Here is a 230,686-nt window from a genome sequence, read left to right on the forward strand (position 1 = left end):
TCGTCCAGGCGGGCGAGCATCTGTTCGGGCTGGCTGTGTTCGATGAGCCGGGCGAAGTCGTCGAGGACGAACCAGGCCTGGTCGTCGATCAGCAGCGCGCGCAGCAATCGCTGCTGTCGGAAGAAGTAGTGCGGGGCAAGCTGGGTATGGCCGTGCATAGGAGAAATCCTTCTCTGAGCTGTCCGCTGCCTGGCTTCTGCCGGCGCGGCAGGGAGACAGGCCGCTCGTGGGTGTTGGGCCAGCAGGCTGTGGCCTGCCGGGAACCGAAGTCGCCGGCGAAAAAAGCCTACTGACAGCGCCTGTAGGACGGCAATGGCTAAGCCTTGTACGAAGTCTCCGATGGCACAAGCCCGCTGAACAGCTAGGCCTATGAGGGTAGGCTCTTGTCCACTGTCTATATGGCGGTGAACTGCTCGCAGCCGAACCCGTTCCCTGAGCATTTCCTGGTTATCTGCGTGGCACTGGGCTGGCCCGGAAAACCTATAGCCATTTGGCGGAAAACAGGAGCGGCGGGTTTTTCCCTGCCAGAAAACCTCTTTTTTCGAGGTCTCGTAACTTGCTGATTTATAAGGGCGTAAGAAATCGTCCGAAAAAAGGGTCGGAAGCTTCGGGCAATTGGCGGCCGTTTCGCGAGGACCGGGACGGCGATCAAGCGTGCCGTTCGGACGCGAAAGGTCTTGTGATGGCGATGCCGCAAAGCCCCCGGCCAGGCCGGGGGCGTCGCGCCAGGGAGCGGCGCTACAGGCTCGGGTGGCCCGCCTCGATTTCGGACAAGGCATCGCTGAGCAGCGACAGCAACGCACCGTTGATGTAGGCCAGGGTGCCGCCGGGCTCTTCTTTCTCATCGAGCAAACGGGTCATGGCCAGGATGTTGATCGCCGACCTCAAGCGCACTTTCGCGTTGTCGAACAAGTGCGTGGGGAGTGCATGGGTGTCCACGTACAGGGTGGCGCTACGCGGACACATGTCGGCCTGGGAGGTGGGTAGCAGCGGGACGAAGCGGGGGGACGATTCTGTTACCTCGGGGTTGGACGTATCATTCGGCTTAGCCATGGGTCAGCTCCTTAGTAAGCTGGGTTGTGGTTAGCGGGTCGTAGGTGTTCCACCACCTGCGGCCCGCGTCTTTTTTGCCCTCAGAAAATAGAGGGCAGTGCCGTTCGGTCCTGTCCCTGCGGGACGGATTTGCCGGCCCCTCCATCATCCTCCTACTGGGTTTTTATCCAATTCCCGGGCTTCTGAGAGAGCCTGCGGAAATGTCCGGGGGAGCTGTCCGGCGTTTCCAGGGCCTGTAGGGCGAATACCGCCACAGGCGGTATCCGCCGATACCCCGGATAAGCGGCGGATAACCGCGAGCGGTTATTCGCCCTACGGACCCGGGGAGGTGTCGGCGTTTCCAGGGCGTTATCCGCCGATTCAGAACGCCAGCAGGTAGCGCAGGGTCAGTTGGTTGCCTTCGCTGCGGTTGCGCGCGCCGCTTTCGGCGTAGAGGTTGGCGAACAGCGTTTGCCTGCCCTGGCTGTACATCACCCCCGGGCCTATGCCGAAGACCTGCTCGCGCGAGTCGGCCTGCCGGTGGTCGTCGATGCGGTCGGCGCTGATCTGTTTCAACTGGTAGCCGGCCAGGCCGATCCGCCAGTGCGGGTCCAGCGCGTAGGAGATCGAGAAGTTCGCGTGCAGCGCCTGTCCCGGCTGTACGTCGTTTGCGCCCAGGCGCGGCGAGGGGGCGTCGTTGCGGCTGATCCAGGCGTAGTGCAGGCGGCCGCTGAGTTCCAGGCGCTCGCCCAGTTCCCAGGTGAAGGCGTAGTGCGGGTTGAAGATCCAGGTGTTGCTGCCGGTGTTGATCGCGGCGTCCTTGTCGTAGTCGCCGGTGGGCAGGGAGAAGACGAAGTTCAGGCGCTGCCAGTAGGGGCGGCCGAACAGCGTAGCGGGCCCCCATTGCAGCATCAGCGGACTGACGATCAGGTCGCCCTGGCGGGTGCGCCGGCCGTCCGGGCCGCCGTCGATATCGAGGTCCAGGCGTACCAGCGGCAGCAGCACTTCGGCGCCGTAGTGGGCGCCGAGCAGGGTGTTCTGGCTGAGGTAGGCGAAGTGCGGCAACAGCGTGGTGCCACGAACCCGTTGCCGACCGGGAACCGAATGCCCGCCGGCGTCGCTGGCGTTGTTCGCCCGAACGTATTGCAGGGGCAGTTCGAAGAGCATGCCGGGACGGCTGACGCCGTCCATGAAGCTGGCGTTGCCGAGCGCCAGCGGCGGCAGCGCGACGGCGTCGGCGCGGGCCTCCAGGCAGAGTGCGGCGGAGAGGGCGCCGAAGGTGGGTAGCAGGGCTGCACGCATGAGGGAGTTTCTCTTTTTTCTGGTTCCGTGGGTTCAGAGCAACCTGATCGGGTAGTCGACCACCACCCGGTATTCGTCGGAGCTGGAGTTGCCGCGGGTGTTGCCGGGGGCGGTGTAGCCTTCGCCGGGGCGGTGGGTGGCCCAGCGCAGGGTCACGCTGAGGCCCTTGGCCGGGCCGGCGGGGAAGGCGTAGCGCAGCGACAGATCGCGTTCCCAGTGCTGGGCGTTCTTGCCATTGGGGTTGTAGAGGTAGCCGTAGCCCGCGCTGTCCGGGTCGACCCGGGTCAGGTCGGCCTGGCCACGGCCGTAGGCGGCGCCGAACTGCCAGTCCGGGGCGGCGAGGAAGGCCAGGCTGGCCTGGTACTGGATCTTCCACGAGCGCTCGCCGGGGCCGTTGAAGTCGGCGTACTGCATGGCGTTGCTTTCGTAGAGGAAGGTCCGGTCGTTCTGCGCGATGAAGTCGAACGGGGTGTCGCCATCGACCTTTTGCAGGCTGAGGCTCAGCGACTGGCCGCCGCCGGCCAGGGTCAGCCCGGCGTTGTAGAGGTCGTTGTCGATCCGGCCGAGCTGGCTGCGGCCCTGGTCGCGGGTCTTGTAGTAATGCAGCCAGGGCGTCAGGGTCAATTGGCTGGAAAGCCGCCACGGCTGGCTGAGGCCGAGGTAGTGCTGGTTCCAGATATCCTCCAGGCGGCCGCTGTAGAGCGTCGCCTGGCTGCCGCCGGGGGCGCTGTAGCTGGCGCCCAGCCAGGCGATGTGCGGGCTTTCGCGATCGGCGGCGATACCGCCCTTGGTGCCGTTGCCGTAGCCGCTGGTGAGATGACTGTGGCCGCTCTGGTTGCGTAGGCGGGTGGCCTCGACGAAGCCGGCGTCCAGTTCGAACGCGCGGAAATGGTAGTTCTTCAGGGTCACGCCACGGTAGCTCTGCGGCACCATGCGACTGACGCCGCTGGCGATCACCGGGTTCTCCAGCAACTGGTCGCCGATCTTCAGCAGGCTGTCCAGGCCGCGCAGCTTGAGGGCCGCGCCGGCGGCGGAGAAGCTGTCGGCGGGGCGACCGGCGGAGTCCAGCGGCAGCACGCCGGCACCGCCGCTGCCGCCACCGCCGTCCAGGCGCAGGCCGTAGAAGGCGTGCGCATCCAGGCCGATGCCTATCGGCGTGTCGGTATAGCCGGAGCGGAACGACAGCATCAGGCCCTGGGCCCATTCGCGCTGGTCGCGGCGGGACGGGGTGTCGTGGTTGTCGCGGGCGAAATAGTAGTTGCGGATGAAACCGTTCAGCGTCGAGCCTTCGACGAAGCCCGGCGGCACCTTCATTTCGGCTTTCTGCCGCTGGTTCAGGCCGGTGCTGATGTTGTCGCGATGGCCCAGGGAGTCGTCGGCGAGGGTCGAGCCCGGACCTATGGCAAGGGCAAGGCAGAGCGTAGCCCCGCGCTTCATGGAGGAATCAGGCATGGGTCCGGTCCGTAGTCGTTGCTGTCCACCAGGCTCCTGCTCGGCAAAAGAAGGGGCGTGCAGCCCCTTCCTTCCCATGGATCACTTGCGCTGCGAATCCAGTTGCTCGTGGTTGTTGACCACGGCCTGGGCCTTGGCGTAGCTCTCGATCAGCAGTTGGTAGTGCGGGAATACCGCGCTGTAGGCTTCGGCGAACTGCACGGCGTCGTCGCGGTTCCAGGTGCGCTGGATTTCCGAGCAGACCGCGGCGGTGTCCATCGGCACCACGCCGGCCTGGACCACCCGTGCCAGGGTGATTTCCTGGGCCATCTTGGAGTAGGTGCCGGAGGCGTCGATCACCGCGAACACCTGATAGCCGTCGTGTACCGCGGCGATGCTGGGGAAGGCCATGCACACACTGGTGATGGTGCCGGCGATGATCAGTTGCTTCTTGCCGGTGGCCTTCACCGCGGCGACGAATTCCGGGTTGTCCCAGGCATTGATCTCACCCTTGCGCGCGACGTACTGGGCGTGCGGCGCGGCCTCGTGGATCTCCGGGATCAGCGGGCCGTTGGGGCCCTGCGGTACCGAGGCGGTGGTGATCACCGGGATCTTCGCCAGGGTGGCGACCTTGGCCAGGGTGGTGGCGTTGGCGCGCAGTTCGGTCATCGGCATGTCCTTGACCGTCTGGAACAGGCCGCTCTGGTGGTCGATCAGCAACATGGCGGCGTTGGCCGGATCAATCTTCGGGGTCTGGCCGTTGAAGTTGACGGGAGCGCTCATTTCCATTTCCTCTTGCAGGGTGGTCGTCCGTGAATTTCGGGCAAAGCCCGGCCGGGCCCGCGCTTCCTGCGCGGGCCATGTCGTAGGGGGCGGACTTCAGTGGGCGCGGATGAAGCGCCCGTTCTCGAAGTCCTCGATGGCCTGGTCGATTTCCTCGCGGCTGCTCATCACGAAGGGGCCATAGCCGATGATCGGCTCGTCCAGCGGCTCGCCGCTGAGCACCAGCAACTGCACGTCGTTGTTGGCTTCCAGTTCCAGCCGCGGGTCGTCGCGGTCGAGCAGGGCGACCTGGGCTTCGCGAACGATCTCGTCGCCGACCGCGAGGGTGCCGCGCAGGACCACCACGGCGCAGGTATGTCCCTTGGGCAGGTCGAGGGCGAGGTGCTTGCCGGCCTTCAGCTGCACGTCCCAGACCGCCAGCGGCGAGTGGGTCAGCGCCGGCCCCTGGTGGCGGCCGTAGCGTCCGGCGATCACCCGCAGTTCGCCGGCCCTGTCGGGCAGGCCGACGCGGGGAATGTCGGCATCCAGCAGGGTCTGGTAGCGCGGCGGGTTCATCTTGTCGCTGGAGGGCAGGTTGACCCATAGCTGGACCATTTCCAGCGTTCCACCTGTGCTACGGAAGCGTTCCGAGTGGTACTCCTCGTGGAGGATCCCGGAGGCCGCCGTCATCCACTGCACATCCCCCGGCCCGATGCGTCCGCCGGCGCCGGTGGAGTCGTGGTGCTCGACCTCGCCCTGGTAGACGATGGTCACCGTCTCGAAGCCGCGATGAGGATGCTGGCCTACGCCGCGGCGCTGCTGTGCGGGGGGGAAATCAGCAGGCCCGGCGTAGTCCAGCAAGAGGAACGGGCTGATATGCTGGCCCAGTGTGTTGTAGGAAAAGAGCGAACGAACGGGGAATCCGTCGCCCACCCAGTGGCGGTTGGCGTTGCCGTAGATTCCCAGGACCTTTTTCACGTCGGTGCTCCTCGATTGAGTCGATGGAGCGATACGCTAGTTCCCGGGAGTGGGAACCGGTAGTCCGCAAATCAAGTCTCAGAGTCTCGCAGGTGGAACGATGAGTGGTGAGCTGGTGTTCGATCTGAACGCGCTTTTCATCTATGCCAAGGTGGTCGAGCACGGTGGCTTCGCCCCCGCCGGGCGGGTGCTGGGGATTCCCAAGTCGACCATCAGCCGCAAGGTCGCGCAGCTCGAGGCGCGCCTGGGCGTACGCCTGGTGCAGCGCTCGACGCGGCAATTCCAGGTGACCGAGATCGGCCAGGCCTACTACCGTCATTGCGTGGCGATGACGGTGGAAGCGGAGGCTGCCGAGGACGTCATCGAACAGAACCGCTCGGAGCCGTGCGGAATGGTCCGCCTGACCTGCTCGACGCCGCTGCTGCACTTCGAACTGGCGCCGATGCTGGCGCGCTTCATGGCGCAGTATCCGAACGTCGAGCTGTACGTGAAGACCTTCAATCGCCGGGTCGACGTGATCGCCGAAGGCTACGACATCTCGCTGTCGCTGCGTTTCCCGCCGCTGGAGGACAGCGACCTGGTGATGAAGGTGCTGGCACGCAGTCCGCAGGTGCTGGTGGCCAGCCCGGAGCTGCTGGCCCGCTACCGCCCGCCGGAGCTGCCGGCCGACCTGTCGGCGATGCCCTACGTCGGCTGGGAGCGTTCGCGCCTGGACGGCAGCCTGCGGCTGGTCGGCGCGGATGGCAGCAGCGCGGCCCTCAACCTGCGCCCGCAACTGCTCAGCGACGACCTCGGCACCTTGCGCCAGGCGGTGCTGGAGGGCGTCGGGATCGGCGGCCTGCCGCTCTGCGTGGTCAGTCGCGACCTGGCCGAGCGCCGGCTGGTGCGGGTGCTGCCGGAGTGGACGCCGGTGGAAGGCATGGTGGTGGCAATGTTCCCTTCGCGGCGCGGGCTGTTGCCTTCGGTCCGCGCGCTGATCGACTTTCTCGCCGCAGGCTTCGCCGACGCCGCGCAGCGCCAGTACCCGGCGCCGGGCTGAGGCTCAGCGACCGGCGCCCGGGCCGTAGAGTCGGAGCAGTTGCAGGGTCACGCCGTTGGACCAGCCGAAGCCGTCCTGCAGCGGGTACTCGCCACCGCCGCCGCCGCCCTGGTTGCCGCTGATGTCGTATTTCTCCACCAGTTTTCCTTCGCGGTCGTAGACCTGCTGCACCTGGGCGAGGAATCGCCGGCCGATGTCTTCCGCCAGGGCGTCCCGGCCGTAGGCGCGCAGGCCCTGTACGGCGACCCACTGCAAGGGTGCCCAGCCGTTCGGCTCGTCCCATTGCTGGCCGCTGGCACGGGTGGTGGTGGCCAGTCCGCCCGGGCGCAGCAGTTGGGCGGCGACGCTGTCGGCGGTACGACCGGCGCGTTCGGCGGAGGCCAGCCCGGTGAATAGCGGGAAGAGGCTGGCGGCGTTGATCCGCTCGATGGGCCGCCGGCGTTGCCAGTCGTAGTCGGCGTAGTAGCCCGCCGGGTGCCAGAGGTGGTCTTCGATGGCCTGTCGTCGCTTCTCCGCGCGGGCTCCGTAGCCTTGCTCGCAGGCCTTCAGCGCGCTGCTGGCGCAGGCCTTGGCGATGGTTCGTTCGAGATGGTAGAGCAGGGCGTTGAGGTCCACCGGGACGATGGCGGTGGTGCGGATGCTGGCCAGTTCGCGGCCGTCGTCCAGCCAGCGGGAGGAGAAGTCCCAGCCGCTTTCCGCGCCGGCCCGCAGGTCGCGATAGACCTCGCCCGCAGGGCGCTGCGGGGCGCGCGCGGCGGTCGCCCGGTCCTCCAGGAAGGACTCCTGGCGCGGTGTGTCACGGTTGTCCCAGTAGCGGTTCAGCAGGCTGCCGTCGGCCAGTTTCACCACGTGCAGGCGCGCCTCGTTGGGGCGCAGCCCGGCGGAGCCTTCCATCCAGTAGGCGTATTCCTTCTGTAGCTGCGGCAGGTAGCGCCGGTAGGCGGCGTCGCCTTCGCGTCTTGCCTGGAGGTCCACCATGTAGGCGAAGAACGGCGGCTGCGAACGGCTCAGGTAGTAGCTGCGGTTACCGTTGGGAATGTGCCCGTAGGTATCGATCAGGTAGGCGAAGTTGTCGAGCATGTCGCGCACCCGCTGGTGCTGCCCGCTCTCCGCAAGGCCGAGCATGGTGAAGTAGGAGTCCCAGTAGTACACCTCGCGGAAGCGTCCGCCGGGGACCACGTAGGGTTTCGGCAGCGGCAGCAGGCTGCTGTGGGCCGGCACCTGCTCGTAGTGGCGGGTCAACGCCGGCCACAGGTCGCTGATGTGGCTGGCGAGATCGGCGCCCGCTTCCGGCGGGGCGGTCTCGACGCTGCCGGACTCCTCGAAGTTGCGGCCGACGAAGGCGCGCAGGTCGAAGCCGGGCCGCTCCCTCTCGCGCAGGTAGTCGGCGCGGATCCGTGCAGGCTCGCGCAGCGGGAGCGCATCGACGAAGTGCTTCTGGTCGCTGAACAGCCGGCTCTCCTGCACCGCCTGGAACAGCTCGGGATAGGCTTCGTCGGGGGCGATCGCGCGTTCGCCGCTGGCGTCCTGCCAACCCCAGGACGCGGGCGGGGTAGGCGCCGGGCCCTGGCTGCAGGCCGCCAGCAGGAGCAGGACCCAGGCCGCGAGCATGGCGCGGGGTAGAGCGGTTCGATCAGGCATCGGCTGTCTCCTCTTCGGCAAACGCCGGGCGCGGATCGGTCGCCGGCGGGGTGCGCCTGGGGCGGCGCGGCAACCCGGCGGGAGGGCCGGGAAGGGCGCTACCCCTGTTTCGGTGAGTCGCGGCGCACGAAGTTCCATCGGAAGGATCGCCAGCGTACCTATCGCTTCCGACAGGTCCTTGCGGATGAACTCCAGCGCTTCGTGCAGGTCCGTCGCAGAAGGGGCGCGAGCCCCCCAGTCGCCGTTTCGCCGTGCCGTTCCCCGCTGCCCGCGCCTTGCGCAGGGCCTCGGCGGTTCGAATCTCCTGCCCGTCCCTTCACGTCGGGAAGCCTGCGTTTCCCGAGAGGAGTGTTTCGCAATGGCCACCGCACTACGCTTCAGACCCCTGGACGCCTTCTACAACGTCCTCAACCCGGTTCCCTTCGGTTTCTTCGTCGCCGCCCTGGTCTTCGACGCCACCTATTTCGCCACGGCGGAGGTGATGTGGGGCAAGAGCGCGGCCTGGCTGATCAGTCTCGGCCTGCTGTTCGCCATCCTGCCCTGCGTCGTCGACCTGTGCCGCGTATGGCTGCTGCGGCGCGCGGCGGTCGTCGCGGCGGCCAGGGTTTCCTCCTTGCTGAAGTTCGCCGGCATCGTCCTGGCCATCTTCAATGCCTTCGTGCACAGCCGCGACGCCTATGCGGTGATGCCGGCCGGGCTATGGCTGTCGATCGCGACGGTGCTGCTGCTGGCGCTGGGAGAGGCGCTCCTGGCGGTATCCGCGGAGGAGGTGGCGCATGGCTAGCCTCTACTCGCTGCGCCCCGTCGCGCTTGCCGTCGGCCTGGTCCTGGCCGGCTGCAACCAGGGGTCGCAGAACGATCCGCAGCAGCAGACCGGCGCCAATCCGGCGCTTCCGGAACCGAAGCACTTCCTTCTGCCGCCGATGAAGGTACCGGAAGGCGTGGGCTGGTCGGGAGAGGCCAAGCCGACGGTGGCGCAGGGCCTGAAGATCGAGAAGATCGCCGATGGCCTGCAACACCCTCGCCAGTTGCTGGTCTTGCCCAACGGCGATGTGCTGGTGGTGGAGGCCAACTCGCCCGGCACCGCGCCGGTGACCACGCCGAAGCAACTCATCGCGGGGATGGTCAAGGGCCAGTCCGGCAAGGCCGGCAAGGGCGGCAACCGCATCACCCTGCTGCGCCGAGCCGGCGCCGAAGGCCAGTGGCAGAAGTACGTGTTCCTGGAAGGGCTGGACTCGCCGTTCGGCGTGCAGCGGGTGGGGGATTACCTGTATGTCGCCAATACCGGGAATATCATGCGCTACCGCTACGTGCCGGGTGAAACCCGGGTCGCCGACCCGGGGATGGAGTTCACCGACCTGCCGGACACCATCAACCACCACTGGACCAAGGCGCTGCTCGCCAGTCCCGACGGGCGCAAGCTCTACGTGGGCGTCGGTTCGAACAGCAACATCACCGAGAACGGCGCGGCGATCGAATACCGTCGCGCGGCGATTCTCGAGGTGGACGTCGCCAGCCGCGGCAGCCGCATCTACGCCTCCGGCCTGCGCAACCCGACCGGCCTGCAGTGGGAACCGGTCTCCGGCAAGCTGTGGACCATCGTCAACGAGCGCGACGAGATCGGCAACGACCTGGTCCCGGACTACCTGACCTCGGTACGGGAGGGCGGCTTCTACGGCTGGCCCTACAGCTACTTCGGCCAGCACCTGGATTCGCGGGTGAAGCCGCAGCGTCCCGACCTGGTGGCGAAGGCCATCGTCCCCGACTACGCGCTGGGTTCCCACGTGGCCGCGCTGGGCCTGTTCTTCTACACCGGCAACGAGTTGCCCGAGCGCTATCGCAACGGCGCCTTCGTCAGCGAGCACGGCAGTTGGAACCGCTCGCCGGTCAGCGGCTTCCAGGTGGTCCATGTGCCGTTCGCCGACGGCAAGCCCGCCGGTGCGCCGCAGCCGGTGGTGACCGGGTTCGTCTCCGCGGACGAGAAGCAGTTGTTCGGCGCACCGGTGGGGTTGGCGCAGGCGGCCGACGGCGCGTTGCTGATCGCCGACGACGTCGGCAACGCGATCTGGCGGGTGAGCGCCGCGGGCGCCGACTAGCGGCCCGCTCGACGGTGTCCGGGCCGGAGCTGGCGGTCCGGGCACGGTGCTGCGGTCCGGCGCAGTAAATCCGTGCGTCCCTCCTGCGTCTCCTGTGCATCCGATCCGCGAATGCCGCCCCTGGCGGCCGGATCGCCGGTTGCCAGTGGAACACCACCACGCCTTGAGGGTTGAAGACATGCACGTCGCCACCAGCGTCATCGAAGACCAGCCGCTCCGCGCCACCCCGGCGGAGGGCGAAACGCTCTACGAGTTCTCCCAGTCGCCCTTGCTGGAACGGCAAAGCCGCCAGGAGTCCAACGCGCGCAGCTATCCGCGGCGGATTCCGCTGGCGCTGAAGAAGGCCAGGGGGCTGCTGGTGGAGGACGTCGAGGGGCGTACCTTCATCGATTGCCTGGCCGGCGCCGGCACCCTGGCGCTGGGGCACAACCATCCGGTGGTGATCGAGGCGATCCGCCAGGTTCTGGCCGACGAGCTGCCGCTGCACACCCTCGACCTGACCACCCCGGTGAAGGACCAGTTCGTCCAGGACCTGTTCGGCCTGCTGCCGCCGGCGCTGGCCGCCGAGGCGAAGATCCAGTTCTGCGGCCCGACCGGCACCGACGCGGTGGAAGCCGCGCTGAAACTGGTACGCACCGCCACCGGGCGCAGCACCATCCTGTCGTTCCAGGGCGGCTACCACGGCATGAGCCAGGGCGCGCTGGGGCTGATGGGCAATCTCGGACCGAAGAAGCCGCTGGGCGCGGTGCTCAGCACGGGCGTGCAGTTCCTGCCGTATCCCTACGATTACCGTTGCCCGTTCGGTCTCGGCGGCGAGGCGGGGGTCAAGGCGAACCTGCACTACCTGGAGAACCTGCTGAACGATCCGGAAGGCGGCGTGCAGTTGCCGGCGGCGGTGATCGTCGAGGTGGTCCAGGGCGAGGGCGGCGTGGTCCCGGCCGATCTCGACTGGCTGCGCGGCTTGCGGCGGATCACCGAGCAGGCCGGGGTGGCGCTGATCGTCGACGAGATCCAGAGCGGCTTCGCCCGTACCGGCAGGATGTTCGCCTTCGAGCACGCCGGCATCGTCCCCGACGTGGTGGTGCTGTCCAAGGCCATCGGCGGCAGCCTGCCGCTGGCGGTGGTGGTCTACCGCGAATGGCTGGACAAATGGCAGCCCGGCGCCCACGCCGGCACCTTCCGCGGCAACCAGATGGCCATGGCCGCCGGTTCGGCGGTGATGCGCTACCTGAAGGAACACGACCTGGCGGCCCACGCGGCGGCCATGGGCGAGCGCCTGGCCGAGCACCTGCGCATCCTCCAGCGCGACTATCCGCAACTGGGCGATATCCGCGGTCGGGGGCTGATGCTCGGGGTCGAGATCGTCGACCCGCAGGGCGAGGCGGATGCCCTCGGTCATCCGCCGACCGACGGCGCCCTGGCCTCGCGGGTCCAGCGCGAGTGCCTGAGGCGCGGCCTGATCCTCGAACTGGGCGGCCGCCACGGCAGCGTGGTGCGCTTCCTGCCGCCGCTGATCATCGGCGCCGAACAGATCGACGAGGTGGCCCGGCGTTTCGCCCGCGCCCTCGGCGCGGCGCTGGCCGGCTAATTTTCCCGCCGGGCTTTTCGTTATCCAACGCAAGGGCCGTGCTGCGCGCGGCCGTTCGATCCCATCAGGAGCAAGCAATGACTTCAGTGTTCGACCGTGACGACATCCAGTTCCAGGTAGTGGTCAACCATGAGGAGCAGTATTCCATCTGGCCGGAATACAAGGAGATTCCCCAGGGCTGGCGGGCGGCCGGCAAGAGCGGCCTGAAGAAGGACTGCCTGGCCTACATCGAGGAAGTCTGGACCGACATGCGCCCGCTGAGCCTGCGCCAGCACATGGACAAGGCGGCCGGCTGAGTGGGCGGTACGCCCGTACGGCTGTTCTGCCTGCCGTATTCCGGCGCCAGCGCCATGACCTACAGCCGCTGGCGGCGCAAGCTGCCGGCCTGGCTGGCGGTGCGTCCGGTGGAGTTGCCGGGGCGCGGGGCGCGGATGGCCGAGCCGTTGCAGACCGACCTGGCGAGCCTGGCGCAGCAACTGGCGCGCGAGCTGCACGACGAGGTCCGCCAGGGCCCCTACGCGATGCTCGGCCACAGCCTCGGCGCCTTGCTCGCCTGCGAGGTGCTGTATGCCTTGCGCGAACTGGGTTGCCCGACGCCGCTGGGGTTCTTCGCCTGCGGCACCGCGGCGCCGTCGCGACGCGCCGAGTATGACCGCGGTTTCGCCGAACCGAAGAGCGACGCCGAGCTGATCGCCGACCTGCGCGACCTGCAAGGTACGCCGGAAGAGGTGCTGGGCAACCGCGAGCTGATGAGCCTGACCCTGCCGATCCTGCGCGCTGATTTCCTGCTCTGCGGCAGCTATCGTCACCAGCGGCGCCCGCCGCTGGCCTGTCCGATCCGAACGCTTGGCGGCAGGGAGGACAAGGCCAGCGAGGAACAGTTGCTGGCCTGGGCCGAGGAAACCCGCAGCGGTTTCGGACTGGAGTTGTTCGACGGCGGGCACTTCTTCATCCATCAGCGCGAGGCCGAGGTGCTGGCGGTCGTCGAGCGCCAGGTCGAGGCCTGGCGCGCGGGGCAGGGCGCCGCGGCGTTGGTGGTGGAGTCGGCGGCGATCTGCTGATGCCCGCGAGGGCGCCATAGGCCCTGCGGCGGGTCCGATGTCGACGAAAAAAAGGCCGGGGAGCAGCGCTCCCCGGCCTTTTTCGTTACGAGGCGCGGCTCAGCCTTTACCGGCCAGCAGCCCTTCGACTATCGCTTTCATGTCGCTTTCCAGGCCGGCCACCGGGTCCGCCGCCTCGGTGTCCACCACTACCAGGCGTGCGCCGCTGGCGGCGATGGCATCGGCGAGGGGCTTGGGTGGCTGGCGATGGTGCAGGACCAGGGCGATGTCCTCGCTCTTCAGCTCCTCGGCGAAAGCCTGGATATTGGTCTCGGTCCAGCCGTCGTCGGCCTGGATCTCCACGTCCAGCGGGTCCAGGTTGAGCCCGGCGAGCAGGTAGCCGAGGCGTTCGGAGAGGCTGATCACGCTGAGGTTGTCGGCCTTCGCCAGGCGAGTCTCGTTACTGGCGGTCGCTTCCAGCAATTGCTTCTTCAGTGTCGCCAGGTTGGCCTGGATGGTCGCTGCGGCGCCGGGCGCCAGGCGTTCCAGGTCGCTGGCAAGGACATCGGCCATGCGCCCCAGGTTGGTCGGGTTGAGCCAGGGGTAGGCATGCAGGTCGCTGCCGGGGCGCAGGGCGATGCCGGGCAGGGCGCCATCCACCGGACGCGCGGCGTCGATCTCGACGATACGGATATTGCTACGGCGGGCCAGCGGGTAGAGCGGGTCGTCGCTCCAGATCGAGCGCAGGTCGATCACCGCGTCGGCCTGCCCGGCGGCCTTGGCCAGGCCGCCGGCGCCGCGCCCGGCGAAGAACGAGGCCTGGCGGCTGGCCGGCAGGTTGGCCGGGGCGACCCGTTGCAGCTTGACCTCGGTGTCCCGCAGCAGGCGTTCGGCGAGGGCGTGGGTGACCGGCAGGCTGGCCAGTACCGTGACTTGCGCGGACTGAGCCGCGGCCGGCGTCGCGGCGAGGGCCGGGAGCGGGCCGGCGAGTCCGGCGCAAGCCAGGGCCAGGGCGAGGCAATGGGGTTTCAGGTTCATCCGGGGGTTCCTTTCAGGTGCGGCAGGCAGCCGCGAGCGATGGCGGCGAGGCCGAAGGCCAGGCCGGCGACCAGGATGATCGCGGCGCCGGAGGGAATCGGCAGGTCGAACATGATCGGCAACAGGATACCGGCCAGCGTGCTGACGGTGGCGATCAGCACCGCCAGCCAGAAGAACCCTTTCAGCGACTGGCTGACCAGGCGCGCCGCCGCCGCCGGGATCACTAGCAGGGCTCCGACCAGGATCGCGCCGATCACTTTCACCGCGGCGACGGTGACCAGGGTCACCAGGGCCACGAACAGGTAGTCCAGGCTCTTCACCGCGACCCCGCGCACCGCCGCCAGTTGCGGGTTGAAGCTGGCTAGCATGATGCGGTTGTACAGCGGCAGGGCCAGGCACGGCACCAGCACGGCGACCGCCGCCAGCACCGCGAGGTCATGGCCGTTCACGGTCAGCACCGAGCCGAACAGCACGTTCTCGAGGATATGCACGTTGATCTTGCCCGCCAGCACCAGCAACAGGCTGGCGCCGAGCGCCAGGGACACCGAGAGGAACACCCCGATCAGGGTGTCCGGGGCCAGGCCGGTACGGTTGCGCAGGTAGTTGAGCAGGACGCCGAACAGCAGGCAGTAGCCGAACAGGCTGCCGTAGGGCCCGGTGTAGGGCTCGCCGAGGAGGATGCCGATGGCCACGCCGGTGAGCGCGGCGTGGCCGACCGCCTCGGAGAAGAAGGCGAAGCGCTTGACCACCACCAGGGTGCCGAGGCCGCCGAGCACCGGGCCGATCAGCAGGCCGGCGAGGAGCGCGTTGACGACGAAGCCGTAGGCCAGGGTCTCCGGCAGGTAGCCGGCGGCGGCCCAGGCCTGGACGGCCTGGCGCAGTTGTTCGTAGGCGTCGTTCATCGGCTGGCCTCCGCGTTCTTCCGGGGCTGGGTGGAGAACAGCGTGAGCAGGCGTTCCGGGGTCAGGCTGCTGGCCGCCGGACCGTCGAACAGCAGGTGGCGGTTGAGACCGCTGACCCGGTCGGCGAGGCGGCCGACGGCCTCCAGGTCGTGCTCGATCCAGAGCACGGTGACGCCGGCCTGGCGCCAGTCCAGCAGCAGCCGCTCGAAGACCTGGATGCCGCCCTCGTCGAGGGCCGACATCGGTTCGTCCAGCACCAGCAGTTGCGGCGGCGGTACCAGGCCCTGGGCCAGCAGCACGCGCTGGCGCTCGCCGCCGGAGAGGGCGCCCATGCGCCGACCGCGCTTGGCCAGCATGCCGACCCGTTCCAGGGCCGCGTCGATCGCCGGGCGCCGGCTGCGCGACAGGCCGAGGAAGGCCGGACGGCGCTGGCACATGGCGGCCATGAAATCGTCGACGGTGAGCGGCAGGCCGCGGTCGAACTCCAGCGCCTGCGGCACGTAGCCGATGCAGCCGGGCGCGCCGGGCCACTCCAGGCGCAGCTCGCCGCGATGCGGCATCTGCCCGAGCAGGGTCTTGACCAGCGAACTCTTGCCGCCGCCGTTCGGTCCGACCAGCGCGTGCACGCTACCGGCCTCGACGCGCAGGCGCACGCCATCGAGGATGCGGCTGCCGCCGAGGCTCAGGTCGATCCCGGCGAACTCGATGGCCGGCCCGCAAGGTGTGGCGCAAAGCCGTTCGGCTACGGTCATGCGCCGGACTCCTGGATGGCGCGGACCACGGTGTCGAGGTTGCGCGCCATTTCTTCCTCGTACTTGCCGGCGCTGTAGTCGCCATAGGAAATGTGCGACAGCGAATAGAGCTTCACCCCGGACTCGCGCTGGATGGTCTCGACGTAGGTGGAGGGGAAGTCGATCTCGGAGAAGATCACCTTCACGTCCAGCGCCTTGAGCTGGTCGATGGTCTTCTTCAACTGGCTCGGACTCGGCTCGATGCCGTGGGCCGGCTCGACCACGGCGGTGACTTCCAGGCCGAATTCGCGCAGCAGGTAGTCGTAGGCGCCGTGGATGGTGGCGACGCGGAAGTCGGCGGCCGGGGCCTTGTTCAGCCGCGCCAGGGCGTCGGCGCGCAGGGCCCGCAGGCGCTTGGCGTAGGCCCGGGCGTTGCGGGTGTAGGCCTTGGCGTTGGCCGGGTCGAGCTTGCCCAGCTCGCGGGCGATGGTGTTGACCTGGGTGATCGAGGCGCTGATGGACAGGAAGGTGTGCGGGTTGACCACCTTGCCGGCGCCGCGCGCGGCCATGCCAGTGGCGGCCAGCAGCGGCACCTTGGCGTTCGCCTCGATCACCGGGATGCCGGGCTTTTCGCTGGAGGCGATCATGCGCTCGGCGAAATCGTCGTGGCCGACGCCGTTGAGCACCACCACGTCGAGCGTGCCGATGCGCTTGATGTCCTCGGCACGCGGCTCGTAGGCATGCGGGTTGAAACCGGCGGGGATCAGCGGCACCACCTCGGCCTTGTCGCCGACGATGTTGCTCACGTAGCTGTAGTAGGGATGCAGGGTGATGCCGATGCGCAGGCGCTTGCCGTCTTCGGCCTGGGCCAGCGGGGCGAGCAGGGCCAGCAGCAGGGCGGCCAGCAGGGCACGGCCCGGGAGGAGGGCGGCGAGGCCGCGCGGACGGGATGAACGACGGGAGAACAGCATGGAAAAACGCCTTCTGTGGAGTCGATGTGCGATCAATGGCGGTGCTGACGGGTCACGCCGGCGTCGAAGCGGCTGACCACCTGGCGCCAGCCGGCGTCGGCCAGGGCTCGGGCGTCGCCCGGTACGGCGCCGGCAGCGGCCGCGGCGGGCTTCAGCCAGACTTCGGCGGGGCCGAGCAGCAGGAGGAACGAGCCGGCCACCTCGGGCTTGCCGCTGACGCCCAGGTAGCTCGGACGCCCGGCGGTTTCGCCGTGGCTCCAGCGGTGCTCGCCGCGGCTGCTTGCGGCGACGTCGGCGACGAAGGGCGGGAAGCCCTCGGCGGCCAGTTCGTCGACGGAGGGCGCGGCTTCGCCGTCGTCCAGGCGCGCCTGGATGTCTTCGGCGGCGACCTGCAGGTCGGCATAGATGCCCTGTTCGGCGGCATTCAGGTCGAGCCGGGCGTCCACCTGGTGGGCGTCCAGGGCTTGCGCTTCATGGGACTGCTGGCGCAGCCCGACCACCGTGGCGGCGAGGGCCAGGATCAGCACGCTGCCGAGCAGTACGTAGAGGGTCTCGTGGCCGGCGCCGGCCGGGCGGACGGTTTCGACGCTCATGGCGCGGCGATGTCGGCGTGGTCGATTTCCACCACGTGGCCGGGGCCGGCGTCGAACAGCACGTAGAACTCGCCGTCGGGACGCTTGAAGGTCAGGGTCGAGTCGGCGCCGAGCTTGCCGGGAACCAGGATCTGCTCGTCGTAGCCGATCACGTCGAGGGTTACGCCGGGGGCGCCGCTGCCGTCGGAGAAACCGCCCTTGCAGCGGATCTCGCCGGCCTGCACTTCCTCGCATTCGCAGATCGGGTTGTGCGCCAGGGCCGCGCCGCTCAGGCCGAGCAACAGGGCGGCCAGGGGCAGGCGCCAGGGGCGGGTGTGGATGCTCATTGCTTACCTCGTTTGTTCAGCCAGGCCACGGTGGCGGGGGATGCCTCGGCCAGGGGAATGGAAGCCTGGTGCATGGAGCCGTCCCAGCCTTCCATGGTGATCCACAGCTCGGCGTCGGGCCGGGTGCGCGGCGGGATCGGCACGCTGGTGCCCATGCGGTAGGGGCTGCCGAAGAAGATCACCCCGGCGGCACGCAGGCTGCGCGGCTTGCCGATGCGCAGGTAGGTCGCCTTGACCTGGGGAATGCAGGCCTGGCAGAGGGCGGCATTGAAGTCCTTCATGAAGCCGGCGGGGCCTTCGTCGTGCGGCGGTTCGATACGCATTTCCGCCAGGCGCAGGCTCCAGGGGCCGACCTGGATCTCGCCCGCCTCTCGTTCGCCGAGGCCGCTGGTGCCGCGGAACAGTGCGACGTCGGCGAAATAACGCGGCATGAAACCGAGTGGGATCAGGATCAGCAGAACGTTCAGGTGGAAACGCCAGCGCAGCCAGAACTGGCGCAGCGGCGAAACGGGCTGGGCAACGGCGGCCTTGCTCATGGCTGTCCCTCCGCGGTCTGGTTGGCCATTACCGGCGCCGGCTTGGCCGGTTTCGGCTGGCGCGCCGGGCGCTTGCCGCGCTTGACCAGCGCGGCGGTGGCCTGTGCGGTGCGCTTGCTCCAGATCAGCAGGCCGCTGAGCACCATCATGCTCAGCAGCAGGCCGAAGACGAACCAGATCAGCTTGACCCAGATACCGCCGAAATCGCCGGTGTGCAGGGGACGCATGGATTCGGTGACGAACTCCAGCGGGGTGCGGTCGCCGAGCAGGCGGGAAGACTCGATCCTGCCGTTGTAGGGATTGATCGCTGCCGACTGGTACATCAGCGGGTACCAGCCGCGGCCATAGACATAGAGCGGGCTGTAGGCGTTGCCGGGGAGGAACAGCCCGCTGGCTTCCAAGCCGGAAATGTCCCGAGTGGCGATGCGCACGGCCTCGTCGAGGTCGATCTGCACAGCCGGCTGGCCGGAAGGCGAGAGCGGCACCTCGCTGCGGGCGATGACCGGCGGCGGGCCTTCGCTGGAGAGAGTGATGTGATTGTCGGCGAGGATCGCCTGGATCAGGAACCAGGTGCCGGTGATGGAGATCACGGCGATGAACCAGATCGACCAGATGCCGCTCAGGCGGTGGAAATCGCCCCAGAAGATGCGCGCGCCCTGGCTGATGCGCAGGCGTGGTCTGAAGAAACCCTTCCAGAATCGTTTATAGACCACCAGACCGGTGACCAGCGAGGCCAACATCGGCAGGCCGAGCAACGAAACCAGGTACCAGCCCCAACTGTAGCCATTGTTGAACGGAGCCAGCCACCAGCCGTGCAAGGCACGGGTGAACTGGCGGAAATCGAAGTGCGGGCTCTTGCCCTGGATGGTACCTGTGTAGGGATTCACGTAGAGCGCAGCGCTGCTGCCGTCGGGATAGCTGACATCCACGGTCAGGGCGAAGTGGGATTCGTCGGGGCGTTCGATCGATTCGACCTTCAGCTCGGGCCGGGTCTGATTGATGCTGGCGAGGACCTGGCTGTAGCTCAGCGGTTCGGCGGAGTCGCTTGGCTTGCTGGCACGGATTTCCGGGTTGGCCAGCCAGACGATCTCCTGGCTGACCACCGCCAGGGTGCCGGTGACGCAGACGATCAGGACGAAGAACCAGATGGGCAGGGCCAGCCAGCTGTGGACGAGGAACCAGAGTCTGGAGCGGGACTTTTTCGACATGAGGCTAACGGTAGGTTAGGGGTCGTGGGCACCGACCATGGGTTGCGGGGACTGGATGCGCCCCGTTCATCCATATAGGACGAATGAGGCCGGTAGAACCTGAAGGGGAAGATGAAAGCAAATGTTTCGCAGTTGCTTTCAGCCTGGCGCCGGCGGCTTGTCTGAGGGCTTCCGTAAACGCCTGATGGCTATGCAAAAAAACCGATCGGCCAAGGTGCGACCGGAAGTCGCTGTCCGGTTAATTTTCACGATGTGTCGTCCGTTTCACATGAATGACCGAGCCCCGCGCTCGTTGCCCATGTGCACGGAAGAAGACCGATGAACGCAGAAGATTCCCTCAAGCTCGCCCGCCGCTTTATCGAACTACCCGTTGAGAAGCGTCGGGTCTTCCTCGAAACCCTGCGAGGGGAGGGAATCGATTTCTCGCTGTTCCCGATTCCGGCCGGCGTGTCTTCGGCCGAGCGCGACCGCCTGTCCTACGCCCAGCAGCGCATGTGGTTCCTCTGGCACCTGGAGCCACAGAGCGGCGCCTACAACCTGCCCAGCGCGGTGCGCCTGAACGGGCCGCTGGACCGCCAGGCGCTGGAGCGCGCCTTCGCCAGCCTGGTGCAGCGTCACGAAACCCTGCGCACGGTGTTCCCGCGCGGCGCCGACGACAGCCTGGCGCAGGCGCCCCTGCAACGCCCGCTGGAGGTTGCCTTCGAGGATTGCAGCGGCCTGCCCGAGGCCGAGCAGGAAGCCCGCCTGCGCGAGGAGGCGCAGCGCGAGTCGTTGCAGCCGTTCGACCTGTGCGAGGGGCCGTTGCTGCGGGTCCGCCTGATCCGCCTGGGCGAGGAGCGGCATGTGCTGCTGTTGACCCTGCATCACATCGTGTCCGACGGCTGGTCGATGAACGTGCTGATCGAAGAATTCAGTCGTTTCTACAGTGCCTATGCGACTGGGGCGGAGCCCGGCCTGTCGGCCTTGCCGATCCAGTACGCCGATTACGCCCTGTGGCAGCGCAGCTGGCTGGAGGCCGGTGAGCAGGAGCGCCAGCTGGAGTACTGGCGCGGCAAGCTCGGCGAGCGGCATCCGGTCCTGGAGTTGCCGACCGACCACCCGCGCCCGGCGGTTCCCAGCTACCGTGGCAGCCGTTACGAGTTCAGCATCGAGCCGGCCCTGGCCGAGGCCCTGCGCGGCACCGCCCGACGCCAGGGGCTGACCCTGTTCATGCTGTTGCTCGGCGGCTTCAATATCCTCCTGCAACGCTATAGCGGGCAGACCGACCTGCGGGTCGGCGTCCCCATCGCCAACCGCAACCGCGCCGAGGTGGAAGGGCTGATCGGCCTGTTCGTCAACACCCAGGTGCTGCGCTCGGTATTCGACGGCCGCACGTCGGTGGCGACCCTGCTGGCCGGGCTCAAGGACACCGTGCTTGGCGCCCAGGCCCATCAGGATCTGCCGTTCGAACGCCTGGTCGAGGCGTTCAAGGTCGAGCGCAGCCTGAGCCACAGCCCGCTGTTCCAGGTGATGTACAACCACCAGCCGCTGGTGGCCGACATCGAGGCGCTGGACAGCGTGGCCGGCCTGAGCTTCGGCCAGCTCGACTGGAAGAGCCGTACCACCCAGTTCGACCTGAGCCTGGATACCTACGAGAAGGGCGGCCGCCTGTACGCCGCGCTGACCTACGCGACCGACCTGTTCGAGGCGCGGACCGTCGAGCGCATGGCGCGGCATTGGCAGAACCTGCTGCGCGGCATGCTGGAAAACCCGCAGGCCAGCGTCGACTCGCTGCCGATGCTCGATGCCGAGGAGCGCTACCAGTTGCTGGAAGGCTGGAACGCCACTGCGGCCGAGTACCCGCTGCAACGCGGCGTGCACCGGTTGTTCGAGGAGCAGGTCGAGCGCACGCCGACGGCGCCGGCGCTGGCCTTCGGCGAGGAGCGCCTGGACTACGCCGAGCTGAACCGCCGGGCCAACCGCCTGGCGCATGCCCTGACCGAGCGCGGGGTCGGTGCGGACCGCCTGGTGGGCGTGGCCATGGAGCGCTCCATCGAGATGGTCGTGGCCCTGATGGCGATCCTCAAGGCCGGCGGCGCCTACGTGCCGGTGGACCCGGAATATCCCGAGGAGCGCCAGGCCTACATGCTGGAGGACAGCGGTGTGGAGCTGCTGCTTAGCCAGTCGCACCTGAAGCTGCCGCTGGCGCAAGGTGTGCAACGGATCGACCTGGACCAGGCCGATGCCTGGCTGGAAAACCATGCCGAGAACAATCCAGGGATCGAGCTGAACGGCGAGAACCTCGCCTATGTCATCTACACCTCCGGTTCCACCGGCAAGCCCAAGGGTGCCGGCAACCGCCATTCGGCGCTGAGCAACCGCTTGTGCTGGATGCAGCAGGCCTACGGCCTGGGCGTCGGCGACACGGTGTTGCAGAAGACCCCGTTCAGCTTCGACGTGTCGGTCTGGGAGTTCTTCTGGCCGCTGATGAGCGGGGCGCGTTTGGTGGTGGCCGCGCCGGGCGACCATCGCGACCCGGCGAAGCTGGTGGAGCTGATCAACCGCGAAGGGATCGATACGCTGCACTTCGTGCCGTCGATGCTGCAGGCCTTCCTGCAGGATGAAGACGTCGCCTCCTGCACCAGCCTGAAACGCATCGTTTGCAGCGGCGAGGCGCTGCCGGCGGACGCCCAGCAGCAGGTGTTCGCCAAGCTGCCGCAGGCCGGCCTCTATAACCTCTATGGCCCGACCGAGGCGGCCATCGACGTCACCCACTGGACCTGCGTGGAGGAGGGCAAGGACGCGGTGCCGATCGGCCGGCCGATCGCCAACCTGGCCTGCTACATCCTCGATGGCAACCTGGAGCCGGTGCCGGTGGGCGTGCTCGGCGAGCTGTACCTGGCCGGGCAGGGCCTGGCCCGTGGCTACCACCAGCGTCCGGGGCTGACTGCCGAGCGTTTCGTCGCCAGCCCGTTCGTGGCTGGGGAGCGGATGTACCGCACCGGCGACCTGGCGCGCTACCGCGCCGATGGGGTGATCGAGTACTCCGGGCGGATCGACCACCAGGTGAAGCTGCGCGGCTTGCGCATCGAGCTGGGCGAGATCGAGGCGCGCCTGCTGGAGCATCCGTGGGTGCGCGAGGCGGCGGTGCTGGCGGTGGACGGCAGGCAGTTGGTCGGCTACGTGGTGCTGGAGAGCGAGGGCGGCGACTGGCGCGAAGCGCTGGCCGCGCACCTGGCGGCGAGCCTGCCGGAATACATGGTGCCGGCGCAGTGGCTGGCGCTGGAGCGGATGCCGCTGAGTCCGAACGGCAAGCTGGATCGCAAGGCGCTACCGGCGCCTGAAGTAAGCGTGGCGCAGGCAGGCTACAGCGCACCGCGCAACGCAATGGAGCGAACCCTGGCGGAAATCTGGCAGGACCTGCTGGGCGTCGAGCGGGTCGGCCTGGACGACAACTTCTTCAGCCTCGGCGGCGACTCGATCGTCTCGATCCAGGTAGTCAGCCGTGCGCGCCAGGCCGGATTGCAACTGAGCCCGCGCGATCTGTTCCAGCACCAGAACATCCGCAGCCTGGCCCTGGCGGCCAAGGCGGGTGCGGCGACGGCGGAACAGGGGCCGGCAAGCGGCGAGGTGGCGCTGGCGCCGGTACAGCGCTGGTTCTTCGAGCAGGCGATTCCCAACCGCCAGCACTGGAACCAGTCTCTCTTGTTGCAGGCGCGCCAGCCGCTCGACGGCGACCGGCTGGGGCGTGCCCTGGAACGCCTGCAGGCGCAGCACGATGCCCTGCGCCTGCGTTTCCGCAAAGAGCGCGGCGCCTGGCACCAGGCCTACGCCGAGCAGGCCGGCGAGCCGCTGTGGCGCCGGCAGGCGGGGTCCGAGGAGGCGTTGCTGGCGCTTTGCGAAGAAGCCCAGCGCAGCCTCGACCTCGAACAGGGGCCGCTGCTGCGTGCGCTGCTGGTGGACATGGCCGACGGCAGCCAGCGCCTGCTGCTGGTCATCCACCACCTGGCGGTGGACGGGGTGTCCTGGCGCATCCTGCTGGAAGACCTGCAGCGTCTCTATGCCGACCTCGACGCCGATCTCGGGCCGCGTAGCACTTCCTACCAGACCTGGAGCCGGCACCTGCACGAACAGGCCGGCGCGCGCCTGGACGAACTCGACTACTGGCAGGCGCAACTGCACGACGCTCCGCATGCGCTGCCATGCGAAAACCCGCACGGCGCCCTGGAAAACCGCCATGAGCGCAAGCTCGTCCTGACCCTGGACGCCGAGCGTACCCGGCAGTTGCTGCAGGAAGCCCCGGCGGCCTACCGGACCCAGGTCAACGACCTGCTGCTGACCGCCCTGGCCCGCGCGACCTGCCGCTGGAGCGGCGACGCCAGCGTGCTGGTGCAGCTCGAAGGGCACGGCCGCGAGGACCTCGGCGAGGCCATCGACCTGAGCCGCACGGTGGGCTGGTTCACCAGCCTGTTCCCGCTGCGCCTGACCCCGGCCGCGGACCTCGGCGAGTCGCTGAAGGCGATCAAGGAGCAACTGCGCGGCGTGCCGGACAAGGGTGTCGGCTACGGCCTGCTGCGCTACCTGGCTGGAGAGGAGGCTGCGACCCGCCTGGCCGCACTGCCGCAGCCGCGGATCACCTTCAATTACCTGGGCCGGTTCGACCGTCAGTTCGATGGAGCGGCGCTGCTGGTACCGGCCACGGAAAGCGCCGGCGCCGCCCAGGATCCGTGCGCCCCGCTGGCCAACTGGTTGAGCATCGAAGGCCAGGTCTACGGCGGCGAGCTGAGCCTGCACTGGAGCTTCAGCCGGGAAATGTTCGCCGAGGCGACCGTCCAGCGCCTGGTCGATGACTACGCGCGGGAGCTGCACGCGCTGATCGAGCATTGCTGCCAGGAGGGCAACGTCGGCGCCACGCCGTCGGACTTCCCCCTCGCGACGTTGCGCCAGGAGCAGTTGGATCGCCTGCCTCTGGCGCGGATCGAGGACATCTACCCGCTGTCGCCGATGCAGCACGGCATGCTGTTCCACTCGCTCTACGAGCAGGCTTCCGGCGATTACCTGAACCAGCTCCGAGTCGACGTCCATGGACTCGATCCCGCGCGCTTCCGCGCCGCCTGGCAGGCGGCGCTGGACAGTCATGACATCCTGCGCGCCGGCTTCCTCTGGCAGGGCGATCTGGAGCAGCCGCTCCAGGTGATCCACAAACACCTCGAACTGCCGTTCGCCGAGCATGACTGGCGTGGTCGCGAAGCGCTCGCCGAGGCTCTCGACGAGCTGGCCGCGAGCGAACGCCGGCGGGGTTTCGAGCTGGAGCAGGCGCCCTTGCTGCGGCTGGTCCTGGTGCGTATGGACGAAGAGCGCTACCACCTGGTCTACACCCACCACCACATCCTGCTGGATGGCTGGAGCAGCGCGCAGCTGCTCGGCGAGGTGCTCGCTCGCTACACCGGCGAACAGGCCGAGCGCACGGGTGGGCGCTACCGCGACTACATCACCTGGCTGCAGGCACAGGACAAGCGCGTCAGCGAAGCATTCTGGAAAGAACAACTGGCGGAACTGCTGGAGCCGACACGCCTGGCCCAGGCGGTCGCCGCCGAGCGCGAGCAGGTCGGCAGCGGCCAGTTCCAGCGCAGCCTGCCGCCGGCACGCACCGCGCGCCTGAAGACGTTCGCCCAGCGGCACGCGGTGACCCTCAATACCCTGGTGCAGGCCGCCTGGTCGCTACTGCTGCAACGCTACACCGGGCAGGATACGGTGGTCTTCGGCGCCACCGTCGCCGGCCGTCCCGCCGAACTGGCCGGGATCGAAAGGCAGATCGGCCTGTTCATCAATACCCTGCCGGTGGTCGCCACACCGCAACCGGGCATGCGCCTCACCGACTGGTTGCAGGAGGTGCAGGCGCGCAGCCTGGCGCTGCGCGAGCAGGAGCACACGCCGCTGTTCGAGATCCAGCGTTGGGCCGGGCTCGGCGAGGCGCTGTTCGACAGCCTGCTGGTATTCGAGAACTACCCTGTGGCCGAAGCCCTGGAAAAGGGGTCGCCAGGCGGCGTGCGCTTCGGCCCGGTGAGCAATCATGAACAGACCAACTACCCGCTGACCGTCGCCCTGGGCGTCGGCGACAGTCTGTCGCTGCAATACAGCTATGACCGTCAGGCGTTTTCCGATGCCGCGGTCGAGCAGTTGGACCGGCACCTGCTGAACTTGCTCGAAGGCTTCGTCGACAACGCCGAACGGACTCTGGTCGAGCTGAGCCTGCTGGATGCCGAGGAGCGCGCGCTGATCGATTCGCTGTGGAACCGCAGCGAGTCGGGCTTCCCCGCTTCGCCGCTGATCCACCAGCGGGTGGCGGAGCGCGCACGCCTGGCCCCGGACGCGCCGGCGGTGCTGTTCGACGACCAGGTGCTGAGCTTCGCCGAGCTGGACAGCCGGGCCAATCGCCTGGCACATGCGCTGATCGCCCGCGGCGTCGGTCCCGAGGTGCGGGTGGCGATCGCCATGCAGCGCAGTGCGGAAATCATGATTGCCTTCCTCGCCGTGCTGAAGTCCGGCGGCGCCTACGTGCCCCTGGACATCGAGTACCCGCGCGAACGCCTGCTGTACATGATGCAGGACAGCCGCGCGCACCTGCTGCTGACCCAGAGCCACCTGCTCGACCGACTGCCGATTCCCGACGGGCTGTCCTGCCTGTGCCTGGACCGCGAACAGGAGTGGGCCGGTTTCCCCGCCCATGATCCAGAGGTGGCGCTGCATGGCGACAACCTGGCCTATGTGATCTACACCTCCGGCTCCACCGGCATGCCCAAGGGCGTGGCAGTGTCCCACGGCCCGCTGGCGGCGCACATCGTGGCTACCGGCGAGCGCTACGAGATGACCCCGGCGGACTGCGAGCTGCACTTCATGTCGTTCGCCTTCGACGGCTCCCATGAAGGCTGGATGCACCCGTTGATCAACGGTGCGCGGGTGCTGATCCGCGACGACAGCCTGTGGCTGCCGGAGCAGACCTACGCGCAGATGCATCGCCACGGCGTCACCGTCGCGGTGTTCCCGCCGGTCTATCTGCAGCAACTGGCCGAGCACGCCGAGCGCGACGGCAACCCGCCGGCGGCCCGGGTCTACTGCTTCGGCGGCGACGCGGTGGCGCAGGCCAGCTACGACCTGGCCTGGCGCGCGCTACGCCCGCAATACCTGTTCAACGGCTACGGACCGACCGAAACGGTGGTCACCCCGCTGCTCTGGAAAGCCCGCCCGGACGACCCCTGTGGCGCCGCCTACATGCCGATAGGTACGCTGCTGGGCAATCGCAGTGGCTACATCCTCGATGCCCAGTTGAACCTGCTGCCGGTCGGTGTGGCCGGTGAGCTGTACCTTGGCGGAGAAGGCGTGGCGCGCGGTTACCTGGAGCGTCCGGCACTGACCGCCGAACGTTTCGTGCCGGATCCCTTCGGCGCGCCCGGCAGCCGCCTGTATCGCAGCGGTGACCTGACCCGTGGGCGGGCGGATGGCGTGGTGGACTACCTGGGACGGGTAGACCACCAGGTGAAGATCCGCGGTTTCCGTATCGAGCTGGGCGAGATCGAAGCACGCCTGCGCGAGCAGGCGGCGGTGCGCGAGGCGGTGGTGGTCGCCCAGGCGGGTGCCAGCGGCCAGCAACTGGTCGGCTATGTGGTCCCGCAGGATCCGGCGCTGGTCGAGGATGCCGGTGCCCAGGCGGCCTGCCGCGACGCCTTGCGCAAGGCGCTGAAGGAACGCTTGCCCGAGTATATGTTGCCGGCGCACCTGCTGTTCCTGGCGTGCATGCCGCTGACCCCCAACGGCAAGCTGGATCGCAAGGGCCTGCCCAAGCCAAGCGCCGATCAGCAGCAACGCGACTACCAGGCACCGCGCAGCGAAGTGGAAAGACAACTGGCGACGATCTGGGCGGAGGTGCTGAAGCTGGAGCAGGTTGGCCTGGCCGACAACTTCTTCGAGATCGGCGGCGATTCCATCATTTCCCTGCAGGTGGTCAGCCGTGCGCGCCAGCTCGGCATCCATTTCACTCCGAAGATGCTCTTCGAGGCGCAGACCATCGGTGCCCTGGCTCCGCTGGCCGAGAGCGGTACGCAGGTGCTGGCTATCGACCAGGGACCGGTGACCGGCGTCACGCCGTTGCTGCCGATCCAGCAGGGTTTCTTCGCCGAAGAGGTCGCCGAGCGCCACTGGTGGAACCAGTCGGTGCTCCTGGAAGCCCGCGAGCCGCTCGATGCCCGGCACCTTGAGCAGGCCCTGCGGGGCGTGCTGGCGCACCACGATGCGCTGCGCCTGTCCTTCACCCGCGAGGCGGCCGGCTGGACGGCGCGCCACCGGGGGGTGGAAGAGGGCGCTGCGGCGCTGCTCCGCGTCGCTCGGGTCGCCGACCTGGCGGCGCTGCGGGCGCTTGCCGACGAAGTCCAGCGCAGTCTCGACCTGGCCGATGGGCCGTTGTTGCGCGCCCTGCTGGCGACCTTCGACGACGGCAGCCAGCGCCTGCTGCTGGTTATCCACCACCTGGTGGTGGATGGCGTGTCCTGGCGTATTCTCTTCGAAGACCTGCAGACCGCCTACCGGCAGTTGCTGGCGGGTCAGGCCGTCGAGCTACCGGCCAAGACCAGCGCCTTCAGGGATTGGGCCGAGCGCCTGCAGGCGTTTGCCGGTGACGGCGGCCTGGATGGCGAACTGGCGTACTGGCAAGGGCAATTGCAGGGCGCCTCCAGCGACCTGCCGTGCCTCGACCCGCTGGGCGACCAGAGCAACCGCCATGCCCGTTCGGTCAGTTGCGGACTGGACGCCGAGGCGACCCGGCAATTGCTGCAGGAAGCGCCGGCCGCCTACCGCACCCAGGTCAACGACCTGCTGTTGACCGCGCTGGCGCGGGTGGTCTGCCGCTGGACCGGGCAGGTCGATGCGTTGATCCAGTTGGAAGGGCATGGCCGCGAAGAACTCTTCGCCGAGATCGACCTGACGCGCACGGTGGGCTGGTTCACCAGCCTGTTCCCGCTGCGCCTGACGCCGGCCGAGGGCATCGCCGCATCGATCAAGGGCATCAAGGAGCAACTGCGCGCGGTGCCGAACAAAGGCATCGGCTTCGGCGCCCTGCGCTACCTGGGCAGCGCGGCGAGCCAGGCAGCCCTGGCCGGATTGCCGATGCCGCGCATCACCTTCAACTACCTCGGTCAGTTCGACGGCAGCTTCGCCATGGACGAGGGCGCACTGTTCGTTCCGGCCGGCGAGCGCGCCGGCGACGACCAGAGCCCGGACGCGCCGCTGGCCAACTGGCTGGCGCTGAACGGACGCATCTATGGCGGCGAACTGCGCATCGACTGGAGCTTCAGTGGCGAGCGCTTCGAAACCACCAGCATCCAGCGCCTGGCCGACGCCTATCGCGACGAACTGCTGGCGCTGATTGCCCACTGCCGAGTGGCCGAGGGCCAGGGTCTGACGCCCTCGGACTTCCCGCTGGCGCGCCTTGACCAGGCGCGTCTCGACCAATTGCCGCTGGCGCCCTGCGAAGTCGAGGACCTCTACCCGCTATCGCCGATGCAGCAGGGCATGCTGTTCCACAGTCTGTACCAGCAGGAGGCCGGCGATTACATCAATCAACTGCGGGTCGACATCGACGGTCTGCATCCGGAGAGCTTCCGCGCGGCCTGGCAGGCGGCGCTGGACGAGCACGATGTGTTGCGCAGCGGGTTCCTCTGGCAGGGCGCCTTCGAGACGCCGCTACAGGTGGTGCGCAAGCGTGTCGAAGTGCCGTTCAGCGTACTTGACTGGCGCGGTCGCGAGGACCTGGCGGCGGCCCTCGACGAGCTGGCTGCCGGCGAAGGCCGGCTGGGCTTCGACCTGAGCGAGGCGCCGCTGCTGCGCCTGGTACTGGTGCGCACGGACGAAGAGCGCTACCACCTGATCTACACCAATCACCATATCCTGATGGACGGCTGGAGCAACTCGCAGCTACTCGGCGAGGTACTGCAGCGCTACCGTGGCGAAACGCCGCCGCGCTCCGGCGGTCGCTATCGCGACTACATCGCCTGGTTGCAGCGCCAGGACGCCGCGCTCGCCGAGGCCTTCTGGCTGCCGCGCCTGCGCCAACTGGACGAGCCGACCCGCCTGGGGCAGTCGATCGCCCAGGCCAGGCAGCGCGGCAAGGGCTACGCGGAACGGTTGCGCGAGCTCGATGGCGAGCAGACCCGGCGCCTGGCCGAGCTGGCCCGCGAGCAGAAGATCACCGTCAATACCCTGGTCCAGGCCGCCTGGCTGATGTTGCTGCAACGCTATACCGGACAGGACAGCGTGGCCTTCGGCGCTACTGTCGCCGGTCGCCCGGCGGAACTGAACGGTATCGAGGAGCAGATCGGCCTGTTCATCAATACCCTGCCGGTCATCGCTACCCCGCTTCCGCAGCAGAGCCTGGCGTCGTGGCTGCAGGCGGTGCAGGGCGAGAACCTGGCCCTGCGCGAATTCGAACACACGCCGCTGTACGACATCCAGCGCTGGGCCGGGCAGGGCGGCGAGGCGCTGTTCGACAATATCCTGGTGTTCGAGAACTACCCCGTTTCGCAGATGCTCCAGCAGCAGGCCTCGCAAGGCCTGGCTTTCGGTGCCGTGGGCAACCACGAGCAGACCAACTACCCGTTGACCCTCAGCGTAAGCCTGGGGCAGCGCCTGGAACTGCAGTTCGCCTATGACCGCGAGCATTTCGACGACGCCAGCGTGGCGCGCCTGGATCGTCACCTGACGCACCTGCTGGCGCAGATGGTCGAGCGTCCTGCCAGCACCTGCCTGGCCGAGTTCCAGCTGCTGGAAGCGGCGGAGCGGCGCCAGGCGATCTTCGACTGGGGGCGCAACCCGGGACGCTATCCGGACGAGCGCAGCGTCGAGCAGCTGTTCGCCAGCCGCGCGGCGATGGAGCCCGAGCGGGTGGCATTGCTCTTCGAGGAGCGCCAACTGAGCTACGGCGAGCTCAACGCCCAGGCCAACCGCCTGGCCCACCGCCTGATCGAGCTGGGCGTGGGGCCTGACGTGCTGGTTGGGATCGCCGTCGAGCGCGGGCTGGAAATGATCGTCAGTCTGCTGGCGGTGCTCAAGGCCGGCGGCGCCTACGTACCGCTGGACCCGGAATATCCGCAGGAGCGCCTCGGCTACATGATCGAGGACAGCGGCATCGCCCTGTTGCTCAGCCAGAGCCACCTGCTGCAACGCCTGCCAGCGGCCTCCGGGATCGCCTGCCTGGCGCTCGACCAGGCGCGGGACTGGCAGGACCGTCCGGCGAGCGACCCGCAGTTGCGGGCGCATCCGCAGAACCTCGCCTACGTGATGTTCACCTCCGGTTCCACCGGCCGTCCCAAGGGCGTCGGCATCAGCCGAGAGAGCCTGTCGCGGCATACCCACGTTTCGCTGGAGTTCTTCGGCATCGGGCCGGACGACCGGGTGCTGCAATTCTCCACCTTCAATTTCGACGGCTTCGTCGAGCAGCTCTACCCGCCGCTCGCCTGTGGCGCCTCGGTGGTGCTGCGCGGCACCGAGATCTGGGACAGCGAGACGCTGTACCGGGAGATCGTCGAGCGACGCATCACCACGGTGGACCTGACTACCGCCTACTGGAACATGCTGGCCAAGGACTTCGCCAACCAGGGCGTGCGCGACTACGGCGCGCTCCGTCAGGTCCACGCCGGGGGCGAGGCGATGCCGCCGGAAAGCCTGGTGGCATGGAAGGCCGCCGGGCTGGAGCATGTGCGCCTGCTCAACACCTACGGCCCCACCGAGGCGACCGTCACGGTCACCACCCTGGATTGCGCGCCCTACGTCGACGGCAGCAAGGCGATCCCGGCGACCATGCCGATCGGCAAGGTGCTGCCGGGCCGCGCCATCTATCTGCTGGACGATGCCGGGCAACCGGCGCCGGTCGGGGCGGTCGGCGAGCTGGTGATCGGCGCCGAGCTGCTGGCGCGTGGCTATTTCAAGCGTCCCGACCTGACGGCCGCACGCTTCATTCCCGATCCGTTCGACGAGCAGGGCGGCGGCCGCCTGTACCGCACCGGCGATCTGGCACGCTACGGCGCCGACGGGGTGATCGAGTACGTCGGCCGGGTCGACCATCAAGTCAAGGTCCGTGGCTTCCGCATCGAACTGGGCGAGATCGAGGCCTGCCTCGGCGAGCACCCGGCGGTGCGCGAGGCCCTGGTCATCGCCGTCGAGGGTGCTGCCGGGGCGCAGCTGGTGGCCTATCTGGTGCCGCAAGCGGAAGCGCTGGCTAGCGCCACGCTGGAGGTACAGGCCGCGCTGCGCAACGAGCTGAAGGCCCTGCTGCGCGACAGCCTCCCCGAATACATGGTGCCGGCGCACCTGCTGTTCCTCGAACGCCTGCCGCTGAGCCCCAACGGCAAGGTCGACCGCAAGGCTCTGCCGGCGCCTGACGCCAGTCTCCTCCAGGAGGCCTACGTGGCGCCGCGCAGCGAGCTGGAATGCCAGGTCGCGGCGATCTGGCAAGAGGTGCTGAAACTCCAGCGGGTTGGCCTCGACGACCATTTCTTCGAACTCGGCGGGCACTCGCTGCTGGCCATCAACGTGATTTCGCGCATTCAACTGGAGCTGGGCATGAAGCTCACCCCCCAACTGTTGTTCCAATTCCCGACCCTGGGGCTTTTCGTCAGCAATCTGGAAAAGGCCGGTGGGCAGGTCGACACATCGAAACTGAACAAGCTGGAAGCCCTGCTTGATGAAATGGAGGAAGTTTGAATGGACATGAGCGTAGCTTTGCGGGTTGCCCGGCGCTTCATCACGCTTCCTCTCGACAAGCGCAAGCTGTACCTGGCGAAGATGCAGGAGGAGGGCGTGACGCCGGCCAACCTGCCGATTCCCGAGGTGGCCTCGGCCTTCGAGCGTATCCCGTTGTCCTATGCCCAGGAGCGCCAGTGGTTCCTCTGGCAGATGGACCCGCAGAGCGCCGCCTACAACATTCCCTCGGCGCTGCGCCTGCGTGGCGAACTGGACGTCGAGGCGCTGTCCGCCAGCCTGGGCGCCATCGTCGAACGCCACCAGAGCCTGCGCACCGTGTTCGTCGAGGACGAACAACTGGATGGCTTCCGCCAGCAGGTGCTGGCGTCGGTCGACGTACCCGTCCCGGTTACGCTGGCGGGCGACGACGACGCGCAGGCGCAGATTCGCGCTTTCGTTGAAAGCGAGACGCAACAGCCCTTCGATCTGCGTAACGGTCCGCTGCTTCGCGCGCGCCTGCTGCGCTTGGCGGCCGACGATCACGTGCTGACCCTGACCATCCACCATGTGGCAGCCGACGGCTGGTCCATGCGGGTACTGGTGGAGGAACTCATTGCCCTGTACGGCGCGCGCCGGCAAGGCATCGAGGCGACGCTGCCCGATTTGCCGATCCAGTATGCGGACTATGCGATCTGGCAACGACACTGGCTGGAAGCCGGCGAACGCGAGCGCCAGCTGGAGTACTGGATGGCGCGGCTGGGCGGAGGGCAGAGCGTGCTCGAACTGCCGACGGACCGCCAGCGCCCGGCGCTGCCGAGCTACCGTGGCGCGCGCCATGAACTGCAGTTGCCGCAGGCGTTGGGCCGACAGTTGCAGGCGCTGGCGCAGCGCGAAGGGACGACGTTGTTCATGCTCCTGCTGGCCTCGTTCCAGGCGCTCCTGCATCGCTACAGCGGCCAGGACGAGATCCGCGTCGGCGTGCCGGTGGCCAACCGCAACCGGGTCGAGACCGAGCGGCTCATCGGCTTCTTCGTCAATACCCAGGTGCTGCGCGCCGATCTCGATGCGCAGATGCCGTTCCTTGACCTTCTACAGCAGACCCGTGTCGCCGCGCTCGGCGCCCAGTCACATCAGGACCTGCCGTTCGAGCAACTGGTCGAGGCTTTGCAACCGGAGCGCAGTCTCAGCCACAGCCCGCTGTTCCAGGCCATGTACAACCACCAGAACCTGGGTTCCGCAGGTCGCCAGTCGCTGGCGGCGCAGTTGCCGGGGCTGAGCGTCGAGGACCTCTCGTGGGGCGCGCACAGCGCGCAATTCGACCTGACCCTGGACACCTACGAATCGGAACAGGGCGTGCACGCCGAATTCACCTATGCCACCGACCTGTTCGAGGCTGCGACCGTGGAGCGCCTGGCACGTCACTGGCGCAACCTGCTAGAGGCCGTCGTCGCCGAGCCGCGAAGACGCCTCGGCGACCTACCGCTGCTCGACGCCGAGGAGCGCGCCACGCTGCTGCAACGCAGCCGTCTGCCGGCGAGCGAATATCCCGCCGGGCAGGGTGTGCATCGCCTGTTCGAGGCCCAGGCCGGGCTGACCCCGGACGCGCCGGCCTTGCTGTTCGGCGAGGAACGCCTGAGCTACGCCGAACTCAATGCGTTGGCCAACCGCCTCGCCTGGCGTCTGCGCGAGGAGGGTGTCGGCAGCGATGTACTGGTCGGTATCGCGCTGGAGCGCGGCGTACCCATGGTGGTGGCCCTGCTGGCGGTGCTCAAGGCCGGTGGCGCCTATGTGCCGCTGGATCCGCAGTATCCCGCGGACCGCTTGCAGTACATGATCGACGACAGCGGACTGCGCCTGTTGCTCAGCCAGCAAAGCGTGCTGGCGCGCCTGCCGCAGTCGGATGGGCTGCAAAGCCTGCTGCTCGACGACCTGGAGCGACTGGTGCACGGCTACCCGGCGGCAAACCCGGACCTGCCGGAGGCGCCCGACAGTCTCTGCTACGCGATCTACACCTCCGGTTCCACCGGCCAGCCGAAAGGCGTGATGGTCCGCCATCGAGCCTTGACCAACTTCGTCTGCAGCATCGCCCGGCAACCGGGCATGCTGGCGCGGGACCGTCTGCTGTCGGTGACCACCTTCTCCTTCGATATCTTCGGCCTGGAGCTATACGTACCGCTGGCGCGTGGCGCCAGCGTGCTGCTCGCCAGCCGCGAGCAGGCCCAGGATCCCGAGGCCCTGCTCGATCTGGTCGAGCGGCAGGGCGTCACGGTATTGCAGGCGACCCCGGCAACCTGGCGGATGCTGTGCGACAGCGAGCGTGTCGACCTGCTGCGTGGCTGCACCCTGCTGTGCGGTGGCGAGGCGCTGGCGGAGGACCTGGCGGCGCGTATGCGCGGATTGTCGGCATCGACCTGGAATCTCTACGGGCCGACCGAGACGACGATCTGGTCGGCGCGGTTCCGCCTCGGCGAAGAGGCCCGCCCGTTCCTCGGCGGGCCGCTGGAAAACACCGCTCTGTACATCCTCGACAGCGAAATGAACCCATGTCCGCCCGGCGTCGCCGGCGAACTGCTGATCGGCGGCGATGGCCTGGCGCGTGGCTACCATCGCCGCCCCGGCCTGACCGCCGAACGCTTCCTACCCGACCCGTTCGCCGCCGACGGTTCGCGCCTGTACCGCACCGGCGACCTGGCTCGCTACCGCGCCGATGGGGTCATCGAATACCTTGGACGGATCGACCATCAGGTGAAGATCCGGGGATTCCGCATCGAACTCGGCGAAATCGAGACGCGCCTGCTGGAGCAGGACAGCGTGCGCGAGGCGGTGGTCGTCGCCCAGCCGGGGGTGGCCGGGCCGACCCTGGTGGCCTACCTGGTGCCCACCGAGGCCGCGCTGGTCGACGCCGAGTCGGCGCGCCAGCAGGAACTGCGCAGTGCATTGAAGAACAGCCTGCTGGCGGTTCTCCCGGACTACATGGTACCGGCGCACATGCTGTTGCTGGAGAACCTGCCGCTGACGCCGAACGGCAAGATCAACCGCAAGGCGCTGCCGCTGCCGGACGCGAGCGCGGTCCGGGACGCCCATGTCGCGCCCGAGGGCGAGCTGGAACGGGCCATGGCGGCGATCTGGAGCGAGGTCCTGAAGCTCGGCCACATCGGTCGGGACGACAACTTCTTCGAGCTGGGCGGCCACTCGCTGCTGGTGACCCAAGTGGTTTCCAGGGTACGCCGCCGCCTCGACCTGCAGGTGCCGCTGCGTACCCTGTTCGAGCACAGCACCCTGCGCGCCTATGCGCAGGCCGTGGCGCAGTTGGTGCCGGCCGCCCAGGGCGGGATCGTCCGATGCGCCAGGGGCGCATCGCCGCAGCTGTCGTTCGCCCAGGAACGCCAGTGGTTCATCTGGCGCCTGGATCCGCACAGCGCGGCCTACAACATCCCGGTGGCGTTGCGTCTGAAGGGACCGCTGCGGCGCGATGCCCTGCAGGGTGCCCTGGACCTGCTGGTGCAGCGCCATGAAACGCTACGCACCACCTTCGTCGAACACGATGGTGCGCCGCGGCAGGTCATCCACCCGACGCTGCCGATAGTCATCGAGGAGCGACGACCGCCGGTGGCCGGCGAAGACCTGAAGGGGCTGGTGGAAACCGAGGCCCATCGGCCGTTCGACCTGCAACGCGGACCGCTGCTGCGGGTCCTGCTGTTGCCGCTGGCGACGGACGAATGCGTGCTGGTGCTGACTCTTCACCACATCATCGCCGATGGCTGGTCGATGCAGGTCCTGGTGGACGAACTGATCCGCGTCTACGCCGCGCTTCGGCATGACCAGCCCCCCGCGTTGGCGGAGTTGCCGATCCAGTACGCCGACTTTGCGGCCTGGCAACGCCAATGGATGGATGGCGGCGAGCGTGAGCGTCAACTGGACTACTGGGTTTCCCGCCTGGGCGGCGAGCAGCCGTTGCTGGAGTTGCCCAGCGACCGGCCGCGCCCGCAGCAGCAGAGCCATCGCGGCCGGCGCATCGGCATCCCGTTGCCGGCGGAACTCGCCGAAGCCCTGCGGCGGCTGGCCCAGGCCGAGCAGGGCACGCTGTTCATGCTGCTGCTGGCCTCGTTCCAGGCACTCCTGCATCGCTACAGCGGGCAGAATGACATTCGTGTCGGAGTACCCATCGCCAACCGCAATCGCGAGGAGACCGAGGGGCTCATCGGCTTCTTCGTCAACACCCAGGTGTTGCGCGCCGAACTCGACGGGCAACTGCCGTTCCGCGAGCTGCTACGGCAGGTCCGGCAGGCGGTGGTGGAAGCGCAGGGCCATCAGGACCTGCCGTTCGAGCAACTGGTGGATGCGTTGCAGCCGGAACGCAGCCTCAGCCATGCGCCGTTGTTCCAGGTGATGTACAACCACCAGCGCGACGATCATCGCGGTTCGCGTTTCGCTTCCCTGGGCGAACTCGAGGTCGAGGACCTGGCCTGGGACGTGCAGACCGCGCAGTTCGACCTGACCCTGGATACCTACGAATCCTCCAATGGCCTGCTTGCCGAACTGACCTATGCCACCGATCTCTTCGACGCGTCGAGCGCCGAGCGCATCGCCGGCCACTGGCTGAACCTGCTCCAGTCGATCGTGGCCCGGCCGGAGGCGCGCATCGCCGAGCTGAAACTTCTGGACGAGGCCGAAGCGCGTGCCGACCTGCTGCAATGGAACCCCCATCCGCAGGACTTCCCCCCGGCCTCCTGCCTGCACCGCCAGATCGAGCGCCAGGCCGCCGAGCGGCCGCGGGCGACGGCAGTGGTCTACGGCGAACGCGCGCTCGACTACGGCGAATTGAACCTGCGGGCCAATCGCCTGGCGCACCGGCTGACCGAACTCGGTGTCGGCCCCGACGTGCTGGTCGGCCTGGCGGCCGAGCGCAGCCTGGAGATGATCGTCGGTCTGCTGGCGATCCTCAAGGCCGGCGGCGCCTATGTCCCGCTCGATCCGCGCTACCCCAGCGACCGGCTGGGCTACATGATCGAGGACAGCGGCATCCGCCTGCTACTGACCCAGCGCGCGGCGCGCGAGCGCTTACCGCTCGGCGAGGGCCTGCCCTGTCTGCTGCTGGACGCGGAGCATGAGTGGGCCGGCTACCCGGAGAGCGATCCGCAGAGCGCCGTCGGCGTCGATAACCTGGCGTATGTGATCTATACCTCCGGCTCTACCGGAAAACCGAAGGGTACCCTGCTGCCGCATGGCAACGTGCTACGCCTGTTCGATGCCACCCGGCACTGGTTCGGTTTCTCCGCGGACGACGCCTGGAGCCTGTTCCACTCCTACGCGTTCGATTTCTCCGTCTGGGAGATCTTCGGCGCGTTGTTGCATGGCGGCAGGCTGGTCATCGTCCCGCACGAGACCAGTCGTTCGCCAGAGGACTTCCTGCGCCTGCTGTGCCGGGAACGGGTGACGGTGCTGAACCAGACGCCGTCGGCCTTCAAGCAACTGATGCAGGTCGCCTGCGCCGGCCAGGAGGTTCCGCCGCTGGCCCTGCGGCATGTGGTGTTCGGTGGCGAGGCGCTGGAAGTGCAGGCCCTGCGCCCATGGTTCGAGCGTTTCGGCGATCGAGCGCCGCGCCTGGTCAACATGTATGGGATCACCGAGACCACGGTCCACGTGACCTATCGTCCGCTGTCGCTGGCGGATCTCGACGGCGGGGCGGCCAGTCCGATCGGCGAACCGATCCCGGACCTGTCCTGGTATCTGCTCGACGCCGGGCTGAACCCTGTGCCCAGGGGCTGCATCGGCGAGCTGTATGTGGGGGGCGCGGGATTGGCGCGGGGCTATCTGAATCGCCCCGAGCTGAGTTGCACGCGCTTCGTGGCCGATCCGTTCTCCACGACTGGGGGACGTCTGTACCGGACCGGCGACCTGGCCCGCTATCGTTGCGACGGGGTGGTCGAGTACGTCGGTCGGATCGACCACCAGGTCAAGATTCGCGGCTTCCGCATCGAACTGGGCGAAATCGAGGCCCGCCTGCTCGCACAGCCGGGCGTGGCCGAGGCGGTCGTGCTGCCTCACGAGGGGCCGGGCGCTACGCAACTGGTCGGCTATGTCGTGACGCAGGCGGCGCCAAGCGACCCCGCCGCGTTGCGCGACACGCTGCGCCAGGCCTTGAAGGCGAGCCTGCCGGAGCACATGGTGCCCGCCCACTTGCTGTTCCTCGAGCGCCTGCCGCTGACGGCCAACGGCAAGCTGGATCGGCGCGCCTTGCCCGCCCCGGACGCCAGCCGCCTGCAGCAGGACTATGCCGCTCCGCGCAGCGAGCTGGAGCAGCGCCTGGCGGCAATCTGGGCGGATGTGCTGAAGCTTGGCCGCGTCGGCCTGGACGACAACTTCTTCGAACTTGGCGGCGACTCGATCATTTCCATCCAGGTGGTCAGCCGCGCGCGCCAGGCCGGGATCCGGCTGGCGCCCAGGGACCTGTTCCTGCACCAGACGATCCGGGGCCTGGCCGGCGTGGCCGTCGAGGGTCGCGGCTTGGCCAGCGCCGAACAGGGGCCGATCAGCGGGAGCACGCCGCTGCTGCCGATCCAGCAGATGTTTTTCGAACTGGATATCCCGCGGCGCCAGCACTGGAACCAGTCGGTCCTGCTGGAGCCGGGGCAGGCGCTCGACGGTACGCTTCTGGAAACGGCGCTGCAGGCCTTGCTGGCGCACCACGATGCGTTGCGCCTGGGCTTCCGCCTCGAAGACGGGACCTGGTGCGCCGAACACCGCGCGGTCGAGGCCGGCGAGGCGTTGTTGTGGCAGCAGTCGGTCGCCGACGGCCAAGCGCTGGAAGCCTTGGCGGAGCAGGCCCAGCGCAGTCTCGACCTGGGCCGCGGGCCACTGTTGCGCGCGCTGCTGGCGACGCTCGGAGACGGCAGCCAGCGGTTGTTGCTGGTGATCCACCATCTGGCGGTGGACGGGGTTTCCTGGCGGATCCTGCTCGAAGACCTGCAGACCGCCTACCGCCAGTTGCAGGCCGGCCAGGCCGTTGCGCTACCCGCCAAGACCAGCGCCTTCAAGGCGTGGGCCGAACGCTTGCAGGCGCATGCCCGCGACGGCGGCCTGGAGGGCGAGCGCGGCTACTGGCTGGCGCAGCTCGAAGGCGTATCCACCGAACTGCCCTGCGACGATCGCGAGGGTGCGCAATCGGTCCGGCATGTCCGTTCGGCACGTACCGAGCTGACCGAAGAGGCCACGCGCCGGTTGTTGCAGGAAGCGCCGGCGGCCTACCGGACCCAGGTCAACGATCTGCTGCTCACCGCCCTGGCGCGGGTCATCGGTCGCTGGACCGGCCAGGCGGATACCCTTATCCAGCTCGAAGGACACGGGCGCGAGGAGCTGTTCGAGGACATCGACCTGACCCGCACGGTAGGCTGGTTCACCAGCCTGTTCCCGCTGCGCCTGTCGCCGGTGGCGGAGCTGGGCGCTTCGATCAAACGGATCAAGGAGCAACTGCGCGCGATTCCGCACAAGGGTCTGGGTTTCGGCGCCCTGCGTTACCTCGGCAGCGCCGAGGATCGGGCGGCGCTGGCGGCCTTGCCGAGTCCGCGCATCACCTTCAACTACCTGGGGCAGTTCGACGGCAGCTTCTCCGCCGATTCCTCCGCGCTGTTCCGTCCCAGCGCCGATGCGGCCGGCAGCGAGCGCGACAGCGACGCGCCGCTGGACAACTGGCTGAGTCTCAACGGCCAGGTCTATGCCGGCCGGCTCGGTATCGACTGGAGCTTCAGCGCCGCGCGTTTCAGCGAGGCGAGCATCCTTCGCCTCGCCGATGCCTATCGCGACGAGCTGCTGGCGCTGATCGAGCATTGTTGCGCCGCCGATGTCGAAGGCGTGACCCCTTCGGACTTCCCCCTGGCCGGGCTCGACCAGCGGCAACTGGACGCTTTGCCCCTGGCGGCGGGCGAGGTGGAGGATCTCTATCCGCTGTCGCCGATGCAGCAGGGTATGCTGTTCCACAGCCTGTACCAGCAGAACAGCGGCGACTACATCAACCAGATGCGTCTGGACGTGGAAGGCCTGGATCCCCAACGCTTCCGCGAGGCCTGGCAGGCGGCGCTGGATGCCCACGAAGTCCTGCGCAGCGGGTTCCTCTGGCAGGGTGCGCTGGAAAAGCCGCTGCAACTGGTGCGCAAGCGCGTCGAGGTGCCGTTCAGCGTGCACGACTGGCGCGACCGCGCGGACCTCGCCGAGGCGCTCGATGCCCTCGCCGCCGGCGAGGCCGGGCTCGGCTTCGAACTCGCCGAGGCGCCGCTGCTGCGGCTGGTGCTGGTGCGTACCGGCGAACGCCGGCACCACCTGATCTACACCAATCACCACATCCTGATGGACGGCTGGAGCAACTCGCAGTTGCTCGGCGAAGTCTTGCAGCGCTACCGCGGCGAGACGCCGTCGCGCTCGGATGGGCGCTATCGCGACTACATCGCCTGGCTGCAACGCCAGGATGCGGGTCGCACCGAGGCGTTCTGGAAGCAGCGCCTTCAGCGGCTGGGCGAGCCGACCCTGCTGGTTCCGGCGTTCGCCCACGGGGTGCGGGGTGCCGAGGGCCATGCCGATCGCTATCGTCAGCTGGACGTCACCACGAGCCAGCGCCTGGCAGAGTTCGCCCGTGAGCAGAAGGTGACGCTCAATACCCTGGTCCAGGCGGCCTGGCTGATACTGCTGCAACGCTACACCGGGCAGGACACCGTGGCCTTCGGTGCCACCGTATCCGGTCGTCCGGCGGAGTTGCGCGGGATCGAGGAGCAGATCGGCCTGTTCATCAACACGCTGCCGGTGGTCGCCAGCCCGTGTCCGGAGCAGCCGCTCGGCGACTGGCTGCAGGCGGTGCAGGGCGAAAACCTGGCGCTGCGCGAGTTCGAGCACACGCCGTTGTATGACATCCAGCGTTGGGCCGGGCAGGTCGGCGAGGCCCTGTTCGACAACATCCTGGTATTCGAGAACTACCCGGTTTCCGCAGCGCTGGCGGAAGAGACACCGACGGACATGCGGATCGACGCGCTTAGCAACCAGGAGCAGACGCACTATCCGCTGACGCTGCTGGTGAGCGCCGGAGAGACCCTCGAACTGCACTACAGCTATTCCCGCCAGGCTTTCGACGAGGCGGCGATCGAGTGCCTGGCGGAACGCCTCGAACGCTTGTTGCTGGGGATGTGCGAAAACCCGGGGGCGTCGTTGGGCGAGCTGGACAGTCTGGCTGCCGCCGAGCGCTACCAGTTGCTGGAAGGCTGGAACGCCACTGCGGCCGAGTACCCGCTGCAACGCGGCGTGCACCGATTGTTCGAGGAGCAGGTCGAGCGCACACCGACGGCGCCGGCGCTGGCCTTCGGCGAGGAGCGCCTGGACTACGCCGAGCTGAACCGCCGGGCCAACCGCCTGGCGCATGCCTTGATCGAGCGCGGGGTCGGCGCGGACCGCCTGGTGGGCGTGGCCATGGAGCGTTCCATCGAGATGGTCGTGGCCCTGATGGCGATCCTCAAGGCCGGCGGCGCCTACGTGCCGGTGGACCCGGAGTATCCCGAGGAGCGCCAGGCCTACATGCTGGAGGACAGCGGCGTGCAGCTGCTGCTCAGCCAGTCGCACCTGAAGCTGCCGCTGGCGCAAGGTGTGCAGCGGATCGACCTGGACCAGGCCGATGCCTGGCTGGAAAACCATGCCGAGAACAATCCGGGGATCGAGCTGAACGGCGAGAATCTTGCCTATGTCATCTACACCTCCGGCTCCACCGGCAAGCCCAAGGGCGCCGGCAACCGCCACTCGGCGCTGAGCAACCGTTTGTGCTGGATGCAGCAGGCCTATGGCCTGGGCGTCGGTGACACGGTGTTGCAGAAGACCCCGTTCAGCTTCGACGTGTCGGTCTGGGAGTTCTTCTGGCCGCTGATGAGCGGGGCGCGTTTGGTGGTGGCCGCGCCGGGCGACCATCGCGATCCGGCGAAGCTGGTGGCGCTGATCAATCGCGAAGGGGTCGACACGCTGCACTTCGTGCCGTCGATGCTGCAGGCCTTCCTGCAGGACGAAGACGTCGCCTCCTGCACCAGCCTGAAACGCATCGTTTGCAGCGGCGAGGCGCTGCCGGCGGACGCCCAGCAGCAGGTGTTCGCCAAGCTGCCGCAGGCCGGCCTCTATAACCTCTATGGCCCGACCGAGGCGGCCATCGACGTCACCCACTGGACCTGCATGGAGGAGGGCAAGGACGCGGTGCCGATCGGCCGGCCGATCGCCAACCTGGCCTGCTACATCCTCGATGGCAACCTGGAGCCGGTACCGGTGGGCGTGCTCGGCGAGCTGTACCTGGCCGGTCGGGGCCTGGCCCGTGGCTACCACCAGCGTCCGGGGCTGACTGCCGAGCGTTTCGTCGCCAGCCCGTTCGTGGCTGGGGAGCGGATGTACCGCACCGGCGACCTGGCGCGCTACCGCGCCGACGGGGTGATCGAGTACGCCGGGCGGATCGACCACCAGGTGAAGCTGCGCGGCCTGCGCATCGAGCTGGGCGAGATCGAGGCGCGCCTGCTGGAGCATCCGTGGGTGCGCGAGGCGGCGGTGCTGGCGGTGGACGGCAAGCAGTTGGTCGGCTACGTGGTGCTGGAGAGCGAGGGCGGCGACTGGCGCGAAGTGCTGGCCGCGCACCTGGCGGCGAGCCTGCCGGAATACATGGTGCCGGCGCAGTGGCTGGCGCTGGAGCGGATGCCGCTGAGTCCGAACGGCAAGCTGGATCGCAAGGCGCTGCCGAAGATCGAGGCGGAAGACGGACTCGGCGAATACGTGGCACCGGCCAGCGAACCGGAGCGGCAACTGGCGGCGATCTGGGCGGATGTCCTGGGGCGCGAGCGGGTTGGCGTGACCGACAACTTCTTCGCCCTCGGCGGCGACTCGATCGTCTCGATCCAGGTGGTCAGCCGAGCGCGCCAGGCCGGATTGCAACTGAGCCCGCGCGACCTGTTCCAGTTGCAGAACATTCGCAAGCTGGCCGAGCGCTGCAGCGCGGCGGCGCCCGTCGCAGAGCCGGCGAGCGTGCCCGACGGCGCCGTCCTGCACAATCTACTGCCGCAGCAAGTGCAGGCGCTGCCGTTGCCCCACGAACGGCTGGAACACCTCTACAGCCTCTCGCCGATGCAGCAGGGCATGCTGTTCCTCGGGCTGAACAGCCCGGACGCCGAGTTGTACATCAACCAATTGAGCATCGCGGTCGACGGACTCGATCCGCAGCGCCTGCAACGCGCCTGGTCGGCGGTGGCGCAGCGCCATGAAGTGTTGCGCAGCGGCTTCCTCTGGCTGGACCAGGAAGAGCCCCTGCAATTTGTCCTGGCCGATCCCGGGCTGCCGTTCGAGGTCCTCGACTGGCGTGGGCGGGCGATAAGCGACGAAGCGCTGGAACAGGTCGCGCAACAGGAGCGGCGCAAGGGCTTCGACCTGGGCCAGCCGCCGCTGCAACGGGTACGCCTGCTGCGCCTGGGCGAGGATCGCTACCAGTTGATCTGGACCTACCACCACATTCTCATCGATGGCTGGAGCACTTCGCAGCTGTTCGGCGAGATACTCGAACTCTATTCCGGCGGCAGCCTGCCGCCCGCCGTCCCTTACCGGCACTACATCGCCTGGCTGCGGGCGCGCGATGGCAAGGCCAGCGAGGCCTTCTGGCGCCGCCAACTGGCACGCATGGACGAGCCGACCTATCTGGCCGACGCCTTCAACGCTGCCCGCGAAGGATATGGGCACCAGGCGTTGTACACGCGCCTGGACAGCGATGCCACCGAGCACCTGAAACGTTTCGCCCAATCCCAGCGAGTGACGCTCAATACCCTGGTACAGGGCGCCTGGCTGCTCCTGCTGAGTCGCTACGGCGGCCAGCGCTGCGTGTCCTTCGGCGCCACCGTTGCCGGTCGGCCGGCCAGCCTGGAGGCGTCGGAACGGATCCTCGGGCTGTTCATCAATACCTTGCCGGTGGTCTGCGAAGTGGCGCCGGAACAGTGCGTCGGCGATTGGCTGAGAGCCTTGCAGGACTACAACCTGGAGATGCGCGAGCAGGAGTACACCCCGCTCAGCGACATCCAGCGCTGGGCTGGGCGCAGCGGTCAATCGCTGTTCGACAGCATCATCGTGTTCGAGAACCATCCGGTTGACCGGACGCTGCGTGACTGGCGCGACGATTCGCTGCGCTTCGGCGAGATGCGCAGCGCAGGCCTGACCAACTTCCCCATGGACCTGATGGTGACCAGCGACGATTCCGGCCTGGCGATCGAATACATGTTCCTGCGCGAGCACTTCGCCGTGGCTTCGGTCGAGCGCCTGCGCACGGATATGGAAGGGCTGCTCGCAGCCTTGAGCGGCGACGCCGAGTGCCGCCTGGGCAACATCGGCTTGCCGAGTGCCCGGGTGCCGTTGGCGGATGGCGCGTGTCCGGATCGGTATCCGCTGGTACACCAGCGCATCGGCGAGTGGAGCCGGCGCACGCCGGACGCCACCGCGCTGGTGTTTGACGAGCGCAGCCACTCGTTCGCCGAGCTGGACGCGCGGGCCAACCGCCTGGCGCATGCGCTGGTCGAGCGCGGCGTGGCGGCCGACGTGCGGGTCGGTGTGGCGCTGCCGCGCGGCACCGAGCTGGTCGTTGCGCTGCTCGCCGTGCTCAAGGCCGGTGGCGCCTATGTGCCGCTGGACCTGGCGTATCCGCGTGAGCGGCTGGCTTACCTGATGCAGGACTCCGGCATCGCTCTGCTGCTGAGCGAAAGCCAGGCGCTGGTGCAATTGCCGGTGCCCGCCGGCGTGCCCGCCCTGGCCCTGGACCGCCTGGATCTGCTGGAGCATCCGGCGCAGGCGCCGCAGGTCGAGGTCCATCCCGCCAACCTCGCCTACGTCATCTATACCTCCGGCTCCACCGGCCTGCCCAAGGGCGTCGCGGTGAGCCATGGTCCTCTGGCGATGCACATCGACGCGGTCGGCGAGCGCTACGAGATGACCCCGGCCGATCGCGAGCTGCACTTCATGTCGTTCGCTTTCGACGGCGCCCATGAGCGCTGGCTGACCGCCCTGGGCCATGGCGGCAGCCTGCTGCTGCGCGACGATGCGCTGTGGACGCCGGAGCAGACCTACGCGGCGATGCAACGCCACGGCGTGACGGTTGCCGCGTTCCCGCCGGTCTACCTGCAACAGCTGGCCGAGCATGCCGAGCGTGACGGCAACCCGCCGCCGGTACGCATCTACTGCTTCGGCGGCGACGCGGTGCCGGTGGCCGGTTTCGAACTGGCCAAGCGCGCGCTGAAACCGCGCTACATCATCAACGGCTATGGCCCGACGGAAACCGTGGTCACGCCGCTGATCTGGAAGGCTGCCATGGACACCGAATGCGGCGCTGCCTATGCGCCCATCGGCAGCTTCGTCGGCGAGCGCTGCGGCTATGTCCTGGACGCCGACCTGAACCCGTTGCCGGCAGGCGTGGCCGGGGAGTTGTACCTCGGCGGTGTCGGCCTGGCGCGAGGCTATCTGCAGCGACCGGGGTTGAGCGCCGAGCGCTTCGTCGCCAACCCGTTCAGCCGTACCGGCGAGCGCCTCTATCGCACCGGCGACCTGGTTCGTCAGCGCGAGGACGGCACCTTCGACTACCTCGGGCGCATCGACAACCAGGTCAAGGTGCGGGGCTTCCGCATCGAACTGGGCGAGATCGAGGCGCGCCTGCAGGATGCCGGCGAGGTCCGCGAAGCGGTGGTGGTTGCCCGCGACGCGGCGAGTGGCAAGCAACTGCTCGGCTATGTGGTCGCGGAAGACGGCGCGGACGCCTCGGGCCTGCTCGAGCGCCTGCGCGAGCGCCTCAAGCGCGATCTGCCGGAGTACATGGTGCCGGCGCACCTGGCCCTGCTGCCGGCGATGCCGCTGACGCCGAACGGCAAGATCGACCGCAAGGCGCTGCCGGACATCGACGTCACCGCCAGCGAGGCCTACGTGGCGCCGCGCAATGAGCTGGAGCTGGCCCTGGCCGGTATCTGGCAGGAAGTGCTCGGCATCGCAAGGATCGGTGTGCACGACAACTTCTTCGAACTGGGTGGCGACTCTATCCTCAGCATGCAGGTGGTGGCCAAGGCCCGTGCCCTGAAGAAGCTGGGCTTCAGCCTGAAGCTGCGCGACCTGATCCAGAAGCCGAGCATCGCCGCCTTGTCCGGGTACGACGACAGCGCTGCGCCGCCGTCGCCGATCCTGGCGCTGAACGCGGCGGTGGACGGATGCCCGCCGCTGTTCTGCGTGCATGCCGGCTTCGGCACGGTGTTCGACTATGAACCGCTGGCCCGGCGCCTGAATGGCCGCCGCAGCGTACTGGCGATCCAGGCCCGCTCGCTGCTGGATCCGAACTGGCGGGACGTTTCCCTGCAACGGATGGCCGAGGATTACGTCGCGCTGATCCGCCAGCGCCAGGCCGAGGGTCCCTATCACCTGCTCGGCTGGTCGCTGGGAGGGACCCTGGGTATGTTGATGGCCGCCGAGCTCGAGCGGCAGGGGCAGCAGGTTGCCTTCCTCGGTCTGCTGGACAGCTATGTGCCGGGAACCGAGGCGCCTGCCGCCGATGACTGGCGCGAGGATCTGCTGGACTTCCTCAGCGTCAGCGCCGGCCTGGAAACCCGTCCGCCACTGGCCGCCGGGTTGGAGCAGCGCGACAACGTCAGCGCCGCCATCGCCGAGTGCCTTGGCGTCGGCCAGACCGGGAAGGGAGGGCTGGGCTGCGACGAACTGGCCCAGGTATTCCTGGTCGCCCGGCAACTCAAGCAACTCTCCGGGCAACTGGATAGTTGCTCGCCGATCCAGGTCCGGCCGCTGTGCTGGTGGACGCGCGGGCGTGGTGAAGAGGTGCGGGCGCTGTCGCGGCAGTTGGGTGGTCAGCCTCTGGCCGGTCGGGTCGCCGCGTGCGGGCATTTCCAGATACCCCATGCGCAGGAGGTGCTCGACTCCCTGGTGGAGGCGCTTGAAGAAATCCACGGCAGCCTCGTCTATTCATGACGAAGCTTTGGCCGGCCCCGCCGGGGCCGGCCCGTTGGAGACTATGAAATGGCCTTGAACCCCGATATCGCGGCATACCTGGAACTGGTCGGCAACGGCCGCAGCAGTGGCAAGAGCCTGCCCATGCACCAGTTGACGGTGCAACAGGCGCGCGAGCAGTTCGACCAGTCGTCGGCGTTGATGGACCCAGGCCTCGACGAGCCGCTGCCGCGCGTCGAGACGCTGTTCGTCCCGGCGCGGGACGGTACGCCGTTGCCGGCGCGCCTCTACAGTCCCCAGGGGCTGTCCGCGTCGCCGCCGTTGCCGGGCGTGCTCTACCTGCATGGCGGCGGCTACGTCGTCGGCAGCCTGGACTCCCACGACGCGCTGTGCGCCAGCCTGGCCGAGCGCGCCGGTTGCGTGGTGCTTTCTCTGGCCTACCGGTTGGCGCCGGAGTGGCGTTTTCCGACCGCCGCCGAGGACGCCGAGGATGCCTGGTGCTGGTTGGCTGCCGAAGCCGCACGGCTAGGCATCGATCCGCAACGCCTGGCGGTTGCCGGCGACAGCGTCGGCGGCAGTCTGTGCGCGGTGTTGTCGCATCGCTTGGCGCTGCGGGGAGACGCCTCGCAACCGCGTCTGCAGGTACTGATCTACCCGGTCACCGATGCCAGCCGCACGCACCAATCGATCGAGCGTTACGCCGTTGGCCACCTGTTGGAGAAGGACAGCCTGGAGTGGTTCTACCAGCACTACCAGCGTAGCCCCGAGGACCGTCAGGACCCGCGTTTCTCGCCGCTGCTCGGCGTGGTGCCGGCTGACCTGGCGCCGACGTTGCTGCTGGTCGCGGAGTGCGACCCGCTGCATGACGAGGGCATCGCCTATGCCGAGCACCTGCGCCAGGGCGGCGCCCGGGTGGAGTTGTGCGTCTATCCGGGGATGACCCATGATTTCCTGCGCATGGGTGCGATCGTCGACGAGGCGGACGACGCCAAGGACATGATCGCCGACGCGCTGGTGGCGGCCTTGGCGACCTGAGCACCGCCATCCTTCGTGAAAAAGCCCCGTCAGATGATCTGGCGGGGCTTTTTCGTAGAGCGTTCGCACTGATGAAGAGGGAAGGCCGCTGGCCTTCCCCCGGATGCCTTACCAGTTGTAGGTCAAGTCGGAGGTGATGGTGCGGCCCTGGCCGTAGTAGCAGTCCCAGATGCCGGCGCAGCGGCTGACGTACTTCTTGTCCTCGATGTTTTCCAGGTTGACCTGGAGTTTCAGGCCTTTCAGGCGCAGCGGGGATTTCTCGAAGTCGTAGGACAGCTTGCCGTCGTACAGGGTATAGGAGGGGATGGTGAAGTGGTTGTCGGCGGTATCGGTGCCGTCGCTGCCGCGGGAGTAGCGCGCGCCGATCCCCGCGCCGAGGCCGGCGAGCACGGTATCCCCGCCGAGGGTGTAGTCCAGCCAGACGGCGGCGGTCATCGGCGGAGTGCCCGCGGGATGACGTCCTTCGCGACCATCGTTGTCCTTGGTGTACTTGACGTCGTTTCGCGAGAATGACGCGATGATGCCCAGGTTGTTGGTCAGACTCGCCTTGCCTTCCAGTTCGAAGCCCTTGGAGCGCATGGCGGCCGATTGATTGTAGAAGTTCGGGTTCTCGAGATTGGTGGTCAGGACGTTTTTCTGATCGATCTGGTAGACCGATGCCTGGATGAAGCTGTCTTGTCCCGGCGGCTGGTACTTGATCCCCGCCTCGTACTGCTTGCCGGTGGTCGGCTTGAAGGCTTTCGAGTTCTGGTCCAGGTTATAGCCGCTTACGGGCTGGAACGACTCGGAATAGCTCACGTACGGGGTGATGCCGTTGGAGAATTCATAACCGAAGCCGGCGCGGCCGCTGAACTTCTCATCCTTGGCGTTCGAATGTCCGGCCGTCTCCTTGCTGTCGGTTTCCGCCCAGTCGTAGCGGCCGCCGAGCGTCAGGAACCATTGGTTCCACTTCATCTGGTCCTGCAGATAGACGCCGGTCTGCCTGATGGTCCGATCCCAGCGATATGGGCTGCCGAAGGTGAATGGCTTGCCGTAGACCGGTTTGTATAGATCGATGATCGGCGATGCTGCTTCGTAGGAGTACAGTCCGAGAAATTTCGAATTGGAGTGGTAGTAGTCCAGGCCGATCAGCGAGGTGTGTTCGATATCGGCGGTTTTGTACTTGGCCTGGAGAATGTTGTCCATGCCGAACACTTTGTTGGTCTGGGACCAGTCGACACCATAGCGGGTGGTATAGCGCTGGTCGTTGGCGCCGGTGTTCGGGTTGGGAACGAAGCGGTAGCCGTGCAGGGGGGCCACGTACTGGTCGTCGACATAGGCGTAGCGGGTGTTCTGCTTGAAGGTCCAGACATCGTTGAACTCGTGGCTGAACTCGTAGCCGACGACGAACTGGTCGCGGTCGTAGGAGTTCAGCCCCGGCTCGCCGATGAAGGTGCTGCGCTTGATCCGCCCGTTGGGCGTGCTGAACACCGTGCCGTAGGCCGGCAGGCCCTGGGCCTCGGGTACGTCGTTGTCCTTCTGGTACTGGCCGTAGAAGGTCAGGCTGGTCTGCTCGTTGGGGTTCCAGGTAAAGCTCGGTGCCAGCATGAAGCGTTTTTGCTCGGCATAGTCGATCTCCGAGTTGATGTCCCGGCCTACGCCGGTTATGCGGTAGAGATAAGTGCCCTGTTCGTCGAGCGCGCCGGCGACGTCGAAAGCGCCGTAGCGGCGGTCCTGGCTGCCGCCGCCGAGCACCACCTCATGGATCGGTTCGGCCGTTGGGCGTTTGGATACCATGTTGACGATGCCGCCAGGCTGGTTCTGGCCGAAGAGCACGGAGGCCGGCCCCTTCAGCACCTCGATGCGTTCCAGGGTATAGGGGTCGATCTGCAGGGCACCGCCGGTACTGCCGCCGCCGTAGGGCATGTGCAGGCCGTCGAGGTACATCGGCGCCGGGCTGAAGCCGCGCGAGGTCGGCTCGTCGAAGATCTTCACCCGGTCGGCGAAGCCGCCGCCGGTGATCCCCGGGGTGTAGCGCAGGGCCTCGGTGACGGTCTGCGAACCGCGCGCCTTGATCTCGTCCTGGGTGACCACGTTGATGGTCTGGGGGATCTCCTTGAGCGGGGTATCGGTCTTGGTGCCGGTACCGCTGCGCTTGGCCACGTAGCCGTTGACGTGACCCCAGGCCGACTCCTGGCTGGTGACGGTAATGTCGCCGAGGTCCACCGAGTCCGCCGAGCGCTGGGCGCTGATGGTAACGCTGGAGCCTTGCAGGCTGTAGCTGGCGCCGGTACCGCGGAGAAGTTCGGCGAGAGCCGCTTCGACGCTCAGTTGACCGCGGACCGCGTTGCTGCGCAGGCCTTGCACTTCATCGGCGCTGTAGAGCACCTGCAACTGGCTCTGCTGGCCGAACTGGCGCAGGGCGCTGGGCAGGGACTGGGCGCCGATGTCGAACTGGATCTTCTGCGCTTCGGCCTGGCTGGCGATCGGCGCCAACAGGGCCATGGCCAGGGCGGCGGTGCTCAGGCGCGGATGCAGCGTCAGGGTATTGCGCATCACTAGAGCCTTGGTGAAACGGGGGAGTGTGCGGAGTGCTGGCATGCTCTCTAGTACTCTTATGGATGTCATGATTGGGAATAATTGTTATTTGGTTTCCCATTGAGACGTTTGGTCGGCGCGAAACCGGAAAACAAAAATCGTTTTTTCCGTGTTCGCAGGCAGAGCACTTCAGGCCGGTTGCAGCTCCTCGACCACTCGACCGCCGGCCAGACGCAGCAGTTGGTCGGCGCTGTCGAAGTAGCGGTCGTCATGGGAGATCACGATGATGGTCTTGCCCATTCGCTTCAGCTCGGGAAGCAGCTCGGTATAGAAGATCCGGCGGAAGGTGGGATCCTGGTCGGCGGCCCATTCGTCGAAGACCAGCACCGGGCGCTTCTCGATCCAGGCATTGACCAGCGCCAGGCGCTTGCGCTGGCCGGTGGAGAGGTCGGTGGTGGTGAAGCTGCCGTCGCTGACGCTGACCTTGTGGGCGATTTCCAGGCGCTTCAGGTAGCGCCCGGCTTCTTCCGGCAACTGTTGCTCGCCGTCGACGAGGTCATCGAACAGGTAGTAGTCGGCGAACACGGTGGTGAACAGCTGACGATAGTCGTCGCGCGCCTGTGCCGTCACTTCCTCTCCGTTGAGCAGCAGCGAGCCCTCGTGGGGCGTGTACAGCCCGAGCAGCAGCTTGATCAGGGTGGTCTTGCCGCAGCCGTTCTCGCCGACGATGAAGAGTATCTCTCCCGGGCGGATCGTCAGGTTGACCGGGCCGAAGCGGAAGGGCGTCGAGCCCGGCACGCCCGGATAGCTGTAGCCGACATCGCGCAACTCGATGCTGCGCACCTCTTGAGCCGGTCTGGAGACGTCGTTCTCGAGCAGCAGGTAGGGTTCGGGATTGGAGAACTGCTCGTTGAGTTCGGCGATCCGGCGCAGGGCGATACGGTTGCGACTGATCAGCGGCAACAGGCTGAGTACGCTTTCCAGCGGCCCCTTCATGAACAGCAGGGTCATGACGAAGCCGCTGAGCACGCTGCGGTCGGAGGTCGGCCACCAGGTCTGGACCGCCAGGGCGGTGCCGATGACCACGAAGAACAGCAGCGAACCGAAGGTGCTGGCAGTGAGGAATATATTCACCGAACGCACTTGCAGGCGGCAGATGCGCTCCACGGTCTCGTCCAGCAGTCGCCCGTGCAGGCGCTGCCGGCGCGGGCGGTTGATGCGCAGCTCCTTGGCTCCCTCGGCCATGCCGCGGTAGTGCTTCTGCAGCAGGTCTTCCTCTTCGCGCGCCGCTTCGAAACCGGCCATTCCATAGCCGCGGGCGATGTACTGGGCGATGGTGCCGAGCACCACGGCGCTGGCGGCGACCAGGAACATCGGCAGCGACAGGGTGGCCAGGTAGCCCAGGCAGCCAAGGGTCACGGTCAGGGAGATCACCAGTTGCGGCAGGCCGAAGGCAAGATCGCTGACCGTATCGATGTCGTGGGTGAGTACCGGGATCAGGCGGTGCGTGCGATAGCGTTCGAGTTGTTCGATCGGGGCGGACAACACCCGGCCGCCGAGGGTCTTGCGCAGCCGGGCGATGACCTTCTGGCCGACGTAGTTGGTGCCGATGTTGGACAGGATCGAACTGAGCAGGGCCAGCGCGCAGATCGCGCTGAAAGCCAGCATCATGCCGCTGGTCATGCCGCCCTCGGCGTTCAGTACGCGGTTGATCGAGGTGAGCAGCGCGGTGATGGCCAGGCCGCCGACGATACCCAGTCCGATCGACAGGCTGAGCGCTGGCCAGAAGGGTTTGAGAATGCTCAGGAGTTCTCGAGTGGCGCTACGGGGTGTTGCGGACATGGGGTTTCCTCGGCGCGGCCGACTGGACGCAAGGGCAGAGAGGCGGATGGCGGAGTGGCGCACGCTCGCGCCTGCCCTGAAGACGAGGCCGGGGAGGGGAAATTTAGCCTGTGGCGCTGCTTCGCCGAGGCGTCCGGCAAAAGCGCAGGGGACGATAAATTCGGCGGCCGGCCGTTCGTTGCGTTTAAGTGAGAGCGACGCTCGAGCGGGTTCCCCGGGAAGCCCTTGTCGAGTCCAACACTGTGCCGGAGCACGCGCTCAAGTCCGACCCATTCCCTGAGAAAGACGAGATGACGAAAAGGAAATTAGCCTATATCTGGTCCCTGAGAAACGCCGCCGCCGACAAGGCCGGACAACAGGTGGCCTACAAGGGCGAGCTGCGCTACATGAAGTCCCCGCTGGAGTTTCTCGCCGAATCGCTGAACCGGACGGCGCTTGGGGACGCCTACGAATTGGTCGGGGTGATCTACGACGACGACCCGGAGCTGCCCCGCGACCAGCAGAAGATCGAGGACTACGGATTCGCCTACCGGCCTGGACAGCAGTGGTTCTACCCGGCGGAACTGGAGGTACAGGGGCGGCGCATGAACGATCTGCTGCTGAACGTGCCTTCCACCTACCGTCGCCACCCGCGCGGGAGCGCGGAGCATGTGGCCGGCAAGCGCGACTTCGAACGACGCCTGTACGAGACGCTGGTCGAGCTGCGCGCCGAGGTCGTCGTCCTCGACGGCCTGCTGGTCATCCTCGATGAGCTGGTGCGGCCCGGGGCGCCATTCGCCCGACGGATCATGAATATCCATCCCGGGGTCACGCGCGCCGACTCGCCCTACGAACGGCGCGGCGCCTGGGCGACCCTGGATGCATTGCATGGTGCGCGGGGTGAGAAGATCGTCGACTGGGCGACGATGGAAAGCGTACCGGTCGAACCCTTGTACCTGACCGGCGCCTCGTTCCACTACGTGGACAACGGCATCGATTCCGGCGAGGTCTTCCACGACGTGCTGAAAACGAAGATATCTCCCGACGACACCATCCTCGAGCTGCGCTGGAACAACTTCAACGACAGTCTGTTCCCGGCCTTGCATGAAGGCCTGGCGCTGCTGGCCGAGAAGGACTGAAAACGCCTGGTCGCGGATGCGCAAAGGCCGGAGCGACCCGCGTCGCTCCGGCCTTTCTTCGTCCGTATCAGAGTTCGCGGGCCACGCGGAAACCTATCCAGTCGCCACGGGCGTCGGGGTAGGCATTGTTGCGGTTGCCCGAGCGCGAGAAGATCGGCGGCTCGCCCCAGTCGTTGCCGCGGATCTGCACCAGCTCGCACTTGTCCTCCATCCACGCGCTGCCGTCGCTCGGCGCGCCGTTGTAGTGGTCGTGCCAGCAATCGGCGACCCACTCGTAGACGTTGCCGTGCATGTCGTAGACGCCGAAGGCGTTGGGCGGGAAGCTGCCCACCGGCGAGGTGAAGTTGTAGCCATCGCTGGCGCCGTAGGTGTTGGCGTGCTTGGCGATGCTGTATTCCTTGCCTTCGTCGAACGGGAAGGGGAAGGGGCCGGCGCTGCCGGCGCGGGCGCCGTACTCGCGCTCGGCCTCGCTGAGCATGCGGTAGTGTTTGCCGGTCTTCTTTGACAGCCAGGCGGCGTAGTTCTTCACGTCGTTGTAGTCGACGCATACCGCCGGCTGGCGAGGGCCTTGCTGGTAGCGCGGCTTGCCGGCGATGCATTCGCGGCCGGGGCGGGTATCGCCGTCGGCCAGCTTGACGCCGGTGGCCTTCAGGTAGGCGTCCAGTTCGCCGGCGGTGACCTGGTAGCGGCTGATGGCGAACGGCTTGGCGAAGGTCACGTCGTGCAGCGGGCCCTCGTCGGGCTGGCGGCCGACCTCGTCGTCCGGGGTGCCCATGGTGAAACTGCCGGCGGGCAGTACGACCATCTCCGGGCAGTCCTTGCAATCCTTGAACACCGTGCCGGGTTTCTTCGCTTCGTCGGCGAAGGCGGGGGCGGTGGCGACGATCAGTGCGGCCAGGGCCAGGGGCGATAATGCGTGCATGGCGGTTCTCGTTGAGTGGCGAAAGGGGTCAGGCGAGTTGCGGGGCGAGGATTTCCAGCACCCGGTCGATCTCCGCCTCGTCGTTCAGCAGGCTCGGCGCCAGGCGCACCACCGGGCCGACATCACGATCCACGGCGTCGCTGATTACCCGGTGCGCCATCAGGTGTTTGGCGACCGCCTCGCAATCGCGGCCTTCGACGCGGAAGAAGGTGAAGCCCGAAGACAGCTCGGGGCTGGTCGGCGTGACCAGGCGGACCTTGGGATGCTCGCCCAGGCGCTGCTTGAGGTAGGCGTTGAGCTGGTGGATACGCGCCTGGACCTCGGCCTTGCCCAACTGCAGGTGCAGCTCGAAGGCCGTGCCCAGGGCCAGGCGATGTTCGAAGGCGTGGTAGCCGCCAGGGGTCATCAGGGTGCCGAAGTTGTCGGCGCGGGAGAAGGTCGGGATGCTCGGCACCAGGTGCTCCTGGAGCTGTTCCGAGCGGGCGATGATGACCCCGGTGCCACGCGGACCGAACAGCCACTTGTGGGTGCCGGCGATGAAGTAGTCGCAGTCGAAGTCGGCGAAGCTGACGTCTTCCACGCCGAAACCATGCACGCCGTCGACCACGTAGATGATCCGGTCCTGTTCGTCGCGCTTCTGGTTGAGTTCGCGCACCAGCTTGCCGATCTCCCGGATCGGCAGCTTCACGCCGCTGCCCGACTGCACCCAGGTCATGCCCAGCACCCGGGTCTGCGGGCGGATCTGAGCGGCGATGCTGGACAGGATCTCGTCGACGGAAACCCGATGCGGGTCCTTGAACAGCGGGAACTCGCGGACCTGGGTACCCATGCGCTTGTGCCGGTATTCCAGGGTGGTGTAGGTGGAGTAGTGCTCGTGGGAGGAGGTCAGGATCTCCTTGCCCGGCTGCACCAGCAGGCCGCCGTAGATCGCCGCCAGGCCGTCGGTGGTGCTGCCGGTGAGCGCCACCTGGCCAGGTTGCACGGCGAAGTAGCGACCTGCCCAGGCGCGAGCCTCGTCCTCGTATTTCCAGATTTCCTCGCGATGCCAGTCCACCGCTTCGCCCGGGTTGCGGTCGAAGCGGACCCGCAGGCGCTCGATGGCCTCCCGCACCGGCCGAGGGTGGGAGGTGAGGAGGAAGTTGGCGAAGTGCAGATACTGCGGGTCGAGATCGAATTGCTGGCGCAGCGCTTTCCACTTATTGCCGGCGTCGCTCGGTGCGCCTTCGGCGCGGAGCGACTGGGCAGCGGAAAGCAGCGGCAGGCCGGCGGCGAGAATGCCGGCCTGCTTGAGAAAGGTACGACGGTCGTTCATCGGGAGGTCCGTTGCGGCGTGGTCAGGGGGTAGCTGTCGGCTTGGCGCGTTTTTGCACTTCGCCCCAGGCGCGCAGGAAGTTGCCTCCCCAGAGCTTGGCGATGTCGGCATCGGAATAACCGCGGGTGATCAGTTCGGCAGTGACGTTGCGGATTTCGCTGACATCCTTCCAGCCGTCCACGCCGCCACCGTCGTTGAAGTCCGAGCTGATGCCCACGTGGTCGATGCCGACCTTCTTCACCGTGTAGTCGATGGCGTCCACCAGTTCCTTGAGGCCGGCCTTGGGCTCCTCCTCCAGGATGCCGTAGAGGGCGCTGGCGTATTCACCGAAGCGTTGTTCCGGCCAGATGGTGATGATCGGATCGCCCGGCATCAGCGCATAGTCCAGGCCTTCCAGGGGCGGCAGGTCGAAGCGCGCGCGCAGGGCGTTGAGCTTGTCCAGGGTCGGTTTGCTCAGCGGACGCAGGTAGGCGGGGAAGCCGACCACCTGGATCACGCCGCCGCTGTCCTTGATCAGTTGCATCTCGTGGTCGCTGAGGTTGCGCTTGATGTCCACCAGGGCACGCGGCGCGGAGTGCGAGGCGACGATGGGCGCGCGGCTGAGGGCGGCGACCTGTTCCAGGGCCTTGGTCGACATCTGCGAGACGTCGATGATCACCCCGAGATCGTTGAGCCGTTCGACCGCCTGCTTGCCTAGCGGGGAGAGGCCGCCCAGGGCATCCGCCGTGTCGTTGAAGAACGGCAAGGGACGGGAAGAGTCGGACCAGTCGTTGTTGCCGACATAATTGAAGCCGAACATGCGCACGCCGCGGGCGGCCCATTTGTCCAGCTGGGACAGGTCGTCGCCCAGCGGGTAGGCGTTGAGCATGCTCATGACGATGGCGAACTTGCCTTCCATGGCCAGGCGGCGGAAGTCCTCGGGGGAGTAGGCGATGCCGACCTGGTTGGGGAAGTCGCGGACCATGCCGGTGAGAATCTTGTAACGAATTTCCTGCTGGTGACGAGCCTCGTCGACGAATCCCGGGGTCGGCTTGTGTGGCGCGTTCGGGCCGTTCCACATCTCCGGCCAGCCGAAGATCGCCAGGGCAGCGCCGGACAGGCGCCCGCGGCCCGCCTTGACCAGGTCGAGCTGGTTCGGTCCGTCCTTGTCGAACTCGTTGCCTTCGGTGCCGAAGTCCGGCGGGATGGTGATCCGGCTATCGAAGGAGAGGATGCGCTCATGCAACTCCTCGGCGTGCTTCATGACCTTGCGCGGGTAGCCCGCTTCGCTCGGGCCGAAGGTCTTCCAGGCCAGCAGGCCGCCGCCGACGAGGATGAGGAAGATCGGCAAGCCGAGGTAGAGGGCCTTGCGTGTGCGTGTTCTAGTCATTGCCGTCCCAGTCAGGTTCGAGATCGAAAGCGCGGATGAGCGTCTGCCGAAGCGGACTCACCTGTCAGGGTGGGACGAGGCCGGAGCGGGAAAATTTAGCGCCGCGGGAGGGATTGTCGAGTTGCCTGTGGAACGGCATGTGGGCGGTAAATTTGCCGACGGAAGGAACGTTCTAGCTGGATAAAGCGAGCTTCACGGTTGATACAGGTAGGACGATGACGGTTTCTCGACGCGGATTCATGGCGGGCCTGGCCCTTACCGGGGCGGCGGCGCTGCCGGTGGCTTACTACACACATCGTCATCTGACCCGCGAAGAGGAGCCGCAGACGCCTGACGAGGCTTCGCTCGACCTGGCGGCTACCGATGGCATACGACTGGGCGACCGCCTGCGCGGTCTATGGGATCTGCGCCTGGTAGGCGGTGATGCCGAACTGCCCGGGCTGCCTCGGGAGGGCTTGCAACTGGTGCTGGACGTGGCACCCAAGGGACGCGGCCTGATTGGCTACCTGGATACTCCTGAACGTCTCCTCGCGGCGGAGCCGCCGCGCTTTCGTGTGCTTGGCGACTTGCTCGGAGCCAGTTCTGCAAGCATCCGCTGGCGTTTGGTGGACCAGGCGAGCGGTTCCGTGGCACCGACTCACGATTGCTCGGCGGTGTTCGACGAGGTCTGGGCAGACTATGCGAACGCGGGCGACGGAACTCTGAGCGGACGCATACAGCGCCTGGAGCGTTCGCCGCTGTCGCCGAACGAGGATTTTCGCTTCGTTGCGGTAAAGCGTCACTTCCCCCTGGCCCATGAGCGCATCGTGCTCAACGAGAAACTTCTCGGTTGGCTGGTGTCGCCGCAGCACCGACTGTTCCACCAGCTATGGCACGCTTCGCGGGACAAATGGCATCGGCTTTCGGAAAAACAACGCAATGCGTTGCGCGGAGTCGGTTGGCAGCCCGGCCCGCTGGACCGCGAACGCGATGCGCGAGGGCCACGCAAGGATCGCAACGCCTCGGGTATCGACTTCTTTTTCATGCACCGGCACATGCTGCATACCGCGCGTTCCATGCAGGACCTGCCGTCCTGGGAGCGTCTGCCGCGACCTGTGGTGCCGCTGGAGTACGATCGTCCCGGCTTCATCCGTTACTTCGACAATCCGGACGGGTTTTCCGTGCCTCCGGCCTGGGTGGCAGTGGATGACGACGAGTACAGCGAGTGGCTGCATGGCCTGAAAAGCGCCGAGGCCTACCATGCCAATTTCCTGGTCTGGGAATCGCAGTACCAGGACCCGGCGTACCTGGCGAAGTTGACCCTCGGCCAGTTCGGTTCGGAGCTGGAACTGGGCATGCATGACTGGCTGCACATGCGCTGGGCCTCGGTGACGAGGGACCCCTCCAACGGCGCCCCGGTCATGACCGACCGTTTTCCGGCCGATTTTGCCCCGCGCTGGTTCCGCCCGGAGAACGACTTCCTCGGCGACCCGTTTTCCTCCCATGTGAATCCGGTGTTTTGGTCGTTCCACGGCTGGATCGACGACCGCATCGAGGACTGGTATCGCGCCCACGAGCGTTTCCATCCTGGCGAAGTGCAGCGCCGCGAAGTGGAGGGCATCCAATGGTTCGCGCCCGGTCGATGGGTCGAGGTCGGCGATCCCTGGCTGGGTCCGGCGACCCATGGATGCGGGCTTTCGGATGTCCAGGCGAGCAGCAACTCGGTGGAGCTGGACGTGGAAACCATGAAGCTGGCTTTGCGCATCATCTTCAGCGAAGAAGATCAACTGAGCGGCTGGCTCAAGCGTGCGCCGCGGCGGCCCTGGTACGCGCGCAACCTGAAGCTGGCGCGCGACCAGCTCAGGCGCTGAACGGCGAAAGAGCGAGTAAGGATGGAGGAGGCCCGCGCAACGCGGGCCTCAGTCTTTCCGCGCGAGACCCTGGCGGTCGCTCTGCCAGCCGCCGCCGAGGGCCTTGTACAGGCCGACCGAGGCCTGCAGGCGGGCCAGTCGCAGTTGCACGGCGGCATCCTGCGCCGCGTACAGCGTGCGTTGCGTTTCGAGGACCGTCAGCAGGGTTTCCGCGCCGGCCTGGTAGCGGCTGTCGGAGAGATCGAAGGCGCGCTGCGCCTGCTCCAGCTCCTGCTGCTGCCAGTGCAACTGGCGGTCGAGGCCGTCGATGCTGTTCAGCGAGCGTTCGGTGTCGGCAAAGGCGGTGAGGATCGCCTTGCGGTAGGTTTCCAGCAGTTCTTCCTGACGCGCCAGGCTGCGGTCGCGCTCGGCGCGCAGGCGGCCGTGGTTGAAGATCGGGGCGAGCAGGTTGGCGCCCAGGTTGTAATAGGGGTTGCGGAAAGTGTCGGCGGCGCGGTTGGCGCCGGACGACAGCGAGGCGCTCAGGGTCAGCTTGGGGAACAGCGCCGCGCGCGCCACCTGCACGTCGGCCTGGGCCGCGGCCAGTTGCGCTTCGGCGTTGGCGATATCGGGACGGCGGCTGAGCAGTTCGCTCGGCAGGCCCGCTCCGGTCTCCGGCCAGCGCAGGCTGTCGAAAGGCCGCTCGGCCACCTGTAGCGCCTGCACCGGCTCGCCGATCAGGGTGGCCAGGGTAATCAGCGCCTCATGGGCCTGCTGCTCGAGCAGCGGCAGCTGCTTGCGCTGGCTGGCGACCAGGCTGCTCTGCTGGGCGACCTCCAGGGCGGTGGCCGAGCCCGCGGCATGGCGGGTCTCCACCAGGCGCAGGACGTGCTCGGCGTTGTCCAGGTTGAGCCTGGCGATGCGCTGCTGTTCGCGCAGCGCCAATACCTGCAGGTAGCTGTTGGCGACGCCGGAGAGCAGGGTCAGCTCTACCGTGGCGCGGTCGTACTCGCTGGCCTTGAGGCTTTCCAGGGCACTGCGGTAGGCAGCCCGGCGACCGCCCCAGAAGTCCACTTCGTAGCTGGCGCTGAGGCCGGCGGAGAAGGAGTCGACGGCATCGTTGTCGGAGGTCGCGTCGGTACCGCTGTAGCCCGAGTCGCGCAGGAGTTTCTGCCGGCTGGCGCCGAGCGTCGCATTCAGCTCCGGCAGCAACGGCGCGCCGGCGATCACCGCCGAGGCCTGGGCCTGGCGCACGCGGGCCACCGCTGCGCCGAGGTCCTGGCTGTTCAGCAGGGCGCGTTGCAGCAGGCTGTCCAGTTCCGGCGCGCCGAAGGCCTTCCACCACTGGCGGATGTCGCTGGCATCGCTGCGCCCGGCCGCCAGGTAGCGCCACTGAGGGGGCGCGGCCAGGCCGCTGTCGAGGGGCGCCGGCGTGCTGCCGCAGGCGCCGAGCAGCAGGCAGGCGGAAATCAGAGAAAGATTCTTCATGGACATGTCCGTCATTGGCTGGCCAGGGCGGCCACCGGGTCCAGCTGGGCGGCCTTGCGCGCCGGCATGAAGCCGAACACCAGTCCGGTGACCAGCGCGCAACTGAAGGCGCCGACGATGGCCGACAGGGAAAAGGCCACCGCGACCTGGCCGAGCAGCAGCACGCCGCCGATGCACAGGGCCAGGGCGATCCCGGCCAGGCCGCCGACCACCGAGAGCATCGCCGCCTCGGTGAGGAACTGGCGGAGGATATCGCCCTGGCGGGCGCCGGTGGCCATGCGGATGCCGATCTCGCGAGTGCGTTCGCGCACGGTCATGAGCATGATGTTCATCACGCCGATCCCGCCCACCAGCAGGGAGATCGCGGCGATCGAGCCGAGCATCAGCGACAGGGTGTTCTGGGTCTTCGCCTCGGCCTGGATCATCGCCGCGTTGTTGGTCAGCTCGTAGTCGCGCTGGCCGCGGTGCAGGCGCAGCATCAACTGGTCGATGGCGCGTTCGGCCTGGTGCACGCGCTGGGCGTCGGCGGCGGCGATGATCACGTACTCGGGGTTGCGCGTGCCGAACAGGCGGATGCTGGCAGCGGAGTAGGGGATGGCGATGCGGTTGTCGGCATCCTTGTCGCCGGAGCTGGAGCCTTTCTCGGCGAGCACGCCGATGACCTGGAACGGCACGTTCTCGATGAGGATGTAGCGGCCGATCGGGTTGGCGCTGCCGAACAGCTTCTTGCGCACCTTGTAGCCGATCACCGCGACCGTGGTGGCGGCGTCTTCGTCGCGCTCGGTGAAGTAGCTGCCCTCGGCCACCGGCCAGTTGAGGATTTCCGGGAAGTCGGTGTTGTTGCCGCCGACGTAGGCGTGGTAGTCGATGTTGCCGTAGCGCACCACCAGCTCGCCGCCGTTCACCGGCATGACCTTCTTCACCTGGGGCAGGGTGGCGATGGCGGCGACGTCGTCGCTGCTGACGATGCCCATCGGCGCGCGCGGGTTCGGCGAGTAGCCGCTGAGATAGATGATGTTCGAGCCGAACGCGCCCATCTGCGCCATCACCTGGCGCTTGCTGCCCTCGCCGACGGCGAGCATGACCACCACCGAGGCGACGCCGATGATGATCCCGAGCAGGGTCAGCGCGGTGCGGAACCGATTGATCCACATCACCCGCCAGGCGGCGCGCACCGCCTCCAGCAGTTCGGCGCGCCAGGCCCCCGAGGGTTCGCTGCTGCCCTCGGCGAGGCGCTGGCTGAGATCGTCGGCCTGCAGGTGGCGCTCGACGCCGGCGCTCGGGTGCGCCGGGCGCTCGTCGTTGGCGCTGTCGCTGACGATCTCGCCGTCGCGCACCTCGATGATGCGCTTGGCGCGGGCGGCGACGTCGCGGTCGTGGGTGATCAGGATCACCACGTGGCCCTGGCTGGCCAGCTCGTCGAGCAGCGCCATGACTTCCGCGCCGCTGTGGCTGTCGAGGGCGCCGGTGGGTTCGTCGGCGAGGATGATATGGCCGCCGTTCATCAGCGCGCGGGCGATCGACACCCGCTGCTGCTGGCCGCCGGACAACTGGTGCGGACGGTTGGCGGTGCGCTCGGCCAGGCCCAGGCGTTCGAGCAGGGCCCGCGCTCGGGTGTGCCGCTCGCTCGCCGGGATGCCGGCGTAGATCGCCGGCATCTCGACGTTTTCCTGGGCCGAGGCGGAGGGGATCAGGTGATAGCCCTGGAACACGAAGCCGAATGCCTCGCGGCGCAGCCAGGCCTGCTCGTCGCTGTCCAGTTCGGCGACGTCGTGGCCGGCGAAGTGGTAGCTGCCGGAGCTGGGCCGGTCGAGGCAGCCGAGGATGTTCATCAGGGTCGACTTGCCGGAGCCGGAGGCGCCGACGATGGCGACGAACTCGCCGGCGTGGATCGACAGCGATACGCCCTTGAGTACCTCGACTTCCGGGGTGCCATTGCCGCCGTAGCGCTTGCGGATGTCGCGCAGTTCGATCAGGGGGACGGGGTGCGTGGCGTTTTCCATCAGCTGTCGCTGCCGTCGGGAGCGGCCATCAGCAGGCGGTCGCCTTCCTCCAGGCCGGCAAGCACCTGTACCCGCAGGCGGTCGCTGATGCCGGTCCTGATCTGGCGGCTCTGCGGCTTGCCGTTGCTGCCGACCACCCAGGCGACCTGGCCGCCCTTGCCGTCGTCGTGGATGGCGGCGACCGGCGCGGTGAGGATGTTTTCCGCGGTGGCGGCGACGAAGAACACCTGGGCGGTCATTTCCGCCATCAGTTGGTGGTCGCCGTTGTCCACGTCGACCAGCACGGTATACAGCACCACCCGGCCGCTGCCGCTCTGCCCGCCGCTGCCGCTGGTGGGGCTGCCGCCGCCCTGGTTGCTCTGGTCCAGCGGCTTGGGCGGCACCGGGAGGATCTGCCGGACCTTGCCGGTCCAGCGCCGGCCTTCGCCGCTGAGGGTCGTGAAGTAGGCCGGCATGCCAGGCTTGACCCGGCCGATGTCGGCTTCCGAAACCTGGGCCCAGACGGTCATCGGCGACAATTTGGCGATCCGCAGGATCAACGGGGTCTGCTGCTGGGCATTGAGGGTCTGGCCTTCGCGCGCATCGACCGCCACCACCGTGCCGGACATCGGCGCGTAGATGCGGGTATAGCCGAGTTCGGCTTCGTCGCTGCGCAACGAGGCCTGGGCCTGGCGGATCTGCGCCTGGTACATCTCGATCCGCGCCTGGGTGGCGAGCATCTGCGCCTGGGCGCTCTGCACGTCCTCGGTACGCGTCGCGCCGCCGGCAGCCAGCCGCTGCTGGCGCTGGTACTGCTGGCGGGCGAGGGTGTACTGGGCACGTTGCTCGGCCAGCTGGGCCTTGAGCATCTCGATCGAATAGCGGCCGGCATCGACCTTGGCCTGCTGGGTGGAGGGGTCGATCTCGACCAGCAACTGGCCTTCCGTCACATCGTCCCCGGCCTCGACGTGCAACTTGCGGATCTGCCCGGAGGCCTGGGCGCCGACGTCGACGTAGCGCCGCGGTTGCAGGGTGCCGAGCGCCGAGACGCTGCTCTCGATGCTGCCGCGGCTGACGCTCACGGTATCGAAGCTGTTGCTGCGGAACGGATAGGCCTGCCAGGCGGCCAGGGCGATCAGGGGGCTGAGGCAGACTGCGACGAGCAGTGCGCGACGAGTACTACGGGTTCGTCTCATTCGGGAATCCGGCCGGTGCGTGGAGAGACCGCCGCTGTATGTCGAGCGGGCTGGCGCTCCCAGGTATACGAAGGCGGAAGCGGATAATTTAGCGTCGGATCAGAGCTGGGCGTAGCGGCTGCTGATGCGGATGCTGCCGTCGTCGCGGTGCTCGAGATCCACCGGCAGGACCTTCGGCAGGGCCTCCACCAGGTTGCGTATCTCGCGGGTGCTGTAGATGCCGCCGATGCGCAGTTCGGCGCTGGTCTTGTCGGTGAGGACCAGCGGATGCTCCAGGTAGCGGTTGATCAGCGGTAGGGCCTGAGCCAGCGGCAGGTCGTCGAGAATCAGGCGGCCTTCGCGCCAGGCCAGTGCCTGGCGGGTATCGACCGCCTCGACCAGCGGTTGCAGCAGTCCGGGGTAGTAGCTGGCCTGCATGCCCGGGGTCAGGCTGCTGTCGTTGCCCGAGCCTTCGCTGCGGACCTTCACCGAGCCTTCGGTCACGGTGACGACGACGTTGTCCTGGTACTTCCAGACGTTGAAGCGGGTGCCGGTGACGGTGATCGAACCCTTGCCGGCCCTGACCACGAAGGGGTGGGCCGTATCGTGGGTGACATGGAAATAGGCCTCGCCGTCGTCCAGTACGACGCGGCGGATGTCCCTGAAGTTGGCGAAGCTGAGGCGGGTCTTGAGATCCAGTTCTACCTCGCTGCCGTCGGGGAGGGTGACGTGGCGGATATTGTCCTGCGCCGTGTAGCGTTGATAGCTGGAGGGAATCCAGCCCTGCAACCAGCCCAGGTAGGTCGAGGCGGGGAGCAGGAACAGGGCGAGCGCGGCAGCTCGCGCCTGGTTTCTCCAGTGGCGCCTGCGGGAAGTACGCGGGCGCGGCCATGCCGGGGCGGCCGCCGGGGTGTCGGAGCGGCGGGGCAGCAATTCGCTGAGTTGCCAGATTTCTTCCATTGCTGCGTATTCGTCGGCGTGCCTCGGATCGCTCGCCAGCCAGCGACGGAACTCGGCACGCTCTTCCTCGCTACAGTCCTCGGCATGCAGGCGCATGCACCAGTGTGCGGCGTCCTGGACCAAGGTGTCGCTGTCGGCGGGGAGGGGTGTCTTCATCGAGGGTTCCGTTTGCGCCCTGTCGTCTCTGTTCGATGGCAAGGCTTTAAAGCTGGATGAGAATTATTATAAATTTAATGATTTCAGGCTGCCAACATCGCCTGTGGGGTTTCCCATTCTGTCAAGGATAGCGCTCACGCGGTAGCGAGCAGGAGTTGTCTTGGAAAACCATTATCGGGAGCTGTTGCGCTTTCTCAGCGCCAGGCTCGGAGACCGACAGGCGGCGGCCGACGTTGCTCACGACGCGTATTTGCGCGTGCTGGAACGCTCCAGTCAAGCGCGAATCGAGCATCCGCGGGCGTTCCTGTACCGGACGGCGCTCAATCTCGCGGTCGACGAGCATCGCCGCAGCCGGGTGCGCAAGGCCGAGCCCTTGCACGTCCTCGACGAGGAGGAGGGTATGTCCGAGCCTTCCCCCCAGGTACTCGAGGACCAGCGTCAGCGCCTCGACCTCCTGACCCTGGCGCTGAACGAACTGCCGCCGCTGTGCCGCGAGTCCTTCCTCCTGCGCAAGCTGGAAGGTCTTTCCCACAACGAGATAGCGGCGCACCTGAATATCTCCCGCAGTCTCGTGGAAAAGCACATCGTCAATGCGATGAGGCACTGCCGCCTGCGCATGCGAGCCTGGGAGTCCAGTTGATCCAGCGCGGTTAAATTTCGTTTCCCGGTCCTCGTTCCTAGTCAACAGACGCCCTTACGGGCCGCTCTTGACCTATCGCTCCCCGGTTTCGGGAGCCTATCCAGAGGACACTGGAAATGACCCAGGCTACAGCAACCGCCGTCGTTCACGACCTTATCGGTATCGGCTTCGGCCCCTCGAACATCGCCCTGGCGATCGCCCTTGAGGAACGCGCGAGGACCCAGGGGGAACTGCAAGTCCTGTTCCTCGATAAACAGGCCGACTATCGCTGGCACGGCAATACCCTGGTCAGCCAGAGCGAGTTGCAGATTTCCTTCCTCAAGGACCTGGTATCCCTGCGCAATCCAACCAGTCCCTATTCCTTCGTCAACTACCTGCACAAACATGGGCGCCTGGTGGACTTCATCAACCTGGGCACCTTCTACCCCTGCCGCATGGAGTTCAACGACTATCTGCGCTGGGTCGCCGGCCACTTCGCCGAGCAGAGCCGTTATGGCGAGGAAGTGTTGTCGGTCGAGCCGATGCTGGTCGAGCGCAAGGTCGAGGCGCTGCGGGTGACTTCGCGCAACGCCGAAGGCGAGGAGCTTGTGCGGACCACTCGCTCGGTGGTGGTCAGCGCCGGCGGTACGCCACGAATTCCCCTGGCGTTCCGCCACCTGAAGGATGATGGCAGGGTCTTCCACCATTCGCAGTATCTGGAGCGCATGCTCAAGCAGCCCTGTGTCAACGGCCAGCCGATGAAAGTCGCGATCATCGGCGGCGGACAGAGTGCCGCCGAAGCCTTCATCGATCTCAACGACAGCTATCCATCGGTACAGGTCGACCTGATCCTGCGCGGTTCGGCGCTGAAGCCGGCGGACGACAGCCCGTTCGTCAACGAAGTATTCGCGCCCGAGTTCACCGACCTGATCTACAACCAGGAAGGCGCGGAGCGTGAGCGCCTGGTGCGCGAGTACCACAACACCAACTATTCGGTGGTGGATATCGACCTGATCGAGCGTATTTACGGCATCTTCTATCGCCAGAAGGTTTCCGGAGTCCCGCGCCACGCCTTCCGTAGCCTGCGCTCGGTGGAGAAGGCCACAGCAGGCGCCGAGGGTATCGAGCTGGCGCTGCGTAATACCGCCAATGGCGAACTGAGCGTGCAGCGCTACGACCTGGTAATCCTCGCCACCGGTTATGAGCGGCAGTTGCATCGTCAACTGCTGGAGCCGATGGCCGACTACCTCGGGGACTTCGAGGTCGACCGCAACTATCGTCTGATCACCGACCAGCGTTGCCAGGCGTCGATCTACATGCAGGGCTTCTGCCAGGCCAGCCACGGCCTCAGCGACACCCTGCTGTCGGTGCTGCCGGTGCGTGCCGAGGAAATCTCCGGCTCCCTGTACCAGCACCTGAAGCCCGGTACTGCGGCCCGCGCCCTGCACGAGCACGCCCTGGCCAGCTGATCGGCGCCACGCCGCCACGCCCTGTGTTGCCCGTTTCCCCGCCAGGGGATGCCCGGCACGCAGGGCGTTTTCGTTGTATGTCCCGGCCGTTCCGGCCACCACTTTGCAGAGAAACGACATCGATGGGGATGCGTACCGTACTGACCGGCCTGGCCGGCATGCTGTTGGGTTCGATGATGCCGGTCCAGGCCGATATGCCGCGGCCGACCGGGCTGGCCGCGGATATCCGCTGGACCGCCTATGGCGTGCCGCACATCCGGGCCAAGGATGAGCGCGGCCTGGGCTACGGCATCGGCTACGCCTATGCGCGCGACAACGCCTGCCTGCTGGCCGAGGAGATCGTCACCGCGCGCGGCGAGCGGGCGCGCTATTTCGGCAGCGAGGGCAAGTCGTCGGCGGAGCTGGACAACCTGCCGTCCGACATCTTTTACGCCTGGCTCAACCAGCCCGAGGCGCTGCAAGCCTTCTGGCAGGCGCAGACGCCCGCGGTGCGCCAGTTGCTCGAAGGCTACGCCGCCGGTTTCAACCGCTTCCTCCGCGAGGCCGACGGCAAGACCACCAGTTGCCTTGGCCAGCCCTGGCTGCGGGCCATCGCGACCGATGACCTGCTGCGCCTGACCCGGCGCCTGCTGGTCGAAGGCGGGGTCGGCCAGTTCGCCGACGCGCTGGTGGCCGCCGCGCCGCCCGGCACGGAGAAGGTCGCCCTGAGCGGCGAGCAGGCGTTCCAGGTCGCCGAGCAGCGGCGCCAGCGCTTCCGCCTGGAGCGCGGCAGCAACGCCATTGCCGTTGGCAGCGAACGTTCGGCTGACGGCAAGGGCATGCTCCTGGCCAACCCGCACTTCCCCTGGAACGGCGCGATGCGTTTCTACCAGATGCACCTGACCATTCCCGGCCGGCTCGACGTGATGGGGGCCTCGCTGCCCGGCCTGCCGGTGGTCAACATCGGCTTCAGCCGCCACCTGGCCTGGACCCACACGGTGGATACCTCCAGCCACTTCACCCTGTATCGCCTGGCGCTGGACCCGAAGGACCCGCGGCGCTACCTGGTCGACGGTCGTTCGCTGCCGCTGGAGGAGAAATCCGTCGCGATCGAGGTGCGCGGCGCCGACGGCAAGCTGTCGCGCGTCGAGCACAAGGTCTACCAGTCGATCTACGGCCCGCTGGTGGTCTGGCCCGGCAAGCTGGACTGGAACCGCAGCGAGGCCTATGCGCTGCGTGACGCCAACCTGGAGAACACCCGGGTGCTGCAACAGTGGTACTCGATCAACCAGGCCAGCGACGTCGCCGACCTGCGCCGGCGCGTCGAGGCGCTACAGGGGATCCCCTGGGTCAACACCCTGGCCGCGGACGAGCAGGGCAACGCCCTGTACATGAACCAGTCGGTGGTGCCCTACCTGAAGCCGGAACTGATTCCCGCCTGCGCCATTCCGAAACTGGTCGCCGAAGGCCTGCCGGCCCTCCAGGGGCAGGACAGCCGCTGTGCCTGGAGCCGCGACCCGGCCGCGGCCCAGGCTGGCATCACCCCGGCGGCGCAACTGCCGGTGCTGTTGCGCAGGGACTTCGTGCAGAACTCCAACGACAGCGCCTGGCTGACCAACCCGGCGAGCCCGTTGCAGGGCTTTTCACCCCTGGTCAGCCAGGAAAAACCCATCGGTCCGCGGGCGCGCTACGCCCTGAGCCGGCTACAGGGCAAGCAGCCGCTGGAGGCGAAGACGCTCGAGGAAATGGTCACCGCCAACCATGTCTTCAGCGCCGACCAGGTGCTGCCGGACCTGCTCCGCCTGTGCCGCGACAACCAGGGCGAGAAGTCCCTTGCCCGCGCCTGCGCGGCCCTGGCGCAGTGGGACCGTGGCGCCAACCTCGACAGCGGCAGCGGCTTCGTCTACTTCCAGCGCTTCATGCAACGCTTCGCCGAACTCGACGGCGCGTGGAAGGAACCGTTCGATGCGCAACGTCCCCTGGATACGCCGCAAGGCATCGCCCTCGACCGGCCGCAGGTGGCGACCCAGGTGCGCCAGGCGCTGGCGGACGCGGCGGCGGAGGTGGAGAAGAGCGGGATTCCCGACGGCGCGCGCTGGGGCGACCTGCAAGTGAGCACCCGTGGCCAGGAACGCATCGCGATTCCCGGCGGCGATGGCCATTTCGGGGTCTACAACGCGATCCAGAGCGTCCGCAAGGGCGACCACCTGGAGGTGGTCGGCGGCACCAGCTACATCCAGCTGGTGACCTTCCCCGAGGAAGGGCCCAAGGCTCGCGGGTTGCTGGCTTTCTCCCAGTCCAGCGATCCGCGCTCGCCGCACTACCGCGACCAGACCGAGCTGTTTTCCCGCCAGCAATGGCAGACCTTGCCGTTCAGCGACAGGCAGATCGACGCCGACCCGCAACTGCAACGGCTAAGCATTCGCGAATGATAAGCAATGCCTATCAGATCTGATGGGAAAAAAACTGACGGTTTTTCCGCGCTCGTTCGTCTTTAACCATAGAGGCGGCCCACAGCCGCCCGGTTTCAGGGAACACGTGCAGGCAGCGAGCAGGGATGCTCGGCTTCGGCGGGGACCCGCTACCCACTCGTCCACGAAAGGAGCGTCACGATGACCCATTCGCCCGTCAAACAGATGTTGAAGGAGGCCGGCCTGAAGATGAGCCTGGCCCGGCTGAAAGTGATCGATGCGCTCTGGGAAGCCTCGGGGGAGCAGGGCCGGGTGCCGATCCGCACCCTGCACCGGCGTCTCTCCGAAACCGGTACGCCGCTGTCCCTGGTGAGCATCCGCCAGGTCCTCGGGCGCCTGGTGGAAAGCGGCCTGGTGACCCTCGACGAACAGGATGTCTACAGCCCCGGCAAGGCTTCCTGGGGCGGTGCCGCCGGTTCCGCGGCGCCCGAGCGCCGCGCCGCGGCCAACGAGCAGCGGCTCTGACGCGGTATCCCTGTTCTCGGGCAGCGGGTAAAGTCTGCCCCATGCTCAATCCCGACGATTTCCGTTTTCCTTCCATCGAAGCGTTGCAGGCGTTCGAAGCGGCTGCCCGGCTGGGTACCTTCGAGCGCGCCGCCGAACTCCTGTCGATCACCGGCAGCGCCGCCAGCAAGCGGGTTTCCGGTCTCGAGGGGATGCTCGGGGTGAGCCTGTTGCAGCGCGACGGCCGCTCGCTGGCGCTGACCTCCCACGGCCGCGAGTACCTCGAACAGATCGCGCCGATCCTCGCCCAGCTCGCGGCGGTTCCGCTGCATCGTCGCCAGGTCCAGCGCCAGCAGCGGCTGACCCTGCGCACGCCGCCGACCTTCGCCCGGCAGATCCTGATTCCGCGCCTGGCGTCCTTCGCCGAGGCCTGTCCGGAAATCGAGCTGGAGATTCTCCTGTCGAGTCCTTCGGACGGCCAGGACCTGCCGCTGGCCGATGTCGAGGTGCGCGGCGACAGCCATGGCGTGGCGGCCGGTGAGCGGTTGCTGGAGGAGCGCGTGCTACCGATGGCCGCGCCGGGGCTGCTGCTGGGCCTGCCGCGGCCCTGGACGCCAGCCATGCTCGCCGGCCTGCCGTTGCTGCGCTCGCCGCTGGAGCCCTGGCAGCCGTGGTTCCGCGTGGCCGGGCTGGACTGGCCGGAGCCCTGCGCCGGGCCGCGCCTGCTCGATTTGGGCATGACCCTGGAAGCCGCCGCCAACGGCCAGGGCGTGGCCCTCGCGCGACCCTCGCTGGCGCGCGCCTGGCTTGCCGAGGGGCGGCTGGTGGTGCTGTTCCCGCTGCGTTCGGCGCCCACCCACCATTACCACCTGCGCAGCCACCAGGCCTCGCCGGCCAGCCAGCGTTTCGCCGCCTGGCTGGCGGCGATCTGCCGCGAGGCGGTGGCCCAGGGCAGGGAATTCCTTCCGGCGGCGGACGACTGAAACGGCGGAATTTCCTTCCGCCGATGCCGACAATTATTCCGCCTGCGGCGGTACGTCGCGCTCTACCATCCAGCCACCCCCGAAGGAGTGGACTGCATGAGCGTCATCACCGATATCGAAGACCTGCGCCGCCTGGCGCGCAAGCGCGTGCCGCGGATGTTCTACGACTACGCCGACTCCGGTTCCTGGAGCGAAGGCACCTACCGCGCCAACCAGGACGACTTCGCCGCGATCAAGCTGCGCCAGCGGGTCGCGCGGAATATCGAGAACCGCTCGCTGCGCACCCGCATGCTCGGCCAGGAGATGGCCATGCCGGTGGCCATCGCGCCCACCGGGCTGGCCGGCATGCAGCATGCCGACGGCGAGATCCTCGCCGCCCGCGCCGCCGCCGAGTTCGGCGTGCGCTACACCCTGTCGACCATGAGCATCTGTTCCCTGGAGGACATCGCCACGGAAGTCGGCCAGCCGTTCTGGTTCCAGCTCTACGTGATGCGCGACCGCGATTTCATCGAACGCCTGATCGACCGCGCCAAGGCCGCCGGCTGCGACGCGCTGGTGCTGACCCTCGACCTGCAGATCATCGGCCAGCGCCACAAGGACCTGAAGAACGGTCTCTCGGCGCCGCCGCGGCCGACCCTGGCCAACCTGCTGAACATCGCCACCAAGCCGCGCTGGGCGCTGGGCATGCTCGGCACCCGGCGTCGCGGTTTCGGCAACATCGTCGGGCACGTCAAGGGCGTCGACGACATGGGCTCACTGTCCGAGTGGACCGCCCGCCAGTTCGACCCGCGGCTGAACTGGGGCGACGTCGAATGGATCAAACGCCGCTGGGGCGGCAAGCTGGTGCTCAAGGGCATCCTCGATGCCGAGGATGCGCGGTTGGCCGCCGACTCCGGCGCCGATGCGCTGGTCGTCAGCAACCATGGCGGACGCCAACTGGACGGCGCGCCCTCGACCATCAGCGCGCTGCCGGAGATCGTCGAGGCGGTGGGCGAGCGCATCGAGGTCTGGCTCGACAGCGGCATCCGTTCCGGGCAGGACGTGCTCAAGGCCATCGCCCTCGGTGCGCGCGGGACCATGATCGGCCGTCCCTATCTCTATGGGCTGGGCGCGCTGGGGCAGGCCGGAGTGACGCGGGCGCTGGAGATCATCGCTCGTGAGCTGGACCTGACCATGGCCTTCTGCGGCCATACCGACATCCGCGAGGTCGGCCGGGACATCCTGTTGCCGGGAAGCTACCCGCGATAGCCGCGAACGGCGAAGGGGAGGGAAGAGCGCAAGCCGCGCGGCTCGACGGCCGCGCGGCAAACAGGATCAGGCGGCGGAACTCCAGCGCAGGACGATGCTGCCGTCGCGCTGCGGGTCGAGCAGCCACTGGTTGGAACGGTCGAAGCTTTCCAGCAGGTGGGCCCAGTCGCCCTCGTCTTCGCCGGGCAATCGGGAAATGCAGGCCTGGCAGGCCTGTTGCGCAGCCGGGGCGTGGATGATGCGCTGGATGCGGGTGTTCAGCAGGTCATAGGCCGTGGGCAGGGCGGGGATCGATGCAGTGTGGTTCATGGGTGCCTCCGCTTGCTTTCTCGGTTATGGGTGGGTGGACAAAGGAACCCTCGGTTCCGGCGAGATACCTTTGTAGCGGAACTCGTGTGAAGAAAGTATTGCAACGTTGTCGCAGGGGCGCGCCGCAGGGATGTACGGCTCTTGGCAACGGCTCTGGCGGTAGGCGACACTGCGTCGCGAGGAAAATCGTTGCGCATTGTTTCAATTCGCGGAAAGGCGTTTTTCCAGGGATGGGCTTTGACCGGCACCCAGTGCAAGGCAAGGTGACCGGTACTTCTCGACGGATACGACTGCATGGCGTTAGAACCTTCCGATGTTTTGCTCGAATCGGTGTTTTGTCAGCTGGATGCCGACACCCCGCGTTCCCTCCATGATCTCAAGGGCGACCCCAGGGCCAACCTGCTGGCGATCCGCCTGCTGTTCCGCCAGGGCCGCATCACCGGCGTGCTGCTGGACGACCCCAGCGGTGCCGAGGACCAGCATGGGCCGTTGATCTACCACGCCGAGCGCCTGCGCGTGCGGCGCGGCTAGCGCCGTTGCCCCTGGCCGAGCCGCTCGCTTTCCGGCGAAGCGGCGAGGAGCGGGCCACCGGGAACGCGGCCTCGCCCGGGCGATTTCCGCCCGGCTTGGGTATCGTTGAATTCCATTCAACGATACGTTCAGTTCTGCCAGGTTATCCGCCGCAGTCCTCTCGCCAATAATCTCCCTTCAGTCCGATGAGAGACTCGCCGCGCCCATGGGGGGCGGCGCAGTCGCCGTGCGACTCCATAACCAGAAACCAGAAAAGGCGTGCACCGATGATTACCCTGAACCTCAATGGCAAGGATCATCAGCTCGATGTCACCGAGGATATGCCCTTGCTCTGGGCCATCCGCGACGTCGTCGGCTATACCGGGACCAAGTTCGGCTGCGGCATGGGCCTGTGCGGCTCCTGCACCATCCATATCGACGGCCAGGCCACCCGTTCCTGCATCACGCCGGTGAGCCTGGCGCAGGGCAGGAAGGTCACCACCATCGACCACCTGCACACCGACAAGGTCGGCGAAGTCGTCCAGCAGGCCTGGCTGGACATCGGCGTGGCGCAGTGCGGCTATTGCCAGGGCGGGCAGATCATGTCGGCCACGGCGTTGCTGAAGAGCAACCCCGCGCCCAGCGACGAGCAGATCGAGGCGGCCATGGCCGGCAACATCTGCCGCTGCGGCACCTACAACCGGATCAAGACGGCGATCCACAACGCCTCCGCCAAGTTGCAGGAGGCCAAGGCATGAAGCGCTCGTACCCCGACGATCTGGTCATCGGCAATCTCAGCCGCCGCGGTTTCCTCAAGGGCGTCGGCGCCACCGGCGTGCTGCTGGTGGCTGCCAACTGGGGCTGGCGCGACGCCCTGGCCGCCGAGAAGAAGGCCTTCGGCGCCGACGCCATGCCCCATGGCTGGGTGGACAACCCGAAGATCTACGTGAGCATCGACCGGGACGGCACGGTCGGCATCGTCTGCAACCGCTCGGAAATGGGCCAGGGCGTGCGCACCAGCCTGGCGATGGTGGTGGCCGACGAGCTGGAGGCCGACTGGAGCCGGGTCAAGGTGATCCAGGCGCCCGGCGACGAAGCGCGCTACGGCAACCAGGACACCGATGGCTCGCGCAGCATGCGCCATTGGTTCGAACCCATGCGCCGCTGCGGAGCGGCGGCGCGACAGATGCTCGAACAGGCCGCGGCCAACCAGTGGAAGGTCCCGCTGGGCGAGTGCCGCGCCGAACAGAACAAGGTGCTGCATGCGCCCAGCGGCCGTTCGCTGTCCTTCGGCGAACTGGCCGAGGCCGCCGCGGGCCTCGAAGTGCCGGCGCGCGACAATCTGCTGCTGAAGAAGCCCGAGCAGTTCCGCTACATCGGCAAGGACGTGGCGCGCGCCATCGACGGCGCCGATATCGTCAATGGCCGCGCCGGCTTCGGCTTCGACGCGCGCTTCGACGACATGCTCTACGCCGTGGTCGCCCGGCCGCCGGTCTACGGCGGCAAGCTCAAGCGCTACGACGCCGCCGCGGCGCTGAAGGTGCCGGGGGTGGTCAAGGTGATCGAGATCGAGGGCCGGCCGATCCCGTCCGAGTTCCAGCCGCTGGGCGGGGTCGCCGTGGTGGCGCAGAACACCTGGGCGGCGATCAAGGGGCGCGAGGCGCTGGTGGTCGAGTGGGACGCCGGGGTCAACGGCGGCTACGACTCGGTGGCCTACCGCAAGCAACTGGAAGAGGCCGCGCGCAAGCCGGGCAAGGTGGTGCGCGACAGCGGCGATGCCGCGGCGCTATTCGCCAAGGGCGGGGATATCGTCGAGGCCGAGTACTACCTGCCGCACCTGGCCCAGGCGCCGATGGAACCGCCGGTCTCCACCGCCTGGTACAAGGACGGCGCCTGCGAGGTCTGGGCCCCGACCCAGGCGCCGCAAGTGACCCGCGAGCGCATCGCCGAGCGCCTGAAACTGCCGTTCGACAAGGTCACGGTCAACGTGACCCTGCTCGGCGGCGGTTTCGGCCGCAAGTCCAAGCCCGACTTCGTGCTGGAAGCGGCGATCCTGGCCAAGGCGTTCCCCGGTCGCCACCTGCGCGTGCAGTGGACCCGCGAGGACGACCTGCATTTCTCCTATTTCCACACGGTCTCGGTGGAGCGCCTGCAGGCCGTGCTTGGCGCCGACGGGCTGCCGCAGGCCTGGCTGCATCGCTCGGTGGCGCCGAGCATCACCGCACTGTTCGGCCCGGACAGCAAGCACCAGGGCGCCTTCGAACTGGGCATGGGCCTGACCAACCTGCCGTTCGCCATCCCCAACGTGCGCCTGGAGAACCCCGAGGCCCCGGCGCACACCCGGGTCGGCTGGTTCCGCTCGGTCTCCAACATCCCCCACGCCTTCGCCATCCAGAGCTTCGTCGGCGAACTGGCGGCGAAGGCCGGCCAGGACCCGAAGGACTACCTGCTCAAGCTGCTCGGCCCGGCGCGGCGGATCGACACCGCCGAACTCGGCGACAGCTGGAACTACGGCGAGTCGCCGGAGCGCTACCCGCTCGATGTCGGCCGCCTGCGCGGGGTGATCGAGGAGGCGGCGCGCCAGTCCGGCTGGGGCGGCGAGCTGCCCAGGGGCAGGGCGCGGGGAATCGCCGCGCACTACAGCTTCGTCACCTACGTGGCGGTGGTGATCGAGGTGGAGGTGAAGGACGACGGCGCGCTGCTGGTGCACAAGGCCACCATCGCCGCCGACTGCGGTCCGCAGATCAACCCCGAGCGCATCCGCTCGCAGCTCGAAGGCGCCTGCGTGATGGGCCTGGGCCTGGCGGCGCTGGGCGAGATCAGCTTCAAGGATGGCAAGGTCCAGCAGGACAATTTCCACCAGTACGAGCTGGCGCGCATGCCGCTGGCGCCCAAGGCGGTGTCGGTGCATCTGCTCGAGCCGGATGGCGACCTGCCGTTGGGCGGGGTCGGCGAGCCCGGCGTGCCGCCGATAGCGCCGGCGCTGTGCAACGCGATCTTCGCCGCCACCGGCAAGCGCATCCGCGAGTTGCCGATCCGCAATCAGTTGCAGGGGTGGCGGAAGGCCTAAGTCCTAGGTCCTGATCGTCGCCTGCGTGAGTTCGCGCGAGCGCAGGCGATGGATCAGGTTCTACGCGGAAGTCGTTGTCGAAGAAGAGTTTTCCGTGCCGCCGTCCCTCCCTGGCAGAGGCCTGTCGGCGGATAACGCGCGTGGCCTCGTTCGCCCTGCGCAGCGAAGGCGGTAAGCGGATGCCAGGGCGGACAACGGGTAGCGTTATGCGCCGCCTTGTCGTTTCAACTTAAAGTGAATTCTAGTATTTTATTTATCTTATTAATCAATAGGATAAATCGTTTATTAAAAGTATTTTATAAGAAGTGGGGGCTTCCCAGTCGCTCCAGGCCGCCTGCTTGCCGTCGAAACCTGATTGGCAATTCTCCAGGATCGACGACCCCGCGTCGTCCGTGCGCGAGGCCGTCATGGCGGTTCAGTAGATCGGCAGGTCCGGTTCGGGCAAGGCGACGATGTCGTTCGCCGTCAGCCCCAGCAGGCTCATCAGCGCCGGGTCGCGCAACGGCGACTCGCCGCGTACCGGGCCGAAGATTTCCGCCATGTGCCTGCGCAGGCTGGCCACCCGCTGGCGATCGGCCATCCAGCGGGTGAAATCGTGCACGTCGACGTTCTTCAGCGACTCCAGTGGCGGCAGCCCAGGCGCTTCGCCGACGTCAGCGCGGGCGCGCCAGCCGCCGTAGCTGGACTGGAACTCGGCCGAGCCCAGGTAGGACAGCAGCAGCTTGGCCGTGGCCGGATGACGGGCGGCCTTGAAAATCGCCGCGCGCTGGTTCCAGACGATGAACGGCTCGTCGGTCGGGATGAAGTAGCCGGCCGGCGTATCGCTGTCGGTCGCATAGCCGGTCAGGTTGCCCAGCGAACCGATGGAGTCGGTGCCCACCGAGGCCGCCGGCGCCGCCGTGCCGCGCAGGAAGTTCGGTTTCTGCGCCGCCAGGGCGCGCAGGAAACCGCTGCCGTAGCGCCGTTCCAGCTTGTCGTAGACGTACAGCACCGCATCGTCGTCATGGGGATAGGTCAGCACCAGCTTGCCCTTGAAGGCCGGCTTCAGGTAATCGGCGAAGCGCGTCGGATAGCGCTCCGCTGGCAGCCGGACGGAAGCGTAGGTCGGCACGAAGGCGTTGTTGTAGGCCGTGACATAGGCGCCGTCGGGATCGGCGTAGCCTTTCTTCTGCCGGGCGAAGCCGATCGGCTTGTAGCGCAGCAGCACGTCGCGGGCCTTCCATTTGTCGAAATCGAAGGTGGTTTGCAGCATCGCCACGTCCGGCGTCAGGGTGCCGGCGGCGAGTTCCTGGTCGATGCGCAGGTCGTGGAACTTGGAGAGGTCCACCGTGACGTCCAGGGTCACGCCGGGAAAGCGGCTCTCGAAGGCTGTCTTCAACCAGTCCATCTGGTTCGGCGCGTCGCCGCCGGCCCAGAGCACCACCTTGCCGCCTTCGCCCCGTGCGCGGGCGTAGAGCGACGCGAGCCTGTCGGTCTCGCCGGGAATGACCAGGGTCGCCCCCGCGGTTTCCGGCCCTAGAGCTGGCTTTCGTGGCAATTTTCCCGCCGTTTCGCCGGCGAACGAAGAAGATGCGAAGACCAGAACCCATGCCGCCATCAGCGGCTTCACCCTGTCGATCATGTGCCGTTCCTCTGCTGAAAACGAGCGTCGCCGCTCCCGGTGAGGCCGGCGCGCAGGCGCGCCCCTCATGGATGGGACTGGTCCGCCGCGCCGGGCTTCAGCGCCGCGAGGAGACTTCGCGGAAAATCGCGGCAGACTTCTCGTTTCGGCATTCCCGGATGCTTGCGCGGGAACTCCGGGTACGGCCGCGTGGAACCTGCCTAGAAGCCGGCCTTCACCGCCAGCGCCGCGGCGGCCGTCCGCGTGTTCACTTCCAGGGCGCGCAGCAGCGAGGAAACGTGCACGCGCACGGTGAACGGCGAGATCGACAGCGCGCGGCCGATTTCCTTGTTCGACAGGCCATCGGCGATCAGCCGCAGTACCGCTTGCTGCCGTGGGGTCAGGGCGTCCAGGAGGGCGCGTTGCCGACTGCCGGCGCTCGACCCGCCGCGCAGGCGCACCACCGGTTCGCCGCTGCCGAGCGTCTGCAACGCCGTGCCGATCTCCCCGGCCTCCAGGGATTTGCCGAGGTAGCCGTCGGCGCCGGCGGCCAGCACCTCGTCCACCAGACGCGGGTCGTCGAGCATCGAGACGATGACGATTGCGCTGTGCCGATAGGCGCGACGCAAGCGCTCGATGGACTGGGAGGCGGCGAAGCCGGGAAGCAGCAGGTCGAGGACGAAGAGGGCGGGAGGTTCCGGCGAGACGCTCGAGGCCAGGCGCAGCACCTCGTCGAAGCTGCCCGCTTCGCTCACGGCGGCTTGCGGGAGGTAGCGGCGGACGACCCGTCTCAGGCCATCGCGGAACAGGGGATAGTCATCGGCGACGATGACCCGTGCGGGGAGGCTTCTTGTGCTAGGCATTGTCGTCCCGTCCTTGGGGGCGGCCAGGGTGCGGCAACCCCTGCATCGACCGGCCGCAGGCCGGCGAGGGCGCTGCGGGCACCGTTCGATCCGCCGAAAATCCTTTTTCGTCGATCCCTGTCGCGGGGCTCCGCCCCGCATGACAGCGGAATTCTAGCGCCGCTGGCGACACGCATGTCGGGCATTCGTCAGAAAAACAGCAAGCCAGCCCCACGGCGAGCGCGATGGGCTGGTCTATCCTGCTACAACGCCATCGCGCTCGGGAGGACGGCATGGGCTGCCCGCAGGTCTGCGCCGGCGCCACCCTGCAATGCAGCTTCGGGGCGGCGCCGACGGTGCTCAACGTGTTGCCGCAGAACCGCACCCTGACCAGCGGGATGCCGGCGGCGAACATCATGGACCACATCCCGCTGCTGAACATTCCCACCTTCGGCCTCTGCCAGAGTCCGGCCAACCCCGTGGTGGCCGCCGCCACCGCCGCCGCCCTCGGCGTACTGACGCCGATGCCGTGCATTCCCGCCACCGCCAGCCCGTGGATCCCCGGCGGTCCGCCGACCCTGCTGCTGGGCGGGATGCCCGCGCTGGACGCCAACGGCACGCTGATCTGCACCTGGGGCGGGGTGATCAAGATCAGCGTGCCGGGACAGGTGCAGATGCTGATTCCCTGAGCGCCGCCTGGCCGATGCGCGCCTAGGGCTCCGCCAGCCTGATCCACCACCAGCGCCAGCGCGCCATGGGCCTGCCCTCGCTGTCCAGCGGCCGGCCGTCATCGGCGAACGGCTGGGCGCCGTCCAGTAGCTGGCCGTTCAGGTAGCGTCCGTCGAAGGCCAGTTGGCCATTGCCATGGAAGCGCTGGTAGACCCCGTCGCGCACGCCGTCGCGGTAATGCTCGCGCTCGGCCACCTGGCCGTTGGCGAAATAGGTGAGCGCTTCGCCGTGGAGCAGCCCGTTGCGGTAGTGCGCCTTGCGCTGCAACCAGCCTTCCGCGGCATGGAAACTGACCGGCCCGTGCAGCTTGCCGTCGACGAAGGCGAGTTGCGCGGAGACCTTGCCGTTGGGATGGAACAGGGTGCTGGCGCCGTGCAACTGGCCCTGCCGGTAGCCAAGGCTGGCCTGCGGCCTGTCGTGCTCGTCGATGCGCAACGGACCTTCCAGGCTGCCGTCGAGCAGGTTACCAGCGAGATGGCTGTCGCCACGAACCAGGTCGAGCTTGCCGGATGCCGCCATGCGCTTCTCCTCAGTTGACCTTTACCAGGCCGCCCTTGATGGTCAGCATGCCGCCGCCGTCCACCGTCTGTTCGGCGCCGGCCTTGTTGGTCAGGCTGACGCCGGCATCGTTGGTCAGGCTGGTGCCGGCCTTGTTGGTGAGGGAGGTGCCGGCCTGGTTGGTCAGCGACGTCCCGGCCTTGCTGGTCAGCGAGGTGCCGGCCTGGGCGGCGAGGTCGGCGTCGCTCTTCAGGGTCAGGCTGCCGCCGCTCTGCAGGGCGAGGGTGCCGCTGACCTTGATGGTCAGGTTGCCGTCCACCGTCAGCTCGAAGTTGCCGCTGACCTTGTGGCTGTAGTTGCCGCCGGTGCTGTGGGTCTGGTCGGCGCCCACCGTCACCGTGCGCGTGTCCTTCACATCCAGGCTGTCGCTGCCGGTCTGGATGGTCACCGTGCGCTTGCCTTTCTCCAGGGTGACGGTCTCGTCGCCTTCCTTCACCGTGCGGGTGCGGGCGTTCTGCACCGTCAGGGTCTCGTCGTGGCCGATGCTGGCGGTGCTGTCGTTGAGCACGTTGACGTTGAGGTCCTTCTGCGCCTGGAGGAAGACTTCCTCGGCGTCCTTCTTGTCCTCGAAGCGCAGCTCGTTGAAGCCGCCACCGCCCTTCGACGAGTTGGTCTTGATCCCGGACTGCGTCTGGTTGTCCGGCAGCGCGTAGGGCAGGGCGTTGTCGCCGTTGTAGACGCAGCCGGTGACCAGCGGGCGGTCCGGGTCGCCGTCGATGAAGGTGACGATCACTTCCTGGCCGATGCGCGGCACGAACTGCATGCCGAAGCCCTTGCCGCTCCAGGGCAGCACCACGCGCACCCAGCAGGAGGAGGTCTCATCGTTCTTGCCGTCGCGGTCCCAGGGGAACTGGATCTTGATCCGGCCGTACTGGTCGGTCCAGATCTCCTCACCGGCCTTGCCCACCACCAGGGCGGTCTGGGTGTGCATGCGCGGCTTGGGCGTGACCCGCGCGGGGCGGTAGGCGGTGGCCTTGGGGATCGCCTCGAAGCGGTTGCGGTAGTGCGCGTGACTGGCGTCATGGGTGACCGAGGTCAGCACCCAGTCGATATTCAGCGAATCGTCGTCATGCCCGCTGAGGGTGAACCAGTGGCCGGGCACCAGCCAGCGGCAGTCGCTCTCGCCGATCAGGCGCGTCTCCTGGCTGCGCAGGCCGTCGATGCGTTGCTTGGTCAGGCTGTCGCCCTGGGCCTTGGCGGTGTAGCCGCCGGGGTGCTGGTAGACGCCGGCGGCGCCGGAAACCGCCTCGGCCTGGGAGTAAAGCGAGGTGCCCGGGGTGGTGAACTCGTAGTCGGTGGCGCTGTAGGTCCCGGATACCGCCTGGAGGCTGTACTGCGCCGAACGCACGCCCTGCAACTCGCGCACGCCGATTCCTTGGTCCAGGTAGGCCACTTGCGGGCCGTTGGGAATCAGCGGGAAGGCGTCGTTGCTGTCGGCCAGCACCAGGGTGTGCTTGCCGGCGGCATGGGTGAAGAACCAGAAGATGCCGTCTTCCTCCAGCAGCCGCGAGACGAAGGCGAGGTCGCTCTCGCCGTACTGCACGCAGTATTCGCGGGGCTGGTAGCTGCCGCTGAGCTGCAACTGGTAGTCGCTGAAGCCGTGCTGGTCGAAGACCTGGGTGACGATGTCGCTGGTGGCCAGGTTCTGGAACACCCGGTTGTTGCTGGCCAGCGTCAGCCACCAGAGCCAGGGGCGCAACAGCACCTGGTAGCGCTCGGCGCTGGCATCGCCGGGGAGTTGGCGGATCTCCGCGACCAGGCCGTCGAGCGGACGCTGGTCGGCGTCGTTGTGCAGGGTGGCGGTGAGATGGGTGGCCACCGCATTGCTCAACGTCAGCGCGGTGGCGCTGTAGCCGCCGAGCGTCAGGCTGCCCAGCTCGTTCAACGCCTCGCCCCCGGAAAGCGTCTGGGGGTAAAGATCACCCAGGGTGGAGGCGCTGAGGGAGAGGGTGGTATTGGTGTCGGTGGGACGGGGCATTAGTGTGCCTTGTCATGCCAGCCCGAAGGAATGATGAATAACCTCAAGACGACCTTCATCCCGATTTTTCCATCCACGTATAGATCACCGGAAAATGATCGCTCCTCATCGGTTGGCCAAGTATTTGTCGAGGAACTCCAGCTTTTCCCAAAAGGCCATCGAATGAGTGGATGTGGATTGGTTGTCCATGTGCTGTACGTTCCAGACCAGAATTTCAGCGCCATAATGGTGACTTGGTCAGAGTTCATAAAGGGGGATGGAGGAGGCTTATTTTGTGGTTATGAAGTGTCAAAAAATAGATATTCCATTACTCGTTTCCTTTTTATTTGAGATGGCGCTAAATTATTCTTAAGGTACTCTCTGTCTTGCTTCCGAAGCTCGAAATCTTGGCGTTAGCACTACATTGCCTTGCGCATCAAAGAGTACCCCGTCTTTATGGTAATTGCCGTCGGCAAATTCTTTCGGTACCGACACCGATGAATTATAGTAATATACATCTATATTGGGGTAGCCCATGCTGTCTCGCATTTTGCTTTTGAATGAAGTAGCAAATTCCGAAAACTCACCCCCTGAGTTACATACGTAGAGCTTGACTCTTCTATGGTTTGCATTTAATCCTGCTACTTTCAGTCTTACTGACAGTTCCCCTGCCGTTAACGCCGGTATGAGCCCGTTCGCAGGAGGGGTGCTCAGGCTGAATATGTAGTCTGAGATGCCTTCGTAACCATGAGCAATCACGTACAGCGTATCGTCATTGTTTATGATATTTAATGGCTTCATGTGCTTAGTGTTGTAAAATAATAGCTTCGGTGGTTCTCTGCCGCGAGGATCCTTTGCCACTTGGGATGCCCAAAGCGTACCCATGGATAGTAGTTCGTTATTGCTTTCTTCGCTTGTGAATGGCACGAATAAATAGTTCATATAGACTCCTCAAATAGGGTCCTACTCCAACACCCACTCCGCCAACTTCCCCGTCACCTGCGCCATCAGCACGTTCTCGATATCCCGCGCGCCCGCCGCGCTGCACTTGGCGAGCACGGCCTTGACGATGGCCGGGTCGAAGTCGAACTGTTTGCCGGTAGCGGCCTTGTAGCGTTCCCGCAGTTTTTCCAGCTTGGCCACGACGATGCCTTCCAGGGTGGCTTCCTCCAGCGGTCGGTAAGGCACCACGGTCATGCGCGCGAGGAACGCCGGGCGGAAGGTTTGCAGCAGGACTTTGCGCAGGCGCTCGTCGAAGGCCGGGGTGGCGACCTGTTCGGCCGGGCTGTCCAGCAGCAGTTCGGCGCCGACGTTGCTGGTGGCGAGGATCACGGTGTTCCTGAAGTCCACCACCAGGCCGGTGCCGTCTTCCATCACACCCTTGTCGAACACGTTGTAGAAGGCTTCCAGCACGTCCGGATGGGCTTTCTCGATCTCGTCCAGCAGCACCACCGAATAGGGCTTGCGGCGCACCGCTTCGGTGAGCACGCCGCCGCTGCCGTAGCCGACGTAGCCGGGCGGGGCGCCCTTGAGCTGGCTGACGGTGTGGGCCTCCTGGTACTCGGAGAGGTTGATGCTGATCAGGTTGCGTTCGCCGCCGTAGAGGGCGTCGGCCAGGGCGTAGGCGGTCTCGGTCTTGCCCACGCCGGTGGGGCCGGGCAGGAGGAATACGCCGACCGGCTTGGCCGGGTCGCTGAGTCCGGCGCGATAGGCCTGGATGCGCTGGGCGATGGCGCCCAGGGCGGCCTCCTGGCCCATCACCCGCTGGCCCATTCGTTGCGCCAGGGAACGGATGGCGTGGGCTTCGTCGGCGAGCATCTTGCCCACCGGGATGCCGGTCCAGCCGGCGATCACCGCGGCCACGGTACGCGAGTCCACCTGCTCGGGAACCAGCGGGTCGTCCTGGCGGATGGCTTCGAGGCCGGCCGCCAGGCGCGCCAGTTCGGCGGCCAGGTGGTCGATGCGACCGTCCAGTTCCTCGTCGGGTTTGGCCGCGTCGGCGCTTTCGCTGAGGGCCAGCAATTCGCGGCGGGTGTCGAGCAGTTCGCGCACCGCTTCGCGTTCCTCGTCCCAGCGGGTCTCCAGCTCGCGGATGGTCCGGCGGTTATCGCCCGACTCGCTTTCCAGGGCGGTGATACGCGCGCTGTGGTCGAGGCCGGTGGCCTGTTCCCGGCGCAGCCGCTGCAATTCCTCTTCCAGCGCCTGCTCGCGGTGGCGCAGGCTTTCCAGCGGCGGCGGCACGTCGTGCTGGCCGAGGGCGACCCGCGCGCAGGCGGTGTCGAGCACGCTGATCGCCTTGTCCGGCAACTGGCGGCCGGAGATGTAGCGGTGCGACAGCTTCACCGCATCGACGATGGCCGCGTCCATGATCTGCACGCCGTGATGCAGTTCCAGCTTGCCGGCGACGCCGCGCAGCATCTCCACGGCGGTGGCCTCGTCCGGCTCCTCGACCTGGACCAACTGGAAGCGCCGGGTCAGCGCCGGGTCCTTCTCGAAGTATTTCTTGTATTCCAGCCAGGTGGTGGCCGCCAGGGTGCGCAACTCGCCGCGCGCCAGGGCCGGCTTGAGCAGGTTGGCGGCGTCGCTGCCGCCTTCCGCGCCGCCGGCGCCGATCAGCGTGTGCGCCTCGTCGATGAACAGGATGATCGGCTGCGTGCTGTTGCGCACGGCGTCGATCACCCCCTTGAGGCGCTGCTCGAACTCGCCCTTCATGCTGGCGCCGGCCTGCAACAGGCCGAGATCGAGCACCCGCAGGATCACCTCTTGCAACGACGGCGGCACCTCGCCGGCGGCGATGCGCAGGGCCAGGCCCTCGACCACCGCGGTCTTGCCGACGCCCGGCGCGCCGACCAGGATCGGGTTGTTCTGCCGCCGGCGCAGGAGGATGTCGACGCACTGGCGGATCTCCCCGTCGCGCCCGACTATGGGGTCGATGCGCCCGGCGCGGGCCTCGGCGGTGAGGTCCTGGGTGTACTGGTCGAGCAGCGGGTCCGGGGCGCTTTCCGGCTTGTCGCCGCCTGCCGCCGGGCGGTTCGGCGCGGCCGGCTGTTCGCGGGAGGTCTGGATCCACTCCAGCAGGTTGGCCTGCAAGGCCTCGTGGGGAATCCGCAGTAGCGACGACGCGCTGTTCAGCAGCAGGGCGCGGCGCTCCTCGCGGTCGAGCAGGGCGAGCAGCAGCAGGCCGGAACGGATCTGCGCCTGGCCGAGCACGCTGGCGTGGACCACGGCGTCCTCGAGCAGGCCGATGGTGTGCGCGGACAGCGCCGGAGTGCGGGTATTGCCGGCCTTGAACAGCTCCAGCGACAGGTTGATCTCGGCGACCAGGGCGTCGCGCTCCAGGCCGAAGCGCGGCAGCAGGCAGGCGAAGTCGCCGCCGTCGATGTCCAGCAGCTCCAGCAGCAGGTGCTCGATCTCTACGTAATGATGGGTGCGTTGCAGGCAGCGTTGCGCGGCGCGCTCCAGGGCGCGGCGACAGTCCGGGTTGAGGCGGCCGATCAGGGCGGCGAGTTCCATTTCAGGCTACCTCCGGCTGCCGCAGGTCGAGATCGATGCGCTGCCGCTGGCCGTCTTCGACGCGCCGCAGGCCGGTGTTCCAGCTCAGCCTGGGCGGTGCACCGCGCTCCAGGCGCAGCGGCGCGCCGCCGCTCACCAGCAGGCTCAGGCGACAATCCAGGTCGGGGCCGAAGTACAGCGCGGCGAGGCTGGCCAACTGGCCATGGGCGTCGCCGTCGGGGAAGAAGCGGGCGGCTTCGCGGGCATCCAGCGGACCGAGACTGAGGGCGATGCCGGCGTGCTCGTCCCAGGTGCGCGTGCCGGCTATGGCGTCGCGACCCAGGCGCAGGTTGCGTCCGCCGCGTTGCAGCCGGCTGCGGCTGGCCGCGGGGATTTCCTTCCAGGCGCCCTGGTAGGCGTCCAGCCGTGCCTCCACGCCGAAGTGCTGGCGCACCAGGCCGGCGAAGCCGGCCAGGGAGCGACGCCCGCCGGCGAACAGCGCGGTGCGTGCCAGCACCGCGCTGTCCGGCAGCGCCAGGCGCTCTTGCAGGGCTTTCGGCAACAGGCCGCTGAGGGCGCGTAGCTGCGCCTGCACCGGGGTCGCCGCCGGCACCGCGAAACCGAGCGCCACGCGATGCTTGCGCAGTACCCGGTAGAGCAGGCTGAGCAGGCGGTGCTGGAACAGGTCGAGGAACTCGGCGGGGGCATGGTCCTTCTGCCGGGCACGCTGTTGCAGCCATTCCTGGTAGGCATAGGGCAACGGGCCGTCGGGGCCGCCGAGGCCGAACACCGGGGTGGACAGCACCGGTTGCTGCGGGTCGTCGAGCAGGCTTTCCACCTCGCTCGAGGCGAACAGCGGCAGCAGCGGCCCGCGCAGGCGCAGGGCCTCCGCCCGCGGCGCGTTGCCGGTGCCCAGCGGCAACGCCTGGGGACGCTCGCGTTCGAGCAGCAGCAGCGCCTGCAACAGTTCGAAGCGCTGCGGCGTGCGGCGCAGCCGCTGACTCAGAGGGAGAGCGGCGAGCCGGCCTGGGGTTGCCATGTCTTCACCTCCTTGTCGGCTTCCACCAGGACCGTGCGCACGAAGCGGTTGGCGGTGGCATACAGCGAGAAGAACTGCGCCAGCACGGCGGAGAACAGCACGCCGCTGGCGCCGACGAAGTGTTGCGGATCGAGTCGCAGGCGGATCTCCAGGCCATTGCGCCAGCCGCGCCAGGCATCCTCGCCGACGTGCGCCACCACCCGCTGGCAGTCGAGTTGCCGCAGGCCTTCTATCTGCCGGCGGGCGCTGGCGTCGTCGCGCAGGTTGTGCAGGGCGAGGATTTCCCGCAGGGCTTCGAGGGCGCGCGGGCCTTCCACCAGCGACAGGTGGTTGAGGGTCAGCTGCGAGACCAGTCTCCAGCGCGACTGGCCGTCCAGGCGCGGCTGGCTCTGCGCGCTGGGCGCGTTGCGCAGGCGTGCGGCGGCGACCGGCCCGGGCCGTTCGAAGCCCAGCGCGGTGCCGGCACCCAGGCGCTCGGCCAGATAGCGATTGGTGCATAGCAGCTCGGCGGTCAGGCTGAAGGCCGGGGCCTCGCGCAACGGGTCGAAGCCGGTATCCACCAGGCTCAGCAGCAGGTCGCTGCCCAGCCGGTTCGGGGTCAGCCCGGCGATGCGCCGGGCGTGCCAGTAGAGCGTGCCTAGTTGGCTGTCGTGGCGGCAGCCATAGTAGGCCGGGACTGGCTGCACGGTGCTCCCGGCAACCGAGCGCACGGCGCGGATGCTATGGATTTCCACGCTGTTCTCGCGGTGACTGTCGGCGACCAGGCGGTACTCGCTGCGGGTGCCGTCCGGGCGCAGCGGCTCCGAGGTCCGCGGAAAGAGGTTGATCGCCGGCGCGCAGCCGAGCTGGAAGTCTTCCGCCTGCAAATGCAGGCGTGCCGTCGGTGCGCGATCGAAGACCAGGTACAGGTAGAGCGTCTGTCCGTCGGCGAGCGCGCCGGACAGCGGCAGGTCGAAGAAGTGGAACTTGTCGGGGAAGGCGAAGTACTCGGCGAGCAGGCGCAGGCCCGGATGTCCGCCGTCTTCCTCCGGCAGCAGCGCCTCGTCGGCGGCGAAGCCGACGATCTCCGGCAGTCCGCGGAGCGCCGCCGGCGGCGTGCCGGGCGCCCCCGCCATGACCTGCACGGCATGCGCGGCGAGCAGGTCGTAGAGGATCGCGCAGCCCATCGGCGAAGCCGCCAGGTGGATGCGCAGGCGCTCGATCGACAGTTCGTCCCAGCGGTACTCGCCCAGGCAGCGCAGGCTCAGGCGCAACGCCGAGCGGGCGGCGCCGACTCCGGTCAGGGCTTGCGCCTCCTCGCCGCCGAGCAGGGTCGCCTCGTCGATCGCCAGCGGCCACAAAGTCGCCTCGGCGCTGCTGCGGAAATGCACGCTGTCGCCGCCACGGGTGGTGACGAACAGCGCGGTGTCGCGCGGCAGCCGGTAGCCCTCGGCGAGGTTGCCCTGGGTCGGGTCCGGTTCGAACTGGACGATCGCGCAGGACGGCAGCGGGCGCAGCGCCAGGGGGTAGAGCTGTTCGAGGAGGGCGTCGCTGAACTCTGCGTAGTCGTCGTCGAGGCGCCGTTGCAGGCGCGCGGTGAGCAGCGAGAAGCCTTCCAGCAGACGCTCGACGTGCGGGTCGGGGCATTCGCCGGGGGCCAGTTGCAGGCGCCGGGCGACCTTCGGATAGCGCTCGGCGAAGGCGCCGCCGGCATGCCGCAGCCAGGTCAGCTCGCGCTGGTAGTAGTCGAGCAGGTCGGCATCAATCGAATCGCTCATGGCGCACCTCGAGGCCATCGTTGCCCTGTTCGATGACGAATAGCGCAGGCATCAGGCGCGACCCGCTGCGCAGGCGGCCACCGAGCTGGATACGCAGGCGCTGCGGATTGCCCGGGTCAGGTTCGACCTCGACCTCGGCCAGTTGCAGGCGCGGCTCGAAATGCTCGACCGCCGCCCGCACCTCGCGCGCCAGCTGGCGCCGGTCCTCGGCGCGCAGGCGTTGCACGGCGGTCCAGTCGGCGAGCCCGTAGGCGAGGATGCCGCTGCGCGCATGCGCCGGGCGCCGTGTGTTGAGCAGGCGCAGCAGCTCGCCGCGGACCGACTCGGCCAGCGCCCGGTCGTCGAACGCGGGACGTTCGTCGGCCTCGGCGCTGAGGCGCTCGAACAGCGGCGGCAGGGCTCCGGACATGTCGGCGCCCGGTCACTTGACCAGCTGGTTGGCGGCCAGGTCCCAGGTCGAGGCGGCCGTGCCTTCCTTGGTGCCGTCGTCCTTCTGCGCGGTCAGCTCCCACTTGATCTTGGTGAAGTTCAGCGACAGGGTCTCCACCGGCTTGCCGCCGGCGCCGCCGCTGACGCTGACGTTGGAGAGCACCACGTTGTTCAGGGTGTAGACGATGAAGGGCATGATCTGCCCGTTGCCCTCGGCGGCGTTGCGGCCGATGGTGATGGTCGCCTCGGCGATCGGCTTGCCGGCGCAGCAGTATTCGTTGAGGGTCGGGGTCGAGGTGTCGATGAACTTGGTGAGGGTGAATTCGCCGACGTGGGGTTTGCCGGAGGTGCGCTCCGAGTTGCTGACGTCGTTGGTGACCTGCATCGCCACGTTGTGGCTGTAGGACATGATTTCGATCTTGTTTTCGTAGCCGACGAGCAGGCTGTCGCCTTTGATGTCGCTGCCGAAATCGAGAATGATCGCATCCATCGCATCTGACTCCTGGAGAGGGGCTGTCTGGAACGGGAAGGGCGCCCCGCCGGCGCTGCCGGCGGGGGCGGACTCACGCCGCTACCGGCGGCGGCAGGTTGGCGACCAGGCGGATCGACGCGCTGAGTTCCTCGAGCTGGAAGTGCGGCCGGAGGAACACCGTGGCGCGGTAGGCCCCCGGCTTGCCGGCCACCTCGCTGACATCCACCCGCGCCTCGCGCAGCGGGTACTGCGCCTTGATTTCCTGCGGTGCGTTGTCGTTGATCAGCACGTAGTCGGCGATCCAGTTGTTCAGGTAGGTCTGCACGTTGTCGCGGGTCATGAAGCTGCCGACCTTGTCGCGCATGATCACCTTCAGGTAGTGGGCGAAGCGCGATGCCGCCAGCACGTACGGCAGCATCGCCGACAGGCGCGCGTTGGCGTTGGCCTCGTTGGTGTTGTAGAGCCTGGCCTTGTTGGTGGTCTGGCCGCCGAAGAACACCGCCACGTCGCTGTTCTTCTTGTGGCACAGGGAAATGAAGCCGAGATCGTTGAGTTCCTTCTCGCGGCGGTCGGTGATCGCCACCTCGGTCGGGCACTTCAGCGACAGGTCGCCGGAGCTGGTGCGGAACGTGTGCGCCGGCAGGCCCTCGACCGCGCCGCCGCCTTCCGCGCCGCGGATCGCCGCGCACCAGCCGTACTTGGCGAAGGCCTCGGTGATGCGCTGCGCCAGGACCCAGGCGGCGTTGCCCCAGAGGTACTTGGAGTGGTCGGTGCCGTTGACGTCCTCGACATAGTTCATGCCTTCCACCGGTCGCGTCTCCGGGCCGTAGGGCAGGCGCAGGAGGAAGTTCGGCAGCACCAGGGACACGTAGCGCGAATCCTCGCTCTCGCGGAAGGCGCGCCACTTGATCAGCTCCAGGCTCTCGAAGATCTTGGTCAGGTCGCGCGGCACGGCCAGTTCGGTGAAGCTGTTCATGTCGAACAGGCGTGGGCTGGCGGCGGCGATGAACGGCGCGTGGGCAGCCGCGGCGACGTTCGACAGCTTCTCCAGCAGGCCGATGTCCTGCGGATGGCGACCGAAGGTGAAGTCACCGATCAGCAGGCTGAAGGGGTGTCCACCGAAGGTGCCGTATTCCTCTTCGTAGATCTTCTTGAACAGTGCGCTCTGGTCGAACTCGACCGCCTTCTCCAGATCGTTCTGCAGTTCGTTCTTGCCGACGTTCAGCAGGCGCAGCTTGAGCCGCGCGCTGGTCTCGGTGTTGCTCACCAGTTGGTGCAGGCCACGCCAGGAGGCTTCCAGCTTCTGCAACTCGGGGTGGTGGATGATCTGGTTGAGCTGGTCGCTGATCAGCGCATCGATCTGGCTGATGCGGTCGTTGATCATCGCCACGGTGTCCTTGTCGACGGCCATGCCCTCGTCGAGGACCTGGGTGGCGAATTCCGCGAGCATGTCGCGGGCGTAGTCCTGCTGGCTGTCGTCGTGGGCCATGCGGCCCTTGGCAATGATCTCGTCGAGCAGGGACAGGGTCTGGGTCGAACTCTCGCCGGATTGTTCGGCGGCGGATGACTTGGGCATGGCGGCTTCTCCGGGAAGAGGGTCAGGCCGGCTGGTCGGCCGGGGGTTCGCTGTCGCCGGCCGGGGCCGCTTCGGCTTCCGGGCGGGCCGCTTTGATTTCCTGCAGGCCTTCGGTGTTGGCCACCACGTCCTGCAGCAACTGGTCGAGGTCGTCGTTGCCGTCGAGCTTGGTCAGCAGGTCGCGCAGGCGCTGGCGCGCCTCGAACAGGCGACGCAACGGGACCACCTGCTTCACCAGGTTGACCGGGTCGAAGTCCTCTATGTGGTTGAAGCGCAGCTCGACGTTCAGCTTGCTGTCGTCGCCGCTGATGGTGTTGTCGACCTGCAGGGTGGCGCGGGGAGAGATGGAGGAGAGGATCTCGTTGAAGTTGTCGCGGTCGATGTCGACGAAACGCCGTTCGACCAGCTTCGCCGGCGGGGTATCCGGCTTGCCGGAGAGGTCGGCGAGGATGCCGACCACCAGGGGCAGTTCCTTCTTCTCGATGGCGTTGCCGATCTCGACGTCGTAGGTGATCTGCACGCGCGGCGGGCGCACCCGGTCCAGCTTGTGCTGCGTACTCTCGGCCATGGCGGCTGACTCCGATGCAATGGTGGGGGCGCAATGCATCGGGGGATGCCCTGATCATCGCAGTCCCTTGCTGGATCACAGGCATGACAGGGAAAACGGCGCAGAACCTGTCCTTGGCGATCCCTCTGGTCCGTCACTGGCGACGAACTACAAAAGACGCTAGAACAGGTCTATGGATTTGCAAAATAAAATTTTCGTTGGACTCCCATGAAGCACGGATGTTTCACCATATGTCGGAAATTCTCCCTGGCGCTGGCGATCCTGGCGCTGGCCGGCTGCTCGTATTTCTTCGCGCCGCGGGTCGAGTTGCAGCGGCTGACCCTGGATGTCGCCGCGCGCGCCAACGACGACTCGCCGATCGCCGTGGACTTCGTCGCGGTGAAGGATGCGGAGCTGTTCAAGGAACTGGCCGGACTGCCGGCCAGCCAGTGGTTCGCCAATCGCGAGCAGTACCGCCGCGACTACCGGCAGCAGTTCGCGGTATGGAGCCTGGAGCTGGTCCCAGGGCAGTTCATCGAGTCGGAGTCCTTCCCCTTGCGCGGCGACCGCGCAACTGGACTTTTGGTCTTCGCCGGCTATAACACACCCGGCGCGCACCGCTTGCGCCTCGACCAGCAGCAGCGCGTCTGGCTGCGTCTGGATACCCGGGAAATGCGACTGGTCAACGATCCCGCCACGCGTTAGCGGAGGGGCAGACGAGCGACCGTCGTGCACGACAACGTAGGACGTCGAAGGGGAGTCGTATGAGTGTTCTGCCTGACGCGGTGTGCTGGCACGAAGGGATGCAACTGCTTCCCCAGCATTTCCAGTTGCAGGGATTGCGTGCCGAGGCGCTGGCGGCGCGCACCGGACAGGCCTGCAACCCTTGGTTCTGGGGCGTGACCGCCCTGGAACTGGACCCCTCGGCGTTGTGCGCCGGCCAGGTGCGGGTCCTGCACCTCGAAGCGATCCTGCCCGACGGCCTGCCGGTGAGCGTGCAGGCTGGTGTCGACGCACCGCTGGAGTTCGACCTGGAGACTGCGCTGGCGGCCGCCGAAGGGCCGCTGCTGAACGTCCACCTGGCGGTCAGTCCGCTGTGGCGGGCGGGTCAGTTGCTGCCGCTGAAGGGCCGTCTGCAATCGCGGGTCGGCGCGCCGCTGCCGGACCTGGCCAGCGGCGAGCACCCCGAGCCGATCACCGTCTGGCGAGCGTCGCTGCGGCTGGTCGGCGACGACGGCAAGGCCGACTCCGTGTGCCTGCCGTTGCTGCGCGTGGCGAAGGAGGGCGGCGCCTATGTCAGCCTGCCCTACGTCCCGCCGACGCCATTGGTGCTGCCGGAGTCGCCCCTGGGCAGGCGCGTGCAGTCGCTCTGCGCGTGGGCCCGGGAGAAGGCGCTGTTCCTCGGCGGGCGCCTGCGCCTGGCGCAGCAGGCGGGTAACCAGGACGACGCCGTGGAAGTCCGTCGCCAGCTCGCCGCGCTCTGGACCCGCCTGCCGGAGGTGGAAGGCCTGCTGGCAAGCCGCGCGGCCTCGCCGCTGGCCCTGCACGGCAGCCTGCTGGGCCTGGCCGGGGCCTGGGCGGCGCTCGATCCGCTGGCCGGCGTGCCGGCCTTCGAAGCGCTCGACTTCCTCGACCTGCGGCGTGGCTACGAGCCGCTGCTGGACTGGCTGGAGCGCGCCATCGAGTCGATCCGCGCGGGCTACCGCTGCCTGCCGTTCGAGCAGGAGGAACAGGTGTTTTCCGTGCGCCTGCCCGATCCGGCGCCGCGCCAGCGCCTGGTGGTCGGCCTGCGGATGCCCGCCGGCGCCGGCGAACAAGCGGCGGCTGACTGGCTGGAGCGCGCCATCGTCGCCTCCGACCCGCACCTGCCGTTGCTCGCCCGGCAGCGCATGAGCGGGCTGGCGCGGCAGCCGATGAATCGCCAGGAACAGGTGGCCTACAGCGTCGGCGACGACACCCGTTTGTTCGTCGTGCAGGGCGCCGGCGACTGGTTCGATGCCGGCCAGCCGCTGCGCATCGTCGCGCCGGTCAGCGGGGTCGCCAGCAGTCCCTGGCAGATCGTGCTGTTCGTCGCCGACGTCAGCGACAACACCTAGACAGGAAGGAGCCGCCAATGCCCGAAGGGAGTGCAGGGCCTTTTTCCCAGGCGTACCAGGAGCAGCCGCTCAGCACGGCATTCCGCCAGGCCTGGCAGGAATGGCTGGAGGCCTGGGGCGCCCTCGACCGCGACGCCCAGGATGTGCCACGGATGGTCGAGCGCGCCCTCGAACTGTCCACCCGCATCACCCGGCGTCTGTGGCGCAGCGCCTTCGCCAGCGTCGGCGACGCGGCGGGCGTGCAGGTCAAGGCGATGGTCTATGCCTTCGTCGCCCTGGTCGACGAGACTCTGGTCTTCAGCGCCTGGCCGGGGCAGGGCGCCTGGCAGGAAAAACCGCTGGAGTCGCATCTCTACGGCAGTCGCCAGGCGGGCGAATACCTGCCGCTGGCGATCAAGCGCCTGCTCGACGAACGCGCCCCGGCCAGTCGCGACCTGGCCAACGTCTACCTGCAATGCCTGATCCTCGGCTTCCGCGGTCGCCTGCGCGGGCCGCGCGGCGAGGCGCTGCACGAGAAGTGGCGGCAGGCGCTGTTCGCCTTCGCCTGGCAGCGCGAGGCGGACGCCGCCGACCTCGGCCGCCGCCTGGAGCAGCCCGCCGCCGCGCCGCCACGGCGCCTGCCGGTGCGCGCGGCGCTGCCGGACGGTTTCCGCCTGGGCCTGGCGGTGCTCGGCCTGGTGCTGCTGATGAGCGGCATCGGGCACCTGTTCTGGCGCGACATCCAGCATGAAATGGCGGCGGTGACCCACCTGGCCGATGCGGAGCAGGCGCCATGAGCGGCGCGACGCTGTTCATGCTGGTTCTCCTCCTGGTGCTGGTGGTGCTGCTGCTGGGGGCGCTGGGCTGGTGGTGGCGAACCCGCGGTGGTACGGAGATCCGCAGCTTCTACGCGGCGGTCCGGCAGATGGAGCGCGAGCAGGGCTGGCAGGGCCGCTACGAAGCGCCGTGGTTGCTGATGCTCGGCAACGAGACCGAGGGCGAGCAGTTGTGCGCCACCTGGCGCCTGCTGCCGGTGGCGCGCCCGGCCTGGTTCGGGCGCTGGTGGTCGGACGGCGAGGGGGCGATCCTGCTGGTGCCCGAGTCGGTGTTCCTGCCCGACGAGGGCCTGCGCCGGCAAAGCGGCGCCTGGCTGCGCCTGTTGCGTCTGTTCCTGCGCCTGCGCGGCAGGCGCGCGCTGGACGGAGTGGTCTGGAACATTCCGCTGGCGCGGCTGCAGGATGGCGAGCAGGCGGCCAACCTCGGCCTCGCCGCCCGTCGTCGCTACGTGGAACTGACCCAGCGCCTTGGCCTGAGCCTGCCGGTTTACGTGGTGATCACTGGCCTGGAAGACCTGCCGGGTTTCCAGGAACTTCTCGCGGCGCTGCCCGAGGAGGCGCGCGAGCGCGCCCTCGGCTGGTCCTCGCCGTTCGCCGCCGAAGCGGCCTGGCAGTCGCGCTGGTGCGAGCAGGCGCTGGAGGAAATCACCGCCACCCTGACCGAGTCGATCGTCGAACTCGGTACCTTGCGCGGCCAGGTGAACAACGACCTGTATTGCCTGCCGCCACGCCTGGAAAGCCTCCGCGGTTCGTTGCAGGCGCTGCTCGAACCGGTCTTCCAGGGCAACGCCAGGGGCGAGGCGCCGCGCTTTCGCGGTCTCTACCTGAGCGGCAGCGAGGCGGCGGGGGCGGCAAGCGACGAAGCCCTGCCGGCGGTCGACGCGCCGCGTCGGTGCAGCAGCTTCGCCAGCCAACTGTGGGCACGGCGGATCCTTGCCGAGGAAGGCCTGGCCCAGGCGGTGCCGCGCATCCTCCAGCTGCGCCAGCGCTGGCAGCGCGGTATCGGCCTCGCTGCGCTGTGCCTGTGCCTGCTCTGGGGCGGCCTGATGACCTGGGTCTGGCGTGACGCGCTGCGCGACGCCGGCGAACTGTCGCAACTGCTGCATGGCGCCAGCGAGCGCTACCAGCCGCTCGACGACGACACCCGGCGCGCCGCCCAGGTCCGGCAGAACGTCCAGGCCTGGTGGCAACTGGTGGCACAGGCGCCGCGCTGGCGCTTCACCTCGCTGGCATTCCCCAGTTCCTGGTTTTCCTCTCTGGACGCACGTATCGACAGCGCGTATCGCCGCGTTTCCGAGCGCCTGCTGGTGCGCCCGCTGCGCAGCCTGCTGGAAGGCGAGGCGAGCGACCTGCGGGCGATCCGCAGCGACGGCCAGCCCGGCCTGAAGGAGGGCGACGACCCCAGCCAGTGGAAGGACTACCTGGCGGCGAAGGACCTGGTTGCCCGCGCCACTACCCTGGAGCGCCACAATCGCCTGTTCGCCCAGGCCATCGACAACCGCAAGACGCCGCTCGACGATCTCCTGCAACTGAGCAACGACGCCCTGGGCAGCAGCTACAACGGCGGCAGCCTGGCGCGCCTGGCCTACTACAACCGCACGCTGTTCGCCGAGCGTCCGGCCGATCTCGCCGCCCTCGACCTGGGCCGGGTCGGCGCCACGGCGGCGGATAACTTCCATGACCTGATGGCACGCTGGCTGAACGCCTACTTTCTCACCGACAGCCTGGAACGCACCGGCAATGCCCTGACCCAGGAACTCGCGCAGCTCGGCCAGGAACGAGATGCCACGGCGGCCCAGTTGCTGGGGGTCGGCGAATTGATCAACCACCTGCAGCAGCAGGTCAACCGCATCAACCTGATCTGGGGCAATGGCGTCGGCCAGGATCTCGTCCCTGGCTACCAGAACCTGCTCAAGAGCGCCCAGCAAAGCAGCCTGCTGGGAGACCGCGTGGAGGAACTGCAGAACCTCACGGTGCAGTTGCAGCAGCAGTTCCGCAGCGAATGGATCGCACCTCCGGAGGCTGCCGGCGACGGCCTGCTGGTGAAGCAGGGGGCGACCCTCAAGCTGGCCGATGACCTGCTCGGCCTGAAACGCGCCATCGATGACCTGAAGACCAAGGACTTCGTCTCCGTGGCCCTGGCCGGCAAGACGCTGGCGGAGCACTCCCTGCTGAGCATCGACGACATCGGCGTGACCCAGGCGTTGAGCTTCTTCAACGACTTCAGCGGCTACTACGAGAGCACCCTGCCGTCGCTCAACCCGCGCTATCGCTACTCGGTCCTGCACGCCGCCGCCAGCGCGACGACCGAGGCCATGTGGCAAAGCCTCGGGCCGCGCAGTCGCAGCCTGACCAGCCGCAATGCCTCGCGCTTCGACGTGCAGGTCAAGCAGGTCCAGGCATTGCAGGCGGCGCTGCTGGAGTTGCAGGACATGCAGGCCGGCGCGCGCCTGCTGGCCAGCCTCAACGCGCTGGCCGTGGCCGATATCGGCCAGGCCCTGCGCGACATCGACGAGCAGGCGGTGCTGCGCGAGCCGGTCGATTTCAGCCGTTGGTCGGGCGCGCCGAATTTCGGCCTGCAGGCGTTCCGCGCCCAGGACAGCGCCGAGCTGAAGCAGAGCCTGACCAGCCAGTTCAATGCCATGGCGGCGGTCGCCGAGCGCCACGCCCCGGCGCTGGAGTGGCTGCAGGCGCAGCAGTCCAGCCTGGCCACCGCCGACTACAACGCGTTCGTGCGCTTCAGCGCGCTCAACGCCGAACTGCAGAAATTCAAGGCCGACAACCCGGCGAGCACCGCGGCGCAGCTGGCGAAGCTGGTGGGCAACGATTTCAACCAGATGGACATCGGCAGTTGCGCCGACATTCTCAACGGCGTGCTCCTGCCGTCCAGCCGCAGCGACCTGGCGACGCGCCTGGTGGACCTGCGCCAGGGCGCGCTCGGGCGCTGCCAGTCGTTGCAACAGCAGCAGGCGGCGCAGGCCTGGAAGGACCTCGCCGACTACTTCAACCAGTACCTCGCCGGACGCTTCCCCTTCGCCTACAGCCTGGAAGCGGCCGATGCCGAGCCGGGGCGGGTGCGGCACCTGCTGAAGCTGATGGAGACGCGCTTGCCGCAGGTGCGCGAAGGGCTGGCCCAGGTTCGCTCGCCGGACCTGCCGGCCGCCGAGGACTTCGTCCGCCGCCTGGAACAGGCGCAGGGCTGGCTCGGCCCGCTGTTCGAGCGCGACAAGTCGGGCCTGCTCGGCGTCGCCCTGGACATCGACTGGCGCAGCGACCGCAGCCTGGAACGCGGCGCCGACCAGGTGATCGCCTGGAGCCTGTACTCGGGCGACCAGGAAAGCCGGTTCCCCGGCGCGCAGGACAAGGGCCTGACCTGGAACGTCGGCGATCCGCTGAAGATCATGCTGCGCTGGGCGAAGAACGGTTCGCAGCGTCCGGCAGACGACCCGCGCCAGGCCAGCCTGGCGGTGGCCGACCTCGAGGCCGGCTGGAGCTACCAGGGCTCCTGGGCGCTGCTACGCATGATGCGCGCGCACTTCTCCCGGCAGCGCCCGCCGAACGTCGACTACACGGAGTTTCCGCTGGTCCTGCAACTGCCGGTGTATGCGCCCTACAGCCCGGAAAACGAGGCGCGGATGTTCCTCCGCCTGTCGTTGATGAGCCTGGGCGGCAAGACCCCGCTGTCCATCCAGCCGCTGCCGGTGCGCGCGCCGCAATCGCCGTTCGCGACGCTGTTGCCGGCCACCGTCGCCAGCACCGGAGGTACCCCATGACCCTGCCTCTTTCCGGCAACGCCCTGTCCCTGGAAGTGCTGCTCGAACCGATCGACCCCAGACAGCCGTGCGGCCCCAGCCTGCGCTACGACCCGGACTACGACCGCCTGCGCGAGTTGCGCCGGGAGGACGACAGCAGCCTGCCGACCGGCGTCTGGCAGGCGGAAGCCAAGCGCGCCGACTGGGCCGCGGTGGAGCAGTTGGCCAGCGAACTGTTGCAGCGGCGCAGCAAGGACCTGATGCTCGCCGCCTGGCTCGGCGAGGCCTGGCTGCAACGCGGCGGGCTGGGCGGATTGCAGCGCGCGCTGGTGCTGCTGGCGGAACTCTGCGAGCGCTACCCCGAGGAGGTGCATCCGCAAGCCCAGGACGGCGACCAGTCGTGGCGGGTGCCGCCCATCGACTGGCTGTTGCGCCGCTATGCCGAGCTGCTGCACACGCGCCTGCCGCTGATGGGGCAGGGCGCGTTCGCCGAGATCACCCTCTATGCCTGGCAGAGGTTGCAGCGCCAGCAGGTCGCCAGCGGCGACAGCAAGAGCGCCAAGGCGGCGCTGGAAGCGGCGCAACTTCAGCAGAAGAAGCTCGACGAAGCGTTGCGCGCGGAGCCCCTGGTGCAATGGCAGCGCAAGCAGGCCAGCCTGCTCGCCTGCCAGCAGCAACTGCAACGCCTGGAACAGTGGTGCGACCGCTGCCTGGGCGAACTCGCCCCCAGTTGCCAGCCGCTGCGCGAGGTCATCGCGCAATGGCTGGCCTTGCTCAAGGAGTTCATCGCCATGCACCCGCAAGCGCCGCTGCCCGAAGAACAGCCACCGGTCGCGGAGGCGGATGCCGCCGAAGGCGACGCGGACGGCGAGGAAAGCGTCCCGGCGAGCGCGCCGAGCGGACCGGCTGGCGCGCCGACCAGTCGCGAGGACGCCTATCGGCAACTGCTGCTGATCGCCGACTACCTGGCGCGCACCGAGCCGCACAGCCCGGTTCCCTACCTGATCAAGCGCGCGGTGGAATGGGGCAACAAGCCGCTGAGCGAGCTGCTGGCGGAGCTGATCAATGCGGACTCGGAGGCGCGCCGGGTCTGGTCGCTGCTTGGCGTGCTGCCCTAGGATGCGGGGCTATATCTTTTATTCGAATATATAAATACGAATTCAGAATTTTTTAATCTATGGGTTCCTGGGGCAAGATGGGCGCACATTCCCCGGCTCGGAACCCAGCATGTCCGTCATCACCCATCCCCACGCCCGCGAGCTGACCAAATCGGTGCGCGCCACCGTGCTGGTGTTCAACGACCCCCGTTCCCGCGAGCTGCTGGAGCGCATCGAGCGCCTGGCGCCCAGCGAGGCCAACGCGCTGGTCATCGGCGAGACCGGCACCGGCAAGGAGCTGGTGGCGCGCCACATCCATGCCCTCAGCGGACGCTGCGGCGGCCCGTTCGTCGCGGTCAACTGCGGTGCCTTCGCCGAGAGCCTGGTGGAGAGCGAGCTGTTCGGCCACGAGAAGGGCGCCTTTACCGGTGCGTTGCAGAGCAAGGCCGGCTGGTTCGAGGCGGCCAACGGCGGCACCTTGTTCCTCGACGAGATCGGCGACCTGCCGCCGAGCATCCAGGTCAAGCTGCTGCGCGTGCTGCAGGAGCGCGAGGTGGTGCGGCTCGGTTCGCGCCGGCCGATCCCCATCGACGTGCGGCTGGTGGCGGCGACCAACGTCGACCTGGCCGACGCGGTGGTCGCCGGGCACTTCCGCGAGGACCTGTTCTACCGCCTGCACGTGGCGACCATCCAACTGCCGCCGTTGCGCGAGCGCCGCGGCGATATCCTGCCGCTGGCCGAGTACTTCATCGTCGAGCACTGCCGGCGCCTCGGCTACACCAGCGCGAGCCTGAGCCCGGAAGCCGAGCGCAAGCTGCTCGGGCATTCCTGGGCGGGCAATATCCGCGAGCTGGAGAACGCCATCCACCACGCGCTGCTGGTCTGCCGCAACCGCCTGATCCAGCCGGCCGACCTGCACCTCATCGACATGCGTGCGCGCCAGGAGCCGAGCGGCTTGCGCCGCGCCCCCGAGAGCGCCGCCGGCTCGGCGCTGGAAGCGGCGCTGCAGGCACTGTTCGAGGAAAACCGCGAGGATCTCTACGAGCACATCGAGGAAACCGTGTTCCGCGCCGCCTATCGCTTCTGCCACGGCAACCAGTTGCAGACCGGACGCCTGCTGGGGATCAGCCGCAACATCGTGCGCGCCCGCCTGGAGAAGATCGGCGAGCTGGAAACCTCGCCACGACACAACGTGGTCTCGCTGGTGGGCAAGTGAGCGTGGTGCTTTACAGTCTTTCACAATTCCCCCACAAAACCGGCAAGAACCCGGACGGCGGCTGTTCTACAACGGAGCGGTGAATCTCGTTGGCCGGACCAGGGACGTCGCCATGCCTCGCTCCGCTCGCCTGTGTCGCTCGCTCCGCTCGCCTGTGTCGCTCGCTCCCGGTAGCCGCTTTCCCGGCCGCGCCGAGTCCGCCCGGTCCTCCAGTCACAGCAACCTTGGTTTCCCGACCCGGCGAAGAGGATCGCTGCATGCCGTACTGTTCGCCGGAACAACTCGCCGACCTCGGCCCGCTGCTGGATTGCCTGCGCCGCTGGCCGCGCATCCGCGAGCCGCGGCCGGGGGTGTTCTACCTGGGCGACCAGCCGTTCTGCCAGTTCCATTCGCGCAATGGCCAGCGCTGGGCCGACGTCAAGCGCCGCAAGGGGCGCCTGCCGCCGTTCGTCCTGCCGCCGGGCGACCAGTATTCGGCGCGGGCATTCCAGATATTCCTGCTCCAGGCCTACAAGCTGAACTGAACTGTTGCCCGGGCAACAGTCGGACAGCAGCGCTGTTGCGTGGCTGACAGGCCGAGGCCGGAAACCCGCCGCAACTGCCCGGAAAACGCACATTTCCCCGTTGGTACGGCCCTTGCTCCAGGGCACTGCACCTAGCGCAACAGTCCACAGGGAAATCCCATGACCAGCCCCTTCAAAGTCGTCGCCGTCTCCGGCGGCACCTATCGCCCGTCCCGCACCCTGGTACTCACCCAGGCCCTGATCGCCGAGCTTGGCCAGTCGCTGCCGATCGACAGCCGGGTCATCGAGCTGACCGACATCGCCGCGCCGCTGGGCGCTACCCTGGCGCGCAACCAGGCGCCGGCGGAACTGCAGGCGGTGCTCGACGAGATCGAAAGCGCCGACCTGCTGCTGGTCGCCTCGCCGGTCTACCGTGGCTCCTATCCGGGCCTGCTCAAGCACCTGTTCGACCTGATCGACCTCAACGCCTTGATCGACACCCCGGTGCTGCTCGCCGCCACTGGCGGCACCGAGCGCCACGCGCTGGTCCTCGACCACCAGTTGCGCCCGCTGTTCAGCTTCTTCCAGGCGATCACCCTGCCCATCGGGGTCTACGCCAGCGAGGCCGACTTCGACAACTACCGGATCGTCAGCGAGCCGCTGAAGGCGCGCATCCGCCTCGCCGCCGAGCGCGCCGCGCCGCTGTTCGGCGGACGCTCCGAACTGTTGAAGATCGCCTGAGGTGCGCCGATGAACGTGTTCTGGTTCCTCCCGACCCACGGCGATGGCCACTTCCTCGGCACCAGCCAGGGCGCGCGGCCGGTCTCGCTGCCTTACCTGAAACAGGTGGCACAGGCGGCCGATAGCCTCGGCTACCACGGCGTGCTGATCCCCACCGGACGCTCCTGCGAGGACTCCTGGGTGGTGGCCTCGGCGCTGGCGCCGCTGACCGAGCGCCTGCGCTTCCTGGTGGCGATCCGTCCGGGAATCGTTTCGCCGACCGTCTCGGCGCGGATGGCGGCGACCCTCGACCGCCTGTCCGGCGGGCGCCTGCTGATCAACGTGGTCACCGGCGGCGATCCCGACGAGAACCGCGGCGACGGCATCCACCTCGGCCACGCCGAGCGCTACGAGGTCACCGACGAGTTCCTTCGGGTCTGGCGGCGCGTCCTGCAGGGCGAGGCGGTGGACTTCCACGGCAAGCACATCCACGTGGAGAACGCCAAGGCGCTCTATCCGCCGCTGCAACGGCCGTATCCGCCGCTGTACTTCGGCGGTTCCTCGGAGGCCGCCCACGAACTGGCCGGCGAACAGGTGGACGTCTACCTGACCTGGGGCGAGCCGTTGCCGGCGGTGGCGGCGAAGATCGCCGACGTGCGCCAGCGAGCGGCTCGCCATGGGCGTACGGTGAAGTTCGGCATCCGCCTGCATGTGATCGTCCGCGAAACCGCCGAAGAGGCCTGGCGCGCCGCGGACAGGCTGATCGAGCACATCTCCGACGAGACCATCGCCGCCGCGCAGCAGTCCTTCGCCCGTTTCGACTCCGAAGGCCAGCGACGCATGGCCGCGCTGCACGGCGGCCGCCGCGATCGCCTGGAGATCCAGCCGAACCTCTGGGCCGGGGTCGGCCTGGTGCGCGGCGGCGCCGGCACCGCGCTGGTCGGCGATCCGCGGCAGGTGGCGGAGCGGATCGGGGAGTACGCCGAGCTTGGCATCGACAGCTTCATCTTCTCCGGCTATCCGCACCTGGAAGAGGCCTACCGCTTCGCCGAACTGGTCTTCCCGCTGCTGCCCGAACCCTACGCCAGCCTGGCCGGCCGTGGGCTGACCAACCTGACCGGGCCGTTCGGCGAAATGATCGCCAACGACGTGCTGCCGGTTCGCGCCGGCGCTTGAGCAGCCGGGCCCCCGAGGAGAAACGCCCTGTGAATGCGAAGACCCGCCCCGAGGCGCAAACGCCGTTGCAGATTGCCCGGCGCCTGGCCGCCGATTTCGCCGAGAACGCCGCCGAGCGCGACGTCGCCGGCGGCACCCCGAAGGCCGAGCGCGACGCGTTGCGCCGCAGCGGCCTGTTGTCGCTGATCATTCCGCGCGAATACGGCGGCCTGGGGGCGAGCTGGAGCGAAACCCTGCAAACCGTGCGCGAACTGGCCCGGGTCGACAGCTCGATCGCCCACGTCTACGGCTTCCAGCACCTGATGCTGGCCACCGTGCGCCTGTTCTCGCGGCCCGAGCAATGGCAGCCATGGTTCGAGCTGACCGCGCGCAACCGCTGGTTCTGGGGCAACGCGCTGAACCCGCTGGACAACCGTACCGTGGCCCGGCGCTTCGACGGCTGGCGCGAGTTTTCCGGGAAGAAGAGCTTCTGCTCCGGCGCCCGCGATTCGGAGATGCTCATCGCCTCGGCGCTGGACGGCGAGGGCGGGGCGCTGCTGATCGCCGCCATCCCCACCGCGCGCAGCGGTATCAGCCTGGGCCAGGATTGGGACAACATGGGCCAGCGGCAGACCGACAGCGGCAGCGCGATCTTCGAGCGGGTGCGGGTGGAGGAGAGCGAGTTGCTGCTCGATCCCGGGCCGCTGAGCACGCCGTTCGCCTGCCTGCGGCCGCTGATCGCCCAGTTGATCTTCACCGAGGTGTTCCTCGGCATCGCCGAAGGCGCCTTCGAGGAGGCTCGCCAGTACACCCTGCGCGAAGCGCGACCGTGGTTCCGCTCCGAGGTCGCCGAGGCCAATGCCGACCCCTATGTGCTGGCGCGCTACGGCGAATTCTGGGTCGGCCTGGAAAGCACCCGGGCGCTGGTCGAGCGCGCCGCGCAACGCCTTGACGCCGCCTGGTCCAAGGGCCCGGCGCTGGACGCCAGCGAGCGCGGCCAGTTGGCCCTGGCCATCGCCGCCGCCAAGGTCGCCGCGACGCGCAACGGCCTCGACCTGTGCAACCGCATGTTCGAAGTCACCGGCGCCCGCTCCACTCACGCCGCCCTGCGCCTGGACCGCTACTGGCGCAACCTGCGCACCCAGACCCTGCACGACCCGCTGGACTACAAGATCCGCGAGCTGGGCGACTGGGCGCTGAACCAGTCACCGCCGCAACCGACCTTCTACTCATGAACGCTTCTACCCATACTCCCGACCGGCTGCTGACGCTGCCACGTTCGCCGAACCTGGCGACCTCGATCCGCGCCACCGCCCAGGTCTTCGAGGACCCGAAGTCCCAGGCCCTGCTCGAACACCTGCGCCAGGTGGCGCCGAGCGAGGCCAGCGTGCTGGTGATCGGCGAGACCGGTACCGGCAAGGAACTGGTGGCGCGGCATATCCACAACCTCAGCGCGCGGCGCAACGGCCCGTTCGTGGCGGTCAACTGCGGGGCTTTCTCCGAGTCGCTGGTGGAAGCCGAGCTGTTCGGCCACGAGAAGGGCGCCTTTACGGGCGCCCTGGCGGCCAAGGCCGGCTGGTTCGAGGAAGCCAACGGCGGTACCCTGTTCCTCGACGAGATCGGCGACCTGCCGATGCCGATCCAGGTCAAGCTGCTGCGCGTGTTGCAGGAGCGCGAGGTGGTGCGCCTGGGTTCGCGCAAGAGCATCCCCATCGACGTGCGCGTGCTGGCGGCGACCAACGTGCAACTGGAGCGGGCGATCAACGCCGGGCACTTCCGCGAGGACCTGTACTACCGGCTCAATGTCGTCAGCCTGGAGCTGTCGCCGTTGCGCGAGCGACCCGGCGACATCCTGCCGCTGACCCGCCACTTCATCGCCGAGTACAGCCGTCGCCTGGGCTACGGCCAGAGCCAGTTGAGCCCGGAGGCGGCGCAGAAGTTGCGCGCCTATTCCTGGCCGGGGAACATCCGCGAGCTGGAGAACGTCATCCACCATACCTTGCTGATCTGCCGCGACGGGCTGATCCGCGCGGATGACCTGCACCTGTCCAACCTGCGCCTGGAGCGTGGCGAGGAGCTGGCGCGCGGGGTCCCGGCGAGCGGCGCCGCCGAGCACTTGTTGCAGCAGGCTTTCCAGCGGCTGTTCGAAGAGCAGGGCGAGAACCTCCATGGGCGGGTCGAAGATGCCCTGCTGCGCGCGGCGTACCGTTTCTGCCATGGCAACCAGGTGCATACCGCCAACCTGCTGGGACTCAGCCGCAACGTCACGCGCACGCGGCTGATCGCCATCGGCGAACTGGTGGTGAACAAGCGCGGTGGCCAGCGGATCGATGGCGAGCGGGCGGTGCGGTTGTCGATCTGAGTTCAGGCGCTCGGGATCGCGGCGGATAAGCGCAAGCGGTTATTCGGCCAACCTCCCGCGACTATCCGCCGTGCCGGCGCTGCGGCATTCGCCCAAACCCAGCCGGGCGCAGTAGACTCGGCGCTTTGCGGAGCGTCTGGCTCCGCGCTCTGCGCCAGGTGGAACCGCCCGATGCCCGATACCTCTCCCGATCTGCCGGCCATGTCGCCGCTCGCCGCCTATCGTCAGGCCGTGGAACAGCGCGGTTTCGCTCCCGACGAGGCGCAGCGGCGCGCCGCCGAGGCGCTGGAGCGTTGTTTCCAGGCCCTGCACGAGCCGCACCGCCACGGCGCGATCCAGGGCGTCTACCTGTGGGGACCGGTAGGACGCGGCAAGACCTGGCTGATGGATCACTTCTACCAGTGCCTGCGCGTGCCCGCGCGGCGCCAGCACTTCCACCACTTCATGCAATGGGTGCACCAGCGCCAGTTCGAACTGACCGGTACAGCCGACCCGTTGCGCGCCCTGGCCCGCGAGTTGGCGCGGGACGTGCGGGTGCTGTGCTTCGACGAGCTGTTCGTCAGCGATATCGGCGACGCCATCCTGCTCGGCAGCCTGCTGCGCATCATGTTCGAGGAGGGCGTGGTGCTGGTCGCCACTTCCAACCAGCCGCCGGAGCAGTTGTACGCCGACGGCTTCAACCGCGAACGCTTCCTCCCGGCGATCGAGGCGATCCAGCGGCACATGGCGGTGGTCGCGGTGGATGGCGGCCAGGACCACCGCCTGCATCCCGGCCGGGCCGAGCAACGCTACTGGGTGGTGGAGGCGGGGCAGGCGAGCGGTTTCGCCGAACTCTTCGCGCGCCTGAGTGCCGGCGAAGCGGCATCCACGCAGCCCATCGAACTGGGGCACCGCCCGCTGGCGGTGCACCGGCACAGCGAGTCGGTGCTCTGGTGCAGCTATGCGCAGCTCTGCGAGGCGCCGCTGTCGGCGCTGGACTTCATCGGCCTTTGCGACCGCTACCGGGCGATCCTGATGGACGACCTGCCGTGCCTGAGCGCCAGCCAGCGCGAAGGCCGCATAGCCCGTGGCACCGAGGACGGCGCGCAACTGGTGGAGGCGGGGGATCGCGAATTGCCGCAGTTGTCGGTGCACGACGACGGCGTGCGGCGTTTCATCGCCCTGGTGGACGAATGCTACGACCGCAAGGTGCCGCTCTACCTGGAGGCCAGGGTACCGTTGGAGGCACTTTATACCGAGGGCTACCTGGCCTTCGCCTTCCGTCGCACCCTCAGCCGGCTGCGCGAGATGCAGTTGGCGCGCTTCGGCAGCGACAGCGCCGGCTAGCGCCGCGCCGCCGAAGCGGGAACTGCGGATGGCCGCCCGCGCTCATCCGCCGGCCAGGCCGAGGCTCAGTAGCCGTGCCGGCGCAGCAGCGCGTCCATGTCTTGCGCCGCCGGGCGGCCCTGGAACTTCAGCAGTTCCGAGGTGCGGTTGGTGAAGAAACCGTCGACGCCGGCCGCGCCTAGGGCCTTGAAGTCTTCCGCCGAGTCCACCGAGTAGGCATGGATGAACAACCCGCGCGCGTGGGTCATGCGGTTCATCCAGGGTTTCACCAGGTCGGCGTAGCTCTGTTCGCCGCGTTCGCTGAGGGTCGCCGAGGGCCCGGTGCCCAGCGCGCCGTGGGCCTTGGCCCAGTCCAGCCAGGCGCCGAACTCGGCTTCGGACTTCACTTCCTGCCTGGCGTAGAAGGCCGCCTTGTCGGTTTCCCCGGATTCCTTGAAGGTCACTGGCGAACGGGCTTCCAGGTAACCGTCGCCGAGCCACAGCAGGAGAATCTTCGGCACTTGCGGCATGCTTTCTTGCAGCAGTTCCAGGCTGCTCTTCTCGAAGGTCTGCAGGATCACCCGGCCATTGCCGTGGGCCACGTCGACATGCCCGGCGGCGGCGCGCTCGCGGGGTTGCAGCCAGCCGCGGCGTTCCAGCAGCTTGCGCAGGTCGTCTTCGATGCCGGGGAATTGCGCCGGTACCTTGGTCTCCAGGTACAGGCCCGGCTTGTTGGCGCCGCCCTCGGCGATGTCGAGCATCTCGTCGAGGGTGAGGATGCGCAGGCCGACGAAGCCGGGCCGGGCGCGCTCGGGGAAGGCGCGATTGAACCAGGAGCCGGCGTCCAGGCGCTTGAGTTCGGCGAGAGTGAAGCTGCTCACCGGGTCCTTGGCGCGTCCCGGGAAGACCTCGGCGACGTCGGTGGTGCGCTCCAGGGTGTCGTCGTGGAGGGCGACCAGCACGCCGTCGCGGCTGCGCTGCACGTCGGCTTCCAGGTAGTCGGCGCCGAGGTCGCGGGCCAGCAGGTAGGCCGCGGCGGTTTCCTCGGGGGCGTCGTACGAGGCGCCGCGGTGGGCGATGACCGCCGGCCAGGGCACGCCGGCGGCGGCGCTGAGGGCCTTGCCGGACGGCTCCGCGGCCTGGGCGGCGAGCCCCGCCGTCAGGCCGAGGAGGCCCAGGGTCTTGAATGTTCCTTGCCAGAATCTTTGCCGCATGAGGCGCCTTTCCTTCTTTCTTTTTCACGGGATTGCCGACCAGTCTGGCGTCGCCGGATGACCGCAGGACGACAGATACAGGTCTGTCCGGCGCGGGGAAAGATGCGCTGTCGCGGCGACGCTGGTTCCTGTCGCCCTCGGTAAAGCGCCAGCCCTCCCAGGCCGGGAGGGCGGATTCTACAGGCGTTTGTTCAGCAGGCGGGCCAGGCGGTCGCCGCCGAACTGGATCAACGTGACCAGCAGCACAAGGACGATGATCACGGTGAGCATCACCTGGGTGTCGAAGCGCTGGTAGCCGTAGCGGTAGGCCAGGTCGCCGAGGCCGCCGGCACCGATCGCGCCGGCCATGGCCGAGGAATTGATCATGGTCACCAGGGTGATGGTGAAGCCGCCGACGATGCCCGGTCGCGCCTCCGGCAACAGTACGTTGCAGATGATGTGGCGGCGTTCGCAGCCCATCGCCTGGGCCGCCTCCACCAGGCCGTGGTCGACTTCGCGCAGGCTGACCTCGGCGATCCGCGCGAAGAACGGCGTGGCGGCGATGGTCAGCGGCACCACCGCGGCCCAGACTCCATAGCTGGTGCCGACGATCATCCGGGTAAAGGGAATCAGCGCCACCATCAGGATCAGGAAGGGTACCGAGCGCAGCACGTTGACCAGACCGCCCAGGATGCGATTGAGCAGGCGCGCCTCGAAGATCCCGCCCGGCCCGGTGGTGACCAGCACCAGGGCCAGCGGGATACCCACCAGCAGGACGATGGCGGAGGACGCGCCGATCATCAGCAGCGTATCGAGGAAACCTTGCCAGAGCCGTTCAAGCATGGGCGACATGGCCGAGCACCTCCACCTTGTCCGCCACCAGCGCGGCCTTGGCCAGCACGCCGGGAAGCTCGCCGGGCGGCGCGCCGACCTGTAGCAGCAGGCGCCCCAGGGCGCGGCCCTGGATCCGCTCTATGCCGCCGTGGAGCAGGTCGACGCGCTGGCCGATGGCCCTGGCGATGGCCAGCAGGTCCGGCACCCGTCGGTTGGCGCCGGTGTACTGGAGATCGAGCAGCACCGGGTCGCCGGCGCCGGGAGCCTGGCGCAGGCGCGCCTGGAGGTCGGCCGGGAGGGCGGCGCGCAGGCTGCCGAGCAGGCTTCGGGTGACGGCATGGCGCGGATCGCCGAAGACTTCCCAGACTTCGCCCTGTTCGACGATGCGGCCGCATTCGAGGACCACCACGCGGTCGCAGATCTCGCGGATGACCGCCATCTCGTGGGTGATCAGGACGATGGTCAGGCCCAGCCGGCGGTTGATGTCGCGCAGCAGCGCGAGGATCGCCTGGGTGCTCTCCGGGTCCAGCGCCGAGGTGGCTTCGTCGCAGAGCAGTATCTGCGGCTGGTGCACCAGCGCGCGGGCGATGCCGACGCGCTGTTTCTGTCCGCCGGAGAGCTGTGCCGGGTAGGCGTCGCGTTTTTCCTCCAGGCCGACCAGTTGCAGCAGCCCGGCGACCCGCTCCTCGATCCGTGCCCGGGGCACCCCGGCCACCCGCAGCGGCAGGGCGATGTTCTGCCGCACGGTCTTGGCCGACATCAGGTTGAAGTGCTGGAAGATCATGCCGATGCGTCGGCGCAGGGCGACCAGGCGCTGGCCGTCGTAGCCGCCGATGTCTTCGTCGTCGATCAGCACCTGCCCCTCGCTGGGACGCTCCAGGCGATTGAGGGTGCGGATCAGCGAGGACTTTCCGGCGCCGCTGCGGCCGATGATGCCGAACACTTCGCCGCGGCGGATTTCCAGGTCGATCTCCCGCAGGGCCTGGACCCCACCGGGGTAGCGCTTGCCCAGGCCGTGGAGACGGATGTGCGGCGTGGACGCGCGCGTGTCGGGCGCCGTCGGGAACGGTTCGAGGGGCAGCAGGCTCGGGGGAACGGTCATGGTCGTCACTCCCAGCCCGGCTGGTACAGCGTGCCATGGGCCTTGTCCAGCGCGGCGCGGACCACCGGCGAATGCTGGTAGATGTCGACGAAGCGCGCCAGGCGGCCGTCGCGGTCCTGGTAGTCGCCGCGGGTGACGAACTGGATCACGTATTCCCGGTTGTCGATCCCGTCGAACAGCAGCGCCCGGGTCGGGTCGATGGTCCCGGCCAGGCGCAGGTAGTGCGGGTAGCCCTGGGCCAGGTCGAAATCGTCGAGGGCGCGCGCCAGTTGCACCGCCTCCAGCTCGGTGATGCGGATGTCCTTCGGGTTGTCGACGATATCGTCGAGGGTCGCCTTGTAGCCGACGCCGTCCCTGAGCTTCAGCAGGCCGGCCTTCTGTAGCAGTTGCAGGCCGCGGCCGCCATTGATCGGGTCGTTGGCGATGGCCACGCTGGCGCCTTCCGGCAACTCTGCGAGGCTGGCGTAGCGCTTCGAATAGAGCCCGACGTTGTTGATGATCCCCGGCGCGAACGGCTTCAGCCGGAAGCCGCCTTCGCGGTTGGCGTTTTCCAGGAAGGGCACGTGCTGGAAGTAGTTGGCGTCGATGTCGCCCTGGGCGAGGGTGATGTTGGGGGCGTTCCAGTCGCTGAACTCGACCAGTTCGACCTTCAACCCCTGCTTGCCGGCTTCGCTCACGGCGACTTCCAGCGGCGGGGCGAAGGCGGCGGTGGTGCCGATCTTCAGCGGGGCGTCGGCGGCCTGGGCCGGGCCGCTGCCGAGGAGGACGGCCAGGCTCAGGGTTTTCAGGGTGTTCAGCATGGTGGGCTCCTGAACGAAAGGGAAAGTGGGGTCAGGCCTGGCGCTGGCGCGCGGCCGGGTGCTGGCGGAAGGCGGCGCCGGCGTGTTCCGCCTGCAGGCGCGCGCGGCCGCCGCCGAAGAGCTTCTCCCGCAGGGTGCCGGGGGCGTAGGCGGTCTTGTAGCTGCCGCGTGCCTGCAACTCGGGCACCACCAGGTCGATGAAGTCGGCGTAGCTCTCCGGCTCCACGGTGCGGGTCAGGTTGAAGCCGTCCAGGCCGGTATCGGCGATCCAGCCTTCGAGATCGTCGGCGACCTGGCGCGGGTCGCCTACCAGGGTCACGTAGCGGCCGCCCAGGGCCAACTGGTCGAGGAGCTTGCGCACGGTGGAGTCGGTGCGCGCCACGGTGAGGTTCTTCACCACCGACTCGATGGCGTTGTTCTTCTCGTAGCGGATCGGTTCGTCGAGCCCGTAGCGCGACAGGTCGATGCCGCTGGAGCTGGCGAAGTGCGCCAGGCCGGCCTCGGGGCTGGCGTAGCGGCGGTACTCGGCATGCTTGTCGCGGGCCTCGGCCGCGGTGGCGGCGACGATCACGTTGATGCCCATGAAGATCCTGATGTCCTCGGCGCGACGGCCGGCGCCGACCACCGCCGCGCGGATGCGCTGCACCAGTTGGCGGGTGGCCTCGCGGGTCTGTCCGGAGACGAACACGCATTCGGCGTGGCGCGCGGCGAAGGCCAGGCCACGCTCCGAGGAGCCGGCCTGGAACAGCACCGGGGTGCGCTGTGGAGAGGGCTCGGCGAGGTGGTAGCCCTCGACCTGGTAGAACTCGCCATGGTGACGGACCTTGTGGATCTTCTCCGGCCGCGCGTAGACCCGTCGCTGGCGGTCGGCGAGCACCGCGTCGTCTTCCCAGCTGCCCTCCCAGAGCTTGTAGAGGACCTCCAGGTACTCGTCGGCGCGGTCGTAGCGGCGGTCGTGCTCGATCTGCGCGGACTGGCCCATGGCCTTGGCCGCGCTTTCCAGGTAGCCGGTGACGATGTTCCAGCCGATCCGCCCGTCGCTCAGGTGGTCGAGGGTCGAGAGCCGCCGGGCGAACGGGTAGGGCGCCTCGTAGGTGAGGTTGGCGGTGACGCCGAAACCCAGGTGCTCGGTGACCCCGGCCATGGCCGAGACCAGCATCAGCGGGTCGTTCACCGGCAACTGGACGGCTTCGCGGGCGGTCACCTCGATGCCGCCCTGGTAGACGTCGTAGACGCCGAGGATATCGGCGATGAACAGGCCGTCGAACAGGCCGCGCTCCAGCAGCCGGGCCAGCTCGGTCCAGTGGCGCAGTTTGCGGTAGTCGCTGGAGCGGTCGCGCGGGTGGGTCCAGAGGCCGTGGTTGATATGGCCGACGCAATTCATGCTGAAGGCGTTTAGGAGAATCTGCTTCTTGCTCATGGCGGTTCCTTCGGCGTTCAGAGCGTGCCGCGGCGTGGCGGCAGGCGGCCGTTGAGGTAGTAGTCGCCGACCGCGTGGTACTTCCAGCGCACCGGGTCGTGCAGGGTGTGTACGCGGGCGTTGCGCCAGTGGCGGTCGAGACCGAGTTCGGCGAGACAGGCGCGGCTGCCGCCAAGCTCGATCAGCTTGCTGCCGGCCAGCAGGGCGACCTCGGTGGTCAGCGCGCGGGCTTCGGCGACGGCGATCGAGGCGGCCGCCACGCTTTCCGCGTCCGGCTCGGCGGTGGCCCGGTCGAGCACCCGCCCGGCACGCTCCAGCAGCGCTTCGGCGGCGTGCAGGCGGATCGCCAGGCGGCCGATCTCATGGATGGTCAGTGGGTCGTCGCTGGCCTTGTCGACGCCGGAGTCGACCCAGGGCCGGGCGCGCTCGCGGACGAAACGCAGGGTGTCCTCGAAGGCGCCGCGGGCGATCCCGGCGTCGATCGCCGCGTGGAGGATCTGCGCCAGCGGGCCGACGGTGGTCGGGCGCTCGAAGGCGTCCTGGAACGAGACCACGTCCTCGGCGGCCACCGCTACCCGGTCGAACAGCGCCGAACCGCTGCCGGTGGTGCGTTGACCGAAGCCGGACCAGTCGTCGACGATTTCCAGCCCGGTGCTGTCGCGCGGAACGAAGGCCAGTTGCTGGCGGCCCTCGTCGTCCACCGCCAGGGTCGGCACCCGCTGCGCGTAGAGTGCGCCGGTGCAGTAGAACTTGCGCCCGTCCAGGCGGTAGCCGTCGCCGTCGGCGCGCAGGCGGGTGCGGCGCTCGCTGGCGGTACGCGTGCCGATCTCGGCCAGGGCGTTGCCGAAACGCTCGCCGGCCAGGGCGGCGCCGAACAGGCGACCTTTCTGCGCCGGCGAGCCGTTCACCCGCAGCACTTCGAGGGCGTAGAAATGGTTCTGCGGAATCTGCCCCAGGGAACTGTCGGCGGCGCTGACGATCGCCACCACCTTCGCCAGGGTCACCCGCGAGACGCCGGCCCCGCCGTATTCGCGGGGCACCGCGATGCCCCACAGGCCGGAGCGGGAGAACAGTTCCAGTTCTTCCAGCGGCAGGCGCCGCTCGCGGTCGCGCTGGATGCTTTCGCGGGCGAACAGGGCGGCCAGCTCGCGGGCCGTTTCCAGGGCTTCGTCGTCGCTGCCGATGCGATGGGCAGCGGCCGTGGGATTGTCGCGCGTAGCGTGTGCGAGGCTCATCGGGCGCTCCTCAGATCCATGAGTGACGCGCCGGACGGGCGCCGTTCAGGTAGTAGTCGCCGACCGCGTAGACCTTCCAGCGTACCGGGTCGTGCAGGGTGTGGGTGCGGGCGTTGCGCCAGTGCCGGTCGAGGTTGAACTCGGCGAGCGTGGCGCGGCTGCCGGCCAGCTCGAAGAGCTTCTCGCTGGCGGCCAGGCTGATCTCGGTGCTCAGCACCTTGGCCTCGGCCACGGCGATCGAGGCGCGTGCCGCCGACTCGGCGTCCACCGGTCGCGCGGCCACCTCGTCGAGGACCTGGCCGGCCTTCTCCAGCAGGGCGTTGGCGGCGTGCAGCTCGATTTGCAGGCGGCCGACCTCGGCGATGCTGTAAAGCTCGTCGCTGGCGCGTTCGACCTGGGCGTCGATCCAGGGCCGGCTGCGTTCGCGGACGAACGCCTGGGCGTCGTCCAGCGCCGCCTGGGCGATGCCGGCGTCGATGGCGGCCTGGATCAGTTGCGAGACGGCGCCCTGGAGGCTCGGGATCTCGGCCAGCAGGCCGTTGTGGATCAGCATGTCGCCGGCTACCGGAACCTCGTCCAGCAGCACCGTGCCGCTGGCGGTGGTGCGCTGGCCGAAGCCGGACCAGTCGTCGACGATGCGCAGGCCGGGAGCGCCGCGCTCGACGAAGAGCATCACCGCGCGCTCTTCCTCGTCGATGGCCTTGACCGCCACCCAGTGGGCGAACAAGGCGCCGGTGGAGTAGAACTTCTCGCCGCTGACCCGGTAGCCGTCGCCGTCGCGACGGACCCGCGCCTTCAGCTCCAGGGTATGGCGGGTATTGCGCTCCGGGCCGGCGTTGGCCAGCCGGCGGCCGTCGAGGATGCCACGGAACAGCTTGCGTTTCTGCGCCGGGCTGGCGACGTTGTCGATCACGCTGAGCAGGCCGAACTGGTTCTGCGGAATCTGTCCGAGGGCCGGGTCGGCGGCACAGATGACGCGGAACACCTCGGCCAGGGTCACGTGGGAAACCTGCGCGCCGCCATAGGCGCGGGGAATGCCGATGCCGCCCAGGCCGAGGCGGGTGAAGAGTTCCAGTTCCTGCCAGGGCAGGCGTCGTTCGCGGTCGCGTAGCGCCGCTTCGCGACGGGCCAGTCCGGCTACCTCGTGGGCGGCCTGCAACGCCTGGGCGTCGTTCTCGATGAGGCGTGCCGGGAGTAGCCGGGGCGCCTGGTCACGAAGATCCTTGGGTGCGGTTTCGTCGGTCATGGTTCAGCCTTGCAGCGTGGTGGTTCCGCCAGCGGCATCGGTGTGGCGCGGCTCGCGGGTTCGGTGGTGCGGGTGGAACGCCTGGAGGAGGGAGGGGAAACAGGCGGTAACGACATGCTCGCTGGGCACCTCTGGCAGTTCGGATAGGTGGCTGGCGCGATCGCCAAGCCTCTGCCGGGTCTGTTTGCACAAGCCGTGCCGTTTGCTAATCCATAGGAAAATCAAAGGGTTGTCGATTTGCTCCAACAGTTTTTGCTGGTCCGCGGGCGCTGCCTGTTGCTCCGCTGTTGCCAGGGCAACAGTTACCGGCGGATTACAGCCGGATGCCGCGCGCCAGCGCCGTGCTGCTAGGGTGATAGGGTTTCGCGCGCGGCGGCTTGGCGCGCGCCCACCCACTCGGATCGTCGAAGGAACTCCCATGCAGAGCGCTAACGCTTCAGAACCCACCACCGACATCGCCGTGATCGGCGGCGGCGCGGCCGGCATCGGCGTGATCGCCAGCCTGCTGAAACGTTCGCCGGGGTTGCGTATCAGCCTGATCGAGCCGGCGGACACCCACTACTACCAACCGGGCTGGACCCTGGTCGGTGGCGGCGCCTACGCCCAGGGCGACACCGCGCGGCCGATGGCCGGGCTGGTCCCGCCCGGCGTGGAGTGGCTGCGCACCCGTGTCGAGCGGGTCGACCCCGAGGCGCGCCGGCTACTGCTGGAGAGCGGCGGCAGCCTGGAATACCGCAACCTGATCGTCTGCCCCGGCCTGCGCCTGGCCTGGGAGCGCATCGAGGGCCTGGAGGAGACCCTCGGGCGCAACGGCGTCACCTCCAACTACCGCTACGACCTGGCGCCCTACACCTGGGAGCTGGTGCGCGGCCTGCGCGGCGGCAAGGCGCTGTTCACCCAGCCGGCGATGCCGATCAAGTGCGCCGGGGCGCCGCAGAAGGCCATGTACCTGTCCTGCGACCACTGGCTGCGGGAGGGCGTGCTGCAAGACATCGAGGTCGAGTTCGACCTGGCCGGCGCGGCGTTGTTCGGTGTCGCCGATTTCGTTCCGCCGCTGATGGAGTACGTGCGCAAATATTCGGCCGAGCTGGCGTTCAATTCCAACCTGGTGAAGGTCGACGGCGCGGCGCGCAAGGCCTGGTTCGAGGTGAAGGACGCCGACGGCAACACCAATCTGGCGGAAAAGGACTTCGACCTGCTGCACGTGGTGCCGCCGCAGCTGCCGCCGACCTTCGTCGCCGCCAGCGGCCTGGGCGACGCGGCCGGCTGGTGCGAAGTCGACCCGGCGACCCTGCAACATGTCCGCCATGGCGAGATCTTCGCCCTCGGCGATGTCTGCGGCACCGCCAACGCGAAGACCGCGGCGGCGGCGCGCAAGCAGATCGTGGTGGTGGCCGAGAATCTTCTCGGCCTGCGCAGCGGCCGTGGCCTGCCGCTGCGCTACGACGGTTACGGCGGTTGCCCGCTGACCGTCGAGCGCGGCCGGGTGGTGCTGGCGGAGTTCGGCTACGCCGGCAAGCTGCTGCCGACCTTCCCGCTGGAGCCCACCGCGGCCAGCCGCTTCGCCTGGCTGCTCAAGCGCCACGTACTGCCCTGGGTGTACTGGAACGCCATGCTCAAGGGCCGGGAGTGGCTGGCGCGGCCGGGGCGCTAGACCGGGCGGCAGCCCTCGGCCTGACCGGCCTCAAAGCTCGTGGGCGAACGGCAGGTCCGGCCCCACCCGCGAGCAGGTGACCGCCGCCGCGCGGATGGCGAAGGCGAGCATCGCGTCGATCGCTTCCCGCGACAGCGCGGCTAGCCTGGCCGGGCTGTCGGCGTCGAGGCGGCGGAGGTAGGCGAGGGTCGCCGCCTGGAAGGTATCGCCGGCGCCGACCGTATCGCGCAGCGCCAGGGCGGTATCCGCCGGGCGACTCCAGCTGCCGTGGGCGCAGTGCACGCTGGCGCCGGCGCCGCCGTGGGTGACGAAGACCAGCCGGCAGCGCGGGTTCAGCCAGCCGCGGGCCACCTCGCCGGGATCGCGGTCGGGGTAGAGCAGGGCCAGGTCTTCCTCGCTGGCCTTGATCAGGTGCGCGTGGCTGGCGAAGGCCTCGACCCGGCGCCGCCAGAGGTCGATGTCCGGTTGCGGGTCGAGGCGCACGTTGGGGTCCAGGCTGACCAGGCGCCGGTCGCTCTCGCGCCGGACCAGCGCCAGCAGGGTGTCGGCCACCGGCGTCACCACCAGGGTGTAGGAGCCGACGTGCAGCCCGCGTATCCGCCCATCCAGCGTCGGCAGGTGTTCCAGGCGCACCTGGCGGTCGGCGCAGCCCTCGCCGCGGAACTGGTATTGCGCCGAGCCGCTGGCGTCGAGGCCGACCATCGCCAGGGTGGTCGGGGCGTCGCTGGGCACCAGGAAGCCGCAGTCCACGCCTTCTTCTTCGAGCACCCGGCGCAGCCGCGCGCCCAGGTAGTCGCTGGACAGCCCGCCGAACAGCGCCACCTCTACGCCCAGCCGGCGCAGGCCGACGGCGACGTTGAACGGCGAGCCGCCGGCGATCGCGGTGAAGCCCAGCTCGTTGCTGCGCGCAGCGCTTTCCAGGCTGAAGACATCGAAAAGGGCCTCGCCACACACCAGGTACATGCAGATCTCCAAAACGCCAGAAGAGGAAGGAAAGCGACCATTATCGCGGAGGCAGGAGCTCCAGGTAACGCCGGTAGGCCTGTTCGTAGGCCGCCTGTTGTCGCGCCTGGGGCTGGGTGCGGGTCGACTCGTCGAGCGCCACGCAGCGCTGGCACAGGGCCTCCAGGCTTTCACCGGCGCCGCTTTCGCGGCCCAGGCTCCAGGCCGCCTGGAGCGCCGCGCCAAGGGCGGCGGCCTCGGTCTGCCGTGGACAGACCAGCGGCAGGCCGAGCAGGTCGGCGAGCGTCCGCCGCCACAGCGGGCTCTTCGCCGCGCCGCCGACCAGGCGGATTTCCTCGCCCGGCAGGCCGCTGGCGCGCAGCAGGTCGAGGCCGTAGCGCAGGCCGAAGGCGGTGCCTTCGAGCACCGCCCGGCAAAGATTGGCGCGGCTCAGGTTGGCCGCGGTCATGCCATGCAGGCTGGCGCTGGCGTGCGGTAGCGCCGGAACTCGCTCGCCGTCGAAGAACGGCAGCATCAGCAGACCTTCGGCGCCGACCGGCGCCTGGGCGGCCAGCCGGGAGAATTCGTCGAGATCGAGGTGCAGCAGGTCCTGTACCAGGCCGCAAGCGCCGGTGAGGTTCATCGTGCAGGCCAGCGGCAGCCAGCCGCCGGACGAGGCGCAGAAGGTCGCCAGCTCGCCGTGCGGACTGACCAGCGGCCGCTCGGCATAGGCGGCCAGGGTGCCGGAGGTGCCCAGGCTGGCGGTGAGCAGGCCGGGGCGGATGTTGCCGGTGCCGATGGCGGCGAGCATGTTGTCGCCGCCGCCGCAGGCGACCCGCGTGTGGGGAGCCAGGCCGAGGGCGGCGGCCGCTTCGGGGCGCAGGTTGCCGATGCAGGCGCCGGGCTCGATCAGCTCCGGCAGCGCCGCCGCCAGGCGTCCGCCCGGCTCGACCAGCTCCAGCACGTCGCTGGCCCAGGTGCGCCGGCGCACGTCGAAGTAGCCGCTGCCGGAGGCGTCGCCCGCTTCGCTGCAGACGCGGCCGGTGAGCCAGTGGTTGAGGTAGTCGTGGGGCAGGAGGATGTGCGCGACGCGGGCGAACAGCTCGGGAAAGCGGCGCCTGCTCCAGAGCAGCTTGGACAGCGTGTAGCCCGGCGCGAGCACCAGCCCCAGGCGTTCCAGCGAGCCGGCCGGGCCGCCGAGGGCTTCCAGCAGCTCGCGGTTCTCCGCCGCGCTCTCGGTGTCGCACCAGAGCTTGGCCGGGCGCAGCGCCCGGCCCTCGGCGTCGAGCAGGAGCAGCCCATGCTGCTGGGCGGAAACCGCCAGGGCGCGGACCTCGCGGCCGTCCACCGCGGCTTCTTCCAGGGCCATGCGTACCGCGCTGGCCATGGCTTCCAGCCAGTCCGCCGGGTCCTGCTCGCGGCGTCCGTCGCGGCCTTCCGGCGGGCGCTGCGCGGCGCTGCCCAGGCCCAGCGTGCAGCCGCTGCCGGCGTCGAGCAGCAGCGCCTTGCTGCCTTGGGTGCCGCAATCGATGCCGAGGAACAATCCGTGCATGCGGCCCTCCGGAGTCATTCGCCGAGTACCTGGCGCAGGGTTTCGCTGACGCCGTGTCGGCGCAGGCTGTCGTAGAGCCGCTCGAAGGCCTCGACGAAGGCCGCCGAGGCCGGGATCGCCGGGCCGAACACGGTCTCCACGCCGAGCAGGCGCCGGCCCAGGCCGTGGCGTTCGGCAACCAGCGCCTGGCATTCGGCGGCGCGCGGATCGGGAATCGGGTAGTGCTCGCCATGCTCGTCGACCCCGCCCAGGTACAGCGCCCAGGCCGCCACCACCAGGGCCACCCGTTCCAGCGGCCGGCCGGCGGCGATCAGCCGATTGGCGGTGGGGACGATGAACTTGGGAAACTTCGACGAGCCGTCCGAGCAGACCCGTTCCAGTTGGTCGGCGATGGCGCGGTTGGCGAAGCGCTCGACCAGGCTGTCCTTGTAGCGTTCCAGGTCGATCCCCGGTACCGGTGCCAGCAGCGGGGCCACGTCGCGGTCCATGAAGGCCCGCACGTAGCGGCGCAGCAGCGGGTCGCCGAGGGTCTCGTGGACGAAGCGGTAGCCGCGCAGGAAGCCCAGGTAGGTGAGCGCCAGGTGGCTGCCGTTGAGCAGGCCGATCTTCATCTCCTCGTAGGGCGTGACGTCGTCGGTGAACTGCACGCCGACCTTTTCCCAGGCCGGACGCCCGGCGCTGAAACGATCTTCCAGCACCCATTGCACGAAGGGTTCGCAGACCACCGGCCAGGCGTCTTCCACGCCGTGCCGTTGGGCCAGTTGGCGGCGGTGGGCGGGGCTGGTCATCGGGGTGATGCGGTCGACCATGGCGTTGGGAAAGCTGACGTGCGTCGCGATCCAGCGCGCCAGCCCCGGGTCGAGCCGTTCGGCGAAGGCCAGCAGCGCCTTGCGCGCCACCTCGCCGTTGTGCGGGAGGTTGTCGCAGGACATCACGGTGAACGCCGGCACGCCTGTGTCGCGGCGCCGCCGCAGAGCCTCGCAGAGAAAGCCGAAGACCCCGCGCGGGGTCCGCGGGTTGGCCAGGTCGTGGCGCACCAGCGGCAACTCGGCGAGGAACTCGCCGCTGCCGTCGTCGATGCAGTAGCCGCCTTCGGTGATGGTCAGCGAGACGATGCGGATGGCCGGCTCGGCAAGCTTTTCCAGCAGCGCCTCGGCGCCGTCCTCGGCGAGCAGCATGCCGCTGATGGCGCCGATCACGCGGACCTCGGTGTCCGGTTGGTCGCCCAGCTCGTAGAGGGTGTAGAGGTAGTCCTGGGCGGCCAGGGCGTCGTGCATGGCGCGGTCGTCGCTGCGCAGGCCGGCGCCGCAGATCGCCCAGTCGAGGGCTTCGCCGCGGTTCATCAGGGCGTCGGTGTAGGCCGCCTGGTGCGCGCGGTGGAAGCCGCCGACGCCGATGTGGACGATGCCCTGGCGCAGTTGCGCGGGGTCGTAGGACGGGCGGGCGACAGCGGTCGCCAGCAGGGGGAGGTGCTGCCGGTTGAGTTTCATCGGTGGGTTCCCGCTGGCGGCTTCAGGCCGCCTGTTGCAGTCGTTTGTCGAGGGCCTGGCCGTTGCTGTCGAACAGATGGCAGTGCGCCGGATCGAAGCCCAGCTCCAGGGGGGCGCCGTAGTCCGGTGCGAAATCGCCGCGCACGCGCAGGGTGAGCATTTCCCCCGAGTCGGCGCGGACATGGCAGAAGCTGTCGCTGCCCAGGCGCTCGCTGACGTCGGCGGCGACCCGCAGCAGGCCCTGGAAGGCATGGCCCGGGCGGGCGATGTTCAGGTGTTCCGGGCGGATACCGAGGGTCACCGGGCTGCCGGTGGCCAGCTCGCCGGCGCATAGCGGCAGGCCGACGCGCGCGCCGCATTCGAGGGCGACCTCGCAGCGCTCGCCCTGGTTGCGGCTGAGATGGCCGCGCAGGAAGCCCATCTTCGGCGTGCCGAGGAAGCCGGCGACGAACAGGTTGGCCGGATGGTGGTAAAGCTCCAGCGGCGAGCCGACCTGCTCGACGCGCCCGCCGTTGAGCACCACGACCTTGTCCGCCAGGGTCATCGCCTCGACCTGGTCGTGGGTCACGTAGATCATGGTTGCCGCCAGTTCCTGGTGCAGCCGCGCCAGTTCCAGGCGCATCTGCACGCGCAGGGCGGCGTCGAGGTTGGACAGCGGTTCGTCGAAGAGGAATATCTTCGGGTTGCGCACGATCGCCCGGCCGATCGCCACCCGCTGCCGTTGGCCGCCGGAGAGCTGGCGCGGCTTGCGCTCCAGCAGCGCTTGCAGTTCGAGGATGCGTGCGGCGGCGTCGACCTTGACGGCGACCTCGCGCTTGTCGACGCCGGCCAGGTCGAGGGCGAAGGAGAGATTCCTGCGCACCGTCATGTGCGGGTACAGCGCGTAGGTCTGGAAGACCATCGCCAGGTCGCGCTTCGCCGGCGGGGTGTCGGTGATGTCCGTGCCGTCGAGGGCGATGCTGCCGCCGCTGGCCTCTTCGAGGCCGGCGATCAGGCGCAGCAGGGTCGACTTGCCGCAGCCGGAGGGGCCGACGAAGACCACGAACTCGCGGTCGCGGACGTCGAGGTCGATGCCCTTGATGATGGCCTGGCCGTCGAAGCCTTTCTGCAGGTTGCGGATCTTGAGATCAGCCATGGCGGAATACCTCCGTGGACGAAAGGATGGGGATGCGCTTCATTTCACGGCGCCGAAGGAAAGGCCGCGTACCAGCTGCTTCTGGCTGATCCAGCCGAAGACCAGGATCGGCGCGCAGGCGAGGGTGGAGACGGCCGAGAGCTTGGCCCAGAACAGTCCTTCGGGGCTGGAATAGGAGGCGACCAGGGCGGTCAGCGGGGCGGCGGCCGAGGAGGTCAGGTTGAGCGACCAGAAGGCCTCGTTCCAGCACAGGATCAGCGACAGCAGCAGGGTCGAGGCGAGCCCGCCGCGGGCGATCGGCAGCAGCACGCGGACGATCTCCTGCCAGGTGCCGGCGCCGTCCAGGCGCGCCGCTTCGAGGATGTCCACGGGGATGTCCTTGAAGTAGGTGTACACCATCCAGACCACGATCGGCAGGTTGATCAGGGTGTAGACGATGATCAGCGCCAGCCGCGAATCGAGCAGGCCGAACTGCTTGGCCAGCAGGTAGATCGGCATCAGTACGCCGACCGGCGGAAGCATCTTGGTCGACAGCATCCAGAGCAGCGTGCGCCTGGTGCGGCGGGTCTCGAAGAAGGCCATGGAGTAGGCCGCCGGCACCGCGACGAGCATGCACAGGAGGGTCGCCGAGGAGGAGATCAGCAGCGAGTTCCAGGCATAGGCGAAGTAGTCGCTGCGCTCGTTGATGTGCAGGTAGTTCTCCAGGGTCGGCTGGAAGATGAACTGCGGCGGCGTGGCGAAGGCGTCGATCTCGCTCTTGAAGCTGGTCAGCAGCATCCAGAAGATCGGGAAGAACAGCAGCAGGGCGATGCCCCAGCAGAGCAGGCCGAGCAGGCCGTTGCGCAGGCGGCGGGATTGCTTGAGTGTCAGCATGGCGGGTTCCTCAGCTGCGCTCGGTAAGGTTCTTGCCGATCATCCGCACCAGCACGATGGCGGCGATATTGGCGATCAGCACCGCGATCAGGCCCCCGGCCGAGGCCATGCCGACATCGAACTGCAGCAGCGCCTGGTTGTAGATCAGGTAGGCGAGGTTGGTCGATTCGTAGCCGGGGCCGCCGCTGGTGGTGGTGAAGATCTCGGCGAACACCGAGAGCAGGAAGATCGTCTCGATCATCAGCACCACCGCGATGGGCCGCGCCAGGTGCGGCAGGGTCAGGTGCCAGAAGATCGCCAGTGGACCGGCGCCGTCGAGGCGGGCGGCCTCCTTCTGCTCCTGGTCGAGGGACTGCATGGCGGTCATCAGGATGAGGATGGCGAAGGGCAGCCATTGCCAGGAGACGATGAGGATGATCGACAGCAGCGGATAGTGCGCCAGCCAATCCACCGGCTCGGCGCCGAACAGGCGCCAGACGGCGGCGAGGATGCCCGAGACCGGGTGGAAGATCAGGTTCTTCCAGAGCAGCGCGCTCACCGTCGGCATGATGAAGAACGGCGAGATCAGCAACACCCGCACCGCGCCGCGACCGAAGAACTCGCCGGCCTCCAGCAGCGCGGCGATGAGCACGCCGAACGCCACGCTGATCGCCAGCACGCTGCCCACCAGCAGCAGGGTGTTCAGCGCGCCGGGCAGGAAGCCGGCGTCGGTGACGAAGAAGGTGAAGTTCTCCAGGCCGACGAAGGCATTCTCGCCGGGATACAGCAGGTTGTAGCGGATCAGCGAGAAATACAGGGTCATGCCCAGGGGCACGATCATCCACAACAGCAGCAGCGCCACCGAGGGGCTGACCAGGAGCCAGCCGGGTCCGCGCCGGCGGCGCTGGAGGCGACGGTGGGCGGGACGGGCCGGGAGCGGGGTATCGAGGGCCGAGGTGTTCATGGCGACTCCGTCTGGATCTTCAAGGGCAAGCGCTCGAGCAGGGCTGCGCCCGGCGGCGGACTACTTCGGATAGCCGGCGCGCTTCATCTCGCGGGCGGTGCTCTGCTGCGCGGCGGCCAGCGCCTGGTCGCTGCTCATCTGCCCGGTGAGGGCGGCGGAGAACAGCTTGCCGACCTGGGTGCCGATGGCCTGGAACTCGGGGATGGTGACCAACTGGATGCCGACATAGGGCACCGGCTTCAGCGTCGGATGGTTGGGATCGACGCGCTTCAGCGATTCCAGGGTGACCCGCGCGAACGGCGCGGCGGCCAGGTAGGCCTCGCTGTAGGTCGAGGCGCGGGTGCCGGGCGGCACGTTGGCCACGCCTTCCCTGTCCGCCACCAGCTTGCCGTACGCCTGCGAGGTGGCCCAGGTGGCGAAGGCCTTCGCCGCGTCCTTGGCGCGCGAGCTGGCGGGAATCGCCAGGGCCCAGGAATACAGCCAGGAGGCGCCCTTGTCGGTGACTTCCCGGGGCGCGAAGGCGAAGCCGGTGGCGTCGGCGACCTTGCTCTGGCTCTTGTCGGTGACGAACGAACCGGCGACGCTGGCGTCCACCCAGATCGCGCACTTGCCGCTGTTGAACAGCGCCAGATTCTCGTTGAAACCGTTGCTGGAGGCGCCGGGCGGGCCGTACCGCTTGAGGGTGGAGACATAGAAGTCGAGAGCCTTCTTCCATTCGCCGCCGCTGAATTCGGGCTGCCATCGCTCGTCGAACCAGCGTGCGCCGAAGGCGTTGGCCAGGGTGCCGATCAACGCCATGTTCTCGCCCCAGCCGGCCTTGCCGCGCAGGCAGATGCCGTATTGGCCCTGGTCCGGGCGGTTGAGCCTGGCGGCGAACTCGCCGAGCTGGGTCCAGGTCGGTTGCTCGGGCATCCGCAGCCCGGCCTGCTGGAACAGGTCCTTGCGGTAGTAGGTGATCGAGGCTTCGGCGTAGAACGGCAGGGCGTACAGCGTGCCCTTGACGGAGAGACCGTCGCGCACCGAGGGCAACAGGTCGTCCACGGCGTAGTCGGCGGGCAGCCCGCTCATCGGCTCCAGCCAGCCCTTGGCGCCCCACAGCGCGGCTTCGTACATGCCGATGGTGAGCAGGTCGAACTGTCCGCCCTGGGTGGCGATGTCGGTGGTCAGGCGCTGGCGCAGGACGTTCTCTTCGAGCACCACCCATTTCAGCGCGATGTCCGGGTGGCTTTCCTCGAACACCTTGGACAGGCGTTGCATGCGGATCATGTCGTTGTTGTTGACCGTGGCGATGGTCAGGGTCTCGGCGCCCTGGGCCAGCAGCGGCAGGGCGAGGCAGGCGGCGGCCAGGCAGGCCTTGATCGAGTCGTTCATCGGTGAACTCCTCTTCCGGGCCGGCGGGCGGCGCGGAAGACATTATTGTTTTTGTGTCGCTCGCTGCCGATTACACAGGCGCGTCACGCAACCGACAAAGCCTCGACTGCACTTCGACCGATACTTTTTTGCACCGCCGGGGTGGGGCGGTGGAGGCTCAGAGCAGGTTCTGCTCGGTCAGCCGCTGGGTCACCAGGCGCCGGTAGCCGGTGGGCGTCATGCCCTTGAGCTGCTGGAAGCGCCGGTTGAAATTGGACAGGTTGCTGAAGCCCGACTCGAAGCACACCTCGGTCACCGGCAGCTCGCTGCGGGCCAGCAGCTCGCAGGACTTGCTGATGCGCAGGCGGTTGACGAACTCGACGAAGCCGCGCCCGGCGGCCTGCTTGAAGAAGCGCGAGAAGTAGGTGGGGGTCATGCCCAGGTGGGCGGCGACCTGCTCCTGGGTGAGGTCCTGGGCGTAGTGCTGGAAGATGTAGTCCACCGCCCGGTTGATCCGTTCGACGTTGTGCTCGTCGGCCAGTTGCGAGGACGTGACGGTGGAGAGCAACTGGTAGTCCTCGCATTCGGCGAGCTGTTCCATGAGGATAAAAAAGTATCCCAGGCGGGTCATGCCGCCGCTGTCGGCGATGCGTTGCAACAGTCGCCGGCTTTCGCCGATCAGCGCCGGGTCGCGGAACTCGATGCCGTAGCGCGCCCGCGCCAGCAGCGGGGCCAGGCGGTTCAGCTCGGAGAATACGCCGCTGCCGTCCTCCAGCACCTCGTCGGTGAAGTTCACCAGCATGTCGCGCCGGGCCACCACCTCGTCGGGCTCGACCTGGCTGATCCAGTTGTGCGGCAGGTTGGGGCCGGTGAGGAACAGGGTGTCGGGGGCGAAGTTGCCGATGTAGTCGCCGATGAATACCTTGCCGGAGCTGGCGACGATCAGGTGCAGCTCGTATTCCTTGTGGAAGTGCCAGCGCACCAGCGGGCTGGGGAAGCCGTGCTGGCGGTAGATCAGCGAATGGCCTTCGTGGTCGTCCATCAGCTCGTAGGACGGATCGGTGACTTTGCTGGCTCTGGGCATGGGCGCGGGCCGACCGGGGGAACGAAGGCACATCCTAGCCCGAAGCGGCGGGGCTGTGCAGGGGCGGGCAGCGGCCGTGGCGCTGTCCGCCGCCATCCACCCCAAGGCCGGGGCGTGGCGTGTTCCGGGTTGCCGTTGCGGACCGGGCGCTTGACGAGGCGCGCGCTCTTCGACCCCGCTTCAGCGCCGTTGGCCTGCTCGGTGCCGATCGGCCTCCGGCGATCAGCGGCTGGCCTTGCGATAGGCCCCCGGCTGCTGTCCGGTGGCCTTGTGGAAGGCACGGGTGAAGGCGGCGGTGGACTGGTAGCCGACCGCCGCCGCGACCTCGGCGACGCTGGCGTCGGCGCGCAGCAGGGCGCAGGCGCGGTGCATGCGCAGGGCCAGCAGGACCTGTCCCGGCGACTGACCGCTGAGTTCGTTGAAGCGCTTGAAGAAGGCCGAGCGCGAGAGTCCGGTGCGCTCGGCCATCTGTTCCAGGCTCCAGGGCTGTTCGGGTGCCTCGATCAGCGCTTCCAGCAGGCCGGCGAACTGCGGCTGGCGGGCCAGTGCCACCAGGCCGCCGAGGGTCGGGTTGTCGAGCACCTGCTGGCGCAACACGTAGAGGAACAGCAGGTGGCTGAGGCGTTCCAGCAGCACCGGAGACGGCGCCGGCTGGCGGCGGCACTCGTCGACGATCAGGGCGAACAGGCGTCGCGCCGCGTCCAGCGCCGGATCGCCGGCGCGCAGGATCAGCCAGTCGGGCAGGGCGTCGACGATCAGCCCGGACAATCCCGAATGGAAGTGGAAGAACCCGCAGACCAGGCCGGCACCGTCCGCCGCGTTCCACTCCAGCGCCTGCATTTCGCCGCGCGGCTGGCAGCGCGCGGCCTCGGCGGTGGCCTCGCTGGACAGGCGGAACTCGACGTCGCGCAGGAAGAACAGCGCGTCGCCGCTGTCCAGTCGCCAGCCCCGGGCGCTTCCGGCGACGTGCGCCCAGCAGTGTCCCTGCACCACCAGGTGGAAGCTGGCACGCGCCAGGCCGTGGGTGGAGGCATGCCAGCCGCCGCAGTAGCGACCGACATGGAACAGGCTGGTGTCGACTTCGAGGCTGTCTAATAACCAATCGACAAGCGGGTTGGACGAATTCATCTAAGGGAAAGACTCAAGAGCAAGTGATAGCGACTTTAGAATATTGAATGGATTTCTTATTACCAAGAGACTTCTTCGACACCTCAACCACCGGAGTCGAAAGCATGTCACGCGTTCCCGTGCTCACCCTGGAAAACGCCCCCGAGGCGGCGCGTCCGTTCCTCCAGACCGCGCTGAACAACTCGGGTTATATCCCGAATCTGCTCGGCGTGCTGGCCAATGCGCCGGCCGCCCTGGAAACCTACCTCACCGTATCCGGGCTGAACGCCAAGGCCAGCCTCGGCCTGCCCGAGCGGGAAGTGGTGCAACTGGTGGCGGCCACCACCCATGGCTGCGACTTCTGCGTTGCCGGGCACACCGCGGTGGCGCGCAACAAGGCGCGCCTGCCGGAGCCGGTGATCGAGGCCCTGCGCGCCCGCGGCGAACTGCCCGATGCCCGCTACGAAGCCCTGGCCGATTTCACCCGCGCGGTGATCGCCAGTCGCGGCGCGGTCACCGACGAACAGTTCGAAGCCTTCCGCGCCGCTGGTTTCGACCAGGCCCAGGCCCTGGAAGTGATCCTCGGGGTGAGCCTGGCGACGCTCTGCAACTTCGCCAACGTGTTCGCCCGCACGCCGCTCAATGCCGAGCTGGAGCAATATCGCTGGACCAACCCGCAGGCCTGAGCCTGCGCTTGCCGGGCGGCGTGCCGCGCCGGCGCAAGGAGTGACGACCATGCTTGACCCGACCCTGAGCGACTGGCTCGACCGCCAGGCCGACGCCCTCGACCGCGGCGACGCCGATCCCGCCGCGCTGCTGCCGCGCCTGGCCGCCGCCGGCGTGCTCGGCGTGGCGGTGGAGGAACGCCTCGGCGGCGCCGGCGGCACGCTCGCCGACGCGGTGGAGCGGGTGGCCGCGGTGGCGGCGCGCTCGCTGACCGCGGCGTTCGTCTTCTGGGGCCAGCGCGCCTTCATCGAGTACCTGTTGCAGAGTCCCAACCAGGAACTGCGCCAACGCCTGCTCGGCGACCTGCTGGCCGGCCGCCTGGCCGGCGCCACCGGGCTGTCCAACGCGATGAAGTTCCTTTCCGGGATCGAGGCGCTGCAGGTGGTGGCGCACGCGGAGGAGGCCGGCTGGCGCCTGGACGGTCGCCTGCCGTGGGTGACCAACCTGCGCAGCGGCGATTTCGTGGTGGCGGCGGCGATCGAACGCGGGGAGGGCGGCAGTCCCTTCGTCCTGGCGATTCCCGAAGGACTCGCCGGCGTGCAGCGCTCGGCGGACCTGCGCCTGCTCGGCCTGCAATGCAGCAACACCGCCGCCCTCGACCTGCGCGCGGTGGCGGTCGGGCGCGACTGGCTGTTGCACGACGACGCCCGGCAGTTCCTGCCACGGGTGCGCCCGGCCTTCCTCGGCCTGCAATGCGGCATGGCCATCGGCCTGGCGCGCCGCGCACTGGACGAAGTGCAGCGGCACCTGGGCGGCAGTCGTTCGCTGCTGGATGGCGAGCTGGCGGCACAGCGCGAAACCCTCGAGGGGCACGTGGCGGCGCTGCACGCCGGACTGGCCAGCGGCGAGTTCGCCAGTCAGCCGGCACGCCTGTTCCGCATCCGCATCGGGCTCGCCGAAGCCGCCGCCAATGCCGTGCAACTGGAGTTGCAGGCCAGCGGCGGCAAGGCCTACCTGAGCGAGCACGGCGCCGGTTTCGCCCGCCGCTGGCGCGAGTCGGCGTTCGTCCCGATCGTTACGCCGAGCCTGGTGCAACTGCGCGCCGAACTGCAACGCCAGGCCGAGGCCAAGGCATGAGCGAGGCGCTCCTCGACGCTCGCGGGATCGCCCTCGGCTATCCGCGCGGTGCCGGCTGGCAGGCGGTGCTCGGCGATTTCGACCTGCGCCTGGGCGCCGGCGAGGTGGTCTCGATCCTCGGTCCCAGCGGGGTCGGCAAGTCCAGCCTGCTGCGCGTGCTGGCTGGCCTGCAGGAGCCGGCCGCCGGCAGCGTGCGGGTACTCGGCGAGCCCCTGCGCGGCCCGCATCCGGGCGTCGCGGTGGCGTTCCAGGACCCCAGCCTGTTGCCTTGGCTGAACCTGGAGAAGAACGTCGCCTTCGGCCTCGATTTCGCCCGCCAGCCGCACCTCGACGCGGCCACCCGCCAGGCCCGCGTCGACCAGGCGATCGCCGCGGTCGGCCTGGAGCACGCCCGTGCCCGCTACCCGGCGCAACTCTCCGGCGGCATGGCCCAGCGCACCGCGCTGGCCCGCTGCCTGGCGCGGCAGCCGAAGGTGCTGCTGCTCGACGAACCTTTCGGCGCGCTGGACGAAGTGACCCGCGCCGACATGCAGCAACTGCTGCTGCGGGCGATCCGCGAGCGCGGCACCGCCGTGGTCCTGATCACCCACGATATCGACGAGGCCCTGCTGCTCTCCGAACGCATCCTGCTACTGGGTGACAGCCCGGCGCGGACCCTCGGCGAGTGGCGCATCGACCTGCCGCAGCCACGCGCGGAGCTGGTCGAGGAACTGGGCGCGTTGCGCATCGAGATCCTGAAAACCCTACGGCGGGCGAGCCGCACCCATGCCCATCCCATCGCTCAGCCGGAGGCCTCCCATGTGCCTGGACGACCCGACCCATTCCCGACGTGACATCCTCAAGCTCGCCGCGCTGCTCAGCGCCGCCGGCGCGTTGCCGCTGCTGAGCAGCCTGCAGGCGCGCGCCGCCGCCGAACCCGACGCGCCGGTGCGCATCGGCTACCTGCCGATCACCGACGCCACGCCCTTGCTGGTGGCCCATGCCAACGGCCTGTTCGAGGCCGAGGGCATCCAGGCCGAACGGCCGGTGCTGTTGCGTAGCTGGGCGCAGGTGATCGAGGCGTTCATCTCCGGCCAGGTCAACGTCATCCACCTGCTGTCGCCGATGACCGTCTGGGCCCGCTACGGCAGCAAGGTGCCGGCCAAGGTGGTGGCCTGGAACCACGTCGGCGGCTCGGGGCTCACGGTGGCTCCGGAGATCGCCGACGTGCGCCAGCTCGGCGGCAAGAGCGTGGCGATCCCGTTCTGGTACTCGATCCACAACGTGGTGTTGCAGCAACTGCTGCGCGACAACGGCCTGCGCGCGGTGAGCCGTGCGGTGGGCGCGGCGCTGGCCGCTGACGAGGTCAACCTGGTGGTGCTGCCGCCTTCGGACATGCCGCCGGCGCTGGCCAGCAAGCGCATCCACGGCTACATCGTCGCCGAGCCGTTCAATGCCCTGGCGGAGAACCTCAAGGTCGGCCGGGTACAGCGCTTCACCGGCGATGTCTGGCGCAACCACGCCTGCTGCGTGGTGTTCATGCACGAACACGACCTGGAGCGGCGGCCGCAGTGGTCGCAAAAGGTGGTCAACGCCATCGTCAAGGCCCAGCTATGGACTCGCGAGCACCGCGCCGAGGCCGCACAGTTGCTGTCCAAGGCCGGAGCCAACCGCTACACGCCGCACGCGCCGGAGGTCCTCGGCCGGGTGCTGGCGCCGGGCGCCGAGGAGCAGCAGGCCTATCTCGCCAGCGGCGCGATCCGCCACGCCGACTGGCAGGAGCGGCGCATCGACTTCCAGCCCTATCCCTATCCGAGCTACACCGAGGAACTGGTGCGGCGGCTGAAGGACACCCTGATCGAAGGCAATAATGCCTTCCTCGCCAGCCTCGATCCGCGCCAGGTGGCCAGTGACCTGGTGGACGACCGCTTCGTCCGCCAGGCCCTGGCAGAGGTCGGCGGGTTGCAGGCGTTCGGCCTCGCCGAGGGCTTCCAGCGCAGCGAGGAGATCAGCCCGTGAGGCAGACCCTGCGCCAGGGCGCTCTGGGCGTTGCCGGGCTGCTGGCGCTGTTCGCCCTGTGGTGGCTCGGCGTGGCCCTGTTCGGCGCCGCCGACGGCCTTTCGGCACGCTTCTCGCCGCAGGCGACGTTGCTCAGCCTGGGTGAACTGCTGGAACGCCGCGAACTCTACGAGCATGTGCTGGTGAGCCTGAAACGGGTCCTGCTGGGCTTGTTCCTGGCGCTGCTGGTGGGAGTGCCGCTGGGGCTGCTGGTGGGCGCCTCGCGCAACCTGGAAGCGGCGACCACTCCGGCGTTCCAGTTCCTGCGGATGATCTCGCCGCTGTCGTGGATGCCCATCGCGGTGATGCTGATGGGCGTGGGCGACCAGCCGATCTATTTCCTGCTGGCCTTCGCCGCGCTCTGGCCGATCCTGCTGAATACCGCCGCCGGCGTGCGCCAGCTCGACCCGCGCTGGCTGCAACTGAGCCGCAGCCTCGCCGCCACGCCCTGGGAAACCCTGCGCCGGGTGATCCTGCCGGGCATCCTCGGCCATGTGCTGACCGGCGTGCGCCTGGCCATCGGCATCCTCTGGATCGTCCTGGTGCCCTGCGAGATGCTCGGCGTCAGCGCCGGGCTCGGCTACTACATCCTCGACACCCGCGATCGCCTGGCGTACTCCGAGCTGATGGCGATGGTGCTGCTGATCGGCCTGCTCGGCTACCTGCTCGACGCCGCGGCGCGCGGACTCTATCGGCGCTGGGCGCACGGAGCGCTCGGGTAGGACGGGGTACCGGTGCGCTGGCGGATAGCGCCGGGGCGCTATTCGCCCTACGGGTAATGGGGATGCTCGGGTAGGGCGAATAGCCGCTCGCGGCTATCCGCCGGGCGGGGTTCCAGTGCGCTGGCGGATAGCGCTGGGGCGCTATTCGCCCTACGGGTCAATGGGGCGCTCGGGTAGGGCGAATAGCCGCTCGCGGCTATCCGCCGGACGGGGTTCCGGTGCGCTGGCGGATAGCGCTGGGGCGCTATTCGCCCTACGGGGTTCGGGGCCCGGGTGGGGCGGGCGAATGTGTTGATCCGCCAACACTTGCCCAGCAGTTGCGCCCGCCCAGCGACAGGGGCTTGCCAGCCAGGCCTTGCCCGGCGCGGCCCCGCAGCCCGGCACGGGCTGTGCACGGGGTGCCGGATGCACAGGCAAGCCAAGGAGTCCCCATGCCGCGCGAAATCCGTCTCAACGCCTTCGAAATGAACTGTGTCGGCCACCAGTCGCCCGGCCTCTGGGCGCATCCGCGCGACCGCTCCTCGCAGTACAAGGACCTGGAGTACTGGACCGACCTGGCGCGGTTGCTCGAACGCGGCCGTTTCGACGGACTGTTCATCGCCGACGTGCTGGGCATCTACGATGTGCTCGACGGCAATGGCGACGCGGCGATCCGCCAGGCCGCCCAGGTACCGGTGAACGACCCGCTGGCGCTGATCACGCCGATGGCCGCGGTGACTCGCCACCTGGGCTTCGGCCTGACCGCCTCGCTGTCCTTCGAGCATCCCTATCCCTTCGCCCGCCGACTCTCGACCCTGGACCACCTGACCAAGGGCCGGATCGGCTGGAACGTAGTGACCTCCTACCTGGAAAGCGGCGCGCGCAACCTCGGCCAGCAGGCCCAGCTCGACCACGACCGCCGCTACGACTATGCCGACGAATACCTACAGGTGCTCTACAAGCTCTTCGAAGGCAGTTGGGAGGACGGCGCGGTGCTCCGCGACCGTCGCCGACGGATCTTCAGCGACCCGGGCAAGATCCACGAGATCCGCCATGTCGGCGAGCACTTCCAGGTACCCGGCATCCATCTCTGCGAACCGTCGCCGCAGCGCACGCCGGTGCTCTACCAGGCCGGCGCGTCGAGTCGTGGCAAGCGCTTCGCCGCCGAGCACGCCGAGTGCGTGTTCGTCGCCGCGCCATCGAAGACCGTGCTCAAGCAGGCGGTCGCCGACATCCGCCAGCGCGTCGCCGAGGCCGGCCGCGATCCGCGCAAGGTACTGGTGTTCAACCTGCAGACGGTGGTGCTGGGCGAAACCGACGCCAAGGCCAGGGCCAAGTTCGACGAATACCGCGCCTTCGTCAGCTACGAAGGGGCCCTGGCGCTGATCTCCGGCTGGACCGGGATCGACTTCGGCCAGTATCGGCCGGACCAGGTACTGCGGCACATCCACACCAATGCGATCCAATCGGCGGTGGAAGCGTTTTCCAGCGCCGATCCGACGCGCACCTGGACGGTCCGCGAGCTGGCCGACTGGGTCGGTATCGGCGGCTTCGGCCCGCTGTTCGTCGGCAGCCCGGCGACCGTCGCCGACCTGTTGCAGGAGTGGGTGGAGGACACCGACGTGGATGGCTTCAACCTGGCCTATGCGCTGGCCCACGAAACCTTCAGCGACGTGGTCGAATTGCTGGTGCCGGAGTTGCAGAAGCGCGGGGTGTACAAGACCGAATATGCGCCGGGGACTCTGCGCGAGAAGTTGTTCGGCGACGGCCCGCGGCTGCCGGATTCCCATCCGGCGGCCGGCTATCGCGACCTGCGGGCGCTCTGGGAGAAGGAGGCCGGGCGCAACGCGCTGCCGGCCTGACCTGGGCGGACGGCGGATGACGCCGGTGGCGATATCCGCCCCAGGGCCCGGGACGGCTCCTAGAGCCAGGCGTGCCGCGGTGGCTTCACCCCATTCAACTGGTAGTTGCCGATGGCATGGTATTTCCAGCGCACCGGGTCATGCAGGGTGTGGGTGCGGGCGTTGCGCCAGTGGCGGTCGAGATTGAGTTCCTCCAGGGTCGAGCGCGTGCCGGCCAGTTCGAACAGCCGGTTGGCGGCGAGCAGGGCGGCTTCGGTGGTGAGCACCTTGGCCTCGGCCACGGCGATCGAGGCGGCGGCCACGCTCTCCTCGTCGGGGGCGGCGAGCGCCGCTTCGATGGCGTCGGCCGCCAGGTCGAGCACGGCTTCCGCGGCGCGCACGCGGATGCGCAGGTCGCCGACCTGCTGGATGGTGTAGGGGTCTTCCCAGGCATGCTGCTGGTTGGCGTCTATCCATGGCCGCGCGTGGCGGCGCACCTGCTGCACGGTCTCGGCGAGGATGCCACGGGCGATGCCGGCGTCGATGGCGGCCTGGATGAACTGCGATACGGCGCCGGCGGCGGTGGGGCGGTCGAAGGCGCGGTGCACCGGGATGACGTGCTCGGCCGGCACCCGCACGTTGTCCAGGATGACGGTGCCGCTGGCGGTGGTGCGCTGGCCGAAGCCGGACCAGTCGTCGATCACCGTCAGCCCCGGCGCGTCGCGCGGGATGAACGCCAGGTGCGCGCGCTGCTCGGCGTCGAGGCCGACGGCCGGTACCCAGTGGGCGAGCAGGGCGCCGCTCGAATAGAACTTGCGGCCGTCGATGCGGAACCCGTCGCCATCCGCCAGCACTCGTGTCTGGAATTCGGCGACGGTACGGCTGTGGCGTTCGGAGAAGGCGTTGCCGAAGCGCACGCCGTCTAGCACCAGGCCGTAGAAGAAGCGTTTCTGCTCCTCGCTGCCGTCCAGGCGCAAATGGTCGAGCACCGCCAGGTGGTTCTGCGGCAACTGCGCCAGGGACGGGTCTACCGCGGCGATGGTCTTCAGTACTTCGGCCAGGGTCCGGTAGCCGACCTCGGCGCCGCCGTAGGCGCGCGGTACGCTGATGCCCCATAGGCCGCTCTGCGAGAAGGCTTCCAGTTCGGCCACCGGCAGCCGGCGCTGGCGGTCGCGCAGCGAGGCTTCCTCGGCGAACAGCCCGGCCAGTTCGCGGGCGACGCGGATCGCCTCGGCGTCGTCGGCGATGCGCCGGGCCGGGGTCCGTGGCAGCGGTTGCCGATAGGGATCGGCGGCGTTCTTTTCCAGTTCGCTCATGGCAACTCCTTGCGATGGGATGGGGCGAGGTTCAGCGGGACGCCGTGGCCGGGCCGCTGCCGATCTGCCAGACGTAGGGCGGCTCGCTGCCGTTGATCTCCCAGTCGCCGACGATCCGTTGCTTGTAGATCAGGGGATTGTGCGAGGCGGCGGTGCGCGCATTGCGCCAGTGGCGGTCGAGCTGCTTGCCGCGGCCGACGGCGGAAGCGCCGCTGGCGTCGAACAGCTCGCTGGTGGCCTGCAACACCAGTTCGGCGACGATCGCCTGGGCCTTGGCCGATTCGATCTCGGCGGCGACATTGGCCTCCTTCTCCGCCTGCGGGTCGCCTACGAAACGCGCCAGGTAGGCGCGCTGGGCCGCTTCGGCGGCGCGCAGGGTGGCCGCCTCGGCGGCGTAGACGCGCGCGGCGATGCGCCCGACCACCTGCTGCACCTGGGGATCCTGGCTGACTCGCGGGGCATTGCCGTGGCTGTAGATACGGGTCCGCCCGCGCACCTCGGCGGCGACGTCGCGCAAGGCGGCGCGGCCGGTGCCGGCCAGCACCGCGAGCAGGACCAACTGGTAGAACGCGGTCTGGTACTTGAAGCGGCTGGCGAAGTCGATGAGGTTCTCTTCCTCCACCTCGGCGTCCTCGAACAGCGATGTGCCGCTGCCGGTGGTGCGCTGGCCGAAGCCGTCCCAGTCGTCGCTCTGGCGCACGCCGGGCTGGTCGGTGCGGATCGCCGCGATCACGTCGGCGCCGGTGTCGTCGCGCTGGGCATACAGATCGATCCAGTCGGAGAAGAGGCTGCCGGTGCTGTAGTACTTGCTGCCGTTCACCACCCAGCGACCGTCGTCCTTGCGCGAGACGCGGGTGAGCACTTCGCCCAGCCGTACCGAACCGACCTCGGTCCAGGCGCAGCCGACCAGGTCGCCCTCGACGAAGCGCCGCAGCCAACGGTCGCGGCCAGGGCCGGGCTCGGCATTGAGACGGTCCTCGACGAAGGCGAAGTGGCCGCGCAGGGCCTGGGTGATGTTGGAGTCGGCCTCGGCCAGTTCGATCAGCAACTGAACCAACTGCGGCAGCGAGGCGCCGGCGCCGCCGTGCTCGCGCGGCACGCGCACGGCACCGAAGCCGGCCTGCTTGAGCCAGGCGATCGCCTCGTGGGGCAGTTCGCGTTGCCGTTCGCGCTCGACGGCGCCTTCGGCGATGCGCGCGAAGATCGGTCGGAAACGCTGGGCGAGCAGTTCGTAGTCGGTGCCTTCGGAGAGACTGGCGGCGGTGGCTTCGGGATGGACGCGGGCGTTCATGCGGACTCCTGGTAGGCAGCGGGGCCGTCCGGTCGACGGCTACCCTGGAGTCCGGGCCGTTGCACAGCCTGTGCCGACCCGCGCAGGCCACTGCTTGCGCGGGTTCGCGCGAGCAGGAGGTGTTGCCGGGGCGGCAGCCTGTTGCGCGGCTGCTGCCTGGCGAACAGTCGGGGAGGTGGCGGCAGGTCCCTCTCCCGGCGGGAGAGGGACAGGCGCTTCAGAAGATGTAGTCGGTGGTGAGGAAGTTCGACGCGCGGTTGCGGATGATCTCGCTGACCAGGGTCTTGTTCGCCTCGGTGTCGCGGGTCGCCACCAGGGTGCGGATGGAGAACACCCGCAGCGCGTCATGGACCGACAGGGTGCCTTCCGCCGAATTCTTCCGGCCGTTGAACGGGTAGCTGTCCGGGCCGCGCTGGCACTGGGCGTTGACGTTGATCCGGCCGACCTGGTTGGCGAAGGCGTCGACCAGCCGGCCGATCTGCGCCGGGTCGTTGCCGAACAGGCTCAACTGCTGGCCGTAGTCGGAGCGCAGGACGTAGTCGATCACCTCGTCCAGCTCGCGATAGGGCACCACCGGCACCAGCGGACCGAACTGCTCCTCGTGGTAGAGGCGCATATCCGGGCTCACCGGACTCAGCAGAGCGGGGTAGAAGAAACTTTGCCGATGCTCGCCGCCGCCCGCATTGACCACTCGTGCGCCCTTGGCCAGGGCGTCGTTCAGCAGGCCTTCGAGATAGTCGACCTTGCCCGGCTCCGGCAGCGGCGTCAGCGCCACTCCCGGTTCCCAGGGCATGCCCGGCTTGAGGCTGGCCAGGCGCGCGCTGAACTTGTCGAGGAACGGTCGCAGCACGCTTTCGTGGACGAACAGGATCTTCAGCGCGGTGCAGCGCTGGCCGTTGAAGGACAGCGCGCCGGTGACCGCCTCGTTCACCGCGTTGTCCAGGTCGACCTGCGGCAGGACGATGCCCGGGTTCTTCGCGTCCAGGCCGAGGGCGGCGCGCAGGCGGTGCGGGCGGGGGTGCAGCTTTTTCAGGTCGCTGGCGCCGGAATGGGTGCCGATGAAGGCGAACACGTCGACCTTGCCGCTGGCCATCAGCGCCGACACGGTTTCCCGGCCGCGTCCGTAGATGACGTTGATCACTCCCGGCGGGAAGCTGTCGCGGAAGGCTTCCAGCAGCGGGCGGATCAGCAGCACGCCGAACTTGGCCGGCTTGAACACCACGGTGTTGCCCATGATCAGCGCCGGGATCAGGGTGGTGAAGGTTTCGTTCAGCGGGTAGTTGTACGGCCCCATGCACAGCGCCACGCCCAGCGGCACCCGGCGGATCTGGCCGAGGGTGCCCTGTTCCAGTTCGAAACGGCTGGAGCGGCGGTCGAGTTCCTTCAGCGCTTCGATGGTATCGACGATGTAGTCGCAGGTGCGGTCGAACTCTTTCTCGGAGTCCTTGAGGTTCTTGCCGATTTCCCACATCAGCAGCTTGACCACCGCCTCGCGTTGCTCGCGCATCCGCGCCAGGAAGCGTTCGACGTGCTGGATGCGCTCGGCCACCCGCAGGTTCGGCCACAGGCCCTGGCCGTGGTCGTAGGCCCGCACCGCGGCGTCGAGCGCGGCGAGCGCCGCGTCGGCGTCGAGCAGCGGGGTGCTGCCGAGGATCACCTGGCGCTCGCCGTCGGCCTCGGCGAGGAATACCGGGCTGCGTACCGGCGCCAGCGGGCCGTCCCAATGTCGCAGTTGGCCGTCGACCAGGTAGTCGCGCTGCTCGATGGGGGCGTCGGGGCGGTACTGCTCGGGAATGGCGTCGAGGCTGGGAAACAGCGAATCGAGGTGGAGCGGGGCGGTCATGGCGGGTCCTCGAATGACGTGGGTGAAAGACATGGGACTGTTGTAGCGCGGTCCGGGGCGAAGGTAAATCGTTTCAGCAGGAAAACCGTCGCGCCCTTGCCGGAAGTCAGCCTTTGCTCCCACTTCGCGGGGAGGCGGGAGCAAAGGCACGGCACCGTCTGGCTTCAGGCGTCGGCGGTAGGCTCTTAGCGGGGCTGCGCCGGCGGCGGCTCAAGCAATTCCTGCTGCTCGGCATAGCGCTGGCGGATATCGAAGTCGCGCGGCCAGCGCGAGGCTTCGTGGTCGGGGCGTTGCATCGGTTCGGTCAGGGCTGGACTCCGGTCGGGCTGGTGCTCAGAGCACCAGCGACAGCAACAGGATGAAGACCAGGCCGACCACGGAGAGGATGGTCTCCATCGCGGTCCAGGTCTTGAAGGTCTCGCTGACGCTCATGTTGAAGTACTGCTTGACCAGCCAGAACCCGGCGTCGTTGACATGGGAGAGGATCAGCGAACCGGCACCGGTGGCGAGCACCAGCAACTCGCGGTTGACGCCGGGAATCAGGTCGATCACCGGCACCACGATGCCGGCCCCGGTGATGGTGGCGACGGTGGCCGAGCCGGTGGCGATGCGGATCACCGCGGCCACCAGCCAGGCCAGCAGGATCGGCGAGATCTGCGCGTTCACCGCGAGATGGCCGATGACGTCGCCGACCCCGCTGGCCACCAGCATCTGCTTGAAGCCGCCGCCGGCGCCGATGATCATCACGATGGCGGCGGTCGGTGCCAGGCTCTGGTCGAGCAGTCTGAGGATCTTCTTCGAGTCGAAGCCGCGGGCGTAGCCGAAGGTATAGAGCGCCACCAGCAGGGCCAGGAGCAGGGCGCTGATCGGGTGGCCGATCATGTCCATCCAGGCGCGGAACGCGTGGCCATCGGGGAAGGCGACGTCGGCGAAGGTCTTCAGCAGCATCAGGAACACCGGCAGCAGCACGGTCGCCAGGGTCACGCCGAAGCTGGGCAGGTCCTGGGTCTCGGGCTCGTGGGCGATCTGCTCGACCAGTTCCGCCGATGGCGTGCCGGGGATGTAGCGCGAGACCAGCGCGCCGAACAGTGGGCCGGCGATGGCGGCGGTGGGCAGGGCGACGATCAGGCCGTAGAGGATGGTCTTGCCGATGTCGGCGCCGAACACGCCGATCGCCAGCAGCGGGCCGGGGTGCGGCGGCACCAGACCGTGCACCGCGGAAAGGCCGGCGAGCAACGGGATGCCGATCTTGATCAGGGACACGCCGCTGCGCCGGGCGACGATGAACACCAGCGGGATCAGCAGGATGAAGCCGATCTCGAAGAACAGCGGGATGCCCACCAGGAACGCGGCGAGCATCATCGACCAGTGCACCCGCTCCTTGCCGAAGGCGCGGATCAGGGTGCGGGCGATCTGGTCGGCGCCGCCGGAATCGGCCATCAGCTTGCCGAGCATGGTGCCCAGGGCGAGGATCACGCCGACGAAGCCGAGCACGCCGCCGAAGCCGTCCTGGAAGGATTTGACGATCTTCTCCACCGGCATCCCCGAGGTCAGGCCGAGGAAGCCGGCGGCGATGATCAGGGCGATGAAGGGATGCACCTTGAAGCGGGTGATCAGCACGATCAGGCCGATGATGGTCACCAGGGCGTCGAGGAGCAGGTAGGCATCGTGTGACATGCCGAACATGGAGGGCTCTCCTTTTGTCGTTGTTCTACCGGAGTTGCTGTTTCATTGAAGCGCCTTTTCGGGGTAGCGCTATCTTTGTCGGACAAGCGAAAGACTTCAGGCGGCGGCGTGCTCCAGCCACCAGGCGTGGGCGGCCTGCGCCAGGCATTCCACCGGCAGGGTGGCGTCCAGGCGCAGGGTCAGGGGTTCGTCGAGCGGCGGCTCGAGGGCGGCGAACTGGCTGTCGATCAGGGTCGCCGGCATGAAGTGGCCGGGGCGCTGGGCGACGCGCTCGGCGGCGACCGCCGGGGTCAGTTCCAGGTAGACGATGCCGAGGCCGGGCACCGCGCGGCGCAACCGGTCGCGGTAGGCGCGCTTGAGGGCGGAACAGGTCAGTACCGGCAGCTTGCCGGCGGCCACCGCCTGGCGCAGCTGCTCGGCGAGGGTGTCCAGCCAGCCGGCGCGGTCGTCGTCGGTGAGGGGGATGCCGGCGCTCATCTTGCGGATGTTGGCGGCGGGATGGAAGCTGTCGCCTTCGATGCCGTGGGCGCCGCTGCGCTGGCAGAGGGCCTGGCTGACGCTGGACTTGCCGCAACCGGCGACACCCATGATGACCAGGGCTTGGAGGGGTGGATGCATGGAACACCTCAAGCGTGAGACAGCGCTGTCTTTGCGACCTGGAAAAAATCGCGCGAGCCTGGCTCCGCCTTCTTGTCGTTGTGGTCTGTCGAATCCCGCGCGGGCAGTGGCGGACAGGCCGCCTCAGGCGATTGCCCAGGTCGCGAGACAGCGCTACCTTAGTGCCTGGAATTTTGTTTGGCAAGCAGGCCACGATGAGCATCACCAAGAACGACAAGAACACGCGAACCACCGGACGTCCCACCCTCAACGAAGTCGCGCGCCGCGCCGGGGTCAGCCCGATCACCGCGTCGCGCGCGCTGCGCGGCGTCGCCAGCGTCGCCGAAGAACTGGCGCAGAAGGTCCGCGACGCCGCCCGCGAACTCGGCTACGTGGCCAACCCCGCGGCGCGCGCGCTGGCCTCGGCGCAAAGCCACAGCGTGGCGGTGCTGGTGCCGTCGCTGGCCAACCTGCTGTTTATCGAGACCCTCGAGGCGATCCACGCGGTACTGCGGCCACAGGGCCTGGAGGTGCTGATCGGCAACTTCCACTACTCGCGCAACGAGGAAGAGGACCTGATCCGCAACTACCTGGCCTACCAGCCGCGCGGCCTGCTGCTGACCGGCTTCGAGCGCACCGAGAGCGCCCGGCGGATGATCGAGGCCAGCGGCATTCCCTGCGTGTACATGATGGACCTGGACTCCGGCGCCGGGCTCAATTGCGTCGGCTTCTCCCAGTTGCGCGCCGGCGAGGCCGCCGCCGAGCACCTGCTGGCACGCGGCCGCAGGCGCCTGGCCTACATCGGCGCCCAACTCGACCAGCGCACCCTGCTGCGCGGCGAGGGGTTCCGCCGCGCCTTGCAAAAAGCCGGCTGCTACGACCCGGGGCTGGAAATCCTTACGCCGCGGCCGTCCTCGGTGGCCCTCGGCGGCGAACTCTTCGTGCAGTTGCTGGCCAGCCAGCCGCAGGTCGACGGGGTGTTCTTCTGCAACGACGACCTGGCCCAGGGCGCGCTGTTGGAGGCCCTGCGCCGTGGGGTCAAGGTGCCGGAGCAGATCGCCGTGCTCGGTTTCAACGACCTGCCGGGTTCGGACTGCACGGTCCCGCGCCTGAGCAGCATCCGCACCCCGCGCGAAGCCATCGGCCGGCGCGCGGCGGAGCAGTTGCTGGCGCTGATCGCCGGCAAGGAGGTGCGCGATAGCGCGCTGGACATGGGGTTCGAGCTGATGGCGCGGGAGAGCACCTGAACCCGCGGCCCGACGGTGCGGCCGTTCAGGGACATGTCGAGGGTTGGGCAGCGCCGCCGGACGGAACGGCTTGCCGGGTAGGGCGAATAGCGCCGCAGGCGCTATCCGCCGTTACGCCGGGTTTCACGGCGGATAACCGCGAGCGGTTATTCGCCCTACGGGGACATGTCGAGGGTTGGGCAGCGCCTCCGGGCGGAACGGCTTGCCGAGTAGGGCGAATAGCGCCGCAGGCGCTATCCGCCGTTACGCCGGGTTTCACGGCGGATAACCGCGAGCGGTTATTCGCCCTACGGGGGCGTGTCGAGGGCTGGCAGCGCCTCCGGGCGTAATGGCTCGCCGTTACGCCGGTGTCTCAAGCCACCGCGTAGTAATGCTTGACGAAGCCGCCGTCGGCAACCTCCCAGAGCACCGGGGTGCCCTTGCTGACGAACCAGCTGTCGCCGGCCTTGTAGAGCGTGCTCTGGCCGGTGGACTCGTCGGTGAGGCGGACCTCGCCGCTGACCACCGTGGCCTGTTCGCTGAACGGATAGGTCATGCGGAACTTGCCGGCGGTGGTGCCGAAGTAGGCGGCGCTGACCGGGTCGGTGGGGGCTCCGGCGGTCATCTTGCCGAAGGCTTTCACCTCGCCTTCGAGGATCTCCGAGCCGAGGTCGGCGACGCTGCCCCAGGCGTCCAGTTCATCGAGGGTGATGCCGTGGCGGATAACGGTAATGGCCATGGGAATGCTCCTTGTAGAGTGATCGGTAGGTTTCAGCGCCGGCCGTTCCAGTAGCCGGAGAGCTGGTGCCAGGTCTTGCCCGCGCTGAGCAGCAGCGGGCGGAAGTGGTCCTTGCCGTGGATCGGGATGCGGCGTACCGAGCTGAGCAGGTCGTAGCGCGCCGAGCCTTCGCTCATGCCTTCGGCGAGGACCTTGCAGACGATGTGGCTGGGGGTCACGCCGAACCCGGAATAACCCTGGACGAAGAACGCGTTGGGCCGCCCCGAGAGGCTGCCGATCTGCGGGAACAGGTTGGCGCTGCAAGCCATCGGCCCACCCCAGGCGAGGTCGATGCGGACGTGCTCCAGGTAGGGGAAGATCTTCAGCATCAGCTTGCGGTTCCAGGCCTTGAGGTCGCCGGGTATGCGTTCGACGAAGGGCGTGGCGGCGCCGAACAGCAGGCGGTTCTCGTTGGTCACCCGGTAGTAGTCGATGACCGGGCGGATGTCGCTGTAGGCGCCGCGGATCGGGCTGATCCGCTGGATCAGTTCGTCCGGCAGCGGCTCGGTCATCATCTGGAACGCGTAGGTATTGATGGTGGTGCGGTGCAGCTCGGGTTCGAGCCGGTTGAGGAAGCTGTCGCAGGCCCAGAGCAGCTTGTTCGCGGTGACCGAGCCCTTGGCCGTGCGCACGCGGATGCGCTCGCCGTATTGCACCTCCAGCGCCGGGCTGTATTCGAATATCCGTGCGCCGAGGCCGGCCAGCGCCTTGGCTTCGCCGAGCAGCAGGTTGAGCGAGTGCACATGGCCGCCGCCCATGTGCAGCAGGGCGCTGCCGTAGGCGTCCGAGCCGATGATCTGGCGCACCTCGGCACCGTGCAGGTAACGGATCTCATGGGGCGAGCCGAGCGACCGGAATTCCTTTTCCCAGGCCTGCAGGGTCTTCGCCTGGCGTGCGTTGAAGCCCATGTAGCCGTAGCCGTGGCAGAAGTCGGCGTCGATGGCGTACTTCTCGATGCGGCCCTTGATGATGTCGGCGCCGAGGTCGCTGATCTCGAAGATCGCCCGCAGGCCGTCCTCGCCGACGTCCTTGCGGATCTTCTCCAGGTCGTGGCCGATGCCGGCCATGATCTGCCCGCCGTTGCGCCCGGTACCGCCGAAGCCGAGGTGGCGGGCCTCCAGCACGACGATGTCGGTGATGCCGTGCTCGGCCAGTTCCAGCGCGGTGTTGATGCCGGAGAAGCCGCCGCCGATCACCACCACGTCGGCGTCCAGGTCGGTTTCCAGGGAGGGGAAGGACAGCTCGTACTTCTTGGTCGCCGTGTAGTAGGTCGGCGTCTCGATGTTGATCATGGATGCGGCCTGGCAAGGGGTGGATGTACCTATTAGACGCTCCGTGGCCGCCGCGGTCTTGTTCCTGTCTGCCGCCGGCTTGACCGGCCCTGCCAGGCGCGCTTCAGCCCAGCGTGGCGATCACCCGTGGCGCGACGAAGTCGATGAAGGCGCGCAGCTTGGGCGAGACCTGGCGGCCGGACGGCCAGAGCAGGAAGAACCGCGCGCGGCGCTCGCAGAAGGCGTCGAGGACGCTGACCAGGCGTCCTTCGCGCAGCGCCTCGCGGATCGAGAAGTCCGGCAGGCAGGCGATGCCCTGGTCGCGCAGGGCGAAGCAGACGCGGGTCTCGATGTTGTTGCAGACCATTGACACCGGGATCTGCGGCGGGGCTTCGCCGTCCGCGCGGCGCAGCGGCCATTCCTCGAGGCGGCCGGTGTTGGAGAAGCGGTAGTGCAGGCAGGTGTGCCGCAGCAGGTCTTCCGGGCAGCGTGGCGTGCCGTGGCGGGCGAAGTAGGTCGGCGAGCCGACCAGCTTCAACTGGAACTCGCCCAGTTCGCGCATGGACAGCCGCGAATCCACCGGCTGGCCGGTGCGCAGGACCACGTCGAAGCCTTCGTCGACGACATCCACCACGCGATCGCTGAAGTCGAGGTCTAGCTCGATGTCCGGATAGGCCTGCATGAAATCGGCGAGCGCCGGCAGGACCAGCCCGCTGACCAGCGGCAGGCTGACCCGCAGGCGCCCGCGCGGGGTCTCGCGGCTTTGCGACAGCTCCAGCTCGGTGGCTTCGATCTCGGCCAGGATGCGCCGGCTGCGCTCGAGGAACAGGCTGCCTTCGGCGGTCAGGGTGATGCTGCGGGTGCTGCGGTGGAACAGGCGCACGCCGAGCTTCTCTTCCAGGCGGGCGACCCGCTTGCCCACCGCCGAGGCGCTGACGCCGAGGGTCCGAGCGGCGCCGACGATGCTGCGGGTCTCGGCGACGCGGACGAAGACGGTGAAACCGCTGAGGCTGTCCATGCAAGGCTCCGATTACGGACATGAAGGTCCGGATAGAGCGGAACTCTATCCGTCTTTTTCCGCTTTTGCAGCGCTCTTAGCCTGTCCGCATCCTTCATCGTCCGCGGAGAGTCCTGCATGTCAGGTTTCGAACGAGGGCCAGGGCGCAGCCTGGCGGAACATGTCGATCAGGCGATCGAGGCGGCATTCGCCGACCAGCGCCTGGTGGGAGCGGTGGTACTGGTGGCGCACCGGGGGCAGTGGCTCTATCGACGGGCTGCCGGCCTGGCCGACCGCGAGGCCGGCCGGACAATGGGCGAGGACAGCCTGTTCCGCCTGGCCTCGGTGAGCAAGCCGATCGTCAGCGTCGCCGCCCTGAGCCTGGTGGACGAGGGCCGGCTGGCCCTCGATGAGCCGATCGCCGACTGGTTGCCGGCGTTCCGTCCGCGCCTGGCCGACGGCCGCGAGGCGCGCATCACGCCGCGGCAGTTGCTGAGCCACAGCGCCGGCCTCGGTTATCGCTTCCTCGAAGCCGACGCAGACGGCCTCTATGCCCGCGCCGGGATTTCCGACGGCATGGACCTGCCGGGCTTCGACCTGGCCGAGAATCTCCGTCGCCTGGCCTCCGTGCCCTTGCTCTACGAGCCCGGCCGCGCCTGGGGCTATTCGCTGGCCACCGACGTGCTCGGCGCGCTGGTGGCGCGGGTCGACGGGCGGCCGCTGGCGGAAGCGCTGCGGCAGCGGGTCGGGATTCCGGCCGGCATGCGCGACAGCGGCTTCCTCTGCGCCGACGCGCAACGCCTGGCGGCGGTCTACGTCAGCGACCGGCCACGCCCGCGGCGGATGGCCGAGCGGGAGACCGTCACGCCGTTCGAGGACTGCGTCGGCATTCGCTTCGAGCCGCGTCGGGCCTTCGAGCCGTCTGCCTATGCGTCTGGCGGGGCGGGGATGATCGGCAGCGCCGGCGACGTGCTGCGCCTTCTGGAGGTCCTTCGCCAGGGCGGCGCGCCGTTGCTGACGCCTGGCCTGGTGGAGGAAATGGGCCGCGACCAGGTACCCGGCCTGGAACTGCCGGCCAATCCCGGTTTCGGCTTCGGCCTGGGCTTCTCCGTGCTGCGTGACCCGGCCATCGCGCAATCGCCGGAGTCTCCCGGCACCTGGCGCTGGGGCGGCGCCTACGGGCATTCCTGGTTCGTCGACCGGGCCCGCGAACTGTCGGTGGTGGCGCTCACCAACACCCTGTTCGAGGGCATGTCGGGACGCTTCGTCAACGACCTGCGCGACGCCGTCTACCGTTCCGCGGAGGTGCGCTGATGGGACGCCGCGAAGCATTTCCGGAGAACGCCGGGGCCGCTGCGTCGGCCGTGGCGCCGCGGCTGCCGCTGAGCGCGTTGCTGGCGATGGCGATGTCCGGCTTCGTCGCCATTCTCAGCGAAACCCTGCCGGCCGGCCTGCTGCCGCAAATCGGCGCGGGGCTGGCGGTCAGCGAGGCGCTGGCCGGGCAGCTGGTCAGCGTCTATGCCCTGGGTTCGCTACTGGCCGCGTTGCCGGCGGCGAGCCTGACCCAGGGCTGGCGGCGGCGCCGGGTGCTGCTGCTGGCGCTGCTGATCTTCTTCGTCTGCAACAGCTTCACCGCCGTTTCCTCGGATTACCGCCTGACCCTGCTGGCGCGCTTCGGCAGCGGCGTCGCCGCCGGCCTCGCCTGGGGCCTGCTGGCCGGCTACGCGCGGCGCCTGGTGCCGCCGGAGCAGCAAGGGCGGGCGCTGGCGGTGGCCATGCTCGGTGCGCCGCTGGCGTTGTCGCTCGGCGTTCCGCTGGGCACCTGGCTGGGCGGCCTGCTCGGCTGGCGCTGGGCCTTCGGCCTGTTGTCGCTGACCGCGCTGTTGCTGGTCGGCTGGGTGCTGCACAGCGTGCCGGACTTCCCTGGCCAGCCGGCCGGGCGGCGCCTGCGCCTGCTCGGGGTGCTGCGCACGCCGGGCGTGCGTCCGGTATTGCTGGTGATCGTCGCCTGGGTGCTGGCGCACAACATCCTCTACACCTATATCGCGCCGTTCCTCGCCAAGGTCGGCCTGGGCGCCTCGGTGGACCTGGCCCTGCTGGTATTCGGCAGCGCCGCGGTGGCGGGAATCTGGCTGGTCGGCGCGCTGGTCGACCGGCACCTGCGGCGGATGGTCCTGGCCAGCCTGGCGCTGTTCGCCGTGGCGGCGCTGGCGCTGTGCCTGGGCGCTCGCTGGAGCTGGCTGGCGTTCGCCGGCCTGGCCCTCTGGGGACTGACGTTCGGTGGCGCGGCGACGCTGCTGCAGACCGCCTCGGCGGACGCCGCCGGGGAGGGCGCCGACCTGGCCCAGTCGATGATCGTGGTGGCCTGGAACCTGGCCATCGCCGGCGGCGGAGCGTTGGGCGGCATGGTGTTGCAGCGCTGGGGCAGCGAGATGCTGCCCTGGACCCTGCTGCCGCTGATCGGCCTGGCCGCGGCGCTGGCCTGGGGCAATGCCGCGCACGCGTTCCGCGTCGGCCCGCGCGGTTTCCCCAGGGCATCGTCCGAACGCCGGAAAGCGGCGGAATAGAGTGGCGCCGCCGGGCAAGGCAAAAAACGCGACGGGTCTTAGAACGTTTATTCACTTGGGTTATTTGGATAGGCCCGATTCGAATATCCATCGCGTCGAAATACCTGCCGCGACGATGCGCTCCTCCGTCATGCAGCGGAATCCGCTGTCATTGCGCCGAACGCCTTCGCTGCCTCGCCGGTAGCCGCCATGCAGCGCCCGGCGCGGCTGTTGCACCGGCATCTTGCCGGTGCGCCGGCGCTGCCTAGAATCGGCCCCAGTCGCACTTACCCCCGCTTCGCCTACAGGAGTTACCGCCATGATGAATGCCATGCAGATGCCGATGAACATGAATGCCGCCATGCCGATGATGCCCATGATGGGCATGCCGATGATGATGGCGAGCATGCAGTGCGAAACGATGGACGACGGCATGCTGTGCAAGATGATGCCGGCGATGGGCATGGACATGGGCCAGTTCCGCAACAGCGCCGAGATGATGGCGATGATGATGAACTGCGGCATGCCCATGATGATGCAGTGCGGCAACCTGGCGATGATGGGCATGTCCCAGGCCTGCATGGCGATGATGCCGACGATGGGCATGGGGATGGGCATGCCGATGATGGGCATGGCTCCGATGAAGTGCATGATGGAGTGCTCCATGCAGGGCGACGCCATGCACTGCAGGATGATGCCGATGCAGGGCATGGACATGGAGATGTTCAAGAACTGCTGCATGCTGATGGCGAAGATGATGGAGTGCGGCATGCCGATGATGATGAGTTGCAACGGCATGCCGATGATGTGCTGCACCTGCTGATCCGTCGCCGGATGGAAAAGGCCCGCCCGGGATGACCGGGCGGGCCTTTCTTCGTCCATGGCAGCAAGGCCGGGGTCAGTCCAGGCGCTCCGGGTAGGTCATCACCAGGTACGCCAGCGCTTCGCTATCGGCGGGGTTGCGGTAGCTGTGCGGCTGGTCGGCGTAGAACAGGATCGAGTCGCCGGTGGCGAGCAGGAAACGCTCTTCGTTGACCCGCACTTCCAGTACCCCTTGCGCCACCACCAGGTTCTCCTGGGTGCCGGGGGCATGGGCCTCGGCGTCTTCCTGGCCGAGGCCGCGCAGGCGCAGTTCGTAGAACTCCACCTGACGCGCCACATCGAAGGGGAACAGCGCGCGGCTGGTGAAGGCGCCGTCGGCGCTGACCAGGCGCTTGCTCTGTTGCGCCGGCAGCACGGCGACGCCGGCGAAGGCGCGATCGTCGAGGAAGGCTGCCACCGACACCTTGAGGCCCTGGGCGATCTTGCACAGCACCTTGATCGACGGCACGCTGCGCCCGGACTCGATCTGCGCCAGCATCGCCCGGCTGACACCGGAAATCCGCGCCAGGGCGTCCAGCGAGAGATTGCGCTTGCCGCGCAGGCGCAGCAGGTTGTGGGCGACGCGCTGGCCAATCAGATCATCGGGTTCGGTATGCACGCCGGCGGCCAGTTCCAGGTGGGCGACGCCATCGCTGGCGGGCAGGTTCATCGGTCAGGCCCGGCGGCTGCGCTCGTCGTGCCTGGCTGGCGGTTGCGGCACGGCGTAGCCGGCCCGCCAGGCGTACACCGCCCACATCATTTCGCCCAGGCGGCGTGCCTGGCGGCGCGAGCGGTAGCGGGCGAAATCGATGACGTTGTCGGTGCGGTCCATGAGGCATTCCTCGGGCGGCGGGTTCGATGGCAGCCAGACTATCCCTTCGCCGCTTAGAGCCATAAATACTAAGTTTTTATTTATTAATTCACTTTTGTGCTTACCAGGAACGCCGAACCGTACCGAGCAGCATATTTATATTCTTTAAAGGTATTTAAATTAATTTTCTTATTCCAATAAATTAAAGACTCTCGCGTACCTGCCGACCAATCGGCGCGCCGCACCGAATCCATGCCGCCTTGCGCGGTATTTCGTGCCCGGCGTGTCCGGGCTTGCGTGGGAGTCAGCGATGTCCGTTTCCCTTCCGGCGCCAGCGCGCGCCGACGTTCCCTTGCAGATCCGTGCCCTCGATGCCGCGTTCGGCGCCGAGGTGCTCGGCCTCGACCTCGGGTTGCCCCTGGCCGCCGAGGACTTCCGCCGTATCCACCGGGCGCACCTGGACCACCATGTGCTGGTGTTCCGCGAGCAGCGCATCACCCCGGCGCAGCAGATCGCCTTCAGCCGGCGCTTCGGTGAGTTGCAGATCCATGTGCTGAAGCAGTTCCTGCTCCCAGGGCATCCGGAGATCCTCATCGTTTCCAACATCGTCGAGAACGGCCAGCCCGTCGGTCTCGGCGATGCCGGCAAGTTCTGGCACTCCGACCTTTCCTATAAGGAGCTGCCGAGCCTCGGCTCGATGCTGCATGCCCAGGAGCTGCCGGAGGAGGGCGGCGATACTCTGTTCGCCGACATGCACAAGGCCTGGGACAGCCTGCCGGAGGCCCTGCGCAAGGCGATCGAGGGACGCACGGCGGCGCATTCCTATACCGCCCGCTACAGCGAACCGCGCTTCGAGGGCAACTGGCGGCCGACCCTGAGCGCCGCCCAGCTCGCCGAGGTGCGCGAAGTGGTCCATCCGATCGTGCGCACCCACCCGGAAAGCGGGCGCAAGGCGCTGTTCGTCAGCGAAGGTTTCACCACCCGCATCCTCGGCCTGCCGGCCGACGAGAGCGCCCAACTGCTCGCCGAGCTGTATGCGCACAGCGTGCGCCCCGAGCACATCTACCGGCATCGCTGGCAGGCGCATGACCTGGTGTTCTGGGACAACCGCTCGCTGATCCATCTCGCTGGCGGTTGCCCGGCCCACCTGCGGCGCAAGCTCTACCGCACCACCATCCAGGGCGACGCGCCGTTCTGACGACGGCGCGCGCTTCCCCCTTTTCGCCAGGAGCGTTTCCATGAACCGCATTCCCCGTTTCACCCGCCTGGTCGCCGCGCTCGGCCTGGGCCTGAGCCTCGCCACCACGCTGCTGGCCAGCCGGCCGGCGCAGGCCGAGGGCGAGATCCGCATCGCCGAGCAGTTCGGCATCGTCTACCTGCTGCTCAACGTGGTCCGCGACCAGCGCCTGATCGAAAAGCACGGCCAGGCCGAGGGCCTGCAAATCAAGGTCGACTGGACCCAACTGTCCGGCGGCGCGGCGGTCAACGATGCGCTGCTGTCCGGGGCGATCGATATCGCCGGTGCCGGCGTCGGTCCGCTGCTGACCATCTGGGACCGTACCCGCGGGCGCCAGAACGTCAAGGCGGTGGCCTCGCTGGGCAACTTCCCCTACTACCTGCTGAGCAACGACCCGCGGGTCAGGAGCATCGCCGACTTCGGCGCCGGGGATCGCATCGCCGTGCCGGCGGTGGGGGTTTCGGTGCAGTCGCGCTTCCTCCAGTACGCCGCGGCGAAACAGTGGGGCGACAAGCAGTTCGACCGCCTCGACAAGTACACTGTGGCGCTGCCGCACCCGGACGCCACCGCCGCGCTGGTGGCCGGCGGCACCGAGCTGACCGGGCATTTCTCCAACCCGCCGTTCCAGGACCAGGCGCTGGCCAACCCGAAGGTCCACGTGGTGCTCGACAGCTACGAGCTGTTGGGGCCGAATTCGCCGACCGTGCTGTTCGCCACGGAGAAGTTCCGCCAGGACAACCCGAAGACCTACCGGGCCTTCGTCGAGGCGCTGAAGGAAGCGGCGGCCTTCGCCCAGAACGACAAGGCGGCCGCCGCCGATACCTATATCCGGGTGACCGGGGCGAAGATCGACCGCGCCGCGCTGCTGAAGATCATCGCCAATCCGCGGGTGGAGTTCAGCGTCACGCCGAAGAACACCTATCCGCTGGCGGAGTTCCTCTACCGGGTCGGTGCGATCCGCAACAAGCCGGCTTCCTGGCAGGACTATTTCTTCCAGGACGGCGCGCCGTTGCAGGGGAGTTGAGACGCCGATGAACGCTGCCTCCCGCCAACCTTCCACGCTCCCCGCCGACGCCCTGCTGGCGGTGGACGGAGTCAGCCTCGAATACCGCACCCGCTCGCGCGTGGTGCGGGCCACCCAGCGGGTCAGCTTCGAAGTCGACCCGGCCGATCGCTTCGTCCTGCTCGGCCCGTCCGGCTGCGGCAAGTCGACCCTGCTCAAGGCGGTGGCTGGCTTCATCACGCCCAGCGAGGGCGAGATCCGCCTTCAGGGACAGGCGGTCAGGGCGCCCGGCCCCGACCGTATCGTGGTGTTCCAGGAGTTCGACCAGTTGCCGCCATGGAAGACCGTACGGCAGAACGTGCTGTTTCCCTTGCGGGTGTCCGGCCAGGTGGCGCGCGACGAGGCCGAGCGACGCGCCGACGAATGCCTCGAGAAGGTCGGCCTGGCGGGCTTCGCCGAGGCCTACCCGCACACGCTGTCCGGGGGCATGAAGGCGCGGGTGGCGATCGCCCGGGCGCTGGCGATGCAGCCGAAGATCCTGCTGATGGACGAGCCGTTCGCCGCGCTGGACGCGCTGACCCGGCGAAAGATGCAGGAAGAGCTGCTGCGCCTGTGGGAAGAGGTGCGTTTCACCCTGCTGTTCGTCACCCATTCCATCGAGGAGGCGTTGGTGGTGGGCAACCGCATCCTGCTGCTCTCGCCGCACCCGGGGCGGGTCCGGGCCGAAGTGCACGGCCACCCGTTCGGGCTGCACAGCCTGGGCGGCGAAGCGCTGCAAGCCGCGGCGCGACGCATCCACCGCTTGCTGTTCGACGAGGGCGGCGAACCGACGGCGGCCGAGACGCTCGACTTCGCCGATATCCGGCTGGCCCACTGAGCAGAGGAACCGATCGATGAGTCGAGTCACGCGCGTCCGCGAAGAATACGAAATCCAGCTCGAACCCCTGCTGGAGGTCCCCCTGGAGCGGCGCCTGCCCCTGGGCCAGCGTCTCTGGCAACAGGGCTGGCTGCGCAAGGGGCTGATCCTGGCGCTGCTGGCGCTGGCCTGGGAGCTGGCGGCGCGGGTCCAGGGCAACGACCTGCTGCTGCCAGGCTTCCTGCAGACGGCCAGGGCCCTCGGCGAGGGCCTGGCCAGCGGCGAACTGCCGGCCAAGGCGGGGATCTCCCTGCTGGTGCTGTTCAAGGGCTACCTGCTGGGGATCGTCCTGGCCTTCGTTCTGACCAGCCTGGCGGTCTCCACGCAGTTGGGCCGCGACCTGCTCGGGACCCTCACGGCGATGTTCAACCCGCTGCCGGCGATCGCGCTGCTGCCGCTGGCGCTGCTCTGGTTCGGCCTGGGCCAGAACAGCCTGATCTTCGTGCTGGTGCATTCGGTGCTCTGGGCGCTGGCGCTGAACACCTATGCCGGTTTCCTCGGTGTCTCGGAGACCCTGCGCATGGCCGGGCGCAACTACGGCCTGCGCTTCGTCCTGCTGATCCTGGTGCCGGCGGCGCTGCCGTCGATCCTCGCCGGGCTGAAGATCGGCTGGGCCTTCGCCTGGCGCACGCTGATCGCCGCGGAACTGGTGTTCGGCGCGAGCAGCGGCAGGGGCGGGCTCGGCTGGTACATTTTCCAGAACCGCAACGAGCTGTACACCGACAAGGTATTCGCCGGCCTGGCGGTGGTGGTGCTGATCGGCCTGCTGGTGGAGAACCTGGTGTTCGGCAGCATCGAGCGCCTCACGGTGAAGCGCTGGGGAGTGCAACGCTAGGGCGGCGGACGGGTGGAGTGTTACGGCAACTTTCTCGGCAACTGTTGCGCTGGCGCGGCGGCAAAGCGGAGTAACGTCTTGCCCGCACCCACTTCAAAGGATGGAACGAATGTCGCTCTCCGTGGATCTGCTGCTGGCGTTCTCCCTGTTCGCCTTCGTCACCTCCGTCACGCCCGGTCCGAACAACACCATGCTGCTGGCCTCGGGGGTCAACTTCGGTTTCGTCCGCTCCATCCCGCACATCCTCGGGATCAGTTGCGGCTTCTTCATCATGGTGATGGCGGTGGGCTTCGGCCTGGGCACGGTGTTCGAGGCCTACCCGGTGCTGTACACCATCCTGCGCTACGTCGGCGCGGCCTACCTGCTGTACCTGGCCTGGAAGATCGCCACCTCCGGCCCGGCCGGCAACGACCCGGAGGGACGTGGCAAGCCGTTGAGCTACTGGGGCGCGGCGGCGTTCCAGTGGGTCAACCCGAAGGCCTGGGTGATGGCGGTCGGCGCCATCAGCACCTACACCCCGTTGCAGGGCTACTTCACCAACGTGGTGGTGATCTCGACGGTCTTCGCCCTGATCAACGCGCCGACCATCGGAATCTGGGCCGGTTTCGGCAGCATGCTGCGCAACGTGCTGCGCGATCCGCGCTGGCTGCGGGTGTTCAACGTAGGGATGGCGCTGCTGTTGGTCGCGTCGCTGTACCCGATCCTGGCGGAAAATCATTCGGCCTGACCTGTCACCACCCTATCAGTTGTATTAGCTCGTAACTCGTCGCCATTTCGTGAAGAGTTTTTCGCTCGGTGCCCAGCCTCGGAAGGGGGAGAGCGATGCAGGAGCGACATGGCTTACCGTTACGCAGCTTTTCGTCGGGCAAGGCGCTGACCGCGGGACGCGCAGCGCGCCCGGAGGTTGCGCAGGAGCGACGCTACCTGCAAGGCGCCCCGCTGGGGTTGGAACTGCCGGGGCGGATCGCCTTGCGCGACCCGCATTGCGCCTGGCAATGGTTCGAGCCGGAGGCGGCCGCGCAAGCGTTCCCGGCGGCGCACTGGCTGGCGGCGTTCCTGGTACTGCTGGGACGCTACGGCAACGAAGAGATCACCCTGGGTTTTCCCGAACCGATCACGGTGCGCGGGCGGCAGGCGCCCGCGCTGCTGCGTTCCGCCTACCGGGCGCTGGAGTCGTCCGCCGAACGTAGCGCGCGGCTGGCGGAAGAACTCGACGATGCCCGGCGGCAGCTCTCCGCCGAGGGCCAGGAGCGTGTCGCCCTGGCCGGGCGCTGCGCGGTCCAAGTGCTGGCGGCGCGACCGACGGCGAGCAGCCCCGGCTGGCTGGCCCTGGTGCTGGCGGCGGACGGCAGCGTCGGCCTGGCTCTGCGCGATCCCCAGTACGACGGATTGCGGCGCATCGCCGGCCATCTCGCGCGCCTGGCGCGCGGCCTGGTCGACGCCCAGGCCTGCGTCGGCCGGCTGCCCTGGCTGGACGCCGACGAAGAGCGCCGTTTGCAGGCCCTGCGCAGCGAGCCCCAGGCCGCGCCGCCGCGCGGCGTACTCCACCATCTGTTCGAGGCCCAGGCGCGGCGCACGCCGCAGCGCATCGCCGTGCACGCCGCCGACCGCAGCCTCAGCTATGCCGAGCTGGAGCGCGAAAGCGCCGCGCTCGCCGCGCGCCTGCGCGCCGCCGGGGTGGCTCCGGAGCAGCGGGTCGGGGTCTGCCTGCGGCGCGACAGCGGCCTGCTGGTCGGCCTGCTCGGCGTGCTCCGCGCCGGCGGTTGCTACGTCCCGCTGGACCCGGCCTATCCGGAGGAACGGGTGGCCTACATGCTCGACGACGCCGACTGCCTGCTGGTGCTGGTCGACGCGAGCACCCGCGAGCGGGTCGCCGCGCTGGGCCGGCCATGCCTGGCGCTGGAGGAGGGCGGCGACCAGGCGAACGACCTGGCGTCGCCCGCGAGCGAGGTCGGCGCAGACCACCTCGCCTACATCATCTATACCTCCGGATCCACCGGACGCCCCAAGGGCGTCGCCATCGAGCACGGCAGTGCCCATGCCTTCCTGCGCTGGGCCGGCCAGCACTACGCCGCCGAAGAGTGGAACGGGGTGCTGGCGGCGACCTCGGTGTGCTTCGACCTGTCGGTCTACGAGCTGTTCGGCACCCTGGCCGAAGGCGGCACGCTGCACCTGGTGGAGAACCTGTTCAGCCTGCCGGACTACCCGCGCCGCGACGAGATCAGTCTGCTCAATACCGTGCCCTCGGTGTGCGCCGCGCTGCTCGCCCTCGGCGACCTGCCGGGCGGGGTGCGCACGCTGAACCTGGCCGGCGAACCGCTGCGCGGCCACCTGGTGCGACAGATTCGTGGCCAACCCCAGGTACGGCGCCTGGTCAATCTCTACGGGCCGACCGAGGACACCACCTATTCGACGGTGCACGAACTGGACCTGCACGCCGAAGCGCTCGACGAGCCGCCCATCGGCCGACCGCTGCCCGGCACCACGGTGGAGGTGCTCGACGGCTTCGAGGCGCCGCTACCGCTGGGCGTGGCCGGGGAGCTGTACCTCGGCGGCATCGGCCTGGCGCGTGGCTATTTCGGCAAGCCGGAGCAGACCGCCGAGCGTTTCCGCGTCGATCCGGGCAGCGGCGAGCGCCGCTATCGCACCGGCGACCGCGTACGCATGCGCGAGGACGGCGTGCTGGAACACCTCGGCCGGCTCGACGACCAGGTCAAGTTCAACGGCTTCCGCATCGAGCTGGGCGAGATCGCCTCGTGCCTGGCGAGTTTTCCCGGGGTGAGCGAAGCCTGCGCCATGCTCACCGAGGACAGCGCCGGCCTGCGTCGGCTGGTCGGCTACCTGGCGGCGCCGTTCGCCCCGCCGCTCCAGGCGCTGAACGAGCACCTTGGGCAAAGCCTGCCGCACTACATGTTGCCGTCGGCGTTCGTGGTCCTGACGGAGCTGCCCAAGACGCTCAACGGCAAGATCGACCGCAAGGCCCTGCCGCGTCCCCAGGCGACCGACGCCGAGCCGCAGGCGCTGCCCGGCGATCCGCTGGAACAGGCGCTGCACCAGGCCTGGCAGGCGCAGCTTGGCGCGCCGCCGCGCGCCGGGCAGGGTTTCTACGCCGCCGGCGGCGATTCCCTGCGGGCGGTGCACCTGCTCGCGACGCTGCGCCAGCGACTGTCCCGCCGCGTACCGTTGCAGGCGTTCGCCGGTGGCCCGGCGACCCCCGAGGCCCTGCTGGAATTGCTGCGCCAGGCCGCGCCCGAGGGCGACGAGCCGGAGCCGAGCGCCGGCGCCGCCGGGCTGAGCCTCGCCGAACGGCGCCTGTGGGTGGCCCAGCAACTGGCGCCGGAGGACACCTCCTACAACCTGCTGGCCCACCTGCGCATAGTCGGCGCCACGGCCGACGCCATCGAACAGGCCTTGCGCCAGTTGCTGGAACGGCATGTGGCGCTGCGCCGGCGTGTCGAAACGGGCGTCGACGGGCCGCAGCCGCATGCGCTGGCGGCGCATGCGGTGCCCCTGCAACGCCTGCTGGCGAGCGACGCCGCCCACGCCGAGCGGCTGCTGGAGGATGGCGTGCGCCGTGAGGGCGCGCGAGTCTTCGACCTCGCCCACGAGGCGCCGGCGCGCCTGCTGCTGGTCGTCACCCGCGACAGCGCGCGCGCCGACCTCCTGCTCAGCGTCCATCACTACGCCTTCGACGATGTGTCGCTGGCGGTCTTCGCCGCGGAGCTGAAGACGCTGCTCGATGGCGGCCGCCTGGCCGCGCTCGCCAGCACGCCGGAACAGGTCGCCGCCCGCGAGCGCGCGGCGTTGGCCTCGGGCCGCCTGGAGCGCGTCGCCGAGCGCTGGGCGGAGCGTCTGTTGCCGCTGGCGAAGGCTCCCGGCGCCGCGGCGGCGCGCCGGGAGGAGCGCGGCGGGCGCGCCGGCCAGCGCCTCGCCCTGCCGGTTTCCGCCGCCGCCCATGCCGCCTGCCGGACGCTGGCCGAACGCGCCTCGGTAAGCCCGTTCAGCGCTGCGCTGCAAGCCTTCGCCGAAGTGCTCGGCGCCGAACTGGGCGTCGACGACCTGCTCGTCGGCGTGGCCCTGGCCGGGCGTTCGCGCCTGGAAATGCAGGGGCTGGTCGGCTGCTTCGTCAACCTCCTGCCGCTGGTGGTCGGCCTGCGTCCGGGGCAGTCCGCGGAGTGGCGCCTGCGCCAGGTCGGCCATGACCTGCTGGAACTGCTCGAACACCAGGACGTGCCCCTCGAATGCGTGACCCAGGCCCTGCACCAGCGCGGCGCCAGCGGCCTGCCGATCCGCATCGCCTGCGGCGCGCACAACGGTCGGGCGGCCCCGGCGGTGGATGCCGGGGTGCGCGTCGAAGCCGACTTCATCCCGGTGCCCGGCGCGCGCCTGGACCTGACGCTCTGGCTGGAAGACCAGCCGCAGGGCTGGCTGGCGGTCTGGACCGGGGCCAGCGCGATCTTCGACCTGCACCGCATCGAGCGCCTGCACCAGGCCTGGGAGCGGCGCCTGCTGGCGAACGCCGGCGAACCTACCTCGAAACGCATGTCGCCGGAGGGCTGCAACGCTTCCTGACGACTCGAGTCCCCCACGGAGAACAGCGATGGAACGAACAGCTCCCAGTCTCACCGGTCGCGGCTTCGCCCGGCCGCGCAATCTCACCCCGCGCAGCAGCGAGGCGCTGGTGCGGCGCCCGGCGGCGGAGCGCGACGGCCTGCCGCTGCTGATCGAGGCACAGGCTCCCGGCCTGTCCCTGGCCGACTGGATTCGCGAGCAGGGCCAGTCCCTGCACGACGACCTGAACCTGGCTGGCGGCCTGTTGCTGAGAGGCTTCGAGGTCGACTCGGCGGAGCGCTTCCGCGCAGCCGCCGCTGCCTTCGCCCCGCAACTGCTCGACTACAAGGAGCGTTCCTCGCCGCGCAGCCAGGTCAGCGGCGAGGTCTACACCTCCACCGAGCATCCGCTGGACCAGCCGATCTTCCTGCATAACGAGCAGTCCTATACCGCCGACTGGCCGCTGTACATCATGTTCCATTGCCAGGTGGCGCCGCTCGAAGGCGGCGCCACCCCGGTGGCGGCCAACCGGTTGGTGCTCCGCCACCTGCCGGACGAATTGCTGGAGCGCTTCGAGCGCCTGGGCATCCTCTACGTGCGCAACTACCGCGCTGGCCTCGGCCTGTCCTGGCGCGAAGCGTTCCAGACCGACAGCCGCGCCGAGGTCGAGGCGTTCTGCGCTGAGCACCGGATCGCCCATGCCTGGATCGGCGACGAGCACCTGCGCACCTGGCAGAGGCGCGCGGCGTTCCAGCGCCACCCGCATACCGGCGAGCGCCTGTGGTTCAACCACGGCATGTTCTTCCATGCCAGCAGTCTCGAGCCGGGCCTGCGCGATGCGCTGTTGCGCAGCGTCGCCGAGGAAGACCTGCCGTACCAGACCTACTACGGCGATGGCAGCCCGATCGAGGCGCAGACTCTGGCGACCATCCGCAGCGCCATAGACCGCGAGACGCGGCGCTTCGACTGGCGCGTGGGCGACGTGCTGATCCTTGACAACATGCTCGCCCAGCACGGCCGCGAGCCGTTCCGCGGGCCGCGCCGGATCCTCACCATCATGTCCACGCCGTATTCCGGCCTGGCCTCCGCCGATGTCCCGCCGACACCTTCGCGCCTGGCGCTCGGAGGTGCCGCATGAGCGCCTCGTTCAGCGCGCCGCGCCTGCGCCCGCGGCAGCTCTCGGCCGGCGACCTGGTGGAGGAGAGCCTGCTCGACCCGGCCAACGGCTACCTGCGCATCGTCCGTGCGCGCCAGCCGGGCATGGACCTGCGGCAATGGATCGCCGCCGCCGGCGCAGGGCTGCGCGACAGCCTGCTGCGGCACGGCGGCATCCTGTTCCGTGGCTTCGCGGTGGACGGCGCGGAGGGCTTCTCCCAGGCCGTGCAAGGCTTTTCGCCGAACATGCTCGACTACCTGGAGCGCGCGGCGGCGCGCCAGGAAGTGGCGCACCGGGTGTTCACTTCCACCGAGTTCTCGCCGGATGGCTGGATTCCGCCGCACCACGAAATGTCCTACTCGCACAACTGGCCGAGCTACATCCACTTCTACTGCCAGACGCCGCCCGCCACCCAGGGCCGCACGCCCCTGGCCGACGAGCGCCGGGTCAGCGCCCGGATACCCGAGGCGATCAGGCAGCGCTTCCTCCGCCATGGGGTGTGCTACGTGCGCAACTACGGGCCGGAGATCGACCTGACCTGGCAGGAAGGCTTCCAGACCGACAGTCGCGCCGAGGTCGAGGCCTACTGCCGGCAGACCGGTACCCAATGGACCTGGCTCGACGACCAGCGCCTGAATACCCGCCAGGTACGCCAGGCGATGGTGCGCCACCCGCTCAGCGGCGAGACGCTGTGGTTCAACCACGCGCACATGTTCCATGTCTCCAACATGCCGCCGGCCCTGGCCCGGGCCTTGCTCGACGAGGTCGGCGAACAGGGCCTGCCGCGCAACGCCTACTACGGCGACGGCAGCCCGATCGAGGCGGAGGTGCTGGACACCATCCGCGCCGCCTACCGCGAGGAAACCCGCGCGTTTGCCTGGGAGCGCGGCGATGTCCTGATGCTCGACAACTTCATCAGCGTCCACGGCCGCGAGCCGTACACCGGCGAGCGCAAGGTGCTGGTGGCGATGACCGACCTGCATGTCCACCAACCCTGAACCCGTGCGAGGGATAGCCATGAGTGCGTCAGAAGACCTGCAATCCGCTGTGCAACCGGCCGCGAGCGAAGCGCTCGAAGGATTCCCGCTGTCCCCCTTGCAGACCCGCGCCTGGCGCCGTCATGCCGAGCGGCCGGAAAATACCGTTGTCGGCGTGCGCCTGCACGCCCCGGCCGATCCCGCGGCGACGCTGGAGCGGCTGCGCCGGGCGCTGGACGGCGAGGCGCAACTGCGCGTGGCCTACCGGACGATGCCGGGCATGAGCCTGCCGGTGCAGGTACTGGATGGACGCGCGGCCGATCTGCTGGTCGAGCGCCTGCCGGGAGACGGCGACTGGGCCGGGCGCTTCGCGCGCGAAAGCGCACGTCTCGCCGCTGCCCCCCTGGGCGGGGAAGGCCAGCCGGTGCTGGCGCTCGGCCTGCTGCTGGACGCCGCCGGAGAGACGCTCCAGGGGCTGTTGCTGGCGGCGCCGGCGTTCGTCGTCGATGCGGCCAGCCTGGCGGCGCTGCTGCGCCGCGGCCTGGGGCAGGCCGGCCCGGCGAGCGCGGACGAGGGGGCCGAGGCGCTGCTGTTCCAGCATTTCTCCGAATGGGCCAACGAGGCGCTGGCCGGCGAAGACGGCGAAAGCGCCAGCGGCTACTGGCGCGAGCAGGCGGCCGCTGCGGCGGAGAATCCGCTGGCGCTGGCGGACGACCTGGGCGAAGGCGAGTGGACGGCGCGGCGCCTGCTGCCGCGCGCGCTGCTCGAACGCCTGGCCGCCAACGGCTTGCCGGAGGCGGCCGCCCTGCTGGCCTGGACCCAGGTCGCCGGGCAGTTCCAGGGCGACGAGGGACTGCCGCTGGAAATGGCGCGACTGGTCTCGGGGCGCCTGTTCAACGAGTTCGCCGAGCTGGCCGGACCGTTCGCCGGGGTCGTGCCGCTGTGCCTGGAGAATGTCCGCGCGGGCAGCGTCGGCGAGCGGCTCGACGCCCTCCAGGCGGCGATTCTCGCCCAGGAGGAGGCAGCGGCCCTGCGCGATCCCTTTGCCCCCGACTGGCCGCTCGCCGAGTTGGGCTTCGCCTGGCTGGCGGGCGAACTGGATGGCGCCGGGGTGGCCGAGCTGGATTGCCGGCAGCCGCCGCTGGGCGGGTTCCTCGAGTTGCAGGTGCTGCCCCACGGCGAAGGCCGGCTGGCCAGCCTGCGGGTCCGCCGCGACCATGACGGAACGCTGGCCGGGCGCTTGCTCGACGCCTGGGTCGAATGCCTGGAAAGCATCGCCGCCGACAGGCAACTGCCACTGGCCGGGCTGCCGTTGATCGGCGCGGCCGAGCGCGAGCGCTACCAGGCCTGGCAGGGCGAGCGCGTGGAGCCCGCGCCGGTGGAATCCCTGGTGGCCGCGTTCGATCTGCGCGCCGCCCTGCAGCCGCAGGCGCCGGCGTTGCTGGATGCCCACGGCAGCCTGGATTTCGCCACGCTGTGCGCGCGCAGCGAAGCGGTCGCCGAAGCGCTGCTGGCTGCCGGCGTGCGGCCCGGCCAGGCGGTGGCGGTGATGACCGGGCGCAACCGCGAGGCGATCGTCGCCCTGCTCGGGGTGATGCGCGCGGCGGCGGTGTACACCCCGGTCAATCCGGAGTTTCCGGCGGCGCGGGTGGAGCGGATGCGCGAAGCGGGCGGGATCGTCTTCGCCCTTGCCGATGCCGAGTGCGCCGGGCGCGCCCGCGAGGCCTTCGCCGGGGCCTGCCTGGACCTGTCGACGCTGCCGCTTGCCGGCAGCGGCATGAGCCTGCCGGCGCCGGGCGGGCGCGATGCGGCCTACATGATCTTCACCTCGGGCACCAGCGGCCAGCCCAAAGGCGTGGTGGTCGAGCACGCCAGCGCGCTCAACCTGTCCCAGGCCCTGGCGCGCACGGTATACGCAAACGTGGTGGGCGAGGGCCTGCGGGTGACGGTCAACGCGCCGTTCTCCTTCGACTCCTCGATCAAGCAGATTCTCCAGTTGCTCTCCGGCCATTGCCTGGCCCTGGTGCCGCAGGAGGTGCGCAGCGATCCGCAGCGGATGCTGGGGTTCCTCGAAGAACGGCGCATCGACGTGCTCGACTGCACCCCGTCGCTGTTCCGCCTGCTGCTCCAGGCCGGCCTCGACGATGCCCACCCGGCGCTGCCCGGGCGCATCCTGGTAGGGGGCGAGCGCTTCGACGAAGCGTCCTGGGAGGTCGCCGCCGGCTGGCGCCGCTGCCAGGTGTTCAATCTCTACGGTCCTACCGAAGCCACGGTGAACGCCAGCCTGGCGCGGGTCGCCGAGCATGCGCGGCCGACCATCGGCCGCGCCCTGGCCAACGTCGATCTGCATGTGGTCGATGGCCTCGGTCGTCGCAAGACCCGTGGCGCCAGCGGCGAACTGTGGATCGGCGGCGCCGGGGTGGCGCGCGGCTATGCCGGCGACGCCGGCGAGGCGGCCGGGCGCTTCCTCGAGGAGGGCTGGCCGGGCAGCGGCCGCCTGTACCGCAGCGGCGACCTGGTGCGCTGGCGCGCCGATGGTTGCCTGGAGTTCCTCGGGCGGATCGACGAACAGGTGAAGATCAACGGCTACCGCATCGAACTGGGCGAGATCCGCAGCGCGTTGCTGGAACACCCGGCGCTGGGCGAGGCGGCGGTACTCACCGACGAGGCCGATGCGGCCGAGCCGGGCGCGGATCGCCGGATCGTCGCCTTCGTCACCGCCGCCGGGGAGACCGCGGACGAGTCCTGGCTGGAAGTCGACCTGCCCAGCGGGCACCGGGTCGCCGGACTGAACCTCAACGAAACCGAGTACGTCTACCAGGAAATCTTCGTCGACGAGGTCTACAGCCGCGACGGCATCGTCCTGCCGCCGGATGCGGTGGTCCTCGACGTCGGTGCCAACATCGGCCTGTTCTCGCTGTACATCGCCAGCCGCGCGCCGCGCGCGCGAGTGGTCGCCTTCGAGCCGCTGGCACCGATCCGCCGGCGCCTGGAGGCCAACCTCGGACGCTACGCACCGCAGGTCGAGGTATTCGGCATCGGCCTGTCCGACGCCGAGCGCGAGGAAACCTTCACCTACTATCCGGGCTACTCGACCTTCTCCGGGATCGCCGAGTACGCCGACGCCAGCGGCGAACGCGACGTCATCCGACGCTACCTGAGCAACCAGGGCGAGGAGGGCGGGGCCAACCTGCTGCTGGACAACATCGACGAAATCCTCGACGACCGCCTGCGCGCCGAAGCCCACCGCTGCCGCCTGCGCCGCCTCGACCAGGTGATCGGCGAACTGGGCCTGGAGCGTATCGACCTGCTGAAGATCGACGTGCAGCGCGCGGAAATGGATGTGCTGCTCGGTCTCGACGATGCGGCGCTGGCCAAGGTCCGGCAGATCGTCCTGGAGGTCCATGACAAGCGCGACGGTGCCACCGCCGGCCGCGCCGATGCCTTGAGCGACCTGCTGCGCCGCCATGGCTTCGAGGTGAGCATCCGTCAGGACGCGCTGCTGGAGGGTACCGACCGTTACAACTGCTACGCGGTGCGCCTGGGCTATGCCGAGTCGCTGGCCGAGCGCATCGACTGGCGTGCGCTCGCGCCGCGCCCCGCCGCGGCCCTTGGCGGCGAGCTGAGCGAGCAGGCCCTGCGTGGCTTCCTCGAGGCGCGCCTGCCGGCCTACATGCTGCCGAGCCGGATCGCCCGGGTCGAACGCCTGCCGCTGACCGCCGAAGGCAAGCTCGACCGTCGCGCGCTGTTGGCGGCGCTGGCCGCCGAGGCGGCCGCGCAGCCCCTGGAAGCGCCGGCCAATGCCACCGAGGCGGCCCTCCTGGATATCTGGAAGAGCGTGCTGAAACGCCCGGCGATCGGCGTCAGCGACAATTTCTTCCAGGTCGGCGGCGACTCCATCCGCCTGATCCAGATGCAGGTCATGGCGCGCCAGGCCGGGCTTGCCTTTACCCTGCGCGACGTGTTCAACCACCAGAGCATCCGCGAACTGGCGCGCCTGCTGGCCGCTCCGGCGAGCCCGGCGGATGCGCTCGGGACCTCGGCGCCGCAGACGCTGGAGCCGTTCGCCCTGTTGTCGGCGGCGGAACGCAAGCGCCTGCCGGAGGGGCTCGACGACGCCTATCCGATGACCAGCCTGCAACAGGGCATGCTCCTGCAAAGCGAGGCCAGCGGCGATCCACGGCTGTTGCACAACGTCGTCCTGCACGAGGTGCATGGACGCCTGGACAGCGAGTTGCTGGCGCGCGCCTGGGCGATCCTGATCGGCCGCCACGCGATCCTGCGTACCGGCTTCGACCTGCACGGCGGCCAGGCGCCCTTGCAATGGGTCCACCCGGCCGTGGCGGTCGCCGCCGAAGTGCCGGTGCACGACCTGCGCGGCCTCGATGAGGAAGCCCGGCGCCTGCGCCTGCGTGCCTGGATCGAGGAAGAGCAGGCCACCCCGTTCGACTGGAGCCGCCCACCGCTGGTGCGCCTCGCCGCGCTGGCGCTGGACGAGCGGCGCTTCGCCCTGGGCGTCGCCGAACACCATAGCGTGCTGGACGGCTGGAGCCTGCAAAGCCTGGTGGACGAGCTGCTGGCGGTCTACGCCGACCTCCTCGCCGGTGTCGTCGCGCGGGAAGCGGAAGCGCCCGCGGTAGGTTTCCGCGACTACGTGGCGCTGGAGCGCGAGGCCGAGGCCAACGCCGCCTCGGCGCTGTTCTGGCTCGACTACCTGGCCGGTGCCCGTTACCGGCCGTTGCCCGGCCTGGCGGAGGAGGGGCCCCGGCGGATGGCGGCGGTCCGCGTGGACGTGCCGGCCGACAGCCTGCCGCGCTTGCGCACCCTGGCCGAACGCAGCGGCTTGCCCTTGCGTTCGTTGCTGCTGGCGGCGCATGGCCGGGCGTTGTGCCGCTTCAGCGATGCCGACGAAGTGGTCACCGGCTTCGTCAGCCACGGGCGCCCCGAGGAGCCGGGAGCGGACCGCCTGCTCGGCCTGTTCCTGAATACCCTGCCGTGCCGGCTGTCGGCTTCCGTCGATCTGCTCGACAGCGCCCGTCGCGCATTCGACTACGAGCGCGCGAGCCTGGAGCATCGGCGCCATCCGCTGGCGGCGATTCGCAGGCGCAACCGCGAGTTGCGCCTGGACAGCCTGTTCAACTTCGTCGATTTCCACCAGGACGACGCCGCGCCGGCGGCGGGAGTAAGGCACGGCGGCATCCTCGACCAGGTGGTGGTGGACGTCGACGTGCCGCTGGCGGTGGACTTCGAGGTGGCCGGCGAACGCCTCGAGGTGGGCTTCCAGTACGCCGCCGGACGTTTCCCCGCCGAGCGCGCCGAGGCATTGGCCGACGCCTACCGCGAGGCGTTGCTGGCGCTGCTCGAGGACCCGGCGCAGCCGCCCGCGGCGGTCCAGTCCGAGGACAGCGTGGAGCTGCGGCGGGTGCTCAAGGTGTTGTCCCGGGTGCTCGGCCGGCCGCTGGCGACCGACCAGGGCTTCGCCAGCGCCGGCGGGCATTCGCTGCTGGGCGTGCAGGCGATCGCCGAATTGCGCCGGCTGACCGGCAGGCAACTGAGCCTGGGGCTGTTGCAGGGCGATCCGGATGCCCGCGAAGTGGTGCGCCGCTGCCATGCCGCCGACGCGCCGCCGTTGCCGCCCGCCACCGAGCGCGCCCGGGCCCTGTGGCTGCAGCGCAGCGGGAGCGCGCAGCCGCGCCTGCGCCTGATCGCGCTGCCGCCCGCGGGCGGCAACGCCGGCACTTTCCGCGGTTGGGACGCGCGCCTGCCGGCGGACGTGGAGCTGCTGGCGATCCAGTATCCGGGGCGCCAGGAACGCCAGGACGAGCCATTCGTCACCGATGTAGAGGCCATGCTCTGTGCCATCGACGACGCGCTCCTGCCATTGCTCGACCGTCCGTTCGCCCTGGTCGGCGCCAGCCTCGGCGGCATGCTCGCCTACGAACTGGCGGCACGCCTGGAAAGCCTGCACGGCCTGCGCGCCAGGCAGTTGTTCGTGATCAGCAGCCGCGCTCCGGGGCCGGACCTGGAATACCCGCGCTTCCATGCGATGGGCGACGCCGAGTTGCTGCGAACCCTGCGTGAGTACGACGTGCTGCCGCTGGAAGTGCTCGACGACCCGGAGCTGCGCGAGATCAGCCTGGCTACCCTGCGCGCCGATTCGCGCCTGGCCGCCGACTATCGCTACCGGCCGCGCGAGCCGTTGGCCATACCGATCACCGCGATCCTCGGCGAGCAGGACCCGGGCGTCTCCAGGGCGGCCATCGACGGCTGGCGGCGGCACGCCAGCCGCTACGAGCTGGAGACCCTGGCCGGCGGCCACGGCCTGGTGGTGACGGCGGCGGAGGAGGTCTGCGCGATCCTGCGGCAGCGCCTGGCGGCCGATGTGCCTGGCGGCGTGCCGGCGAACCTGGCAACCTGAACCGCCGGCCCCTGCCGCCCGCCTGGCGGCAGGGGCCGGTGCCGTCCGTCTTCATTCGAGGTTGCCCATGGTTCTGCGCGAATACACCCAACGCCACCGGCTCGACGCCGTCGCCCCGGCCGACTACCACCGCCATCTGCCGGAGCAGGTCGCGCGCGGCCTGCCTTCCGCCGAGCTGGTGGTGTTCCGCGTCGCCGACGAGCATTCCGACACCGCGGCGTTCAGCGCACGCTACGGCTTTGGCCTGGAGGACTGCGCCAACACCCTGGTCCTGCGCTACAAGCGCGACGGCGCCGAAGGCTATGCCGCGGTGGTCAACCTGGGCTCGCGGCGGCTCGACGTGAACGGCGCGGTCAAGGCGCTGCTCGGGGCCCGCCGGCTGTCCTTCGCCGCCCGCGAGGTCGCCACCGAGCTGACCGGCATGCAGTTCGGCGGCATCACCGCGTTCGGCTTGCCCGAAGGCATGCCGCTGCTGGTCGACGCGGCGGTCTTCGAACGGCCGTTGGTGGTGATGGGCGCCGGGGTCCGCGAGACCAAGCTGCTGCTGTCCCCGGCACTGCTGAAAGACCTTCCCGGAGTGGTGGTCGCCGAACTCAGCGAAGCCGGTTGAACCCGCCGCGACTCTGCCAATTGTGGTAGGTGAAGCCTTCCGCCGTCTCTGCAACCATGCCCCCGCCCTGATCGCGACAAACGCCGGAATGCCCTGCGGTAGACGTTCGCGCCTGTGTTTCGAGGCGTTCGCGGCGGCCACGGCGGCGGTTCGTCGGACAGCCCCTCCGGATGCGTTTCCTACCTTCATCCGAGGAGCGGTAAATGATCAGGATCGACTTTTCCCAGTTGCACCAGGCCCGCGAAGATGCCGCGGCGGCCATGCCGAGCATCGCCGGCAAGAAGATTCTCATGGGCTTCTGGCACAACTGGCCGGCCGGCGCCGCCGACGGCTACCAGCAGGGCTCGTTCGCCAACATCGCGCTGGAAGACGTGCCGAGCGAGTACAACGTGGTCGCCGTGGCCTTCATGAAAGGGCGCGGCATCCCGACCTTCCAGCCATACAACCTGTCCGACGCGGAGTTTCGCCGCCAGGTCGGCGTGCTCAACGCCCAGGGCCGCGCGGTGCTGATCTCGCTGGGGGGCGCCGACGCGCACATCGAGCTGCACGCCGGGCAGGAGCAGGCGCTGGCCGCCGAGATCGTCCGCCTGGTGGAAACCTACGGTTTCGACGGCCTGGACATCGACCTCGAGCAGAGCGCCATCGACCTGGCCGACAACCAGCGGGTGCTGCCGGCGGCCCTCAAGCTGGTGCGCGAGCACTACGCCGGGCAGGGCAAGCACTTCATCGTCAGCATGGCCCCGGAGTTCCCCTATCTGCACAAGAACGGCAAGTACGTGCCTTATCTGCAGGCCCTGGAAGGCGTCTACGATTTCATCGCGCCGCAGTACTACAACCAGGGCGGCGACGGCCTGTGGGTCCAGGAGGCGAACGGCGGCAAGGGCGCCTGGATCGCGCAGAACAACGACGCGATGAAAGAAGACTTCCTCTACTACCTCACCGAGAGCCTGGCCACCGGCAGCCGCGACTTCGTGCGGATCCCGGCGCAGCGCCTGGCCATCGGCCTGCCGAGCAACGTCGATGCGGCGGCCACCGGCTACGTGATCGATCCCGCCGCGGTGAGCAATGCGTTTCGCCGCCTGGAGGCCGCCGGTCATGCGATCAAGGGCCTGATGACCTGGTCGGTGAACTGGGACGATGGCCTGAACAAGCGCGGCGAACGCTACAACTGGGAGTTCCGCAAGCGCTACGCCAGCCTGATCCATGACGGCGAGGGCGGCGACCAGCGCCCGGCGGCGCCGCAGGGCCTGCGTCTGCTGGAGCGCGGCGAGACCAGCCTGGTGCTGGCCTGGAACGCCTCCAGCGGGCAGCGTCCGATCGATTACTACAGCCTCTATCGCGACGGCGCCATGGTTGGCCAGAGCGCCGCGCTGGGTTCCACCGACAGCGGCCTGACGGCGGACACCCGCTACAGCTATTTCGTCACCGCCACCGATACCCAGGGCAACCAGTCGCTGCCCAGCGAAGGCCTGGAGGTCAGCACCAGCGGCGGGGCGGTGGATCCGCAATTCCCGCAGTGGCGGGAGAACCAGGCCTACCGGGTCGACGATGGGGTGACCTACGAGGGGCTGCGCTATCTCTGCCTGCAGGCGCACACCTCCAACAGCGGCTGGACGCCGCCGGTAGCCTTCACCCTCTGGCGGCCGCTGCGCTGAGGGGGCGGGCCGGTCCGCGCCGCGGGCCGGCCCTTTGGCCGGCGAGAACCACGCACGGGGCGGTGGCCTATCCATATGCGTTTTCGGTATTTCCGCTTGATCGTTCATGGCGGTTACCATCACAGCATAACTTGTTATAACAAGTGTCCGAGCCACTCCGACGAGCGAATCCGACCATGGGCAAACTGCTCCCGCTTTCTCCCGTGCCGCTGTACAGCCAGCTCAAGGAGCTGCTGCGCGGGCGCATCCTCGACGGCGTCTACCCGCCGCTCAGCCGCATGCCTTCGGAGAACGAGCTGGGCAAGGCCTTCGACGTCAGCCGCATCACCGTGCGCCAGGCGCTCGGCGACCTGCAGAAGGAAGGGCTGATCTTCAAGATCCACGGCAAGGGCACCTTCGTCGCTCGGCCGAAGGCATTCCAGAACGTCAGCACCCTGCAAGGCCTGGGCGAGTCCATGACGCAGATGGGCTACGAGGTCATCAACCGCCTGCACGGCCTGCGCTACGTGCCGGCCGGCGCGCAGGTGGCCGAGCGCCTGCGGGTGGAAGAGGGCAGCCCTGTGTGCGAGATCAAGCGGGTGCGCCTGGTCAACCGCGAGCCGGTTTCGCTGGAAGTCACCTACCTGCCGCAGGCACTCGGCGAGCGCCTGGAGAAGGCCGACCTGGTGACCCGCGACATCTTCCTGATCCTCGAGAACGATTGCGGCATTCCCCTCGGCCATGCCGACCTGGCCATCGACGCGGTGCTCGCCGACGCCGACCTGACCCGCGCCCTGGCGGTCGAGGAGGGCGCGCCGATCATGCGCATCGAGCGCCTGACCCATGCCGCCGACGGCGCGCCGCTGGACTTCGAATACCTCTACTACCGCGGCGACGCTTTCCAGTATCGCCTGCGCATCGATCGGCAGAAGGGAGAGCGGGCATGAACACCCTGGAGCAGGAATACGACATCGTGGTGATCGGCGGCGGCACCGCCGGGCCGATGGCGGCGATCAAGGCCAAGGAACACGACCGCGAACTGCGCGTGCTGCTGGTGGACAAGGCCAACGTCAAGCGCAGCGGCGCCATCAGCATGGGCATGGACGGGCTGAACAACGCCATCGTCCCCGGCCACGCCACGGCCGAGCAGTACACCCGGGAAATCACCGTGGCCAACGACGGCATCGTCAACCAGGCGGCGGTCTACGCCTATGCCAGCCACAGCTTCGAGACCCTGCGGCAACTGGATCGCTGGGGCGTCAGGTTCGAAAAGGACGAGACCGGCGACTATGCGGTGAAGAAGGTCCACCACATGGGCGCCTACGTGCTGCCGATGCCGGAAGGGCACGACATCAAGAAGGTGCTCTACCGCCAGCTCAAGCGTGCGCGGATCCCGATCGCCAACCGCCTGGTCTGCACCCGCCTGCTCACCGATGCCGAGGGCGCGGTGAACGGCGTACTCGGTTTCGACTGCCGCAGCGGCGACTTCCATGTGATCCGCGCCAAGGCGGTGATCCTTTGCTGCGGCGCGGCGGGCCGCCTGGGCCTGCCGTCCTCGGGCTATCTGATGGGTACCTACGAGAACCCGACCAACGCCGGCGACGGCTACGCCATGGCCTATCATGCCGGCGCCGAGCTGGCCAACCTGGAATGCTTTCAGATCAACCCGCTGATCAAGGACTACAACGGCCCGGCCTGTGCCTACGTCACCGGCCCGCTGGGTGGCTATACCGCCAACGCCAGGGGTGAGCGCTTCATCGAATGCGACTACTGGAGCGGGCAGATGATGTGGGAGTTCCACCAGGAACTCGAAGGCGGCAACGGCCCGGTGTTCCTCAAGCTCGACCACCTGGCGGAGGAAACCATCCAGACCATCGAGGACATCCTCCATGGCAACGAACGCCCCAGTCGCGGGCAGTTCCACGCCGGGCGCGGCACCGACTACCGCCAGCAGATGGTCGAGATGCACATTTCCGAGATCGGCTTCTGCTCCGGCCACTCGGCCTCCGGCGTGTGGGTCAACGAGAAGGCCGAGACCAGCGTGAAGGGCCTCTACGCCGCCGGCGACATGGCCGCGGTGCCGCACAACTACATGCTCGGCGCCTTCACCTATGGCTGGTTCGCCGGGCGCAACGCCGCCGAATACGTCGCCGGGCGCGCCTTCAGCGCGGTTGACCGCGCCCAGGTCGAGCGCGAGCGTGCGCGGATCGAGGCGCCGCTGCTGCGCGAGCACGGCCTGCCGGCGGCGCAGGTGGAGTACAAGCTGCGCCGGCTGGTCAACGACTACCTGCAACCGCCCAAGGTGACCCGCAAGATGGAATTGGGCCTGCAACGCATCCAGGCCATCGCCGAGGACCTGGAGCGGATCAAGGCGGACAACCCCCACGAGCTGATGCGCGCCCTGGAGGTCAGCGCGATCCGCGACTGCGCGGAGATGGCCGCGCGCGCCTCGCTGTTCCGCACCGAGAGCCGCTGGGGCCTGTACCACCATCGGGTGGACTATCCGCGGCGCGACGACGAGGCCTGGTTCTGCCACGCGCACCTGAAGAAGGACGAACAGGGGCGCATGGCCAGCTTCAGGAAACCGGTCGAACCCTACCTGTTCGCCATCGACGAGGGCGAACAGCAGGCCTACCAGCGCCTGCGGCTGAGGAACGACGCCGCATAGGGCCCCGCGCCCCGGCGTAGTACCGCTAGACACCGAGCCCGCCGCCACGAAAGCGGGCCAGATCGAACCACGAGGACCGCGTGCCATGGCCTACCGACCCCAGGACATCTTCTTCCGCAGCAGCGCCCCGGTGACCATCGACGAAGACCGCTGCATCGCCGACAAGGGCTGCACCGTCTGCGTCGAGGTCTGCCCGATGGACCTGCTGGCCATCGATCCGACGACCCGCAAGGCCTACATGGCCTACGACGAGTGCTGGTACTGCATGCCTTGCGAAAAGGACTGCCCGACCGGCGCGGTGAAGGTGGAGATTCCCTACCTGCTGCGCTGACGCCCGCTCCCGGCAAGCGAGGCACAACCCGCCATCCGGCCACTCCCGGACGCCACCCTGAAACACCCCTCGTTTCCCTCCACCGTCCGGGTGGCGGAGACGATTCCCATGACCCTGATTCGAGGGGAAACCCCATGCGACTGCGTGCAATCCTGGCCAGCCTGGCGCTGGATTTCCCGCGCCCTCGCGACGCCCGGCTGGTGACCAGTGCCGACTTCGTGCGCCTGAAGCGCCACTGCCTGGAACTGCTCGACCACGACGACGGCCGCCAGTGGCCGCGCCTGACCCCGCTCGGCCTGCCGCCGGGCATTACCTCGGACCGACTGCGGATCGCCATATGACCTGTGAAAACGCCACCCTGCCCGAAATCCTCGAACTGTCGCCGCGCCTGGAGGACGCCGATCCCGGCGTGCGTCGCCTGGCGCTGATCGAACTGGCCGACCTGGAGCTGCCGGAGGCGCTGCCGTTGCTGGTTGCGGCCCTGCGCGGCGATCCCGACCCCGGCGTGCGCGGCGAGGCCGCGCGCCTGCTGGAGGCCTGGGAGGAAGACGCAGTGGTCGATGCGCTTTGCGCGGCCCTGGCCGATCCGCTGCCGGCGGTGGCCGAGGCCGCCGCGCAGAGCCTTGGCGAACTCAAGGAACAGGCCGCCGGGCGGCGCCTGCTGCCGTGGCTCGGGCATGCCGATGCCTTCGTCCGCGCCAGCGTATTGCGTGCGTTGCGCGAACTGCGCCTGGAGGAGAGCGCCGCGCCGGCCCTGGCCGCCCTCGGCGATCCGCAGGCGGCGGTGCGCCGCGAGGCGGTGGCGGTACTCGGCTGGCTCCGCCACCAGCCGGCCCTGGCCGAACTGGCCAGGCTGGCTAGCGCCGATGTCGACCCAGAGGTACGCCGGGCGGCCACCGGCGCCCTCGGCCTGAGCCGCGAGGTGACGGTGCTGCCGGCGCTCTGCGCGGCGCTGGCGGACGCTCAATGGCAGGTTCGCGAAGAGGCGGCGACGACCCTTGGCAAGCTGGGCCGGGAGGAGGCCGGCGAGCCGCTGCTGAAGGCCCTGGCGGACGACTACTGGCAGGTCCGCCTGCGCGCCGCCCGCGCACTCGGGCGCTTGCGCCACAGGCCGGCGCGGGAGGCGCTGGAAGCGTTGCTCGGCCATCCCATCGGCAACCTGCGCAAGGAGGCCGCCCTGGCCCTCGGCGAACTGGCGGACCCGGCCTCGGCCCAGGCCTTGCGGGTCGCCGAAGGCGACGGCGATCCCGAGGTGCGCAAGGCGGTGCGCATCGCCCTGGCGCAACTGCGGGTGCCGGCATGACCCAGCCGCCGCTGCGCCTGCGCAATGCCGCCAGGGACGGCTGGCTGATTCTCGAATGGGCGGACGGCGCGGTCAGCCGGATCGACCATGCCCGCTTGCGCGCCGCCTGTCCCTGTGCGCAATGCCGGGCGCAGCGCCTGCGCGGACGGATCGACGCGGCGGAGCAGCGCGTGCGCCTGCGCGATATCCGCCTGCAGGGCTACGGCGTGCAGTTGGTGTTCGACGATGGTCACGAGCGCGGTATCTACCCCTGGTCCTATCTGCGCGACGAACTCTGAGCGGAGGATTGTTTCGCTATCGGAAACAACGTGAAGCGCGCTCATGGGTATCAGGTTGTTTCCGCGCTCCGCGATCTTCACCGTAGCCGCTCTGCGCCTCGGTCGTCCTGAGCGAGAGCGCCAGGGCTTGGCTTCGTTGTCGTTTATGTAACAGTGTTTTCCAGCCTGAAACGTTTCAGCTTTGCCCGCAAAGTCCTTATCATTCGCAAATTAACCATTGTTCTGCTTGGCTCAGATCATGAGCCCTCTTCATATACCCTTGTTCCTGGCAAGGGTATCGAGGGAGTAGAGCGGTCGCTGCGTGCGGCCAGTCGACCATTCGCAACGAGGAAGCGTTCGCGTGAAATCCCATCTTCTCCGCCCGGCCCTGCGCCCCGTGGCGGGCAGCCTGCTGTCCGCCTCCCTGCTGTGCAACGCGGCGCACGCCGCCGAGGCGTTCTCGCCGAACTCGAAATGGATGCTCGGCGACTGGGGCGGCAAGCGCACCGAGCTGCTGGAGAAGGGCTACGACTTCAAGCTGGAGTACGTCGGCGAGGCGGCGGCCAACCTCGACGGCGGCTATGACGACGACAAGACCGGGCGCTACACCGACCAGTTCGCCCTGGGCGTGCACATGGACCTGGAGAAGATCCTCGGCTGGAAGGCCGCCGAGTTCCAGTTCACCGTCACCGAGCGCAACGGCAAGAACCTTTCCAACGACCGCATCGGCGACCCGCGTGCCGGGCACATCAGCTCGGTGCAGGAGGTCTGGGGCCGCGGGCAGACCTGGCGGCTGACCCAGCTGTGGCTCAAGCAGCAGTACTTCGACGGCGCGCTGGACGTGAAATTCGGCCGTTTCGGCGAGGGCGAGGACTTCAACAGCTTCCCCTGCGATTTCCAGAACCTGGCCTTCTGCGGCTCGCAGGTGGGCAACTGGGCGGGGAGCATCTGGTACAACTGGCCGGTCAGCCAGTGGGCGTTGCGGGTGAAGTACAACTTCGCGCCGGACTGGTACGTGCAGGTCGGCGCCTACGAGCAGAACCCGTCGAACCTGGAGACCGGCAACGGCTTCAAGATGAGCGGCAGCGGGACCAAGGGCGCGCTGCTGCCGGTGGAGCTGATCTGGCAGCCGAAGGTCGGCGCCGAGCAACTGCCGGGCGAGTACCGGCTGGGCTACTACTACAGCACGGCGAAGGCCGATGACGTCTACGACGACGTCGACGGCCAGCCGCAGGGGCTGACCGGCAACGACTTCAAGTCGCGCGGCAGCAAACATGGCTGGTGGGTGGTGGCGCAGCAGCAGGTCACTTCGCACAACGGCGATGCCTCGCGCGGGTTGAGCCTGTTCGCCAACCTGACGGTCCACGACAAGGCGACCAACGTGGTGGACAACTACCAGCAGCTCGGGGTGGTCTACAAGGGGCCGTTCGACGCGCGGCCGAAGGACGACATCGGCCTGGGCATCGCGCGCATCCACGTCAACGACGATGTGAAGAAGCGCCAGCGCCTGGTGAACCAGGTGAACGGCATCGACGATTACGACAACCCGCTGTACCAGCCGCTGCAGGACACCGAGTACAACGCCGAGCTGTACTACGGGGTGCATGTGACCGACTGGCTGACGGTGCGGCCGAACCTGCAGTACATCAAGCAGCCGGGCGGGGTCGACGAGGTCGACAACGCGCTGGTGGCGGGGATCAAGATCCAGACGGTGTTCTAGGCTGTTGCTTCGGACAACCGCGATTCGGTCATGGCCAGCGGCCATTTCTTCAGCGCCGCCCAACGCGGCGCGGCGGGCTGAACAGCCCGGCGTGCAGAACGTAATAGGAGAGTAAGCAATGCCTGTCATCAACCCCGAAGGGAGTACCGGACGATGAGCGAAGGTAACCACAGTCGATCGCGCCTGCTGCCGAGCCTGCTCGGCCTGTTGATCCTGCTGTCCGGCCTGGCGCTGCTGGCCGGCGGCATCAAGCTGGCGAGCCTGGGCGGCTCGCTGTACTACCTGCTGGCCGGCATCGGCCTGGCCCTGAGCGGGCTGTTGCTGCTGCTGGGCAAGCGTGCGGCGCTAGGCCTGTACGCCCTGGTGCTGTTCGCCAGCACCGTCTGGGCGCTGTGGGAAGTCGGCCTGGACTGGTGGCAACTGGTGCCGCGCCTGGCCCTGTGGTTCGTCTTCGGCCTGCTGCTCTGGCTGCCCTGGTTCCGTCGTCCGCTGCTGGCCGAGGGGCCGGCGCCGCTGGGCACCGCGGCGCTGGGCGTGGCGGTGGTCCTGGCCGGCGCCGCCGCGGTGGGCAGCCAGTTCACCAATCCGGGGCAGATCGTCGGTCGCATCGACCGCGACAGCGGCATGACCAGCACCGCCCCGGCGATGCCGGACGGCGACTGGCAGGCCTACGGCCGCACCGAGTTCGGCGACCGCTACTCGCCGTTGAAGCAGATCACCCCGGCCAACGTCGGCCAGCTCGAGGAAGCCTGGCGCATCCGTACCGGCGACCTGCCGACCGCCGACGATCCGCTGGAACTGACCAACGAGAACACCCCGCTGAAGGTCAACGGCATGCTCTACGCCTGCACCGCGCACAGCAAGGTGCTGGCCCTCGACCCGGACACCGGCGCGGAAATCTGGCGCTTCGATCCGCAGATCCAGAGCCCGGTAGGCTTCAAGGGCTTCGCCCACATGACTTGCCGTGGCGTCTCCTACTACGACGAAGAGCAGTACGCCAGGAGCGACGTCGGCGCGCCGCCGGCCGCGCTCTCCGAGGCCGGCAAGGCGGTCGCCGCCAGTTGCCCGCGGCGCCTGTTCCTGCCCACCGCCGACGCCCGCCTGATCGCGATCAACGCCGACAACGGCAAGGTCTGCGAGGACTTCGGGGTCAAGGGCGCGGTCGACCTGACGGCCGGCATCGGTCCGTTCACCCCGGGCGGCTACTACTCCACCTCGCCGGCGGCGGTCACCCGCAACCTGGTGATCATCGGCGGCCACGTCACCGACAACGAGTCGACCAACGAGCCGTCCGGGGTGATCCGCGCCTTCGACGTGCACGACGGCAAGCTGGTGTGGAACTGGGACAGCGGCAACCCGGACGAGACCGAGCCCCTGGCTCCCGGCAAGTTCTATACCCGCAACTCGCCGAACATGTGGTCGCTGGCCAGCGTCGACGAGAAGCTCGGCCAGGTCTACCTGCCGCTGGGCAACCAGATGCCCGACCAGTGGGGCGGCAACCGCACCCCCGGTGCCGAGAAGTTCAGCGCCGGCCTGGTGGCTCTCGACCTGAACACCGGCAAGCTGCGCTGGAACTACCAGTTCACCCACCACGACCTGTGGGACATGGACGTCGGCAGCCAGCCGACCCTGCTCGACCTGAAGACCGCCGATGGCGTCAAGCCGGCGCTGATCGCGCCGACCAAGCAGGGCAGCCTGTACGTGCTGGACCGCCGCGACGGCACGCCGATCGTGCCGATCCGCGAAGTGCCGGCGCCGCAGGGCGCGGTGGAGGGCGATCATACCGCGCCGACCCAGGCGCGTTCCGACCTCAACCTGCTGCGCCCGCCGCTGACCGAGCGCGACATGTGGGGCAGCAGCCCGTTCGACCAGATGCTCTGCCGCATCCAGTTCCGCTCGCTGCGCTACGAGGGCCAGTACACCCCGCCGTCGGAGCAGGGCAGCCTGATCTATCCGGGCAACGTCGGGGTGTTCAACTGGGGCGGGGTGTCGGTCGACCCGGTGCGCCAGATCCTCTTCACCAGCCCCAACTACATGGCCTTCGTCTCGCAGATGGTGCCGCGCGACAAGGTGCCCAGCGGAAGCAAGCGCGAGGGCGAGACCAGCGGCGTGCAGCCGAACACCGGCGCGCCCTACGCGGTGATCATGCATCCGTTCATGTCGCCCATCGGCCTGCCGTGCCAGGCGCCGTCCTGGGGTGACGTGGCGGGTATCGACCTGACCACCGCCAAGGTCGTCTGGCAGCACAAGAACGGCACCAGCCGCGACAACACCCCGGTGCCGATCGGCCTCACCGTCGGTGTACCGAGCATGGGCGGCTCGATCACCACCGCCGGCGGCGTGGCCTTCCTCAGCGGCACGCTCGACCAGTACCTGCGCGCCTACGACGTGAAGGACGGCAAGCAGCTCTGGCAGGCGCGCCTGCCGGCCGGCGGCCAGGCCACGCCGATGAGCTACACCGGCAAGGACGGTCGCCAGTACGTGCTGATCGTCGCTGGCGGACACGGCTCCTTCGGCACCCGCATGGGCGACTACATCATCGCCTACGCCCTGCCCAGGCAATGACCCGCCCACCGGGAGCCCACAGCCGGCTCCCGGCCTTCCGGGCCTCGGCCCGGAAGGGGCTTTGCCAAGGGGAGGCGCGTTCCCGCCCTTGGCAAAGCCCCTTCGATACCTTGCGACCCGCGGAACCCTGCATGCCGTCCCGACCCCGTCCCAGCTTCGTCTCCCACCTGTTGCCCGGCTCCCTCGCGCTCTGCGGCCTGGCCATCGCCTGCGCCGTCCAGGGCGAGGAGCGACGCAGCCTCGAACCCATGGTGGTGACCGGCAGCTACAACCCCAGCGATACCTTCGACCTGCCGTTCTCGGTGGATAGCATCGAGCGCCGGCAGATCGCCGACGGCCAGCTCGGCATCAACCTCTCGGAAGTCCTGCCGCGGGTACCCGGCCTGGTGGTGCAGAACCGCCAGAACTACGCCCAGGACCTGCAAATCTCCTCGCGCGGCTACGGCGCCCGCTCGGCCTTCGGTATCCGCGGGCTGAAGCTGCTCGCCGACGGCATCCCGGCCAGCACGCCGGATGGCCAGGGCCAGGCCGCGACCCTCAACCTCGACGTCGCCGAGCGCATCGAGGTACTGCGCGGGCCGGCCTCGACGATCTACGGCAGCAACGCCGGCGGGGTGATCCAGATGTTCTCCCGCGACGGCCAGGGCGCCCCGCGGGTCGGCGCGGAAACCACCGTCGGCAGCGATGGCCTGAGCCGCAACCACCTGTACACGGAAGGCGAGGGCGACGGGGTCGGTTTCCTGGTGGATGCTTCGCGGATGGACACCGACGGCTACCGCGACCACAGCGCCGCGCGCCGCGACCAGACCTTCGCCAAGCTCAACTTCAGGCCCGACGCCGACAGCCGCCTGGCGCTGATCTACAGCAGCCTGGAACAGAACGACACTGAAGATCCGCTGGGGCAGACCTGGGACGCCTACAAGCACGACCCGCGCTCCGTCACCGCCAACGCCGAGCTGTACGACACGCGCAAGAGCATCGACCACCAGCAGGCCGGGATGAACTACGAGCGCTACTTCGGCGAGGCGACCTTGCAGGTCAACGCCTACGTGGGCAAGCGCAGTGTCGTGCAGTATCAGGCGATACCCAAGCAGATAGGATGCGAGAGTAATCCGCGTTGCCAGAGGAATGGCGCGGTGATCGACTTCGACCGCGACTTCCACGGTGGCACCGTGCGCTGGCTGCAACCGGTACGCCAGGCGCCGGGCGAGCTGAACCTGACCGTCGGCCTCGACTACGACCAGAGCCGCGACGACCGCCGCGGCTACCAGAACTTCAACGGCGACCAGCTCGGCGTGAAGGGCGAGTTGCGTCGCGACGAGGTGGACACCGCCACCAGCCTCGATCCCTACCTGCAGGCGAGCTGGGCCATCGACGCCTGGACCCTGCAGGCCGGGGTGCGCCACAGCACCATGAAGATGGAGGTCGACGACCGCTACCTGAGCAACGGCGATGCCAGCGGCTCGCGGCGCTACCGGAAGAACACCCCGTCGTTCTCGGTGATGTACGCCTTCACCCCCGACCTGCACGGCTACCTCAGCGCCGGCAAGGGCTTCGAGACCCCGACCCAGGCGGAGATGGCCTATGCGCCGGTGGCGGCGAACGCGCCGGACGTCTTCAACTTCGGCCTCAAGCCGGCCACCAGCAGCCAGTACGAAGCCGGGCTGAAGGCGCGCCTGTGGGGCAATACGCGGGTCAACGCGGCGATCTTCCAGATCCGCACCGAGGACGAGATCGTCGTCGCCAGCTCCCTCGGCGGTCGCACCAGCTACCAGAACGCCGGCAAGACCCTGCGCCGCGGCTTCGAACTGGGCGTGGAGAGCGAACTGAGCGAGCACTGGAACGCCAACCTGGCCTATACCCGGCTATCCGCCACCTACGATTCGGATTTCGAGGCCGGCGGCAAGACCATCGGCAAGGGCAAGCACCTGCCGGGCGTGCCGGAAAGCAGCCTGTTCGGCGAACTGGTATGGAAGCCCGTGGAGGGCATCAGCATGGGCTGGGAAGGCATGTACCGCAGCCAGGTCTACGTCGAGGACAGCAACAGCGAAAAGGCCGCGCCGAGCTATGCGGTATTCAACTGGCGCACCCGCTTCGAACAGCGCCTGGGGGCCTGGACCTTCCACCAGATGGTGCGCCTGGACAACCTGTTCGACCGCCAGTACGTCGGCTCGGTCATCGTCGGCGACGGCAACCGGCGTTACTACGAAGCGGCCCCCGGGCTGTCCTGGTACGCGGGAGCCGGGGTCGAATACCAGTTCTGAAGTGCCGGATGCGCTTGTTCGCGCTACCCGGCCAGCCCTTGTCAGCGTCGTCAATTCCGATTACTGTATGAATGTACAGTAATCGGAAATCGCCTGCCTGCGCGACAAGGAGCACCGATCATGAGCCACAACCTTGCCGAACTGCCGCTGTCCCGACGCCGCGCCCTGGAGCGCGAGAAACAGGCCTGCCTGCGCCTCCACCTGTCCCGCAATCGTGCCAGCGAACGCCTGGAGCGCGCCGTGCGCGACGAAGTCGAGCGCCTGCTGGGTGCCCGCGAACGCCAGGGGGCCGGCTGGCCGGAGTGGGTCAGCGCGGAGCTCTGCGTGGCGGACGACCCGCTCTTCGTGCGCAAGGTGGTGGCGCGCCTTAAAGCCGCGGTGGACTGGCAACGCCAGCGCGCAGCCTGAGCGTTGCTCGCTTCAGGCCCCGCTGCCGTCGCTCCCGGGCGCGCGATGATGTTGCAGGGCGCGCTGGCGATGGCCGGCGAGGATGTACCGGTAGATCAGTCGTGCGAGTGGCTCCAGCTCCATTTCCTGGCCGTCCAGCGCGGCGCCGCAGAGTGCCAGCTTGACCCGCTTGCCGCCGGCCACCGTGCGGGCTTCGGGGCGGGCGAAAGCCCGCGGGTCGAAACGGGCATGGCTGTCGAAGCGCGGTGCCGTGCAATCGAAGGTGGTCGCGAAGGTGAGTTCCAACCAGCGCCCGCGCTCGATCTCCAGCGACTGGAAGGTGTACATCGGCACCTGCGGCGCGTTGGCGAAGGCGATGCTCTCCGGCGTCAGGGTGAGCGCGACCTGGCCGTGGCGCCGGTAGAGGAACACGCCCGCCAGGCAGGCGTACAGGCCGCCGCCCAGCAGCAGCGCGGCTGGCAGCCAGAACAGCCATTGGGCACTGGCCAGGCGCCAGGCGTGGGGCAGCGAAGCGAGCCAGAGACCGGTGGCGCCAGCCACCAGGCCAGCGAGCAGGGCAACGCAGGCGGTGCCCCGCGAGACCTCGCGGATCTCGCAGCGGGCTTCCAGCGGCGGCAGTTCGTCGAGGGTTTCGTCAGTTTCTTGCATGGGGATTCTCACAGGTCTTGCCGAGCAGGTCGGCGCTGAGCGCTCGGCTCAACGCCAGGGGGGCGTCGAACCAGACGCTCAGCGCCTGGCTCGGCGGTCGTGTCGGAACGGCCCGGCCGGCGGTCCCGGCCCAGGTGCGTTCGAAGCTCTCTCCCAGCGCCTTGCAGCGCAGGCCCAGCGGAGGGTGGGTATCCTGCGGATGGACCTGGAGTCCCTCCGCCCCGGGGGCCGGTGCTTCCAGGCCGGACTGGCCCAGGTAGACGTGGATGGCGTCCACCAGGTTGTCCGGCGCGCGCGCCGGAGCGAGCAGGCAGTGTTCGAGGAACGCCCGTATCGGCGCGCCGGCCGCCGCGCTGCGCAGCAGGGCCGAGGCCATCGCCGGCGCACCGGCCAGTTGTGCGGCGCGGCGGTCGGCGGCGAATTCGCGCAGGCGGCTCCAGTGGTTCACGGCGAGGCCGAAACGTTCGAGGAAGTACCCGGCCAACAGTCGCGCCGGTTCCAGTGCCGCACGTTCGAAGACGTTGGCTTCCTGCTCCTCGATGGCGGCCAGTTGGCTCGCGGCGCCCTGGTAGATCGGCAGGAAGCGCAAGCTGTAATGGGCGTCGCGGCCGGCGAAGTGGGCCAGTTCGTGAGCGATCACTGCACTCAGTTCGGCGCGGTCCATCAGGCCCAGCAACGGTAGCGAGAGGTATAGGCTGCGTCCTTCCAGATGCTCGCCGGAAGGTTGCAGGCAGACGCGGTTGGCGGTCACGTAGAAGCCGTCGCAGAGACCCACCAACAGGTGCTGCGGGGCTGGCGTGTCGAGGCGCGCCGCCAGCTCGCGCAGTAGCGTCCAGAGTTCCGGTGCATCCTCTTCGCCCAGCCGGCGGCCGATGACATCCAGGGCCGGCGCCGGGCGCAGGCGCAAGCGGCTGATCTTCGCCAGCATTTGCCACGCCGACGCCAGCAGGCCGAGCAGGATCAGCGCCACGCTCAGCTGGGTGCGTCCTTCGCTGACCGGAACCTGGCCGACCCGCCACAGCCCGAGGATCTCGAACGTTCCGGCACAGGCCAGGGCCAGGGCGAGCAGGCCGATCTGGGCGAGGAGCAGGCAGGGCAGCAGGCGTCGGCCCAGCTCGAACCACAGGAGCAGGCAGCGACGCGAGCGCAGTGCGCTGCGTGCGGCGCCGGCGATGCCGGCCAGGGAGACGGCTCCCAATACGGCGACCAGCGCCGCCAGGCAGGCTCCGCTATCGGCGAGGACGGCGGCGAAGCGATTCAGGCGCTGTGCGCTTCGTGTGTCGGCGAGTTGCTCGTCGAGCCGCGCCAGGGCCAGGTCGCGCACATAGGCCCGGCCGTCCACCCGGACGCTGGCCCTCGGCGGCAGCGCCCGCGCTTCGGCGAGCGCGCGCTCGACCCACTGCTGCGCGGCGCCCAGTCGCTCGGCCTGCTGCTCGGCGCGCCAGGACTGCCAGGCGCCGAGCCCCGCCAGCAGCGCTGGAACCAGCACCAGGCAAAGCAGCAGCCTTCGCGGATGGACCGTGCCCTTCACTCAGCCCTGGCTGCGCAGTTGTTGCAGGTAGCGCTGGGCGTGGGCGGCCTGGATGTAGGCGTCGAGGATCGCCGCCATGTCGTCGCAGTCCAGCTTCTTGCCATCGCTCTGCAGGCCGGCCGACATGATGGTGATGCGCGGGTCCTTGCCTTTGAAAGCCATGGCCTGGGAGGCGAACACCTGGCGTACGGCGCGATGGGTCGGCAGCGGCGTTTCGGGCCGCAGGTGTAGGGTCTGGGTGGTTTGCAGCATGTCGGCCTTGACGCTGAAATCGATGACGTCGGCCAGCTCGACCGGAGCCGACAGGCTGTCGGCCCAGAGCTGGGTACGGGTCAGGCGCATGAAGGGGGTCTTGCCGGAGTTGCGATGCTGGTAGCCGAGGAACAGCCCGAACAGGCCGAGCAGCAAGCCGACGACGCCGACCCCCGGCTTGCCCTGGGAGAACCACATGCCGGTCATGATGAAGGGCACGATGCTCAGCAGCGGACCCAGCACCACGTACTTGCGGGTATTGGTGAACTCGGTGGCCGGGGGTACGTTGGCGATCACCCGCTCCAGGTGGGCGATGACCTCGGCGGTCTTCGCCTGGTTCAGCTCTTCGTGTTCGGCACCGAGGGTTTCGGCGAGGTTGGAGACGAGGTCCCGGGGTTCCTGGTTGCTCATGGAAATATCCTTGGAGTTGGGAGTGAAGAGGAAGCACTGGGCGGGATCTCGCCCAGTTGGCGGAGCCGGGCCTGGGCGCGGGCGATGTCCAGGTAGAGGTCGATGACCTCCGCGGCCTCCAGTAGCGACAGGTTGCGACCATTGAGGCGCCAGCCGGGGGACAGCAGGCGAACCTGTGGGCCGTCCCGGCATTCGCTGACGGCACGCGCGGCGAACGGGTCGAGCGGGCGCGTGGATGGCGCCGGTAGCGCCTTGCCGTGCAGTTCGAGGACTATCGCGGAGAACCAGACCCCGTCCTCCAGGCGCAGGTCGGCGACCTCCAGCAGGTCCAGCGGCGCCGACAGGCTGCGGGCGCGCAGGCGCCCTTGGCCGAGTACGAGGAACGGCGCGTTCCTGGCGTTGCGCTGCAGGCAGGCCAGACACATGAGGAGAGCGGCCGCCGCCAGCAGGCACAGCGCCGCCGCCTCATGCCCGGGACCGGGGTGGTCGCGCAAGGTCCAGGCGCCGCCGAGCAGCAGCAGGCCGAGCAGGGCGGACAGCGGCGCCGCGCCACGGGCGGCGCCGATGCTTATCCGGTTGGGAACGCTGGCGACGAAGCGCCGCAACCGCGTGGCTTCGTCGTCCCTTGCCCCGGCGGGGCAGGGTGCTTGCGCGCCCGGCGGGATCATCGGCTTTCCCCGTGGCCTGCATCGAGCAGGCGGTTGAGCCACTGCGTGTCGTCGGCGCTGACGATGCGCCTTGCCTGCCGCAGCAGGTCGTCGTCGAGCGCCAGGGAAAGGTCCGCGATCCGCTGGTAGGTCGGCGGGTGACTGTCGAAGGGGTGTTCCAGGCGGCGCGCGCTGTCCTGTTCGTCCAGTTCCAGGGAGTTCCCGCGCAGATGGTCGGTCAGCGCATGCACCAGGTTGCGCGTCTGCGGGCTGGCCAGCAGGCGTTCGATCAGTCCTGCAAGGGCGCAGGTGCGTAGCAGCGCGATGGCGAAGACCCGCGCGCCGGCTACCCGCGCCCCGACCTTGTCGGCGGCCAGTTCCTGGCGGCGATTCCAGTGCAGGTAGGCGCGCTCGAAGCGTTCGAGGAAGTACAGCGCGGCCCACAGGCCCGGCTTGCCGAGCAGGCCGACACGCCCATCCTCGGGTGCGGCGATGCGTTCGATGCGCAGGCGCACCTGCCGCTGCAGGAGCGACAGGGAGGCGCCGTGGGCGGTGTCGCCGGCGGCGAAGTGGCCCAGTTCGTGGCCGATGATCGCGGCGCTTTCGGCCTCGCTCATGACCGTGGCGTAGGTCAGCGGGATGTACAGGGTGCGCCCCTCCAGCGGAATGCCGCGGGGCGCCAGCAGGACCTTGGCCTGGGTGACGAAGTAGCAGTGCTCGATGCCGGTGACGACATGGTCCGGTAGCGGCGCTCCGGCGCGGTCGGCGATCTGTCCCAGCCATTGCCAGAGGCCGGGCGCGGCGACGCGGTCGAGTTCGCGGCCGAGCAGGTGGAGCACCGGTTCCTCCAGCGGCAGCAGTTCGCCGCGCAGGCGCCGCAGCATGAGCAGGCCGCCGAGGAACAGCAGCCACAGCGGCAGCGAGAAGAGCAGGGCGACGAAACCGTGACTGTGCCAGTGGCTGTAGCTCCACAGCGCTTCGTAGAGCAACTGGCTGGCCAGGGCGGCGACCAGCAGGCCGGCGTGCAACGGGACCAGTCGACCGAGGTGCCGCCAGGCCGGCGCGAGGTGGCCGAGCAGGTAGGCTTGCGAGCGCATCGAGCGGCGCCCGTCGTATTCCAGTTTCGCCAGCAAGGCGGCCGCGACCAGCGCCGACGCCAGCGCGCAGAGCTTGCCGATAGCGGCCAGCCAGCCGCGCAGAGCCAGCCAAGGATGGTCGCGGCGGATGGCCTCGGCGTCTTCGGCGAACTGGTGAAGATGACCTTCGACGCCATAGGCCGGACGGAACAGGTGACGGGGAATGGTGCCGGCGGCGTCCGGGTCGTTGCGCGCCGAGGCGCTCCAGTCGCGCATGAACTGTTCGTCGCGCAGGGTCGAGTCGACCCGGAAGGCCTGCACGGCGGACCAGGCGTAGAGCGCCAGGGGAATCAGGAAGAGGAACGCGAGCAGCCTTACCCGCAGCGTATCGTGGCTCATCCGCGTTTATTTCTGCTCGAGGTAGTCGGTCAGGAATGCCTGGGGCTCGCCTGCGGATGACAGCGACTCGCTATAGGCGACCTGCCGCGTCTGCTGTTCGCCGGGCAGGTAGAGCTCGCCCCAGCCGTCGCGCACGATCAGGATCACATACTTGCTGCCGTTCAGTTCGGTGGAGTAGCGACTGTCCCTGGCGCTCTTTTCCACCTTTACCTTGTGGATCAGGCGGTCCCAGTCGTGGTCCAGACCTTCGACCTGCAACAGCGCTTCGCCGGCCGCCGCTTCGCCGATACGCAGGGTCCAGACCTTGAGCCCCTGCTGGCCCTGATAGGCCACCACCTTGTCGGCGACTGGCGGCCGCGCCTGTTCGGCCTGCGCCGTGCAGGATCCCCACGCCAGCGCGCCCATCAGCAGCGCCGCAGTCCACTTTGCTATCATTCTCGCCCCCTTTGGCAACGCGATGTAAAAGGGGCGCATCTATTAATACAGGCTCGGACCATGAACAACCGAGGCGGCCGCCGCTCACAGGAAAAGTGTCGTCGCCCACAGGTTCGGTTCGATCAGCGCACGGAACCATCCTGGAAAGCCGCTGCCTGAACCGGTTCAGATGGTTGCGTCCCACCGATACCTACGCCATGGAAAGCTGGAATCCCTACCACGACACGGAGCTTTATTTCGACGCTCCTTCGCCCCTGTGCCAGTCGCAGATCCTCGACGCGCGCGAAATGCTCGGCAGCGCCACCGGTCACTACCAGGCGCGGACGGTGCGCCCGTCGATGCAGTATTTCGATTGCGACCTGAGCTTCACCGAGCCGCTGCGAACCCACAAGGTGCTGCCGGAAGGCCTGTGCATCGTGCAGATGTTCGACGGCCAGTGGCGGCACAGCGTCGACGGCGGCGAGCCTTATCTGTACAACCTGGGCGGTCCTTCGGTGCTCGGCACCGGCGAGCCGATGGAGGCCTTCGATATCCTGCCGGCGGGCAGCCGCGTGCGCCTGGGCGGGCTGCGGATCGCCGCCAGCTATCTGGAAGAGGAACTGGAAACCGGCGATGGCGCCCTGCGGCCGCTGGCGCGGCTGAAGGGCGACGGCGCGAGCTTCACCCAGTTGTCCCGTTGCGGCGCCATCACCGCCCTGTTCGAGCGCCTCTACCAGAATCCATACCGCGGCGCCCTCGGACGCCTGCACGAAGAGAGCCTGACCTTGGGCCTGCTGGTGGAGCTGGCCGCCTACCTGGGTGGCGCGGACCTTCGTCGCGCGCGCACCCCACGCGCCCAGCGCGACCTGGCCCATGAAGCGCGCCGCCTGCTGGAGGCGAACCTCGGTGAGCCGCCTGCCAGCCTCGAACTGGCGCGCCAACTGGGGGTCGGCGAAACCACCCTGCGGCGGATTTTCAAGAACGAGTTCGGTCGCTCGATGTTGCAGTACGTCCGCGACCGGCGTCTCGAGATCGGCCGGCAGATGGTCCGCGAGGGTCGCTGGCAGATCGCGCAGATAGCCTATCGCCTGGGTTACTCCAGTCCGGAAAACTTCACCCATGCCTACCGCGCGCGCTTCGGCCATCCGCCGGGGCGCGAGTGAGGCGGACGCGGTTCAGAGCGAACGCTGGTCGACCCGCGCGGAAAGCTGCTCGGCGCTTTCCTTGCGCTCCGAATAGCGGTCCACCAGGAAGTCCGTGCGTTCGCGCAGGAGCAGGGTGAACTTGAACAACTCCTCCATCACGTCGACCACCCGGTCGTAGTAGGGCGATGGCTTCATCCGGCCCGCTTCGTCGAACTCCAGGTAGGCCTTGGGAACCGAGGACTGGTTGGGGATGGTGAACATGCGCATCCAGCGACCCAGCACGCGCAACTGGTTGACCACGTTGAACGACTGCGAGCCGCCGCAGACCTGCATCAGCGCCAGGGTCTTGCCCTGGGTCGGGCGCACCGCCCCGAGCGCCAGGGGAATCCAGTCGATCTGCGCCTTGAATACCGCGGACAGCGCACCGTGGCGTTCGGGCGAGCACCAGACCTGGCCTTCCGACCACTGCACCAGGTTGCGCAACTCGCGGACCTTGGGATGCTCCAGCGGTGCATCGTCGGGCAATGGCAGCCCGGAAGGGTCGAAAATCCGCGTTTCGGCACCGAAGCGTTCGAGCAGGCGTGCGGCCTCCAGCACCAGCAGGCGGCTGAAGGAGCGCTCGCGGGTCGAGCCGTAGAGCAGGAGGATGCGCGGCCTGTGCCCGGAGACGGGGGGCGGGTCGCCGAGCAGCGCGGGATCGAGGTTGGGTAGTTGTTCGGACATGCTTCCCCCGGTCAGAGCGAGCCGATGCGCTCCAGCTCACGCTTGAGCTGGTCGCGATCCAGGGTAGCGAAGGGCAGGCCGAGGAAGGCTCTGCAACGCTGTTCGATGCGTGCCAGGGTGGCGTGGAACGCCGCATCCCGCAGGGCTTCGTCGCCATCCAGGGCGGAGGGATCGGCCAGGCCCCAATGGGCCTTCAGCGCTGCGCCGAGATACAGCGGGCAGGCTTCCCCCGCGGCGGCGTCGCAAACGGTGATGACGATGTCCGGCGGTGCGCCTTCGAAGGCTTCGCTGCCCTTGCTGTACAGGCCGTGGGTGGCGATGCCGGCCTGTTCGAGGGTTGCCAGGCTGCGCGGATGCACCCGCCCGCTGGGCTGGCTGCCGGCGCTGCATGCCTCGAAACCCGGCGGGGCCAGGTGGTTGAACATGGCTTCGGAAAGAATGCTGCGGCAACTGTTGGCCGTGCACATGAACAGGACTCGCATGGGATGCTCCTGCCGCCGTCGCCGGCGGCCGTCAGATGGCCAGGCGCAGGGCCAGGGCCGAAAGGGTCGCCAGCAGGACCGGCAGGGTCAGCAGGGCGCCGACCCTGAAGTAGTAGCCCCAGGTGATGCGCATGCCTTTGCGCGCCAGCACGTGCAGCCAGAGCAGCGTCGCCAGGCTGCCGATAGGGGTGATCTTCGGACCCAGGTCGCAGCCGATGACGTTGGCGTAGATCATCGCTTCGCGCACCGCGCCGGCGGTGTCGCTGGCCTGGATCGACAGGGCGCCGAGCAGCACGCTGGGCATGTTGTTCATTACCGACGAGAGGGCGGCGGAAATCAGTCCGGTACCCAGCGCGGCCGCCCATACGCCGTGCTCGGCCAGGCGGTTCAGGAGCTGCGCCAGGAGGTCGGTGAGACCGGCGTTCTTCAGGCCGTAGACCACCAGGTACATGCCCAGCGAGAAGACCACGATCTGCCAGGGCGCTTCGCGCAGCACCCGCCGGGTCGAGATCACCCGCCCGCGCCCGGCCACCGCCAGCAGCAGCGCCGCACAGGCCGCGGCCACCGCGCTGACGGGGACGCCCAGCGGCTCCAGGGCGAACAGCCCGGCGAGCAGGACCAGCAGCATCCAGCCACCGACGACGAAGGTCGCGCGGTCGCGGATCGCCGCCCGCGGCGGCTTCAATTGCTCCAGCGCATAGACCGGCGGCAGGTCGCGGCGGAAATAGAGGAACAGCACCAGCAGGGAGGTCGCGACGCTCACCAGGTTTACCGGCAACATCACCGCGGCGTACTCGCCGAAGCCGAGCCCGAAGTAGTCGGCCGAGACGATGTTCACCAGGTTCGAGACCACCAGCGGCAGGCTGGCGCTGTCGGCGATGAAGCCCGCCGCCATGACGAAGGCCAGGGTCGCCGCCGGGCTGAAGCGCAGGGCCAGCAGCATCGACATCACGATCGGCGTGAGGATCAGCGCCGCGCCGTCGTTGGCGAACAGCGCCGAGACCGCCGCGCCGAGCAGCACGCAGAAGGCGAACAGGCGCCGGCCGTCGCCGCCGGCCCAGCGCGCGACGTGCAGCGCTGCCCATTCGAAGAAGCCGGCCTCGTCCAGCAGCAGGCTGATGACGATCACCGCGATGAAGGTGGCGGTCGCATTCCAGACGATGTTCCAGACGGTCGGGATGTCGCCCGGCGCGACGCTGCCCAGCGCCAGGGCGAGCAGGGCGCCGATGCTGGCGCTCCAGCCGATGCCGAGGCCCCTGGGCTGCCAGATGACCAGGACCAGGGTGAACAGGAAGATGGCGAAGGCGATCAGCATGGGGCGGCTCGCGCTATTGGCAGCAGGCGGAGGCGCGCTGCGGGCGGCCGTCCATGTCGCGCAGGCGCGCGGCGTCGGCTTGCAGCCAGTCGCCGTTGGCCCGCAGGGTCACTTGCAGGACTTCGTGGATCCAGGCCGGCAGCGCAGGGTTCAGGCGGTAATACACCCACTGGCCCTGGCGACGGTCGAGGAGCAGCCCGGCACTGCGCAACTGGGCCAGGTGGCGGCTGATCTTCGGCTGGCTGTCGGCGAGGGCGCACATCAGTTCGCAGACGCACAGTTCGCCCTGGTCGACGATCAGCAGGGTGGCGCGAACGCGCGTCTCGTCGGCCAGGCACTTGAACACTTCGGCGGGGCTGGGCATCGCTGGGCCTTCCTGAATATATGGAAAGCCGAATATACGGACATCCGTATGTATTGCAAGCGCCCCCGATCCTGCCGGCTAGCGGCGGGCGGCCTGGACTTCCTCGCTCGGCGTGCGCCCGAAGTAGCGCTTGAACTCGCGGCTGAACTGCGAGGGGCTCTCGTAGCCGACCTGGTTGGCGGCGGTACTGGCGTTCAGCCCGTCCTGCACCATCAGGCTCCAGGCCTTGTACAGGCGCACGCTCTTCAGGTACTGGAGGGGCGAGGTGAAGGTCATCGCCTTGAAGTTGTGGTGGAAGGTCGACACGCTCATGTTCGCCTCGCGAGCCAGGGTGTCGATGTCCAGCGCACTGGCGTAGTCGGTGTGGATGCGCCGCAGGGCCCTGGCCATGCGCCCGTAGCCGCTGTGCCGGCCGGCCACCGCACGCAGGGCGTTGCCCTGCTCGCTGCGCAGGGCGCGGAAGATGATCTCGCGGACCAGTTGCGGGCCGAGGATATGGCTGTCCAGCGGGCTCTGCAGGCAGCGCAGCAGGCGCATCACCGCATCGGCCATCCCCGCGTCCAGCGGTACCGAAGCCATCGGCGCGCTGGGCGCCAGTTCGTTGTCGTCGTCGCTGCCGGGAGCCTCTTCCATCTGTAGCAGCAGTTCCTTCAAGGTGCCGATTTCCACGTCGACGCTCACTCCCAGCAAGGGCTCGGCGGCGGAGGCGTGGGTTTCGCATTCGAACGGCAGGGGCACCGACATCACCAGGTAGCGTTCGGCGTCATAGCGGTAGGTTTCGCCACCGAGGAAACCGATCTTCTGGCCCTGGGCGAGGATGCAGATGCGCGGCTCGTAGAACACCGGGCTGCGCGGATAGGCCTGTTCGGCGCGCATCAGGCGGACGCCGGGGATGCGGGTGGCGTCGAAACCCGGTTCGCCTTGCAGGGTGGTGATCAGCGACGCCATGTCGGTGGAAGTAGTGCTCATGCCTTGGCTGTTTCTCCAGGAGGGGAGGCAAACGTAGCAACCCCGCGCGCGCCTGGGCAGTGGCGGGACGCAACATCGGCACGAATGGGCAAGGCTTCGACAGGAATGGACATTCTGCGGCGGCGCCCATCCGGCGAACAATTGCCCCCCGAACGGACCGCCGCCAGCAGGCCGTCGCGGCCCGCCATCCTGCGAAGAGGACACACCGATGACCCTACAGATCCGCGGCTACGCCGCCCAGTCCGCCAGCGCCCCGCTGGCCGCCCATCGCTTCGAACGCCGCGCGCCGCGCGCCGACGACCTGGTGATCGACATCCTCTACTGCGGCGTCTGCCACTCGGACCTCCATCAGGCGCGCAACGAATGGCACAACAGCCTGTACCCGCTGGTGCCGGGCCACGAGATCATCGGCCGGGTCGCCAGCGTCGGCGAGGCGGTGAGCGGGTTCGCGGTCGGCGAACTGGTCGGCGTCGGCTGCATGGTCGACTCCTGCCGGCACTGCGCCGCCTGCGCCGAGGGCCTGGAGCAGTATTGCGCGGAATACCCGACCCTGACCTACAACGGCCGCGACCGCCACGACGGCCTGCCGACCTTCGGCGGCTACTCGGAGCGCATCGTGGTCTCCTCCAGGTTCGTCCTGCGCATTCCCCAGGGGCTCGACCCGAAGGCGGCGGCGCCGCTGCTGTGCGCCGGGATCACGTCCTACTCGCCACTGCGTCACTGGAAGATCGGCCCCGGTAGCTGGGTGGCGGTGGTCGGCCTGGGCGGCCTCGGTCACATGGGCCTGAAGTTCGCCAGGGCGCTCGGTGCCGAGGTGGCCCTGTTCACCCGCTCGCCGGGCAAGGAGGAGGAAGCGCGGCGGCTCGGCGCCGACCAGGTGATCCTTTCCACCGACCCACAGCGGATGGCCGCCGTCGCCGGACGCTTCGACCTGATCCTGGACACCGTGCCGCACCAGCACGACCTCAATCCCTACCTGGCGACCCTCAAGCGCGACGGCACCCTCGTACTGGTCGGCCTGCTCGAGCCGCTGGAGCCGGCGGTGCACGGTGCGCAACTGGTGATGGGACGCCGCTCGATCGCCGGCTCGGCCATCGGCGGCATCGCCGAGACCCAGGAAATGCTGGATTTCTGCGCGGCCCACGGGATCGCCTGCGACATCGAGATGATCGAGATCCAGCAGATCAACCAGGCCTACGAGCGGATGCTGGCCAGCGACGTGAAGTATCGCTTCGTGATCGACATGGCCTCCCTGCCGAAGTCCTTCTGAGACGGGCCGTCGGCGCCGGCGGGCTCAGCAGCCCTCGGCGTCGACCAGGAAGGTCTCGAAACGCACGCTTTTCGCCCCCAGCCGCCAGACGCCCGCGCTCAGCGGGCCTTGCGCGTCCTCCCGGGCCTGCCAGGCGCGTTCGCAGTCCTCGCGTGAACGCCAGCAGGTGTAGTTCAGCACGTGCTGGCCGTCCTCGCTGGGGTGCAGGCTGGCGGACAGGTAGCCCGGGCAGTTCCTGAAGCAGCGTTCCAGGCGTTGCAGGTGCGCGTTCTGTTCCAGCGCCAGCGACAACTGGCTGGCGGGTTCCACCTCGATATCGATGAGTTGCGCGTAGCACGGCGACCGCTCGCTAGCGGCCGGGCACTGGTCGTCGGTGCAGCAGTAGGAGGAGGGGATGAGCATGGCGGGTTACTCCGGGTGACTTGTGTCGAGGGCCGGCCCAGGGTAAAACCTCAAGCAAACTTGAGGTCAAGCCAATCATGAAGAATTCCTGCGCATCCCGCGAACTGAGCGTCGGCGAACTGGCCAGGCGTGCCGGCGTGGCGGTCTCCGCCCTGCATTTCTACGAAACCAAGGGGCTGATCAGCAGCCAGCGCAACGCCGGCAACCAGCGGCGCTTCAGTCGCGAGACGCTACGCCGGGTGGTGGTGATCAAGGTCGCACAGCGGGTCGGCATTCCCCTCGCGGAGATCGCTCGCGCCCTGCAGACCCTGCCGGCCGGGCGCAGCCCTAGCGCGGCGGACTGGGCGCGCCTGTCGGCGCAGTGGAAGGAGGATCTCACCGAGCGCATCGACAAGCTGCTGCTGTTGCGCGACCAACTGGACGGCTGCATCGGTTGCGGCTGCCTGTCGCTCCAGGCCTGCCCGTTGCGCAACCCCGGCGACCAGCTTTCCGCCGAGGGGCCGGGAGCGCACTGGCTGGACGCCGAGGGCCGCGAGCACGACGGCTAGGCAGCGGTCAGCCGTGGTGCTGGCGGTCGGCGACGGCTGGGCTGTCCTGCAGGTTGTCCGGCGGGATCGCCAGGGCGCGTAGCGATCCGGCCATGATGTCGCTGAAGGTGGGCGCCGAGACCAGGCCGCCGAAGTAGCCGATCCTGGTCGGCGAATCGATCATCACCGCCAGCACCAGTTGCGGGTCGGACGCCGGCGCCATGCCGACGAACAGCGAACGGTAGGACTTGTCCGCGTAGCCCCGGCCCGAGGCCTTGCGCGCGGTGCCGCTCTTGCCCGCCACGTGGTAGCCCGGCACGCGGGCGCGGACCACGCCCTTCGGGTCTTCCACCACGGTTTGCAGCATCGCCCGGATGCGCCGTGCGATCTGCGGGTCCATCGCCTGGCGCACCTGGTTCTGCGGGTTGTCGCGGAGCAGGCTGAGCGGCACCAGCTTGCCGTCGTTGGCGAACACCGAGTAGGCCTGGGCCAGCTCGGCGGTGTTCACCGCCAGGCTGTAGCCGAACGACATGCTGGCGGTGGCGATGTTCGACCATTTCTCGTGGAACGGCAGGTAGCCCGGGTTCTCGCCGGGGAAGCCCAGCGACAGCGGCGCGCCGAAACCGACCCGGCCGAGCTGTTCGAGGATCGGCTTGGGTCCGATCTGCAGGGCGACCTTGCTCATGCCGATGTTCGAGGAGTTGATCAGCACTCCGGTCATGGTCAGTACGTCGCGCCGGGCGACGTCGTGGATGGTGTGCCCGTCGATGGTCATCCAGCCCGGAGCCACGCTGACTTGGCTGTTCTCGTCGAACTTGCCGGAGGCCAGCGCCGCCGACATGCTGAACGGCTTGATCACCGAGCCCGGCTCGAAGGTATCGGTGAGGGTGCGGTTGCGCATGAAGGCCGGGGCGAAGCTGGCGCGGTTGTTCGGGTTGTAGGAGGGGAAGTTGGCCATCGCCAGGATCTGCCCGCTCTTCGGGTTCACCAGGACCGCCGAGCCGGAGTGCGCGCCGAACTTGAGCACGGCCTTTTCCAGCGCCTTGTAGGCGATGAACTGTAGTCGCAGGTCGATGCTCAGGGCCACGTCCTGGCTGGCCTTGGGCGTCTTCAGCACCTTGATGCTGTTGACCAGCGAGCCGCGCGGGTTGATCGCCACCTCGCGTACTCCGTCCTTGCCGCTCAGCCAGTCGTTGAAGCCCAGTTCGGTGCCTTCCTGGCCGCGGCCGTCGATGTTGACCAGGCCGATCAACTGCGCGGTCAGCTCGGAACTGGGGTAGAAACGCTTGTATTCCTTGATCTGGTGTACCCCCGTTATGCCCAGGGCCATCACCTCGCTGGCCTCGATCGGCGACAGGCCGCGCTCGAGGTAGAGGAAGCGCTTGTTCGGGTTGGCCTGGAGCTGGGCCAGCAGCGGCGCCGCGGGGCGGTGCAGGGCGCCGGCCAGGCGTGGCACCTCGTCGAGGTGGGCGGCCATTTCCCTGGGGTTGCACCAGATCGACGCGACTTCGGTGGATACCGCCAGCGGCTCGCCGTTGCGGTCGGTGATCATGCCGCGGGTGACCGGGATCGGCAGGTCGCGGATCGAGCGGAGGTCGCCCTGGTCGGCGAGGAATTCGTGGTCGTGGACCTGGAGATAGACCAACCGTCCGGAGACGGCCAGGGAGGCGAGGACGAACAGGGTGACGACAAGGATGAAGCGGTAGTTTCGGCGTTGACTGCTCATGCAAGGGCACACTGGGGAAGAGGGAGAGCGGAAGCCCGTCCGGGGCAGTGCTGAAACATCCTGTTGCAGTTGGCAACTGTACCGTCACCCGCCACCCGCCGGTCAAGCCCTTTGCCGCCCTCTAGAGCACCAGGCGCATCGCGCAGCGGCTGTCGGCGGCGAAGCCGATCTCCTGCTCGTGGCCGAGGATCGCGCGCAGGCGCTCGCCGGCTTCCTGCCAGGTCAGCCGCTGGAAGCCCAGGCGTGCGTAGAACGGCGCGTTCCAGGGCACGTCGCAGAAGGTCGTCAGGGTCAGCGCCCGGCAGTGGCTGGCGTGGGCGTAGGTCACCGCGCGCTCCAGCAGGCGGCGGCCCAGGCCCTGTTGCTGGTGGGCCTGGGCGATGGACAACTCGGCGATGTGCAACTCGTCGGCGCAGCGTTCGGCGGCGAGGAAACCGACCGGCTGGCCATCGGCGTCTTCCGCCAGCCAGTGGCTGCCGCGCTCGATCAGGCGGCGATGGAAGTCCACCCCGGCGACCCCGGCGTCGGCGATCCAGGCCAGCTCGGGCAGCAGGCGGAAGCTTTCCCCGGCTGAGCGCTCGATGGCCGGGAGCAGCGCGGCGTCCTCGTCGCGGCTGGTTCTGATGCGGTAGTCCATTGGCTTTTCACTCCATGAGCAGGCCGTCGAGCAGCACGTCCAGGGCCTGGCAGGCCCTGGCCAGGCTCTCCGGCGGGTGTTCGGCGTTGGCGATACGCAGGGCGGCGTCCACCAGCGCGCCGTTGAGCAGCCAGGCCAGGGCCTCGGCGTCGGTGCGGCGGACCCGCCCGCTGTCCATCAGTTCGCGCAGTTGCCCGGTCATCGAGCTTAGGCAGCGCAGTTGGCTGGCCTCGCTGCTGGGGCTGCCGAGGATGGCCGGGGCATCGCGCAGGACGATGCGCTGGATTTCCGCTTCCAGGGCCATTTCCAGGTAGGCCCGGTTGTAGGCACGGAAGCCGCTCCAGAGGTCCTCGCCGGCAGCCAGGATGGCGCCGAGGCGAAGATTCATCTCGTCGTCGATCTGCTGCACCACCGCGGCCAGCAGGCCTTTCTTGTCGCCGAAGTGGTGATACAGCGCGCCGCGGGTGAGGCCGGCGCTGGCGGTCAGTTCGTCCATCGAGGCGCCGGCGTAGCCGTTGTCGGCGAACGCTCGGCGCGCGGCGTCGATCAGCTTGGCGCGGGTTTCCTCGATCATCTCGGCGCGAGGCTTGCGGGCCATGCGAGGTCTCCGGGTGGCGAAGGGGCTTCAGGATAATTGACATACGCTGCGTATGTCTCCATGATTTTTGACATACGCAGCGTATGTTAATTTCGTCTTCTCCCGTCGTCGCCGGTTCCGCTGGAGCCGGCCAGCCGAGGCTTTCCATGAGCAACCCCTATCTCGAACTGTTCGCCGCGCCCGGCGCCAAGGGCTTTTCAGCCGCCGGCCTGCTGGCGCGGATGCCCCTGTCGATGACCGGCCTGGGCATCGTCACCATGCTTTCCCAGGTGCATGCCGACTACTGGCTGGCCGGTACCGTGGCGGCCACCTTCGTGTTCTGCAATGCCTTGCTCGCGCCGCAGGTATCGCGCCTGGTGGACCGCTTCGGCCAGGGCCGGGTGCTGCTCCCGGCCGCGCTGGCCAGCGCCCTGTCGATGAGCGCGCTGTTGCTGTGTACGCACTATCGAGCGCCGAATGCCTGGCTCTACCTGTTCGCCTTGCTCGCCGGGGCGATGCCGAGCATGCCGGCCATGGTACGGGCGCGCTGGACCGAGCTGTACCGGGGCTCGCCGAAGCTGCACACGGCGTTTTCCTTCGAATCGGTGATGGACGAGGTGTGCTACATCATCGGGCCGGTGCTGGCGGTGAGCCTCAGCGTCGGCTGGTTCGCCGAGGCGGGGCCGCTGCTGGCGACGCTGTTCCTGGTCGCCGGGGTGAGCCTGTTCAGCCTGCAACGCGGCACCGAACCGCCGCTGCATGCCCATCCGCGGCGCCGCGCCGGCAGCGCGCTGGCCTATCCGGCGGTACGCGTGCTGGCGCTGGTGCTGGCCGCCATCGGGGTGATCTTCGGCGCGGTGGAAGTGGTCAGCGTGGCCTTCGCCGAGGCGCACGGCAACAAGGCTGCGGCAAGCCTGGTGTTGTCGGTCTATGCCGTCGGCTCATGTCTCGCGGGATTGCTGTTCGGGCTGCTGCGCTGGCGCCTGGCGCTTTCCCGGCAACTGCTCTGCATGGTTACGCTGATGGCCCTGAGCCTGATGCCGCTGCTAGGGGTGGAGAGCATCCTTGCGCTTGCCCTGACCGTGCTGGTGGCCGGCTTCAGCGTGGCGCCGACGATGATCCTGGCCATGGGCCTGGTCGAGCGCGCGGTGGACCCGGCGCGCCTCACCGAAGGCCTGACCTGGGCCATCACCGGGCTGGGCATCGGCATGGCCTTGGGCTCGGCGCTGGCCGGTTGGGTGGTGGAGGGCTACGGCGCCGCCAGCGGTTTCCTCGTCGCGGTCGGCGCCGGCTGGCTGGCCTGGCTGCTGGCCCTGGCCTGCTTCCGGGTGCTGGCTCAGGACGAGGCCGGCGACTGCGCGGTGTCCGGCTGAGCCGGGAAGGCGTATTCGCGTTCGACCCGGGCGATCCGCGCGCTGAAACCGGCGTACCAGTCGCGCCGGCCGCGCGCCTGGGCGTCGCGGTGCTCCGCGTGGCGGCTCCAGGCACGGATCGCCGCCTCGCTGTCCCAGTAGGAGACGGTGATGCCGAAACCGTCGGCGCCGCGGACCGACTCCACGCCGAGATAGCCCGGCTGGCGGCTGGCCAGTTCCAGCATGCGCTCGGCCGCTTCGGCGTAGCCGTCGTCGACGGCGCTGCGATGGGAGCTGAAGATCACTGCGTAATAAGGTGTCGGGCCGCGCCGGGGGCGGTCGCGGCGCTGCGTCCGGCACGCCTCGACGAATGCCTTCGGCAGTGGCGGCAGGACGCCGGCCAGGGCTGCCCGCTCGGGTTGGAACAGGGTGGCGACGAAGAACGGATGCTGTTCCAGCTCCACCGCGCGGATCGCTCCGTCGGCGCTCCAGGCGCTGGCCCGCAGTGCGCCGCCGGTAAGTTCCGCGGCGAAGCGCGGGGCGATTGCGTAGCGGCAATGGTAGTCCGCCTCGATCCAGTCGGCGGCATACGCCAGGGCCAGGCGCGAGCCGCGCAGCAGGCGGACTTCCTCGCGGGCTTCGAGCAGAGCGCAGGGCAGGGCGGCGATCACCGCCTGGTCGCTGTGCGGATGCTCCTCGCCATGGGTCGCCGCCTGCCAGCCGAGGGCGTTGCGGGCGAACTCGAGGATCGTGTGCTGGAAGCCGGCGCAGGTACCGAGGAACGGCCGGCGCCGGCCCCGGGCATGGGCGATCAGGCGCAGCACCGCGTCGGCGTCGCGATAGGGGCTGCCCGGCACGCACCAGAACCCGTCATAGCGCTCCAGCGCCGGTTCGGCGGGCAGGCGGTCGCTGGCCAGCCAGTCGAATGCGATCTCCAGGCCGAGTGCCTCGCCGGCCAGGCGCAGGGCCAGGGGAATCGCCCGGTGGGCGGTGATGTGCGGGTCGTGGTCGCCGACCAGGGCAATGCGCAGCGGCGCCGCGGGAGGGGTGGACATCCGTTTTCGCTCCAGTTTCGCCACGCCGGTTGGCGGGCCCTGGCGCTCACTCTATAGTTGCGTTTCCGCACTCGATATCGGCGCCAATGCAAAAGATGAATGCACCGCTGCAATATCGCCTGGACCATGCCGATCTTGCCCTGGTCCTCGCCCTGGTTCGCGGCGGCAGCCTGGCGCGGGCCGCGGAGTTGCTCAGGGTCGATGTGTCGACGGTCTTCCGGGCCATCCGCCGGTTGGAGAAGAACCTCGGCAAGGCGTTGTTCGACAAGAGCCGCAGCGGCTACCTGGCGAACCAGACCGCCCGCCGCCTGGCGCAGCAGGCAGAACTGGCGGAACAGGCGCTGGAGGCGGCGCGCATCGGCCTCGAACTGGAGCGCGAGGTGCTCAGCGGTACCGTGCGCCTGACCTGCTCCGACGCCGTCCTGCATGGCCTGCTGCTGCCGGCGCTGGCGCGCTTCATGCCTGGCTATCCGGCCCTGCAACTGGAGCTGGCGACCTCCAACGACTTTGCCAACCTCAGCCGGCGCGACGCCGACATCGCCCTGCGCATGACCCGCACGCCGCCGGAACACCTGGTCGGGCGCAACCTCGGCGAGGTGCGCTACGTGCTCTGCGCCAGCGAACGCTACCTGGAGGGCCGCGACGCGACGGAGCCCGCCATGCTGCACTGGATCGCCCCGGACGATTTCCTTCCCGACCACCCGAGCGTGGTCTGGCGTCGTCGACACTATCCCGGGGTATTGCCGGCCTACCGCTGCAACGGCGTGCTGGCGGTCTCCGAGATGGCCCGCGCCGGCCTCGGCCTGGCGGCGATCCCCGCCTACCTGCTGCGCGACGGCGACGGCCTGCGGGTACTGGACGCCGACCTCGAGGGCTGCGCCAGCGCCCTGTGGCTGCTGACCCGTCCGGACTGCCGGGCGTTGCGCTCGGTGGTCGCGTTGTTCGACGAGCTGGGGCGGCATGTGCGCTTGGGTGATGAGTGAAGGAGGAGGGCCGTGCCCGGTACGGCGCGCTCCCGCTCCCCAACCCTCTCCCGCGAGCGGGAGAGGGGCTGGAATGGCGTTTCGCCAGAGGCCTGGCGCTCAGCCGCGATCCGCCGCGGCCGGTCCCGGCGGCGGAATGTCGCCCACCGCCGCCGCGCCGGTGTCCTTGCGCAGGCGCTTGACCTCGTCGACGCTGACGCTCGGCGCCTGGTTGCCCCAACTGGTGCGGATGAAGTTGACCACGTCGGCGATCTCCTGGTCGTTCATCCGCCAGCCGAACGGCGGCATGGTGAAGCTCGACGGTGCCTGGTGGGTGGCCGGCAGGGTGCCGCCCTTGAGCACGATGTGCACCAGGGAGGTCGGGTCGCTGCCGGTCACCACCGGGTTGCCGGCCAGGGCCGGGAAGACCCGCGCATAGCCCTTGCCGTCGGTGCGGTGGCAGGCCCCGCAGTTGTCGACGTAGAGCGCCGCGCCGGTCTTGCTGTCGTCGCCGTGGAACAGTGCCTGGGCCACGCTCTCGTCGTAGACGTGCGGCTGGTCGGAGGGGTCCGCCGGCGGCAGCGACTTGAGGTAGCGGGCGATGGCGGTGAGGTCGGCGTCGGTCATGTACTGCATGCTGTGCACCACCACGTCGGACATGCCGCCGAACACCGCGCTGCGCTCGCTGCGGCCGGTGCGCAGGAAGCTGACCAGGTCGGCTTCGCTCCAACTGCCCAGTCCGGTCCGGTGGTCGCCGCGCAGGCTCTTGGCGATCCAGTTCTCCAGCGGCGCGCTGCCGGACAGGTAGGCCGCGCCATCGCTCGCCGCCAGGGCCTTCTCCTGCATGCCCAGCCCACGCGGGGTATGGCAGGCGCCACAGTGGCCAAGGCCTTCGACCAGATAGGCGCCGCGCGCCAGCACCGGGTCCTGCCCGGCGGCGGCCTGGAAGTCCTTCACCTCGGGAGCGAAGGTCCAGCGCCAGAATGCCAGCGGCCAGCGCATCGACAGCGGCCAGGGGATGTCGCTGGCCTTGTTGGGCTGCTCCACCGGCTCCACGCCATGCATGAAGTAGGCGTAGAGGGCGTGCATGTCCGCTTCGCTGACTCGCGCGTAGGACGGGTAGGGCATCGCCGGGTAGAGCGTGTCGCCGGATCTGGCCACGCCGTGGCGCACGGCACGGTCGAAGTCCTCGAAGCTGTAGTCGCCGATGCCGGTCTTGCGGTCCGGGGTGATGTTGGTCGAGTACACCGCGCCGATCGGCGTTTCCATCGGCAGGCCCCCGGCGAACGGCTTGCCGTCCCTGGCGGTGTGGCAGGCCACGCAATCGCCGGCGCGGGCCAGGTATTCGCCCTGCCTGACCAGGGTCGGGTCCGGCGCTGCGGCGGCCTGGGCGATGCCGCAGGCGAGGGCGGAGAGGGCGAGGAAGGCTGTCGGTTTCATCGTTGCGCTCCTCATGCCTGCACCAGCGGACCGGGGTTCTTCAGGTATTGCTCGCGGATCGCCTTGGCCGACCAGTAGGCCAGCGCCGCCACCAGCCCAGTGGGGTTGTAGCCGGTGCCCTGGGGGAAGGCCGAGGCGCCCATGACGAAGACGTTGTGCACGTCCCAGCTCTGCAGGTAGCGGTTGAGCACGCTGGTCTTCGGATCGCTGCCCATGATCGCCCCGCCGAGCAGGTGGGTGGTCTGGTAGACCCGTGTATTGAAGTGGTCGCCGAAGTTCTTGACGCTCACCGAGATGGCCTTCGGGTTCATCGCTTCGGCGATCTTGCGCATGTGCTCGGTGACGTAGCGGCTCATGCGGATCTCGTTGTCCTTCCAGTCGAAGGTCATGCGCAGCAGTGGCTGGCCGTAGGCGTCCTTGTAGGTCGGGTCGAGGTCGAGGTAGTTGTCGCGGTAGGTCATGTTGCTGCCGTGGGCGTCCATCGACACGGTGTGCGTGTAGGCGTCCTTGACCGCCTGTTTCCAGCCGCTGCCCCAGCTCGGCGTGCCGGGCGGCACGGCGAGGCCGCCGATCGGCTTGGAGCCGGCCTGGTTGACCCACATCGGCGAGCCGCCGACGAAGCCCAGCGGTCCGTGGTCGAAGTTGTCGGCGTTGAAGTCGTCCACCGCCACGCCGCCGCCGCCGGTGCCGACGAAGGGGTTGGTATGCACGTGCTTGTCGAAGAACGCCTTGATGGTGGCCATGTTCTGGTAGGCGAAGTTCTTCCCCACCACGCCCTCGCCGGTGCGCGGGTCGTAGGGCTTGCCGATGCCGGAGAGCAGCAGCAGGCGCACGTTGTGGAACTGGAAGGCGCTGATGATCACCAGCTTCGCCGGCTGCACGATCTCGCGCCCCTGGGCGTCGACGTAGGTCACGCCGGTGGCTTGCCTGCCGTCGCTGTCGAGGTTGACCTTGAGCACGTTGCAGTTGGCGCGCAGTTCGAACAGCGGGGTCTGGCGCAGCGCCGGCAGGATGTTCAGGTTCGGCGAGGCCTTGGAATACATGTAGCAGGCGTAGCCGCTGCAGAAGCCGCAGAAGTTGCACGGCCCCATCTGCACCCCGTAGGGGTTGGTCCAGGGCCCCGAAGCGTTGGCCGCCGGCAGGTCGTAGGGATGCAGGCCGAGTTCCTCGGCGGCCTTGCGGAACAGTTGCGCGGAGTACACCTGGCGCAGTGCCGGCAGCGGGAAGTCGTCCGAGCGGTCGGCGGCGAACGGATTGCCCTTGCCGACCACCTGGCCCTTGACCGTATGCGCGGTGCCGGAGGTGCCGAAGACCTTCTCGGCGAAATCGAAGTGCGGCTCCAGCTCCTCGTAACTGACCCCGTAGTCCTGGATGGTCATGCCTTCGGGGATGAATTTCTTGCCGTAGCGTTCCTCGTAGTGACTGCGCAGGCGCAGTTCCTCGGGCATGATCCGGAAATGCACGCCGGACCAGTGCAGGCCGGCGCCACCGACGCCGTCGCCGGGAAGGAAGGCGGAGAGCTGACGGTAGGGCAGCGCGGTGTCGTTGATCCCGTGGCGGATGCTCACGGTGCTCTTGGAGAGATTCTGGAACAGCTTGCCGCGTGTGTTGTAGGTCAGCTCGTCGAGGGTGTTGGGGTAGGCGCCGTCGGGATAGGTATCGCGGTTCTCGCCGCGCTCCAGCGCCACCACGTTGAGCCCGGCCTCGGTCAGCTCCTTGGCCAGGATCGCTCCGGTCCAGCCGAAGCCGACCACCACCGCGTCCACCGGTTTGAGTGTCGTCGCCATGTTCAGCCCCTCTCGCCGGAAATCGCCACCGGCGGGAAGGGATACTTCTCGCCGCGGTCGGCCCAGTCCATGAAGTCGGCGCGGGCGCCGGGGAAACCGACCAGCTTCCAGCCCACCAGGCCGCGATTGCCGCCGTGCTGCGGATCGGAGAAGAAGCCTTCGTGGGTGTTTTGCAGCAACTGGCCGAAAAGCAGCTTGGCCGGCAGGTCCTGCAGGTCGATCTGGCCGGCTTCCAGGCGTTGCAGGATGTCGTCCTGCGCCGACGGCTCCAGCTCGGCGAACGGCTTGCCCTGGTTGGCCTTGCTCCAGCGTTCCAGGGCGGCGATGCCGACCCGGTAGATGTCGCGTGGCACCAGCTTCAACTGATGGCCGAACTCCGGCGCGGCGTCGGTGACGAACGGCCCCTGCATGTACCAGAGTGCGCCGTGCCCGTAGGGGGTTTCCATCTGTCGGTCGATGAACTCCGGCACCCCGGCCTCGATGGCGCCGGGGCCGTTGTCGTCGCTGGGGATCAGTCGCGCCACCGCGGCGTTGACGAAAGCCCATTCGGTGTTGGTGAAGAAGCGAGGCTGGTAGCGTTCGCGGGGTTTGTCCTGCTCGGCGGCGGGCGTCTGCATGGCATGGCCGACGCCATAGCCGGCCAGGGTCACCGCCGGGATCACGGTCAGGGTCTTGCGCAGGAAGTCGCGGCGGCCGTTGACGGCCTTGTCATCGGGCATGGTGGGGTCCTCTCTGGATCATCACGGTTTCGTCTTTCTGATAATGATTAGCAGGCTAATTATAAGTTCATGTGTCACGTTGAAAAAACGTTTCAGCAAGGATTCAGACAGGCCAATACCGGCAAGTGAAGCAGAACGGCGCGCCGGGCGTCGGCCCGGCGCGGCCTTCAGGCGCCTCGCCGTCGCGCCCAGGCCGAAGGATTGACCAGGTTCAGCGGCCGCTCGCCGGCGAGGGCGGCCAGCAGGTTGTCTACCGCGCAGCGGGCCATGGCTTCGCGGGTTTCCTCGGTGGCCGAGCCGATGTGCGGAGTGGCCACCACATTCGGCAGGCGCAGCAGCGGCGAGTCGGGAGACAGCGGCTCGCGCTCGAACACGTCGAGGCCGGCGGCGCGGATCCGCCGCTGGGCCAGGGCCTCGCTCAGGGCCGCCTCGTCGACCACCCGGCCACGGGAGATGTTGATGAAGATCGCCTGCGGGCGCATCCGGGCGAACTGCGCGGCACCGATCAGGCCTTCGGTGGCGGCGGTCAGCGGCAGGGTCAGGCAGACGAAGTCGGATTCCTCGAGCAGCGCGTCGAGGGGGCGGTAGCTCGCTGCGTAGCGTTCTTCGACGTGGGGCTTCGGGCTATGGCTGTGGTACAGCACGCGCATGCCGAAGCCGTGGTGCCCGCGTCGGGCCAGGGCCTCGCCGATGCGGCCCATGCCGACGATACCGAGGGTCTTGCCATGCACGTCGGTACCGAACTGGGCGGCGCCGACGCTCTTCTTCCATTCCCCGGCGCGCACCCAGCCGGCCAGTTCCACTACCCGCCGGGCTGTCGCCAGGATCAGCGCGAAGCCGGTGTCGGCGGTGGTCTCGGTGAGCACGTCGGGGGTATTGCTGAGGAGGATGCCGCGGCGGTCGAGGTAGTCGATGTCATAGTTGTCGACGCCCACCGAGACGCTGGCGATGGCTTCCAGTCGCGGTGCCAGGTCGAGCAGTCCGGCGTCCAGGCGCAGGCTGGCGCCGAGCAGGCCGTGGGCCTCGGGCAGGGCGTCGCGCAGGCGGGCCAGGCCGTCGCGGCCGGGCTCCTCGACCAGGAGCACCTCGACCCGTTCGCGCAGGCGTTCCATCAGGGGCGCGGAGAGACGTTTGTAGAGAACCACTTTCTTCATCGGATGCTCCGGAGTCGGTCAGGGGTGGGCCGGCGCCGCCCGCCGCGAGGCGTGCGCGCGAGCGGCATCGGGCTCGCGCTTGTCGGCGTGCGGGTTGAGGAACACGGTGAGCAGCACCGACAGCAGCAGCGCTCCGCTCATGAACAGATAGGAAGCCCCGGGCCCGCCGGTGATGCCGTTCAGGTAGCCGACCAGCCAGGAGCCGGAGAACGAGCCCAGCGCGCCCATGCTGTTGATCAGCGCCATGGCGCCGCCGGCGACGTTGGCCGGGAGGACTTCCGGGACGATGGCGAAGAACGGTCCGTAGGGCGCGTACATGCAGGCCCCGGCCAGCACCAGCAGGGCGTAGGACAGCCAGAAGTGCTCGCTGCCGAGGGCGTAGGAACCGTAGAAGGCGATGGACGCGATGAGCAGCGGCGGCCAGACGAAACGCTTGCGTTTCTGCAACCGGTCCGAGGCCCAGGACACTCCGAGCATGGCGATCACCGCCGCCAGGTAGGGCAGCGCCGACAGCCAGCCGGCTTCGATGATGTCGATGTTGGCGCCGTGCTTGAGGATCGACGGCAGCCAGAGGACGAAGCCGTAGACGCCGATGCTCCAACAGAAATACTGCAGCGAGAGGACGATGACCTTTGGAGAACGGAACGCCTCGCGGTAGTTCTTCACCGGCTTGATGCCCTGCTGCTCGGCGGCCAGGGCGTCTTCCAGGTCGCGTTTTTCCGAGCCGCTCAGCCAGGCGGCCTGGCGCGGGCGGTCATCCACCAGACGCCACCAGATGAAGGCCCAGATCACCGCCGGCAGGCCTTCGATGATGAACATCCAGCGCCAGCTGAAATGCTCCACCAGGTAGCCGGAGACCACCGACATCCAGAGGATGGTCACCGGGTTGCCGAGGATCAGGAAGGTGTTCGCCCGCGAGCGCTCGGCGCGGGTGAACCAGTGGCAGAGGTAGACCAGCATCGCCGGCATCACCGCCGCCTCGACCACGCCGAGGAGGAAGCGGATGCCGATCAGCAGGTAGACGTTGGCGACCATCCCGGTCAGGGTGGCCAGCCCGCCCCAGAGGATCAGGCTGACGAAGATCAGCTTCTTGACGCTGCGCTTTTCCGCGTAGATCGCCCCCGGCACCTGGAAGAAGAAGTAACCGAGGAAGAACAGCGCGCCCAGCAGCGAGGACAGCCCGGGGGTGATCCGCAGGTCGTCGGCCATCCCGGAGGCGGCGGCGAAGCCGTAGTTGGCGCGGTCCAGGTAGGCCAGGCTGTAGGTGACGAAAACGATCGGCATGATGTACCACCAGCGGCTGCTGGCGAGGCGAGGCATGGTCATGGTCGGGTATCTCCTGAGCTTGTCTTGTTCTTGTCGCAACAGGTGCCGCGTGGGCGGCGGGTTCAGGCGCTCTTGCGGCGCTCGCGGTCGAGCAGTTGGCTGCGTTTCGGCAGCCCCTCCATGTCGCCGCGGACCTGTACCGCGCGGCTGCCGATCCAGTTGCCGCGCGCCACCGCGTCGGGCAGCGGCAGGCCTTCCAGCAGCGCGCTGACCACCCCGACCGCGAAGCCGTCGCCGGCGCCCACGGTGTCCACCACGGTCGCCACCGGCACGCCGGGGACCAGTCCTTCGCCGTGGGCATCGCGATAGTAGGCGCCGCTCGGGCCGAGCTTGATCGCCACCGCGTCGACACCCATGTCCAGGTAGAACGCGGCGATATCCGCGGGTTCCTGCCAGCCGCTGAGCAGGCGGCCTTCCTCCAGGCCCGGCAGGACCCAGTGGGCATGCGCGGCGAGGGCGTTGATCTCGGCGATCATGCGGCGCTCGCTGGGCCACAGCGAGGGCCGCAGGTTGGGATCGAAGGACAGGCTGGCGCCCCTGCCGCGCATGCGCCGCATCAGTTCGTGGGACAGCTCGCAGGCACTCGCCGAGAGTGCCGGCGGAATGCCGGTGGCGTGCAGGTGGCGGGCGCCGAGCATTTCTTCGCGGATATGGGCGAGGCCCAGCCGGCTGGCCGCCGAGCCGCGGCGGAAGTACTCGACCCGCGGGTCGGCACCATCGACCTCGCGGGACTTCATCTGGAACCCGGTGGGCGCTTGCGCGTCGACCTCGACGAAGCGGCAGTCGAGGCCCTCGCGGGTCAGGCTGTCGAGTACGAAGCGGCCGAGCGAGTCGTCGCCGACCCGGCTCAGCCAGGCCACCGCGAAGCCGAGGCGGGCGAGGCCGATGGCGACGTTGCTGTCGGCGCCGGCGATGCGCTTGCCGAACTGCTCGACGCGGTCCAGTTCGCCGGGCTGTTCGGCGACGAACATGGCCATGGTCTCGCCGAAGCAGAGGATCTCGAAGTCAGCCATGCTGGCGTTCCTCCTGGGGATGGCCGAGGCGGGCGAGGGCGGCGATGTGCCGGCGGCTGAGACTGAGCAGGTCGTCGCCCTGCAGCGGGTATTCGATGGCCCGCGCCACGCCTTCCGGGAAATGCTGCAGCAGGCGCTGCCAGTACTGCAGGTCGGCGGCCGACGGCGGTACCGCGACCAGCTTGCCGTCGCGGTTGCGGATCACCGCCTTGCAGTGCACGTAGCCGACGTAGCGGCCCAGGCGCAGGGCGGCATCGTCCACCGCCTGCTCCTGCCAGCGCCAGTTGCCGATGTCGAAGGTCATCGCCAGGTCCAGTTGCTGGCGCTCGGCGAGGCGGAAGAAGCGTTCCAGCACCTCGATCCGGCCGCCATGGGGCGTCTGGTCGTTCTCCACCAGTAGCTGCAAGCCGTGGCGCGCCAGGCGCCGGGCGAGGGCGGCGAGGTCGGGCTGTTCCGGCAGATGACCGAGCGAGACCTTGAGCCAGCCGGCCCCGCAGGCTTCGGCGCGGCGCAGGGTGGGCTCCAGCTCGGGGTTCAACTGGCCGTCTTCGGGCCACAGCTCGAGGGGCGAGGAGAACACGCATTCCAGCCCCTGCAACTGGATGGCGGCGGTCAGCGCTTCGGTATCCGGCGGGCCGGCGAAGAGTTCCTCGCGCAGTTCCACGCGCTGCGCGCCGGCCATCCCCAGCAGGGGCAGGAAGCTGGCCTGGCCGCGACTGCGAACGAGGTCCGCGCCGTAGCTGGAAAGACTGATGGAGACAGGGTGAAGGGACATTGGCGATCCTCTGAAACCGGTTTCATTTCAGGCCGTGCGAAAGCCGCCGGCAACGCGCCGGCGGCAGGCCGCTAACCGCGTGGATGGGTCGAGCCGCGAACGATCAGTTGCGCCGGGAAGGTCACCCGGCGCGCCGGCTCGCGGTCGCCTTCGAGTCGCGCCAGAAGGCGCTCGAAGGCGGTGCGGCCGATTTCGTCGGTGGGTTGGGCGAGGGCGGTGATGCCGCTGCCCACCAGCGGGTACCAGTCGAGTTCGTCCAGGGCCAGCAGGCCGACCTCGTCGAACAGCCGGCAGCCGAGGTCGCGCAGTTGGCGGGTGGCGCAGAGGGTGGCGACGCCGTTGCAGGTGAACAGCGCCTTCGGCCCGGGGCCGCTGGCCGAAAGGAAGGCGCGCAGGCCGTCGCGGAAGAAGTCGTCGGTCTGCAGGACCTGGCCCTTGAGCGCCGGTCGCCGGCCGATGGAGGCATTGAAGGCCTGGACCCGCTCGATCCGCGAGCTGGTGCCGTCGAGCGGTTCGGTGACCAGCAGGATGTCGCGGAAGCCGCGTTGTTGAAGGTGGTCCAGGGCCTGTTCGACGGCGTCGGCGTTGTCCAGGCCGACCAGGTCGGTATCCAGCTCGGCCAACTGGCGGTCCACCAGCACCATCGGCAGTTCGCGGTGCAGGGCGCGCAGTTCGCCGGGATGGTGGCCGAGGGTGTTCACGATCAGTCCTTCGACGTTGTAGGACTGCAGGGCGGCCAGGTGATGACGCTCCTGCTCGTCGTCGCGGTCGGTATTGCACACCACCAGGCTGTAGCCGTGTTCACGGCAGGCGGTTTCCACGCCATGCATGACGGCCACGGAGTAGGGGTTGAGGATGTCCGCCACCAGCATTCCGATCAGCCGTGTGCGCCCGCGCTTGAGGCCTCGGGCCATCTGGTTGGGGCGGTAGTCGAGCTGGTCGATGGCGCGCTCGATGCGCCGGGCGGTGGCATCGGCGAGCAACTGGCGGTCGCCGCCGATATAGCGCGACACGCTGGCCTTGGAGACGCCGGCGGCCTCGGCCACCTGGTTGATGGTGACGCGGCCACGGCTGGGCAGTACTGAACCATTCACGGACCTGGTACCTCTTGGTGCTGTTCTTATTGGTGTGTCCGGCTGGTCTTCGCCAGCGGATGCCAGGAGCTGAAACCGGTTTCAGAAAATACCAGAAGGCCGATGCCCGTCAACGGAAAAAAACGCCTACCGAGGGTCGGTCAGGCATGACAGCCAGGAGGCTGTTCATGAAAAACGAATAATCGTTTCGCATGATGGCTTTCGATTATTAATGTCGAATGGAATGAATGTGCCGTATCTCCATAAATAAAAAGGAAGTTTGTCCAATACTTGAGAAACTACTTTAAGAGTGGTTTGTCGGTAGAAAGCGATCAATCAGGCGGGGCTCGCTGACATGAAAGCACCCGGCCGACCGTCTGAAGCAGTTCTCACTTATCGGAAAACGAAGGTGGCGCGCTGAAACTTATGCGCGCCTGGCGGTCTTTAACGACGACCTGACCGCCCGGTCGCGTCATCACGCTCACCGATCGTTGCGGGTCCTGTCGAATGCCGCCGTTCCGTCGCAGCAGGATTTTTTCGACAAGACCCGTCCGGACCCACTTCCCGGCTAAGGAATGACAGGATGAGCGCCGCCCTGGAGCGATTGAATCATCTGAACCTGAATCACTTGTATGCCTTCGTCGCCGTCGCCGAACACAACAGCTTCACCGCCGCGGCGGAGGCCCTGGGCTTGTCGAAATCGCTACTCAGCGAGCAGTTGCGACGCCTGGAGGCCGACCTCGGGATCCAGTTGCTGACCCGTACCACCCGTCGCATGACCCTTACCGATCGCGGCGAACTGCTGTTCGGCGTGGCCCAGCGCATGCTCGGCGAGCTGGACGGCGCGCTCTCCGATGTGCGCGACTTGCAGGGCGAGCCCAGTGGCCGGTTGCGCATCACTGCGCCGCAGGACTTCGTCAAATGGCACATCAGCAGCGTTTCCGCGGCGTTCATCCGGCAGTTTCCCAAGGTCCAGGTGGAAATGCTGGCCGACGACCAGTTCAGCGATCTGGTCGGCCAGCGCATCGACCTCGCGGTGCGTATCGGCTGGCCGCGCGATTCCGGCCTGCATGCCAGCAAGCTGTGCGACTTCCAGCAGGTTGCCGTGGCGACGCCGGGATACCTCGCCGGCCTGCCGCCGGTGCTCCAGCCGCACGACCTGGCGCGTTGCGAATGGATCGGCCATACCCGCCTGAGCACGCCCTGGACCTGGACCTTCGAGCGCCAGCGCGAGCGTGCCACGGTACAGACCCGAGGGCGCCTGCTGGCGAACAACACCCTGGCGGTGTACCGCCTGGTGCTCGACGGTGCCGGCGTCAGCGTGCTGCCGAGCTTCCTGGTGGCCCGCGAGATCGCCCGCGGGCGGCTGGTCCGGCTGCTACCTGGCTGGCACCTGCCGCAGGGCGGCATCTATGCCCTGTACCCCTCGGCGCGCTACATGCCGGTGCGGGTCAGGGCGTTCATCGAGTCGCTGCGCGAGCATCTCGGTCGCGAGCCGTTCCGCCTGGCGCAGGGCGAATGACGCCGGGCATCCGTGCCTGGGCGGGAGGGCGAATAACGCCACCGGCGTTATCCGCCACCGACGTCATGGATAGGCGGCGGATAACCGCGAGCGGTTATTCGCCTTACGGCCCCAGGCTGCCCAGGTAGCCGGCGAGCGCCTGGATGTCGCTATCCTCCAGGCCGCCGGCGACCGCGCGCATGGTCGCGCTGTTGCCGCGCTTGCCGTCGCGGAAGCCGTGCAACTGGGTTGCCAGGTATTCCGCCCATTGCCCGGCCAGGCGCGGCGCCTTCAGCGCCGCCAGGCCCTGGGCGGCGGGGCCGTGGCAGGTGACGCAGGGCGGTACGCCGCGCTGCGCCAGGCCGTTCTCGAAGAGCTGGCGACCGCGTTCGCGTTGCGCCGGGTCGGCCAGGGTCTGCTCGCCGGCACTCATGCGCTGGGCGGCGAACCAGGCGGAGACGTTGACCACGTCCGCCGCGCTCAGCTCCTCGCCGCGGCCGTTGGTGGCCGGGTTGCGCCGGCGCTGGGTCTTGAGGTCGTAGATCTGCTTGTACAGGTATTCCCGGTCGAGCCCGGCGAGCTTCGGGTAGCTGCGGTTCGGTCGTGGCCCGCCGTTGCCGTCGTCGTCGTGGCAGCGCGAGCACATCTTCTGTGCCATCGCCTTGCCGCGCGCCAGGTCGGCCGGCGCGTCCGGGCCCGGCACGGCGGCGGCCAGCGGCAGGGAAAGCAGGGCCGAGAGGCAGCCGGCCAGCCAGCGTTTACGCTCAGTCATGCTGCCAGGGCCCCCGTAGCCAGCCGTGGATGTCGTAGTCGGCCATGCAGCGCTGGACCATCGCCTCGCAGTAGGCCAGGTGCCCGCGACGGCTGGCCCAGGCCAGCGAGTCGAGGCGGATCTGCTCGGCATTGCCGGAATAATGGCTCTCATAGACCGCGTGGCGTGCGCCGAACTCGCTGCCGGTGGCGTCCCAGATCAGCTTGAACAGCTTCAGGCGCTGCTCCGGCTCCAGCTCGGCACCGCGGTAGTAGCTGTCCACCAGCCGCCGCGCCTCGCCGTCGCGCAGGTCGGCGGCGCCCGAGACGGTGACCAGCGGGGCGCCGCCGAGGGCGCTTTCCAGCAACTCGCGGACACGCTTCCAGATCTGCGGCACCTGGATGCGCAGGGCATTGGCGTACTCCAGGCGCGGCACCGCCGAACCGGCGGCGTTGCGCTCCGGGTCGCGGGCCATGGCGGTGGTCAGCGCCTGCAGCAGGTGCTGCAGGGCGATCAGCTCGCCGAGGGCCGCCTGTATCCCGCGGAAGCCCTGGGTGCCATTGGCGCGCACGCCGAGGGAAAGCAGGCCGATCATCAGTTCCAGCTTCACCCCGAGGCGGATGCCGGACTGGAAGTTGTACAGGTTGGCGAAGCCCGACTCGGCATAGAAGCCGGTGGCGCGGCGCAGGTCGCGGTAGACCAGGACGTCCTCCCAGGGAATCAGCGCCTTGTCGAACAGCAGCACGCTGTCGTTCTCGTCGAAACGACTGGACAGCGGGTAGTCGAAGGGACTGCTCGCGCGCTCCTCGTAGGATGGCCGGCACATCAGGCGCAGGCCGGGGTTGTCCATGCGGGCGAAGAACACAACGGCGAAGTCCTCGGCCTTGCCGGCCTCCATCTGCGCCGAGGCGACCGGGGCGACGAAGGTGGCGTTGGTGATGGCGCTGCCGGTGGCGAGCATCTTCGCCCCGCTGACGACGATACCCTGGTCGGTCTCGCGTTCGACGTGGACGAACACGTCGCGCATCTCGTGGATCGCCTTGCTGCGGTCCAGCGGCGGATTGATGATCGCGTGGTTGAGGAACAGCCCGCGGTCGGCGAAGGCGCGGTGCCAGGCGCAGGCGTTCTGCCGGTAGTCGCCGTAGAAGCCGGCGCCGGCCTCCAGCCCGGACATGAACGCCGCCTTGTAGTCCGGGGTACGCCCCATGAAGCCGTAGGTCATGCGCGACCAGCAGCCGATCGCCTCGCGCGCGCCGAGCAGGTCCTCGGCGTTCTGCGCGGGGGTGAAGAAGCGGTGGCTGCGGCGGCCCTGGGCATCGACCCGGGTGAGGACGTCGCGCTGCTCGCCGTGGAGGCCGTCGTAGAGCCCGGCGATGCTGCGGCAGGCGTTGCGGAACGCCCTGTGCCGGGTGACGTCGGCGACCCGTTCGCCGTTGAGGTAGACCTGGCGACCGTCGCGCAGGCTGTCGAGATAGTCGGCGCCGGTCATCAGCGCGTTGGGGACGGAATGGCTCATGCTGGTTCCTTGTCGGGACGCCGGCCGTGGCGCGCACGGCCGGCGGGGCGGTCAGTCGCGCTGCAGGTGCGGGTTGCGCAGCGCCGGCTCGGCGTGGATATGCACCCGCCGCAGGTGGCGCGGCGCGCGGTGGACGAAGGCCTCGCGACCGTGCAGCAGGGTCAGGTTGTCGGCGATCACCAGGTCGTCGCTGCGCCAGCGGTGGGCGTAGTGCGCCTGTGGGTGGTACAGGCAGCGGCGCAGGCTGGCGAGCAGTTCGCCGCGCTGTTCCGGGGCGATGCCGTCGTAGTGGAACTCGGAGGGGTTGATGAAGCTGGCGTCGCCCTCGACCGGCGGTTCGCAGAAACGCAGGATGGGGAATTCTCGGCGCGGGTGGCGCTCGACTATCGGTGCCGCCGAGCGGCTGCTGTAGTGCGCTGCGCTGCGCTGGTACCGGCCGCTGACGCGGCGCCAGAGTTCCAGCTCGCTACTGTCGGCCAGTTGCAGCGCCGCCGGGGTCGAGCTGAAGGTGGTGCGGCCGCCGTCGCTGTCGCCGGGCGCGTCGACACAGTGGAACAGCTGGAATTCCGGCACCGTCTCCAGGTACATGCCGTCCCAGTGCAGCGGCACGTAGTTGTTGGCGAAGATGTGGTCCTCGGCGCCTTCCTGTTCCACCAGCTCGAGCACCGCGCCGAACGGCCACAGCATCACTTCGCCGAAGTCGTGGCAGTAGCGGGTCAGGCTCTCGGCGTCGGCGAAGGCGGCGAAGCCGCGCAGGAGCAGCAGGTGGTGGCTGCGCGCCAGGCCCTTGAGCCACTGCGCCGGCAGCTCGCCGACGTGCATGCCGGGGCGGCCGGGCTCCAGCAGCAGGCCGAAGCGCGGCTGGTTGCCCTGTTCGTCGCGCAGCGGCGAGAGACGTACCGGTTGATCGCTGAGATAGGTGTTCATCGTCTGGCTCCTCGGGCTCAGGCCACGGCGGCGCGCCGGGCGGCCCTGGCCGGCAGGCGGTAGTGACTGGGCTGGCCGTTGATCTGCACCAGTTCGCCGCCGAGTTCCAGCACCTCGCTGCGCTTCATCAGCACGAAGCGGTCCTCGGTGTTCACCGCAACGCCGTGCCAGGGCGTCAGCCAGTCGTCGCGGGTCGGCATCATGTGGATGCCGAACTTCAGGCTGTCCGCCGGCTGCGGATGGATGGACAGGCGGATCGCGCGGGGGAACTGGTCGGCCAGCAGCGCGCCCCAGGCCCAGCTGCGCTGGATCACCCCGTAGGCGCGCTCCTTGGCGTCGCGTTGCAGGGCGGTCTTCGAGCCCTGGTAGTCGGGGGTCAGGCCGTCCTCGTAGAGGAAGCGGGTGATGGCGCGGTACAGCAGCAGGCCTTCTTCGCTGGCCAGCAGGGTCTCGCGGATGCTTTCCAGCGGCTCGGCGTAGCCGTCGATCAGCAACTGGCGGAGCTGCTCGTGGTTGTCGCGCTGGGCCTCGAAGGCGCGTACGTCCTCCAGGTTGAACACGCCGATATGGGTGGCGCCGATCTCCTCGATCATCAGGCGCAAGGCATCCTGGTAGGCGCTGATGTGCGCATCGCCGATCCTCACCAGGTCGCCGAACACCCGGCCGTCGGAGCAGACGGTGATCTTCGCGCCCGGTGCATAGAACAGCTGGATGCGCTGGCACAGGTGGTTGAGGAACGACAGCGACAGGCGCTCGGCCATGTCCGGACGGCTGTCGAGGACCTTGCCGGGGTTCGGCGACTTGGCCGGAAACGCCGGCAGGACGAACTCGATGGGCTCGCCGGCTTCGATGAAGGCGGCGATGCGCGGCAACTGGACCTGTTCGATGCGGCGGACCTCGTCCGCTTCGCTGGCGCTCTGGCGATGCTCGGGGTAACGGCGGCGATAGAGCAACAGTTCTTTCAATACGCGTGCGGGAAGGGTGTCTTCGGCGATGGCGTACATGCAGGTGTTTCCTCCTTGTGGGCGGATGCCGGCGGGGCCGGCAGCGGAAGGCGACATCCTGTGGACTCGCCGCCGGGGGATAAACCGGGGAAGGCCGGAAACACTGTTCGCTGAAGCTTGACGATGGGCGCCGGGCACGGGCGGGCCGCCGGCGTTGTCGCGTATCGCGGGGAGGGCTGAAGGAAGCGGCCGCCGGCGGGCGGCCGCAGGGCGGTCAGTCGGCGTTCTCGCCGCACAGGTCGAGGGCGAACCAGCGTTGCGCTTCGTCGCGTCCGAGGCCGGCGCCGAGCAGGCCGAAGAGCTTGCCCAGGGCCGCCTCGCGGGTCATTCCGCCAGCCGAGACCAGGCCGGCGTCGCGCAGGCGGCTGCCGGCGGCGTAGACGCCGAACTCGACCTGGCCGTAGGCGCACTGGCTGACCGCGGCGAGCAGCACGCCGCGGGCGTGGGCTTCGCGCAGCAGCGCCAGCAGCTCCTCGTCGTCGGACGGGCCGGTGCCGCTGCCATAGCATTCCAGCAGCAGCGCTTCCACGCCGCTGTCGAGCAGCCCGCGCAGGTGCGCGGCGCGCAGCCCTGGATAGAGCGGCAGCACGGCGAGGTTCACTTCCCGGCGCGGCTGGCGGTAGCCGAGCGCCGCAGGCACCGGCGCAGGCTCGGCGTGGCGCGGTCGCGGCAGTTCGGCGAAGGCGTCGAACGCATCGCTGCGCAGCTTGCTGACCCGCGCGCCGTGCAGCAGGGCATCGTTGAAATAGACCTGTACGCCGCGCGCGTGGCCCTCCTGGAGGACGCGCAGGGCGCCGACCAGGTTGTCCCAGGCATCGCTGCCCGGCGCGCCGGCCGGCAGCATGGAGCCGGTCAGCAGCACCGGGATCGGCAGGTCGAGGAGCAGGAAGGACAGCGCCGCGGCGCTGTAGGCCAGGGTGTCGGTGCCGTGCAGGAGCAGCACGCCGTCGTGGCCGGCGTCGAGCGCGGCGACGATGGCGTCGCGCATCGCCAGCCAGTTGCCCTGGGTCATGTTGGCGCTGTCCAGCGGCGGTTGCAGTTCGGCGAAGCGCCAGCGCAGGTCCGGGGCGTCGCCGAGGCTTTGCAGGTGGTCGCGCATGCGCGCTTCGAAGCCGCCGGCCGGGGCCAGGCCCTGCGGGGTCTGCAACATGCCGATGGTGCCGCCGGTGTAGAGCACGAAGAGGTTCTTGACTGGGAGCATCCGTAATCCTTGTGTCGGGCCTTTTCGCGACGGACGTGCGAAGAGGGGACGCCATTGTGGCGCAGGCGCCGCTCCAGGGGGAGGGCGCCTGCGCGAAACTCAGCGAGTGCCGCTCGGCAGCGGCTCGGCGTCCGCCTGCGCCGGGGGCTCGGCGTGCTGGCCGGCGGGCCAGGCTTCGCGGTCCAGGTCGAGGTCGGCGAACTGCGCCGAGTCGAACACCGGCTGCTTGATCCCGGCGCGACGCTGCACGTCATAGTCGCGCATCACCCGCAGGCCGACCTTGAACAGCAGGGCCAGGGCCATCAGGTTGACGAAGGCCAGGCAGGTCATGGTGATGTCGGCGAAGGCGAACACGGTGGACAGGTCCTGCACCGAGCCCCAGACCACCAGGGCCAGTACCAGCGCGCGGTAGCCGATCAGCACCAGGCGGTTGCGGCTGAGGAACTGCAGGCTGTTCTCGCCCAGGTAGAAGTTGTAGAGGATGCAGGTGAAGACGAACAGCGACAGGGCCACGCTGACGAACACCCGGCCCCAGTCGCCGACCACCGCGGCCAGGGAGTTCTGGGTGAGGACGATGCCGTCGCCTTCGAAGCCCGGGGTGTAGAAGCCCGAGAGCAGAATCAGCAGGGCGGTGCAGGTGCAGATCACGAAGGTGTCGAGGAACACGCTGAAGGCCTGGACCACGCCCTGCGCCGCCGGATGGCGCACGGCGGCGACCGCGGCGACGTTCGGCGCGCTGCCCAGGCCGGCCTCGTTGGCGAAGACGCCACGCTTGACGCCCATCACGATGGCGCTGCCGAGCAGGCCGCCGAACGCCGGGTCTAGGCCGAAGGCGCTCTTGACGATGGTTTCCAGCATTGCCGGGACGTGCTCGATCTGGCTGGCGATGACGTACAGGGTGACACCGATGTAGGCCAGGGTCTTGATCGGCACCAGCAGGTCGGAGACCGCGGCGATGCGCTTGATGCCGCCGATGAAGACCACGCCGAGCAGCACCGCCAGGGCGATCCCGGTGTGCTGCGGGGCGAAGCCGAAGGCGTTCTGCAGCGAATGGGTGACGGTGTAGGACTGCAGGCCGTTGAAGGCGAAGCCGTAGGTCACCAGCAGGAGTACCGCGAAGACCACCGCCATCGAGCGCAGCTTCAGGCCGTGCTGGATGTAGTAGGACGGGCCGCCGCGATACAGGCCGTCACCGTCGCTGCGCTTGTAGACCTGGGCCAGGGTGCATTCGAAGAAGCTGCTGGACATGCCGACCAGCGCGGTGACCCACATCCAGAACACCGCCCCCGGACCGCCGAGGGTCACGGCGATGCCGACCCCGGCGATGTTGCCGGCGCCGACCCGGCCGGCGAGGCTCAGCATCAGGGCCTGGAAGGAACTGAGCTGGCCGGCCTGGCCGCGCAGTGATTCCCTGAACACGCCGAACATGTGGCCGAAGTGGCGGAACTGGACGAAGCGCGAACGGATCGTGAAGTAGGCGCCCAGGCCGACGATCAGGACGATGAGGACTTTTCCGGAAAGGAAATCGTTGAGCATTTCAAGCATGGAGGTCTACCTCGGTTCTTATTCTGGTGTCGGCGTGCGCTGCGGCAGCGCCTTGGTGCGCGGCGCATGGTTGGCCATGACGCACCTGGTTACAATTTCGCGGGTTGCTCCTGCTTGATGCGACCTGATGCTAGAATCGCGTCCATAGCATCACTTTCGGAGCCGCCGATGTCCGAGCACCTGGGCGCCAATCTCAAGCTGCTTTGCAGCCATTACCGCTCGATTTCCGAGGTTTGCCGGCAATTGGCGATCAATCGCGCACAGTTCAACAAGTACCTCAGCGGCCAGAGCCAGCCGACGCCGTACAACCGCAAGCGGATCGGCGACTTCTTCGGCGTCGAGGACTACGAGCTGGGCTTGCCGCCCGAGCAGTTCGCCCGCCTGATCGGCGCCCGTGCCAGCGCCCAGCCGCGCCAGTCCAGCAACGACCCGCTGTTGCGGCTGCTGCAACCGCTGCGCGCCGAGGCCGGCGACCTGAGCCGCTACTGCGGCTACTACTTCGAATATGCCAACTGCATGTCGGTGCCAGGCAGCATCCTGCTCTCCCTGGTGCATCTCTACGAGGAAGACGGCGTGTTCCTCTTCGAGCGCCAGGAACGCCAGGAGCGCACCAGCAGTACCGACGTGCAGGCGGAGGAGTGGGCGCGCTGCCGCTACCTCGGCGCGGCCTTCCAGTTGCAGGACCGGGTGTTCCTGATCGACTACGAGTCGCTGACCCTCAACGAGATGAGCCAGACCATCCTCATTCCCAGTTTCAAGAGCCGTATCACCCGCCTGAACGGCCTGAAGATGGGCGTTTCCAGCGGTGACCGGCGGACCCCGGCATGCAGCCGGGTGGTCTGGGAGTACCTCGGTGCGGAAATCAACCGGATCAACGCCTACCGCCAGGTGCGCCTGTACCGCCCGGACGATCCGCGGATCGACGAGGATATTCGCCAGCGCCTGGCGGCGGGGAGCTTGCGGCATGGGTTGCTGGAGACGGAGTGAGGGGCGGGGGATCGCGCAGGGCGGTGAGACCTGCTGACGACCCGGTTCGCGGCCACGAAAAAAGCCCCCTTGCCCGACGGGCAAGGGGGTAATGTGCGCCGGTGGTTGGCCGGCTACCGAGGTTCGCGGGAATCAGATGTGCAGGGCGTGTCCCAGCGCGCGCAGGGCGGCTTCCTGGACCGCTTCGCCGAGGGTCGGATGGGCGTGGATGGTGCCGGCGATGTCTTCCAGGCGGGCGCCCATCTCCAGCGACTGGGCGAAGGCCGTGGACAGTTCCGAGACCGCCTTGCCCACCGCCTGCCAGCCGACGACCAGATGGTTGTCGCGACGCGCCACCACGCGGACGAAGCCTTCGTTGGCCTCCAGGGTCATGGCGCGGCCGTTGGCGGCGAACGGGAAGCTCGCCACCAGGCAGTCCAGGCCGGCATCCTTCGCCTGCTCCGGGGACAACCCGGCGACCACCACTTCCGGATCGGTGAAGCACACCGCGGGGATCGCCACCGGGGCGAACTGGCGACGCTTGCCGGCGATCAGCTCGGCGACCATCTCGCCCTGGGCCATGGCCCGGTGCGCGAGCATCGGCTCGCCGGCGAGATCGCCGATGGCCCAGACATTGCGCATCGAGGTGCGGCACTGGTCGTCGACCTTCACCGCCCGGCCGTTCATGTCCAGGCCCAGGCTTTCCAGGTTCCAGCCTTCGCTGCGCGGCTTGCGGCCGACCGCCACCAGTACCTGGTCGGCGACGATCTCGCGCTCCTCGCCGGCGCCGTCGCGGACCCGCACGCCGTTCTCGCTCGGGCCCAGCAGGCTGTGCCCGAGGTACAGCTCGACGCCCAGCTTGCGCAAGGCCTGGGCCACCGGCTTGGTCAGTTCTTCGTCGTAGCCCGGCAGGATGCGCGGTTGTGCTTCCACCACCGCCACCTCGACGCCGAGCTTGCGGTAGGCGGTGCCCAGCTCCAGGCCGATGTAGCCGCCGCCGACCACCACCAGGCGCTTGGGCAGGCTGCCGGGCGCCAGCGCCTCGGTGGAGGAGATCACCTTGCCGCCCAGCGGCAGGATCGGTAGCTCGACGCTCTGCGAGCCTGCGGCCAGCAGCAGGTGCTCGCACTCGATGCGCTGGCTGCTGCCGCCGGCGAGTTCGACCGCCACGCTTTTGCCATCGAGGATCCTCGCCCAGCCCTGGACGACATCGACCCCGTGTTTCTTCAGCAGCGCGGCGACGCCGCTGGTGAGGCGGTCGACGATGGCGTCCTTCCATTCCACGGTGCGGGCGATGTCGATGCTCGGCGCCTGTACCTGGATGCCCAGCGCCGACCGGCCGGCATAGTGGCGGGCCTTGAGGTATTCCTCGGCGGCGTGGATCAGCGCCTTCGACGGGATGCAGCCGACGTTCAGGCAGGTGCCGCCGAGGGCGGCGCCCTCCACCAGTACGGTGGGAATGCCCAGTTGCCCGGCACGGATCGCCGCGACGTAGCCGCCGGGACCGCCGCCGACGATCAGCAGGGAAGTCTTCAGGATCTGGCTCATCGCTTACTCCAGGAACAGGGTGGCAGGATGTTCGAGCAGGCCGCGCACGGCCTGAATGAAGGCCGCCGCGTCCATCCCGTCGACCACCCGGTGGTCGAAGGAGGAGGAGAGGTTCATCATCTTGCGCACGACGATGTTGCCGCCGACCACCATCGGTCGCTCGACGATGCGGTTGACGCCGACGATGGCCACCTCCGGATGGTTGATCACCGGTGTGCTGACGATCCCGCCGAGCGCGCCGAGGCTGCTCAGGGTGATGGTCGAGCCGGACAGCTCCTGGCGTTGCGCCTTGCCGCTGCGCGCGGCTTCGGCCAGGCGCGCCACTTCGCTGGCGTTGCCCCAGAGGTCGCGCGATTCGGCGTGGCGCAGCACCGGCACCATCAGGCCGTTGTCGCTCTGGGTGGCGATGCCGACGTGCACCGCGCCGTAGCGGGTGACCACCTCGGCCTCGTCGTCGTAGCGCGCGTTCAACTGCGGGAAGTCGCGCAGCGCCACGACCATGGCGCGGACCAGGAACGGCAGCAGGGTCAGCTTGCCGCGCTGGCCACCCCATTTCTGGTTGAGATGGGCGCGCAGGGCTTCCAGGTCGGTGACGTCGATTTCCTCGACATAGCTGAAATGCGGGATGCGTCGCTTGGCGTCCTGCATCTTCTGGGCGATCTTGCGACGCAGGCCGATCACCGGCACCGCCTGCTCGTCGTGTCGCTCGGCATACCCTTGCGCGGCGCCGCCGCTGCGCGTGACGCTGCCATCCTGGGTCAGGTAGGCATCGAGGTCCTCGTGGAGGACGCGTCCGGCGGGACCGCTGCCTTGCACGAACTGCAATTCGATGCCCAGGTCGCGGGCGCGCTGGCGCACCGCGGGGGAGGCCAGCGGGCGTTCGCCGGGCTGGCGCCGCTGCCGTGGCGCCTCGCTGTCGCGCAAGGCGCGCGGCGCTTCGGCGGCGGCTTTCGGCGGCGCGACCGGGGTCTCCTTGGGTTTTTCCGGGGCGGCTGCGACGGGCGCGGCCGGCGTCGCCGCGGCCGGACTCTCGGCGAGGTTGCCGGCGCCTTCCACCTCCAGGCGGATCAGTTCGCCGCCCACCGCCATCACCTGGCCCGGCTGGCCGCCGAGGGCGAGGATGCGTCCGGCCACCGGCGAGGGAATCTCCACCGTGGCCTTGTCGGTCATCACCTCAGCGAGAACCTGGTCTTCATTGACCGAGTCGCCGACCTGGACATGCCACTCCACCAGTTCGACCTCGGCGATGCCTTCCCCGATGTCCGGCATCTTGATCACATGGGTACCCATTCAGACCTCCATCACACGCTTGAATGCCGCGCCGACGCGCGCGGGGCCGGGGAAATACGCCCACTCCTGGGCATGCGGGTAGGGGGTGTCCCAACCGGTGACGCGCTCGATCGGCGCCTCCAGGTGGTGGAAGCAGTGCTCCTGCACCAGCGACATCAGCTCGGCGCCGAACCCGCAGGTGCGGGTCGCCTCGTGGGCGATGACGCAGCGGCCGGTCTTCTTCACCGAGGCGACGATGGTTTCCAGGTCCAGCGGCCAGAGGCTGCGCAGGTCGATGATCTCGGCGTCCAGGCCGGTCTCGTCGGCTGCGGCCTGGGCCACGTAGACCATGGTGCCGTAGGTCAGCACGGTCAGCGCCGCGCCGGGGCGGACGATCGCCGCCTTGTCCAGCGGCACCTTGTAGTAGCCGTCCGGCACCTGGCTGGCCGGATGCTTGGACCAGGGCGTCACCGGGCGGTCGTGGTGGCCATCGAACGGGCCGTTGTAGAGGCGCTTGGGCTCGAGGAAGATCACCGGGTCGTCGTTCTCGATGCAGGCGATCAGCAGGCCCTTGGCGTCGTAGGGGTTGGACGGCATCACCGTGCGCAGGCCGCAGACCTGGGTGAACATCGCCTCCGGGCTCTGGCTGTGCGTTTGCCCGCCGTAGATGCCGCCGCCACAGGGCATGCGTACGGTCATCGGCACGATGAAGTCGCCGGCCGAGCGATAGCGCAGGCGCGCCGCCTCGGAGATCAACTGGTCGGAGGCCGGGTAGACGTAGTCGGCGAACTGGATCTCCACCACCGGGCGCAGGCCGTAGGCGCCCATGCCGACCGCGGCGCCGATGATGCCGCTCTCGGAGATCGGCGCATCGAACACCCGCGAGGTGCCGTATTTCTTCTGCAGGCCTTCGGTGCAGCGGAACACGCCGCCGAAGTAGCCGACGTCCTGGCCGAATACCACCACGTCGTCGTCGCGCTCGAGCATGATGTCCATCGCCGAGCGCAGCGCCTGGATCATGGTCATGCTGGTGACCGTCTGGGCGTTCTCGTGTTGCGGGTTCATGGCATTCATACCCCGAGCTCCTGGCGTTGCCGGCGCAGGTGCTCCGGCAGTTCTGCATAGACGTCCTCGAACATGCTGGCGGCGCTCGGCACCCGGCCGTCGATCAGGGTGCCATGGCTCTCCGCCTGTTTCTGCGCGGCCAGTACTTCGGCTTCGAGGGCCTTGTGGGTGGCTTCGTGCTGTTCCTCCGACCAGATGCCGAGGCCGATCATGTGCCGCTTCAGGCGGGCGATCGGGTCGCCCAGCGGGAAGTTGGTCCAGTCGTCGGCGGGGCGGTACTTGGACGGGTCGTCCGAAGTCGAGTGCGGGCCGGCGCGGTAGGTGACCCATTCGATCAGGCTCGGCCCGAGGTTGCGCCGGGCGCGCTCGGCGGCCCACTCGGAGGCGGCGTAGACCGCCAGGAAGTCATTGCCGTCGACCCGCAGCGAGGCGATCCCGCAGCCCACGCCACGGTTGGCGAAGGTGGTGCCTTCGCCGCCGGCGATGGCCTGGAAGGTGGAGATCGCCCACTGGTTGTTGACCACGTTGAGGATTACCGGCGCGCGGTAGACATGGGCGAAGGTGAGGGCGGTGTGGAAGTCCGACTCGGCGGTGGCGCCGTCGCCGATCCAGGCCGAGGCGATGCGCGTGTCGCCCTTGATCGCCGAGGCCATGCCCCAGCCGACCGCCTGGATGAACTGGGTGGCGAGGTTGCCGGAGATGGAGAAGAAACCGGCCTCCTTGCTCGAGTACATGATCGGCAGCTGGCGGCCCTTGAGCGGGTCGGCCTCGTTGGAGAGAAGCTGGCAGATCATGTCCACCAGCGGGTATTCGCGGGTGATCAGGATGCCTTGCTGGCGATAGGTCGGAAAGCACATGTCGCCGTCGCGCAGGGCCAGGGTGTGGGCGGTGGCGATGGCTTCCTCGCCGAGGCACTGCATATAGAAGGAAAGCTTTTTCTGCCGTTGCGCGGTGAGCATGCGCGCGTCGAACAGACGGGTCTTGAGCATCGCCCGCATGCCGCGCAGCAGTTGTTCGTTGCTGAGCTGCGGATTCCAGGGACCGACGGCGTGGCCGTCGTCGTCGAGCACGCGTACCAGGCTGTAGGCCAGGTCGCTGGTCTCGGCGGGCTCGACATCCACCGGCGGCTTGCGTACCTCGCCGGCGGGGGACAGGTGCAGATAGGAAAAGTCGGTCTTGCAGCCAGGACGCCCGGTGGGCTCCGGGACATGCAGACGCAACGGCTCGTAATCACTCATGACAGGCCTCCGGCCCGGTCCGGGCCAAACGGTTGGAGAGATCAGAAACGGGCGAACGGCGCTCGAAGCGGCGGACTGGGCGGATGGCGGGTTCCCGTCCTGTGGGTGGGGGCGGGTTGCAGGCATGCCGGGGTACGGCAGGCGCGGTCGTACTGGGTGACGTCACTCATGGTGAGGCCCTCGGGTTTTGTTTTTGTAATTTCAGTATAGGCTTCGGGTGCTAGTTTTTTGCTCCAAATTGACTAAGGTATTCCGACAGTATTGGGTTGTTTGAACTACAAGAATCGCTGACAAGAGAAACAACGCACCATGGCTGAACTCGACCGCATCGACCTGAAAATCCTCCGCGCCCTGGCCGACGACGGCCGCCTGAGCTGGCGCGATCTCGCCCAGAAGGTCGGCCTGTCGCTGACGCCGACGCTGCGCCGGGTACGCCGCCTGGAAGAGGAACACTACATCCAGGGCTACTTCGCCCGGCTCGACGAGGAGCGCCTGTCCGGGGCGATGAGCGTGTTCGTCTCGGTGTCCCTGGAAAAGCAGACCGGCGACTACCTCGCTCGCTTCGAGGAACGCATCGTCGATGCGCCGCAGGTCATGAGCTGTTTCCAGATGACCGGCGATGCGGACTACATGCTGCGGGTTGTGGTCAAGGATCTCGCCGCCTACCAGGCGTTCCTCACCAATACCCTGACCTGCATTCCCGGCGTGGCTGGCATCAAGTCGGCCTTCGCGCTGAAGTCGGTGATGCTGCGCTCGGCCCCGCCGCTCTGAGCATAGACCCTGTCTATCTGCGTAACGTTACGCTATTCTGATTGCGTAACGTTACGCAGATGGAGGCGTTCATGAAAGCCAGCAAACCCGGGCCCAAGCCGAGCGGCAAGGCCAAGTCGGCCGCCCAGCGGATGCGCGAATACCGCGCGCGCAAGGCCGAAGAGGCCCTCGGCGCCGAGCATTCCGACAAGGAGCGCGAGCGGCAGATCCGCCGTGAGGCGCGCGCCGAACTCGAACGCGTGAAGCTGGAGCAGCAGCGCCGCGAACACACCCTGCGTAAGGAACTGGAAGCCTGCCAGACCGAGATTGGCCGCCTGCTCGGCCTGCTGCGCCGGCACGGCATCGATCCGCACCCGGGCAACTGATCAGCCGGGCGTGTCGAGGAAGGCCAGCAGGGTCGCTTCCTCGGCACTCAGCCAGCGGCGCTTGCGGGCGCGCCTGAGCTGGCCCAGTTGCCCGGCCTGGTAGGCCTCGATGATCGCCGGGTGGATGTAGCATTGCCGGCAGATCGCCACGCTGTTGCCCAATTCGGCGGCGACCTCCGCCACCACCGCGCCAAGCCCGTCGGCTTCGGCACGCCGCAGGCGCTCCAGCGCCAGCGCGCTGCCGGCCCAGGTACGGTAGTCCTTGGCGCTGAAGTCCTCGCCGGTATGCCGGCGCAGGTACTCGTTGATGTCGTGGGAGCCTATGCGGTGCGGCTGGCCGTCCTCGTCCAGGTACTGCAACAGGTCCTGGCCGGGCAGTTCCAGGCAGCGCCGCAGCACCCGCGCCAGGCGCGGATGCTCCAGGCTGACGTCGTGCTCGATGCCGCTCTTGCCCTTGAAGCGGAACCGGATGCGACTGCCGTTCACGTCGACGTGCCGGGTACGCAGGGTGGTCAGGCCGTAGGAGCGGTTGTCGCGGGCGTAGCGGTGGTTGCCGACGCGGATCAGGGTGGCGTCGAGCAGCGCCACCGCCAGGGCCACCACCTTGTCGCGACCGAGGCCGGGCAGGCGCAACTGGGCGTCGATGTGCCGGCGCAGCCCCGGCAGCGCCTGGCCGAAGCGCAGCAGGCGCTCGTACTTGTCGGCATCGCGTACCTCGCGCCAGCGCGGGTGGTAGCGGTACTGCTTGCGCCCACGGGCGTCGCGGCCGGTGGCCTGGAGATGGCCGTTGGGGTCGGGACAGATCCAGACCTCGCGATAGGCCGGCGGAATGGCCAGCTTGTCCAGCCGGCGGATTTCCTCGGCGTCGCCGATGCGCTGGCCGTTGGCGTCGAAATAGACGAAGCGCTTGCCCTGCCGGCGTCGACGGATGCCCGGCTGGCGGTCGTCGACGTAGCAGAGGCCGGCGGGCAGGGCGGGGATCTCCGGTGGCGCTGCGCTCATGCTTGGGTTCCGATGGAAAGCTTGCCTGTTTAGGCCGCTGCGCCCGCTGGAACGTTCAACCGCGCTGCGCTTGCTCCTGCTCGTAGCCGATGGCGCCGGCGATGTGGCGTCCGGCGATGTAGCCGAAGGTCAGCGCCGGTCCCAGGTTGATGCCGCCGGCGGGATAGTGTCCGGCGAACAGACTCGCCATGTCCGCGCCCGCCGCGTACAGGCCGGGGATCGGCTGGCCGCCGCCGTCCAGCACGCGGGCCTGGGCGTCGGTCTTCAGCCCGGCGAAGGTACCGAAGCAGCCGGGCTCGACCTGCACCGCGTAGTACGGTCCGCGTTCGATGGGGGCGACGCAGGGATTCGGCCCCGGATATGCCGGGTCGCCCTGTTTGCGGTTGAATGCCGTGCCGCCGCGGCCGAACTCTGGGTCGCGGCCCTCGCGGGCGTGGCGGTTGTATTCGGCGACGGTGGCGGCCAGGCCGGACGGGTCGATGCCGCAGCTCCTTGCCAACTGATCCAGGCTGGCCCCGCGCTTGAGATAGCCGCTGCGCAGGTGCGCGGCGATCGGCAGCGGCGCCGGACGCACGTAGCCGAGGCCGTAGCGGCGCAGGAAGCGCCGGTCGCAGACCAGCCAGGAGCGTGCCGGCTGCCCGGGCGGGGTGGCCTCGAGCAGGGCGGCGACATAGTCGTGGTAACCGTGCGCCTCATTGACGAAGCGCCTGCCGTTGGCCAGCACGCCGATCACCCCGGGCTTGCCGCGCTCGATGATGTGCGGGAAGTGCCCGGTCTCGCCATCGCCGTGGGGAACTCGCGAGACCGGCGCCCAGGCGATCGGCGAGCGCAGGTCGTCGGCCACACGGCCGCCGGCGCTTTCCCCCAGGCGCAAGCCGTCGCCGTTGCAGCCCGGCGGCGGCAGCGGCAGCAGAGTGTCCAGGGTGGGGGCCAGCTCGGCGCGGCGCTGCGGATCATGGGGAAAGCCGCCGCAGGCCAGGACCACGGCGCCTGCCTCGATGCGCAGGAGTCCCTCGGCGCTCTCGACCAGCGCGCCGACCACCTTGCCGTCACGCAGCAGCAGTTCGCGGGCTGGCGCCGATTCGATCAGGCGCACACCCAGGGCTTCGGCGGACTTGGCCAGGCGCGCTACCAGGGCCACGCCATTGACCAGGTGCATGGCGCGACCGTAGCGCAGCAGGTGCCAGAGGTGGCTGGAAAAGCGCCGGGCGACATGCAGGAAGGCTGGCAGCGAGCGGGTCAGGTCGAGGAAGGCGGCGAGGTCGGCACCGGCCATGATCGGCATGCCCATGAACGAGGTCTCCCGCAGGGTCTTGCGCAGGCGCGGCAGCAGCGGGCCCAGTTGTCGCGCGTCGTAGGGTGCGGCGACCAGCTGGTGGCCGCCCTCGGCGGCGCCCGGCGTGTCGCCATGCATGTCCGGGATGCCGTTGCCGTCGACGAACCGCAGGTGGGTGTGACGCTCGAAGAAGGCCACCATGTGCGGGCAGGCTTCGAGGAAGGCGTCGATCCGCGCGGCGTCGTAACGCTCGCCCAGTTCGTGGCGCAGGTAGGTACGCGGTTGCTCGATGTCCTCCTCGATACCGGCGCGACGCGCCAGCGGGTTGCGCGGCAACCAGGCCCAGCCGCCGGACCAGGCGCTGGCGCCGCCGAACACCGGGTCCTTCTCCACCAGGACTACCCGGCGCCCGTGCCAGGCCGCGGTCACCGCCGCCGCCAGCCCGGCGGCGCCGGAGCCGACGACCAGCACGTCACAGGTTAGCGGGGTGGTCTCGACGGCCGCAGAGGTCATGGCTTCTCCCTTTTTCAAGATTTCGGAACGATGTTCCATATTCTAGGGAGGCAATGCCCGCGTACCAACCCGCTCAGCGAAAGGAGCGGGCGATCATCGGCCAGGTCGAAGCGAGGTCGGCCGCCCGTTAGGGAAAAGGGAGACGGGAGGGGAAAGGCCCGGCGCAGGCGCACCGGGCCGAGGGCGTCAGCGCGCTTCGCCGCCGCCCTGGACCGCGGCGGCCTTCTTGCGCACCGGGAAGGGGAAGTAGAGGGCGCGCAGCAGCGCGACGCGCTTGATCACTTCGCCGATCAGCAGCGAGACGATCACCGAGATCACCAGGGCGACGCTGGCAGCGGCCGGTTCCGACAGGCCCAGGTGGACCAGCAGGTTGAAGGTCTTGTGCTGGATCTCGCCGTGGAAGATCAACAGGATCAGGGTCGACTGGCCGATGTAGGTCATCGCCTTGCCCAGCCAGTCGATCTTCATCATCAGCCCGGACAGCGCCCAGCACAGGTAGACGCCGCTCACTGCCTGGACGGTGGCCCAGAACCAGTGGTCGTAGCGGCGCTGCGCCATGTCCACCACCGTCGGGTAGTAGAGGAAGCTGGCGGTGGTCACGGCAAGGGCGATGCACAGGGTCAGCAACGAACTCTGGTGGCGACGCAGGACGTCGCGCAGGACATAGCCGAACATGAAGTGGGCGCTGCTGATCAGGGTGATGTCCAGGCTGAACGGCAGGCCCGGCAGCAGGTACTGTTCGCCGCCGAACTCCACCGGGATCTGCCAGAACGTCTTGAGGAACAGGATGCCCAGGCCCAGTTGCACGGCCAGCAGCACGCAACTGGCGGCGAGGGACAGGCCGAGACGCTGGATGACGCGCAGCATGAACCAGGCGAACAGGGTCGCTACCCAGAAGTGCGGCAGGTACCAGAGCGCCTGCCAGGGCAGGGTGTCGACCGAGGCGTACAGCACTCCGCCGATGTCCGGCAGCAGCGGCTGGCCGCGCAGCAGGTCGCGGAGGATGACGTAGCCGAGCATGGTCACGAAGAACGGCTTGAGGAGGGCGTCGGCCTTGCGCAGGGCCATCTCGCCGAAGGGTTGCTCGGTCCTGAAGAACACCCCGGAAATGAAGAAGAACAGTGGCAGGATGAACGGAGAGAGCAACGGATAGAGCACGGTCGGCGAACTGGCGACGAACCAGCTGTGCCCGAAGACGATGATCAGGATGCCCACGCCGCGGGTCACATCCATCTGAATCCAGCGTTTTTTCACTTTGCAACTCCCGCTTGACGCGCTAACTCACAGTGGTTGTTCGAGGCCCCCAGGGCCAGGCTCCCTACCCGGAGCCATGGGTCAATCGGTGCGCCAGGGCCGCAGCCAGAGCGCCATGCCGAGCAGCGCCAGGCAGCCGGCGACGGTGCCCAGGCCCAGTTGCAGCCAGATACCGTCGATGCGGAACAGCAGGCCGGCGGCGAGCGCCATGGCCAGGGCGCTCAGCAGCCACAGCCGGGCCCAGGGCAGGGCGCCGAGCAGGGCCTGGCGACGCATCAGCAGCAGCGCGGTGCAGAGCACCCCGCCAAGGGCCGCGAGGGGAATCCCCGGCAGTCCGAAAATCAACGGCAGGACCGCCAGCAGCGCGGCGTTCAGCGCGCTGCCGAGCAGCTCGCAGCGCAGTGGCAGGCGAGTATCGCCGGCGGCGTAGGCGTAACGCGCCAGCAAGGCGTTCCAGGCGCCGAACACCAGTGGCACGGCGAACCAGGCCAGCAGCGCCGGCAACGGCGAGCCGGCGGTCTGCTGCGGCAGCAACAGGGCCACCAGGCCGGGTGCGGCAGCGACCAGCCCGACCCCGGCCGGCAGGGTCAGCAGGCTGGCGGTCTCCAGGCCGCGGCGAAGCAGGGCCAGGCGCTCGCCACCCTGGCGTCGGCTCATCATGCCGAGCAACACCTGGTTGAGGCTCATCAGGGCGATCAGCGGCAGGTTCATCAGCTTGCGCGCCAGGTTGACCCAGGTCACCGCGCCTTCGCCGAGCAGCGACGCCACCAGCCGCTCGACCAGCGCCAGGCCCTGGCTGGCGGCGTTGCTCAGCAACAGCGGACCGATGCGCCCGCCAAGCTCGCCCAGTTCGACGCCGGACAGGCGCCAGTGCCAAGGCCGCCAGCCCTCGATCCACAGCGAGGGCAGCAGCACCAGCGGCATCAGCAGGCTGCCGAGCAGGCAGGCCAGGGCCAGTTGTTCGGGCTGGCTGGCCTGGCCGTGCAAGGCCAGGTAGAGCACCGGCGGCAGGTTGAACAGCAGCGAGCCGAGCCCAGCCAGGACGAAACGCTCGGCGGCCTGCAGGGGGATGCTGAACAGCGCATGGAGCATCAGCCCCGGCACGCACCAGGCGAGGATCCGCAAGTTGGCCGCGGCCTGGGCGCTGGCCGTCTCGGCCAGGCCCGGGCCGAGCAAGCGCACCAGCCAGGGCGACGCCGCCAGCAGCAGGAGGCTGAGCGCTACGGCGATACCGAGCAGCGCCGGGAGGATCGCAGCCAGCCAGTCGAGGCGACGTTCGCCCTGGCGTTCGAGGAACAGTGGCAGGGCCGCCGCGCTGAGCACGCCGCCGGCCAGCGACATGCGCAGGGCCTCGGGCAGGAACAGGGCGATGAGGAAGGCGTCGCTGCGCTCGCCGGCGCCCCAGGAGGCCACTAGCAGCCATTCGCGGGCGAAGCCCAGGCACAGGCCGAGCAGGGTGGCCAGGGTCAGCCAGAAGGCGGAGCCGAGCATCTCAGGCCTCGGCCCCGCGCTCGAGCTGTCGCTTGAGCTTGCGATAACCCACCGCCCGCGGTTGCGGCTGGCGTTCCGGGAACAGCCGGCGGGCTTCCAGCAGGTTGATCCCGACCAGCAGCCAGAACAGGCCGATCATCACCACGGCGAAGCTGAAGTAGTGGTCGAACAGGCCGCTGACCAGCGCCGCCAGGATGCCGCCTGTGCTGCCCAGCCAGATCGCGTTGTCGCGGGTCAGGCGGATCGGGCCTTTCTCCGGACGGGCTTCGCGCCACCAGCGCCAGGTCACCGCGATGAACAGCAGCATGCCGCCGAGGCCGACCTTGTACATGAAGTTCAGCCACAGGTTGGAGATGCCCAGGAGGTCGGTGCCCGGCACCGGCGGGTCGACCTTGAAGCCGATTCCCAGCGGATAGCGGGCGACGGCCTTGGGGAACATCCGGTATTCGTCGAAGCGCACCTCGGTACTGGCGTTCTGCGGCGAGAAGATGGTCGCCAGGCGTTCCTGCAACGGCGGGTAGCTGAGCACCAGGACCACCACCAGGCCGACCCCGAGCAACAGCAGGCGGCCGGTGTAGGGCACCTTGCGCAGGGACATCCAGAACAGCACCACCGCCAGGCTGAGCATCGCCCCGCGGGAACTGGCGAGGAGGATCGCGGCGGCGCCGAGGACCGCCACGGCGAGGCCCAGGCCGCGCCGCCAGCCCTGGTTGGCGACCCCGTAGCAGAACGCCAGGGGCAGCAGCAGGGCCATGATCCCGCCGGTGGCGTTGGGGTGCATCCATGGCGAGCCCATTCGCGAGGAAAGCGCCTCCAGGCCGAACTTGAGGGTGTCCAGGTTGGCGTAGTTGAACATCGCCAGGATCGGCGCCATCCCCGACGCCGAGCGGTAGCGGATGAACACCGCGATGGACATCAGCAGCATCGCCAGGGTGCCCAGCAGCAGGGCGATGACCAGTGTCTCGCGGTTCTTGCGCTCCACCAGCAGGCGTCCGGCGAGGAACACGATGGACAGGTTGAGCAGCCAGCGCAGCCAGTTCGACAGGCCGCTGGCCTCGGCCTTGATGCTGACCTGGCCGACCACGAACGGCAGCACGGTGAACAGCATCAGCCACAGCAGCATGCGCTCGGTGGAGCGGTAGCGCAGCGTCGGCGCCGGCGGCAGGCGCGAGAGGAAGATGTGCCAGAGCACCGCGCCCCAGGTCAGGGCGAGGATCGCTTCGCTGACCGTCGAACGGATCCCCACGTTGACCGTGGAGTAGGGCATGAAGGTCGCCACCAGGGCGAACAGCAGCAGCCCCCAGAACGGGAAGCGCAGGATGGTGACCGCGGCCGCCAGGCCGACCATGGCGGCGCCGGCCTTGGCCGGGCTGAGCATCAGCAGCGCTCCGCCGAAGGCCAGGCCGAAGACGACAGCGACGAGGTTTCCCAACGACATTCTCAACTCAGTTCCTCGATCAGTGCGGCCAGCCGTTGCCGGTAGGCTTCGCGGTTGAAGCGCGCGGCCCAGGCGATGAGTTCTTCCGCCGAGGCTTCGCGCGGCGCATCGGCCAGGCGCAGCATCAGGCGTTCCAGGGCGGCGCCGTCGCTGGGCGAGAAGCGCGGCGCCGACGGCGGGGTGACTTCGTCCAGCGAGGTGCCGCTGGCCACCGCCACCGGCGTGCCGACGCTCAGCGCCTCGACCACCGGCAGGCCGAAGCCTTCCGCGTAGGACGGTTGCCAGAGCCGCTCGGCCTGGCGGTACAGCGCGTGCAGTTCGGCGTCGTCGAGCCCGCCGAGCGCGTGCAGGCCGGGCAAGCCGCGTTGTTCCTCGGGCAGGTGGTCGAGGCTGCCGACCAGCACCAGCGGCGGCACGCCGGGCGCCTGGGCGCGCGCCCGGGCCCAGGCGCTGACGAACCAGGGCACGTTCTTGCGCAGTTCGCGGGTACCCACCAGCAGCCAGTAGCGTGGCGGCAGGCCGCGTGCCGAGAGGTCGGCGGGTTCGCCGGCGAAGCCGTCGACCTGGTTGGGCAGCACCCGGACTTTCCCGGCGACCCCGGGAAACAGCCGCACAGCCTCGTCGGCGCTGTACTGCGAAGGGGTCCAGACACGGTCGGCGACACGCAGCGCATAGGCGATCGACAGGTAGTCGCTGACTCGATAGACCAGCGCCTTCAGGCGGTTGGCGTGGTAGTTCTTCAGGGTGATCTGGAACAGGTCGTGGATCAGCAGCGCATAGCGCACGCCCGGCGGACGCGGCGGTAGCGGCAGGCCCATGTTGAAGGTGCTGATGTACAGGTCGATGTCCTGCTCGCGCAAGGCGCGTGGGAGGAACCCGGCTTCGAAGCGCAGGCGCTGGTGCGGCTGGTGCATCGCGGTGCGCGGACAGCCCCACGGCGGGCAGACCGCCCGCTGGCGCAGCGGGTCGTCGAGAGGGGCCACGGTGAAGCGGGTCACCTGCGTGCCGGGCAGGCTTTCCAGGGCCTGCTCCATGGCATAGACCTGGCGGCTGATGCCCGAGTGCGGCGAGCTGCCGACGGTGCGGTAGTCGAGTCCTATGCGCATGCCGGCGCTCCTTCGGCGAGGCCGGCGTAGACCTGTTCCAGTTGGCTGGCGGCGACGCTCCAGTCGTGCGCGCGGCGCGCGTAGGCGCGGCCGTTCTCGCCCAGCACGCGGGCCCGCGCCGGGTCCTGCAACAGGCGCACTACGGCGTTGGCGAGCTGCTCGGCGGTTTCGCCGCCCAGGTAGTCCTCGCCGTCCCGCAGTTCCAGGCCGGAAACGCCCTGCGCGGTACTCGCCAGCGGCAGTCCGGCGGCCAGGGCCTCGAGCACCTTCAGCTTCGAACCGCCGCCATGGCGCAGCGCGGCGAGGAACACCGAACTGCTCGATTGCAGTTGCAGCAGGTCGGGAACGAAGCCTTGCCATTCGATGCGCGGATCGCTCCAGCGTTGCGCCCAGTCCGCCGGCAGCGCATAGCCGCAGACGCTCATGCGCGCCTCGGGGCAGTGTGCCCAGACCCGCGGCAGGATCTCGTCGAGCATCCATTCCACGGCATCGACGTTCGGTGCGTATTCGTAGTTGCCGAGGAACAGCACGCGCTGCGCTTCGGGCGTCGGCCGGGCGGCGGCGAAGTGCTCGCAGTCGACCCCGTTGACCACCACTGGCACCGGGCGCCCGAGCATCGCGCCGAG

178 protein-coding genes and 1 pseudogene (2 of these 179 running past the window's edge) are annotated in these 230,686 nt (G+C 68.5%); 75 read left to right on the forward strand and 104 right to left on the reverse strand.

What is annotated here, in order from left to right:
- From M6E97_RS10335 to M6E97_RS10360, 6 genes are all read right to left on the reverse strand, one after another.
- Positions 1-158, reverse strand: the 5' portion of a protein-coding gene (locus M6E97_RS10335; RefSeq protein WP_004355475.1) for a Bro-N domain-containing protein. It extends 355 nt beyond the left edge of the window; only the first 158 of its 513 coding nucleotides appear in the window; it begins with the start codon at positions 156-158; the stop codon falls past the left edge of the window.
- A gap of 580 nt (positions 159-738) precedes the next feature.
- Positions 739-1,053, reverse strand: a complete 315-nt coding sequence (locus M6E97_RS10340; RefSeq protein ID WP_003113065.1) for a hypothetical protein — start codon at positions 1,051-1,053, stop codon at positions 739-741.
- A 360-nt stretch (positions 1,054-1,413) separates the two neighbouring features.
- The gene (locus M6E97_RS10345) at positions 1,414-2,334 is read right to left on the reverse strand and encodes a SphA family protein (RefSeq protein ID WP_016561928.1); all 921 of its coding nucleotides are present in this window, start codon (positions 2,332-2,334) and stop codon (positions 1,414-1,416) included.
- Positions 2,335-2,367: 33 nt separating this feature from the next.
- Positions 2,368-3,786 carry an OprD family porin gene (locus M6E97_RS10350; protein ID WP_021264833.1) on the reverse strand — a complete coding sequence of 473 codons (1,419 nt, stop codon included), beginning with the start codon at positions 3,784-3,786 and terminating at the stop codon, positions 2,368-2,370.
- A gap of 81 nt (positions 3,787-3,867) precedes the next feature.
- Complete coding sequence (locus M6E97_RS10355) at positions 3,868-4,548, reverse strand: hydrolase (RefSeq protein ID WP_034005093.1); 681 nt, start codon at positions 4,546-4,548, stop codon at positions 3,868-3,870.
- A 96-nt stretch (positions 4,549-4,644) separates the two neighbouring features.
- Positions 4,645-5,505: a pirin family protein gene (locus M6E97_RS10360; protein ID WP_003089646.1), complete on the reverse strand. Its 861-nt coding sequence runs from the start codon at positions 5,503-5,505 to the stop codon at positions 4,645-4,647.
- 100 nt (positions 5,506-5,605) lie between these two features.
- Between M6E97_RS10360 and M6E97_RS10365 the strand changes: the two genes are divergently transcribed.
- Positions 5,606-6,544 (forward strand): LysR substrate-binding domain-containing protein, encoded by a 939-nt coding sequence (locus tag M6E97_RS10365; RefSeq protein WP_003105956.1) that lies wholly within the window; start codon positions 5,606-5,608, stop codon positions 6,542-6,544.
- 3 nt (positions 6,545-6,547) lie between these two features.
- Here M6E97_RS10365 and treA read toward each other — a convergent pair whose 3' ends face one another.
- The gene (gene treA, locus M6E97_RS10370) at positions 6,548-8,185 is read right to left on the reverse strand and encodes an alpha,alpha-trehalase TreA (protein ID WP_003122365.1); all 1,638 of its coding nucleotides are present in this window, start codon (positions 8,183-8,185) and stop codon (positions 6,548-6,550) included.
- Between the two features lie 358 nt (positions 8,186-8,543).
- Between treA and M6E97_RS10375 the strand changes: the two genes are divergently transcribed.
- From M6E97_RS10375 to M6E97_RS10395, 5 genes are all read left to right on the forward strand, one after another.
- On the forward strand, positions 8,544-8,969 hold the full coding sequence (locus M6E97_RS10375; RefSeq protein ID WP_003111287.1) for a hypothetical protein: 426 nt from the start codon (positions 8,544-8,546) through the stop codon (positions 8,967-8,969).
- On the forward strand, positions 8,962-10,281 hold the full coding sequence (locus M6E97_RS10380; protein WP_034005091.1) for a PQQ-dependent sugar dehydrogenase: 1,320 nt from the start codon (positions 8,962-8,964) through the stop codon (positions 10,279-10,281). The genes M6E97_RS10375 and M6E97_RS10380 overlap by 8 nt, the downstream gene beginning before the upstream one ends.
- Positions 10,282-10,459: 178 nt before the next feature.
- Complete coding sequence (locus M6E97_RS10385; RefSeq protein WP_003089638.1) at positions 10,460-11,869, forward strand: aspartate aminotransferase family protein; 1,410 nt, start codon at positions 10,460-10,462, stop codon at positions 11,867-11,869.
- Between the two features lie 77 nt (positions 11,870-11,946).
- Complete coding sequence (locus M6E97_RS10390) at positions 11,947-12,165, forward strand: MbtH family protein (protein WP_003089636.1); 219 nt, start codon at positions 11,947-11,949, stop codon at positions 12,163-12,165.
- Complete coding sequence (locus M6E97_RS10395) at positions 12,166-12,930, forward strand: thioesterase II family protein (protein WP_003089632.1); 765 nt, start codon at positions 12,166-12,168, stop codon at positions 12,928-12,930.
- Positions 12,931-13,029: 99 nt separating this feature from the next.
- On the opposite strand, the gene M6E97_RS10400 is transcribed toward M6E97_RS10395, so the two are convergent.
- Genes M6E97_RS10400 through M6E97_RS10435 form a run of 8 tightly spaced genes read right to left on the reverse strand, consistent with a single transcriptional unit; the run spans position 13,030 to position 19,214 of the window.
- Complete coding sequence (locus M6E97_RS10400; RefSeq protein WP_003111290.1) at positions 13,030-13,947, reverse strand: metal ABC transporter solute-binding protein, Zn/Mn family; 918 nt, start codon at positions 13,945-13,947, stop codon at positions 13,030-13,032.
- Positions 13,944-14,849, reverse strand: a complete 906-nt coding sequence (locus tag M6E97_RS10405) for a metal ABC transporter permease (RefSeq protein WP_003106903.1) — start codon at positions 14,847-14,849, stop codon at positions 13,944-13,946. The genes M6E97_RS10400 and M6E97_RS10405 overlap by 4 nt, the downstream gene beginning before the upstream one ends.
- Positions 14,846-15,601, reverse strand: a complete 756-nt coding sequence (locus M6E97_RS10410; RefSeq protein ID WP_003106905.1) for a metal ABC transporter ATP-binding protein — start codon at positions 15,599-15,601, stop codon at positions 14,846-14,848. The genes M6E97_RS10405 and M6E97_RS10410 overlap by 4 nt, the downstream gene beginning before the upstream one ends.
- On the reverse strand, positions 15,598-16,551 hold the full coding sequence (locus tag M6E97_RS10415; protein WP_003113055.1) for a metal ABC transporter substrate-binding protein: 954 nt from the start codon (positions 16,549-16,551) through the stop codon (positions 15,598-15,600). Before M6E97_RS10415 ends, M6E97_RS10410 begins: the two co-directional genes overlap by 4 nt.
- A 32-nt stretch (positions 16,552-16,583) precedes the next feature.
- On the reverse strand, positions 16,584-17,144 hold the full coding sequence (locus M6E97_RS10420) for a DUF6162 family protein (RefSeq protein ID WP_003089625.1): 561 nt from the start codon (positions 17,142-17,144) through the stop codon (positions 16,584-16,586).
- A complete protein-coding gene (locus M6E97_RS10425; protein WP_003089624.1) occupies positions 17,141-17,470 on the reverse strand; it encodes a hypothetical protein in 330 nt (109 codons plus the stop codon). Before M6E97_RS10425 ends, M6E97_RS10420 begins: the two co-directional genes overlap by 4 nt.
- Positions 17,467-18,006 carry a hypothetical protein gene (locus M6E97_RS10430; RefSeq protein WP_003089621.1) on the reverse strand — a complete coding sequence of 180 codons (540 nt, stop codon included), beginning with the start codon at positions 18,004-18,006 and terminating at the stop codon, positions 17,467-17,469. The genes M6E97_RS10425 and M6E97_RS10430 overlap by 4 nt, the downstream gene beginning before the upstream one ends.
- Entirely contained in the window at positions 18,003-19,214 is a 1,212-nt protein-coding gene (locus M6E97_RS10435; protein ID WP_034005088.1) for a PepSY-associated TM helix domain-containing protein, read from the reverse strand. The genes M6E97_RS10430 and M6E97_RS10435 overlap by 4 nt, the downstream gene beginning before the upstream one ends.
- A gap of 318 nt (positions 19,215-19,532) precedes the next feature.
- Between M6E97_RS10435 and M6E97_RS10440 the strand changes: the two genes are divergently transcribed.
- Genes M6E97_RS10440 through M6E97_RS10450 form a run of 3 tightly spaced genes read left to right on the forward strand, consistent with a single transcriptional unit; the run spans position 19,533 to position 47,933 of the window.
- On the forward strand, positions 19,533-31,943 hold the full coding sequence (locus tag M6E97_RS10440) for a non-ribosomal peptide synthase/polyketide synthase (RefSeq protein WP_034005086.1): 12,411 nt from the start codon (positions 19,533-19,535) through the stop codon (positions 31,941-31,943).
- Positions 31,944-46,919 (forward strand): non-ribosomal peptide synthase/polyketide synthase, encoded by a 14,976-nt coding sequence (locus M6E97_RS10445; RefSeq protein ID WP_034005085.1) that lies wholly within the window; start codon positions 31,944-31,946, stop codon positions 46,917-46,919.
- 48 nt (positions 46,920-46,967) lie between these two features.
- Entirely contained in the window at positions 46,968-47,933 is a 966-nt protein-coding gene (locus tag M6E97_RS10450) for an alpha/beta hydrolase (protein WP_033988922.1), read from the forward strand.
- 108 nt (positions 47,934-48,041) lie between these two features.
- Here the strand turns inward: M6E97_RS10450 and M6E97_RS10455 are convergent, their stop codons facing one another.
- The gene (locus M6E97_RS10455; protein ID WP_049310698.1) at positions 48,042-50,468 is read right to left on the reverse strand and encodes a TonB-dependent siderophore receptor; all 2,427 of its coding nucleotides are present in this window, start codon (positions 50,466-50,468) and stop codon (positions 48,042-48,044) included.
- Between the two features lie 171 nt (positions 50,469-50,639).
- The gene (locus M6E97_RS10460; RefSeq protein WP_017001645.1) at positions 50,640-52,292 is read right to left on the reverse strand and encodes a cyclic peptide export ABC transporter; all 1,653 of its coding nucleotides are present in this window, start codon (positions 52,290-52,292) and stop codon (positions 50,640-50,642) included.
- 290 nt (positions 52,293-52,582) lie between these two features.
- On the opposite strand from M6E97_RS10460, the gene M6E97_RS10465 reads away from it, so the two are divergent.
- On the forward strand, positions 52,583-53,410 hold the full coding sequence (locus tag M6E97_RS10465; protein ID WP_003110605.1) for a pyoverdine synthetase F: 828 nt from the start codon (positions 52,583-52,585) through the stop codon (positions 53,408-53,410).
- A gap of 67 nt (positions 53,411-53,477) precedes the next feature.
- Here M6E97_RS10465 and M6E97_RS10470 read toward each other — a convergent pair whose 3' ends face one another.
- From M6E97_RS10470 to pvdM, 3 genes are read right to left on the reverse strand one after another with little or no spacing between them, the layout of a single operon-like run.
- Positions 53,478-54,332 carry a formylglycine-generating enzyme family protein gene (locus M6E97_RS10470; RefSeq protein WP_003110606.1) on the reverse strand — a complete coding sequence of 285 codons (855 nt, stop codon included), beginning with the start codon at positions 54,330-54,332 and terminating at the stop codon, positions 53,478-53,480.
- Positions 54,333-54,360: 28 nt separating this feature from the next.
- Positions 54,361-55,644 (reverse strand): pyoverdine-tailoring periplasmic protein PvdN, encoded by a 1,284-nt coding sequence (gene pvdN, locus M6E97_RS10475; RefSeq protein WP_003160325.1) that lies wholly within the window; start codon positions 55,642-55,644, stop codon positions 54,361-54,363.
- A gap of 22 nt (positions 55,645-55,666) precedes the next feature.
- Positions 55,667-57,013, reverse strand: a complete 1,347-nt coding sequence (gene pvdM, locus M6E97_RS10480; RefSeq protein WP_003103610.1) for a pyoverdine-tailoring dipeptidase-like protein PvdM — start codon at positions 57,011-57,013, stop codon at positions 55,667-55,669.
- A gap of 215 nt (positions 57,014-57,228) precedes the next feature.
- Between pvdM and pvdP the strand changes: the two genes are divergently transcribed.
- Positions 57,229-58,863, forward strand: a complete 1,635-nt coding sequence (gene pvdP / locus M6E97_RS10485; protein ID WP_003139293.1) for a pyoverdine maturation tyrosinase PvdP — start codon at positions 57,229-57,231, stop codon at positions 58,861-58,863.
- A gap of 48 nt (positions 58,864-58,911) precedes the next feature.
- Here the strand turns inward: pvdP and ompQ are convergent, their stop codons facing one another.
- The 4 genes from ompQ to M6E97_RS10505 all read right to left on the reverse strand — a co-directional run bounded on the left by ompQ (position 58,912) and on the right by M6E97_RS10505 (position 64,603).
- The gene (gene ompQ / locus M6E97_RS10490; RefSeq protein WP_019371757.1) at positions 58,912-60,336 is read right to left on the reverse strand and encodes a pyoverdine export/recycling transporter outer membrane subunit OmpQ; all 1,425 of its coding nucleotides are present in this window, start codon (positions 60,334-60,336) and stop codon (positions 58,912-58,914) included.
- 5 nt (positions 60,337-60,341) lie between these two features.
- Positions 60,342-62,333 (reverse strand): pyoverdine export/recycling transporter ATP-binding/permease subunit PvdT, encoded by a 1,992-nt coding sequence (gene pvdT / locus M6E97_RS10495; protein ID WP_023087489.1) that lies wholly within the window; start codon positions 62,331-62,333, stop codon positions 60,342-60,344.
- On the reverse strand, positions 62,333-63,508 hold the full coding sequence (gene pvdR, locus M6E97_RS10500) for a pyoverdine export/recycling transporter periplasmic adaptor subunit PvdR (protein WP_003089547.1): 1,176 nt from the start codon (positions 63,506-63,508) through the stop codon (positions 62,333-62,335). The genes pvdT and pvdR overlap by 1 nt, the downstream gene beginning before the upstream one ends.
- A 99-nt stretch (positions 63,509-63,607) precedes the next feature.
- On the reverse strand, positions 63,608-64,603 hold the full coding sequence (locus tag M6E97_RS10505; RefSeq protein WP_009876474.1) for a FecR family protein: 996 nt from the start codon (positions 64,601-64,603) through the stop codon (positions 63,608-63,610).
- Positions 64,604-64,763: 160 nt separating this feature from the next.
- Here M6E97_RS10505 and M6E97_RS10510 point away from each other — a divergent pair, with 160 nt between their 5' ends.
- The 6 genes from M6E97_RS10510 (at position 64,764) to lldA (ending at position 71,816) form a co-directional block, all read left to right on the forward strand.
- On the forward strand, positions 64,764-65,243 hold the full coding sequence (locus M6E97_RS10510) for a sigma-70 family RNA polymerase sigma factor (RefSeq protein WP_003089542.1): 480 nt from the start codon (positions 64,764-64,766) through the stop codon (positions 65,241-65,243).
- A 116-nt stretch (positions 65,244-65,359) separates the two neighbouring features.
- Positions 65,360-66,691: a lysine N(6)-hydroxylase/L-ornithine N(5)-oxygenase family protein gene (locus M6E97_RS10515; RefSeq protein WP_003089540.1), complete on the forward strand. Its 1,332-nt coding sequence runs from the start codon at positions 65,360-65,362 to the stop codon at positions 66,689-66,691.
- A 122-nt stretch (positions 66,692-66,813) separates the two neighbouring features.
- Positions 66,814-69,102 (forward strand): acyl-homoserine lactone acylase PvdQ, encoded by a 2,289-nt coding sequence (gene pvdQ / locus M6E97_RS10520; RefSeq protein WP_033988918.1) that lies wholly within the window; start codon positions 66,814-66,816, stop codon positions 69,100-69,102.
- A gap of 180 nt (positions 69,103-69,282) precedes the next feature.
- Complete coding sequence (locus M6E97_RS10525) at positions 69,283-69,606, forward strand: transcriptional repressor (protein WP_003089535.1); 324 nt, start codon at positions 69,283-69,285, stop codon at positions 69,604-69,606.
- A gap of 41 nt (positions 69,607-69,647) precedes the next feature.
- Positions 69,648-70,568, forward strand: a complete 921-nt coding sequence (locus tag M6E97_RS10530) for a LysR substrate-binding domain-containing protein (protein WP_003124571.1) — start codon at positions 69,648-69,650, stop codon at positions 70,566-70,568.
- Between the two features lie 96 nt (positions 70,569-70,664).
- The gene (gene lldA / locus M6E97_RS10535; protein ID WP_023091755.1) at positions 70,665-71,816 is read left to right on the forward strand and encodes an L-lactate dehydrogenase LldA; all 1,152 of its coding nucleotides are present in this window, start codon (positions 70,665-70,667) and stop codon (positions 71,814-71,816) included.
- Between the two features lie 66 nt (positions 71,817-71,882).
- Here the strand turns inward: lldA and M6E97_RS10540 are convergent, their stop codons facing one another.
- Positions 71,883-72,125, reverse strand: a complete 243-nt coding sequence (locus M6E97_RS10540) for a DUF1654 domain-containing protein (protein WP_003089526.1) — start codon at positions 72,123-72,125, stop codon at positions 71,883-71,885.
- A 294-nt stretch (positions 72,126-72,419) separates the two neighbouring features.
- Here M6E97_RS10540 and M6E97_RS10545 point away from each other — a divergent pair, with 294 nt between their 5' ends.
- The 3 genes from M6E97_RS10545 to M6E97_RS10555 all read left to right on the forward strand — a co-directional run bounded on the left by M6E97_RS10545 (position 72,420) and on the right by M6E97_RS10555 (position 75,705).
- Entirely contained in the window at positions 72,420-72,656 is a 237-nt protein-coding gene (locus M6E97_RS10545; protein WP_003104944.1) for a hypothetical protein, read from the forward strand.
- 266 nt (positions 72,657-72,922) lie between these two features.
- Positions 72,923-73,393, forward strand: a complete 471-nt coding sequence (locus M6E97_RS10550; protein WP_003089521.1) for a (2Fe-2S)-binding protein — start codon at positions 72,923-72,925, stop codon at positions 73,391-73,393.
- Positions 73,390-75,705, forward strand: a complete 2,316-nt coding sequence (locus M6E97_RS10555; RefSeq protein ID WP_033938601.1) for a xanthine dehydrogenase family protein molybdopterin-binding subunit — start codon at positions 73,390-73,392, stop codon at positions 75,703-75,705. The genes M6E97_RS10550 and M6E97_RS10555 overlap by 4 nt, the downstream gene beginning before the upstream one ends.
- A 415-nt stretch (positions 75,706-76,120) precedes the next feature.
- On the opposite strand, the gene M6E97_RS10560 is transcribed toward M6E97_RS10555, so the two are convergent.
- Together M6E97_RS10560 and M6E97_RS10565 are read right to left on the reverse strand one after the other, a co-directional pair.
- A complete protein-coding gene (locus tag M6E97_RS10560) occupies positions 76,121-77,326 on the reverse strand; it encodes an ABC transporter substrate-binding protein (RefSeq protein ID WP_003089517.1) in 1,206 nt (401 codons plus the stop codon).
- A gap of 200 nt (positions 77,327-77,526) precedes the next feature.
- Complete coding sequence (locus tag M6E97_RS10565; RefSeq protein WP_003110901.1) at positions 77,527-78,168, reverse strand: LuxR C-terminal-related transcriptional regulator; 642 nt, start codon at positions 78,166-78,168, stop codon at positions 77,527-77,529.
- Between the two features lie 272 nt (positions 78,169-78,440).
- Here M6E97_RS10565 and M6E97_RS10570 point away from each other — a divergent pair, with 272 nt between their 5' ends.
- A complete protein-coding gene (locus tag M6E97_RS10570; RefSeq protein WP_003089513.1) occupies positions 78,441-78,836 on the forward strand; it encodes a DUF4280 domain-containing protein in 396 nt (131 codons plus the stop codon).
- Positions 78,837-78,858: 22 nt separating this feature from the next.
- Here the strand turns inward: M6E97_RS10570 and M6E97_RS10575 are convergent, their stop codons facing one another.
- Together M6E97_RS10575 and tssI are read right to left on the reverse strand one after the other, a co-directional pair.
- Entirely contained in the window at positions 78,859-79,395 is a 537-nt protein-coding gene (locus M6E97_RS10575; protein WP_003131532.1) for a toxin-antitoxin system YwqK family antitoxin, read from the reverse strand.
- A gap of 10 nt (positions 79,396-79,405) precedes the next feature.
- On the reverse strand, positions 79,406-81,412 hold the full coding sequence (tssI, locus tag M6E97_RS10580) for a type VI secretion system tip protein VgrG (RefSeq protein ID WP_034005083.1): 2,007 nt from the start codon (positions 81,410-81,412) through the stop codon (positions 79,406-79,408).
- 33 nt (positions 81,413-81,445) lie between these two features.
- Between tssI and M6E97_RS10585 the strand changes: the two genes are divergently transcribed.
- Entirely contained in the window at positions 81,446-81,742 is a 297-nt protein-coding gene (locus tag M6E97_RS10585; RefSeq protein WP_153565817.1) for a hypothetical protein, read from the forward strand.
- Positions 81,743-81,760: 18 nt separating this feature from the next.
- Here the strand turns inward: M6E97_RS10585 and M6E97_RS10590 are convergent, their stop codons facing one another.
- The 8 genes from M6E97_RS10590 to tssB form a co-directional block, all read right to left on the reverse strand.
- Positions 81,761-82,333 carry a hypothetical protein gene (locus M6E97_RS10590; RefSeq protein WP_003122693.1) on the reverse strand — a complete coding sequence of 191 codons (573 nt, stop codon included), beginning with the start codon at positions 82,331-82,333 and terminating at the stop codon, positions 81,761-81,763.
- A 21-nt stretch (positions 82,334-82,354) separates the two neighbouring features.
- A complete protein-coding gene (gene tssH / locus M6E97_RS10595) occupies positions 82,355-84,904 on the reverse strand; it encodes a type VI secretion system ATPase TssH (RefSeq protein ID WP_033958552.1) in 2,550 nt (849 codons plus the stop codon).
- 1 nt (position 84,905) lies between these two features.
- Positions 84,906-85,922, reverse strand: a complete 1,017-nt coding sequence (tssG, locus tag M6E97_RS10600; RefSeq protein WP_003114517.1) for a type VI secretion system baseplate subunit TssG — start codon at positions 85,920-85,922, stop codon at positions 84,906-84,908.
- The gene (tssF, locus tag M6E97_RS10605; RefSeq protein WP_034005080.1) at positions 85,886-87,679 is read right to left on the reverse strand and encodes a type VI secretion system baseplate subunit TssF; all 1,794 of its coding nucleotides are present in this window, start codon (positions 87,677-87,679) and stop codon (positions 85,886-85,888) included. Before tssF ends, tssG begins: the two co-directional genes overlap by 37 nt.
- The gene (gene tssE, locus M6E97_RS10610; RefSeq protein ID WP_003089496.1) at positions 87,663-88,088 is read right to left on the reverse strand and encodes a type VI secretion system baseplate subunit TssE; all 426 of its coding nucleotides are present in this window, start codon (positions 88,086-88,088) and stop codon (positions 87,663-87,665) included. The genes tssF and tssE overlap by 17 nt, the downstream gene beginning before the upstream one ends.
- A gap of 12 nt (positions 88,089-88,100) precedes the next feature.
- Positions 88,101-88,598, reverse strand: a complete 498-nt coding sequence (locus M6E97_RS10615) for an Hcp family type VI secretion system effector (RefSeq protein ID WP_003089495.1) — start codon at positions 88,596-88,598, stop codon at positions 88,101-88,103.
- 73 nt (positions 88,599-88,671) lie between these two features.
- Positions 88,672-90,156, reverse strand: a complete 1,485-nt coding sequence (gene tssC, locus M6E97_RS10620; protein WP_003089494.1) for a type VI secretion system contractile sheath large subunit — start codon at positions 90,154-90,156, stop codon at positions 88,672-88,674.
- Positions 90,157-90,178: 22 nt separating this feature from the next.
- Entirely contained in the window at positions 90,179-90,724 is a 546-nt protein-coding gene (gene tssB / locus M6E97_RS10625) for a type VI secretion system contractile sheath small subunit (RefSeq protein WP_003089493.1), read from the reverse strand.
- 207 nt (positions 90,725-90,931) lie between these two features.
- On the opposite strand from tssB, the gene M6E97_RS10630 reads away from it, so the two are divergent.
- The 12 genes from M6E97_RS10630 to zapE all read left to right on the forward strand — a co-directional run bounded on the left by M6E97_RS10630 (position 90,932) and on the right by zapE (position 105,745).
- Positions 90,932-91,408 (forward strand): hypothetical protein, encoded by a 477-nt coding sequence (locus tag M6E97_RS10630; protein ID WP_003104701.1) that lies wholly within the window; start codon positions 90,932-90,934, stop codon positions 91,406-91,408.
- 59 nt (positions 91,409-91,467) lie between these two features.
- Positions 91,468-92,799 (forward strand): type VI secretion system baseplate subunit TssK, encoded by a 1,332-nt coding sequence (tssK, locus tag M6E97_RS10635; RefSeq protein WP_034005079.1) that lies wholly within the window; start codon positions 91,468-91,470, stop codon positions 92,797-92,799.
- Positions 92,800-92,816: 17 nt separating this feature from the next.
- Complete coding sequence (locus M6E97_RS10640; RefSeq protein ID WP_003131567.1) at positions 92,817-93,575, forward strand: DotU family type IV/VI secretion system protein; 759 nt, start codon at positions 92,817-92,819, stop codon at positions 93,573-93,575.
- Complete coding sequence (locus M6E97_RS10645; protein WP_034005078.1) at positions 93,572-97,387, forward strand: type VI secretion system membrane subunit TssM; 3,816 nt, start codon at positions 93,572-93,574, stop codon at positions 97,385-97,387. The genes M6E97_RS10640 and M6E97_RS10645 overlap by 4 nt, the downstream gene beginning before the upstream one ends.
- Entirely contained in the window at positions 97,384-98,484 is a 1,101-nt protein-coding gene (gene tssA / locus M6E97_RS10650; RefSeq protein ID WP_003111442.1) for a type VI secretion system protein TssA, read from the forward strand. Before M6E97_RS10645 ends, tssA begins: the two co-directional genes overlap by 4 nt.
- Before the next feature lie 109 nt (positions 98,485-98,593).
- Complete coding sequence (locus tag M6E97_RS10655) at positions 98,594-99,679, forward strand: sigma-54 interaction domain-containing protein (protein WP_009876459.1); 1,086 nt, start codon at positions 98,594-98,596, stop codon at positions 99,677-99,679.
- 257 nt (positions 99,680-99,936) lie between these two features.
- Positions 99,937-100,203 carry a hypothetical protein gene (locus M6E97_RS10660; RefSeq protein ID WP_003089476.1) on the forward strand — a complete coding sequence of 89 codons (267 nt, stop codon included), beginning with the start codon at positions 99,937-99,939 and terminating at the stop codon, positions 100,201-100,203.
- Positions 100,204-100,362: 159 nt separating this feature from the next.
- Positions 100,363-100,923 (forward strand): FMN reductase, encoded by a 561-nt coding sequence (gene msuE / locus M6E97_RS10665; protein ID WP_003089470.1) that lies wholly within the window; start codon positions 100,363-100,365, stop codon positions 100,921-100,923.
- A 9-nt stretch (positions 100,924-100,932) separates the two neighbouring features.
- Positions 100,933-102,078, forward strand: coding sequence for an FMNH2-dependent alkanesulfonate monooxygenase (ssuD, locus tag M6E97_RS10670; RefSeq protein ID WP_003089466.1), 1,146 nt, complete (start codon positions 100,933-100,935; stop codon positions 102,076-102,078).
- Between the two features lie 29 nt (positions 102,079-102,107).
- On the forward strand, positions 102,108-103,292 hold the full coding sequence (locus M6E97_RS10675) for an acyl-CoA dehydrogenase family protein (RefSeq protein WP_003104714.1): 1,185 nt from the start codon (positions 102,108-102,110) through the stop codon (positions 103,290-103,292).
- Entirely contained in the window at positions 103,289-104,419 is a 1,131-nt protein-coding gene (locus tag M6E97_RS10680) for a sigma-54 interaction domain-containing protein (RefSeq protein ID WP_003089463.1), read from the forward strand. The genes M6E97_RS10675 and M6E97_RS10680 overlap by 4 nt, the downstream gene beginning before the upstream one ends.
- A 171-nt stretch (positions 104,420-104,590) precedes the next feature.
- On the forward strand, positions 104,591-105,745 hold the full coding sequence (zapE, locus tag M6E97_RS10685) for a cell division protein ZapE (RefSeq protein WP_003122701.1): 1,155 nt from the start codon (positions 104,591-104,593) through the stop codon (positions 105,743-105,745).
- A gap of 65 nt (positions 105,746-105,810) precedes the next feature.
- On the opposite strand, the gene M6E97_RS10690 is transcribed toward zapE, so the two are convergent.
- From M6E97_RS10690 to M6E97_RS10720, 7 genes are all read right to left on the reverse strand, one after another.
- Positions 105,811-106,938 carry a glycerophosphodiester phosphodiesterase gene (locus M6E97_RS10690; RefSeq protein WP_003124592.1) on the reverse strand — a complete coding sequence of 376 codons (1,128 nt, stop codon included), beginning with the start codon at positions 106,936-106,938 and terminating at the stop codon, positions 105,811-105,813.
- Positions 106,939-107,115: 177 nt separating this feature from the next.
- Positions 107,116-107,769: a methionine ABC transporter permease gene (locus M6E97_RS10695; protein WP_003111646.1), complete on the reverse strand. Its 654-nt coding sequence runs from the start codon at positions 107,767-107,769 to the stop codon at positions 107,116-107,118.
- Positions 107,753-108,862: a methionine ABC transporter ATP-binding protein gene (locus M6E97_RS10700; protein WP_077563379.1), complete on the reverse strand. Its 1,110-nt coding sequence runs from the start codon at positions 108,860-108,862 to the stop codon at positions 107,753-107,755. Before M6E97_RS10700 ends, M6E97_RS10695 begins: the two co-directional genes overlap by 17 nt.
- Positions 108,859-109,653 carry a MetQ/NlpA family ABC transporter substrate-binding protein gene (locus M6E97_RS10705; protein ID WP_009316120.1) on the reverse strand — a complete coding sequence of 265 codons (795 nt, stop codon included), beginning with the start codon at positions 109,651-109,653 and terminating at the stop codon, positions 108,859-108,861. Before M6E97_RS10705 ends, M6E97_RS10700 begins: the two co-directional genes overlap by 4 nt.
- Before the next feature lie 31 nt (positions 109,654-109,684).
- Positions 109,685-111,073: an LLM class flavin-dependent oxidoreductase gene (locus M6E97_RS10710; RefSeq protein ID WP_015502895.1), complete on the reverse strand. Its 1,389-nt coding sequence runs from the start codon at positions 111,071-111,073 to the stop codon at positions 109,685-109,687.
- Between the two features lie 17 nt (positions 111,074-111,090).
- Positions 111,091-112,308 (reverse strand): SfnB family sulfur acquisition oxidoreductase, encoded by a 1,218-nt coding sequence (locus M6E97_RS10715; RefSeq protein WP_034005076.1) that lies wholly within the window; start codon positions 112,306-112,308, stop codon positions 111,091-111,093.
- A gap of 10 nt (positions 112,309-112,318) precedes the next feature.
- Positions 112,319-113,554, reverse strand: coding sequence for an SfnB family sulfur acquisition oxidoreductase (locus M6E97_RS10720; RefSeq protein WP_003111642.1), 1,236 nt, complete (start codon positions 113,552-113,554; stop codon positions 112,319-112,321).
- 418 nt (positions 113,555-113,972) lie between these two features.
- Here M6E97_RS10720 and M6E97_RS10725 point away from each other — a divergent pair, with 418 nt between their 5' ends.
- Complete coding sequence (locus tag M6E97_RS10725; RefSeq protein ID WP_003111641.1) at positions 113,973-115,208, forward strand: NAD(P)/FAD-dependent oxidoreductase; 1,236 nt, start codon at positions 113,973-113,975, stop codon at positions 115,206-115,208.
- 30 nt (positions 115,209-115,238) lie between these two features.
- On the opposite strand, the gene M6E97_RS10730 is transcribed toward M6E97_RS10725, so the two are convergent.
- From M6E97_RS10730 to M6E97_RS10770, 9 genes are all read right to left on the reverse strand, one after another.
- Entirely contained in the window at positions 115,239-116,171 is a 933-nt protein-coding gene (locus M6E97_RS10730) for a carbohydrate kinase family protein (protein ID WP_003089451.1), read from the reverse strand.
- A gap of 40 nt (positions 116,172-116,211) precedes the next feature.
- Positions 116,212-117,720 (reverse strand): xylulokinase, encoded by a 1,509-nt coding sequence (xylB, locus tag M6E97_RS10735; RefSeq protein WP_079382750.1) that lies wholly within the window; start codon positions 117,718-117,720, stop codon positions 116,212-116,214.
- A complete protein-coding gene (locus tag M6E97_RS10740; protein WP_023091769.1) occupies positions 117,717-119,192 on the reverse strand; it encodes a mannitol dehydrogenase family protein in 1,476 nt (491 codons plus the stop codon). The genes xylB and M6E97_RS10740 overlap by 4 nt, the downstream gene beginning before the upstream one ends.
- A gap of 22 nt (positions 119,193-119,214) precedes the next feature.
- Positions 119,215-120,327 (reverse strand): ABC transporter ATP-binding protein, encoded by a 1,113-nt coding sequence (locus M6E97_RS10745; protein WP_023099560.1) that lies wholly within the window; start codon positions 120,325-120,327, stop codon positions 119,215-119,217.
- A gap of 39 nt (positions 120,328-120,366) precedes the next feature.
- Positions 120,367-121,200 (reverse strand): carbohydrate ABC transporter permease, encoded by an 834-nt coding sequence (locus M6E97_RS10750; protein WP_021264805.1) that lies wholly within the window; start codon positions 121,198-121,200, stop codon positions 120,367-120,369.
- Positions 121,201-121,210: 10 nt separating this feature from the next.
- Entirely contained in the window at positions 121,211-122,143 is a 933-nt protein-coding gene (locus M6E97_RS10755) for a carbohydrate ABC transporter permease (RefSeq protein ID WP_003089441.1), read from the reverse strand.
- A gap of 60 nt (positions 122,144-122,203) precedes the next feature.
- Positions 122,204-123,514, reverse strand: coding sequence for an ABC transporter substrate-binding protein (locus tag M6E97_RS10760; protein ID WP_003111702.1), 1,311 nt, complete (start codon positions 123,512-123,514; stop codon positions 122,204-122,206).
- 157 nt (positions 123,515-123,671) lie between these two features.
- Positions 123,672-124,577 (reverse strand): AraC family transcriptional regulator, encoded by a 906-nt coding sequence (locus M6E97_RS10765; protein ID WP_003089438.1) that lies wholly within the window; start codon positions 124,575-124,577, stop codon positions 123,672-123,674.
- A 222-nt stretch (positions 124,578-124,799) separates the two neighbouring features.
- Positions 124,800-125,705, reverse strand: coding sequence for an AraC family transcriptional regulator (locus M6E97_RS10770; RefSeq protein WP_003089436.1), 906 nt, complete (start codon positions 125,703-125,705; stop codon positions 124,800-124,802).
- Positions 125,706-125,809: 104 nt separating this feature from the next.
- Here M6E97_RS10770 and M6E97_RS10775 point away from each other — a divergent pair, with 104 nt between their 5' ends.
- The 6 genes from M6E97_RS10775 (at position 125,810) to M6E97_RS10800 (ending at position 132,087) form a co-directional block, all read left to right on the forward strand.
- Entirely contained in the window at positions 125,810-126,370 is a 561-nt protein-coding gene (locus tag M6E97_RS10775; RefSeq protein ID WP_003089433.1) for a carboxymuconolactone decarboxylase family protein, read from the forward strand.
- 49 nt (positions 126,371-126,419) lie between these two features.
- A complete protein-coding gene (locus tag M6E97_RS10780; RefSeq protein ID WP_034005072.1) occupies positions 126,420-127,487 on the forward strand; it encodes an acyl-CoA dehydrogenase family protein in 1,068 nt (355 codons plus the stop codon).
- Positions 127,484-128,320 (forward strand): ABC transporter ATP-binding protein, encoded by an 837-nt coding sequence (locus M6E97_RS10785; protein WP_031755953.1) that lies wholly within the window; start codon positions 127,484-127,486, stop codon positions 128,318-128,320. The genes M6E97_RS10780 and M6E97_RS10785 overlap by 4 nt, the downstream gene beginning before the upstream one ends.
- Positions 128,286-129,485: an ABC transporter substrate-binding protein gene (locus M6E97_RS10790; protein ID WP_003107732.1), complete on the forward strand. Its 1,200-nt coding sequence runs from the start codon at positions 128,286-128,288 to the stop codon at positions 129,483-129,485. Before M6E97_RS10785 ends, M6E97_RS10790 begins: the two co-directional genes overlap by 35 nt.
- The gene (locus M6E97_RS10795) at positions 129,482-130,246 is read left to right on the forward strand and encodes an ABC transporter permease (RefSeq protein ID WP_003089428.1); all 765 of its coding nucleotides are present in this window, start codon (positions 129,482-129,484) and stop codon (positions 130,244-130,246) included. The genes M6E97_RS10790 and M6E97_RS10795 overlap by 4 nt, the downstream gene beginning before the upstream one ends.
- A gap of 431 nt (positions 130,247-130,677) precedes the next feature.
- Positions 130,678-132,087, forward strand: a complete 1,410-nt coding sequence (locus M6E97_RS10800; protein ID WP_003107490.1) for an LLM class flavin-dependent oxidoreductase — start codon at positions 130,678-130,680, stop codon at positions 132,085-132,087.
- A gap of 59 nt (positions 132,088-132,146) precedes the next feature.
- Here M6E97_RS10800 and M6E97_RS10805 read toward each other — a convergent pair whose 3' ends face one another.
- The 5 genes from M6E97_RS10805 to M6E97_RS10825 form a co-directional block, all read right to left on the reverse strand.
- Complete coding sequence (locus M6E97_RS10805; protein ID WP_023105307.1) at positions 132,147-133,382, reverse strand: SfnB family sulfur acquisition oxidoreductase; 1,236 nt, start codon at positions 133,380-133,382, stop codon at positions 132,147-132,149.
- Between the two features lie 31 nt (positions 133,383-133,413).
- On the reverse strand, positions 133,414-134,673 hold the full coding sequence (locus M6E97_RS10810; RefSeq protein ID WP_033996247.1) for an acyl-CoA dehydrogenase family protein: 1,260 nt from the start codon (positions 134,671-134,673) through the stop codon (positions 133,414-133,416).
- Positions 134,674-134,890: 217 nt separating this feature from the next.
- Positions 134,891-136,516 carry an NADP-dependent glyceraldehyde-3-phosphate dehydrogenase gene (locus M6E97_RS10815; RefSeq protein WP_003117844.1) on the reverse strand — a complete coding sequence of 542 codons (1,626 nt, stop codon included), beginning with the start codon at positions 136,514-136,516 and terminating at the stop codon, positions 134,891-134,893.
- Positions 136,517-136,849: 333 nt separating this feature from the next.
- Positions 136,850-138,202: a GntP family permease gene (locus tag M6E97_RS10820; protein ID WP_003107128.1), complete on the reverse strand. Its 1,353-nt coding sequence runs from the start codon at positions 138,200-138,202 to the stop codon at positions 136,850-136,852.
- Positions 138,203-138,298: 96 nt separating this feature from the next.
- Positions 138,299-138,820, reverse strand: a complete 522-nt coding sequence (locus tag M6E97_RS10825) for a gluconokinase, GntK/IdnK-type (RefSeq protein ID WP_003107130.1) — start codon at positions 138,818-138,820, stop codon at positions 138,299-138,301.
- Positions 138,821-139,014: 194 nt separating this feature from the next.
- Here M6E97_RS10825 and gntR point away from each other — a divergent pair, with 194 nt between their 5' ends.
- Positions 139,015-140,046 carry a LacI family DNA-binding transcriptional regulator GntR gene (gntR, locus tag M6E97_RS10830; protein ID WP_003111384.1) on the forward strand — a complete coding sequence of 344 codons (1,032 nt, stop codon included), beginning with the start codon at positions 139,015-139,017 and terminating at the stop codon, positions 140,044-140,046.
- 352 nt (positions 140,047-140,398) lie between these two features.
- Here the strand turns inward: gntR and M6E97_RS10835 are convergent, their stop codons facing one another.
- The 3 genes from M6E97_RS10835 to M6E97_RS10845 all read right to left on the reverse strand — a co-directional run bounded on the left by M6E97_RS10835 (position 140,399) and on the right by M6E97_RS10845 (position 143,092).
- Complete coding sequence (locus tag M6E97_RS10835; RefSeq protein WP_003089408.1) at positions 140,399-140,764, reverse strand: cupin domain-containing protein; 366 nt, start codon at positions 140,762-140,764, stop codon at positions 140,399-140,401.
- A gap of 32 nt (positions 140,765-140,796) precedes the next feature.
- Positions 140,797-142,095: an NAD(P)/FAD-dependent oxidoreductase gene (locus tag M6E97_RS10840; protein ID WP_003089406.1), complete on the reverse strand. Its 1,299-nt coding sequence runs from the start codon at positions 142,093-142,095 to the stop codon at positions 140,797-140,799.
- Positions 142,096-142,198: 103 nt separating this feature from the next.
- Positions 142,199-143,092: a LysR family transcriptional regulator gene (locus M6E97_RS10845; protein WP_003111387.1), complete on the reverse strand. Its 894-nt coding sequence runs from the start codon at positions 143,090-143,092 to the stop codon at positions 142,199-142,201.
- Between the two features lie 117 nt (positions 143,093-143,209).
- On the opposite strand from M6E97_RS10845, the gene M6E97_RS10850 reads away from it, so the two are divergent.
- The 3 genes from M6E97_RS10850 to M6E97_RS10860 all read left to right on the forward strand — a co-directional run bounded on the left by M6E97_RS10850 (position 143,210) and on the right by M6E97_RS10860 (position 146,440).
- Positions 143,210-144,385, forward strand: coding sequence for a serine hydrolase domain-containing protein (locus M6E97_RS10850; RefSeq protein ID WP_034005071.1), 1,176 nt, complete (start codon positions 143,210-143,212; stop codon positions 144,383-144,385).
- Positions 144,385-145,638 carry an MFS transporter gene (locus M6E97_RS10855; RefSeq protein ID WP_003139370.1) on the forward strand — a complete coding sequence of 418 codons (1,254 nt, stop codon included), beginning with the start codon at positions 144,385-144,387 and terminating at the stop codon, positions 145,636-145,638. Before M6E97_RS10850 ends, M6E97_RS10855 begins: the two co-directional genes overlap by 1 nt.
- A gap of 298 nt (positions 145,639-145,936) precedes the next feature.
- The gene (locus M6E97_RS10860) at positions 145,937-146,440 is read left to right on the forward strand and encodes a hypothetical protein (protein WP_016254185.1); all 504 of its coding nucleotides are present in this window, start codon (positions 145,937-145,939) and stop codon (positions 146,438-146,440) included.
- Positions 146,441-146,515: 75 nt separating this feature from the next.
- On the opposite strand, the gene M6E97_RS10865 is transcribed toward M6E97_RS10860, so the two are convergent.
- Positions 146,516-147,097, reverse strand: coding sequence for a helix-turn-helix domain-containing protein (locus M6E97_RS10865; protein ID WP_003122724.1), 582 nt, complete (start codon positions 147,095-147,097; stop codon positions 146,516-146,518).
- 54 nt (positions 147,098-147,151) lie between these two features.
- Positions 147,152-147,310: a hypothetical protein gene (locus tag M6E97_RS10870; protein WP_003089396.1), complete on the reverse strand. Its 159-nt coding sequence runs from the start codon at positions 147,308-147,310 to the stop codon at positions 147,152-147,154.
- A gap of 289 nt (positions 147,311-147,599) precedes the next feature.
- Here M6E97_RS10870 and M6E97_RS10875 point away from each other — a divergent pair, with 289 nt between their 5' ends.
- The 21 genes and pseudogenes from M6E97_RS10875 to M6E97_RS10975 all read left to right on the forward strand — a co-directional run bounded on the left by M6E97_RS10875 (position 147,600) and on the right by M6E97_RS10975 (position 178,142).
- Positions 147,600-148,487: a TauD/TfdA dioxygenase family protein gene (locus M6E97_RS10875; protein WP_003139374.1), complete on the forward strand. Its 888-nt coding sequence runs from the start codon at positions 147,600-147,602 to the stop codon at positions 148,485-148,487.
- A gap of 40 nt (positions 148,488-148,527) precedes the next feature.
- Positions 148,528-149,550, forward strand: coding sequence for an ABC transporter substrate-binding protein (locus M6E97_RS10880; protein WP_003117836.1), 1,023 nt, complete (start codon positions 148,528-148,530; stop codon positions 149,548-149,550).
- 7 nt (positions 149,551-149,557) lie between these two features.
- Positions 149,558-150,406 carry an ABC transporter ATP-binding protein gene (locus tag M6E97_RS10885; protein ID WP_003089387.1) on the forward strand — a complete coding sequence of 283 codons (849 nt, stop codon included), beginning with the start codon at positions 149,558-149,560 and terminating at the stop codon, positions 150,404-150,406.
- 16 nt (positions 150,407-150,422) lie between these two features.
- Positions 150,423-151,280, forward strand: a complete 858-nt coding sequence (locus M6E97_RS10890) for an ABC transporter permease (RefSeq protein ID WP_034005070.1) — start codon at positions 150,423-150,425, stop codon at positions 151,278-151,280.
- A gap of 109 nt (positions 151,281-151,389) precedes the next feature.
- Complete coding sequence (locus tag M6E97_RS10895) at positions 151,390-152,007, forward strand: LysE family translocator (RefSeq protein ID WP_003089383.1); 618 nt, start codon at positions 151,390-151,392, stop codon at positions 152,005-152,007.
- A 95-nt stretch (positions 152,008-152,102) separates the two neighbouring features.
- Positions 152,103-155,852 (forward strand): non-ribosomal peptide synthetase, encoded by a 3,750-nt coding sequence (locus M6E97_RS10900; RefSeq protein ID WP_034005069.1) that lies wholly within the window; start codon positions 152,103-152,105, stop codon positions 155,850-155,852.
- A 28-nt stretch (positions 155,853-155,880) separates the two neighbouring features.
- Positions 155,881-156,969 (forward strand): TauD/TfdA family dioxygenase, encoded by a 1,089-nt coding sequence (locus tag M6E97_RS10905; protein WP_003089373.1) that lies wholly within the window; start codon positions 155,881-155,883, stop codon positions 156,967-156,969.
- A complete protein-coding gene (locus M6E97_RS10910; protein WP_003131730.1) occupies positions 156,966-157,985 on the forward strand; it encodes a TauD/TfdA family dioxygenase in 1,020 nt (339 codons plus the stop codon). Before M6E97_RS10905 ends, M6E97_RS10910 begins: the two co-directional genes overlap by 4 nt.
- Before the next feature lie 19 nt (positions 157,986-158,004).
- Positions 158,005-164,382 carry a non-ribosomal peptide synthetase gene (locus tag M6E97_RS10915; RefSeq protein WP_034005067.1) on the forward strand — a complete coding sequence of 2,126 codons (6,378 nt, stop codon included), beginning with the start codon at positions 158,005-158,007 and terminating at the stop codon, positions 164,380-164,382.
- A 67-nt stretch (positions 164,383-164,449) separates the two neighbouring features.
- Positions 164,450-164,992 carry a YbaK/EbsC family protein gene (locus M6E97_RS10920; RefSeq protein ID WP_003089366.1) on the forward strand — a complete coding sequence of 181 codons (543 nt, stop codon included), beginning with the start codon at positions 164,450-164,452 and terminating at the stop codon, positions 164,990-164,992.
- Between the two features lie 203 nt (positions 164,993-165,195).
- Positions 165,196-166,647, forward strand: coding sequence for a carbohydrate-binding protein (locus tag M6E97_RS10925; protein ID WP_003089363.1), 1,452 nt, complete (start codon positions 165,196-165,198; stop codon positions 166,645-166,647).
- A gap of 176 nt (positions 166,648-166,823) precedes the next feature.
- Positions 166,824-167,573, forward strand: coding sequence for a GntR family transcriptional regulator (locus M6E97_RS10930; protein WP_003089358.1), 750 nt, complete (start codon positions 166,824-166,826; stop codon positions 167,571-167,573).
- Positions 167,570-169,294 carry a fumarate reductase/succinate dehydrogenase flavoprotein subunit gene (locus M6E97_RS10935; RefSeq protein WP_003139390.1) on the forward strand — a complete coding sequence of 575 codons (1,725 nt, stop codon included), beginning with the start codon at positions 167,570-167,572 and terminating at the stop codon, positions 169,292-169,294. The genes M6E97_RS10930 and M6E97_RS10935 overlap by 4 nt, the downstream gene beginning before the upstream one ends.
- 85 nt (positions 169,295-169,379) lie before the next feature.
- A complete protein-coding gene (locus M6E97_RS10940; protein WP_003089354.1) occupies positions 169,380-169,625 on the forward strand; it encodes a 4Fe-4S dicluster domain-containing protein in 246 nt (81 codons plus the stop codon).
- A 149-nt stretch (positions 169,626-169,774) separates the two neighbouring features.
- A pseudogene (locus M6E97_RS10945) lies at positions 169,775-169,966 on the forward strand (ABC transporter ATP-binding protein); the annotation flags it as partial.
- A complete protein-coding gene (locus tag M6E97_RS10950) occupies positions 169,963-170,928 on the forward strand; it encodes a HEAT repeat domain-containing protein (RefSeq protein ID WP_034005066.1) in 966 nt (321 codons plus the stop codon). The pseudogene M6E97_RS10945 and the gene M6E97_RS10950, both read left to right, overlap by 4 nt.
- Positions 170,925-171,206: a DUF971 domain-containing protein gene (locus M6E97_RS10955; RefSeq protein WP_023091783.1), complete on the forward strand. Its 282-nt coding sequence runs from the start codon at positions 170,925-170,927 to the stop codon at positions 171,204-171,206. Before M6E97_RS10950 ends, M6E97_RS10955 begins: the two co-directional genes overlap by 4 nt.
- 340 nt (positions 171,207-171,546) lie before the next feature.
- A complete protein-coding gene (oprB, locus tag M6E97_RS10960; protein ID WP_015502915.1) occupies positions 171,547-172,905 on the forward strand; it encodes a carbohydrate porin OprB in 1,359 nt (452 codons plus the stop codon).
- Between the two features lie 153 nt (positions 172,906-173,058).
- Positions 173,059-175,470, forward strand: coding sequence for a glucose/quinate/shikimate family membrane-bound PQQ-dependent dehydrogenase (locus M6E97_RS10965; protein ID WP_003131774.1), 2,412 nt, complete (start codon positions 173,059-173,061; stop codon positions 175,468-175,470).
- 131 nt (positions 175,471-175,601) lie between these two features.
- Positions 175,602-177,734, forward strand: a complete 2,133-nt coding sequence (locus tag M6E97_RS10970; RefSeq protein ID WP_034005734.1) for a TonB-dependent receptor family protein — start codon at positions 175,602-175,604, stop codon at positions 177,732-177,734.
- 120 nt (positions 177,735-177,854) lie between these two features.
- Entirely contained in the window at positions 177,855-178,142 is a 288-nt protein-coding gene (locus M6E97_RS10975; protein WP_003089338.1) for a hypothetical protein, read from the forward strand.
- Between the two features lie 12 nt (positions 178,143-178,154).
- On the opposite strand, the gene M6E97_RS10980 is transcribed toward M6E97_RS10975, so the two are convergent.
- The 6 genes from M6E97_RS10980 to M6E97_RS11005 are packed head-to-tail and all read right to left on the reverse strand — an operon-like array spanning position 178,155 to position 183,541.
- Positions 178,155-178,790: a hypothetical protein gene (locus tag M6E97_RS10980; protein WP_034005733.1), complete on the reverse strand. Its 636-nt coding sequence runs from the start codon at positions 178,788-178,790 to the stop codon at positions 178,155-178,157.
- Positions 178,777-180,321 (reverse strand): M48 family metallopeptidase, encoded by a 1,545-nt coding sequence (locus M6E97_RS10985; RefSeq protein WP_034005732.1) that lies wholly within the window; start codon positions 180,319-180,321, stop codon positions 178,777-178,779. The genes M6E97_RS10980 and M6E97_RS10985 overlap by 14 nt, the downstream gene beginning before the upstream one ends.
- A complete protein-coding gene (locus M6E97_RS10990; RefSeq protein WP_003089328.1) occupies positions 180,322-180,984 on the reverse strand; it encodes a hypothetical protein in 663 nt (220 codons plus the stop codon). It abuts the gene before it with no gap.
- Positions 180,981-181,652, reverse strand: coding sequence for a hypothetical protein (locus tag M6E97_RS10995; RefSeq protein ID WP_014603818.1), 672 nt, complete (start codon positions 181,650-181,652; stop codon positions 180,981-180,983). Before M6E97_RS10995 ends, M6E97_RS10990 begins: the two co-directional genes overlap by 4 nt.
- Positions 181,649-183,106 (reverse strand): M48 family metalloprotease, encoded by a 1,458-nt coding sequence (locus M6E97_RS11000; RefSeq protein WP_023099577.1) that lies wholly within the window; start codon positions 183,104-183,106, stop codon positions 181,649-181,651. Before M6E97_RS11000 ends, M6E97_RS10995 begins: the two co-directional genes overlap by 4 nt.
- A gap of 6 nt (positions 183,107-183,112) precedes the next feature.
- Positions 183,113-183,541 carry a hypothetical protein gene (locus tag M6E97_RS11005; protein ID WP_003139423.1) on the reverse strand — a complete coding sequence of 143 codons (429 nt, stop codon included), beginning with the start codon at positions 183,539-183,541 and terminating at the stop codon, positions 183,113-183,115.
- A 287-nt stretch (positions 183,542-183,828) separates the two neighbouring features.
- On the opposite strand from M6E97_RS11005, the gene M6E97_RS11010 reads away from it, so the two are divergent.
- Positions 183,829-184,683 (forward strand): helix-turn-helix transcriptional regulator, encoded by an 855-nt coding sequence (locus M6E97_RS11010; RefSeq protein WP_003122741.1) that lies wholly within the window; start codon positions 183,829-183,831, stop codon positions 184,681-184,683.
- A gap of 12 nt (positions 184,684-184,695) precedes the next feature.
- On the opposite strand, the gene arsH is transcribed toward M6E97_RS11010, so the two are convergent.
- From arsH to M6E97_RS11035, 5 genes are all read right to left on the reverse strand, one after another.
- Positions 184,696-185,388: an arsenical resistance protein ArsH gene (gene arsH / locus M6E97_RS11015; protein ID WP_031755972.1), complete on the reverse strand. Its 693-nt coding sequence runs from the start codon at positions 185,386-185,388 to the stop codon at positions 184,696-184,698.
- An 11-nt stretch (positions 185,389-185,399) separates the two neighbouring features.
- Positions 185,400-185,870 (reverse strand): arsenate reductase ArsC, encoded by a 471-nt coding sequence (locus M6E97_RS11020; protein ID WP_003112098.1) that lies wholly within the window; start codon positions 185,868-185,870, stop codon positions 185,400-185,402.
- Positions 185,871-185,901: 31 nt separating this feature from the next.
- Positions 185,902-187,185 carry an arsenic transporter gene (locus M6E97_RS11025; RefSeq protein WP_031755973.1) on the reverse strand — a complete coding sequence of 428 codons (1,284 nt, stop codon included), beginning with the start codon at positions 187,183-187,185 and terminating at the stop codon, positions 185,902-185,904.
- A 13-nt stretch (positions 187,186-187,198) separates the two neighbouring features.
- A complete protein-coding gene (locus M6E97_RS11030; RefSeq protein WP_003089312.1) occupies positions 187,199-187,549 on the reverse strand; it encodes a metalloregulator ArsR/SmtB family transcription factor in 351 nt (116 codons plus the stop codon).
- A 78-nt stretch (positions 187,550-187,627) separates the two neighbouring features.
- Positions 187,628-188,518: an AraC family transcriptional regulator gene (locus tag M6E97_RS11035; protein WP_003110753.1), complete on the reverse strand. Its 891-nt coding sequence runs from the start codon at positions 188,516-188,518 to the stop codon at positions 187,628-187,630.
- Between the two features lie 208 nt (positions 188,519-188,726).
- Here M6E97_RS11035 and M6E97_RS11040 point away from each other — a divergent pair, with 208 nt between their 5' ends.
- Positions 188,727-189,788 carry an NAD(P)-dependent alcohol dehydrogenase gene (locus tag M6E97_RS11040; RefSeq protein ID WP_034005731.1) on the forward strand — a complete coding sequence of 354 codons (1,062 nt, stop codon included), beginning with the start codon at positions 188,727-188,729 and terminating at the stop codon, positions 189,786-189,788.
- Between the two features lie 24 nt (positions 189,789-189,812).
- Here the strand turns inward: M6E97_RS11040 and pumA are convergent, their stop codons facing one another.
- Entirely contained in the window at positions 189,813-190,190 is a 378-nt protein-coding gene (gene pumA / locus M6E97_RS11045; protein ID WP_003089304.1) for a monooxygenase PumA, read from the reverse strand.
- A 77-nt stretch (positions 190,191-190,267) separates the two neighbouring features.
- On the opposite strand from pumA, the gene soxR reads away from it, so the two are divergent.
- Positions 190,268-190,738, forward strand: a complete 471-nt coding sequence (gene soxR / locus M6E97_RS11050) for a redox-sensitive transcriptional activator SoxR (RefSeq protein WP_003089301.1) — start codon at positions 190,268-190,270, stop codon at positions 190,736-190,738.
- A 7-nt stretch (positions 190,739-190,745) separates the two neighbouring features.
- Here the strand turns inward: soxR and M6E97_RS11055 are convergent, their stop codons facing one another.
- The 3 genes from M6E97_RS11055 to M6E97_RS11065 form a co-directional block, all read right to left on the reverse strand.
- Positions 190,746-192,443 carry a peptidoglycan D,D-transpeptidase FtsI family protein gene (locus M6E97_RS11055; RefSeq protein WP_003110751.1) on the reverse strand — a complete coding sequence of 566 codons (1,698 nt, stop codon included), beginning with the start codon at positions 192,441-192,443 and terminating at the stop codon, positions 190,746-190,748.
- Positions 192,444-192,564: 121 nt separating this feature from the next.
- Entirely contained in the window at positions 192,565-193,080 is a 516-nt protein-coding gene (locus M6E97_RS11060) for a GNAT family N-acetyltransferase (RefSeq protein ID WP_003089295.1), read from the reverse strand.
- A gap of 7 nt (positions 193,081-193,087) precedes the next feature.
- On the reverse strand, positions 193,088-193,678 hold the full coding sequence (locus M6E97_RS11065; RefSeq protein ID WP_003113746.1) for a TetR/AcrR family transcriptional regulator: 591 nt from the start codon (positions 193,676-193,678) through the stop codon (positions 193,088-193,090).
- 146 nt (positions 193,679-193,824) lie between these two features.
- Here M6E97_RS11065 and M6E97_RS11070 point away from each other — a divergent pair, with 146 nt between their 5' ends.
- Positions 193,825-195,030 (forward strand): MFS transporter, encoded by a 1,206-nt coding sequence (locus tag M6E97_RS11070; protein ID WP_010792990.1) that lies wholly within the window; start codon positions 193,825-193,827, stop codon positions 195,028-195,030.
- Here M6E97_RS11070 and M6E97_RS11075 read toward each other — a convergent pair.
- Positions 194,994-196,064 (reverse strand): antibiotic biosynthesis monooxygenase, encoded by a 1,071-nt coding sequence (locus M6E97_RS11075; RefSeq protein ID WP_003089287.1) that lies wholly within the window; start codon positions 196,062-196,064, stop codon positions 194,994-194,996. The two genes, M6E97_RS11070 and M6E97_RS11075, sit on opposite strands and share 37 nt — an antisense overlap.
- A gap of 86 nt (positions 196,065-196,150) precedes the next feature.
- On the opposite strand from M6E97_RS11075, the gene M6E97_RS11080 reads away from it, so the two are divergent.
- Entirely contained in the window at positions 196,151-197,047 is an 897-nt protein-coding gene (locus M6E97_RS11080; RefSeq protein ID WP_003110749.1) for a LysR family transcriptional regulator, read from the forward strand.
- 99 nt (positions 197,048-197,146) lie between these two features.
- Here the strand turns inward: M6E97_RS11080 and M6E97_RS11085 are convergent, their stop codons facing one another.
- The 8 genes from M6E97_RS11085 to ptxS all read right to left on the reverse strand — a co-directional run bounded on the left by M6E97_RS11085 (position 197,147) and on the right by ptxS (position 206,334).
- Positions 197,147-198,466 carry a cytochrome c gene (locus M6E97_RS11085; RefSeq protein ID WP_003110748.1) on the reverse strand — a complete coding sequence of 440 codons (1,320 nt, stop codon included), beginning with the start codon at positions 198,464-198,466 and terminating at the stop codon, positions 197,147-197,149.
- Between the two features lie 11 nt (positions 198,467-198,477).
- Positions 198,478-200,253 (reverse strand): GMC family oxidoreductase, encoded by a 1,776-nt coding sequence (locus tag M6E97_RS11090; protein WP_015502927.1) that lies wholly within the window; start codon positions 200,251-200,253, stop codon positions 198,478-198,480.
- Between the two features lie 2 nt (positions 200,254-200,255).
- The gene (locus tag M6E97_RS11095) at positions 200,256-200,972 is read right to left on the reverse strand and encodes a gluconate 2-dehydrogenase subunit 3 family protein (protein ID WP_003110746.1); all 717 of its coding nucleotides are present in this window, start codon (positions 200,970-200,972) and stop codon (positions 200,256-200,258) included.
- 167 nt (positions 200,973-201,139) lie between these two features.
- Complete coding sequence (locus tag M6E97_RS11100; protein WP_015502928.1) at positions 201,140-202,126, reverse strand: 2-hydroxyacid dehydrogenase; 987 nt, start codon at positions 202,124-202,126, stop codon at positions 201,140-201,142.
- An 18-nt stretch (positions 202,127-202,144) separates the two neighbouring features.
- Positions 202,145-203,452: an MFS transporter gene (locus M6E97_RS11105; protein WP_003113740.1), complete on the reverse strand. Its 1,308-nt coding sequence runs from the start codon at positions 203,450-203,452 to the stop codon at positions 202,145-202,147.
- Between the two features lie 62 nt (positions 203,453-203,514).
- Positions 203,515-204,465, reverse strand: a complete 951-nt coding sequence (locus tag M6E97_RS11110; protein WP_023099585.1) for a sugar kinase — start codon at positions 204,463-204,465, stop codon at positions 203,515-203,517.
- Positions 204,458-205,240: a TIM barrel protein gene (locus M6E97_RS11115; RefSeq protein ID WP_034005730.1), complete on the reverse strand. Its 783-nt coding sequence runs from the start codon at positions 205,238-205,240 to the stop codon at positions 204,458-204,460. The genes M6E97_RS11110 and M6E97_RS11115 overlap by 8 nt, the downstream gene beginning before the upstream one ends.
- A 71-nt stretch (positions 205,241-205,311) precedes the next feature.
- Positions 205,312-206,334, reverse strand: a complete 1,023-nt coding sequence (gene ptxS, locus M6E97_RS11120; RefSeq protein ID WP_003089268.1) for a transcriptional regulator PtxS — start codon at positions 206,332-206,334, stop codon at positions 205,312-205,314.
- A gap of 562 nt (positions 206,335-206,896) precedes the next feature.
- Here ptxS and ptxR point away from each other — a divergent pair.
- A complete protein-coding gene (gene ptxR, locus M6E97_RS11125) occupies positions 206,897-207,835 on the forward strand; it encodes an HTH-type transcriptional regulator PtxR (RefSeq protein WP_003110741.1) in 939 nt (312 codons plus the stop codon).
- A 103-nt stretch (positions 207,836-207,938) separates the two neighbouring features.
- Here ptxR and pvcD read toward each other — a convergent pair whose 3' ends face one another.
- From pvcD to M6E97_RS11155, 6 genes are all read right to left on the reverse strand, one after another.
- On the reverse strand, positions 207,939-208,586 hold the full coding sequence (pvcD, locus tag M6E97_RS11130; protein ID WP_003089261.1) for a paerucumarin biosynthesis heme-binding protein PvcD: 648 nt from the start codon (positions 208,584-208,586) through the stop codon (positions 207,939-207,941).
- Positions 208,579-210,081, reverse strand: coding sequence for a paerucumarin biosynthesis protein PvcC (gene pvcC, locus M6E97_RS11135; protein ID WP_003089259.1), 1,503 nt, complete (start codon positions 210,079-210,081; stop codon positions 208,579-208,581). Before pvcC ends, pvcD begins: the two co-directional genes overlap by 8 nt.
- A gap of 51 nt (positions 210,082-210,132) precedes the next feature.
- The gene (gene pvcB, locus M6E97_RS11140; protein ID WP_034005729.1) at positions 210,133-211,008 is read right to left on the reverse strand and encodes a paerucumarin biosynthesis oxygenase PvcB; all 876 of its coding nucleotides are present in this window, start codon (positions 211,006-211,008) and stop codon (positions 210,133-210,135) included.
- 17 nt (positions 211,009-211,025) lie between these two features.
- Positions 211,026-212,012, reverse strand: a complete 987-nt coding sequence (gene pvcA, locus M6E97_RS11145) for a paerucumarin biosynthesis protein PvcA (protein WP_003139453.1) — start codon at positions 212,010-212,012, stop codon at positions 211,026-211,028.
- A gap of 214 nt (positions 212,013-212,226) precedes the next feature.
- On the reverse strand, positions 212,227-213,213 hold the full coding sequence (locus M6E97_RS11150; protein WP_034005727.1) for an asparaginase: 987 nt from the start codon (positions 213,211-213,213) through the stop codon (positions 212,227-212,229).
- Positions 213,214-213,312: 99 nt separating this feature from the next.
- Positions 213,313-214,758 carry an alanine/glycine:cation symporter family protein gene (locus M6E97_RS11155; protein WP_003089254.1) on the reverse strand — a complete coding sequence of 482 codons (1,446 nt, stop codon included), beginning with the start codon at positions 214,756-214,758 and terminating at the stop codon, positions 213,313-213,315.
- A 168-nt stretch (positions 214,759-214,926) separates the two neighbouring features.
- On the opposite strand from M6E97_RS11155, the gene M6E97_RS11160 reads away from it, so the two are divergent.
- Entirely contained in the window at positions 214,927-215,745 is an 819-nt protein-coding gene (locus M6E97_RS11160; protein WP_009315780.1) for a Cro/Cl family transcriptional regulator, read from the forward strand.
- A 132-nt stretch (positions 215,746-215,877) separates the two neighbouring features.
- Here the strand turns inward: M6E97_RS11160 and lpdA are convergent, their stop codons facing one another.
- From lpdA to M6E97_RS11180, 4 genes are read right to left on the reverse strand one after another with little or no spacing between them, the layout of a single operon-like run.
- A complete protein-coding gene (gene lpdA, locus M6E97_RS11165) occupies positions 215,878-217,272 on the reverse strand; it encodes a dihydrolipoyl dehydrogenase (protein WP_034005726.1) in 1,395 nt (464 codons plus the stop codon).
- Between the two features lie 3 nt (positions 217,273-217,275).
- Positions 217,276-218,562 carry a dihydrolipoamide acetyltransferase family protein gene (locus M6E97_RS11170; protein WP_014603816.1) on the reverse strand — a complete coding sequence of 429 codons (1,287 nt, stop codon included), beginning with the start codon at positions 218,560-218,562 and terminating at the stop codon, positions 217,276-217,278.
- On the reverse strand, positions 218,563-219,615 hold the full coding sequence (locus tag M6E97_RS11175) for an alpha-ketoacid dehydrogenase subunit beta (protein ID WP_003089248.1): 1,053 nt from the start codon (positions 219,613-219,615) through the stop codon (positions 218,563-218,565). It lies immediately after the preceding gene.
- A complete protein-coding gene (locus tag M6E97_RS11180) occupies positions 219,612-220,844 on the reverse strand; it encodes a 3-methyl-2-oxobutanoate dehydrogenase (2-methylpropanoyl-transferring) subunit alpha (protein ID WP_003111886.1) in 1,233 nt (410 codons plus the stop codon). Before M6E97_RS11180 ends, M6E97_RS11175 begins: the two co-directional genes overlap by 4 nt.
- 309 nt (positions 220,845-221,153) lie before the next feature.
- Between M6E97_RS11180 and M6E97_RS11185 the strand changes: the two genes are divergently transcribed.
- Positions 221,154-221,615, forward strand: coding sequence for an Lrp/AsnC family transcriptional regulator (locus M6E97_RS11185; RefSeq protein WP_003089245.1), 462 nt, complete (start codon positions 221,154-221,156; stop codon positions 221,613-221,615).
- A 71-nt stretch (positions 221,616-221,686) separates the two neighbouring features.
- On the forward strand, positions 221,687-221,980 hold the full coding sequence (locus M6E97_RS11190; protein ID WP_003113727.1) for an inner centromere protein: 294 nt from the start codon (positions 221,687-221,689) through the stop codon (positions 221,978-221,980).
- Here M6E97_RS11190 and M6E97_RS11195 read toward each other — a convergent pair whose 3' ends face one another.
- The 7 genes from M6E97_RS11195 to M6E97_RS11225 all read right to left on the reverse strand — a co-directional run.
- On the reverse strand, positions 221,981-222,982 hold the full coding sequence (locus tag M6E97_RS11195) for a DNA topoisomerase IB (protein ID WP_023091803.1): 1,002 nt from the start codon (positions 222,980-222,982) through the stop codon (positions 221,981-221,983). It lies immediately after the preceding gene.
- 55 nt (positions 222,983-223,037) lie between these two features.
- Positions 223,038-224,771, reverse strand: coding sequence for an FAD-dependent oxidoreductase (locus tag M6E97_RS11200; RefSeq protein WP_034005725.1), 1,734 nt, complete (start codon positions 224,769-224,771; stop codon positions 223,038-223,040).
- Positions 224,772-224,957: 186 nt separating this feature from the next.
- On the reverse strand, positions 224,958-226,025 hold the full coding sequence (locus tag M6E97_RS11205) for an acyltransferase family protein (RefSeq protein ID WP_003089238.1): 1,068 nt from the start codon (positions 226,023-226,025) through the stop codon (positions 224,958-224,960).
- Between the two features lie 81 nt (positions 226,026-226,106).
- Positions 226,107-227,516, reverse strand: a complete 1,410-nt coding sequence (locus M6E97_RS11210; RefSeq protein ID WP_019485425.1) for a lipid II flippase MurJ — start codon at positions 227,514-227,516, stop codon at positions 226,107-226,109.
- A 1-nt stretch (position 227,517) separates the two neighbouring features.
- On the reverse strand, positions 227,518-228,954 hold the full coding sequence (locus M6E97_RS11215; protein WP_003111164.1) for a biofilm formation protein PslJ: 1,437 nt from the start codon (positions 228,952-228,954) through the stop codon (positions 227,518-227,520).
- A 2-nt stretch (positions 228,955-228,956) separates the two neighbouring features.
- Positions 228,957-230,060 carry a glycosyltransferase family 4 protein gene (locus tag M6E97_RS11220; protein WP_003089232.1) on the reverse strand — a complete coding sequence of 368 codons (1,104 nt, stop codon included), beginning with the start codon at positions 230,058-230,060 and terminating at the stop codon, positions 228,957-228,959.
- A protein-coding gene (locus M6E97_RS11225; protein WP_003111163.1) for a glycosyltransferase family 4 protein crosses the window boundary here: on the reverse strand, positions 230,051-230,686 show its 3' portion. The gene runs 573 nt beyond the window's last position; only the last 636 of its 1,209 coding nucleotides appear in the window; its start codon lies beyond the right edge, outside the window — the gene reads right to left on this strand; the stop codon is at positions 230,051-230,053. Before M6E97_RS11225 ends, M6E97_RS11220 begins: the two co-directional genes overlap by 10 nt.

Source organism: Pseudomonas sp. B111 (assembly GCF_026428275.1).
Lineage (GTDB): Bacteria > Pseudomonadota > Gammaproteobacteria > Pseudomonadales > Pseudomonadaceae > Pseudomonas > Pseudomonas aeruginosa.

Coding starts and splice junctions, on each gene's coding strand:
- M6E97_RS10340 (WP_003113065.1), bottom strand. CDS start 1,053: ATGGCTAAGCCGAATGATACGTCCAACCCCGAGGTAACAGAATCGTCC.
- M6E97_RS10345 (WP_016561928.1), bottom strand. CDS start 2,334: ATGCGTGCAGCCCTGCTACCCACCTTCGGCGCCCTCTCCGCCGCACTC.
- M6E97_RS10350 (WP_021264833.1), bottom strand. CDS start 3,786: ATGCCTGATTCCTCCATGAAGCGCGGGGCTACGCTCTGCCTTGCCCTT.
- M6E97_RS10355 (WP_034005093.1), bottom strand. CDS start 4,548: ATGAGCGCTCCCGTCAACTTCAACGGCCAGACCCCGAAGATTGATCCG.
- M6E97_RS10365 (WP_003105956.1), top strand. CDS start 5,606: ATGAGTGGTGAGCTGGTGTTCGATCTGAACGCGCTTTTCATCTATGCC.
- treA (WP_003122365.1), bottom strand. CDS start 8,185: ATGCCTGATCGAACCGCTCTACCCCGCGCCATGCTCGCGGCCTGGGTC.
- M6E97_RS10375 (WP_003111287.1), top strand. CDS start 8,544: ATGGCCACCGCACTACGCTTCAGACCCCTGGACGCCTTCTACAACGTC.
- M6E97_RS10380 (WP_034005091.1), top strand. CDS start 8,962: ATGGCTAGCCTCTACTCGCTGCGCCCCGTCGCGCTTGCCGTCGGCCTG.
- M6E97_RS10385 (WP_003089638.1), top strand. CDS start 10,460: ATGCACGTCGCCACCAGCGTCATCGAAGACCAGCCGCTCCGCGCCACC.
- M6E97_RS10390 (WP_003089636.1), top strand. CDS start 11,947: ATGACTTCAGTGTTCGACCGTGACGACATCCAGTTCCAGGTAGTGGTC.
- M6E97_RS10400 (WP_003111290.1), bottom strand. CDS start 13,947: ATGAACCTGAAACCCCATTGCCTCGCCCTGGCCCTGGCTTGCGCCGGA.
- M6E97_RS10405 (WP_003106903.1), bottom strand. CDS start 14,849: ATGAACGACGCCTACGAACAACTGCGCCAGGCCGTCCAGGCCTGGGCC.
- M6E97_RS10410 (WP_003106905.1), bottom strand. CDS start 15,601: ATGACCGTAGCCGAACGGCTTTGCGCCACACCTTGCGGGCCGGCCATC.
- M6E97_RS10415 (WP_003113055.1), bottom strand. CDS start 16,551: ATGCTGTTCTCCCGTCGTTCATCCCGTCCGCGCGGCCTCGCCGCCCTC.
- M6E97_RS10420 (WP_003089625.1), bottom strand. CDS start 17,144: ATGAGCGTCGAAACCGTCCGCCCGGCCGGCGCCGGCCACGAGACCCTC.
- M6E97_RS10425 (WP_003089624.1), bottom strand. CDS start 17,470: ATGAGCATCCACACCCGCCCCTGGCGCCTGCCCCTGGCCGCCCTGTTG.
- M6E97_RS10430 (WP_003089621.1), bottom strand. CDS start 18,006: ATGAGCAAGGCCGCCGTTGCCCAGCCCGTTTCGCCGCTGCGCCAGTTC.
- M6E97_RS10435 (WP_034005088.1), bottom strand. CDS start 19,214: ATGTCGAAAAAGTCCCGCTCCAGACTCTGGTTCCTCGTCCACAGCTGG.
- M6E97_RS10440 (WP_034005086.1), top strand. CDS start 19,533: ATGAACGCAGAAGATTCCCTCAAGCTCGCCCGCCGCTTTATCGAACTA.
- M6E97_RS10445 (WP_034005085.1), top strand. CDS start 31,944: ATGGACATGAGCGTAGCTTTGCGGGTTGCCCGGCGCTTCATCACGCTT.
- M6E97_RS10450 (WP_033988922.1), top strand. CDS start 46,968: ATGGCCTTGAACCCCGATATCGCGGCATACCTGGAACTGGTCGGCAAC.
- M6E97_RS10455 (WP_049310698.1), bottom strand. CDS start 50,468: ATGCGCAATACCCTGACGCTGCATCCGCGCCTGAGCACCGCCGCCCTG.
- M6E97_RS10460 (WP_017001645.1), bottom strand. CDS start 52,292: ATGTCCGCAACACCCCGTAGCGCCACTCGAGAACTCCTGAGCATTCTC.
- M6E97_RS10465 (WP_003110605.1), top strand. CDS start 52,583: ATGACGAAAAGGAAATTAGCCTATATCTGGTCCCTGAGAAACGCCGCC.
- M6E97_RS10470 (WP_003110606.1), bottom strand. CDS start 54,332: ATGCACGCATTATCGCCCCTGGCCCTGGCCGCACTGATCGTCGCCACC.
- pvdN (WP_003160325.1), bottom strand. CDS start 55,644: ATGAACGACCGTCGTACCTTTCTCAAGCAGGCCGGCATTCTCGCCGCC.
- pvdM (WP_003103610.1), bottom strand. CDS start 57,013: ATGACTAGAACACGCACACGCAAGGCCCTCTACCTCGGCTTGCCGATC.
- pvdP (WP_003139293.1), top strand. CDS start 57,229: ATGACGGTTTCTCGACGCGGATTCATGGCGGGCCTGGCCCTTACCGGG.
- ompQ (WP_019371757.1), bottom strand. CDS start 60,336: ATGTCCATGAAGAATCTTTCTCTGATTTCCGCCTGCCTGCTGCTCGGC.
- pvdT (WP_023087489.1), bottom strand. CDS start 62,333: ATGGAAAACGCCACGCACCCCGTCCCCCTGATCGAACTGCGCGACATC.
- pvdR (WP_003089547.1), bottom strand. CDS start 63,508: ATGAGACGAACCCGTAGTACTCGTCGCGCACTGCTCGTCGCAGTCTGC.
- M6E97_RS10505 (WP_009876474.1), bottom strand. CDS start 64,603: ATGAAGACACCCCTCCCCGCCGACAGCGACACCTTGGTCCAGGACGCC.
- M6E97_RS10515 (WP_003089540.1), top strand. CDS start 65,360: ATGACCCAGGCTACAGCAACCGCCGTCGTTCACGACCTTATCGGTATC.
- pvdQ (WP_033988918.1), top strand. CDS start 66,814: ATGGGGATGCGTACCGTACTGACCGGCCTGGCCGGCATGCTGTTGGGT.
- M6E97_RS10525 (WP_003089535.1), top strand. CDS start 69,283: ATGACCCATTCGCCCGTCAAACAGATGTTGAAGGAGGCCGGCCTGAAG.
- M6E97_RS10530 (WP_003124571.1), top strand. CDS start 69,648: ATGCTCAATCCCGACGATTTCCGTTTTCCTTCCATCGAAGCGTTGCAG.
- lldA (WP_023091755.1), top strand. CDS start 70,665: ATGAGCGTCATCACCGATATCGAAGACCTGCGCCGCCTGGCGCGCAAG.
- M6E97_RS10540 (WP_003089526.1), bottom strand. CDS start 72,125: ATGAACCACACTGCATCGATCCCCGCCCTGCCCACGGCCTATGACCTG.
- M6E97_RS10545 (WP_003104944.1), top strand. CDS start 72,420: ATGGCGTTAGAACCTTCCGATGTTTTGCTCGAATCGGTGTTTTGTCAG.
- M6E97_RS10550 (WP_003089521.1), top strand. CDS start 72,923: ATGATTACCCTGAACCTCAATGGCAAGGATCATCAGCTCGATGTCACC.
- M6E97_RS10555 (WP_033938601.1), top strand. CDS start 73,390: ATGAAGCGCTCGTACCCCGACGATCTGGTCATCGGCAATCTCAGCCGC.
- M6E97_RS10560 (WP_003089517.1), bottom strand. CDS start 77,326: ATGATCGACAGGGTGAAGCCGCTGATGGCGGCATGGGTTCTGGTCTTC.
- M6E97_RS10565 (WP_003110901.1), bottom strand. CDS start 78,168: ATGCCTAGCACAAGAAGCCTCCCCGCACGGGTCATCGTCGCCGATGAC.
- M6E97_RS10570 (WP_003089513.1), top strand. CDS start 78,441: ATGGGCTGCCCGCAGGTCTGCGCCGGCGCCACCCTGCAATGCAGCTTC.
- M6E97_RS10575 (WP_003131532.1), bottom strand. CDS start 79,395: ATGGCGGCATCCGGCAAGCTCGACCTGGTTCGTGGCGACAGCCATCTC.
- tssI (WP_034005083.1), bottom strand. CDS start 81,412: ATGCCCCGTCCCACCGACACCAATACCACCCTCTCCCTCAGCGCCTCC.
- M6E97_RS10585 (WP_153565817.1), top strand. CDS start 81,446: ATGAATAACCTCAAGACGACCTTCATCCCGATTTTTCCATCCACGTAT.
- M6E97_RS10590 (WP_003122693.1), bottom strand. CDS start 82,333: ATGAACTATTTATTCGTGCCATTCACAAGCGAAGAAAGCAATAACGAA.
- tssH (WP_033958552.1), bottom strand. CDS start 84,904: ATGGAACTCGCCGCCCTGATCGGCCGCCTCAACCCGGACTGTCGCCGC.
- tssG (WP_003114517.1), bottom strand. CDS start 85,922: ATGGCAACCCCAGGCCGGCTCGCCGCTCTCCCTCTGAGTCAGCGGCTG.
- tssF (WP_034005080.1), bottom strand. CDS start 87,679: ATGAGCGATTCGATTGATGCCGACCTGCTCGACTACTACCAGCGCGAG.
- tssE (WP_003089496.1), bottom strand. CDS start 88,088: ATGTCCGGAGCCCTGCCGCCGCTGTTCGAGCGCCTCAGCGCCGAGGCC.
- M6E97_RS10615 (WP_003089495.1), bottom strand. CDS start 88,598: ATGGATGCGATCATTCTCGATTTCGGCAGCGACATCAAAGGCGACAGC.
- tssC (WP_003089494.1), bottom strand. CDS start 90,156: ATGCCCAAGTCATCCGCCGCCGAACAATCCGGCGAGAGTTCGACCCAG.
- tssB (WP_003089493.1), bottom strand. CDS start 90,724: ATGGCCGAGAGTACGCAGCACAAGCTGGACCGGGTGCGCCCGCCGCGC.
- M6E97_RS10630 (WP_003104701.1), top strand. CDS start 90,932: ATGAAGCACGGATGTTTCACCATATGTCGGAAATTCTCCCTGGCGCTG.
- tssK (WP_034005079.1), top strand. CDS start 91,468: ATGAGTGTTCTGCCTGACGCGGTGTGCTGGCACGAAGGGATGCAACTG.
- M6E97_RS10640 (WP_003131567.1), top strand. CDS start 92,817: ATGCCCGAAGGGAGTGCAGGGCCTTTTTCCCAGGCGTACCAGGAGCAG.
- M6E97_RS10645 (WP_034005078.1), top strand. CDS start 93,572: ATGAGCGGCGCGACGCTGTTCATGCTGGTTCTCCTCCTGGTGCTGGTG.
- tssA (WP_003111442.1), top strand. CDS start 97,384: ATGACCCTGCCTCTTTCCGGCAACGCCCTGTCCCTGGAAGTGCTGCTC.
- M6E97_RS10655 (WP_009876459.1), top strand. CDS start 98,594: ATGTCCGTCATCACCCATCCCCACGCCCGCGAGCTGACCAAATCGGTG.
- M6E97_RS10660 (WP_003089476.1), top strand. CDS start 99,937: ATGCCGTACTGTTCGCCGGAACAACTCGCCGACCTCGGCCCGCTGCTG.
- msuE (WP_003089470.1), top strand. CDS start 100,363: ATGACCAGCCCCTTCAAAGTCGTCGCCGTCTCCGGCGGCACCTATCGC.
- ssuD (WP_003089466.1), top strand. CDS start 100,933: ATGAACGTGTTCTGGTTCCTCCCGACCCACGGCGATGGCCACTTCCTC.
- M6E97_RS10680 (WP_003089463.1), top strand. CDS start 103,289: ATGAACGCTTCTACCCATACTCCCGACCGGCTGCTGACGCTGCCACGT.
- zapE (WP_003122701.1), top strand. CDS start 104,591: ATGCCCGATACCTCTCCCGATCTGCCGGCCATGTCGCCGCTCGCCGCC.
- M6E97_RS10690 (WP_003124592.1), bottom strand. CDS start 106,938: ATGCGGCAAAGATTCTGGCAAGGAACATTCAAGACCCTGGGCCTCCTC.
- M6E97_RS10695 (WP_003111646.1), bottom strand. CDS start 107,769: ATGTCGCCCATGCTTGAACGGCTCTGGCAAGGTTTCCTCGATACGCTG.
- M6E97_RS10705 (WP_009316120.1), bottom strand. CDS start 109,653: ATGCTGAACACCCTGAAAACCCTGAGCCTGGCCGTCCTCCTCGGCAGC.
- M6E97_RS10710 (WP_015502895.1), bottom strand. CDS start 111,073: ATGAGCAAGAAGCAGATTCTCCTAAACGCCTTCAGCATGAATTGCGTC.
- M6E97_RS10715 (WP_034005076.1), bottom strand. CDS start 112,308: ATGAGCCTCGCACACGCTACGCGCGACAATCCCACGGCCGCTGCCCAT.
- M6E97_RS10720 (WP_003111642.1), bottom strand. CDS start 113,554: ATGACCGACGAAACCGCACCCAAGGATCTTCGTGACCAGGCGCCCCGG.
- M6E97_RS10725 (WP_003111641.1), top strand. CDS start 113,973: ATGCAGAGCGCTAACGCTTCAGAACCCACCACCGACATCGCCGTGATC.
- M6E97_RS10730 (WP_003089451.1), bottom strand. CDS start 116,171: ATGTACCTGGTGTGTGGCGAGGCCCTTTTCGATGTCTTCAGCCTGGAA.
- xylB (WP_079382750.1), bottom strand. CDS start 117,720: ATGACTCCGGAGGGCCGCATGCACGGATTGTTCCTCGGCATCGATTGC.
- M6E97_RS10740 (WP_023091769.1), bottom strand. CDS start 119,192: ATGAAACTCAACCGGCAGCACCTCCCCCTGCTGGCGACCGCTGTCGCC.
- M6E97_RS10745 (WP_023099560.1), bottom strand. CDS start 120,327: ATGGCTGATCTCAAGATCCGCAACCTGCAGAAAGGCTTCGACGGCCAG.
- M6E97_RS10750 (WP_021264805.1), bottom strand. CDS start 121,200: ATGCTGACACTCAAGCAATCCCGCCGCCTGCGCAACGGCCTGCTCGGC.
- M6E97_RS10755 (WP_003089441.1), bottom strand. CDS start 122,143: ATGAACACCTCGGCCCTCGATACCCCGCTCCCGGCCCGTCCCGCCCAC.
- M6E97_RS10760 (WP_003111702.1), bottom strand. CDS start 123,514: ATGAACGACTCGATCAAGGCCTGCCTGGCCGCCGCCTGCCTCGCCCTG.
- M6E97_RS10765 (WP_003089438.1), bottom strand. CDS start 124,577: ATGCCCAGAGCCAGCAAAGTCACCGATCCGTCCTACGAGCTGATGGAC.
- M6E97_RS10770 (WP_003089436.1), bottom strand. CDS start 125,705: ATGAATTCGTCCAACCCGCTTGTCGATTGGTTATTAGACAGCCTCGAA.
- M6E97_RS10775 (WP_003089433.1), top strand. CDS start 125,810: ATGTCACGCGTTCCCGTGCTCACCCTGGAAAACGCCCCCGAGGCGGCG.
- M6E97_RS10780 (WP_034005072.1), top strand. CDS start 126,420: ATGCTTGACCCGACCCTGAGCGACTGGCTCGACCGCCAGGCCGACGCC.
- M6E97_RS10785 (WP_031755953.1), top strand. CDS start 127,484: ATGAGCGAGGCGCTCCTCGACGCTCGCGGGATCGCCCTCGGCTATCCG.
- M6E97_RS10790 (WP_003107732.1), top strand. CDS start 128,286: ATGTGCCTGGACGACCCGACCCATTCCCGACGTGACATCCTCAAGCTC.
- M6E97_RS10800 (WP_003107490.1), top strand. CDS start 130,678: ATGCCGCGCGAAATCCGTCTCAACGCCTTCGAAATGAACTGTGTCGGC.
- M6E97_RS10805 (WP_023105307.1), bottom strand. CDS start 133,382: ATGAGCGAACTGGAAAAGAACGCCGCCGATCCCTATCGGCAACCGCTG.
- M6E97_RS10810 (WP_033996247.1), bottom strand. CDS start 134,673: ATGAACGCCCGCGTCCATCCCGAAGCCACCGCCGCCAGTCTCTCCGAA.
- M6E97_RS10815 (WP_003117844.1), bottom strand. CDS start 136,516: ATGACCGCCCCGCTCCACCTCGATTCGCTGTTTCCCAGCCTCGACGCC.
- M6E97_RS10820 (WP_003107128.1), bottom strand. CDS start 138,202: ATGTTCGGCATGTCACACGATGCCTACCTGCTCCTCGACGCCCTGGTG.
- M6E97_RS10825 (WP_003107130.1), bottom strand. CDS start 138,820: ATGCATCCACCCCTCCAAGCCCTGGTCATCATGGGTGTCGCCGGTTGC.
- gntR (WP_003111384.1), top strand. CDS start 139,015: ATGAGCATCACCAAGAACGACAAGAACACGCGAACCACCGGACGTCCC.
- M6E97_RS10835 (WP_003089408.1), bottom strand. CDS start 140,764: ATGGCCATTACCGTTATCCGCCACGGCATCACCCTCGATGAACTGGAC.
- M6E97_RS10840 (WP_003089406.1), bottom strand. CDS start 142,095: ATGATCAACATCGAGACGCCGACCTACTACACGGCGACCAAGAAGTAC.
- M6E97_RS10845 (WP_003111387.1), bottom strand. CDS start 143,092: ATGGACAGCCTCAGCGGTTTCACCGTCTTCGTCCGCGTCGCCGAGACC.
- M6E97_RS10850 (WP_034005071.1), top strand. CDS start 143,210: ATGTCAGGTTTCGAACGAGGGCCAGGGCGCAGCCTGGCGGAACATGTC.
- M6E97_RS10855 (WP_003139370.1), top strand. CDS start 144,385: ATGGGACGCCGCGAAGCATTTCCGGAGAACGCCGGGGCCGCTGCGTCG.
- M6E97_RS10860 (WP_016254185.1), top strand. CDS start 145,937: ATGATGAATGCCATGCAGATGCCGATGAACATGAATGCCGCCATGCCG.
- M6E97_RS10870 (WP_003089396.1), bottom strand. CDS start 147,310: ATGGACCGCACCGACAACGTCATCGATTTCGCCCGCTACCGCTCGCGC.
- M6E97_RS10875 (WP_003139374.1), top strand. CDS start 147,600: ATGTCCGTTTCCCTTCCGGCGCCAGCGCGCGCCGACGTTCCCTTGCAG.
- M6E97_RS10880 (WP_003117836.1), top strand. CDS start 148,528: ATGAACCGCATTCCCCGTTTCACCCGCCTGGTCGCCGCGCTCGGCCTG.
- M6E97_RS10885 (WP_003089387.1), top strand. CDS start 149,558: ATGAACGCTGCCTCCCGCCAACCTTCCACGCTCCCCGCCGACGCCCTG.
- M6E97_RS10890 (WP_034005070.1), top strand. CDS start 150,423: ATGAGTCGAGTCACGCGCGTCCGCGAAGAATACGAAATCCAGCTCGAA.
- M6E97_RS10895 (WP_003089383.1), top strand. CDS start 151,390: ATGTCGCTCTCCGTGGATCTGCTGCTGGCGTTCTCCCTGTTCGCCTTC.
- M6E97_RS10900 (WP_034005069.1), top strand. CDS start 152,103: ATGCAGGAGCGACATGGCTTACCGTTACGCAGCTTTTCGTCGGGCAAG.
- M6E97_RS10905 (WP_003089373.1), top strand. CDS start 155,881: ATGGAACGAACAGCTCCCAGTCTCACCGGTCGCGGCTTCGCCCGGCCG.
- M6E97_RS10910 (WP_003131730.1), top strand. CDS start 156,966: ATGAGCGCCTCGTTCAGCGCGCCGCGCCTGCGCCCGCGGCAGCTCTCG.
- M6E97_RS10915 (WP_034005067.1), top strand. CDS start 158,005: ATGAGTGCGTCAGAAGACCTGCAATCCGCTGTGCAACCGGCCGCGAGC.
- M6E97_RS10920 (WP_003089366.1), top strand. CDS start 164,450: ATGGTTCTGCGCGAATACACCCAACGCCACCGGCTCGACGCCGTCGCC.
- M6E97_RS10925 (WP_003089363.1), top strand. CDS start 165,196: ATGATCAGGATCGACTTTTCCCAGTTGCACCAGGCCCGCGAAGATGCC.
- M6E97_RS10930 (WP_003089358.1), top strand. CDS start 166,824: ATGGGCAAACTGCTCCCGCTTTCTCCCGTGCCGCTGTACAGCCAGCTC.
- M6E97_RS10935 (WP_003139390.1), top strand. CDS start 167,570: ATGAACACCCTGGAGCAGGAATACGACATCGTGGTGATCGGCGGCGGC.
- M6E97_RS10940 (WP_003089354.1), top strand. CDS start 169,380: ATGGCCTACCGACCCCAGGACATCTTCTTCCGCAGCAGCGCCCCGGTG.
- M6E97_RS10950 (WP_034005066.1), top strand. CDS start 169,963: ATGACCTGTGAAAACGCCACCCTGCCCGAAATCCTCGAACTGTCGCCG.
- M6E97_RS10955 (WP_023091783.1), top strand. CDS start 170,925: ATGACCCAGCCGCCGCTGCGCCTGCGCAATGCCGCCAGGGACGGCTGG.
- M6E97_RS10965 (WP_003131774.1), top strand. CDS start 173,059: ATGAGCGAAGGTAACCACAGTCGATCGCGCCTGCTGCCGAGCCTGCTC.
- M6E97_RS10970 (WP_034005734.1), top strand. CDS start 175,602: ATGCCGTCCCGACCCCGTCCCAGCTTCGTCTCCCACCTGTTGCCCGGC.
- M6E97_RS10975 (WP_003089338.1), top strand. CDS start 177,855: ATGAGCCACAACCTTGCCGAACTGCCGCTGTCCCGACGCCGCGCCCTG.
- M6E97_RS10980 (WP_034005733.1), bottom strand. CDS start 178,790: ATGCAAGAAACTGACGAAACCCTCGACGAACTGCCGCCGCTGGAAGCC.
- M6E97_RS10990 (WP_003089328.1), bottom strand. CDS start 180,984: ATGAGCAACCAGGAACCCCGGGACCTCGTCTCCAACCTCGCCGAAACC.
- M6E97_RS10995 (WP_014603818.1), bottom strand. CDS start 181,652: ATGATCCCGCCGGGCGCGCAAGCACCCTGCCCCGCCGGGGCAAGGGAC.
- M6E97_RS11000 (WP_023099577.1), bottom strand. CDS start 183,106: ATGAGCCACGATACGCTGCGGGTAAGGCTGCTCGCGTTCCTCTTCCTG.
- M6E97_RS11005 (WP_003139423.1), bottom strand. CDS start 183,541: ATGATAGCAAAGTGGACTGCGGCGCTGCTGATGGGCGCGCTGGCGTGG.
- M6E97_RS11010 (WP_003122741.1), top strand. CDS start 183,829: ATGCTCGGCAGCGCCACCGGTCACTACCAGGCGCGGACGGTGCGCCCG.
- arsH (WP_031755972.1), bottom strand. CDS start 185,388: ATGTCCGAACAACTACCCAACCTCGATCCCGCGCTGCTCGGCGACCCG.
- M6E97_RS11020 (WP_003112098.1), bottom strand. CDS start 185,870: ATGCGAGTCCTGTTCATGTGCACGGCCAACAGTTGCCGCAGCATTCTT.
- M6E97_RS11025 (WP_031755973.1), bottom strand. CDS start 187,185: ATGCTGATCGCCTTCGCCATCTTCCTGTTCACCCTGGTCCTGGTCATC.
- M6E97_RS11030 (WP_003089312.1), bottom strand. CDS start 187,549: ATGCCCAGCCCCGCCGAAGTGTTCAAGTGCCTGGCCGACGAGACGCGC.
- M6E97_RS11035 (WP_003110753.1), bottom strand. CDS start 188,518: ATGAGCACTACTTCCACCGACATGGCGTCGCTGATCACCACCCTGCAA.
- M6E97_RS11040 (WP_034005731.1), top strand. CDS start 188,727: ATGACCCTACAGATCCGCGGCTACGCCGCCCAGTCCGCCAGCGCCCCG.
- pumA (WP_003089304.1), bottom strand. CDS start 190,190: ATGCTCATCCCCTCCTCCTACTGCTGCACCGACGACCAGTGCCCGGCC.
- soxR (WP_003089301.1), top strand. CDS start 190,268: ATGAAGAATTCCTGCGCATCCCGCGAACTGAGCGTCGGCGAACTGGCC.
- M6E97_RS11055 (WP_003110751.1), bottom strand. CDS start 192,443: ATGAGCAGTCAACGCCGAAACTACCGCTTCATCCTTGTCGTCACCCTG.
- M6E97_RS11060 (WP_003089295.1), bottom strand. CDS start 193,080: ATGGACTACCGCATCAGAACCAGCCGCGACGAGGACGCCGCGCTGCTC.
- M6E97_RS11065 (WP_003113746.1), bottom strand. CDS start 193,678: ATGGCCCGCAAGCCTCGCGCCGAGATGATCGAGGAAACCCGCGCCAAG.
- M6E97_RS11070 (WP_010792990.1), top strand. CDS start 193,825: ATGAGCAACCCCTATCTCGAACTGTTCGCCGCGCCCGGCGCCAAGGGC.
- M6E97_RS11075 (WP_003089287.1), bottom strand. CDS start 196,064: ATGTCCACCCCTCCCGCGGCGCCGCTGCGCATTGCCCTGGTCGGCGAC.
- M6E97_RS11080 (WP_003110749.1), top strand. CDS start 196,151: ATGCAAAAGATGAATGCACCGCTGCAATATCGCCTGGACCATGCCGAT.
- M6E97_RS11085 (WP_003110748.1), bottom strand. CDS start 198,466: ATGAAACCGACAGCCTTCCTCGCCCTCTCCGCCCTCGCCTGCGGCATC.
- M6E97_RS11090 (WP_015502927.1), bottom strand. CDS start 200,253: ATGGCGACGACACTCAAACCGGTGGACGCGGTGGTGGTCGGCTTCGGC.
- M6E97_RS11095 (WP_003110746.1), bottom strand. CDS start 200,972: ATGCCCGATGACAAGGCCGTCAACGGCCGCCGCGACTTCCTGCGCAAG.
- M6E97_RS11100 (WP_015502928.1), bottom strand. CDS start 202,126: ATGAAGAAAGTGGTTCTCTACAAACGTCTCTCCGCGCCCCTGATGGAA.
- M6E97_RS11105 (WP_003113740.1), bottom strand. CDS start 203,452: ATGACCATGCCTCGCCTCGCCAGCAGCCGCTGGTGGTACATCATGCCG.
- M6E97_RS11110 (WP_023099585.1), bottom strand. CDS start 204,465: ATGGCTGACTTCGAGATCCTCTGCTTCGGCGAGACCATGGCCATGTTC.
- M6E97_RS11115 (WP_034005730.1), bottom strand. CDS start 205,240: ATGTCCCTTCACCCTGTCTCCATCAGTCTTTCCAGCTACGGCGCGGAC.
- ptxR (WP_003110741.1), top strand. CDS start 206,897: ATGAGCGCCGCCCTGGAGCGATTGAATCATCTGAACCTGAATCACTTG.
- pvcD (WP_003089261.1), bottom strand. CDS start 208,586: ATGACTGAGCGTAAACGCTGGCTGGCCGGCTGCCTCTCGGCCCTGCTT.
- pvcC (WP_003089259.1), bottom strand. CDS start 210,081: ATGAGCCATTCCGTCCCCAACGCGCTGATGACCGGCGCCGACTATCTC.
- pvcB (WP_034005729.1), bottom strand. CDS start 211,008: ATGAACACCTATCTCAGCGATCAACCGGTACGTCTCTCGCCGCTGCGC.
- pvcA (WP_003139453.1), bottom strand. CDS start 212,012: ATGTACGCCATCGCCGAAGACACCCTTCCCGCACGCGTATTGAAAGAA.
- M6E97_RS11150 (WP_034005727.1), bottom strand. CDS start 213,213: ATGCTCCCAGTCAAGAACCTCTTCGTGCTCTACACCGGCGGCACCATC.
- M6E97_RS11155 (WP_003089254.1), bottom strand. CDS start 214,758: ATGCTTGAAATGCTCAACGATTTCCTTTCCGGAAAAGTCCTCATCGTC.
- M6E97_RS11160 (WP_009315780.1), top strand. CDS start 214,927: ATGTCCGAGCACCTGGGCGCCAATCTCAAGCTGCTTTGCAGCCATTAC.
- lpdA (WP_034005726.1), bottom strand. CDS start 217,272: ATGAGCCAGATCCTGAAGACTTCCCTGCTGATCGTCGGCGGCGGTCCC.
- M6E97_RS11170 (WP_014603816.1), bottom strand. CDS start 218,562: ATGGGTACCCATGTGATCAAGATGCCGGACATCGGGGAAGGCATCGCC.
- M6E97_RS11175 (WP_003089248.1), bottom strand. CDS start 219,615: ATGAATGCCATGAACCCGCAACACGAGAACGCCCAGACGGTCACCAGC.
- M6E97_RS11180 (WP_003111886.1), bottom strand. CDS start 220,844: ATGAGTGATTACGAGCCGTTGCGTCTGCATGTCCCGGAGCCCACCGGG.
- M6E97_RS11185 (WP_003089245.1), top strand. CDS start 221,154: ATGGCTGAACTCGACCGCATCGACCTGAAAATCCTCCGCGCCCTGGCC.
- M6E97_RS11190 (WP_003113727.1), top strand. CDS start 221,687: ATGAAAGCCAGCAAACCCGGGCCCAAGCCGAGCGGCAAGGCCAAGTCG.
- M6E97_RS11195 (WP_023091803.1), bottom strand. CDS start 222,982: ATGAGCGCAGCGCCACCGGAGATCCCCGCCCTGCCCGCCGGCCTCTGC.
- M6E97_RS11200 (WP_034005725.1), bottom strand. CDS start 224,771: ATGACCTCTGCGGCCGTCGAGACCACCCCGCTAACCTGTGACGTGCTG.
- M6E97_RS11210 (WP_019485425.1), bottom strand. CDS start 227,516: ATGCTCGGCTCCGCCTTCTGGCTGACCCTGGCCACCCTGCTCGGCCTG.
- M6E97_RS11215 (WP_003111164.1), bottom strand. CDS start 228,954: ATGTCGTTGGGAAACCTCGTCGCTGTCGTCTTCGGCCTGGCCTTCGGC.
- M6E97_RS11220 (WP_003089232.1), bottom strand. CDS start 230,060: ATGCGCATAGGACTCGACTACCGCACCGTCGGCAGCTCGCCGCACTCG.